The following is a 227,279-nucleotide window of genomic DNA, read 5'->3' on the forward strand; positions in this document are numbered from 1 at the left end:
AAATTGGGCGCTTTTCATCGTCATGCCGCATGAGGTCGAATTCTGGCAGGGCGATTCAGAGCGCCGTCACCATCGCTTGCGATATCGACGTGAAAAGGCGGGCTGGCTGAAGGAGCGGCTCTGGCCTTGATGATTTTCGCTTTGATGGCCGCGGTTGTCCGTTTCTGCTGCTTTCGGCGGAAAGATTAGACAGCCATTGTGACCGCTGAGGATCAGCATCCCTCAGATGCCGAGATCGAGCTGGGGCTGTAAGCTCCCATCGCCGGCTTCTTCGTTCGTCAAAGACGAAAGCGTGATGCCCAGCAGCCGGATTGGCCGCGTGAACGGGTGGACGGTTGCCAGAAGCGCCGACGCGGTATCCAGGACCGCGCCGACACCGGCGACCGGCAGGGAGCTTGTCCGACTGCGTGTCGCCTGGGTAAAGTCCGAATATTTGATCTTCACGGTCACCGTCTTGGCGCTGAAACCGCCTGTTTCGCAGTAGCGCCAAACCTTCTGCGCAAGCGGCCGCAGTTCCGCCGTCGCCAGCTCTAGATCGTCGATATCCTCAACGAATGTGTCTTCTGCGCCTATGGATTTGCGAACCCGGTCCGGCTTTACCTGGCGCTCGTCGATGCCGCGGGCGATACCGTAGAAATAAGGGCCTGCCTTTCCAAAATGCTCCTGCAGGAAGGCGAGCGATTTCGATTTCAGATCTAGTCCGGTTTCGATCCCATATTTGTGCATCCGCTCGGCTGTCGCCGGCCCGACGCCATGGAATTTCTTGACGGGAAGCGTTTCGACGAAGGCCGGGCCATTCCTTGGCGTAATGACCGCCTGGCCGTTCGGCTTGTTGAGGTCGCTTGCCATTTTGGCGAGGAATTTGTTGTAGGAAATGCCGGCCGAAGCATTGAGGCCGGTGACCTGCTTGATCTTGCTCCGGATCTCCAGCGCGATCTCGGTGGCGATTTCCATCCCCTTGTGGTTCTGGGTGACGTCGAGATAGGCCTCGTCGAGCGACAGCGGCTCGATCATCGAAGTATATTCGGCAAAGATCTCGCGGATCTGCTGCGACACCGCCCTGTAGACGTCAAAGCGCGGCGGCACGAAAATCAGGTCCGGACATTTGCGTTTTGCGGTAACCGAAGGCATCGCCGAGTGAACGCCGAAGGCACGGGCCTCGTAGCTTGCGGCCGCCACGACGCCGCGTGCAGCCGACCCGCCGACCGCAAGCGGCTTGCCGCGCAGCTCCGGATTGTCCCGCTGCTCGACCGATGCATAGAATGCATCCATATCGACATGGATGATCTTCCGGACAGTGGTCGAGCTGGTGTCGTTCATGGCGGTCTCGGTCATTACACAGTAGGTTCAGCGCGGTCCGTTATTGCGGAAGCTGAAACAAATGCGGAACATATCATCCTCGATGACGATATCAAACCGGCTCGGTTGTCTTGCTAGGGAGAGGCGAGGAAATTGCCGCAGGCCAGCCATGCCGCAAACGGTACCTTGAGATGCGCGCAAGGCTTCTTATCTCTTGTCCGTCCCCCAATACGGAGCCTTGAGATGGGCCAAATCGCTACCGATGCACTTTCCGACTTGCTTATGGAGATCCTCCCGCCCGAGCGTGACGAGGAATCCCGAGCCGATGGCACTGCGTGTCTGTGCTGCCGCAGGCTGCGGTCGGCGAGGAAGATGGACGAAGACGGCTGCGGCATATGTGACGAATGCCTGGCTCCATGATCGACGGCGCGCCGCAGCTGCTGCCCGCCGAATTGTCGGGCTTCGAACATGCGCTTGCGAAGCTGCCTGACGGCTATTCGGAGGGGCATTTTCAAGGTCGCCCCTGGGGTGTGACGGTCAAGCGATCGGCCGACGGCAAACGGATCTGGCTCTATGGCGAGGAGCTTGGCGGGACCGATGTCGTCAGTTTCAATCTCTATATGCTCTCCGCAGCAAGCCTCACCCTCAAGCCCTGCGAAATGTCCTCGTCGAAGGTCATAGATTTTGTTTTGGGCTTCCTGCCGGCCCCGATGCGGCATCCAGTCTAAGCACGGAGTTGTGTTACGACCGACAACAGGTCCTTCTGCTTCAGCGGGTGGAGAGCGGCGGCGGAGGCGGCTGCGTGGTTGAGCCGGGACCGAGCGAGCGCTGGACCATCACGGTATCGGCCCAGCGGCCGTAGCGATAGGCAACAGCCGGCAGCAGGCCGACGCGAACGAAGCCGAAGCGTTCGTGCAGGGCGAGCGAAGCGACGTTGTCCGCGTCGATATAGCCGATCATCTGTCGGAAGCCGGCCGCCGCGCAGGCGTCGATCAGTCCGCGCATGAGCAGGCTTCCGACACCCTGGCCGACATGGTCGTGATGCACATAGATCGAATGCTTGACGGTATAGCGATAGGCCGGGCGCTTGCGGAACAGCACCACATAGGCATAGCCGACGACCTTCTCACCCTCGATCGCGACGACATGCGGAAAGCGGCGGTCCTTCAAATTCTTGCGCCGTTCGCGCAGATCGTCCGGCTGCGGCGTGTCGCTATCATCGACCCCGGCTTCGACCCCGCGGTGAATATGACGGCGATAGATAGCCAGCATGGCATCGACGTCGCTCTCCCGGGATGGGCGAACGATGATTGTTTTATCCTGCTTCATGTCCGAACCTGAATTTCCAAGCCTATTCCGCGACAACGTAGGTATAGAGCCGGATTTTGCCGGATGCATCGATCTCGCGATAGAGGCCCTGGATCTCCACCTCGAAGCCGGGGAAGGTGTTGAAGCAGGTTTCGAACATTTTGAGATAGTCGATCATGGGCTTTGCCTGTTCCGTCAGGCGCTCGCCGGGCACGATGGTTGCAATCCCCGGGGGATAGACGACGAAGGGTGTCGTCGCGATGCGGCCGGCAATGGCGTCGATCGGCAGATAGTCGACATCGTTGCGCACCAGGCAGCGCGCAGCATCGTGCGGCGACATGGCGATCGGCGGCAGGTGTTCGGCGGAAAATTGCTTCGTCTGCAGGGCGCTGACATCGGCCTGGCGAAAGAAATTGTGCATGTCGGCGCAAAGATCCCGCAGGCGCACGCCCGCATAGCGGCCGGGACGGCGGCGGTAGAATTCCGGAATGGCCTCTTCCAGCAGCGCGTTGTCGTCATGAAGCTTCTTGAAGGCGACAAGGCCGCTGATCAGGGTGCCGGCCTTGCTGGCTTCGACACCGGGTGTGAGCAGGAAGAGCAGCGAATTGAGGTCGTTCTTTTCCGCGACGATCCGGTTTTCGCGCAGATATTGCGCAACGATGGGCGCTGGAATGCCGTGGTCCGTATATTTTCCAGTCGCTCGATCAAAGCCGGGGGTAAGCAGGGTGAGCTTGTTCGGATCCGTCATGGCGAAACCCGGCTCCATGCTGGAAAAGCCGTGCCATGCCGCATCGGGTGTCAGGTGCCAGAAGGCGGGATTGGTGGCGAGCTGATCGGTCGCGACGCTCTCCCAAGGCACATCGTGCACAGCGCCGGGGCTTGCCACATCAGGAATCGCGACCCGATCCGGCACGAAGGGCTCGAAGAACCAGCGGCGTTCGGGACGATGTTCCTTCTCCTCGAATTCGCGCCGTACGGCGCGGATTTTCTTGCGCAGTTCGATGCCGAGGCGGATCGTGTCGTCCCAAAGCACTTCGCCCGAACGGCCCTTCATCATCTGCGCGCCGACGTCGAGCGAGGCAAACAACGGATAGAAGGGCGAGGTCGAGGCGTGCTGCATGAAGCTTTCGTTGAAGCGACGGTGTTCCACGCGGCGTTTCTGGCCGGTGATGTGCCTGTCCTTCATGTGGATCTGCGAGGCCTGCGAAAAGCTTGCGAGTTGCTTGTGGGTCGACTGCGTGGCGATGATCCCGGGTGCATCGGGGCCGAGGTCCGAAAGGCCCATGGCAAAGCGCCCGGCATAAAGCGGGTGAAACTTCATGAAGCCCGCCCATGCCTCGTCGAAAAGGATGTAGTCGCACAGATGTCCGATGCGCTTTAGGATCATCTCGGCATTGTGGATGGTGCCGTCATAGGTGCATTGCTCCACGACCGCGACGCGGAACGGACGCGGCTTCTTGTAGGCTTCCGGATCTTTTACCAGCGGATGGGTGCGAATGCGCTCGCGCAGCGCGTCCTCGTCCATAGTGGCGAAATCCATCGGACCGATCAGGCCATAGAGATTGCGTCTGGTCGGCAGGTAGATCGGAATGCCGCCCGAGATCATTAGCGCGCCGTGATGGGCGGCCTTGTGATTGTTGCGATCGAACAGCACGAGATCGCCGTCGGTGACGAGGGCCGAGAGCGCGACTTTGTTGGACGTGGAGGTGCCGTTCAGCACGAAATAGGTCTTCTCGGCGCCGAAGATCTTGGCCGCTTCCTTCTGTGCGGCGAGAGCCGGTCCCTCGTGGGTCAGAAGGTCGCCGAGATCGAGAACCGAGTTGTCGAGGTCGTCGCGGAACACCGCTTCGCCGAGATGCTCCATGAAGACCCGGCCGATGGGGCTGCGGCTGTAGAAGATGCCGCCATTGTGCCCGGGACAAGTCCAGAGATGGTTGCCCTCCTCGGCATAATCGACCAGCGCGCCGAAGAACGGCGTCTTCAGCGTCTCGGCATATTGCTTCAGCCGGCTGATGAGGCTTTTCGCGATGAACGCGGGCGTTTCCTCGGAGAGGAAGACGTAGCCGTCGATGAAATCGAGGACTTCGACCGGCACATCCTCGAAGCGCTTGCGGCGGATCAGGAGGATGATCGGGAATTCCAGGCCGCGCCGGCGCATGAGGTTGATGAGGGCGGCCGTCTTGCCTTCGAGGCCCTTCTTGCCCCAGTCCACCAGCATGCAGCCGATGGCCGCGTCGGTTTGCACGGCGATCTCGGCATCTTCGAGATTGCGCGCGCGCACCACCTCGAAACCTGAGCGTTCGATCTCCTCGACGATCTGATTATAGCGGGCGCCTTCCAGGTCCTCATTGTCGAAGGTTGGCGTTGCGAACAGAAAGTTGAAACGTCTGAAATAATCCATGTCGATACCCGCTCTTGATCTGGGATGAGGTGTCGGCGCATTTCATGACATGGATGTGACAGAATAGAGGACGTCCCAAACCGTATTGATGGCCACCGCCGGTCACGTCGCCGGCCCGCCGTTTCATGCCGGATCGCGGGTGCACAACTTATGGATTTGTGGCCGCTCAGTGAGCGGCCACGGTCCAGAAATAATAGGCAAGCGGGATGGCGAGAAGATACATGCCGATAGACACCTGCCTTGCTTCTCCCGATAAGACCTTGACGATGACGTAGAACAGCAGTCCTCCGGCGATGCCGGTTCCAAAGCTGTTGGAGACAAGGGTCAGAAGGACCATCATCAGGGCGGAGAGACCGTCGGAGAAATTCTCCAGGTCGACACGCTTCAGCGCGCTGAACATCGACATGCCGACGAGGATCAGGGCGGGTGCCGTGGCGGCCGCCGGGATCATCAGCGCGATCGGCGTAAAAAGCAAAGTGAGCGCGAAAAGGGCTGCGGTCGCAAGTGAAGCAAAACCGGTGCGTCCGCCGGCTTCCGCGCCTGTCGCGCTCTCGACCAGCGCCGTGGCGGAGGGAATGCCGAGCAGCGGACTGATCGTAGCGGCAATCGAATCGACGAGGAACGGCTTGCCCAGGTCCGCCATGTTGCCTTTCTCATCGACCAGGCCGGCCTTGGCGCCAACGGCGAGCGTCGTGCCCAGGGTCGAGAAGAATTCGGATGCGAAGAAGGCGAAGAGATAGGGGAAATAGTCTATCTTCAGCGCACCAAGGAAATCGAGCTGAAGGCCGATCTCAGAGATGCCGTGCGGCACTCCGAAGAATGCGGCGGGCACCTTGGTCACGCCGAGCGGAATGCCGAGCAGAGTGCTGCCCAGGATCGCCCAGAGGATCGGCCCCGGCACTTTGCGCCCGCGCAGGAAGACGGCGAGGAAGATGCCGAAGACGGCAATGATCGCCTGTCCCGAGTTGAACGAACCGAGCATGAGCGCGTGGCTCTTGGCGTTGACATCGACGAGACCTGCATTCTTGAAGCCGAGAAGCGCGATGAACAATCCGATCGCCGCACCCAGTCCGAGCTTGATCTGGGCTGGAACCATGCGGGCAATGACCTGGCGTACACCGAGGACGGTCAGCAGAACGAAGACGACGCTCGACCAGAAGGAGATGGCAAGGCCAGTCTGCCAGGGAATATGCTCCACGGCTGCCATCGTCGGCCCCACCAGAACCGAGCCGCCAATGCCAGGTCCCACCACGAAGGGCATATTGGCATAAAGCGCCATGAACAGGGTCGCGCCGATGATGACGAGGATGGTTGCCGTCGTTGCGGCGGCGCGGTCGATGCCACCGGCGGAAAGCAGGGAAGGGATCACGACGAGGAGATAGGCCGCTGCCAGGAAGGACGTCATCCCGGCAATGATTTCCGTCTTCGTATTGGCCTTACGCTCGCCCATGCGAAAAAAGGTTTTCCACCGCGGCTCTGACGTATCACCCGGCTGCCCGACATTCGTAGTTGAGGTCATTGTCTATATCTCCTAAGTCGGCAAATGCCGCCGTTTGGCTGGTGACCTCAATTTTGGCTTGAAGCCAGAAGCGGTCTGATGTCCTGGGTGGTTCCGTCGGTCAGCCCGAGATCGGTGACGTGCGGGCCGGGGTTACAGGCAAGGCTTGCTCCGACGACCGCCTTGAAGGTGCGAATGGGTGGCATCCAGTCGGCGATTGCATCGGCCGCGGCGCGCAACCTAGCGAAATCGTCGGCCACCTCCTTTGCGGGCGCATCCGACAGCAAGCCGCAGACGGGCAGGGGAAGCACCGCCGTCACCTCGCCATCGGCCGCCGTCGCCATGCCGCCGCCGGCGCCGATGACGGCATTGGCCGCCGCAGCCATATCCGCGGGGTCGCGGCCGAAGACGGTGAGGTTATGGCTGTCATGCGATATCGTCGTCGCAAGCGCGCCGCTCCAGTGACCCCAGTCTTCCAGGATGCCGATGACGGGTGTCGGCTCTTTTCTTCCGTGGCGGTGAATAACAGCCATCAGCAGCATATTGTCAGGCAGAACGAGCTTGTCATTTTCGACTTTGACGATTGCCTCTCCCCATTTCGTGAATCGTGGGCTGACAATCGTGTTGACGCGAGCTTCAGTCATGCCCGGCAGCTCGATCTTGAAATCGGTGGCGGAAAGCTTCTCAAGCCTTACGGTGTTGCGATAGGCATCCGAGGGCGTGCACTCGCTGGTTCCAACGAGGCTGCCGCTTCTTGCGACCTCACGTCCAGATGCGAAGACGCGGTCGACCGCGATCTTTTCGAGATCGGAGAGGATGACGATGTCGGCGCGGCGGCCGGGTGCCACCAGTCCCAGATCATGGCGGTTCAGCCACATGGCGGCGTTGAGCGTGGCGGCGCGGATGGCATCGATCGGCTTCATTCCATAGCCGATCAGGCGTCTGAGAACGGATGACATTGCTCCCTCATTCACGAGGTCGTCGGGGAAGACGTCATCGGTGCAGATCGTCAGCGTTTGCGGCAGATGCGGCAGTTTTTTCAGCACGTCGACGACGCCGGGCAGAACATAGTCATGGGAGCCGCGCAACTCGATGGTAAGGCCCGCCCGCAATTTCGCCAGCAAGTCCTCGGCCGAGGTGAGCTCGTGATCGGATTGAATCCCCGCGGAGGCAAAGGCCTGCAATTCCGCACCTTCCAGTCCGCGGGCATGGCCGCAGACGCGCTTGCCGCTCGCAAGTCCGGCCTCAAGGATGCCGCGCATCGGCTCGCTGCGCTCAAGGACCCCTCGCATGTTCATCACTTCGGCGACACCGGAAATCTCCGGCCAGCTGAGCATGGTTGTCATTTCGCCTGAGCGGAATTCCGCACCGGCAAGCTCAAGGCCGGGTGCCGAGGGGACGCAGGATGGCGCCAGGGTCAGGAAGCGCAGCGGCAATTGCCGTGTTTCTTCGAGCGCCCACCGAATACCGTCGAGGCCAGCGACGTTGCCGATTTCATGCGGGTCCCAGCAGACCGTCGTCGTGCCCTGGGGAACGACCGTTTCGGCGTATCGCCTTGGCGTCACCATCGAGCTTTCGACGTGCATATGCGTGTCGATAAATCCGGGCGCGATGAAGCGTCCTAAAGCGTCGATGGTCTGCTTGGCGTCGTTCCTTGTCCCCAAGGCATGGACGCTTGCGATCAAGGGGCCGACAAGGCCGATATCGGCCGGCCTCATTTCCGAGGTCGCGACATCGACGAGCGTTCCGCCGGCAATCAGCACATCGAACGGCTCAAGGCCCAATGCCGCCCGGACGGCGCGGTCGCGCAGCTCGGATGAATGGAGGTCGTGGGGTTCATTCGGCATGTCTGCCTCCCTTGGCAAAGGCGGACGGGCGCGCGGTGGATTGCCGCAAGACGAGTTCCGTCGGGAATATTCCGCTGATGTCGATTTCTCCGGCGACGAAGGCGAGGGCATGGTTTGCCACGGCTTCCAGATCCTGCCGGACGGTCGTGAGTGGTGGAGAGACGATTTGAGCCCACATCAGATCATCAAAGCCGGTGAGCGATATGTCTTCCGGAATGCTGAAGCCCCTGTCCTTGACGGTTATGGCAAAGCCGACGGCGAGCGCATCATAGGCGGCGGCACAGGCCGTAAAATGCCGCAGATCGAGCTCGCGGCCGAGAGCGCTGCCGGCCTCGAACGTCGCATCGCTGTGTCGCAATGCGGGTTCGACGCCGGCCTGGCGGAAGACTTCGCGCATTCCTTCGACGCGCTCGCGCGCCACCAGCGAATTTTCCGGGCCGGCGAGGATAAGGATGCTGTCATGACCGAGATCGACCAAGTGGCGTGCGATCAGGCGCCCGCCTTGACGATGATCGCTGGCAGCGATGTTGCCAACCGTGGCGGCGCTGTCGATGACGGCGACCGGCACCGGGACATCCGTGGGCGCAATGGTCGTGCCGCGCGTCGGTATCACGATCAGTGCATCGACGCCGCGGGCGATCATGGTCCTGATTTCGAATTCCTGCTGCTGCGGGTCGCCCTGACTATCGCCGATGAGAACGGCAAGACCGCGCCGCTTGGCGGCTCGCTCGATGGCCTGGGCAAAAGCGGGAAACAAGGGTTGGCCGATATTCGGAACCAGCAGGCCGACCGTATTGCTCTTGCCGGTGCGCAGAGCGCGGGCCGCATGGTCAGGCACATAGCCGAGCCTGTCCGCTTCCAGGCGAATCTGCTCCGCAAGGGCTGATGACACCCGGCCCGTACCGCGCAGGGCATTCGAGACCGTTGCCGTGGAGACACCCAGCTTGGTTGCGATTTCCCGAATCGAGGTAGGGCGTGTCTGACTCTCCAAGAGCGCGCTCCGGTTTCCTTGATTAATCGTTTAATCAACACGGCGCGCTTTTGCAAGAGCGTCTTTAACTGCGCGGGGATGAAACGCGGTTTCGCCGATGGTGGCGCCTGTTGGTGATGACGAAGGACCTTCCGGTCGACCGGCTTGCTGTATCAGACGGCAACCAGATGGCCGGAAGAGACGGTTCGATACGCGCGCGGCTTGACCAGATAATCGACGGGCCGGATGGGGCTTTTCAACTCCTCACTGGCTGCCATGCGTTTTTCGCGTCGGCGATCGGGGTCCGGCACAGGAACGGCTGCCATCAGCTTCTTCGTGTAGTCGTGCTGCGGATTGCCGAAAACGGCCGCGCGCGGGCCGATCTCGACGATTTCGCCGAGATACATGACGGCGACGCGATGGCTGACGCGCTCGACCACGGCCATGTCGTGGGAGATGAACAGGAAGGAAAGGTCGAGGCTCTGCTGCAGGTCGAGCATCAGGTTGATGACCTGCGCCTTGATCGATACATCGAGCGCGGACACGCTTTCGTCGGCGACGATCACCTTCGGCTGCAGTGCCAGGGCGCGGGCGATGCAGATGCGCTGGCGCTGGCCGCCGGAGAATTCGTGCGGATAGCGGCTTGCCATGTCAGGGGTCAGGCCCACCTTACGCAGCATATCGGCGACGATCTCTTTCGCTTCCCGTGCTGTTCCCATCTTGTGCTCGAGAAAGGGTTCGGCGATCGCCTGGCCGACCGTCATGCGCGGATTTAGGGAGGCAAAGGGATCCTGGAAGATCATCTGTACCGATTTACGCATCTCGCGCATGTCACGTTTGCCAAGCGAGAGCACGTCGCGGCCATCGACGATGACGGAACCGGATTGCGGTTCGATCAGCCGCATGATGGCGCGTCCGGTGGTCGACTTGCCGCAACCGGATTCGCCGACAAGCGACAATGTTTCGCCGGCAAAGAGATCGAACGAGACGTTTTCCACCGCATGCACCCGGCCTTTGAGCTTTCCGAAGAGGCCCGAATGAATGTCGAAGCGCTTGGTGAGGTTTTTGACCTGCAGCACCGGTTTTTCTTTTGCGACCGTATCGGGCACTTCGGCTGGCGTGTCGGATTCTCCCGTCGCAGTATTGACGACGGGGAAGCGCAGCGGTCGTTCATAGGATTGCATCGAACCGAGCACCGGCACGGCCGACAGCAGCGCGCGGGTATAGGGATGCTGGCCGCGATGGAAGATGTCGGCCGTCGCGCCCGTCTCCACCTGCTCGCCGCGATACATGACGACCGTGCGGTCGGCGATTTCCGCCACCACACCCATGTCATGCGTGATGAACAGGACGGAAGTTCCTTCCTCGTCCTGCAGCATCTTGATGAGGTCGAGGATCTGGCCCTGGATCGTGACGTCGAGAGCGGTGGTCGGCTCGTCGGCGATCAGCAGCCTCGGCTTCGAGGCGAGCGCCATGGCGATCATGACGCGCTGGCGCATGCCGCCGGAAAAGCGGTGCGGATATTCGTCGAAGCGCGAGGCGGCCGAGGGAATGCGGACCTTTTCGAGCAGCCGGATCGTCTCGGCCTTGGCGTCCGCAGCCGACATGTCCCTGTGGCAGAGCAAGGCCTCTGAGATCTGGTCACCGATGGTGAAGAGCGGATTGAGCGACGTCATCGGCTCCTGGAAGATCATCGACACGTCGTTGCCGCGCACCTTGCGCATCTCATGTTCGGGAAGAGAAAGCAGGTCGCGGCCGCCAAGCAGGATCTTGCCTTCGATGCGGCTTGAATCGCTCTGCAGCAGTCGCATGATCGAGAGCGAGGTGACGCTCTTGCCCGAGCCGCTCTCGCCGACGATCGCCACCGTCTCGCCCGGCGCGACCGAGAAGGAAACATTGCGCACGACGGGTTTCCATGCACCGTCCACCAGGAATGAGGTGGTGAGGTTTTCGACGGAGAGGATGGGTTCGGGGGCCTTTGCCTGCGACGTGCTCATGCTTGTTCCCTTCTTGCGATCCCTGCCACAGCTCAGTCCGGCCAGTTCAGCACGCCGTCGAAGCGATGCCGGCTGCGGTTCTCGATCGGTGTCGCGATGATCTCGTTGGAGGCGCGCGCCTTGTCGAGTTCCTCGGCAAGCCGGGTCGCGACAATGGCCTCCTGGCCGGGATGCAGGTTGCATGGATCGAGATAGAAATAGTGATGCTCCACCTCATGGTCGCGGACGATTACCGGCGGGTTGCCGCGGGCAAGCGCTGCCGCAAGATCCCAGGCGCTGATATGCGCCTCCGGCGCAGAGATGATGACCCGCATCCGGTCGAGCGGGTTGTTGGTAGGATCGGGCTCGATCAGGGCGGTGACGCCGGGGCGGCCGTCGAGAGTTCGCTTCCACAGGTTCAGATAGCCCGTCTCGCGTTCGCGGATGCCGGCATGGTCGCGCTTTTCCCAGGCTTCCAGTGCCGCCATCACGCCATAGATGCTTTCCTTGCCGACCTTCATGCCGCGGCCGATGCCCATGTTCTGCAGGAAGGCGTTGCGCACCAGCTCCTTCTTGCCGGCGACGATGCCGGAGGTGGGGCCGCCGAGGAACTTATGGCCGGAATAGAGCACGATGTCGGCGCCCTGCGCCAGGAAGAGCCTGAGGTCGTACTCCGAAGCGGCATCGACGATGACGGGCACGCCCTTGGCGTGCGCGATCTCGACGAACTCGGTCAGGTGCAGCAAGCCGTAATCGACCACATGATGGGATACGACATAGACGGCTGCCGCCGTCTTCTCGCTTATGGCATTTTCCATGTGAAAGCGGTGTGTCGAGGTCGCTTGACCGATCAGAACGACCTTGCCGCCGGCAAGGCGGATCGCCTGATCGACGGGGGCGCCATAGCTCACCACATGGCCCATCTGCACGATGACTTCGTTCTTGTCCGGTGCGGCATCGGGTAGCTTCTCTATGGCGAGCAGGTTGTTGCCGGTGATGGCGCCTGCGACGGCGAGGCTGATGCCGGAGGAGCAGGATGCCGTCACGAAGCCCGCCTCGCCGCCCGTCAGCCGGGCGATAACGGCGCTGGCCTTGCGCTGGAGGTCGTTGATCTCGACGAATTGCGGCAGGATCGCCGTCATAGCCGCAATGGCTTCAGGCACGACGATCGATGCGCCGAGGCTCGTCATGGTACCTGATACGTTGATGACGGGCCTCAGGCCGATCTTGCTACGGATATCATCGGACATTCTATCTCTCCAAAGTGACGACTGCCGATTGTCATCGACAGCTATGCCATAGTAATGTAATAGCTTCTCGAAATCTCACGAGGAGCGTTGACTTGGACGCCAAGACCCTACCCGCCGCACCCTCTGAAGACGCCGATTCCATCGGGGAAGGGGAAACCAAAGGCGCGCGCCGTTCGCGCGTCAGCGGCATCGACCGCGCGCTGCAGGTCATTGATTATCTGTATGAAACCGGCGCGCCGGCTGGCGCCTACGCGATCGCCAAGGCGATCAAGGCACCGCTTTCGACCGTCTATGTGATCATCGACGATCTGGTCGAAAAGAACATGCTTGGCCGCGATGCCGACGGTTCCGTCTGGCTCGGCGCCCGTCTTTACCACTATGGTCTCGCCTATGCCCGGTCGCTCGATTTCATGAGCGTCGCCACCCGAGAAATGCACGATCTTTGCCGGCAGGCGAGCGAGACGGTGCAAGTCTGCGGCCGCGACGGCGATGCCATGCTGGTACTGGCGATGGCGGACGGACCGAGCCATTTTCAGGTCGCCTCTCGCGTCGGAACGCGCGTGCCGCTCAACTGGACTGCCTCGGGTCGGCTGCTGGTGGGGCATTTGCCGGAAGGCGAAAGGATCGAGCTTTTCAAGCGCTGTGCCCGCACCTCGCCGACCGGTCGGGCCGAGGTCGATGCCGCCGTGCTTTCCGAGGCCGCGGGCAAGGCCTTTAAGGAGCGCTTGTCGATCCAGGTGGCGGAGTCCGATTATGCGGTTGCCTGCATCGCATCGCCGGTCGTGGACCGGGATGGTCAATGTGTCGCGACCATTTCGATCGTGCTTCCCGAACAGAAAGCCGTGTCCGACGGCAGCCATTATGGCGAACAGGTGCGCGCGGCCGCCGAGCGAATCGAAAAGCTGATGGGCTGGCGCAACCACTGAATTCGTCCTCCTTAAAGCAATTCCAGCAAAAGCGCGACGCGGTTTTGCGTCCGGAATTGCGTAAAAACTAATCGTTAAGTGATACGATCGCTTCGATTTCGACCGTGATGTTGCCGGGAAGCGAGCCGAAGCCGACGGCCGAACGGGCATGTTGGCCCGCTTCGCCGAAGACTTCGATGAAGAGGTCCGAGCAGCCGTTGATGACGCTCGGATGATCCTCGAAATGCGGCACGGCATTGACCATGCCGAGCAGCTTGACCACTCGCTTCACCCGGGAGAGATCGCCGAGCGCGCCGTGCATGACAGCAAGCAGGTTGATGCCAGTTAACCGCGCATGCTGATAGGCCTGGTCGACGCCCACGTCACCACCGACCTTGCCGGAATGGAGGTGGCCGTCTGCTTCCCGCGGCCCTTGACCTGAAAGATAGAGCACATTGCCTTCGCGGACATGGGTCACGAAATTAGCGATCGGCGGCGGCGGCGGCGGCAGCGCGATGCCGAGCGCAGCCAGTCGCTGGTAGGGTGTTTGCGCTGCTGAAGCGGCCTGTGTTGGGGACGTGTTCACGTATGCTCCTGCCATTCGATCTTAATGTTTCGACTACCGCCACGAATAGCCGTGGCTATGACGGACGAGCTTGCGCGCGCGGGGCACGTAGCGGCTGGCGGCGATCGCCTCCGCGCCGATGACAGCGTAGCGCGGCTCAAACAGCTTCCGCAGGCGTGAAACGTCGCCGTTTGAATCGGTCGCTTCGAGGTCCGCATCCACGAGATCGAATATGGTGAAATCGGCGCGCTCGCCGACCGACAGCCGGTTTTCCATCGAAAGCTTGATGACCGAGGCTGGCGCATGGGTGACGGCGTCGACCACCTTGTCGAATGGCATGCCGACCGAGAGCAGCTTGGACATGGTGGTCGCCAGATCCCAGACCGGGAAGTTCATGGAATGGCCGTGCAGGTCGGTCGAGATCGAGTAGGGCAGCAGGCCGCGCTTGATCGCCGCTTCCGCGACCTTGAACGAGAAGGAGGCGCCTCCATGGCCGATATCGAGCCGGATGCCTTCGCCGGCGCAGCGCTCGGCGAGATTGTAGAGGTCCTCGTCCTCCATGATGCTCGATCCGGCCTTGCCGTTGAAGCAGTGGGTGACGACATCGCCCGGTCCGAGAATTTCGAGCACTTCGTCATAGAGCGCGGGCGGCTCGCCCACATGCACCATCATCGGCACCTTCAGGATCTTGGCGATCTTCTTGCCGAGCTTGACGGGTGTGACCCCCCAGGAGCCGGTGATGACGTGGCTGGCACGCACTTTGATGCCGACGATATGCTCGCTGTTCTCGGCATAGCATTCGAGGATGCGGTCGAGGTCGATATCCTTGATATCACGCAGTTCGGGGACGCGATTGCAAGCAACGAGGCCGATCGAACCGAGATTGAGGAAGGCCTTGATGCGTTCTCTGGATGGTTCGATGATATATTCGCGGAAGCCATGAAAATTGGCTTCGCCGGCCGAGCCCGCATCGACCAACGTCGTGACGCCGCGCTCGGCGCCGCATTCGGATGGGCGGATCGAGATGTCGGTGCCGCCATGCCAGATGTGGACGTGCAGATCGATCCAGCCGGAAGAAATCCAGGCGCGCTTGCCGTCGACGCGCTCGATATCGCCGGGAGCGGCAAGTTGCGGGCCAAAAGCAGCGATCTTGCCGTCGGCGCCGACGAGGATGTCGATGACGCCGGCGGCGGTATCGCCACCGAAAGCCATGGGCTTCACATTGGTGAGGAGGAGCGGCTTGCCCGCTTTTTCACCGGTCATTTACAAGTCCTTTCGAAGTCTTGGATCGAGCATGTCCCGCAGGCCGTCGCCGACCATCTGCAGCGAGAGCACGGAGAGAATGATGGCAAAGCCCGGGAAATAGGTCATCCAATCAGCCTGGCCGATATATTGGCGGCCGGCGGCGATCATGGTTCCCCAGGTCGGGATTTCGGGGCTGACGCCGAGGCCGAGAAACGAAAGCCCGGCTTCGGCGAGCATGGCACTGGCGAAGAGAAACGAACCCTGCACCAGGATCGGCGACAGGAGGTTTCTAAGCACATGCCGCGTCATGATGTGAAATGTCGAGATGCCGAGAGCCCTGGCCGCCTCCACATAAGGAAGTTCGCGGATGACAAGCGTCGAGCCGCGGACGATGCGGGCCAGCCGCGGCGAATAGACGATCGATAGCGCGACAATGACCGTCGTCAGCGACGGGCCGAGGGCGGCGACAAGCGCGATGGCAAGCAGGATGTCGGGAAACGCCATCATCGCATCGATCAGGCGGGCGATTGGGGTATCCAGCTTCTGGAAAAAGCCGGCGAGCAGGCCGAGAGTGACGCCGATCGCCGCCGACAGCGCCACGACGGCGGCTCCGACGAGCAGCGATAGCCGTCCTGCATAGATGGTGCGGGAGAAGATATCTCGGCCGAATTCGTCGGTGCCGAACCAGTAAACCCCGCTTGGCGGCTTCAGTCTGTTGACGATCGAGAGTTTCGAAGGCGAATAGGGCGCGATCCATGGCGCAAGCACGGCGAGCAGGACGAAGATCGTCAGCACGATGAGACCGGCGGCGACGGTCTTGCGCTTCAGAAGCCGGCGAAGGAACTTGCTTCGCTCGCTTGGCACCTGCTTTGGTGTATCGGTTGCGATATCGGCCATCAGTAGCGTACCCTCGGATCAACCAGCAGGTAGAGCATGTCGATTGCAAAATTGATCAGGACGTAAAGGCCTGCGACGACGAGTAAGGCCCCCTGGATCACCGGATAATCGCGGCGCAGCACCGCCGAGACGACAAGGCTTCCGACACCGGGCAGGCCAAAGACGGTTTCGGTGACGACAGCGCCGGAAATCAGGACCGCAGCTGTCAGCCCCAGAACGGTCAGGATTGGTATGAGCGCATTCTTCAGCGCGTGTTTCAGGACGACGCGGCGTTCGATCAGTCCTTTGGCGCGGGCGGTGCGAATATAGTCGTCTCCAAGCACGTCGAGCATCGATGCGCGGGTGAAGCGCAGGATCAGCGCCGAGGAGACAAGACCGAGTGCGACGGCCGGCAATGTCAGATGATACATGCGATCAAGGAAGCTTGTGCCTGGTCCGCCATAGCCGGAAACAGGAAACATCCCCAGGCGAACCGCGAAGATCTGCATCAGAATAAGGCCAAGCCAGAAGCTTGGAATGCTTGCCGCCAGCATGCCGAGCGCCATTGAAGCCTGATCGACGAGCGATCCTCGCCGATAGGCGGCATAGATGCCGATCGGCAACGCAATCACGCCAGCGATCAGGAGTGAGAACAGGGTCAGGAAAAAGGTCGGCTCGGCACGCTCGAGAAGCGCTGAGGAAACCGGGATATTCAGGAAGATCGATTGGCCCAGGTCGCCCTTGAGCAATTGCCCGACATAGAACAGGTATTGGACGAATATGGATTGGTCGAGGCCCAGCCGGGTCCGCAGTTCGGCAATATCCTGCGCGGTCGCATCCGGGCCGAGCATGACGGCGGCCGGATCGCCGGGAGTCACGCGCACGATCACGAAAACGATGGTGACGACAAGAAACATCACGACGATCATGCCTGCAAGACGCTGAAGGATGTAGCGTATCATTGGGTCGGTTCCCCGGAGTGGTTCCGCCTTCTTCGAATCGCGGAACCACTCCATTTCTTTGCTCTCTCGCAACTCCGAACGGAAAACTGCTGCGCATCTTTCCTGGAGTTGCTCTAAGTCCGCAAACGGACGGTACCGGGCGCCGGCCGCAACCGACGCCCCAGCGCCTTGGGAGGCTTATTTTTTGATCGACGCGTTCCAGAAGTAGGGCCATGGCGCGGGCTCGACGCCTTGAAGCTTCGTGGAGATCGCCGCGACGGCGTTGAAATCGCCGATCTTCATCATGGGAGCTTCGTCATAGATGGTTTTTTGAATGTTCGCCCAAAGCGAGATGCGCTTCTTGGGATCGACCTCCGTGTTGAAGGCGTCGATGGCAGCCTTGCTTGTCGGCGTGGCCCACCAGCCGGGCGAGCTCGGCGACAGCGTGCCGATCAGCGCCGGTTCCGGGAGGAAGGGACTGTGACTGATGTAGATGTCCCACAGCGCCTTGTCGGCACGGCGTTGGGTCAGCGTCGCCCAGTCGACCACCTGAAGGTCTACCGTGAAGCCCGCCTGTTTCAGATATTCGGCTGCGACCTGTGCCATCTTGTAATGGAACTCGTACTGGCGGCTGGTCAGGATACGGATCGGTTCGCCCTTATAGCCGGCCGCCTTGGCGGCTGTGGCCGCGCCTTCCGGATCGGCGACATTGTAATTCCCTTTGACGCCGGCATCCGTGCTCCAGGTAAAGGGGGCAGGGTACATGTTGCCGTCGACCGTATAGAAATTCGTGCTGCCGAAGGCTGCGGCCAGCATGTCCTCCATGCTGAGTGCCTGTCGGATCGCCTTGCGGATCGCGACATTCTTCGTGATACCGTCGGCGGTGTTGAAGACGAAAACCGGATAGCCGAACGGTTTGAGGAGCAGCGGCTGGGTCGCCGAAGCGGATTTCAGCTTGTCGAAGGATTCGACTGGAAGACTGTCGATATAGTCATACTGGCCGGAAATGGCCGCTTCGACGCGGGTGTTGGCATCGGGCACCGGAACGAAGCGGATTTCGTCGAGATATTGATGCCGGGCGCCCCCGTAACCATTGCTTTCGCCATCGCGTGGCTTGTAGCCGTCGAAACGCACCAGCTGAATATATTGGTCGGGCTTGCGCTCCTTCAGCATATAGGGACCGGTGCCGATGAAGTCGGTCATCGTGTCCGCCTGCTTGCTGGCTGGAATGATGATGGCGGCGGAGTTGTTGAAGGCAAGCAGCGAGGTGAGGGGGGCGTAGGGCTGCTTCAGCTTGATGACGACGGTCGCCGGATCCTGGGCGGTAATGGATTCGATGAAGCCGCCCGCCTGTTTGCCGCGCGACGCCAGCTTGGTCCAGCGGTTGAGCGAGGCGACCACATCGTTGGAGGTCATGACGCTGCCGTCATGGAACTTGATGCCGGTCCTGAGCTTGATCGTGTAGGTTTTGCCGTCAGCGCTGATCTCGGGCATGCTCTCCGCAAGCAGTGGCGTGACGTTCCAGCCCTTGTCGAAGGTGTAGAGCGTTTCGAAGATATGTTGGGTGACAATACCGACGAGATCGGCGGTGGAGGTCATGGGATCGAGCGTTGGCGGCTCCCCGATCGTCGCGACATTGATGACGCCACCTTTTTCCTGAGCCATCAGCAGCGAGGGCGCCGCAACCAAAGCAGCCGCAATCAGGAATCCGAGTCCTAACTTCATCGATACACTCCCAATTATGTTCCACAATTATGTTATATAGAATTTTATAACAGAATACAGGACGAGTGGAGGCTGTCAATGGCAGTAAAACCTGGGCGTATTGGCTTGAATGCGCATAGGTTCCGTCTTGCCGAAACATTTTGGCGGGAGCAGATTGCAGCGACAGAGGAGATAGTGCATGGCGCCTTACGATGCTTCCGGCCCCAGCGTGAACGGTATCGAACCTCGCTGGACGTCCAGTGCAAAGAGCGGAGTTGGCACAGCCCTTTCGCCAGCCTGCCGCATCTGGTTCACTCTCAGCCACGGCATCCTCAACGAAATCTATTATCCCCGCGTCGACAGTGCTTGCACCCGCGATATCGGATTGATCGTCACAGGTCCTGAAGGTTATTTTTCGGAGGAAAAGCGCGATACGGAGAGCGTCGTCACCACGGTCGAGGATGGCGTTCCGGCCTATCGGTTGATCAACACGGCGATCGACGGCCGTTATCGGATCATCAAGCGCATCATCGTCGATCCCATGCGCAGCAGCTTGCTACAGCAGATATCATTCGAGCCGCTGGAAGGCACGATCCGCGATTATCGTCTCTATCTGCTGGCCGCTCCACATCTGGTCAATGCCGGTTACGGCAATACGGGCTGGGTGGAGGACTACAAGGGCACACCGATGCTTTTTGCGACGGGCACGGGCGGTGTCTCGATGGCTCTTGCCGTCAGCGGTGGTTGGCGGACGGCATCCGCTGGCTATGTCGGTATTTCCGACGGATGGCAGCAATTGCAGAAAGAGGCCCGATTGGACCCGGCCTTTACGCGTGCCGCCGATGGCAACGTCGCGCTGACCGGTGAGATCGATCTGATCGGCGGCAGCGACACCGTCACCCTATCGCTCGGTTTTGGAAGTCACGCCAAGGAAGCCGGCTACAATGCCCTTGCCAGCTTGCAAGCCGGCTATGACAACGCCGAGCGCAGCTATGTTGCCGATTGGCGGACATGGCAAGACGGATTGCTGGCTTTGGACGAACCGAGAGCGCCGCCGCCCGAAGTCAATCGTTATCGGATCTCGACAGCCGTGCTGGCGACGCATCGGCCTCTTTCTTTCGAAGGACCGGCTGTTGCATCTCTTTCCATTCCATGGGGCTTTGCCAAGGGCGACGAAGACCTCGGCGGCTATCATCTGGTATGGCCGCGTGATCTGGTCGAGACGGCCGGTGGCTTTCTGGCTGCGGGCGCCGCGCAGGATGCGCTGCGCATTCTGGCCTATCTGCGCGTTATCCAGGAAGAGGATGGACATTGGCCGCAGAACTGCTGGCTGGACGGAGAGCCCTATTGGACCGGGATACAGATGGACGAGTGCGCCTTTCCGATCCTGCTCGCCGATGCCCTGCGTCGCGAGGGAGCCCTCACTGGCGATCTGTTACTGTCTTACGTGCCGATGGTCGAAAGCGCGGCACGCTACGTCGTCGTCAACGGTCCCGTTACCGGCGAGGACCGTTGGGAAGAGGATGGCGGCTTTTCTCCCTTCACTTTGGCGGTCGAGATCGCCGCCCTGCTTGCGGCAGCCGATATTCTGGAAATTGCCGGTCAAACGCACAATGCGGATTATCTGCGGCAGACCGCCGACGCCTGGAACGACCAGATCGAGCGCTGGACCTATGTCAGCAGCGATGCGGAGAGCGCTGCTCTCGGGATCAAGGGTTATTATGTCCGTATCGCGCCGCCTGAGATCGCCGACGGAAGCTCGCCCGCCGACGGTTTCGTGCCGATCAAGAACAGACCGCCCGCTGAATCCTTCTTGCCGACCGCCCGCGTCGTCAGTCCCGATGCTTTGGCGCTGGTGCGCTTCGGATTGCGGGCCGCCGACGATCCTCGCATCCTCGACACCGTCAGGGTGATTGATTCCCAGCTCAAATGCGACCTGCCGCAAGGGCCGCTATGGTATCGCTATACCGGCGACGGCTATGGTGAGCATGAAGATGGCGGCCCGTTCGACGGCACGGGCATTGGGCGGCCATGGCCGTTGCTTGCGGGCGAACGCGCCCATTATGAGCTTGCGGCCGGCCGTCCGGAGGTGGCTCTTCAGTTGCTCAAGACACTCGAGCAGTCCGCCGGTCAGGGCGGATTGCTCCCGGAACAGGTGTGGGACCAGCCCGATGTGCAGGAGCTGGGGCTTATGCTCGGAAAACCCTCCGGCAGCGCCATGCCGCTCGTCTGGGCTCACGCCGAGCATATCAAACTCCTGCGCTCGCTGAGAGATGGGGCTGTTTTCGACATGCCGCCGCAGGGTGTCGAGCGTTACGTGACCAACAAGGTGACGGCACCCTTCGTGCCGTGGCGTTTCAATAACAAGCTGTCGCAGCTTGCCGTCGGCAAACGCCTGCGGATCGAGGTCATGGCGCGCGCGATCATTCGCTGGAGTTTTGATGGTTGGGTCGGCGCCACCGATACCGAAACGAGCCAGAACGGCTTCGGCATACATGTTGCCGAGCTTTCATGCGAATACCTGCCTGAAGGCGGGTCGGTTGCCTTTACCTTTTACTGGCCTGACACCGATCATTGGGAGGGAGAGGATTTCTCCGTCTCGGTCGTTGAAGCGCCCTAGTAGGATTTGCGCCAGTGCGGATAGAAAGTGGACGAATATGAGTCAGGCATTAGAGAGCCGCAAAACGAACGTAAAACTGAAGAAAGCCGCCGCACCAGCTGCGACAGAAGAGCTTATCGTCTTGGCGATTGATCTCGGCGGTTCGCATGTCAAAATGCGTCTCAGCTCCGGTAGCGACCGCCGGGCAGCCGTCTCGGGGCCTGCAATGTCGGCGAAGCAGATGGTTCAGGCCGTCAAGGACCTGACGAGCGATTGGCGATATGATGTTATCGGCATGGGATACCCAGGCCCGGTTTCGAACAACAGACCCGCCATGGAACCGCACAATCTGGGCAGCGGCTGGCAGGATTTCGACTTTTCCACCGCTTTCGGCAAGCCGGTCAGGCTTGTCAATGACGCCGTGATGCAGGCAATCGGCAACTACAAGGACGGCAATATGCTGTTTCTCGGCCTCGGTACCGGATTGGGTTCGGCGATGATTGCCAATCACGTTTGCCTGCCCATGGAACTCGCCCATCTGCCTTACAAGAAGCGGGGCACGTTCGAAGACTTCATCGGAGAACGGGGCCTTGAAAAATACGGCAAGAAAAAATGGCGGCAGTCGGTCGAGGATATCGTCGAAAGATTGAGGGCGGCCTTGCTGCCGCATGAAATCGTAATTGGTGGTGGCAATGCCGAAAAGCTCAAGGAACTGCCCCCCGGCTGCCGTATCGGCGAGAACGAAAATGCGTTTCTCGGAGGATTTCGCCTTTGGAAGGATGCGACTTTGAGCTTCTAGGCTGCATCGGTGTGGTCGAATGGTGTGACATGAGGATCAGGCACAAGTCTGTCGGTCTTTCCTGACAGGAGGATAGCCGGCTTAGCGTCCCTATTTCATCGAGGCTTTCTCGTGCTGAACGATGTCGGCGAATAGCTGCAGCGCGCCACTTGGCTGCTCATCCTTTCGCGCGAGATAAAGGGGAGCCACGAGATTGTCTCCTGGGTCAAGCCTCAGATAGGCGATGCCGCTCGTCTCCAGCCCTGCGATCGATCCTGGAATGATGGAGATTCCGAGACCAGCGGCGACCAGACTGAGCGTCGACAGCAACCGGGGAGCTTCATGACGTATTTTTGGGCTGAAGCCCGCGGCAAGGCAGGCCGCTATGATACTGTCATATAGCCCCGGCCCCGAGGGACGGCGGTAAAGTATGAAAGCTTCGTTTGCTAGCTCCGACAATCGAGCGCGGCGAGGCTTCTCTCCTTTCGCTATCACCAGGGGATGACGATCTGGAAGAGCGACCAGCATCTCTTCATCGAGAATTCGGGAAATTATCAGCCCGCTCGACTGTGCAACGGGAGAGCGCACGAGTGCGACGTCGAGAAGACCGGAATGCAGCATGGCGATCAGATCGGGCGTACTGGCTTCCTCAAGCTTGAGCGCGACATCCGGTGACGCCTCGCCGAGCGAGCGGACGGCCGAGCTGACCAGCGGATGAAAGGCCGCCGAACTGGTAAAGCCGATGGCGAGGCTTCCCTCCTCGCCGCGGGCATTGCGTCTCGTCGCCTCTATCGCAAGATCGACATCGTTGAGGATGGTTCTCGCCCTCTCTATGAACGTCCGCCCCGCATCCGTCAGCTCGACACCTCTCGGCAGGCGCTTGAACAGCGATGCACCGACGATTGCCTCCAGCTTGGCTATCTGCTGGCTGAGCGGTGGCTGCTGGATGCCGAGCCTTTCGGCAGCGCGGGTCATATGGCCCTCATCGGCAACGGTTACGGCATAACGGAGGTGTCGAAGTTCGATCATGACATATCTCAAACATATGGATACTGTTCAATCCATATATTGGACGCATGACCGGTAAAAGCCTATTTTGACCGCCTGTTCGGCATAAACACACAGGCCATGACATGGACGCTATTTCTCATTCCAATGCTGATCAACGCGAAGGACCAGCGGTCGCGGAGCTCTTCTTCGGCTTTTTCAAACTCGGCCTCATTGGTTTTGGCGGGGTTCTGCCGCTCGCACGCCGCATGGTGGTCGAGGATCGCAAGTGGTTGACTGGGGAGGAGTTCACCGAACTGCTCGGGCTGTGTCAGTTCCTGCCCGGCGGCAATATCATCAATATGGCGGTTGCGATCGGCTCCAAGTTTCAGGGCGTGGCGGGGGCATTTTCGGCGCTCCTTGGCCTCATTGTCGCGCCGACGGCGATCGTGATCAGCCTTGGCGTCGTGTATGATCAGTTCAACAGCGATCCACGCATCCAGCACATGTTTGCAGGCCTTGCCGCCGCCGCGGCCGGTCTGCTGATCTCGATGGCCGTCAAGATCATCCTGCCGCTGCGCCGCAGGCCTGTCGCCCTGGTCATTGCCGCCATTTGCTTTGCCGCCATCGCCGTGGTCGGGCTGCCCTTGTTGCCGACCATGCTGGTTCTGGCACCTCTCGGTATCATCGCCATTTGGAAGCTTGAAGCATGACCACGACCCTGCTTTCTCTCGCAATCATTTTCACCCAGCTGTCGCTGCTCGCCTTCGGCGGCGGCAATTCCATTCTCCCCGAAATGCATCGTCAGATCGTCGATGTGCAGCATTGGATGACGGCGCAGGAATTCGGTGCGCTGTTCGCCTTGGCGCAGGCAGCTCCCGGTCCGAACCTAATGGTCGTGCCCCTGGTCGGCTGGCACGTTGCCGGATGGGCTGGAGTGCTGGTGACTTCGGTGGCAAAGTTTGGGCCTTCTTCGGTGCTGACCTATCTGGTGCTCCATCTCTGGAACCGTTTCAAGGACAGGCCGTGGCGAAGGATCGTCCAGGCCGGGCTGGTGCCGATGACCGCCGGGCTCGTCACCGCCAGCGCGGTCGTCATCACCGAGGCATCAACTCAGGGCTGGATTCTGGCGGCCATAGCGGCAGCCGGCGCATTTGTTCTTTCGACGACGCGCGTCCATCCGCTCATCGTTCTGGGCATTGGCGCGTTGATCGGGCTAAGCGGCATTGGCCAGGTCTGAGCCGGAGGTTTCCGGATCGCGCCACCGACATGGTCTGCATACAACGCTGCTCTTTAGATCAAGCCTGCCAATCGCTCACCAATCCAGGCATTGAATAGCGGATTGCGGGCAAGCGACGGGAAAAATATTTCTCCATAGAGTATATAGACATTATGCGTTTACTTTTCGAATAGCATTCCTGCCCCTAGCCTGATCGGCGGTCTCATTCGTCCGGAGCTGGCATGACAAGGCATATTCGATTCAACGCGTTCGACATGAATTGCGTCGCGCATCAGTCCCCGGGGCTATGGAGGCATCCGCGCGATAAGTCGTGGAAATACAAGGATTTGGACTATTGGCAGGATCTGGCGCGGACGCTGGAGCGCGGCATTTTCGACGGCATATTCATCGCCGACGTCATCGGCTATTACGATGTCTACAAGGGCTCGAATTACCATGCAATCGAGCAGGCCGCGCAGATACCGGTCAATGATCCGATTCAGCTCGCGGCGCCGATCGCGCTTGCGACCCAACATCTCGGCATAGGAATAACCGCCTCCACCTCTTTCGAGCATCCTTACACGTTTGCCCGCCGGCTCGCCACCGCTGATCATCACACCAAGGGCCGTGTCGGCTGGAATATCGTGACCTCCTATCTGGAGAGCGGCGCGAAGAACGTCGGTCAGGGCGGCCTGAAGACCCATGACAACCGCTATGAGGTCGCCGCCGAATATGTGGAGGTCCTCTACAAGCTTTTCGAAGGAAGCTGGGAGGAGGGCGCCGTGCTGCGCGATGCCGAGCGCGGCATTTTCACCGATCCTACCAAGGTCCACGAGATCGGCCACAAAGGCAAGTATTTCGATGTTCCAGGCTACCATCTCTGCGAGCCATCGCCGCAGCGGACGCCCGTGCTTTATCAGGCAGGCGCATCGGGGCCTGGTAAGGCCTTCGCGGCCGGCCATGCTGAATGCGTGTTCGTCGCGGCTCCGACCAAGAGCCTTCTGCGCGCCTATGTCGCCGATATCAGGCAGAGGGCTGCGGCTGCTGGCCGCGATCCACGGAAGGTGCTGATCTATAATCTCACGACACTGATCATCGCGGAGACCGACGCAAAGGCCCAGCAGCTCTTCGGGGAATATCAGAGCTATGCCTCCTATGACGGCTCGCTCGTATTCATGTCTGGCTGGAGCGGCATCGATTTCGGCCAATATGCGCCGACCGACGAATTGAAGAAGGTCGAGACCAATGCGATCGTCTCGATGATCGAGAACTTCGGCGGCAAGGACCGGGCCTGGACGGTCGAGGAACTCGCCAAATGGGGTGGGATCGGCGGAACAGGTCCCGTATTCGTCGGATCGCCCTCGACTATCGCCGACATCCTGCAGGAATGGGCCGAAGAGACGGACATCGATGGCTTCAATCTCGCTTATGCGGTAACACCCGACAGCTTCGAGGCGGCGGTCGATCTGCTTGTTCCGGAACTACAGAAGCGCGGAGTGTATCCGACCGCCTATCGTCCGGGCACCTTGCGCGAAAAGCTCTTCGGCGAGGGACCTTATCTGCCGGTGACCCATCCGGCCAATGCCTATCGCGATATCGAGGCCGTCAAGCGTCGGGATGCGGAAGTGGCCACACCGTTACGCCAGTCGGCCGGCGTCTAGGTTTTGCCATATCACCGATCCGGTTGAAGCATGCGCATATTCGGCCCACTTTGACGATGCTCTGAGGGCCGACGAGCCGGATGGATCTCTGAGATATTCCGTGCAATCCAGCTATTTAAGGTAGCAATGCGTTAACGTTCTGTTCACCTTAAGATTACTAAGGTTTCCTGATGAAAAGGAAGGAAGCCCAATGAAAAAGATCTTTGTTCTCGCCATGGCTGCCGTAACGCTGGCAGCGCCCTTCGCCAACGCGCAGGAATGGCCCCGTCATCATCGCGATCGTCCCGACGAAGTTCATCGCAAGATGCCGCCTCGGGGACCGGGACGCCCTGGATGGGGGCCCTATCGGGGTAAGGACCGTTCGGGTTACTATCATGGCTACAGAGGTTACCGTGATCGCCGCCCGGGCTACCGCCGTCACAGCGATGGTCTTTGGTATCCCGCCGCGGCCTTCGCGCTCGGCGCCATTATCGGCGGCGCTTTGAACAACTAGCTCTTCCGCCTTTCCAGGAATTGCTCTTAAGCTTTCGATGATTATTGAAGCGGTTTGGGGGAATGCGATCCGTCATTCCCCCAAACCGCACAGGCGGATCGAAGTTCGCCCCAAGCCGGAACACCGCCCAATTGCACGCTTTCCGGTTGGAAAATATCGGGCCGGCAGTCCGTCACGTGTTGTGGATTGCCTCCATCGGCCGAGTGCATTTCCGCTTTTCGCGAATCTCGGAAACGCTCTATCTTCTTGTTTCCAAACGCATTCCGGACGGAAAATGGCTGCGCGTTTTTCCTGGAAATGCTCTATCGTTAGGTGTCGTCCGGCATTTTCTGGAGTCGACCGTTGGGCGGTCGCGGTCATTCTGGCCGCTGGAAAGAGCCGCGTTTAAAATCGCTCCATCTCGCGGCCGACCTTCGTCAGAAACTGGCTGCGGGAACCTTCCGTCGAGCGGTTCATGTCGTAGTGGGCGAGGAAGATCACCGGGGCGAAAGGCTTGATCTGCGCGCGCAGCACGCGCTTGACGATCTTCTTCGGCGGGTTGCCCGCAATGAAGGCACGGAATGGATCGGCGCCATAGGTCAAGACCGCGCCGAGTTTGCGGATATGCTGCAGCTTCGAGCGCACCTTGCCGTTGACGAGTTCGAAGGAAACGCCCGGAAGCCAGACTCGGTCGAAATAACCCTTGAGGATAGCCGGAAAGCCGAAGTTCCAGACCGGAGTGACGATCACAAGCGCCTCGGTGCGTTCCAGCCGCTCGACATAGGGTTTGAGCGTCTCGGTATTTTCGGGATAGTCGTGATAGATCAGCCGGTCGTGGCGCGAGAGCACGGGATCGAAGCCCTCGGCATAGAGGTTGCAGTCGTCGACGTCGTGTCCAGCACGTTTCAGGCTCTCGACGGTCTGGCGATGCAGCGCGCCACCAAAACTTTCCTCGACCGGATGGGAATGAAGGACGAGAACCTTCATGAGGCCTCCATCAGCGCGGCAAGGCCGGGGAAGAGGTAGTTCTTGCCGGATTTGAAGTCGAAATTCGGATCGTCCCAGGCAATCATCTTGCCGGGATTGAGCAGGCCCTTAGGGTCGGTTTCCTTCTTGAAGGCAAGCTGGACGGCATCGGTCTGCTTCATGCCGCCTTCCTCCAGCGTATAGCGGTGCGGATTGAAGATCGGGCAGCCGTGATCCTGGTGAATCCTAATGATCTCTTCGAGCCGTGCCTCGGAAGTGTAGCGCACGAGGGGCAGTCCGGAGCATTGGATCTGCCCGTCGAACTTGATGAATTCGAGATGACCGGGCACCTCGTCACCAAAGATCTCCACCATCTTCTGAACTTTGGCGACATGATCCGGCCCCGGATACTGCACCTGCAGATACGTGATGTTGGGATCGACCTTGATGGCACGCAGCGTCGTGTGGTTCCAGGCGAGCTCATAGGCGTGCGGAATGCCCTTCATGCTCTCCACCTTGTCGGAGCGGAAGGTGATCTCGCCCTTCTGCTGCATGGTGAAGGCGACGAATGGGTCCATCGAATGCGGTGCGATCATCAATGCCACGATCGACTGCCCTTGGCGGATATAGGGCTTGTGGCGGCTGAAATATTCGTACGGAATGGGGGCGGCGATCGGGGCGATTTCCTTGACCAGAATGCCGTTGCATTTGGCAAGCGCGTCTGAAAAGCGCACTGCATCCATGAAGTCGTCATAGCCGACCAGCACGTCGATCCAATCATAGGCCGGCGCCAAGGGCATTTCGATTTCGGTGATGATGCCGTTGGTGCCGTAGGCATGGCTGACCTTGGTCAGGTCCCAGCCGGTGAGATCGAGCGTGCGGGGCTCCGCCTCCATCGTCACGACGCGAAGGCGCAAGATGTTGCCGAGATCGCGCAGCCCGCCCCAGGTGATCGAGCCGACACCGCCGGAGCCGCCGGCAATGAAGCCGCCGATCGTCGCAGTTTGTGCCGTCGAGGGATGGAAGCGCAGCTCCTGGCCCGAATGGGCCTTGGTCTGGCGATCGAGCTCGGCAATGACGATGCCGGGCTCGCAAACAACGCGGCCGGGATGGATCTCCTTGATCGTGTTCATGGCGGCGAGATTGAGCACGATGCCGCCGGAAAGCGGCATGGCCTGGCCGTAATTGCCGGTGCCGGCGCCGCGCGGCGTGACGGGAGCGTCATGCGCATAGGCGACCTTCAACGTGCGGATCACCTCTTCCTCGGTCTTCGGAGTGACGACGAGATCGGCCGTGACATTGTCGAGCTGGGCCTTCAGGATCGGCGAATACCAGTAGAAGTCACGGCTTTTCTGGCGCACCAGCGCCGGGTTGTCTTCGACGGCGATGCCTTCGAGTTCTTTCTTGATGCGCTGATAATCCGGCATGTCAGGCTCCAATGACGCTGTCGAGTTCGCGATAATCCGGCAGGCTGCGATCGATCACCTTGCCCTTGCGAAGGACGACGCGATCGGACTGCGGACGGGAAAGGAATTCGCTCCAGCGCCTTGCGCTGAAAAGCACGAGGTCGGCCGGGCTGCCGACGGCTATGTGCCCGATATCCGGGCGGCCAAGTATCTCCGCGGGCGAGGTGGTGATGACCCTCGCAGCCGTATCCAGCGGATGGTCGAGATGCAGGATGCGCACGGCCTCGCGGAACACCTCGACCGGATCGAGATCGCCATAGGCGTAGAATGGGTCGCGGGTATTGTCGGACGCGACGGCGGTTGGCACGCCGGCCGCGGCAAGTTCGTGCAGCAGGGTGACGCCGCGCCAGCGCGGCGTGCGCCCGGCGTGACGGTCCTGCAGATACATGTTGCACATCGGCAGCGAAACGATGGAGATCCCGGCCTTGGCGACGAGATCGATTGTGGCGCGGGCAATATTCTCATCCTGTCGGGCAAGCGAGCAGCAATGGCCGGCGGTCACCTTTCCGGTAAAACCGTTGCGAAGCACGGCCTCGGCGATGGCCTTCAGCGTCAGCACCTCCTTGTCCTCGGTTTCGTCGACATGCAGATCGATGTCGAGGCCATTATCGGCGGCTGCGCGGAAAAGCTTGTTCAGCTGCGCGTCGAGTTCCGGGTTCAACTGCGTCACCCCGCCCATCAGGCCGCCGGTGTCGCGAACGACACGGAGCAGATCGGCAAAGAAGGCATCGTCTACCATGCTGTCGAGCGGAAAGAGGGCGACGGCCTGTAGCGCGATCTTGTCCTTCCACGCCTCGCGGACCGAGGCGAAGACCTCGAAGGAGATGCGATGCTGCGGCGCCAAGGAATCGAGGTGGGTGCGGATCAGACCGGTGCCGTGGGCATAAGCCGAGCGCAGCGAGAATTCCATGCGCTTGCGCACGTCGTCGGCCGACCAGTTAGCCTCGCGGTCGGTCCGCACTGCATCGAGCGCACCTATGAAACTGCCGTCCGGGTTCGGCCGCCGTTCCCAGATGTGCCCCTTGTCGAGATGGGTGTGCATGTCGACGAATGTCGGCCAGACCATGCCATCGCGCATATCCACTCGGGGATACTCGGCCGGCGCGGTTCCAGGCGCGACGATGTCGCTGACAAGGCCATCGGCGACGACGATATCGACCTTGACCAGGCCCTCACTCGAGGGCGCCGCAAGGCCGGAGAGCGTCAAGGCTGGGATGGTAGCATTGCTCAGCACAAAGCGGGCTGCGTTCGGTGGCGACATGAAGGCGTGGGACATCAGTTCTCCCGCTTGAGGCTGCTCTCATGCCAGCGATGCAGGCTCAGCCATGAGATGAAGGAGGTGAAGGCGAAGATCGCGACGCCGAGCGCCGACAGGAGAAGCAAGGCTGCGAAGAGCCGCGGCATGTTCTGTCGGTATTGCGCTTCCAGCAGTCGAAAGGCGAGACCGGAGTTCGGACCTCCCGAGCCAGCGGCGAATTCCGCGACCACCGATGCGATCAGCGATAGGCCGCCGCCGATCCTCAAGCCCGTCATGAAATAAGGCTGAGCGGCGGGCAGTTTCAGATGCAGCAAGGCCTGCCAGCGCGAGGCGCCGTAGAGATCGAAAAGGTTGAGCAGATTATGGTCGACGCTCTTCAATCCCTGCACCATGTTGGAGAGGATCGGAAAGAAGGCGACGAGGAAGCCGCAAATTAAGAGCGCTGCTTCGCGTGTCGGCGCATAGATCAGGATCAGCGGCGCGATCGCGACGATCGGCGTCACCTGCAAGATGACGGCCAGCGGATAGAAGGCGAGTTCGATCCAGCGGGACTGCACGAGAAAGATGGCGAAGCCGACGCCGCCAATCAGCGCCAGGACGAGGGATATGAAGGTGATCTCGGTCGTCACCCATAGAGCCGGCCAAAGGATGCCCCAGTCGGAAACGAGCGCCTTTGCGACGGCGATCGGGCTTGGCAGAATATATTGCGGAATGCCGGTGCCAACGACCAGAAGCTGCCAGAGGACAAGAAGCGCAAGAACGGTCAGGATGGGCACGAAGATACCAAGCGCGCGTTCCACACTGCGCTTTTTGGCTGCAGAGGCCGCGGGTGCGTCGGCAGATTCAACGGACAGAGTGGCGGGCAGACTGGTACTGTCACTCATCAATGGGCCTCCGGCCAGCCGATGGCCTCGATCAGGGAACGGGATACTTTTTCGCATACCTGCCGATATTCTTCAGATGAACGATAAAGCGGATCGCGCTCGCCGCTGGTTTTCAGCGGAAAATCGCTATGGACGCGGCCCGGCCGCGCCTTCATGACGACAATACGATTGGAGAGATAGGCGGATTCATAGACGGAATGCGTGACGAAAATGACGGTAATCCCTGTTGTCTGCCAGAGGCGCAAAACGTCGTCGTTCAGCTTCTGGCGCGTGATTTCGTCGAGTGCCGCAAAGGGCTCGTCCATCAACAGCAGCTTTGGCTTCGTCACCAAAGCGCGGGCGATCGAAACCCGCATCTTCATGCCGCCGGACAATTCGCGCGGATAGGCTTGCGCAAAATCCTGAAGGCCGACGGTTGCCAGCGTCTCCATGATCTGATCGTGCGCCGTCGCTTTCGACACGCCCCGCAGCTTCAGCGGCAGATGGACATTGCCAAACACAGTCTTCCAGGGAAGTAGCGTCGGCTCCTGGAAGACGAAGCTGATATCTCCTTCCGGCAGACCCTTGGCGTTGATGCGCGAGCTGGGCCAATCGATCCTGCCATTGGAGGCGCCGCCAAGGCCTGCGATGATACGCAACGCCGTCGACTTGCCGCAACCGGAAGGGCCGAGCAGGCTGATGAACTCCCCGCTTTCCACATGGAGCGACATGCCCGATAGCGCCAGCGTGCCGTTGGAAAAGACCTTGGAGACCTGTTCCATGACGACGAGCGGCCGTTTGCGTGTCTCGGTTTGGGTGAGTTTGGTAGATTCGGACACTAGCATGGTTCAGCTCTTTGTTGATCCACCCTCCCCTTGAGGGGGAGGGGCGGAGCCAAGCTCCGGGGCGGGGTGGATCCGGTGCTATCTCGGGTTCTCACCCCCAATCCGCCGCTTTGCGGCGACCTCCCCCACGCGGGGGAGGTGCCTAGGCTTACTTCTTCAGCGACATGCCGACGCCCTTGCAGACGAACTGGGTATCGAACGCCTTCTTGTAGTCGATATCGGCATCGAAGAGCTTGATCTGCACCATCTCGTCGAAGAACTTCTTGTAATGAGCTTCCGTGATGCAGCCGATGCCCTTGTCGAGCGCATCGCCGGATTCCACGATGCCATATTCCTTCATCTTGGCGATGGAATAAGCGATCTGTCCATCCGTCATATCGGGATTGTCCTTCTTAATCAGCTCGTTGGCCGCCTTGTTGTCGCCGTAGAGGTAATTATACCAGCCCTCGATCGAGGCATTGACGAAGCGCTGTACGAGATCGGGGTTCTTGTCGACCAGTGCCTTTTGCGCGGTGATCATCGTCGAATAAGGCGAGTAGCCGGCATCCGCGATCAGGAAGACTTTCGGCTTCCAGCCGGCCTGCTTCTCGATCTCATAGGGTTCGGAGGTCACGTAGCCCTGCTGCGCGGACTGCTTGTCTGCCAGGAATGGCGCCGGGCTGAAATTGTAAGGCTTGAACTGTTCGTCCTTGAAGCCTGGGAAGTTCGCCTTCATCCACTCGAAATAGGTGATGTAGCCGTCCTTACTCAGGAAAAGCGTCGGCAGCTTGGCCAGATCCTCGAATTTTTCCACGCCGGCATCCGGATGGGCGATCAGCACCTGCGGGTCCTTCTGAAAGATAGCCGCGACATCCACAATCGGAATGCCCTGCTTGACCGCATCGATCTCCTGTTGCGGGCCGCCCATGTAGAAATCCAGCTTGCCGGAGATCAGCAATGCCGAATTGGCCGCGTTGGGACCGCCCTGTACGATGGTGACGTCGAGGCCGTATTTCTTATAGGTGCCATCGGCGAGCGCCTGGTAGAAACCGCCGTGCTCGGCCTGGGCAAGCCAGTTGGTGCCGTAGGTGACTTTATCGAGCGCATTGGCCGGCTCGGCCGCCATGATCGCGGCCACGAGCCCCATAGCGGCGAGGAATGCTTTTGTCTTCAAGGCTTTATACATGGCTGACTGTTCCCTTTATCTGCCATGGGACGTCGTGGTTGGCGCCCATTTCCTGCATTTGAGCGGTTGCGTTGCTCTTTGAAAAGCATCAAAATTCGTGCGCATTGATGCCTTTTCGGCATCTGTTGCCGGGTCTGTGCCTAAATTGTGCGGCCTGGGCAAAAAATAAGCAATGGGAACGCGCATGCTGCACTCAAGACGACTTCTCTACATCAATGAAATCGCCCGCTGCGGCTCGATCCGTAAGGCCGCCGCGCGCCTCAACGTGGCCTCATCGGCGGTCAATCGTCAGATTCTGGCACTGGAGGAGGAAATGGGAGCGCCGCTCTTCGAGCGCCTACCGCGTGGCCTGCGGCTGACGGCGGCCGGTGAGCTCTGCATCGAGCACATCCGCGAGGTATTGAAAAATTACGAGCGGCTGGAGGGGCGCATTCGCAGCCTCAAGATGCAGCAGGCGGGTAAGGTTCGTATCGTCGCCACCGTGGGTCTGGCGTCAGGGCCGCTGCCCGAGATCATCGCGCGTTTTCTCTCCGAGCATCCCAGGGTCTTCGTCCAGCTGCGCAATGACGCCGGATCGACGACGATGGCGCCGGTCGTCTCCGGGGAAGTTGATCTCGGACTTGGCTTCAACATTCCGGCCATGCCGGGCATTCGCTCCCTTGCCAATTTCGACATACCGATCGGCGTCGTCCTGCCGCCCGGCCATCCACTGATCGGGCCTGGCCCCATCAATCTCGCCGATGTCGTGGAGGAGCGGCTATTGCTTGCCCAGCCCGGCACGAGCCTGCGCGAGGTCATCAATCTGATGCTGGCGCGCCTTTCCGTGCAGGTCGAGCCGGTGTTGGAGAGCAATGCGTCGGAAATGTTGAAGCAGCTGGTAAAATGTGGGGCAGGGCTGACATTGCTCAATCCGCTCGATGTGCTGACGGAGTGTCGCCGGGGAGAGCTGGTATTCCGCCCGATCGCCGAGCCGCATTCGCGGCCTCAACCGATGAAGCTGATCGCCCGCGCGCGAGCACCGCTGGACGCCGCCACCAGCCTCTTCGTCGAATACCTGCTTGCTGAATTGGCCGGGATCGTCGAGGAGCTGCAGGCGAAGGGACATATCATCCCGCCCTCCGAGCGACGCCGCGCGGATCCCTATTTCGAATAGAGGTTGGCAAGCGGATAGTCGCGCAGATCGCGCAGCATTTCTATGAAGCCGGCGACCTCATGTCGGCAGATGAGCGCGCCTTTTTCCGCCGTGCCATTGGCCGCGTTACCGACCACGCCGTTCGGATTGAGATCATGCGCGATCCAGGCGAGCGAATGCGGCGGCAAGGGTTGCAGATACTTGGAATGTTCCTTCATCCATTCCGCCTTGGAGGCAAAATTCTGCGCCTTGTCCATCCGGACCAGATCAGGCCGGAAATGCAGCATGAGCGAGGTCTCGACGTCGCCGCCGTGAATGCCGAAGCGCTGCTCATGCTCGTCGATCATACCATCAGGCGTACCGAAGCGGGTCCATTGCGTGGCGACGACGGCCATCTGGTAACGCACGCGCAGTTCGCGCGCGACGATGCTCATGATATCGACATTGCCGCCATGAGAGTTGACGATCGCCATCTTGCGGATGCCTGCTTCAGCGACCTTCGCGCCGATTGCGGTCCAGACCGGGATCAGTAACTCCGCGCTGAGCGACAGCGTGCCGGGGCCGTAGACGTGTTCGTTGGCCTTGCCGATCTCCTGCAGCGGCAGGACCAAGAAATCGAGATCGTCCGGGCGCTGGACCTTCAACTCGGCAAGCATGCCCTCGGCGATTGCGACATCCGTCGCAATCGGCAGGTGTGGGCCGTGTTGCTCCGTCGAGGCGATCGGTAGGATCGCGATGGTGGTGTCGGGTGAAAGACCGGCGAAATCATAGGTGTTGAGTTCATTCCAATAGAAGGGCTTCGTCATTGCCATGTCCTCTAGTCAGCGCCTGGTCACTCAACGGATACGGCAAGGATGGTAACGGTGGAAAGCATCAATTTGCGCCCGTGCCGCTGCCTTTTTGCGTACGCCTGGAACGACAGCGGCATTTGCCAATCGAGAGACTCGGCTGAAGAGCGGCGGTGTCGGCCTAGGCGGGCCGTGCCTCTTGTTTTTTTCCCGCTTTGCCTTGTTGAGGCGCTGATATTGCAGCAACGCATACTGGCGCGAAGAACCTCTCGTGATCCATAACTTCACTCCATATTTGGGGTAAAAATTGCACCATGTATATTTACATAGTGCATAAGATGCCCCATGTTTTCACTCATTGAAGTGAGGGGCGCATGGGCAAACTGGCTCAAATCGGAAACATCATCATTCGGATTTATGCGAACGATCATCTGCCCCCGCACTTCCACATTTTCACCCCGGATGGGGATGCTCTGGTAGAAATCGCGACACTGGAAATCTTGCGTGGTAAGCTCGCAAGCAAGGCACAAGACACCGCCCTCGAATGGGCGGCGAAGAACAAGGCGACGATTGCCGCCGAATGGAACCGGACCAATCCCCGCTTTCCAATCGCTTGAGGAAAGGAAACAGAAATGGATCTGCCGCGAATTGAAAGCGTAACGCCAACGTCAAACATGACGCTGGCAATCAAGTGGAAGGGCGGCGCTGAGGCTTCCGCAAACCTCGTTGGCTGGATTGCGACCGGCGGCGAATTGCTCGCCCCCCTCAAGTCTCCTGATGTCTGGAAAACCGCCGAAGTCACGGACTATGGCGCAACGGTCGAATGGGCCGGCGAAGATTTGGCGATCGATGCCTATCACCTTTTCCAAATTGCCGAGGATCAGCGCGATTTTGATGTCGAGGACCTGCGGAAATGGCAGGAAGAGATTGGGCTTTCGAATAACGAGGCTGCGGACTTTCTTGGAGTTAGCCTGCGCACGTGGAAGAACTATCGTGCCGGCGCTCCCGTCAGCCATGCCGTTAAGATGCTGCTGCGCGCTAGCCAGCGCGACCCTCTCTTGATGCATGCGCATTACCGGCCGCGTCAGAACGGCAGGCCGAAAGCCGCATAGCCGACGCCCGAAATTCGTTACACCTAGAGCCCATCGGGGACCTAAATGGAGCTAGAGAAAGAACTGCACATTACCGAAATAGGCGCCGCCCTCCATCCAAAACGCCGAATGGTTGTTTTACGGAGGGAAGATGGCTTTTATACATATGCGGAGCAGTACCATTATGTTTCGCACTATGAGGGAAAGATCATAGCCGAAGGCTGGGTAACGCTTCCCAGTGACGGTATGCATACTACTTCCAAAATAGCCGAGATCGAGGGGCGAGCAGCGTTTTCACGGCGCTACGGGGTAGCTTATTGATCAAACAATAGAACCTTTCTTGGTTCTATTTGTCAGCCGACCCAATTTCCGGAATGCAAGGCATGAACGATTTCAATCCATCCCAAGACTTCGCTGGCTTTGTCTTTCTTGCCATCGACCACGGATTCACGAGCATTGAAGATGGTGGAGGCCCGCTTGTTCCGTTCACGATGACTGTGGACCCAGCGGGACAAAAAAAGTTCGCTCGGTTTGCAATGGAGAAGCTCGAAGACGGTGTTGGAGCCGCCAAGAATAGTGTCGCATCGACCGGAGCGATAGCGATGTACGCGATAGCTTTGAAAGCGAGTTCGTTATCGGCTCCAAATCTCCAGACGCATCATGGAGCTCCGCTCAGTAGGAAATTCTCCTGCCTGCGCGTTGCAGATGGCGATTGACCTCACGGCCGATGTAGGACATGCGCGGCCTTCACTGCCGCAGATGCACGGTTCTCGACACCGAGCTTCACATAGATTTGTTCCAGATGCTTGTTCACCGTGCGGGCCGAAAGGCCGAGGATCTCGCCGATGTCGCGGTTCGACTTACCCTTGGCAAGCCATAGCAGGACCTCGGATTCGCGCTGCGTCAACGCGAAGCTCTGACGCAATGTCTCGTCATCGGCGCTCTGATTGCTGGCCGTCAGGCGGAAGAGATATTCGTCGGCGCCGATAGCGCCGAGGAAGGTGAATTGCAATGCGGCCTGACGGCCATTGCTGATGGAAAGAAGATTGTCGCGTGCCGAGCCGAGCCGTTCGCGCTCGAGCATGAAGGCGGCGATGTGTTTGGATGCCAGTTCGAGGCCGTCATCGCTGCCGGTGGCGGCGTTGATGAGGCGGGTTGCCTGCGGCGTCGACCAATGGATGGCGCCGTTGCCCTTCACGGCGAGGAGATGGCGCCCCGCCGCATCGAGCGCCACCCTGGCGCTCTGGGCGGAGCGGGCATTGCGCAGGTGAACGCGGATACGGGCGCGCAGCTCGTCGACATTGATCGGTTTTGTCAGATAATCGACGCCGCCCGATTCGAGCGCATGCACAACATGCTCGGTTTCGGTGAGCCCGGTCATGAAGACGACGGGAATCTGTGCAATGCCTGCATTGGATTTCAGCCGGCGGCAGGTCTCAAAACCGTCCATTGCCGGCATGACGGCATCGAGCAGGATAAGATCGGGCGTGATGCGCTCGACGATGTTAAGCGCCGCGGATCCCGAGGTGGCGATCAGCACGGAGAAGCCGGACTGCTCGAGCGCATCCGTCAGGAAGCCGAGCGCCTCCGGTGAATCATCCACCAGCAAGACTATGTCGCGGGGAAGGGCGGGCTCAGCCAATCTGTTCTACCTTTTCGATGTCGAAGCTGCGCAGCACGTTTAGAAAACCATCGAGATCGAAAGCCTGGACATGCGCGCGCAAGGCGTCGGTGAAGGGTTTGTTTTCCTCAAGCTTGGCGAGATCCGCAAGCTTCGCCTCGATGCCTCTGATATAACCGATTTCGCCGAGCCGTCTGAGCTCGCGGACATGCTCGATGCCAGGGCTTTTCAACGGCAGCGGCGGCTTTGGTGCGACCGGGGCGGAGGCGTCGGCATAGAGCCATTTCAGCCCGAGATGCAGCGCAAGCTTGTCGCGAAGCTGGCGGATATCGACCGGCTTGGAGATGGCGTCGTTGTGGCTGTCGTCACTGTCGGTCGCGGCGGCTGCATCGCCGATATTGGCCGACAGCATGAGGATAGGCGCGGTCTGGCCGTTTTCCCTAAGCCGCGAAACGAGCTGCCAGCCGTTCATGCCGGGCATGGAGATATCGACCAGGAAAATATCCGGCTTGATGCCCTCGATCAGCGCCAGGCAGTCCGGGCCGCCGGCGGCGGTGAGCACGATGAAATCGAGCGGCGATAGGATCTCGCGCATCAGTTCGCGGTGATCCTCGTTGTCGTCGACGACGACGACGGTACGTCGCGGCCCTTCGTAACCTGTAATACGCTGTTCCTGCGCCGGCGGCTTCATCGGACGGATCACGGCCGACAGCATCAGACGCACCCGAAAGGTCGAGCCGACGTCCTTCTCGCTCGTAACGGAAATCTCGCCACCGAGCGTATTCGTCAGAAGCTGAGTGATTGTCAAACCAAGGCCAAGCCCCGGCATGGGTCTGACGCTGTCGGCTTCGCCGCGCTGGAAAGGCTCGTAGATACGGGTAATATCCTTTGTCGCGATGCCGCGACCGGTATCGGAAACCGTGAAGGTGGCGACCTGGTTGCGGTAGCTAACTTCGAAGCGGACGCTGCCTGCATCTGTGAATTTGATGGCATTTGAAAGCAGGTTGACGAGGATCTGGCGCAGCCGCTTTTCGTCGGTGCGGACATAGTCGGGCAGCGCGGCGGAGCGCTCATGGATGAAGCTCAGCCCCTTGGCCTGCGCCTGAGGCTGGAACATGTCGACGATCTGGTCGAGGAAATCCTGGATATTGATCTCGTTGGAATAGACCTGCAGGCGGCCCGCCTCGATCTTCGAAATATCGAGCAGGCCGTCGATCAGGCCGGAAAGATGCTCCGCACTGCGGCGGATGACTTTTAGGGAAGATTGCCTGGGGGCCGGAATGGTCTCGTCACGCTCCAGGATCTGCGCGTAACCGAGCACGGCGTTGAGCGGCGTGCGCAATTCGTGGCTTAAGCCGACCACATAGCGGCTCTTGGCGCGGTTTGCCGCCTCCGCCGCCTCCTTGGCGCCCTGCAGAGCGGCGTCCGTCTTCTTGTGGGCGGCGATTTCCTTCAAGAGCAGCGTATTCTGGCGCGAGGATTCCTCCTCGGCGACCACGCGGCTGTCATGGGCAAGCACATAGAACCAGCATGCGACGCCGGCGATGACGGCAAAGACAAAGAAGACGATGAGGATCGTGCGGTCGACCACAGCGGCGGTCTCGGGAGAGGCTGCGCCCACCTGATGCGCGATCATTGCAAGAATAGCGCCCATGGCGGTCAGTGCCACGGCGACGGCAATGCCGTAGCGGCCGAGGCGCGTGGCGAGCTTGGCGACGATACTTTCCGGCAGCAAGGTCTTCGCGACCGTGCCGACCTGCGTATTGAGCCGAGCCTTCGGCTTGCACATGTCATGGCAGCGGCTGTCGAGCGAACAGCAGAGCGAGCAGATCGGCGCGGCATAGGCCGGACACCAGGCCATGTCCTCCGGCTCGAAGGGATGCTCGCAGACGGAGCAGGTGATGGTACTTAGATTCTTCCAGCTCTGGCGCGGCTTGCGGGCGAGATAATATTTACCCCCGGTGATCCAGGCGATGGCAGGTGACGCGATGAACGCCACGCTCAGCGTGACATAGGGTGCAAGCGAGGCGGCGATTGAGCCGAAGGCACCGAAATGCGCGATGAGAGCGATGGTTGCCGAAAGCGCCATGGCGCCAAGGCCGACCGGATTGATGTCATAGAGATGCGCGCGCTTGAACTCGATGCCAGGAGGCGCAAGCCCCAGCGGCTTGTTGATGAAAAGATCGGCGGAGACGGTGCAAAGCCAGGCCATGGCGATGATCGAGAAGATGCCAAGCGTCTCCTCCAGCAGCCGGTAGATGCCAAGCTCCATCAACAAGAGGGCGATGGCGACGTTGAAGACCAGCCAGATCACGCGGCCGGGATGGCTGTGTGTCAGCCGCGAAAAGAAGTTCGACCAAGCCAGAGAGCCGGCATAGGCATTCATGACGTTGATCTTCAGCTGCGAAATCATGACGAACGCCGCCATCAGGAGCAGCGCGGCATTGTGCCATGGGATCATGTAGCCGAAGGCGGTCAGATACATCTGCGCGGGATCGGCGGCACGATCGGCCGGCACGCCCGACGTCAGCGTCAGGACGACAAGAAAGGAGCCGGCGAGCAGCTTCGGCGCCCCGATAATCACCCATCCGGGTCCGGCCAGGAAGATGGCGAGGCGATGACGCCATTTGCGATGGCCGTCCGGCGGCAGGAAGCGCAGGAAATCGGCCTGTTCGCCGATCTGCGACATCAGCGCCAGGATGACGGCGGAAGCGGCGCCAAACTCGATCAGGTCGAAAGGAGCGGCGGTGCCCGGCGGGCTCGCGGGATGATGGATGCCGGCAAAGGCCCGCCAGAGATCGAATTTTTCCCAGTCGGCAAAGGCGATGAAGACGAAGGGCAGGATGTTGAGAACGATCCAGAAGGGCTGCGTCAGCAACTGGAACCGGCTGATGAGACGCACGCCGTGGGTGACAAGAGGGATCACCATGACGGCGCTGATGATATAGCCGATCCACACGGGTATGCCGAGCGTCAACTCCAGTGCTCCCGACATGATCGAGGCTTCGATCGCGAACAGCATGAAGGTGAAGCTGGCATAGATGAGCGAGGTGATGGTCGAACCGATGTAGCCGAAGCTTGCGCCGCGCGTCAGAAGATCGATGTCGACACCGTGACGGATGGCATAGCGGCTGATGGGCAGGCCGACGGCGAGCATGGCGAGGCTAGCGACAATGATGGCGTAGAAGGCGTTGGTGGTGCCGTAGGAGAGCGTGATCGTACCGCCGATCGCCTCCAGCGCCAGGAAGGAAATGGCGCCGATCGCGGTTTGCGAGATGCGTTGCGAGGAAAATTGCCGGGCGCTCTTGGCGGTGAAACGCAGGGCGTAGTCTTCCAGCGTCTGGTTCGCGACCCAGCGGTTATATTCGCGTCTTACTGGAATGATGCGTTGCCGCGCAGCCATGCTTACCCTTCAGCAGTCCCGCCATCGTCACTCCGGCAGTTCAGAGATGTCGTAACATGGATCGAGGTAGTGCTTAAGGGCATGAGTGTGCCTAAAGCTGCACATTTCGCCCCGGCGCCTACGTCATTTTACGTATGTGGTTTCCCGAAGGAGCGCCGGATAGTCGCTGAAGGCAACGGTTAATCCTTGTTTACCGGCCGTTGCGGCAGACAAAAGAGGGGAACCATAGATGAAATTCAAGACTCTCGTCTCCGGCGCGCTGCTCGGCGCCATCATGTCCACGACAGCATTCCACGGCGCTTTCGCGGCCGACGACACCATCAAGGTCGGCGTCCTGCATTCGCTGTCCGGTACCATGGCGATCTCGGAAACGACGCTCAAGGATGCCATGCTGATGCTCATCGACGAGCAGAACAAGAAGGGCGGCGTTCTCGGCAAGAAGCTCGAGCCCGTCGTCGTCGACCCGGCGTCCGACTGGCCGCTCTTTGCCGAAAAGGCCCGCGAACTCATTCAGAAAGACAAGGTCTCCGCCGTATTCGGCTGCTGGACCTCCGTGTCGCGCAAGTCGGTACTGCCGGTCTTCAAGGAACTGAATTCGATCCTGTTCTATCCGGTGCAGTTCGAGGGCGAAGAGTCCGAACGCAACGTTTTCTATACAGGTGCGGCTCCGAACCAGCAGGCGATCCCGGCCGTCGACTATCTCATGAAGAACGAAGGCGTGCAGCGCTGGGTGCTTGAAGGCACCGACTATGTCTATCCGCGCACGACCAACAAGATCCTCGAGGCCTATCTGAAGTCCAAGGGTGTCAAGGACGAGGACATCATCATCAACTACACGCCGTTCGGCTTCTCCGACTGGCAGACGGAAGTCTCCAAGATCAAGGCCTTCGGCGCGGCCGGCAAGAAGACGGCCGTCGTTTCCACCATCAACGGCGACGCCAATGTTCCCTTCTACAAGGAACTCGGCAACCAGGGTGTCAAGGCGGAAGATATTCCGGTCGTCGCCTTCTCGGTCGGCGAAGAAGAGCTTGCCGGCGTCGACACCAAGCCGCTCGTCGGACATCTGGCTGCCTGGAACTACTTCCAGTCGGTCGATACTCCAGCCAATGCCGCCTTCATCAAGGAGTGGCATGCCTACACCAAGAACGACAAACGCGTGACCAACGACCCGATGGAAGCCGCCTATATTGGCTTCAACATGTGGGTGAAGGCCGTCGAAAAGGCCGGCACGACCGATCCAGACAAGGTGATCGATGCGCTCGTTGGCGTCTCGGTGCCGAATTTGACGGGTGGCTATGCCACCATGATGCCGAACCATTACATCACCAAGCCGGTCCTGATCGGCGAAGTGCAGGAAAACGGTCAGTTCGACGTCGTTTCGCAGACCCCCGCGGTTGTCGGCAAGGAATGGTCCGACTACCTGCCTGATAGCAAGGATCTGATCTCGGATTGGCGCATGCCGCTGAACTGCGGCAACTTCAACGTCACCACCGGCAAGTGCGGCGGCAAGGGCTCCTGATAGCAGCCGACGCAAGATCGCCGCGGGCAGGATTTTCTGGCCGCGGCAGCTTGAGGGGACTAGCGCAATGTTCGACAAATTCGTTTACCGCATCGCCCTGGCGCTGGTCGCCGGCTTCTGTGTGGTGCTGGCGCTGACGGCCACGGGTCTGCGCGCCCAGGAAGACGCCCACGGCCTCATCAATTCGCTCGGCCAGGCCAATTTCCAGAAGGCCGGGGATATCGTCCAGAGCTTGGCGAAGTCAGGTGACCCCAAGGTCGTGCCGGCATTGCAGGCCTTTTCCGACGGTGATCTCTATATCAGGAAATCCGACAATCAGGTTTTTATCGCCAAATCCTCCGGCGACATGATGGATCTGATGGATCCTTTGACCGGGCAAGTGGTCGGCCAGGAAGCCAAGGACAATCTCGGAAAGATCAAGATCAACAACAATCTGCGCCGTGCGGTTCGCGCGGCTCTCGGCGGTCTGACGCTGATGAGCCCGGATCGCGCCACGAGGCTCGAAGCGGCGCAATCCATTTTGAAGGCGCCGAGTGCGGATTCGCTCGACGCCGTCGAGACGGCGCTGCAGAGCGAGAAGGACGCGGACATCCGCGGTGTGCTCGAACGCGCAAAGGCGGTTGCGGTGCTTGGTTCGGACCGCCCGATCGCAGAGAAAAAGGCGGCGATCGAGACGATCAAGAACGAAGGCGGCCGCGATGCCATCGGCATTCTCTCGTCGGTTTCCGTTGATGATAGCCTGAAGCCCGATGTTGCCGCCGCCATTGCCGGCATCCAGGATCAATTGAAGTTCTGGGATGCGGTGCAGAATATCTGGTACGGCCTTTCCCTCGGCTCGGTGCTACTGCTGGCCGCCATCGGCCTTGCGATTACGTTCGGTGTCATGGGCATCATCAACATGGCCCATGGCGAGATGGTGATGCTCGGCGCCTACTCGACCTTCGTGGTTCAAAGCATCATCCGCACCTCCTATCCCGAACTCTTCGACTGGTCGCTGGCGATCGCCCTGCCGGTCGCCTTCATCGTCACCGGCGCCGTCGGCCTCATCATCGAGCGTGGCGTCATCCGCTTCCTTTACGGCCGGCCGCTGGAAACGCTGCTCGCCACCTGGGGCATTTCGCTGATCCTGCAGCAGGCGGTGCGCTCGATCTTCGGGCCGACCAATCAGGAAGTCGGCAACCCCTCTTGGATGTCCGGCTCCTTCGACCTTGGCTATCTCTCCATCACCTGGAACCGGCTCTGGATCATCGTCTTTGCGCTCGGCGTGTTCGTTGCGCTGCTGCTTCTCCTCAAGCGCTCGGCCTTCGGGTTGCAGATGCGGGCGGTTACGCAGAACCGGCGCATGGCGTCGTCCATGGGCATTCGCACATCGTGGGTCGACGCCTTCACCTTCGCGTTGGGATCCGGCATCGCCGGCATGGCGGGTGTCGCACTCTCGCAGATCGACAATGTCTCGCCAAACCTCGGCCAGAGCTACATCATCGACAGTTTCATGGTCGTGGTGTTCGGCGGTGTCGGCAATCTCTGGGGAACGCTCGTCGGCGCCTTCTCGCTCGGCATTCTCAACAAGTTCCTTGAGCCCTATGCGGGGGCGGTGCTCGGCAAGATCCTCGTCCTCGTCCTCATCATCCTCTTTATCCAGAAACGTCCGCGCGGGCTCTTCGCCCTCAAGGGAAGGGCGGTGGAAGCATGATCACGACCTTTCTTCTTCGCTCGCTCGACCGCCGTATCAGCATTGCCATCGCGATCCTGCTTGCCGTCGCGGTACTCGTGCCGCTGTCGAACCTGCTGTTGCCCGAAACGAGCGCGCTACATGTGCCGACCTATCTGATGTCGCTGTTCGGCAAGTATCTGACCTATGCGCTGCTCGCCCTGGCGCTCGATCTGGTCTGGGGTTATTGCGGCATTCTCTCGCTCGGCCACGGTGCCTTCTTCGCGCTCGGTGGCTATGCGATGGGCATGTATCTGATGCGGCAGATTGGTTCGCGCGGTACCTATGGCAATCCGATCCTGCCCGATTTCATGGTTTTCCTGAATTGGAAGGAACTGCCCTGGTTCTGGTATGGCTTCGACCAGTTCTGGTTCGCCATGCTTATCGTGCTTGCGGCACCCGGCCTGCTGGCCTTCGTCTTCGGCTGGTTTGCCTTTCGCTCGCGCGTCAACGGCGTCTATCTGTCGATCATCACGCAAGCCATGACCTATGCTCTGCTGCTTGCCTTCTTCCGCAACGACATGGGTTTCGGCGGCAATAACGGCCTGACCGATTTCAAGGACATTCTCGGCTTCAACATTCAGGCCGATGGGACGCGCGCGCTGCTGTTCGCCATCACGGCCGTGTTCCTGGCGCTGGCATTGATGCTGTCCTCGGCCATCGTCCGCTCGAAGTTCGGCAAGGTGCTTGTGGGCGTGCGCGACGCGGAAAGCCGCACGCGTTTCCTCGGCTATCGTGTCGAACATATCAAGCTCTTCGTCTTCGTCGTATCGGCCATGATGGCGGGCATTGCCGGCGCGCTTTACGTGCCGCAGATCGGCATCATCAATCCCGGCGAGTTCGCCCCCGCGAATTCGATCGAAGTCGTCATCTGGACGGCCGTCGGCGGGAGAGCGACCCTGATCGGGCCGATCATCGGCGCGGTGCTCGTCAACGGCGGCAAGACCATCTTCACCGGCTTGTTTCCCGATTTCTGGCTGTTTGCGCTTGGTGGCTTGTTCGTCGCGGTGACGTTGTTCCTGCCGAAGGGCATCGTCGGAACGATAGCGCACCATTTCGGCAAGACGCGCAAGCCGACAAGCCCGCCGCCCAAGGCTGCGAAGGATGAAGCCGACCCGTCCGTGCAGGCTGCGGAGTAGGACCATGATCCCCGATATCAAACCCAACAGCATGCTCTACCTCAACAACGTTTCGGTCTCCTTCGATGGCTTCAAGGCTTTGAACTCACTGTCGATCGTCATCGAGCCTGGCGAACTTCGCGCCATCATCGGCCCGAATGGTGCGGGCAAGACCACGATGATGGACATCATCACCGGCAAGACGCGGCCCGACGAGGGCGAGGTGTTCTTCAACGGCCAGGTCGACTTGACGAAGAAGGGTGAGGCCGATATCGCCCAGCTCGGCATCGGGCGGAAGTTCCAGAAGCCGACCGTTTTCGAAAGCCATACCGTCTGGGACAATCTCGAACTGGCGCTCAACCGCAATCGCGGCGTCTTTGCGACGCTATTCTATAGGCTGACGCCCGCGGATCGCGATCGTATCGAGGAAATCCTGGAGACGGTGCGGCTGTCGCACCGGCGCGACGAGCTGGCGGCCAATCTCTCGCATGGCCAGAAGCAGTGGCTGGAAATCGGCATGCTGCTGGCGCAGGAGCCAAAGCTACTCTTGGTCGACGAACCGGTGGCGGGCATGACGGATGCCGAGACGGCGGAAACCGCTGTGCTCTTGAAGGAGATCGCCAAGACGCGTTCGGTCGTCGTGGTCGAACACGACATGGGCTTTATCCGGGATCTCGGCGTCAAGGTGACATGTCTGGCGGAAGGATCGGTTCTGGCGGAAGGCTCGATCGATTTCGTCAGCAGTGATCCGAAGGTGATCGAGAATTATCTGGGGCGATGAAATGCTGACAGTCGAAAACGCGAACCTGCATTATGGCGCCGCTCAAGCGCTGCGAGGCATCTCCATCAAGGCGGAGATGGGCAAGATCACCTGCGTTCTCGGGCGCAACGGCGTCGGCAAAAGCTCGCTATTGCGTGCGGTTACCGGACAGCATGCCTTGTCGGCCGGCACGGTTGCTTTCAACGGTGTCACGTTGAACGGCATGGCGCCATTCGCGCGCGCCAAGCAAGGCATCGGCTACGTGCCGCAAGGACGCGAGATCTTTCCGCTCTTGACCGTGAAGGAAAATCTCGAGACCGGATATGCGCCGCTTTCCCGCCGCGACCGCAGCATTCCCGATGATATCTACAACCTGTTTCCAGTGCTGAAGTCCATGCTCTCGCGCCGCGGCGGCGATCTTTCCGGCGGCCAGCAGCAGCAACTGGCGATCGGCCGGGCGATGGTGACGCGGCCGAAGATCCTGGTTTTGGACGAGCCGACCGAGGGCATTCAGCCGTCGATCATCAAGGATATCGGCAGGGCGATCCGCTACCTCAGGGATTCCACCGGCATGGCGATCCTGCTGGTCGAGCAATATCTCGATTTCTGCCGCGAGCTTGCCGACTACGTCTACATCATGGATCGCGGCGAGATCGTGCATGAGGGGCTGGCCGAGACGCTGGATACGCCAGAGGCCCGCCGCCATCTGACTGTCTGAGCAGGAGAGATTGCTCATAGCCAGGGTCCGGATTGCCGCCGCTTTCGCCGGAGCCTCAGGCGTCCGAGGGGCTCCCACCCTTTGGTCTTACAGACCATCTTACTGCGGACAATATGGGCTATTCGTACGATGATATCTGCTCTCGTGGAAGCAGCACTCACGCATTTGTGACAGTTTCCCGAATTCCTGGGATATCTTTGCGACAAATCGCGGCTAAAGTGCTGAACATTATTCTATCTCTTGAGGGCGCCACGACTTTTGAAAGAGAATCCCATGCAGCAACGTAAAAGCGTATCGGTCGAAGAGCTCCCGGAAAATACAGCACTTGCGATATATGAGCTAATCGGCGGAACGTTCCGCAACTATTCCGAGATCCTTTACATACGTGTACCGGATGTGACTGATGATGGCAGGTCCATGGGTGGCATCGAAATCACCATTCGTAAGACAGCCTCCGCCGCATCACTGCAATGAGCGCGGCTGAACGCTTGTAACAAGCCTTTCTTCTCAGGTGATATTTAGGCATGTGTCAGCGGTAATCCAGCGGTCATGCACAACCGATCTTCGATCTCATTGCAATATGCCTGATCGTTAAATAGCGGTCGTCAACCGGTGATCGCGCATGCAGAAATGCCGATACACATTGTGATAATGCCAACGGATAACATTAAGTAGAGGACCGTATCCAAGCCATATATCGCGACATGATTTGGCCGCGTCGACACCAATTGACACACTTTGACCATTTTCCGGCAAAGCTATGTGACAAATCGAGAGTAATCCTCCTGTAAGAGCATGTTAGATAGGGCTTAAGGTGGTGATCATCAGCTTCAAATCACGCAATTGGATGGACAGGAAGTCAGGTTCAATTACAAGGTATGATATCTCCGTGCCATCGGTTTATCAATCCACTCCATGGAATACCCATACCAGCATGACGGTGGAGATCGTTGATGTGGACCCTAATATGCTTATCCATCCGTTTGATCTACGTACGGATTCTTGCACAGATCAATCGGATCTTCGTGAGAATATGTTCATTCAGTGAGAGCGGTGAATAACATGAACGATCCGATGTCTGCACCATCATCAACGGATTGAGCACGTGCGGTACCATGGCGATAGTCGCGCTGCAATTCGCAACTCAAGCGGAGCGCGGGCAGGAAGCTACCTGGTCGCGCCAGACAAGCTGCCTTATGCCCTCTGCAGGCAGACGTGACGATGATGCCCAGAGGCGAAGGATTGGTTGCGAGTTCGCGCGGAGCCGTGCCGCCGGAAACCAGCCTTTCCGTTCCCTCCTTTCCTTCAGATTTTGATCCGCACGCAACGAGGAATATATGAAACGACATTTAACGCGGACCGTGGCTTCGGGAATCGTGGTCATATTGTTGGCTGGCTGCAGCCAACAGCCGGCAGCACAGAATAGTGGAAGAACTGTGAAATCCGAGGTTAGCGCGATGACATTGCATCCGCAATCGGTCGCGATCACCGCCGATCTACCCGGTCGCATCAGCGCCAATCTCGTCGCCGAGGTTCGGCCGCAAGTCGGCGGCATCATCCGCAGCCGCAATTTCAAGGAAGGAAGCGAGGTCAAGGAAGGCGATGTGCTTTATGAGATCGATCCGTCTTCTTACCAGGCATCCTATGACAGTGCGGTCGCCGCCTTGCAGAAGGCGGAAGGAGCCGTGCCGAATGCCCAGGCCAAATTGGACCGCTATGCGGGCCTGAGTGCGCAGAGCGCCGTCAGCCAGCAGAATTTCGACGATGCGAAGTCAACCCTGGTACAGGCACAGGCCGATGTCGCCTCTGCCAAGGCGGCGCTCGAGACCGCACGGATCAATCTTGATTATACAAAGATCCGTGCGCCGATTTCCGGCCGCGTCGATGCCTCCACCGTGACGGTCGGCGCACTCGTGACTGCCGAACAAACGACCGCGCTGACCACCATTCGCCAGCTCGATCCGATCAATGTCGACGTCACGCAGTCGAGTACGAACCTCCTGCGATTCCGACGTGCCGTGGAGGAGGGGCGCCTGAAGACAAGCGGCGAGAATGTTTCGGTCCGTCTGACCTTGGAGGACGGCACGCAGTATAAGGAAAGCGGCACGCTGGAATTTGCGGAGGCGGCTGTAGCCGAGACCGTCGGAACACTCAATGTCCGCGCCAGCTTCCCCAACCCGGAGCGGGTTCTGCTGCCGGGCATGTATGTGCGCGCCACCATTCAGGAAGGCGTTGCCGAAAACAGCTTCCTCGTGCCGCAGCGTGCCGTGACCCGCAACACGAAGGGCGAACCGATCGCTTTCTTCGTCAGCGCGGACGGCAAAATCCAGCAGCGCGTGCTGACCGTTCAGCGCAGCATCGGCAACAGCTGGCTCGTCGGCAAAGGAGTAGAGGAGGGAGATCGAGTCGTTGTCGAAGGCATACAGCGCGTGCGTGACGGCCAGGAGGTGAACGTCGCGCTGGTGACAGTCGACGATGCCAGCGGAAATCTTGAACAGGCATCGGCGGCCGGCACAGCCCAAGCCGGTCAGCAGGCCAAGGCCGACGGCGCGGACAAGAGCACCGTCACCGGTTCGACGAATTGAGGGTAAAACATGTCTCGCTTCTTCATTGACCGGCCCGTCTTTGCCTGGGTGATCGCCATCGTCATCATGCTGGCGGGCGCACTTTCGATCCTCACACTGTCGGTCGCGCAATATCCGCAGATCGCGCCGACGACGGTGCGCATCACCGCCACCTATTCCGGCGCCGACGCCGCAACCGTCGAAAACTCGGTGACCAAGGTCATCGAGCAGGGCATGACCGGTATCGACAATCTCGATTACATGGCGTCGACCTCGACGGCGACGGGCCAAGCCTCGATCTCATTGACTTTCACCAACAAGGCCAATCCCGACGTCGCGCAGATGCAGGTGCAGAACAAGCTGCAGCTCGTCACCGCGCAATTGCCGCAAGTCGTCCAGAATACCGGCATCACCGTTTCGAAATCGACCAGCAGCTTCTTCCTCGTTGCGGCGTTTGTGTCGACGGATCGCAAACTTATGCCGACCGACCTAGCCGACTATGTCGACAGTACCCTGAACGATACTTTGAAGCGGGTTCCAGGCGTTGGCGACACCACGCTCTTCGGTGCGCGCTATGCTATGCGCATCTGGGTCGATCCGGACAAGCTCGTCAAATACCAGCTGATGACATCGGACGTCGTCTCCGCCATTCAAGCGCAAAACGTACAGGTCTCGTCCGGTCAACTGGGTGGTCTGCCGCAGCTTGGCGGCCAGCAGCTCAATGCGACGGTCACGGCTGGCAGCCGTTTCCAGACGCCGGAGGAATTCGAGAACATCATCCTCAAGAGCCTGCCTGATGGTTCCATGGTTCGCGTCAACGATGTCGCTACAGTGAAGCTGGGCGCCGATAGCTACGTCACGTCGGGTGTCTATAACGGCATGCCTGCCGCGGGCCTTGGCATCAGCCTGGCGACGGATGCAAATGCGATCGATACGGCGGCCAGGGTCCAGTCGACGATCGATGGTTTGCGCAGCACGTTGCCGCCGAACGTGGAGATCGTCTATCCCTACGATACGACGCCCTTCGTGAAGCTTTCTATCGAGGACGTGGTCAAGACGCTGTTCGAAGCCATCGTGCTCGTCTTCATCGTCATGTTCGTCTTCCTGCAGAACCTGCGCGCCACGCTGATCCCGACGCTCGCCGTCCCTGTCGTCCTGCTCGGCACCTTCGGCGTGCTGGCGATGTTCGGCTATTCCATCAACACATTGACCATGTTCGGCATGGTGCTGGCGATCGGCCTTCTGGTCGACGACGCCATCGTCGTCGTCGAAAATGTCGAGCGCGTGATGGAGGAAGAGGGATTGTCGCCACGCGAGGCGACGATCAAGTCGATGCAGGAAATCACCGGCGCGCTGATCGGCATCGCCACGGTCTTGTCGGCCGTGTTCATCCCGATGGCCTTCTTCTCCGGTTCGGTCGGCGTCATCTACCGGCAGTTCTCGGTGACGATCGTCTCGGCGATGGTGCTCTCCGTCATCGTCGCTCTTATCCTCACGCCAGCTCTTTGCGCCACCATTCTCAAGAAGCCGGCGCATGGGGCACGTGAGCGCGGCCTGTTCGGCTGGTTCAACCGCAATTTCGAGCGGGGAACGAGAGGTTATCAGCGCACCATTCATGGCATGATCCGCCGCGGTGCCGTGTTCCTCGTCATCTTCGTGCTGATCGGCGTCGGTGTCGGTTATTTGTTCAATCGTCTCCCTAGCTCCTTCCTTCCGGAAGAGGATCAGGGACGTCTTCTGACCAGCATTCAGCTGCCCCCCGGTGCGACCGCTGAACGCACCCGTAAAGTGCTCGATCAGGTCATGAATTATTATCTCAACAATGAGAAGGACTATGTCGACGGTGTCTTTGGCAGCGTTGGCTTCAATTTCAGCGGCCAGGGCCAGAACGTTGCCGTCGCCTTCGTGGATCTGAAGGACTTCGATCAGCGCAGGACGCCGCAAGCCTCCGCCCAGGCGATCGCCAGACGCGCGATGGCCGCCTTTGCCAAGATCAAGGACGGCAATGTCTTCGCGCTGGCACCGCCGGCAATCCCCGGTTTCGGCAATAACAGCGGCTTCGATTTCTACATCAAGGATATCAACGGCGCGGGTCACACCGCATTGATCGCCGCCCGCAACCAGTTCTTGGGTGCGGCGTCGGGGAGCGCGAAGCTGAGCGGCACGCGCCCGAACGGACTGGACGATACGCCGCAATATTCGATCCATATCGATCAGGAAAAGGCTCGCGCCTTGAACGTCGATCTGGCGGATATCAATGCGACGTTGTCGACGGCCTGGGGCGGCACCTACGTCAACGACTTCATCGACCGCGGCCGCGTCAAGAGAGTCTATGTGCAGGCCGACAGCAAGTTCCGCATGCAGCCGGAGGATTTCGATCGCTGGTATGTGCGCAATTCCGGCGGCGACATGGTGCCGTTCTCGGCCTTCGCCTCAGGTATCTGGACCTATGGTTCGCCACGCCTGGAGCGCTATAATGGTGCTTCTGCCGTCGAAATCCAGGGTGCCGCGGCGCCTGGCGTCTCCTCGGGCGACGCCATGAACGAGATCGACAGGATCATGGCGAGCCTGCCGCCGGGGTTCAGCCACGATTGGACCAGCCTGTCCGCTCAGGAAAAGCTTTCGGGTAACCAGGCAAGCCAGCTCTACGCGATTTCGATCCTGGTCGTCTTCCTGGCGCTCGCCGCCCTTTACGAGAGCTGGTCGATCCCGTTCGCCGTCATGCTGTCGGTCCCGATCGGCATCTTCGGCGCACTGCTGGCCGCAACCATCTTCGGGCAGTCGAACGACGTCTACTTCAAGGTGGGCCTGCTGACAACAATCGGTCTGGCGGCAAAGAACGCCATCCTGATCGTCGAATTCGCCATCGAGCAGCAGAACCAGGGCAAAAGCCTGATCGACGCGACGCTCGAGGCGGCAAGGCAACGTCTGCGACCGATCCTGATGACCTCATTCGCCTTCATCCTCGGCGTGCTGCCGCTGGCGATTGCCAACGGGGCCGGTTCCGGCAGCCAGAACTCGATCGGTATCGGCGTCATGGGCGGTATGATCTCGGCGACCGTGCTCGGCATCTTCTTCATCCCGCTGCTCTTCGTCTCCGTCCGCCGTGTCTTCAAGGGCAAGAGATCGACCGATGCGGAGGGGCAGGAGCCGAACGTTGCCACGGCGACGCCGGATACGCCATAGTCATCATGCATACAGGCCCAGCGTCAAAGCTGGGCCTGCCGTAAAAGATGGCCGTTGGCAATTGACCCGGAGCCACGATTAGTGGCTCGGACTACCTCCATCGGCGATACGCTGCCCATTTTCGTCGAAGAGATGGACGGCGTTATGAGCCGGAGCGATGCGCAAGGTATCGCCTGGCGCGGCCCTGATCCGCTCACGGAACACGCAGGTGACTGTCTGCGTGCCGAGGCGGGCAATCACCATCGTTTCGGATCCCGTCGGTTCGACGACGATTGTCTCCACCTCGATACCGTCTGCCACCAGCTTGATATCCTCGGGGCGAATGCCATAGGTTACGGCAGTCGGCGGATATTGTTCGCTCGGCAGGATAAGCCCGTCGGTGGTGCGGAAACCGGTGTTCGTCATGCTGCCCTTGATGAAATTCATCGCGGGAGAACCGATGAAGCCTGCGACGAAGAGATTGACCGGCCGGTCATAAAGCTCAAGCGGCGATCCGGATTGCTCGATCAGGCCGTCCTTCATGACGACGATCTTGTCGGCCATGGTCATCGCTTCGATCTGATCGTGGGTGACGTATATGGTGGTGGTCTGTAGTCGCTGGTGCATTTCCTTGATTTCGGATCGCATCTGAACGCGAAGCTTCGCATCGAGATTCGATAGAGGTTCGTCGAAGAGGAAGACGGCGGGGTCGCGCACGATCGCGCGGCCCATGGCAACGCGCTGCCTCTGGCCGCCGGAAAGTTGCTTCGGATACCGTTCGAGAAGATTTTCAAGCCCGAGGATTTTCGCGGCATTGCCGACGCGCTGATCGATTTCCGCCTTCGGCATTCGCTTCAGCCGCAAGGAGAAACCCATGTTCTTGGCGACCGTCATATGCGGATAAAGCGCGTAGTTCTGGAAGACCATCGCGATATCGCGATCCTTCGGCGCGAGGTCGTTGACGATGTGCTTGCCAATCTGGATATCGCCCGAGGTGATCCCCTCCAGGCCGGCGATCATTCTGAGCAGCGTGGATTTTCCGCAGCCCGAGGGGCCGACGAGCACGACGAACTCGCCGTCGCGGATATCGACCGATACGCCCTTGATCGCTTTGAACGCGCCATAATCCTTGCGCGCATTGTTCACTCTGACATGTGCCATTTTCCATCCTCCCGGATAGCTTCAAAGCCCGTTCAAGACCTTTCGGAGATAGGCAAGGCCGAGGCGCTCGCCTTCCTTGCGTTGAGCAAGATCCTTGCCCGGCCAACCGAAAGCCGCATCCTCGTGCTCGATCGAAAGCGTGCCGTCAAAGCCATTGGCGCGCGCCTGACGCAGGAAGCGCGGCCAGTTGAGAAGTCCATGGCCCGGCAACTTGTATTGCCACCACCCCTTGCCATGATAGCCGACCGCCTGCTGAACGGCCGCATCGATCGCGGTATCCTTGGCATGAAGGATGGCGATGCGATCCTTGACCGCATCCATGGCGACATAGGGATCGACGCCGATGCGGATGAGATGGGAAGGGTCGAATTCAAGGCCGAAGCGTTTGTCGGGAATTCGTTTGAAGAGCTCTTGCCAGCCTTTCGGCGTGGTGCCGATGAAATTGTCCTTGGGGCCGGGCCAGTTCTCGATCGCAAAGATCAACCCGCTCGACGTCGTCCTGGCGATCAGCCGGTTGGCGAAGTCGGCGAAATCTTCATAGTTGGCATCCTCGTCGGCGCTGTCGTCGCGACCGGGAAAGATAATGAAGATCGGCACGTCCGCTTCGCCGATCGCGTCGGCGAATTCCTCGGTGATGGTTCGAAGTTCGCCGCGTTTGCCGCGATCGGCATCGAGCTGATTGCCGAAAAAGGCGATCGAGGAGACGAAGAGGTTGCGGTCGCGGGCAAGAGCGACCGCCGCTCGTACCTTGTCCGGCGTCTTGATATGGCCGCGGACATCGATCTCGATCGCATCGAAACCGGCGGAGGCGGCGAAATCCACCACCTCCTCGAAGGGCCTGTCGTTGAATGTCGACGTATAAAAACCGATCCTCATCAAAATCCTCCCTGCGGCCGCGGGGGCCAATTCAATTGTTCAGGCGGTCCATGAATTTGAGTGGTGAACGCGTGCGCTGGACCTCGTCGGCCGAGGCGAGCATGAGGGCTGCCGCCATCGGCATTGCCGCGGCGCCGATCGCGCAGGCGTCCTCTCCGAGCGAGGCACGGTGGATCGATGGCAGCGCCGTATCCTCCATATCGAGGTGCTCGTGGACATAGCGCAGCAGTTCATCGATCATGCGGATGGGCAAGCGGCCGCCCAGGATGATGGCATCGGGATCGACGATCATGCCGATGTGCTTGACCGCGACGGCCAGATGCGCGCTCATCCCCTTCAGCCATTGGGAGGCCAATTTTCTGCCACGGGCATCCAGCGTGAGGAGGTCCGAGGGCACGCTTGCCTTGATGCCGTGTTCGCCCAAGAATTTGTAGAGGAAGAAGAGCGAGAATATTTCGCCGAGAAGCTCGACTTTCTGGCCTCCCCTGTGGCGCGGATCGGCGATTGGCAGCCAGCCGATCTCGCCGCTCAGGCCCATGGCGCCGCGATGGCCGGCGCCGTCGAGCACGAGCCCGCCGCCGGGGCACGCATTGATCGCGATATAGAAGAAGCTACGGCTTTCCGCTCCAAGCCCGTAGTCCAGCTCCGCAAGCGCTCCCGCATTCGTTTCATTCTCGATGAAGACGGGATGCTGCGTCAGGTTCTCCAATGCGGCGCGCACGTCGAATTCCATCCACTCCCCATAATTATCGGGCTTGCCCAGGAAGTCGATCTCGCCGAGCCAGTCCGGCATCGCGAGTCCGATACCCGCCAGATGGGCATCGTCGATCAGGCGGCTGCGCTGGAAATGCGAGATCGCATCGGCGGTCAGCTGCATGAATTCGCCCGGCAGGATGTAGCGCTTTTCGTGGTGGACGCGGGCGCGCACGTTGCCGACGGCATCGACGGCAAGGATCGTCAAATGGTCGCGATCGATGTTGATGCCGATCGCGAAGAAGGCGTCGGGGTTGATCTCAAGCTCGATCGCCGGCTGTCCCCTCAGACCATGGCGCCGCCGGGCTTCTATGATCAGGCCTTCGTCGAGCAGGCGATCGACGATGCGGGCGATCGCCGGCTTGGTGAAGCCGGTCTGCCGGGCGATTTCGGCGCGCGAAATCGGCGCTTGCCGATGGATGCAACGCAGAACGACGCCTCGATTGTGCTCGCCCGCATCCTCGACATTGGCTCCCGTCAGGTCGGGAGACAGTTTGACACCGGTCGGTTGGTTCATCCTCGGGATTCCTTATCAGTCTGGCACGCGCAAACCGGCCTCACCCCTTCACCGAGCCGCTGGTCATGGAGCCAAGGATCAGCCGTTGCAGCGACAGGAATGCCACGATCGCCGGTACGACGGAGATGAGGCAGGCGGCCGCCAGCAGCTGGATGGACGAGTCGGTTTGCATGCCACGGAAATTAAAGATCCCGACGCCGATCGGCATCAAATTGTTTTGCGTGAGCAGCAGAAAAGGCACCAGAAATTGCGACCAGCCGGCAATGACTGTGATTATGAAGACGGAGGCGATGCCCGGTGCCGACAGCGGCAGCACGATCCGCCAGAACACGGAGAAACGGTTGCATCCGTCGATCATCGCGGCTTCGTCGAGGCTGCGCGGAATGCCGTCCACCGTGCTCTTCAGAAGCCATGTCGCGAGCGGCACGCCGAGCGCGATATAGACCATCGTCACGGCGAAATGCGTATCGAGCAGGCCAAGGCGGTTCATATAGCGATAGAGCGGCACCATGATGACCAGCGGCGAGATCATCTGAAAGAGCAGAAGCCCCATCATCGACAGGCCCTTGCCCCGGAACTGGAAGCGCGAGAAGGCGTAGGCCGCGGGCATGGCGACGATCAGAACGCCGAAGCCGCTCAGAGCCGCGAGCTTCAAGCCGTTCCAGAGATAGAGCGGGAAGTAGCTGTTATTAAGCACGGTGATGAAATTGTCGATCGTTGGGTTGTGCGGGATATAACGCGCCACGCCGCGATAGATTTCGCGTTTGTCGCGCAGCGCCATCGACAGCAGGTAGGTGAGGGGGCCGGCGAAGAAGACGAACATCGCCAGCATGAAGAGATAGCTCAGAAAATCGCCGAAGCGCGTGCCGGTGCGCCTGCTCATCGTTCATCCTCCTTCGGCAGGAACGATGCATAGATGACGGCTAGCCCGAGGCTGATGATGAGCATCAGCACGGAAAGCACGCTGCCCCCGGACAGGTCATAATTGCGGAAGACGATATTGAAGACATAGAGCGATATGACTTCGGTGGCGCGGCCAGGGCCGCCGCCCGTCAGCGTGATGATCGCGTCGAAAGTGTTCAGCGTCATGATGGTAATAAGGATCATGTTGACGAGGATGGCCGCGCGCAGCTGCGGGATGGTGATGAAGAAGAACTGCTGCGGGCCCGTCGCGCCATCCACTTCCGCCGCTTCGTAGAGCGAGGGATCGATTGCCTTCAACGCGGCATACATGACGACCATCGAGAAGGCCGTTCCGCGCCAGATGTTCGAGATCAGGGCTGACCAGGGCGCGATGGCGGGATCGGAAAGCCAGGCGACCGTCGGCAGGTGCATGAGCCGTAAGATGCTGTTCAGCGCGCCGTAGGGTGCTTCCGAAAATAGCATCTGCCAGATGATGCCGCCGGCGATGCCGGGCACGACCCAGGCGATGAGCGCCGTGGTTCTCAGGATCGTCGTGCCGAACAGGCCGCGCTTCTCGCCGCGAACGACAACGACCGCGACGGCAAGGCCAAGGATCTGCTGGCCGATGACGCTGCCGCCGACGAAGACGAGGGTTGCCCAGAGGATATCGGGAAGCTGCGGCGAACTCAGCATATTCGCAATAGAAGCGAGCGTATAATCCTGATTTTCGCCGATCAGCGTCGCATTGGTGAAGGACAGACGGAACACGTCGATGACCGGATAGAGATAGAAGATGCCGATGACGATGATTACGGGCATGATCCAAGGCAGCGGCGCTCCGGCGAAGCGGCGCATGAACGATCTGCTGTGCGGCCGGGTGGCAGCCTCGATGGCGATTGGGGTCATTGGGCTTCTCTGTCCGGGTTTGACACTGTCGGCAACGCCCGCGCGGGCGCTGCCGCGATCACAATCGTTAGAGACGCTTGTAAGCCTCCATCGTCGCCTTGAATGCCGCGTTAAGGGCTTCTTCCGGCTGCTTGGTTCCCGATAGGACGTCGCCCATCATGATCTGAATCTGGTTGGAGATCTCCGGATAGATCGGCGCACCCGGACGGGCCTGGCCGTTGGCGAGCGCGTCGGCAAAGGTCTTGTTGGCTTCGGTCGCGAAAACCTCATATTTGTCGAAGAGCGATTTGCGCGTCGGCAATTGCTGCTGAAGCGCGTTGCCCGGCCCCATATAGACGTCGCGCGCGAGGTTGGCGCACATCTCGACCTTGTCTTTATCCTTGCTGAAGGAGGCGATCGTCCAGCCGCCCGTGCCGGTCGAGCGCTTATCTGCCGTCGGGCCGGGGATCGGAGAGAAGGTCCAGTTGGCGAATTCGTCCGGATCCAGCGTTGCCTTCAACTGGGCGAGCTGCCAATTGCCGCCGATGAAAAGCGCGGTCGTTCCGGCAGCCGCCGCCGCGTTCAGATCATCATAGTTGCCGATCGTCGTCACCCGTTTGGGCGCGGCACCGGAATCGACGAGATCCTTGTAATAGGTCAGCGCCTTGAGGAACTTCTCCTTGTTTTCGCCCTCACCGAAAACCGGCTTGCCGGTATCGTCGACGAGCTTGCCGCCGAGCGCCCAGTAATTGGCGAGCCAGTCGAAGGTCGAACCCTCATAGCGGGCGGCGTTGAAGAGGATGCCCTCCATGCCTTCCTTGACGGAGGCGATACCGGCCTTCTTCAGGTCGTCCCAGGTCTGTGGTGCATCGGGGACAATGGACTTGTTGCGGTAGAGGACGCGAAGGTCGGTATCCCACCACCAGGCACGGATCGTCTGATCCTTGTCGGTGATGCCGTTGCGGATGAAGGGGAAGAGATCCGCGACTTCGTCCTTCGAGAAATAGGGGGTGAAGTCGGCAAGCACATGGTTGACCATGAATTGCGAGAGGACGAAGGAATCGACGGCGGCGCAATCCGGAGCATTGCCGGCTTTTGCCTGTTCGAGCATTTTTGCCTGCTCCGTGCCGATATCGGCCGACATGAACTGCATCTGTAGCTTCCAGTCGGGATGCTTCTTGATGAAGTCGATGAAGAGTTTCCGATAGCCCTCGGCGATCGCCGGATCGGCATTGTTCGGACTATCGTTCGTGAGCCGGACAGTGAGTGTTTTCGGCGCGTCGGCAAGGCCGATCCTGTCCTTTGTCGCCAGTTCTTGGGCAAATGCGGCAGGCACTGAAAACAACATCGTGCTCAGCGCTAGCGCGCTGACGAACGCTCTCTTCATGATGGGTCTCCTCCCCATTTTGAACGGATACAACATGGTGGCCAGTTGACCGCTCCTCATTTCCATGCTGCATTAATTAGATTAAGTTACTTTGCTTTGATGTCAAGTCGCAGCTCGGGAGGATAGAGATGCTGGTGACATTCGACAGCAGCTAGCGGCTTCAGGCCGCATTCCCCACCTCGAAACAGTCGAGCCATCGCGGGTATCCGCGGTGGGGGATGCGGTTTTTGCCTCGGTTATGAAAATAGCCAAACCTGACATCTATGGAGGATCAGATGCGTCTACTCATTCTCGGCACTGGCGGAATGGCCAACAAGCATGCGGCAAGTTTCAAGGAGATCGAAGGCGTCAGCGTCGTGGGCGGCGTTGACGTCGTTCCTGAGCGGCTGGCAGCCTTTTGCTCGGAACACGCCATCCCCAATCGTTTCGGCTCGCTTGAGGAAGCGCTCGCCTGGGGGGAGTTCGATGCCGTCGCCAACGTAACGCCTGACGCTGTTCACCACCCAACGACGCTGCAGGCGATTGCTGCCGGCAAGCATGTCTTCTGCGAAAAGCCTCTTGCGACAGACGCGACCAAGGCGATGGAAATGACCGAGGCTATCGAGAAAGCCGGCAAGGTGGGCATGGTGAATTTCACCTATCGCAATTCGCCTGCCTTGCAAAAGGGCCGGCAGATGGTGCTCGCCGGCGAGATCGGTGAGGTGAGGCATGTCGAAGCCTCTCATCTGCAGAGCTGGCTCGTTGGCCGGCATTGGGGAGATTGGAAATCGGAGAGCAAGTGGCTGTGGCGCCTCAGCAGGAAGCATGGTTCGAACGGCGCGCTCGGCGACATCGGCATCCATATCGTCGACTTCGCCTCCTATGGTTCCGGACTTGACGTCGCTCATGTTTTCGCGCGGCTGAAGACCTTCAGCAAGGCGCCGGGCGACAAGATCGGCGAATATGATCTCGATGCGAATGACAGCTTCACAATGAATGTCGACTTCACGAGCGGAGCGATCGGCACGATCCAGGCGACGCGCACCGCCGCGGGGCAGATGGACCAGCTGCGCCTGAGGGTCTACGGTGAGACCGGTTCGATCGAGATGATCTACGACACAGGAAAATCGACGCTCCGCGCCTGTCTCGGTGAAGACGTTCACACGGCGACCTGGCGTGATATCCACTTTGATGACGTTGAGACGAACTACCAGCGCTTCGTTCAGGCCGTCAGGATGGGCAAGACCCAGGAACCCTCCTTCCGCCGGGCGGCAAATATACAGAAGGTCCTGGACAAGGCACTCGCCTCGGACATCAGCCATAAAGACGAGGCGCTTGCCTGAATCCAGAAGCGAGATTCAGCCGGAGACCGGCGGCAAAAGAGTGTTGAGGAAGGGCAGGAGTGCCGCCCCCAGCGCCACGCCGCCGCCGCTGAAACTTGCCGGCTTCATCGGCGAAATCCAGGGCGTCAGGAATGGCCGTTTCGACGTGTCGCGGCGCTCGACGGAAAGCTGATGGATCAGTGCCTCGATAACGTCGCGCGGCAGGTCGCCGCCGATCATGATCACGCTCGGCGCGATGAAGCCGGCAATCGCGATGATCGGGTCGAGCAGATGGCTTGCCGCCTCGCGTATCCACTGCGTTATCAGCGGGGAATATGGCTCCTTGCCCGCCAGAAGGTGCCGGAATTCGTCTTCGCTCAACAATCCGCGTAGCGCATCGAAGCCGACGACCGTATTCAGGCGGATATTGTCGGGGCCGGTGCGCATGTCGCCGATATTGCCCGCGCGCCCATGAACGCCCGAATAGGGAACGCCACGAACGAGAAACCCGGCCTGGACATCCTCATCGATGATGATCATCGCGAGCCCGCCTTTCGGCGCCGGTGTGCCGATCGTGCGCTCGGCGAGCAGGCTTGCCGCGCATTCGTTCTCGACATGGCTGCGCGGAAGTTTCGATGCGGCATCCAACTGCTCGCTTTCTTCCGGGCTCCAGTCATTCGAGGCGATACCTAGGCCGATGATCGGCAAGTCGGTATGATGGCCGATCATGTCCTCGATCGCCGAAAGGATCGATGCGACCCTCCTTGCCCGGGCGAGGGGAAAATAAACGCGGTCGTGAACTTGGCCGCTCAGATCGACGAGAACCGCTTCGCCTCGATTTTGACGGGCACGAACGCCGATCGAGAAGGCTCCTTCTGGCCGCAGGGCAAATTCGGTGGAGGTCGCCCCACCGCCGGCGCCATTTCGCCGATGCGATGTCACCAGCCCTTCGTCGCCAAGCCGGCGCAGAATGTTGGTGATTCCCGGCCCGGTCAGTCCGGAATGTTTTCCGAGCTCCATGCGGGTCAAAGGGCCGTGGCGCCGGATCGCCTCCAGGATGACGCGAATATTTCTGTCGGCGATTTCTCCCGACCGCAGACCGAGTGTCTTGCCCCGCGTAACGTCCGTCTCCTCCGGCTGGCGCCACCGTGGCCCGGATCGAAGATACCGCATGACCGATTTCCTTGCGTACCTTGCCGCTGGTATATCGCGGACAAATGACAATGCCCCTGACTATTTTCCAACCGGTCCGTACAAATTCTTGATTTTATTAGGGCCGCAACCGCCCTTGTTTCAAGTGACTTTCGGAATGCAAGCATCCCTAAAAAGAGTCATGAGGTTCGTGGTTCGACCCCGGCGGCCGCTATTTTTCGTGCGCGTAAAATCGCATCCACTGCGATTAGCGTCAACAAAACCGCAGCCAATAGGAGAAGGTGGCCACCGATGGCTCGGTAGGCGAACACTCCCAGGACGCCGCCGAGAAGAAACGAGACGATCGTGTAAAGATGCAATTGTAGTTTGCTCAGATTGCGCCGCGCCTCCGGAGCCTGCTCACGTCCTCGCAAGGCGTCCAGGGCAATGGCTAGCTCTATGCCCAGATCCGTGGCCATGCCGGAAACATGCGTGGTGCGAACCCTGGCGTCCGAGATGCGGGTGACGACCGCGTTCTGGAGCCCCATCAGGAATGCAAGCCCGAGAACGAGAACCGGCGTGCGCCAAGCAGCGAGAAGCCATAGATCCGCGCAGCCGAGCGCGGCAAGCAAGATGGCCTCGGTCAAAATACTATAGGCATAGATCGCATGTACGTTGCGCCGCTGTCCCGCGTTGACAATCAGCGTCGAAGTCGCGGCCCCGAGGATGAAGGCGATGACAATCCCGCCGTAAAGCAGGCTCGACAGCCACTGTCCCACGGCAAGATGATCGGACAGGGTCGATACATTTCCCGTCATGTTGGCTGAGAAGAAGCCGACAGCGTAGAAGGCGGACGCATTCAATGCGCCCGCAATTGCCGCAAGGGACGCAGCCAGATGGCGGTCAATTTTCTCGTTGCGATGGGTGCCTTGTCTTACAAGCATGGAAGCCACTGTTGGCGGTTGCGGATTGAAGGCATCGAAAGTCTTTGCTCCTTTCTGGATTTCAGGCCGACATCTTTCCAAACCGGACTGGGAACCATCATGCCTCCTTGCCTCCGGGTATTGCGGGATCGGGTATGACGATTCCACGCGGGCCAACATATCCGAAACGATGACGATTTACCCTACTACTCGACGCAGCGCTCTCACAAGCGGGCTTTTGGCTTTGCGTGAAGATGCCACATGGACCAAGCCGCCACATCCTCGCCTCAGTGTGGCTGCTCTCATCGGCGGCATTGGATTGCCTTCCAGAACCGCAATTCTTTCGGTTGTATGGGTGGTCCATCAAGAGAGCTTGCTTTCGTTCAGACGGTTTAGAATGTCAAGCGGTATCAGATGCCTGGATGTGCAGCGTCGAGAGGAGGCCCCCTCCCGCAATCGATGCATATAAACCGAACGCTCAGGTTGAGATTGGGCGCGTAAGAAGGAATTGTTAGCGCGGAAGGCGCACATGATTTAGTACTATTTGACAACTGGAAAATTGTCGCATCGGTCGTAGACTTCTGATTGTAGCCAGCAAGCCAAGCGAGATGCGGCTAAGAGCGCCGGTGCGCTCGTCGGTGCAAATAAGCCGAAACAGGCGGTTCGACTCCGCGGCCGCAACCACGCCCTTCAACAGCATCACAGTTGATGGATGAAAAGCTGCAATTGCAACTAATTCGAAGGGGCACACGCCCACCAAATTCCGCCTCACACGTTGTGCCGGAAAAGAAGCTTACTCGCCATCAGACTAAGGTCCGTGTTCAACGCAGCTCTATTCGGATAGTGCATGACTGCCCCCGGTCGCCGACACCACTGCCACCCGTCGGCGGTCTGCCCTGTCATCGGACCAACCTCCGGTGACAGGGCGAATAATCAGGCGTTGGATCGGCGTTCGCTCGATGCCGCATGGACAGTGACCTCCCGCCGGAGGGGCGCTTCATCCCTTGCTGTCAAGGCCAGCCGCTAGCGAGACCCCGAAGGCGGCCCGAGGTCATGCGTTGAGTATCAGCGCGTTCCTGACAAAGGATCACAACCATTCCTCTTCGCCGACCGCCCATTATCTTTCCGCAAGTCGGTATGCGTCGGCTGCGACGATTGAAAGCCGTCCGTCGTCAACACCTGACCCGCGACGGTGTGACTATCCGGTCGCCTTCGTTGCCATCATCTGCTGCTTCGAGCACTCGGCACCCACGCGATGCTGAACAACTCCACGAATAGGAGTTGATAGCACCGAGCGCATTACCTGGACGCAGCCACATCTTTTCGATGAAGTGCGAAGCCTGATGCCCTCTGACCGCCCAGTTCCGACCGGAGTTGCATGGTCGGAATATGGTAATCCCCGCCATTTTGGCTCCTGTAAGGAATGGGGCTTGTTGTTTCGAGCGTTCGCATCCGATCGCGCAGATGTTTCGCAGCGGCTTCGAAGCGGGCGTCGTCGAAGCGATCGGTACTATAGGTCACGAAGGGCGGCAGCACATCGTAGCCAGGATAGTAGAGAATGCCGTGATTGATCGGAAACAGAAGATCGTCGATGGGACCGTTGATTCCCCGAGGAGCGTAGTGTTCTTCCCACCCCCCTGCGGTTACGATCAACATGGCTCGCTTGCCGACCAAGGTTCCCTCTCCATAGCGATCACCCCAGCGCTTGTCGCTGTGTTCGCCAACGCCATAGGCGAACCCATAAGCAAACACGCGGTCGACCCAACCTTTCAGGATGGCCGGCATGGCGAACCACCAGAGCGGAAACTGCAGGATCAATGCATCAGCCCAGAGAAGCTTTTCGATCTCCCCTTTGACATCGTCCGTCAGCGTATCGCCGCTGAAGGCATGTTTGGAAGCGGCGACCGGCATAAGCCGCTCGTCGGGAGCCAAAGACGGGAAATCCGCGCGGTCGATCTCCGATTTCCAGCGCATGGCATGTAGGTCGGAAACCTCTACCGTGTGGCCGGCTGCTTCCAGCTCCTGGACCGCAACATCACGTAACGATGCCGATAAGGATTTAGGTTCGGGGTGAGCGAAGACGATGAGCACATTCATGGTGACACCTGCTTGTTGAAGAAAACTCTCCCTAAGCTAGGCCATGTTCCGCTAATGCGTTATATAGCAGGGATGGATAGGATAATGCCGAATAATGGATAGATCGGACATCACGCTCGAACGCATTCGCACCTTTGTCCGCGTCGCCGAACGCGGCAATTTGTCGGCTGTGGCGCGTGAGTTGAACATTGGCCAGTCCAGTGTCACGCGGCATGTGCGTGAGCTTGAAGAAGCCCTTGGCGTGGCACTGTTGAGCCGCACGACCCGTCGTGTCACGCTCACCGAGGAAGGGGGACTTTATTATGCCAATGCCATCCAAATCCTGCGCCTGCTGGAACAGGCGACCGATGAAGCGCGAAGCGCGCGGAGCGTCTCCGCCGGCTCGGTTCGCATTTCTTGTACGGCAGCGCTCGGCGTCCGGCATGTCAGCCGTCTGGTCTTCGCCTTTCAGGATCGCTACCCGGACATCGCAGTCGACCTCAGCCTGACGGATGAACGCGTTGATCTCATCCGCGAAGGCGTGGACATCGCACTGCGCCTCGGTCCGCTCGCCGACAGTTCGATGAAGCTGCGGGCGATCGGTCAAAGCCGGCGCGTTCTCGTCGCCTCTCCCGCCTATCTGGCAAGCCGTGGCCGGCCGGCGACACCCGAGGAGCTCAAGGACCATGAGGGCGTTCGCATGTCGAACGTTGCCGGAAGCGAATCTCTCGCGCTTGAGCGGGCGGGAGGCACGCGCCACCTCGTGCCTTTCAGCGGGCATCTGCGCGTTGATCACGGGCTCGCCGCGCGCGAAGCCTTTATCGCGGGTCGCGGCCTGGGCCCCGCTCATATCTGGCTGGTGGACGACCTTCTCGCGGACGGCCGGCTCGAAACGGTGCTGCCTGACTACGCTCCACCGGCCGTGCCGTTGAATATGCTTATCGCGCCCGAACGAACCGGCATCGCGCGTGTCCGGCTGCTGGTCGAGTTTCTGGCAGAGGGAATGCTCCGGGTCCCTGGTATAGAGCGGTAAGGGGCAAGAAGTTAAAACGCTGCCTGAAGCAGGGCGCGCAAAATGGCGCAACGGTTTGCCGATTCCGAAGACTCCGCCATATGGCGTGGAGCGTAATTTGAATCTGGCGCCGCGGCGGAGATGGCATAGAGGCAGCGGTCTTCATCAAGAGGAAATCTGGACAAGCCTTTCGCGATCTCGACATCCGTCGTTATGCGGTCGACGGCCAGCCGAGACTCGGGGCCACCGTCTGAGCGGGATTTGGTCATAGCCGCACATTCTCTGCAGGACCGAAAGTGGGCGGCAGGAGGAAAACAATCTCGTCGGCTGCCGCCAAGCCAGACCCGCGTCCCGAGCCGGAGCGCCTAGGGCGCACCCAATATTTCCCCCGCAATGCCACCATCACATGTTGGATCGGAAATCATCTGCCCTAGATCAGTGAAAGGGAGATATCGGTAATTGTCTTGCCTCTGTTCGAAAGCGGAAAAGGCCAGCGATGATCTATGATGCCGTTGTCGTGGGTTCTGGTTTTTCCGCCATTTCCACCGTTTGCAATCTCGTAGAGCTGCTCCCTGAAACGGCATCGATCGCCATTGTCGGCGACGATCCTGGCTTTGGTCGCGGGACCGCCTATCGGACAGAACTCTACTTGCATCGGCTGAACGTGCCGGCCGGTCGCATGAGCTTGTTTCCGGATCGTCCGAATGCCTTTGTCGAATGGCTGCGGGAACGCAAGCGGCCGCTGGACGCGGGAGATTTCGCCTCCAGGCAGGACTATGGCCTGTATATTCGAGACAGTTTGGCCGCTTTGCTGCGCAACAGGAAACAGCGTTGTCGAGTCGACTTCATCAAGGCCAAGGCGACGGGATGCGTTGAGCGATACGGTTCCGCGCTCGGCTTTATTTTGGACAACGGCAATGAGATCGCCGGGCGAAGCGTCGTGCTCTGTCTCGGCGTTGGCAATGCACCATTGCCGTTTGATGTTTCCCGACTATCCGCGGACGTGCGCTCCCATATCATCGAAAATCCATGGCGGCTGTCATGGTTGAGACGGGTCGGTAAGGCCGATACGGTCTGTATCTTGGGTTCGGGACTGACGATGATCGATCAGGTTTTGGCACTGTTTGCCCACGGTTTCACCGGCAAGATAATCGTATTGTCACGGCGCGGCCTCGTTCCGCACGATCATGTCAGCCATCCCAAGTCGGCGGTCGATATCGACGTCGAAGCCTTGCCCACGCGGATGAGTGAACTCCTGCATGTTCTCCGTCGCGAGAGCAAAGATGCGGGGGACTGGCGCAGGGTCATGGATGGCTTACGCCCGAAGACGCAAGCTCTCTGGTCGAGATTGCCGGAGATCGAGCGCCGTCGCTTTTTACGCCATGCCTTGCCGTGGTGGAACATTCATCGTCATCGTGTTGCTCCGGATGTGTTCCGGCGGTTTGAAAGGATGCTGCAAAACGGCCAGGTTTCGATCCGAGCCGGCCATCTGCGGAATGTCGAGAAAACCAAGGCTTTAACCGTACATTACCGGCCTCGCGGCGAGAGCTTTACAGCATCCATCGAGGCGGACTGGATCGTGAATTGCACTGGCATGGAACGAGCAGGCATCGCGCATTCCCCATTGCTGCAGGAGATGCAGCGCAAAGGCCTGATCGAGGCGGATCCGCTTGGTCTCGGATTGGTGGTCGATGCTCGCTCACGCATCCCTGGCTCGAGCGGCAAGGAAGCAATCATCTATGCCGTTGGCGCGCTGACCGCTGGCCAATTCTGGGAAATTACCGCCGTGCCGGATATCCGCGTGCAGGCAAGAAAGGTTGCCGAGGCGATTGCGGATAGATTGTCGTGAAGGATCGATATCCGCCGACTTGAGAGCTGGCGGTCAGCTCTGTGCGACACGCACGATCAGCTTACCGAAGTTCCGTCCTTCCAGCAGCCCGAGAAAAGCTTCCGGAGCGTTTTCGAGCCCATCCACGATGTCCTCCTTATATTTGAGGCGCCCCTCGGCAATCCATTTTCCGGCTTCTCGATAGAAATCGGGGCGTTGATCGGCAAATTCGCGTTGTATGAAACCCCGGATGGTCAGGCTCTTTCTCAGGATGGCGCGCATTACAGCAGGCAATTGGTCCGATCCACGCGAAGTGGACGGGTCTTCGTTGTAATGCGCGATCAGTCCGCAGACCGGAACGCGCGCGAAATCGTTCAGCAATGGAAACACCGCGTTCCAGACATGTCCGCCGACATTTTCGAAATAAATGTCGATGCCGTTCCGGCAAGCAGACGCGAGCCGGGCTTGAAAATCGTCGGCCCGGTGATCGATCGCGGCATCGAAGCCGAGTTCGTCGCGGATATAACGGCATTTGTCCGGGCCGCCTGCAATACCAACTACTCGCGCACCAAAGATCTTGCTGATCTGCCCGACGGCCGAGCCGACCGCGCCGCTGGCGGCGGCCACGACCAATGTCTCTCCCGCCTTGGGCCGCCCGATATTGCGCAGCCCCGCATAGGCGGTGAAGCCCGGCATTCCGAGAATGCCGAGTGCCGTCGAGATCGGCGCCGCATTCGGGTCAAGCCTGCGTAATCCCGCGCCGTTTGAGATCGCATGGCTCTGCCAGCCGGAATGGGAGAGGACGATGTCTCCCGGCGTGAACTCCGTATTGCGTGATTTGACCACGCGCGCAACGGTTCCTCCTTCCATCACGCCGCCAATCTCGACCGGCGTGGCATAGGATTTCGCGTCGTCCATCCGGCCTCGCATATAGGGGTCGAGGGAAAGATAAAGGATCTGCAGAAGAACCTCGCCTTCGTCGAGATCCCGCAAGGTTTCCCGTTCAAGCCGGAAGTTCGCCGCGACCGGTTTTCCAACGGGACGGGAGGCAAGCACGATGCGGGTGGTGACGGGCTGATTGGCCATGTGGAATTCCTTATCTCAAGTTCTGCTTCCGGACGCGATGCAGGATTTCGTAATCTCAGTTGCAGCCGTCCGAAGTTCGTGTCGTATCACCGTGTGTGAGCGTCGGTCTTCCAACTCATTCCTTGAACCATAGTGCGACTCCATTGGCGGCATCGGCATCAACAAGCAGGCCGCCCTCGAAGGCGCGAGGCGAAAAGCCTCCTTGCGCCAGCACATCTGCGGTTGCTTCAACCGATCGTACCTTCAGTCCGAGCGCCACTTTTCTTTCGTTACCGTCAAAGCTTGCCGGAATGGCGGAGCCGAACCGGGAGGCGGCGTCAACCTCGGACAGGATATGAAGTGTGACGATGCCGGCGTGAATTACAATGCCGTCCCTGCTGATTTCAGGCGCGGCGGTATCGGCAAATCCGCCTAGCAGTTCGGTTAGCGCTTCGGGAGCGCGGCTGACGATGAAGACATCGACGATATCGAGAACACCGTTGGGGTGGCTCTGATCTCTCTGCTGCCACACCAGCTCCGGCGTATTGTGCTGGCAGAAAAAGAAGCGGCCATTGGAGATCGCCTCCTTGCCGATCTGGAAGGTGCGGAAACTGGCTGACTTCTCTATGCCTCCCACGTTGACAGGGCGCGAGAAGTCCCGCCATTCGGTGACGGATTTGCCGGCATCGCCCAATTCGCGTTGCAGGCTGGCTGCGTCCGTGGTTCGAAAGGCAAGTCCGTTCAAACCGATCGGATAAGACCAGAGATCGGTGCGTTTGTCATCACTGTCAGGCGGAAATCCGAGTAGCTCCAGATAGTTCTCGCCGAACACGGCAAGATGATTGATGGAGCCCAGGGTATGGTAACCTCGTGGCGTCAGCGCGAAGCCGAGTTTGCGATAGATCGCAGCGGCCTCGTCCAGCCGATCAAGGACGCCAATGACGGCGTGATCGAGGATGAGGGGTTGGGCAGTAACAGCCATTGAGGGCTCCCGACATAGAGGTATGTTAAATTGCGGTCTTTGCGCCGCATTCGGCATGCCGCGGCTTTGGTGATCACATCAGCAACCGTGTTCGCGGGCCGAACGGGAGCGGCTGCTGAAATGCGTCGAACAGGATTGGCTATCCACGGTAAGGCTGACGTCGATGCGAACCGATCTCATGAGATAGTTCGACGGATTTCGATTGCAGCTCATGGCTAGTACCGTCATCGACAAGATCATCGAGAATGAGCGCCCGATATTCTTGCGCCAGCAGCCTTGTCTCGATCTCGTCGCGTTGTGCCGAGAGGCGAAAGAAACGACGCAGCCTGCTCATGATATGCCTCCTTTACGCGGCTCGGTTGAGATTGCCAGACGTTGTGGATACCAACTTGTGGATTGCTCGCAGCACGTCGGAGGCGGCGGCAAAATGTTGGCCGTCAAGGTCATAGACGTGAAACTTGACCGCGATGAACCTTAGCGCGCCCTTGTCCGGAACGACGATGCCCACCGGAATGCCGGCATATTCAATCACCTGTCTGGTCATTTTCATCACCCCTTGAAATGGATTCTTCCGAACGAACGATCGGCGGCGTTCTAAGTTCGATTAGTCCATTAATTTAGTGGATTATATATGTAAAAGATGCGGTGAGCTATTCGCGGCGGTGCCAAATAGTCGGGCGATAGGGGAAAACAATTCTAGTAGAAGAGGTTGAAGGGTATTGAGGAACGTGCATTGGAGATTGCGAAATTGTTTCCAAACGTCCGAATATCGCGCCGCTCGCTTCAAGCGGATGCCAACCCCATCAAGGAGCCATCGCCTATTCAACCTCGTGATATACCCGCGCGTTCGTTTCCTGACTTGCGACCAAATTAGAATATTAATTCTATAGATAGCTTGGTGTTTGCCGTAGTTTGATGCGCGTTTTCATACAGAGGCTTACACAATGGGCATCAAAGCCAAATTCAAGGCGGCAAGTTTACTAAGCGTGTGGCTATTGGTGGCGCCGTCGGCATTCGCCGATGACCAGCCGGTCAAGGGCGGCACGCTGATTTATCTTGAACAGCAGGCGCATACGAACCTTTACCCGCCGGCGGGCGGCTTCTATCCGAATGGTGGCATTCTCAACCAGATCACCGACAAGCTCACCTATCAGAACCCGAAGACGCTCGATATCGAGCCGTGGATCGCCGAATCCTGGACAGTCAACGACAAGGCGACGGAATATACGTTCAAGATCCGCAAGGGCGTGACATTTTCCGACGGTTCTCCGCTCGACGCCAATGCCGTGGCGAAGAATTATGATACGTTCGGCCTTGGCAACAAGGAGCTGAAGCAGCCGGTTTCCGAGGTCATCAACAACTACGATCATAGCGAAGTCGTCGATCCCTATACGGTCAAGTTCTACTTCAAGAAGCCGTCTCCGGGTTTCCTGCAGGGAACCGCCGTGATCGGATCGGGCTTGGTTTCCCTAAAGACGCTGGCATTGCCTTTCGACCAGCTCGGCGATGCGACGAAGATCATCGGGTCCGGCCCCTTTGTCGTCGAAAGCGAGACGCTCGGCAAGCAGCTCTCGCTGAAAGCGCGGACAGACTATAACTGGGGTCCAAACAAGTTGGCGCATCAGGGCCGGGCCTATCTGGACGGGATCAAGTACATCATCACCGGCGAGGACAGCGTGCGCATCGGCGCATTGCTTTCCGGCCAGGCCGATTTCATCCGTCAGCTGCAGGCCTATGACGAGAAGCAGGTGTCCGATCAGGGTTTCGCGATCTATGCGGCGCCGACCCGCGGCGTGAACGACAGCGTCGCCTTCCGTCCGGACAATCCGCTCGTCGCCGATATTAGGGTTCGCCAGGCGCTCCTGCATGCGACCAACAACAAGGAAATCGTCGATACGCTGTTTTCGGCAAATTATCCGCAGGCGAAATCGGTCATTTCGTCGGCCGCGGCCGGCTACACGGATTTGTCGTCGAAGCTGACCTACGATCCGGCTCTTGCTGAAAAGCTTCTGGATGAGGCAGGCTGGAAGAAGCGCGCGAGCGGTGTTCGCGAGAAGGATGGCAAGCCACTTTCGCTTGCCGTCTATGAATCCTTGCCCCAGCCGCAGAACAAGGCCGTGCTGCAGCTCGTCGCGCAGCAATGGGCCAAGCTCGGTGTCAAGCTGCAGGTTCTTGCCGGAACCTCGGGGAATCTGGTGACCGACAATGTCGATCCAGCAAGGACGCCGCTGGTCGTCGCCGAGGTCGGCCGCGCCGATCCCGATGTCATCAAGAGCCAGTTCTATCCCAAGAATCGCGATGCCCTGCTGCAAAAGGGCGGCCTCAATCCCAAGGCGACCTTCTCGGATGACAAGCTGAACGGCACCCTGGAAACCGTCGCCTCCGAGACGGATCGCGACAAGCGATTGGCGGCGGCCAAGGCCGCGCAGGAATATCTGCTCGATCAGGCCTATGTCATCCCCTTCTTCGAGGAGCCGCAGGTCTTCGCTGGCGCGCCTTACGTGAAGGGGGTTGCATTCGAGGCCGTGGGACGTCCGTCCTTCTACAGCACCTGGCTCGCTGAACATTGATGAAAAGGGGCTGGCCCGGCGTGGTGCCGGGCCTTCCTTCATGCGAAGACATGGTAGTGGCATGGCAAGATACATATTATCGAGGTTCGGGCAGGCGCTGTTCGTCTTATGGGCGGCCTTCACCGTTTCGTTCGTTTTGCTGCAGTCGCTGCCTGGCGACGCGGTGCTGATCAAGTTCCAGAACCCGGATTACGGACTAAGCCCCGAACAGCTTGCCGATATCAGGGCGGCTTATGGCGCCGACGGATCCTTCCTGCATCAATATGCCCACGCAGTCTGGAATTTTTTGACGGGGGATTTCGGCTATTCACTGCAGGCAGGCGTTCCGGTGAGCTCGCTGCTTGCCACCAACCTGCCGCCATCGCTATTGCTGGCAGGTTTGGGTTTTGCGGGTGCGACGCTTCTTGCCGTTCTGATCGCGATTGCCTGCAATCTCTCCGGCTTTGCCTGGCTGCGTGGCCTGATCCAGTCCATTCCGTCGCTGTTCATATCGGTGCCGACTTTTTGGCTCGGCATCATGCTCATTCAGATATTCTCCTTCCGGCTTCGCCTCGTGCCGGTCATCAATCCCGGACCCTGGGAGGGTCTTTTCCTGCCTATCCTGACGGTCGCGGTGCCGATTTCGGCGCCGCTCGCGCAGATATTGCTGAAGAACATCGACGAAGTCCTGACGAAGCCTTTCGTGCCCGTGGCTCGGGCCAAGGGACTTACGCATGCCAAGGTCCTATGGCGACACGTCGCCAAGAATACGCTCCTGCCGGTTCTGACCGTTGCCGGATTGCTGTTCGGGGAGCTGATCGCCAGCGCGGTCATCACCGAAACGGTGTTTGGCCTCAATGGTATCGGCGGGCTGACGAAACAGGCCGTGGACAGTCAGGATGTCGCCGTTCTTCAAGCGATCGTCGTCATCGCCGCGACCGCTTTCGTCGTCATCAACCTTGTGGTCGATCTTCTCTATCCCGTGCTCGATCCGCGTCTGAAAACCAAGCTGGGAGCTGTGTGATGGCAACGATCGAAACCGCCCGACATCATCCAGACCTCGATTCGTCCGACCGGAACATCAGTATATCGCCCGTGACGCTCAAGACCGATGTTCGTGAGAACGCCGGAGCTGGCAGGCGTTTTTCGCGCATCCGGCCTGGTCTCTTCCTTGCCTGCCTCATTCTCGCGCTGGCCGTCCTTTGGGCACTCGTCCCTAGTCTCTTTACGATCTACGACCCTGTCCAAGGCCTACCTGGGCAACATCTACGACCGCCCAGCGCCACCCATCTCCTGGGGACGGATTCGCTCGGGCGGGATCTCTATGCCCGCATCGTCTATGGCGCGATTCACTCGCTATCGGGCGCGCTCGCGGCCGTTGGCATCGCGCTTGTAGCCGGCACGACGCTCGGCGTCCTTGCCGGATCATTTGGCGGCAGGATCGAGACGGTCATCATGAGGCTGGTCGATGTCATGCTGTCGATACCGGATCTTCTCTTGTCGCTCAGCATCATCGTCCTGCTCGGTTTCGGCACCGTCAACGCCGCGATCGCGGTCGGCTGCACGCTGATCGCCAAGTTTGCCAGATTGGTTCGCTCCGAAGTCGTGACGGTGCGCCGAAGCGAATATGTCGAAGCCGCCTTCGGCAGCGGCGGGACATTCCTCAAGGTGCTCTGGCGCCATATCCTGCCGAATTCGCTGACCTCGGTGATCGCCTTTGCTGCGCTTCAGGCCGGCTGGGCGATCCTGCAGCTCGCGACGCTCGGCTTTCTGGGCTATGGCGCGCCGCCACCGACACCGGAATGGGGCCTGCTGATCGCCGAAGGACGCAATTATATCGCAACCGCCTGGTGGCTGACGGCCGCACCCGGTCTTGTCGTCGTCCTGGTCGTTATTTCCATCAATCGCATCAGCCGGGCAATCGGGAGCATCGGGAAATGACGGCTCCGATCATTGAAACCACTAAGGAAGAGGGTGCGCCGATCCTCGATGTGGCGGGCCTCAGGGTCGCCTATCGCGACAAGAGCGGCCAGCGCACGGTCGTTCACGATATTGGCTTTGAGGTTCGCGCCGGCGAAGTGGTCGCCCTCGTCGGCGAATCCGGTTCAGGCAAGAGCTCCACCGCACAGGCGTTGATCGGCCTTCTGCCCGAAGGCGGCATTCTCCAGCAGGGAACCATCCGCCTGAACGGCCAGGATATTGCCGGCTGGCCGCAAAGGCGGCTGGATGGCATTCGTGGTTCCATCATCAGCCTCGTGCCGCAGGATCCGGGCAATTCGCTCAATCCAGTGAGGACGATCGGCGAACAGGTCGCCGAAATCCTGACGGTGCATGGCCGGGCGTCTGGAGCGGCTGCTCGCGTTCAAGCGATCGAATTGCTGGAACGTGTCGGCCTCAGCCAGCCTCAATTGCGCGCCAGGCAGTATCCCCATGAGCTCTCCGGCGGCATGCGTCAGCGCGTGTTGATCGCCATTGCCATCGCGCTGAAACCTTCGCTGATCATCGCCGACGAACCCACCAGTGCCCTGGATGTGACGGTGCAGAGGCACATTCTCGATCTGATCGACGATCTGAGACGGGAATATGGCACGGCGGTCCTCTTGGTGACCCATGATCTCGGGATCGCCGCCGATCGAACCGACAGGCTGATCGTCCTGCAGCACGGCCGCATCCAGGAACAGGGGCGCACGGCCGATATTCTCGCAAACCCGCGAAGCAATTATACGCGCCGTCTGCTTGCCGATGCGCCATCATTGAATGCGCGGCCGAAGGCCGCGCCGGCACACCCGGTCGCATCTGTCGTGGCGGCCGACGACATCGTCGTGGTCGATCGGCTGGTGCAGGATTTTGGTGCTGGTCGCGGCGGCAGTTTCCGGGCGGTCGATGATGTCTCTTTTCGCGTTCGCCGCGGCAGCACCCATGCAATCGTCGGTGAATCCGGCTCCGGCAAGACGACGACGATAAGGATCGTTTCCGCGTTTCAGAAGCCGACTTCGGGTCAGGTACTGATCGACGGGCTCGACCTGGCTTCGTTGCGCGGTGAAGCGCTGAGGCAGCTGCGCAAGAAGATCCAGCTCGTCTATCAAAATCCCTATGGTTCGCTCGACCCACGCCAGACAATTACGGGGATCGTGGAGGAGCCGTTGCTGAATTTCGAACGGCTGCCCCGCCGTGAGCGATTGGCGAAGGTGGCGGCCACTCTCGACAAGGTCAGACTGCCAGCCGACATATCGCAACGTCGGCCGCATTCGCTTTCGGGAGGGCAGCGCCAGCGCGTCGCGATCGCCCGTGCGCTGGTGCTCGATCCGCGGATCCTGGTGCTCGACGAGGCTGTCTCCGCGCTTGACGTAACGGTGCAGGCGCAGATCCTCGATCTCTTGGGCGAGTTGCAGCGCGAGCTTGGGCTGACCTATCTGTTCGTCTCCCACGATCTCGCCGTCGTGCGACAGATCGCGGACACTGTCTCGGTGCTGAACGCCGGGCAGCTGGTCGAGACGGGTCGCGTCGAAGACGTCTTTTCCAATCCAAGCAGCCCGTACACACGCGAGCTGATCGATGCGGTCCCAGGCAAGAAGTTTCCGCGGGCGACCGCGCCCGTCCTTATCAATGCAGGATGATCCCATGAGTACGCCAACATTACCGAAGCGACTGGGCTTCTTCAGCCGGGTCCTGGACCAGGTGGATGCCGGAACCCGCTACAGGCTGGTTGCCGAACAGATCCTCCATGCCGAAAAACATGGCTTCGACACGGCCTGGGTGGCGCAGCATCACTTCAACGGAGACGAAGGCGGCCTGCCTGCACCATTGGTGTTTCTCGCCACCCTGGCCCCGCAGACCTCGCATATTCGTTTGGGCACGGGTGTCATCACGTTGCCGATGGAGAACGCGGTGCGGGTCGCCGAAGATACGGCCGTGCTCGACAAGCTGCTCGGCGGACGGATGGAGGTCGGCTTCGGAACGGGCGGCACCCCGCAGGCCTTCCTTCCCTTCGGCCTGGAAAGCAGCCAGCGCACGGAGGTCTATGGCAATCATCTTGCTCTCGTGCGCGATGCCTGGGCGGGCGGAGAGCTTGCGGGCGGCAACCGCCTCTATCCGGCGGCACCGCATTTGCGCGACCATGTGTGGCAGGCGACATTTTCCGTTGGCGGCGGCTTGCGTGCCGGCCGCGATGGGGACGGGCTGATGTTGTCGCGCACACAGCCGCGGCCGGTTGAGACGCCACACGCCAAGCTTTGGGACCTGCAGAACCCGATTATCGATGCCTACCTGTCTGCGTTGCCGGCAGGGCGTCAGCCGCGGATATTGGGTTCCCGGAGCCTCTTTGTCGCCGATAGCAGGAAAGAGGCCCTTCATTTCGCCGATATCGGCTTGAGGCGGATCGTCGAACACTTCAAGGCGGCGGGCTTCGTGATCCCGGGCGAAACCACGGCTGATTTGATTGGAGCCTTCGATGTTCACGTCGGCACCCCCGACGACGTTATCGCGTCACTTCAGGCAGACACGGCATTGGCGCGGGTCACGGATCTGGTCTTTCAAGTGCATTCCGTCGATCCGCCGCATGAACATATCCTGCGCTCGCTGGAACTGACGGCTGCTCATGTCGCCCCAGCGCTTGGTTGGGTGCGGCAGAACCTAACCGGAAAAGAGCGCCGCTTGGCGGCGCAAATCCAATAGCGGTATCCGAAGAGAAGGCATCGACCATGACTTTGCAGACCAGAGACGTCATCGATTTCCTCGCGGGAATAGATCCTGGGTCCGATCTTGACGGCCTTCGGGCACAACGGCCCGAGACGCGCCTCAATGCTCAAAAGAGCTATGAAGCTCTTTTCGAGCCCGAGCATTGGGGAAGCGTGACCCCGGCGGAGCGCCTTGCCGTCGCCGCCTTTGTCGCTGGCCTCCACAAGGCGCCGGAGATCGCTGATTTTTATTCTTCCAAGTTGCGGGATGAGGCGCACGGCCCGGAGCTCGTCGCCATCATCTCCGCGGAGCTGGAGGTCGGCGATACAACCGGACCTTACGGCCATTATCTGGCTGGCCCGCTTTCCCGTGAGGACCGGCCGGGCTTCGTTTATGAGGTATCGGGCGAAAGCCGGCAACTTCTGGACCTGAAGCTCAGCACGGCGCTCGAACACAGCCACCTTCTGGTCTTCCGTCCGAGGGATGCGAGTGCCGCGGCGCTGCAGAAGCTACTAGATGCCGGCTGGACGACCACGGGCATCGTTACCTTGTCACAGCTGGTCGCATTTCTCGCGTTTCAGATCAGGGTCGTTACAGGCTTGAGGGCCTTGGCTGCCAATCCAGCCGATGTCGGACGTGTCGCGCAAGCCTGATCGCACGAACAAGGAATCCTTTCATGACCGAAACCGTAATTCATCCCGAAATCGCAGACCGGCCAAATGTCTTCACTCAAGCTGAAATCGGCTGGACACCCTGGCTGCGGCCCCTTGATGAGGCGGACTTGACCGAGCGCCACTGGGCAGGCCTTGTGGATGCATCCCGCGCGAAGTCGCCGTATTTCATGCTGCTGGTACGCGATCCCGACATTCTCCAGGCCCGTACCAAGACGGACAAGGATATCTTCTACAATGTCTCGGCCGGCCTTCCTCGTGCTGAGCGTGAACTGGCCGCCACGGCCGCATCGCGGGTGAATGGCTGTATTTTTTGCGCATCGGTCCATTCTCGCTTCGCCGCCCATCATTCCAAGCGGACGGATGACGTGCAGCGTCTGCTGGATGATGGGCTTCAGGCTGATCTTGGCAGTCGCTGGAATGCGGTTGTCGAGGCTTCAGCCGCGCTCACCGCGACGCCATCGCAATTTGGAGCCAACGAGATCGTCAGATTGCGCGAGGAAGGCCTGGATGATCTGCAAATCGCCGACGTGATCCATGGGGCTGCCTTCTTCAATTGGGCAAACCGATTGATGCTATCGCTCGGCGAGCCGACACCAGCGGTCTGAAGCAGACGTTATCGTGATTGAGCAGCGGAAGCTCGTCTGGAGGGCGGCTATGTCGATGGCAAGCGCTACAATACGGCGCGATCGAAACTGAAACGACGGACGAGATGGTCACGCAAAGAAAAAAGATACTGCTCAACGCATTCAACATGAACTGCGTTGGCCACATCAATCACGGGCTATGGACGCATCCGCGAGATCAGTCCGATCGCTATAAGACGCTGAGCTACTGGACATCGCTTGCGGCAACCCTGGAGCGCGGCCTTTTCGATGGCATTTTCCTGGCCGATATTCTCGGCGTCTATGACGTCTACCAGAACTCGGTCGATCTAACCTTGCGGGAATCCATTCAATTGCCGCTCAATGATCCCTTGTTGCTGGTGTCCGCCATGGCGGCCGTGACGCGACATCTCGGCTTTGGTGTAACGGTCAATGCCAGTACGGATGCGCCCTATGTTTTTGCGCGGCGCATGTCGACGCTCGATCATCTGACCGATGGGCGCATTGGCTGGAATATCGTAACCGGCTATCTCGACAGTGCCGCGCGCGGCTTGGGGCTCGATATGCAGATCGAGCACGATACCCGCTACGATCGCGCAGACGAATATCTCGAACTCCTGTACAAATTCTGGGAGGGAAGCTGGGAAGACGACGCGGTTTTGGCGGACAAGAAAAAGCGCATCTATGCCGACCCATCAAAAGTCCATCAGATAGATCATCAGGGGCAATTCTATCGTTCGCGCGGCTATCATCTTGCCGAACCGTCCATACAGCGTACACCGGTTCTTTATCAGGCGGGTACATCCGGCCGCGGCAGGCAATTTGCTGCCCGTCATGCCGAATGCATCTTCATTGCAGCCGCCGACAAGAGCGCAGCACGCGCCGCTGGCCGGGCGCTGCGCCAGGCGGCTGTTGCCGTGGGCCGAAAGCCCGATGACGTGAAAATCCTTGTCGGCATAACTGTCGTAACGGATCGCTCGGCCGCCGCGGCGCGGGAAAAATATACGGACTACCTCTACCATGCTAATCCTGAAGCCGGGTTGGCGCATTTTTCGGCGAGCACGGGTATCGATTTTTCGCGTTACGAGCTCGACGAGACTATCGTCTATGGACCGTCCAACGCCAGCCAGTCAGCAACGCAAACTGCGCAGCAACGAGGCTGGACCAAGCGGCAATTGCTAGGGGAACTGTCCATCGGCGGCCGGTATCCGGTCATTGTCGGCGATGCCGCAACGGTCGCGGATGAGCTTTCCGCGTGGATCGATGAGGGGGAGATCGACGGCTTTAACCTCACCCGTACGGTAGCGCCGGAGGGCTTTGAGGATTTCGTTGATATTGTAGTGCCAGCCTTGCAGGATCGGGATCTCTATAAGACTGCATACGCGGAAGGTTCACTGCGGCAAAAGATCTTCGGGGAAACCGCTCGCTTGCCGGAACGTCACTGCGGGGCGTCTTATAGACGGCAATAATCAAGCTTGTGAATTTGAAAGGTAGAGACGCGTGACGCCCGGAATTCTCTGGACGTGTCGTTTCGGCGGATCGGAACAGATTACGGCGAAGGAGAGTATGCTGGCTTAGTGTTCTTTCGAGTCCCGAATGCTTCCCGTGCGAGTTCCAATAGATTTTTAAAGATCTAAAGGACCGACGGTGAATTATTTCGGCAAAGTCACGCCTGAGATCTCCTCGCAGATTGCGATGAGGCTGTCTTGAAGCGCTGGATCATGAGCCTGCGGGTTCGCGGTCCGACGCTTCAGATGATAGAAGTATTCTCCCGTGAGATCCGCCTTCGGGTCGTCGCCGGCTGCCAGCCAGGCTTGAGTCAGATGGGCCTGTGCCATGTCGTCAGGTGCGCCAGGGCCGCCCATCTTGGTCGGAACCCATCCGGGCTCCAGCGAATTCGAGAACACGTCCTTCCAACGTCGCGCGATCGCGAATGCGAGCATTGCGTCGTGCAGCTTGCTTTCGGCATAGGCCTCTGATCCGTTCCACCTGCGACGTTTCCAGAGAATATCATCGAGATTGGCATCTGCATGATGGTGCATGCCGGACGACAGGTAGACCAGTCGCTTCGGTGGTTCGAGGAGTGCGGTCAGAATGTAGGCCGATAGTGTGTTTATGGCGAAGACATGCGGCAGCCCATCGGAGGTGAGGCGATGAGCTTCGCGATAGCCGACAGCGGCATTGTGGATCACCGCATCGAACCGGCCGAGCCTGTTGACTTCGGCGGCGACATTTCTTGCGCCGGCGATAGTTTCGAGATCACCGATCACGACAGCCTCCGCCTTCGGAAGAGCGCGGCGGGCATCATTGGCGCGAGCCGGATTGCGCGCATGAAGCACGACCCGGTGGCCTTGTTCGGTTAGACGTTCAGCCACCATGAGGCCGAGACCGGTCGACGAGCCGGAAATGAAGATGCGGGACATGAAAATCTCCTTTGATAGCCGGCGAGCAAGTCTCACAGGCAATGTGGAATAATGGTCAGGATTGCGAAGAGCGGGCGGTCTGGACAAGTGCGGCACCGGCGAGGGCGCAGGCGGCGCCAAAGAGGTAGACGGCCGCATAACCGAACTGTCCGGCGATGATGCCAGCGACCGGACCGGAAATGCCGTAGGCGATATCGAGAAAAGCCACGAAGCCGCCCATGGCGCTGCCACGATTGGCCGGAGGCACTCGCTTCAGCGCTTCGACGCCGAGAGCGGGAAAGATCAGCGCACAACCGAGGCCGGTGACCAGGGCGCCGGCAAGCGCCATCCATTCATTAGGCGTCACCCAGATCAGCGCCTGGCCGGCTGCAACTATCACCGAGGACCAGAATGCGATGCTATAGCCGCTCATTCTGTCGGGCAGCGAGCCGAATACGACGCGCACGAAGATGAAGCCGATGCCGAAGGCCGTCATGACCAAGCCGGCATTGTTCCAATGGTGGGCTGCGAAGTAGAGCGATGCGAAGGCGGTAAGACCCGACAGTCCCACTCCTTGCAGCATCAGCCCGGCCCCTTCGCGCCAGATTTGGCCGATGACCTTATGGAAGGGCAGACGCGGGCCTGCCGGGCTCGTATAAGAGGTCGAACGAAATGCGATAGCGACTGCGAGTAGCGGGGCAAGGATGCAGGCGATCATTGCGGTCTCCAGGCCATAAGACTGATACAGAGCCATGCCGACCGGCGCGCCGATGGCCAGTGCCGCGAACATGGCAATGCCGGTCCACGACATCGACATGCCTGCGCGCTGTGGTCCGACCGAGGCGATCGACCAGGAGACACAGCCGGTGACGAAGAGGCTCTCCCCGAGACCGGCAATCAACCGCCCGACAGCAAGAATTGCAAGGCTGACATCGGGCGAGAGAATAGGCATGGCCGCCGCCAGATAGAGCAGCCCTGCGGTCATGCTGATTGCGGCACCTTGCAGGGCGGAACGCTGACCGCCCTTGAGATCGGTCAAGCGTCCCGCATAGCCACGACTGAGCACGGTAGCGAGGAATTGGATACCAATCACCAGGCCGACGACCAGATTGTTGAAACCGAGCTTGTCGTGGATGAAGAGCGGAATAACCGGAAGCGGGAGTCCGACCGCGAGATAGCCACAAAAGAGCGCGGCGATGATCCCCGGGGCAGGGCGGGAAAGATATGCGGGAGCGGCTTTCGCTTCCGTCGTCTCATTGATGAGAGATGCTGACATGACAGCCTCCATTCTGAAAAATCTGTGGGATAGCAGCGTCGCTGAAAAGCGGCGGCACCGATTCAGGCCGCTTCTTCGGGGGCGGGTGCGCCGAGGCGGTCCAGGCGATAGCCGCTCTTTTCCAGCAGGTAATCGCGCGACGCGGCGATCTCCGATGACAGCTTGATGAGATCGGTGCCGACCAGCTTTCCGCCATGCTTGCGGATCTCGCCGGCGACCATGACCGTATCGACATCCGAGTGCTCGACGGCCTGGACGATCGTGCCGACAACGTTGTTGACCGGTATGACGGCGACCCCGTCGGCACGCACCATGATGATATCGGCCTGCTTGCCGGGCGCCAGCGAACCGACCTCGCTCTCAAGTCCCGCGGCGCGTGCACCGTTCACGGTTGCCGCTTCAAGGACGCGCTCGACGGTGATCGGCAAGGGCACATTATCTTCGCCTCGGAATTTGCGGTAACGCATGGCCGAGCGCTGCTGCAGGAATAGGGCGTGCATCTCGCCGAACATGTCGCTGCCGAAGGCCGTGTCGAGATCGATGCCGATAGCCGGTGTCAGGCCATGGTCGATCGCTTGCTGATACGCGAAACTCTCGTCATCGAAACCGAACAGTGCATCGGAACGCGGGTTGACGGTAATGTTCACGCCGGCATTGGCAAAGAGGCGCCACGTCTCCCGCGGAATGCGGGTGCAATGATTGAAGATGTTGTGCGGGCCGAGCACGCCCTCTTCGGCAAATTCCGGGCCGAGCTTGGCTAGATCGCCGATGAACTCGGTCAGAATGCGCATATTCAGGCTGCGGGCGACCTTCCACCAATCGAGATTGAGCTGGCCGAACAGGCCGACACGCACAAGGCCATCGCCTTGGTTCCAGTTCTCCGCCAGCCGCTTCAGATCGCCTGGCAGGTGGGCGGCAGACGCCTTCTTGTCCATGGCGGCACCGACCATGTGCAGGGCGCGGATACCGCTGCCATCGAGAGCGTCGAGCGCTGCGTCGGTATGTTCCGGGCTGCGGGAGGAATGGCAAGCGTCGATGACGGTCGTGATGCCGGCATCGAGACAGGCAAGCGCCGTAAGCCGGGTGCTGAGATACATATCCAGCGGTCGATAATGGCAGCCCAGCGTTTCCGCCACCATATCGATATAGGCAAAGAGATCGTGCACATCGGGCATCATGCGGCGCATTGCGCCCAGCCACATGTGATGATGGGCGTCGATCAGACCTGGCATGACGATGCTGTCAGAAGCATCGATAACCGTTGCATCGGTAACGGCGATGTTCTGTCCGATGGCCGCTATTCTGCCGTGTTCCACGAGCAGGTCGCCGATGGCGAGATTGCCGACCGTCTTGTCCATTGTCAGTATGGTGCCGCCTTTGAAAAGCGTGCGGGGATGGTTGAGATTGCTCACGACTGGGTCCTTTCAGGTTTAAGGCACGGGACCGTTATCGCTCTGGAATGATCTTGAATTAAGTGCGTTTATGTCAGATGATTCCTGACCAAAAGTCAGGAGTCGGCACATGTCTTTTGATGGACGGATTCTCTCGGGGGTGAGCGTGTTTGCGGCCGTCGTTGAAGGTGGGAGCTTCGTCAAAGGCGCTGAACTGATCGGCATCACCGATTCCGGTGTAAGCCGGGCCATTGGCCGTCTTGAGACACGCCTCGGCGTGCGCCTGCTCGATCGAACGACGCGCTCGGTGACGCTAACCGACGAGGGCCGGCGGTTTTATGAAGAGGTGAAGCCGCACTTGAATGCGATCGAGGATGCCGCCGTGGTCGTATCCGGCGCGGCGACAGCGGTGCGCGGTCGCTTGAAAGTGGATATCGATCCATTCTTCCTGCCGCTCGTGCTCGCAGGCCGGCTTGGCGGATTCTGCGAACGCTATCCGGATCTATCTATCGAGTTCGTGACCAGAGAGCATGTCGGAGATCTTGTCGCAGACGGTATCGATCTTGCGATCCGGTTCGGCCAGCCTCGCTTTGCCAGCCTGATTGCGCGAAAGCTAATAGAAGCACCAATTCTGACCGTGGCGTCGCCTCGCTATCTGGAGCGCCATGGCCGTCCGGCGCATCCTCGCGACCTCTCCGTTCATCGCTGTCTGCAGTTTATCGATCCCTATGCCGGGAGGCCATTCGAATGGGAATTTATCCGGGGAGGCGAGACAATCGATGTTCCGACGAGCGGACCGTTGACGTTCACCGACCCCAAGACCATGCTCGATGAATGCCTTGCTGGAACCGGCATTGCTCAGGTAATCGGCTGGGGAGTTGGGCAGGCATTGGCGACAGGATCGCTGATCGACCTCTTCCCCGACTGGCATGGCGAGCGTTTCCCGCTCTTTGCTTTCCAACCATCACGCAAGCAGCCGCCAGCCAAGGTACGCGCATTTGTCGATTTCTGCGCCGACATTACTGAGGAACTCGAACGTTAGGGGTTGAGGGATGCCGTATACCGCCGATTGATAGTGTGGGCGCTCTTTTTTGAGCGCCTGCGCTAGTCGGCGGAGGGCGGCACCACTTTCCAGCCATTAAAGGCAAATCCATTGGCGCTCGCTGCAACGCGATCGGCATCGTCTGCCGCTGCGTCCGCATGCCGTCGCTGATTCTGTCGCGCTATCATCGGCCGCCTTAAGGGGGATGATCATTGCTCATCGAGCCAAGGAAAGGGCAGTCTCAAGCAGTACCTTCGCGCCTGTCTCGATGTTCTCCGAGGTGACAAATTCAGCCTCGTTATGGCTGATGCCGTCTCGGCACGGAACAAATATCATCGCTGTCGGTGCAACACGACTGATGAAAAGTGCATCGTGAAAGGCGCCGGAAACCAATTTCATGTTGGAAACGCCAAGCCTTTCGCAAGCCTTGTCGATCACATCGACGATTGCCGTGTCGAATTGTCCGGGTGCCAAGTCGAAACGTTTTTTGATGAGCACATCGACCATATGGCGCATAGCCGACGCGCGGCATTCCGCGTCGATTTGAGCTTCTATGGAAGAAAGCACGTCTTCTCGCGGATGGCGGATGTCGATGGTGAATGTGACCCTGCTTGGAATGACGTTGACAGAGCTGGGTTCGACGCTCATTCGACCAACGGTCAGCCGCGCCATCGGATCGGCCGGCATGACGAGGAGCTGCAGTTGCGCGATCGCCGCGACGGCCGCCGCCATGGGATCTTTGCGGAATTCCAGCGGAGTCGTGCCAGCATGAGCCGCCTCGCCGCTGAAGGAAACTTCGAGCCATCTGGTTCCTTGTACGCCGGTGACGAGGCCGATCGGGATGCCCGCGCGCTCGAGAACGGGTCCCTGCTCGATATGCATCTCAACGAAAGCGGACACCACATGGCCGACCGGCTGCATCTTGGCTTCCGGCAGTGCCTTCAATGTCGCCTCCAATTCATCGCCAAGCCTGACCCCGTCGGTGCCGCGCGCATCCTGCCACACAGCCATGTCGCCCGCGCCAATAAAGGCCATGGATCCCATGCAGCCGGGAGAGAAGCGGCTACCTTCCTCGTTGGTCCAAGACACAACTTCGACGGATCGTTCCGTAACGGCTCCGGCATCCTCAAGGGCTTCCAGTACCTCGAAGGCGGATAGCGTGCCAAGCGCACCATCAAACCTGCCTCCCGTGGGCTGGCTGTCAAGATGGCTGCCAATCAAAACGGGTGGCAATGAAGGATCATGTCCCTCACGCCGGATGAACAGATTGGCGATCGCATCCTGGTTGGCTTTGAAACCGCGGGCAACGGCCAGTTCCGCAAGCTGGCGCCGGGCCGTCCTATCTCCGATGCTCAACGCTTGACGGTTCACCCCTCCCGCTGGCGTTGCTCCTATCGTTGCAAAATCGGCAATGCGCCGCAGCAGACGCTGCGCATTGATTTGTGGGTATGACGTCATCGATGGATGCCTGTCACGAAGTCTTTTACCCTTTGCGGATCGACTGCGTTCCACCAGACGCCATCATACTTCAGTGAGCTTGCAATGATCACACCATCGGCTACTGACAGAATGTCGTTACCATTTTCCGGCGTCACACCGCTACCGACGAGGGTCGGCAGCCCCGCCGCCCGCTTGATCATTTTGATGTAATCGAGATCGGCTGCATGCCCTGTCCTTTGCCCTGTGGCGATAATGGCATCTGCGTCAAAGAAGACGAGATCCTTGACCTGTTCCTCGATCGGTCGGTCCGCAACGATGGCATGCGCTCCATGTTTGACATGGGCATCGGCGAAGATGCGGATGCCATGGGCATTGAGCCGTGCGCGATAGCGCATTGCGCGGGCAGCTTCTCCCTCGATGAAGCCTTCATTGGCGACATAGGCGTTCGCCCATTGATTGACGCGCACGAAGCCCGCGCCTGCCGCACTGGCGATTGCAAGCGCCGGAATGGCGGCATTCGCAAGAACATTGATGCCGATCGGACCGCCGAGTTCGCGACGGATGCGATCGGAGATGACGGCCATGTAGGCCGAGGTTTCGGGGCCGATGTCATCGGGCTTGGAAAAAGGAATATCGCCGTGGTTCTCGATGATCACGGCGTCGCAGCCGCCGGCAAGGTAGGCGCGGGCATCGTCAAGTCCGCGCTGGTAGACGGTCTCGATCTCCTCGCCGGAGTAGCGCGGCGCACCGGGAAGCGGCGCCAGGTGAACGACGCCTATGATCGCCTTTTCGCGCCCGAAAAGATCGATGAGCGCGTTGCCAGCTATCTGCCCGATGGGTTTCATTGTCCCACTCATGTGTTTTCCAGTTCTGATCTCTTGATGATGTCCGAAATTTCCACCCGCGAGGGGTAGGAGGCGAGCGTTCCAAGACGACCGACGGAGATGCCGGCGGCCTTGGTTGCCACGTTCGCGGCTGCGGTCAGGGGTTTTCCTTGTGCGAGCATGCCGACGAGGACGCCCGCAAAGCAGTCACCGGCGCCGCTGGTATCAACGACCGCGCTCTTGGGCGCTGCGAGGAAAACTGGTGTTTGATCCGCCTGATCCCATATGAGGCTGCCTTGGCTTCCAAGCGTCACGACGACGCTTCTCGCTCCGTTCTCCAAAAGCAGGTTTGCCGCTGCCCTTGGGCTTTCCATGCCCGTCAGCGCCGCGGCTTCGCCTTGATTGACGATGACAAGATCCACGTCGGCAAGATCCTCGACCGTCATGTCCGACAGAGGACTGGCATTGAGCACCGTCTTCAGGCCTGACCTCCCGGCAAGCTTCAGACAGCTGGCGGTGACCTCCCTGAACAGGTTGCCCTGCATCAGAAGGATGTCGCCCTTGCTCCAGGTCCGCGTCAGGGCCGATTGCCGGATCGGATCGAAGGCTCGCGCGCAGGCGACGGCGCTGACGATGGCGTTTTCGCCGGCTTCTTCCAGCAGGATCGTCGAACGGTCGGTGGAAAGAGGCAGGCGGATCAGTCGATCGACCTCGAGGTCGCTCTTCAACGTCTCGCTCACGCCATCCGCCATGTCGTCGTCGCCAAGCGCGCTCCAGAAGCACACCGCTGCCCCGCTTCGCGCCGCCGCCACGGCTTGATTGGCACCCTTGCCTCCTATGCCTTCAACGATCGAGGTCGCATTGAGCGTTTCCCCCGGACGCGGCAGGCGTGGCAGGCGGAAGCTCGTATCGACGCAGACATTGCCGACGACGTGGAGGCGCATGGGCGTCAGTCCTTGAGCGTTGCCCAGGCCAGCATCTGCTCGAAGAGCGTCTTGTAGCCGTTCCAGGCAATGAACTCCGGCGGCAGCCAGTGTGGACCGACATCCGAAGTCCAGACGAGTGTCCTGCCGGCGCCATAGGTGCCGGTTACCAAAAGTGGCTGCGAACCATATTCGCCTGAAACCGTCGCAAGCACGTCAGCTCCTGGCTTCGCCTTCACCTCATTGAAACCGAGAAGGTAGGGCCAATCTTTGCCGAGGCCTTTGAGAACCGGGTGGGTGTCATTGCCTGTCACGACGGGCGAAAACCCCTCGGGAACTTCAACGCGGTCATCGATGGCAAGGCAGGTTACCGGCAGCACCTCCTCCACTGGCGTTTTATGATAGCGCGCGCCGCCATTGATGCCTTGGAAGCTGTAATAGCCGCCGAACATCAGCAACGCGCCGCCATTTGTAACGTAATCGCGCAGCAGCTTCAGCCGGTTTGGCGTCCTCTTGGAATGAATCCAGGTATCAGGGTGCAATAGCAGCGTGTTTGCGCCGATATCGGACAGAACGACCGCGTCATATTCCGCGAGTGCTTCGGCTGTCAGCGGGAAATCACGCTGCGCCTCATGGGCCGGCATGAAGGTGACATCAAAGGCGCTGTCCTTCAATGCCTTCAGCAATTCGTCGGCACCGGTGTGATAGGTCACCGTCGGAAACTGATCGAAACCCTTGATATGAGTGGCGGTCGAAACCCATGATTCACCCGCCAGAAGAACCTTTTTCTTGCTCATGTCTGCTCCTTGGATGCACCCGACCTTCAGGCCGAGGCGGAAAATACCGATTGGGGATTGGTGATCAGCATTTGGTCGATCGCCTGCTGATCGACACCGTGACGCTTCAGTCGCGGCAGGAAATGCTTGAGAATGTAGCCGTAGCCGAAGCCGCCATAGCGGGTCAGCATGATCTTGAGAAAGACGTCCTGAGACAGAAGCAGCCGATCGGCGAAGCCCAGGTCTATGAGCGCCCTGATCGCCCTCGCGTTCTCCTCGTCCGATGGCGATTGCGCATTCTGATCGGCGTAATAATAATCCATGCCGATCATGTCGTATTCCAGGAAGGCACCGCGTTCCGCGAGGCTCTTTTGATAATGAAGATCATTATGGCTGGGATTCATGTGGCAGAGCACGGTGTGACGCAGGTCCGCGCCTTCATCCTCGACCACATCAAGGACGCGATGGGCAAGGCGTTCCCATCCCGGCAAATGGATGGATAGAGGCAGGCCAGTCAACCGCGAGGCTCGCGCCGATGCCCTCAAGGATTTTTGCTCCTCGGCTGTAAAGTCCTTGCTGACGCCGACCTCACCGATGATGCCTGCCATGATATCTGGCTGGGTTTCGCCACCGCCGACGTCGTTGACGATGAAGGCGGTGACCTCGTCCAGATCCATGCCCTTCAGCCACTCCGGATGCGTATGCTCCAGGTAGAAACCGGTTCCCATGATGATCTTCAGACCGGACATGCGGGCGATGCGGGCCAATTGTTCGGCATCGCGCCCTATGCCAAAGTTGGTGGTTTCAACCACGGTATGGCCGCCAAGCTTCTGGAAGCGGGAAAGTTCGGCTAGCGCCAGATCCCGATCATCCAGCGAGACATTGTCGCGGTTCATATAGGGGTTCATCCGCAACTCGCCGATGATCTCTATTCCAACCGGCTGTTCGGCGATCGCCTTTTCGTCGGGATGGCAAGGGCACTTCCATGAGGTCGCTCCGTCAAGGAAGATGTGCTCATGCATGAGTGTCACACCCATGTCCGCGACCGGAATTGGGCCGAGCACGGTCATCGCGCATCCGGTATGAACGCCAATGGCGTGCCGCGTTCTGGCCCCCTCGGCAAAGAGATGATCCATCATGCTCAGCGGCCTCTTATCGCGCCTTTGAAAAGGCGGAAGTTCAACCAGATTGCCACGAGGATGATGACCCCGGTGACGATCGGCGTGAAGAAGGGCGACATGTGCGAGAGGATCAGGCCGTTGGCGATGACGGCAACCGTCAGTGCGCCGAGCACCGTTCCGACCACTGAACCGCGCCCGCCGAACAGGCTCGTACCGCCCAGTACAACCGCGGCGATGACATCGAGCTCGAAGCCTTGCCCGGCATTTGAGGAGCCGGACCCCAGGCGCGCGGCAAGAATGATGCCGGCGACGGAGGCTGCCACGCCCGATATCACATAGACGAATAGGGTGACTCGCCGCGTGTTGACGCCTGAGCGGCGCACCGCCTCGGCATTGGCGCCGATGCCGGTGACGTATCGCCCGAACGGCGTTTCGTTGAAGGCGATATAGGCCGCGATGAGGGCAACGATCGCGATCATCGCGGGGGCAGGGATGCCAACGAACCAGGCCTGGCCAATCGCGGTGAACGGGCTCTGCGGATCGACCGGAATCGAATAGCCACCGGTGATAAGCAGCGCCAGCCCCCTGATGACCGATAGTCCGGCCAGCGTGACGATGAAGGCGGGGATCCGCTCATAGGCGATGAAATATCCTTGGATTAATCCGGTCGCCGCGCCAAGAAGCATCATCAAAACAACGACAATCGGCCACGCGATTCCTGCCTGCAGGCAGGCGGCCGAAAGCGTTGCTGCAAGGGCCAATACGGATCCAACCGAAAGATCGATACCGCCTGTCGTGATGACGAAGGTCATGGCCGCCGCCACGATCAATAAGGGGGCGGATTGTCTGACCACGTTCAAGAGATTGGGAGCGGTCAGAAAGACATTTGTAAAGAGGGAGAAGAAAATGCAGACCGCGATGAAAAACAGGGCGATTGAAACAATGCCGCCATTGGCTATCGCCTTGTCGTAGAGGCGAGCCTTCCGCAGCCGAGACGACGTGCCGGTTTGGGCGTGAGAGGATGTCATGGTCATATGGAAGCGCCTCGCTCGGTATGTTGGCCGGCCGAGCGCGCGGAAAACTTGCGGCCGACGATCAGGTTGACGACTTCTTCGATATTCGTTTCGGCGATAAGGCGCTCGGCGACATTTTGTCCTTCATACATCACCTGGATGCGATCGCAGACGAGGAAGAGATCCTGCAGCCGATGCGTGATCAGAATGACGCTGACGCCGCGGGCGCTGACCGTGCGGATGAGCTCCAGCACCGCCTCGACTTCGGCAACAGCCAGGGCCGCCGTCGGCTCGTCCATGATCAGGACCGAAGGATTGAATGACGCCGCACGTCCGATCGCGATGGACTGGCGTTGCCCGCCTGAGAGATTCTCGACCTTTAGATGCGTGTCCGGAATGACGATGCCGAGCCCCTCCAGCATATGGCGCGCCCGTTCATGCATGGTCTTCTTGTCGAGGATTGGAATGCCCGCAAGCTTCCACCTCGGTTCACGCCCCAGAAAAAGATTTCCAGCCACGTCGACCGTGTCGCAAAGGGACAGATCCTGGTAGACCATCTCGACATGCGCGGCGCGTGCGTCAGCGGGCGAGGCAAAGGAAACTGGTTTGCCGTCGATCTCGATCGTTCCTGAATCCGGGATGACCGCGCCCGAAAGCACTTTGCTCAGGGTCGATTTGCCGGCGCCGTTGTCACCGACGAGGCCGAGGACCTCGCCCGGTTTCAAGGTCAACGACACATTGTCCAATGACTGCATCGTGCCATAGCGTTTGGAGATACCGGTCATCCTGACGCGGTAGGTATCAGCGTTTGTCATATCAATGCTGCCTTGCGGAAATGGCCTTAGCCATGATGCCACAACGTCACGGCCGATGCGATCGGCCATGACGTGACGAGATGCGGGGAGTTATTTGAACATGCCCCGGAACTTGTCGACATTTTCCTTGGTGACGATGGTGACAGGCACATTGATGATCGGATCGATCTTCTCGCCCTTTTTCACCTTGACGAGCGCTTCGACGGCCGCCTTGCCTTCGCCGGCCGGATCCTGCTGGATAACGGCCGTCACCCAACCCTGATCGATGCCCTCGATCGCTTGCTTGGTCAGATCCCAGCCGAAGACCTTCACGTTACCTGTTTTGCCCTGGCTGGTGACAGCCGCAACGGCGCCGAGGAGTGCCGGCTCGCCGGTCGCATACAGCGTCGTCATGTCGGGATTGGCGGTAATGAGATTTTCCGCCGCGCTGAGGGCGACATCCTGGACGTTCTGACCGTCCACGGTATCGAGGAAATCGACCTTCTGGCCGCCAGCCTTTACCGCCGCCTTGAATCCATCAAGACGCTGGTTCTGGATGAAGGAATTGAGCGCGCCGACCACGCCGACCTTGGCGCTGCCGCCCATCTTGTCCTTGACGTAATCGGAATAGAACTTGCCGATCTGCTCACCCGCCTTGGTATTGTCGACACCCACGAAGGCGATGTTGTCGCCGTTCGGGATCTGGGCATCGATAGCGATGACCGGAATGCCGGCCTTCTTGGCGGCGGTGATTGCAGGCTTCACTCCGTTGACGTCGATGGCGACCAATATGATGCCGTCGACCTTCTGGGTGATGTAGTTCTCGATGGCGTCATTTTGCGCGCTGGGCACGTTGTTGGCGTTGAATATGACGAGATCGGCGCCGGCTTTCTTTGCCGCCTCCTTGGCGCCGTCATTGATCTGGTTGAAGAAGAGAGCCTGCTGGTTGATCGTCACGAGAGCCAGCGTATTCGCCATCGCGGCGCCGGCACCGCAGGCAAGTGCCACGGTCGCGCCAATCGCGCAACCGAACAGGTATTTCTTGAGATGCATGATCGTTCCCCATGTTTTTGGATTGCAAGGGGAGTATTCAAGTAACTTGAATGATTGTCAAGTGACTTGAATTTGTGGCTTTGAAGATGATCGCAGGTTCGCTTTGAGGACGGTGGCGGCGCTAGAAGGTCGCCGGTGTGTTGACCCAAAAGATGCTTGCGCGATCCGCGCCCACATTGCGATACCAATGGGGCAGCTCGGAGTTGAAGACGAAGCTGTCGCCGACGGAAAGCCGGAATGTCCGTTCGCCAACCATCAGTTCGATCTCGCCGGCGAGAACGTATCCAACCTCCTCGCCGACATGCTGGATCGGCCCGGCGCTTTGGCCGCCAGCCTCAATGTGGTGGATGTTGCATTGAAGCAGATGGCCTTGCGAATAGGGGATTATCCGTTCGAGAGATATGCCTTCCCCCCTGCGCAATGGGTCGAGCCCAATCAAAGGTCTTGTCCCGGAACGAAAGACGATGCCCTCTTCACCGTCGGCCTCCTCGAACATCCAGCCAATATTCGTACCCAGAACACCGACAAGCCTATGCAACATCGGTAACGAGGGCGAAGCCTTGCCGTTTTCAATTTTCGACAAAAGGCTTTCAGAGCAATCCGCGGCCAGGGCGAGAGCCTTAAGGGTCAAGCCCCGGGTTTGCCTGGCGAGCCTTAGACGGCCTCCAAGCCGCGCCGGATTGGTCAGTATCTTTTCCTCGTTGTCTTCTCCCGATTTGCCGGGGGATCCAATCATGTTCATGTTTCTGGTGTCGCCGTTACAAAGCCAAAGCTTAACGCCACCCCTCCGCATCTGTCTAGCTATCACGAGCGCCGGTGACATGGGCGCCAGGGCGACTTCTCCACCAGCGCCTGTTTCACAGGGAAAGCTGATTGTCGTCCTGAATTCCGTTATGCGGTCCTCTCGTCGACCTGCGGCGACGTTGCCGGAGATTATTCGCGGAGTTCGCGCGGATTGGTCCGCAACATTCAGCGTCCGCCGATCGATGGGCTGAACACCATGAGGCTCAGAATCTCGAAGAGCACCTGGGCTCCGGCATGTGCTGTGTTGGTCGTTGCGTCATATTGCGGTGCGACCTCGACGACGTCGCCGCCCACGAGGTTCACGCCCTTCAGCCCGCGGATCAGCTCTAGAACTTCGCGCGTCGTCAATCCGCCGATCTCGGGCGTGCCCGTGCCCGGCGCGAAGCTCGGATCGAGGCTGTCGATGTCGAAGGAGAGATAGGTCGGGCCGTCGCCGACGATGGATTTGGCCTTGGCGATGACGGCTTCCATCCCCTTTCCGCTGAGGTCCTCGGCGTGGATCACGGTCATTCCCGATTTATAGGAGAATTCCCATAGGTATTCCGCTGAACCGCGTATGCCGATCTGGATTGTCCTTGTCGGATCGAGCACGCCGTCCAGCACGGCATTGCGGAACGGTCCCCCGTGATGAAATTTCGTTTGATCGAAGGCACCGCTGGTGTCGCAATGCGCATCGATATGAATGAGACCGACCGGCTCCTTCCGGCCGACAGCCTTCAAGATCGGGTGGCTGATGGAATGATCGCCACCCACCGACAGCGGTGCGACGCCGGCATCGACGATCTGGCCGATACGCTTCTCGATGTCGTCGTGGCTGAGTTCCAGCCGGTAGCGGCTCTGGAACGGCACGTCGCCAATGTCGGCGACCCGAAGATCGAAGACCGGCGCCGTTCCCAGAACGTGGTTGTAAGGACCGATCCTTTCGATGGCGCGAAGAGCACGCGGTCCGAAGCGGGAGCCGGGGCGATTGGTGACGCCAAGATCCATCGGGATTCCCGTTATCGCGACCTGAAGATTGCCGAAGTCAGGCTCGTCGGCCGCGACCTGCATGTAGGGCGCGCTGAGGAAAGTCGGCACACCGGCATAGGGTGCCAGTCTCGTACCGCTCTTGGAGATGATTTTCTCCGCCACTTTGCGAAACTTCTCGTCGAATATCTCGCCGCCATTGGCGTCTGAAAATTCCGCGCGCAGCTGTTCGAGCCGCGTCTTGTCCCACACCATGCGCATGCGTCTCCGCTTGAGGTTCGTCCCGCTCAACAAAGAGGTTGAGAAAACAATTGGTATCGTTGTAGCAATCGGTATCAAAGAGAAATCGATATGACCGCTGCAAAATCCAATTCGCTCGTTGCCCGCCTCTCGCCTCCGCCCATTCCTTCCGTCGTCGCCTGGGGACGCGAATACAAGGGATCGAAGGGGCCACTCATCGATCTGTCGCAGGCTGTGCCCGGCTATCCCGCACACCCGGAGATGCTGCGGCTTCTCGGCGAGACGGCGGCACAACAGGCGATGACAGGATACGGGCCGATCGAGGGCGAGCCTTTGCTGCGCCAGGCCTATGCCGCCCATGTCGCGGAGCTCTATGGCGCTGACATATCTGCCGGCAATATCCATATCACGGCCGGCTGCAATCAGGCGTTCATGTGCACGGCGATTGCGCTTGCGGGCGCGGGCGATACGGTAGCGCTCACTAATCCTTTCTATTTCAATCACGACACGACGTTGTCGATGTTGGGGATCGGGCGCCGACTGGTCGAGTGCGATCCTGCAACCGGCTTTCTTCCCGATCTCGGCTCTGCCGAAGCCGCGCTTGCGGCCGGCGCGAAGATGCTTGCCGTCGTTACGCCCAACAATCCGAGCGGAGCAGTCTATCCGCCTCAGCTGCTTCACGAGCTTTTCTCGCTGTGCCGAAAATACGGCGCCTGGCTGGTCGTCGACGAAACCTATCGCGACTTCCTGGCCGAAGGTTACGGCCGGCCGCACGCCCTGCTTTCGGAGCCGGGCTGGGAGGATACGCTTGTCCTTCTCTACAGCTTCTCGAAATCCTTCTGCATTCCCGGCCATCGGCTAGGCGCCGTCACGGCGGGCCTCGGGCTTGTCGCTGAGATCGCGAAAGTCATGGACAATATGCAAATCTGCGCCCCGCGTTCGGCTCAGATCGCGGTTGCATCGGCTTTGCCTGTCCTTGCCGATTGGCGGGCCGGCAATAGGCTGGAAATCGCTCGCCGGGCCGATGCCTTGAGATCGGCGTTTTCCGGGCTGGTGGGTTGGGAGATTGCGGCGATCGGCGCCTATTTCGCCTTTGTTCGCCATCCCTTCGAGGGCCGATCGTCGTCCGAGGTTGCCGAGGAACTCGCGAGGGAACGCGGTGTCGTCTGCATACCAGGCGCATATTTCGGCGAGGGCCAGGAGCGCTACCTTAGGCTTGCCTTTGCCAATGCCGATGTCACTTCCATCGGACTACTGCCGGATCGGCTCCGCTAGGGGGCGATCAGCAGCAGCCGGCAGGTCATGATAGCCGCCTTGCCAGTAGAGCAGCGGTCTTGCGTCCCGCCGGATCTCCATCGCACGGATGTGCCCGATCAGAATGGCATGGGAGTGATGATGGAATGTGGTTTCGAGCTTGCAGTCGAGGACCGTCAGGGCATTTTCAAGAGCGGCTGCGCCTGTCCTGAGGCGATACCACTCGGCACCCTCGTAGCGGTCGGCGCCCTTGCGTCCGCCAATGCCGGAAAAGGATTGCGCGACGTGCTGCTGGTCGGCCGCAAGCACGTTAACGCAGAAACAGCCGTATCGCTGCAGCGCCGGCCAAGAGGAAGAAGTCCTGTTGACGCTGACGATGACGGAAGGCCGATCCGCCGAAAATGAGGAAACCGACGTCGCGGTGAAACCGGTACGGTCCTGGCCGTCACCGACCGTGATCACGCTGACCGCGCCGGCCAAATGACGCATCGATAGCCTGAATTCCGTGTCGCTGATCAGAGCGTCGTTACCCATCGGCCTCGCCCTCACGTCTTGGCAAAGCGGTTTGCCGGCATCGAAATGCCGAGGTTTTCGCGCAGGGTCTTGCCCTCATATTCCTCGCGGAACAGCCCGCGGCGGCGAAGCTCCGGCAGCACGAGCCGCACGAAATCGTCGAGGCTGGACGGCAGGGTCGGAAACATCAGGATAAAGCCGTCGGCCGCACGCGTTTCGAACCATTCCTCCATGTAGTCGGCGATCCGGGCAGGCGTGCCCGTTATGCCATTCCCGGTGTGCTTCTCGGCATAGTGTCGGATCAGCTCGCCAACCGTATGGCCGCTCTTGACGAAATCCACCAGCTCGTCGAACAGGGCACGCGATCCCTTTGGCGCCGCCGGCAGACGGTCCATCGGGAAGGGCCCGTCGAGGGCCACGCCGCGCAGGTCTGCCTCCAGGAACTCGGAGAGCATCAGCCGCCCGACATCGGGATGCATCTTGTCGATCAGATAATCCACCTTCGCCTTTGCTTCGGCCTCGGTTTCGCCGACGTTGATGACGATGCCCGGCATGATTTTCAGGTCGTCGCGATCACGCCCATAGGCAGCCATCCGGCCTTTGACATTCTCGTAAAAGGCCTGGTTCCGCTCGATGTTCGAGGCCAGGCTGAAGACGATCTCGGCCGTGCGTGCCGCCATGTCCATACCGGGTTCGGAACCGCCCGCCTGGGCGATGACAGGACGGCCCTGCGGCGTTCGGGCGATATTGAGGGGGCCGCGAACCTGAAAATGCTTGCCCTTGTGGTTGAGCGTGTGGTGCTTGTCCTTGTCATAGTAGACGCCGTTTTCGCGATCGAGAAGGAGCGCGCCCTCCTCGAAGCTGTCCCAAAGGCCGAAGACGACGTCGACGAACTCGTTGCCGCGCTCGTAGCGCAGCGCGTGCGGATCGAGCCCTTCGCGATTGAAGTTGTAGCCGGTTTCGTCGTGGTCAGAGGTGACGACATTCCAGCAGGCGCGACCCTTGCTCAGATGGTCGATCGAGGAAAACAGACGCGCCACATTGTAGGGCTCATAGTAGCTTGTCGAGACGGTTGCCACGAGCCCGAGATCGTTGGTCGTCACCGCCAGTGCCGAAAGCAGCGAGAGCGGCTCGAAGCGGTTCATCTTGGTCGGGAAGCGGGCGAGTGCATTGGGATCGCCGACGGCGGCCGCCGGAGAATCAGCCATGAACATGAAGTCGAATTTGGCCGCTTCGGATCGCTTGGCGACATCGAGCAGATGCGCGAAGTCGTTGGCGCCGTTGACATCGCTTGCCGGATGTAGCCAGGAGGCCGGATGAAAGCCGAACGTATAGACGAAAGTTCCGAGTTTCATCTTATCGGTCCGCGCCATCGAATTTTCCCTTTATATCGGCCACGCCGTCCCGTTGACGGCGAATGTACAAATTATCGCCAGGCGCAAAATTTCATCAATATCGCGGAGCTGAGTTCCGTTTTAGTTTTTCTAAAATGTCGATGTCGGTGCCGACATGAGGGCTTGCTGGCGAGAAATGGTGAGAAGCCAATCGCGGAACTGGCGTCCGTGGGGTTTTTCCAAGGCCGCCCTATCCCAGGCGAGAAAATAGCTTTCGCGCAAGGGAATGCGTATGTCGATGGGAATGACCAGCGTCTGCCCCTCGAGTTCATCAGCAATCATCGACATCTGCGCGAGAACCACGCCGCGCTTGTTGACGGCGGCGTCAATTGCGCTGCTCGACAGGGTGAAGGAAAGGCCCGCGGCGGTTTCCTCGAGCGCCGCCCCGGTCTTCGCGGCGAATTCAAGCCAGCTCGGATAGCGCGTGAAATGCCTCTCCCATTCGACATGCAGGAGCGGATATTGAAGAAGTTGCGCCGCGGAAGGCGCCTTGCCCTTGATCAATGCCGGTGAGCAGGCGGGTACCACCCAGTCGCGGAACAGCTCCGTATAATGTTCATGCTGCAATACGTCCGATCCGTAGCTGATGCGGAAATCGATGTCGTCGAAGCCCATGCGCGGTTCCTTGTCGCGACCGACGATCCTCACATGCGCGTTTGGATGAAGGGCCTGCCAATCGAAGATTCGCCGCCCAATCCATTTGTTGACGACCGAAGATAGCGCGCTCAGCACAAGCGCATTTTCGTTGCGTGCCCGTTCCAGGACCTGTTCAGCAACCGCGAATTGCTCGAATCCCTTCGATATTTCCTGATGGTAGAGCCTTCCCCATTGGGTGAGTTCCACCGTGCGACCATTGCGCTCGAGCAAGGTGACGCCGAGAAAGCTCTCGATCTTGCGGATTTGCTGACTGATCGCTCCGGGCGAAACCTTCAGCTCCAAAGCTGCCGCGTTCACGCTGCCGCAACGGCCGACAGCTTCGAAGGCCTGCAAGCCTTTGAGCGGAGCAGTCCTGCCGATGTGTTTCTCGTTCAAGAGGCATCTCCCCGCGACGGTTGATCGGTGACAGCTCTCTCATTCGGATAAAAGTCGCCGGCGAACTGGAAGCGATCGCCGGGGTGGATGAACTCGACATAGGTGACCGTGCGACTGCTCTGCCATGTCTGACGGATGAGCATCAGACAGGCTTCGCCGCGTTCGGTTTCAAGCAGGCGCGCCGTCGCGGCATCGGCCGAGACGGCGCGAATGACATGCCGAGCCTTCGACCAGGGCACCTTTTCCAGCAACCATTTGCCGGGTGGGACCGAAGCGAAACTCTCTGTTCTTGCAGATGGCACTACGTCCAGCATGACGATGCGCCGCTCCAATGTATTCGCCTTGCCGTCGACCGCGTGCAGGCAGTGGAGCCGCAGGATTTCCGCCCCCATGGTTTCGCCGAGCCGCATCGCGGTGGCTGCATCGAGCCTCTCGATCTTCCGCATCAGCATCGTATGGCTATGCTCGTGTCCCGCCAGTTCCGCTTCCGTGGAAATATCTTGAATATCCATCACCGTGCGGTCGATTTGCCGCGAGGCGACGAAGGAACCGAGCTTGCGGCGGCGTATGATCATGCCACGCTCGGCCAGGGTCGAAAGCGCCTTGTTCACGGTCATCCGGGAGCATCGATACTCTTTCAGCAGCTCATGCTCGACGGGTATTCGGTGCCCCGGCGGCCAAATGCCGCTCATGATCCTGCTTTCTATATCCTTCAGAATTCTCTGATGAATTGGGACCAACGCTCGCCTTGCTCCGGCAATGAATTCAGTGTCCGTGGAAACCGCGTCTGCCAAATCCATCGGGCATCATGCGGCATAATTCTTGCGTTCGTTATGTTTTGTATTTGACAGTGTAGGCGAGGCTGTATCTATTTGTATAGACAAAAAGGTCATAAAAATCGGCCGGACGGGACAACGTTTGGGGAACCTGAACCTTCCAAAGGAAGGGCACAAAACTGGAGAGAAAGACATGAGGAAGAATTCGCTTCTGAAGGGATTGGTGGGCGCCGCACTTTTGTTTGGCGCAACGATTTCGGCCCATGCGGCTGACACGCTTGCCGCCGTCAAGGCCGCCGGCACCCTGAAAGTCGGCACCGAGACGGCCTTTGCCCCCTTCGATTTCATCGATGCAGGCAAGCATGTCGGCTTGAACGTCGACCTCTTCGACGAGATCGGCAAGGAACTGGGCGTGAAGATCGAATGGGTCACGCTGCCATGGGACGGCGTTTTCCCGGCGCTTGAAGCTGGAAAGTTCGACGTCGTTGCCGGCCCGGCGACGATCACCAAGAAGCGCATGGAGCGTTATCGTTTCACACCGCCTCTGGCCGAAGCAACCATCGCGATCCTGAAAAAGGCCGGTGACAAGACGATCAGCAAGCCGGAAGATATCGCCGGCAAGAAGATCGGCGTTGGCAAGGCAACCGCGCAGCTCGACCAGCTGAAGGAGTTTTCTGACACACTGCCGACGAAAGCCGATATCCGCGAATACCCGGCCTTTACCGAATCCTATGCCGACCTCGCAGCCGGCCGTATCGCCGGCGTTGCCAACTCGCTGCCGAATATTGCATTCGTCGCCAAACAGCGTGAAGGCACGTTCGAAGTCGTGCTGCCGCCCTTCGGCAAGAAGTCCTATTTCGGCTTCATCGGCTTGAAGGATGCTGATCACGCACCGTTGATGGACGCCATCGATGCAGCCATGTTGAAGATCAAGGCTGACGGCCGCATGGCGACGCTGCAGAAGAAGTGGTTCGGCGCAAGCTTCGACACGCCTGACGCCGTCAAGGACCCGGCATTCTGATCAGCCCTCGGAAATTGGCCGTGCCCGCTTTGCTGCCGGGCTCGGCTGATGAGCGAGATCCCAGCTTCCTGGTCACCACGCGGGCGAACACTCAACAATGTCCATCGAGCTCTTTGGATTGCTTCTGCAGGCATCCATCTACACGGTGACGATCAGCTTTGCTTCGATCTTTATCGGTTTCGCAATTGCGATCCTGATTTCGGGAATGTTGCTGACGGGGCGTAGCCTTTTCGTGCGACCTGCCCAGTTTTTCATCAGCTTTTTCCGCGGCGTGCCGCTGCTGGTGCAATTGCTGCTGATCTATAATCTGCTTCCGGCTATCGGCCTCAACGTGCCGAGCATCGTTGCCGCAATCATCGGCCTGTCGCTCTGCACGGCCGCATACCAGGCAGAGAACCTGCGGGGCGGCTTTGCCAGCGTGCCGCTGGGCCTAGTGGAGTCGGCGGAAATGGTCGGGCTGACACCACGCCAGATATTCCGCCGCATCAAGGTTCCGATCGCGCTGCGTCTCACATTCCCAGCTCTCGTCAATGAGGCGATCCTTATCCTGAAGGCGTCGTCGCTGGTCTCCGTTGTCGGCATCGTCGAACTCACCCGCATGGCCCAGGATCTTGCCGGCAGCACCTTCCTGCCGCTGCAGATCTTCGCGGCCGCTGGCCTCATCTATCTCGTGATCAACTGGGTGGTCGCACTTGCCGGCGGCTTGATCGAAAGCAGATTGCCGGGGGTAGCGCGATGACCTTTGATATCAACGTCCTCATCGGCCAATGGCCTGCCATCCTCAGCGGCGCCGGCGTCACGATCATGATCTGGATTATCGGCACCATTGCCGCAGCCATTATCGGCTTCCTGATGGCGGTTGCCCGGCAATATGGCGGCGTGGTCGTCGACAAGGTGCTTGGTGCCGTCGTGGCGGTGCTGCGCGGCACGCCGTTTCTCATCCAGATTTTCCTCGTCTATTATGGCGGCCCTTTCGTTGGCCTCGAGCTCGATCCTGTGCCGGCGGGACTGATCGGCATTTCGATCTATGGCGCGGCCTATTTCAGCGAAATCTTCCGTTCCGGATTTCGCGCCGTGCCGAAAGGCCATATCGAGGCTGGCGAATGCGTCGGCTTGACGCGCGGGCAGATCATAAGGCGCATTCTCCTGCCGGAGATGACGATGCTAGTGCTGCCGCCCTGCGTGAACATGACCGTCATCCTGATGAAGGAGACGGCGGTCCTCTCCATCATCACCGTGCCGGAATTGACGGCGACGCTCAGTGCGATCGGATCGCAGCAATATGCCTTCGTCGAGGCGCTGTCGGCCCTGGCGCTCTTCTACTGGGTGCTCGTCGAAGTCACCGGCTGGCTTGGCAACCTTGCCGAAACGAAACTTTCCAGATTCAGGTTTTTCAACGCATGAGCGTCCCCGCTATAGAAGTCAGGAATCTCATCAAGACGTTCGGAGAGACCACGGTCCTCCATGGTATCGATCTTGCCATCGAGCCGGGGCAGGTCTCCTGCCTCATCGGTCCATCCGGCTCGGGCAAAAGCACGCTTTTACGATGCATGGCTTTCCTTGAAGAGGCGACGCGCGGAACGATCTCCATCAACGGCGAGGTCCTCGGCTTCACCGAGGATGCTCAAGGACGGCGTGAACGTGTCTCGGCGACTACCAATCGTTCGATCCGCGCCCAGATCGGCATGGTGTTCCAGCAATTCAATCTCTGGCCGCATATGACGGCGCTCGGCAATGTCAGCGAGGCCTTGAAGACGGTTCACAAGATGAGCCGTAAGCAGGCCGAGGATGCGGCCATGGCGCAACTCGTCAAGGTCGGGCTCGAGGCGAGAGCAGGGCATTATCCCTCGCAGCTTTCCGGCGGACAACAGCAACGCGTGGCGATCGCCCGCGCTCTCGCTTTGAAGCCGAAGATCATGCTGTTCGATGAACCGACCTCATCCCTCGATCCGGAACTGACCGGCGAAGTCCTGAACGTCATGCGCGACCTGGCGGCCGAGGGCATGACCATGGTTGTCGTTTCGCACGAAATCGGCTTCGCCGCGACCGTCGGCCAGCAGATCATCTTTCTCGATCACGGCAAGGTGCTGTTTAGCGGGCCACCTCAGGAGGTCTTCAGGAAGCCGAGAAATCCTCGCCTTGAACAATTCCTCGATACCTATCTCGACCGGGGCGCGTCGATGTTGCTCTGATGTTGCCTCGAGCACGGCTTGAGTCGGGCCGGATTATTGCTCCGGCGGACGTGTTTGGGGCCGGCGGCTCGCAGCAGATCATGAAGTATTCACCAAGCCGAAATCAATTCGGCTTGGTGAATGGTGCATGTGATCATAGCTTCTCCCATCCTATAAGCCGCGGATATGTTGCGTGGATTCGGACCCTGCCGCTGCGTTGTCATCCTCGAAGTGTCGTGCGCCATTTCCTCAGCAAGCCCTGATATGGGCGTGAGTGCCTTCCGCCTGCTGACATTATCTTCCCCAGGACCATTGTTGGCATGAAAGGAGGAAGAAACTCCGCTGAACGATGTTCCAGGGACCCAACCAGGAAAAAATCCGGCTGCGGTGCGGTCTGGAGCGCGCCTTCGAAGACGTCTGTGAGGCCCTGACTTCTAGAAAATGAATGGCCGCTGGGGAACCGGGAACCTTCTGTATCCTGATCGGTTGGTGTCACCGCGCAGTTGAGGAGATGCGGTTGTGGAGGCGCAACGTCGTTTCGAACGACAATGGCCAGTGAGGGGTGCTGTGTCGACAGTAGACAGCGCTGGGGAATGTGTGGCGACGAACTGCCCGAGGAAGAAACGAGCGAGCGCTTTTTGCCAATCTATTGCGAACGGAAGTGAAAGCATCTTCGTCTGAAGGGCGAGCGATGCTCCTTCATGAGTGGGTTGTTTAAATGAAAGTTGCTCGATTGGAGGGAACAAGCAAGTCGTTCGATGGTTGGTCTTGGTATCGCCGGGAGGGACAATTTATTTCCGCCTGATGCGTGGAGAACAAATTGATGACGTTTGCAGCCGAGCCGGCCGACGCGTTTAGCCATCCCCGGATTTACTATATAAATCCGTTGCTCCTAACTGGACGAGACCAATGGAATGAAGCCTTTGATCATGCAAGCGCTCTCGGTTTCGATATTGTACTTTCCGCTCCGCCCTTCCTCGACGGGAGACGTGCCGGTCTTCGTTCCATGGAGAATTACACGCGATCGGACGCAGAGGCCAAACTTGAAGATGAAGTGAAGGAGGGTCTTTTCGCCCTGGCAAAAGATGCGCGCGAGCGGGGTGTGGCATTTATGCTCGATCTCGCGATAAAGCCGTGCAACGCAGAAACAGGCGTCTCGACCCCTCTCGACCCACGGCGGTCGCCGAGCTCTCCATCTCAGCCCCGCGCGCCATATTCGAGCGAGGTGACCGGCGAATGGGAAACCCGCCTCGCAGACTTCGCGTCCTGCGGGATCATGGGGTATCGGGTCATTGGCCTTGACAGCCTGCCCGCTGATGGTTGGCGACGATTGATGGCAAGCGCGAGGATCGCGGATCCGGAAACGAGATTCTTTGCCTATACCCCGGGAACTGACTTCGCTTTTCGATTAGAATTGCAAGACTGTGGGTTCGACGGAGCCTTTTCGTCGCTTGCTTGGTGGGATCTGCGCGAAGGCTGGTTCCTTGAAGAGTATCGCCTGCAGCTGCCTTTCGGGCCACAGATCACCTTTCCGGAAGCGCCGTTTGGAAGGCGCATCGCGCATGGCAGCGAAAGCAGGGAAATCCGCGAGCGAAAATCACGCCGCGCTCTCCATCTCGCGGCCGAGCTCGGCGATGGATTGCTTGTGCCCATGGGATTCGAATTCGGCGCCACCTTGCCGCTTGATCCCACATATGGGCATGGAGAGGGTTTGCGTGTCCTCAAGGCCGAGGGAGCTTACGATATCTCGGCCGATATACGCGACCTGAATTCCGTTCCACGCGCGTCCACTCGATGGATGTTTCTTCAATGTGAAACAGCGAGCCAAGTCACGGTGATCGCGCAGGCTGATCGATCCACATTGCGGGATGCAACGCGTACGCGGCTACTCGCGGTCAACAGAGATCTGCGTCGTACCGCGGAACTGCCTGACGACATCATGCATCGCTTGGCCTTGCCTTTCCTGCCCGTCGAGGCGGTGGCTGGTAGCCGGAGAATCGCTCCAGGCGAGGTGCGCGCCGTCACAACGGAGATCCGCCCTCTGGTTTCGGCTGACGAAGGGGAACTGTCCCTCGCTGAAGCGACGGCCTCTCCGCGCATCGCCATCGAACTTGTTACCCCGCAGGTCGATGATGGACGTTTCGCGGTCAAGCGCATCGTCGGCGACACGCTGATCGCCGAGGCGGACATCTTTGCCGATGGCCACGATCTGCTGTCGGCCGCCCTCCTTTATCGCGCCCGCGACGAGCTTGAGTGGCGTCGAACGAGAATGGTCCTTTCCGAAAACGATCGATGGCGGGGCTCCTTCCTGCTCGATCGCATCGGGCGCTTCGAATTCATGGTCGAGGCGTGGAAAAATCCCTTCGCCATCTTCCGCCACGAGCTTCTCAAGAAGAGTGAAGCGCGGCTCGATCTGCGGCTGGAACTGATCGAAGGTGAGGAGTTGATCCGCGATGCTGCTGCCGATGATGGCATATCGATGAGGGACGAGGACAGGGCGGAACTCGCGACGTTGCTTGCCGAGCTCGAAAGGCGTGACGGGCCAGGCAGGCTCGAATTGCTGCTTGCCACACGAACAAACGACCTCATGGCGCTCGCCGACCGCCGCCCCTTTACCTCGCACTCGCGAACTTATGGTGTGGAAGCGGAGCGCCGCGAAGCGGCCTTTGCGAGCTGGTATCAGATCTTTCCACGTTCGCAGAGCGGTGACCCCAATCGCCACGGCACTTTTGAGGACGTCATCGCACGCTTGCCGGCCATCCGAGATATGGGCTTTGACGTGCTCTATTTCCCGCCGATCCACCCGATCGGCCACACCAACCGCAAGGGCCGCAACAATTCTCTCATCGCCGCTCCAACCGACCCAGGCAGTCCTTACGCGATTGGTTCGGAGGACGGCGGGCATGAGGCGATCCATCCCCTCCTTGGCGGATTCGATGACTTCGAGCATCTGATTACGGAAGCCAGGCGGCTCGGATTGGAGATCGCACTCGACTTAGCGATTCAAGCCTCCCCCGACCACCCGTGGCTAAAGGAACATCCGGGCTGGTTCGACTGGCGGCCCGACGGCACGATCCGTTATGCGGAAAATCCGCCGAAGAAATACGAAGATATCGTCAATGTCGATTTCTACGCGCCGGAGGCGGTGCCGGCGCTTTGGGCCGAACTGCGCGACATCGTCGAAATGTGGATCGAGGAAGGCGTGGAAATTTTCCGCGTCGACAATCCTCATACCAAGCCTTTTCCCTTCTGGGAGTGGATGATCGGCGATATCCGCGCGCGTCATCCGCAGGTTGTGTTCCTTTCGGAAGCCTTCACAAGGCCGAAGGTGATGTACCGGCTGGCGAAGGTCGGCTTCTCCCAGTCCTACACCTACTTCACCTGGCGCAACACAAGAGCGGAGCTGGAGGAATATCTGACCGAACTTACTCAAAGTGAGGTGAGGGAATTCTTTCGCCCGCATTTCTTTGTCAACACGCATGATATCAACCCGGACTTCCTCCAGAACGCGCCGCGCTCCGCCTATCTCATCCGGGCCGCGCTCGCTGCCACCCTATCCGGTCTTTGGGGCGTCTATAACGGCTTCGAGCTTTGCGAAGGACGGCCGGACGCCAAGCGCAAGGAATATGCCGATAGTGAAAAATACGAGATCCGCGCCTGGGACTACGACCGCCCGGGGAACATCAAGGCGGAGATCTCGATGCTCAATCGCATTCGCAAGGATAATTCAGCGTTGCATTCGCATCTCGGCCTGACTTTCCTGCCGTCGTCGAACCCCAACGTCATGTTTTTCGAGAAGGCAAGCGTCGGGCGCCACAACGTTCTGCTTTTGGCCGTGACGCTCAATCCGCACGCGATAGAGGAAAGCAATGTCGAATTTCCGCTCTGGCGGTTCGGCCTGGCAGACGATGGCACACTCGCTTTCGAGGACCTCGTCAGCGGCCAGAGATTTAGCCGTACGGGCAAGTGGCAGATGATCAGGCTTGATCCAGCTCATTTGCCCTTTGCCATCTGGCGCGTCAGGGCAGGGGAGGTCTGAGATGGACACTGTTCACATGGCCGAGAGCGATAAACTTGCCGACGACCCGCTATGGTATAAGGATGCGATCATCTACCAGCTGCACATCAAGTCCTTTTACGATGCCAATGGTGATGGCATCGGCGACTTCGAGGGCCTGTACCAGAAGCTCGACTATATAGCCGCACTCGGCGTCAATGCCATTTGGCTCCTGCCGTTCTTTCCCTCCCCCCGGCGCGATGACGGCTATGATATTTCCGATTATCGCAATGTCAGCCCGGACTACGGGACGCTAGAGGATTTCCGGAAGTTCGTGGCGGCGGCGCATGAACATAATATCCGCGTCATCATCGAGCTTGTCATCAACCACACGTCGGACCAGCATCCCTGGTTCCAGCGCGCGCGGCAATCGCCTGCCGGAAGCCACGAGCGTGACTTCTACGTCTGGTCGGATACCGACCTGAAATTTCCCGAGACCCGCATCATTTTTCTCGATACGGAAAAGTCGAACTGGACATTCGATCCGGTGGCGGGCGCCTATTATTGGCATCGCTTCTATTCGCACCAGCCCGATCTCAATTTCGATAATCCGCTGGTCATGAAGGAAATTATCGATGTCATGCGCTTCTGGCTTGAGACCGGCATCGACGGCTTCCGGCTCGATGCGATCCCCTATCTTGTCGAGCGCGAGGGCACCAACAACGAAAACCTGCCGGAAACACATCTGATCCTCAAGCAGATCCGCGCGGCGCTTGATGCGACACATTCCGGCGTGCTGCTCCTTGCCGAGGCAAACCAGTGGCCGGAAGACACGCGAGAATATTTTGGCGACGGCGACGAATGCCACATGGCGTTCCATTTCCCCTTGATGCCGCGCATGTACATGGCGATTGCCAAGGAGGATCGCTTCCCGATCACCGATATCATACGTCAAACGCCGGAAATTCCCGAAATCTGCCAATGGGCGATCTTCCTCCGAAATCACGACGAGTTGACGCTCGAAATGGTCACCGATGCTGAACGCGATTATCTGTGGGAGACCTACGCCTCCGACAAGCGCGCCCGCATCAACCTTGGCATCCGACGGCGGCTGGCGCCATTGATGGAACGCGATCGCCGCCGTATCGAGCTCATGAATGCGTTGCTGCTGTCCATGCCGGGAACGCCCATCGTCTATTATGGCGACGAGATAGGCATGGGAGACAATATTTATCTCGGCGACCGGGACGGTGTGCGCACCCCGATGCAATGGTCTCCCGATCGCAATGGCGGCTTTTCGCGCGCAGATCCAGCGCGCCTCGTATTGCCGCCGGTTGCCGATCCGCTGTATGGCTTCGAGGCATTGAACGTCGAGGCACAGGTGTCGGACGCGCATTCCCTGTTGAACTGGACACGGCGAATGCTGGCGCTGCGCGGTCGCCACGGCGCCTTCGGGCGGGGTTCGATGCGCTTTCTGGCGCCGGCTAACCGGCGAATTCTCGCCTATTTGCGCGAATATGGTGACGAGGTCATTCTTTGCGTTGCAAATCTGTCACGCGTTCCTCAAGCCGTGGAGCTCGATCTGCAGCAGTTCGAAGGGCGGGTTCCCGTGGAGTTGACGGGCATGTCGCCATTCCCGCCGATCGGACAGCTCACCTACCTGCTCACACTGCCGCCCTATGGTTTTTTCTGGTTCCAGCTCGCTGCCGAGGCCGACGGACCAGCCTGGCGCACGGCACCGCCCGAGCAACTTGTCGATCTGGTGACGATCGTTATCCGGCGCAGCCTCACGGAACTTGCCGAGCTGCCGCATCACGCGGCGGTGTTGAGCAGGGATATCCTGCCGGCCTATCTTGCGAAGCGCCGTTGGTTCGGCGCCAAGGACCAGGCTCTGCAGGAGGCAAGGCTCGTTTCCGCGACGCCGATACCCTTTGCCGACGGTGTCGTGCTCGGAGAGATCGAGGTCGTGCTGCCGGATCATGTGGAAAGCTACCAGTTGCCGCTCGCAGCCGAATGGGACGATACGGCGACCAACGTGCTCGCCCAGCAGCTTTCCCTTGCCCGTATCCGGCAGGGCAGGCGGGTGGGATTCCTGACTGATGGATTTGCCATCGAACTAATGGCGCGTGGCATCCTTCAGGGCCTGTGCGACCGCTCGACGGTCAGCGGACGCACCGGCATGATCGAATTCATCGGCACCGACCGGCTCGATTGCCTGGCCCTGACGGAGGACATGCCGATCCGTTGGCTTTCGGCCGAACAATCCAATAGCTCGTTGCTCGTGGGCGACTTGGCGATGATCAAGCTGATCCGCCATGTCTTCGTCGGCGTCCATCCGGAAGTCGAAATGACGCGCTATCTGACGGAACATGGTTACGAGCATACTGCCCCTCTTCTGGGCGAGGTGGCTCGGACCGACGGCGAAGGTCGCCGATCGACGCTTATCATCGTGCAAGGAGCGATCCGCAATCAGGGCGATGCCTGGAATTGGATGCTGTCCAACCTCCGACGCACCGCCGACGAGATTGTTATCACGGAGTCCGCCGTCGAGGCGGCCGATGAGCAGCTGCAGCCGCTTCTGCATTTCGTTTCCATGGTCGGCGAACGGCTCGGAGAATTGCATGTCTTATTGGCGCAACCGACCGACAACGAAGCCTTCGCGCCACGTCGGGCGGATGCACGCGATATCGCCGGCATTTGTAAAACCGTAACGGGCGAGATCACCTATGCCTTTTCCAAGCTGACCGGCCTCGAAGACAGTGTCGAGCCCGAGATCGCGGAACAGATATCCCTGCTGCTTGCCGAACGCGACAGGATCCTCGAGCTTGCCAGTGCGCTGGCGGACGAGGCGAAAGGCACGTTGTTGACGCGCGCGCATGGCGATTTCCATCTTGGCCAGATCCTGGTGACGGAGGGCGATGCCGTCATCATCGATTTCGAAGGCGAGCCGGCGCGCAATCTCGCGGAGCGTCGCGCCAAGACGAGCCCATTGCGCGACGCTGCCGGTCTGCTGCGGTCGCTCGACTATCTCTCGGCAACCGCCATGCTCGAAAACGACGCCATTTCGGATCATCATGATGCCCGCCGTCGAGAGGTGATCCGGCGCTTTGCGGAAAATGCGGAACGCATTTTTCTGACATCCTATATCGAGGCATTGGCGGCTTCGCCCGATTTGCCGAAAACGCCCGCCGAGGTGCGGCGGATCATCGATATCTTTCTTCTGGAGAAGGCTGCCTATGAGATCGCTTATGAGGCCCGGAACCGTCCTAAGTGGCTTCCGATCCCGCTGAACGGACTTGCCGCCATCATAGCCCGACTTTCGGAGAGCCGCTCATGAGCGACGTTGCCGATATTCTCAGCGGAGTGGATGCGGGTTCGATACATGCCGTGGTGGAGGGACGGCATGGAGATCCTTTTTCGATCCTCGGCATGCACAAAGGTGTGGACGGCCGCTACAGCGTCAGGGCCCATCTTCCGGGAGCCTTGCGTGTTGAAATCCTCGATCGAGACAGTGATCGCGTTCTGGCATTGGCCGATCTCATCCATCCGGCCGGCCTGTTCGGCGCGATGCTTGCCGAACGCAACCGTTATTATCTGAGAATTCAATGGCCCGACGCGGTCCAGGTGACGGCCGACCCCTATAGCTTCGCGCCGCTGCTCGGCGATCTTGATCTCCATCTGATCTCGCAGGGGACGCATTACAACCTAAGCAAGGCTCTCGGCGCCAATCCGATGACAATCGACGATGTCGCGGGCGTGCGTTTTGCGGTCTGGGCGCCGAATGCAAGCCGCGTGTCCGTGGTCGGCGACTTCAACGCCTGGGACGGACGCCGCCATCCGATGAGGCTCCGGCCGCAGGCAGGTGTCTGGGAGATCTTCGTTCCGCATATCACGGACGGCGAGCGCTATAAGTTCGAGATTCTCGATCGCTTCGGCAATCCGCTTCCGCAGAAGGCCGATCCCGTCGCACGGGCCGCGGAGCCGGCGCCATCGACCGCGTCCGTGGTGGCTTCGTCCGAGCCTTTCCGCTGGAATGATCATGACTGGATGGACAAGTGCCGAAGCACCGATCATTTCGCCAAGGCGCTTTCGATTTATGAGGTCCATGCCGGCTCTTGGCTGCGCAACATGGAAGATGGCGGCCGCGCGCTGGATTGGATCGAACTCTCGCAGCGGCTCGTTCCCTACGTCCGCGAAATGGGTTTCACCCATATCGAGCTGATGCCGATCATGGAGCATCCTTTCGGAGGATCATGGGGCTATCAGCCACTCGGTCTGTTTGCGCCGACCGGGCGCCATGGCACGCCCGAAGATTTCGCATATTTCGTCGATCGCTGCCACCAGGAAGGGCTCGGTGTCATTCTGGACTGGGTGCCGGCGCATTTTCCGACGGATGTCTGGGGATTGGCGCGTTTTGACGGCACCGCCCTTTATGAGCACGAAGATCCGCGAGAGGGCTTCCATCGCGACTGGAACACGCTGATCTATAATCTTGGCCGTAACGAGGTCAAAGGCTTCCTGATCGCGAGCGCGCTCGAATGGCTTGAGCGCTATCATGTGGACGGATTGCGCGTCGATGCCGTCGCCTCCATGCTCTATCGCGACTATAGCCGCCCGGAAGGCGAATGGATCCCGAACCGTTACGGCGGGCGCGAAAACCTGGAAGCCATCGAATTCTTCAAGCATTTGAATAGCATCGTTCACGAACGCCACCCGCACGCGCTGATGATCGCGGAGGAGTCGACCGCTTTTCCGAACATCACAAAACCCGCCGCGGAAGGCGGGCTCGGCTTCGACATGAAGTGGAATATGGGATGGATGCATGACACGCTCCATTACATGTCCGACGATCCGGTCTATCGAAAGTATCATCATGGCTCGATGACCTTCGGCATGATCTACGCCTACAGCGAACGCTTCATCCTGCCGTTTTCACATGACGAAGTCGTGCATGGAAAGGGTTCCCTGCTCGCCAAGATGCCTGGCGATCCCTCGCAGAAGATGGCCAATCTTCGCGCTCTTTTCGGCTTCATGTGGGGGCACCCGGGTAAGAAGCTTCTCTTTATGGGCGGTGAGATCGGTCAATGGTCGGAATGGAGCCATGACGGTTCCGTCGAATGGGATCTCCTGGATGAACCCTCTCATGCTGGCCTGCAGCGGCTGGTGCGCGATCTCAACCGAATCTACGGGCATTTTCCATGCCTGCAGCATGGCGATACCATGCCGGACGCTTTTGAGTGGGCGGTTGCGGATGATGCCGAACAGTCGGTTTTCGGGATGCTGCGCTTTGATGCTGGACGGCGGCCGGCCATTCTGGTCATTTCGAATTTCACTCCGATTTTCCGGAGCGGATATAGGGTAGGTGTTCCTTTTGCCGGCCTCTGGCGGCGGATACTCGATACCGATGATTTAGTTTATGGCGGAGCAGGTATGGGCTCTGGTGATCGTCTTAGCGACGATTTTCCCGCGCATGGGCGCCGCCAGTCTCTTCTCGTCGATCTTGCCCCTCTTTCGACAGCGATGTTTCTCTTTGAGGATGGAGAAGCGATGACGGGAGGTGAGCAATCCTGAAGTTCCGCGTCGTGGGAAGTAGTCGATGCCGTCGTGGTTGCGCGGAACGGTCCGGTAGCGAACATCGTCTTTCTTCCAATTTGATCCATCTTTTGTTGCATGAGGAGGTTGCTAATGAAAATCATGATCGTCGAAGACGAGCCCTTGGTGGCACTGGAATTGGAGCGCATCGCTATCGAAGCTGGCCACGAAGTCGTGGGCTCCTTCATGACCGCGGAACAGGCCCTGGCCTACGCGTCAAAGGCAGAGGTGGCTTTCGTGGATCTCGGCTTGGCCGATGGCCATAGCGGAGCGGGGCTTGCTCGCCGATTGACGGATCGGTTCAGGATAAAAGTGATCTTTGTGACCGGCAGCCCGGAGCGGGTTGGTTATGGCCTTGAAGGCGCGGTTGGAATAATCGACAAGCCATTCACCGACAAAGCAATCATCGATGCCTTGGAAAAGGCGCGGCGCCTATAAGGTTAAGTAGGCTTGGCCTCTGAGGGGATCGGGTTGCCTGAAGGGCAGTAGAAGCTCGTCCCTCAGATTTGCGAAATAGCTCACGACAGGCTCCAGACAATTCCCCATGGTCCGATCGAGTTGTCTGTCATGCCGTTCGACGAAAAAAATGCTTGTCCCTCGATCGGACTTTTCAAAATAACAGGCGTGTTCGACAAATTGGCTGCCAAATGAAGATTTGTAGACCCGAGTTTCCAGCGCACTCGGATTGGCGAGGCGTCTGGATCGTAGGTCGCCAAGCAACTATGCGCTTCGACGAGGAGCGGCACGACCATTTGATGTCTGAGCTCTAGCAACTGCCGGTAATAGCGTCCCGTTGCCGGGTTCTCATCCATTTTATCCCAGCGCAATTTTGCGCGGAGGAAGGTGGCTTCGGCCGTCGGGTCGCATGCACCCTCCGCTTCGAAGCCGGGCAGGCGCTTCAGTTCCTCCTTGCGGCCAAGCCTTATCTTGGCGTTGAGCTCCTCATCGAAATCGCAAAAGAAGGGAAAGGGATCGGTAGCGCCCCATTCCTCACCCATGAACAGCATGGGGATCTGGGGCGAGAGAAGATAGATGGCTGCGATAGCCTTTATCGCCTCGATGGGGTGGGAAGAAATCATACGATCGCCGCGCGCCCGATTGCCGATCTGGTCATGGTTTTGGATGAAGGAGATAAAGGCCGATGGCGGCAAGCCAACGCTTGGCGATCCCCTTGGCCGCCCTCGATATTCCATGTGCTCCCCCTGAAACGCGAAGCCCTCGGCAAGCGCGCGGCTCAGGCGCGGTGTCCAATCGGCATAATCTTCGTAGTAGCCGAAGGTCTCGCCTGTGGCCGCCACGTGGAGAGCGTGGTGGATGTCATCATTCCACTGTGCGGTAAAGTGGCGCGGCTTGCCGTCGTCATCGCGCGCGAGGAGAGCCGCTTCATTATCCTCGTTTTCGACGATCAGGTGCACATGGCGTTCAGGGAAGGCGCTTCTGACGCGACCGGCAAGTTCGAGAAGGATATGCGGATCGCTATCGTCCTTCATCGCGTGAACGGCATCGAGCCGCAAACCATCCATCCGAAACTCGCTCAGCCAATAGACAGCGTTTTCTATGACGAAATCGCGGACGAAGCGGCTGCTGTCGCCATCGTAGTTCAGGCCCTTGCCCCAGACGCTTTCGTGCCGGTCGCCGAAGATCGGCGCGTAGCGGGGCAGATAGTTTCCGTCCGGCCCGAAATGATTATAGACCACATCGAGAAAGACGCAGATGCCGCGCTCGTGGGCTGCATCGACGAGCATTTTGAGATGTTCGGGGCGGCCGTAGCTGCCATCCGGTGCATAGGGCAAAACACCGTCGTAACCCCATCCATACCGACCGCGAAAATCCGAAAGCGGCATGATTTGAATGGCCGTTATGCCGAGGCGCTGCAAATGGTCGAGCTTTTCGATGGCCGCCAGAAATGTGCCAGCTTCCGTGAAGGCGCCGACATGCAGTTCGTAGATGACGATCTCCTCCCAGCGGCGTCCCTTCCATCCCTGCGTTTTCCACGTGAACGTTGGATCGATCAGCTCGCTCGGGCCGTGAACGTCTTCGGGCTGAAAGCGCGAGGCAGGATCCGGCACGGCAAACCCATCGGCCAGCACGAACTTATAGCGATCGCCGATCTGCGCGTCGTTGACTTCGACGACATGCCAGCCGTCCTGGCTCCGCCGCATGGCCCATTCTCCGCGCTGCTCGATGCGGACGAGCGCGCTCTCCGCCAAGGGCGCCCACAAGCGGAACAAGACCGCATTCTCATTGATTTGTGGTCCAAATGCGAAGCCGTGCTGCATGACACCCTATCCGTCAATGACGCTGAAATTTTCCTGCATCCAACGCATCTTGACGGGAACGGTTCCTGGGGTGGGAACAGATCTCTTTCAGTTCCGTTCTTAAGAGCCCCCGACGCAGCGAGGAAGCCATGACCGTCTCAACCTCTACCTACCGCCTGCAGTTTCGCGGAAATGTCACCTTTGAAAGGGCAACGGAGCTGGTTCCCTATCTGAAGCGTCTCGGCATTAGCCACGTCTATGCCTCGCCGATCTTTGCGGCCAAGAAGGGATCGACGCATGGCTATGATGTCACGGATGCGAACGAGATCGACCCGGTGCTTGGCGGTCGCGCTGGGTTCGATGCTTTCTGTGCGGTCTTGCAACAGGCGAAGCTGGGCCTGATCCTCGACATCGTGCCCAACCATATGGCCGCTTCCGCGGAAAACGCGTGGTGGCGGGACGTGTTGCAGCGTGGATCGGGCAGTGCCTATGCCGGCCATTTCGATATCGACTGGCAACGCAAGCTCACCTTGCCGCTTCTGGGACGCCCGTTGGAGGAAAGCCTGGCCGCGGCGGACTTTCGTCTTCGCTACGAGCCCGCGGATGGTTGCATCTATCTGGCCTACTTCGACGATCTGCTGCCGCTTTCGATCGCAAGTGCCGACCGGCTGGCAGCGGACATAGGAACGGATGCGGAGCGGTTGCTCGCATTTTCGAGGGATGCGGCCGCCATGAGAAAACTTCTCGCGGAACAGCATTGGCAATTGCTCTATTGGAAAGATGCCGCCGAAAACCTCAGCTACAGGCGCTTCTTCGAGGTGGCAGGCCTGGTCGGGATGCGGGTGGAGGACCCACGGGTCTTCGACGACACGCATCGGCTGATCATCGAATTGGTTCGTTCCGGACAGGTCCAAGGATTACGCGTCGACCATATCGATGGACTGGCCGATCCGAAGGGCTATCTCGAGCATCTGCGGCAAGCCGTTGGTCCGGACACGTTCATCGTAGTCGAGAAAATCCTTGCCCGTGGTGAGAAGCTGCCGGCGGATTGGCCGGTGGCGGGGACGACCGGCTACGAATTCATCGCCGCCATGGCCGATCTCTTCGTGAACGAGGAGGGGTTGCGCAAGCTGGACGAAGCCTACAGGTCCGTCAGCGAGGAAGATGCCGACTTTGCCACAGGTTTGCGCAAGGCGAAGCTGCTGATGGTCGAGCGCAATTTCGCCGGTGAGACGAGGCGTCTGACGAGGCTGGCATGCTCGATTTTTGCGGATTTCGACGAGGAGGAAATAGCGTCGGCGCTTCGCGAGCTGCTGGTCGCCTTCCCGGTTTACCGTACCTATGCCTATCAGGGAGCTGCATCGTCCGATGATGTGACGGTCGTCGAGATTGCCTATGGGAAGGCAAGAAGCCGATTGTCGACCGTTGATGCCCTCGATGCGCTCGCCCGTCTTTTGAAAGAGGAGGTTTCTGCAGCCGAAGCTCTGGAGTTTCGAGCCAGATTCCAGCAGCTCAGCGGTCCGATCATGGCAAAGGCGGTCGAAGACACCCTGTTTTATCGTTATAACCGCCTCATCGCATTGAACGAGGTCGGAGGCGAGCCACACGCGCCACCGGGCTCGGTGGCGGCCTTTCATCAATTCATGAACGACCGGTTTCAGCGGCAACGCTGCGGCCTTTCCACGACCTCGACGCATGATACCAAGCGGGGAGAAGACGCTCGCGCCCGCCTATACGGCCTTACGCAGGATCCTGATGCCTGGATTGCAGGCGTCGAGCGATGGCGCAACATGAATTCTCCTTTTCGCTCCAGCCTTGCCGATGGACCCGCGCCCGAGCCCAATATCGAATGGATGCTTTACCAGGCGCTTGCCGGCATCTGGCCGCAGGACATCGAAGGAGCCGATCGGAGCGCACTGAAGGAACGGTTTTGCGCCTATGTGTTGAAGGCGATCCGAGAAGCCAAGCTCCGGACGGATTGGATGGATGAAAACCCTTCCTATGAGCATGCGGTCGAGGCCTATGCCGCCGCCTTGTTTTCGGAGGATAATCGGGAGTTCATCTGTGATTTCGACCGGACGCTGCGTCCTTTCATGGAGCTTGGTTTCCGCAACAGCCTGTCGCAGTTGCTGATCAAGCTCACGGCTCCCGGTGTTCCCGACATCTATCAGGGTAGCGAGCGTCTCGATTTCAGCCTTGTCGATCCGGACAATCGACGACCGGTCGACCATCCGTGGACTGACACGGAAGCGGCCGGTCCCCTCGCGATGGATCCCGCTTTCTTGAAACGGCATGTCATCCGCACGGTGCTGCGCTATCGCAATCAGCACCCCTTTCTTTTCCTCGAGGGCGAATATGTGCCTTTGGAAACCAGCGGCGCACGAGCGTCCAATCTCGTGGCTTTCGCTCGCGTTCACGAGCGGGAAACAGCGGTTACGATCGTGCCGCGTCTGGTCGATATGCCTTCATCGGATTTCTGGAAAGACACCGCTGTGATGATGCCGCGAGAGCTCAAGGCGCCGCTATACGATCTCTTGACGGATAAGCCTTCGTCAGCTGGCGATCTTCTGGCAGCACAGCTGTTTACCGATCATTCCCTATCCTTTCTCGTGGGGAACCGGTGACGATCCTGGCGCCGATGCATGCGTAGTCCGACCTCAAAGCCGGAACAAAGCGCTTCACAGGGTGTTTCTGCTGCGCAGCAACGATCACGAGGATTTCATGACGGAAGGCGGCAAGAGGCATGCGATCGAGCCTGGAGATTACACGCGCCTGGGAGCGAATTATGACGGAGAGGGTGTCAATTTCGCACTTTTCAGCGCCTATGCGGAAAAGGTGGAACTCTGCCTTTTCGACGAAAGCGGAAAGGAGGTCGAGCGGATCGCTCTGCCGGAATATACCCATGAAATCTGGCATGGCTATGTGCCTGGACTGAAGCCAGGTGCCTTGTATGGCTACCGCGTGCACGGCCCGTTCGATCCCGAAAAAGGGCATCGTTTCAATGCGCACAAATTGCTCGTCGACCCCTATGCCCGCGAGCTTGTGGGCAACATCGAATGGTCGCAAGCCCAGTTCGCCTATCGTCTGGACGACGAGCAAAAGGATCTTTCCTTCGACGAGACCGATAGCGCCGGACAGGTGCCCAAATGCCGTGTGGTCGACCTCAAGAATGAAACATCGGATAAGAAGCCGTCGGTCGCGTGGCCTGAGACCATTTTCTATGAGGCGCACGTCAAGGGAATGACGATGCTGAATCCGGCAATTCCGGAGCCGTTGCGTGGCACCTTTGACGGTCTGGGGCACGGGGCGGTCGTCGATTACATCAAGAGCCTCGGCGTCACCTCCATCGAACTCCTTCCCATCCATTTCTTTCCCGATGACAGTCACTTGCTCGACAAGGGCTTGCACAACTATTGGGGCTACAACAGCCTTGCCTTCTTCGCGCCGGCAACTCGTTATTACGGGCCTAAGGGCCTTTCAGGCTTTCGCGACATGGTGCGTGCCTTCCACGATGCGGGTATCGAGGTCATCCTCGATGTCGTCTATAATCATACCGCGGAGGGCAATGAACTCGGTCCGACCCTTTCCTTCAAGGGTATCGACAATTTCTCCTATTACCGCACCCTGCCGGACCAGCCCCGCTACTACATCAACGACACCGGCACCGGCAACACGATCAACACGTCGCATCCGCGCGTGCTGCAAATGGTGACGGACTCGCTGCGCTATTGGGTCGAAGAAATGCATGTCGATGGCTTTCGTTTCGATCTCGGCACCATTCTTGGCCGCGAACCCCAGGGTTTCGATCAGCGCAGCGGCTTCTTCGACGCGGTCGGCCAGGATCCGGTGCTTGCCAAAGTCAAACTTGTCGGCGAGCCGTGGGACATTGGCCCCGGCGGTTATCAGGTGGGGGGATTTCCGCCGGGCTGGGCGGAGTGGAATGACAAATATCGCGATACGGTCCGGGATTACTGGAAGGGCACACCTGGCATGACAAGGGATTTTGCCGCCCGCATCTTAGGGTCGGGCGACGTTTATGATCTTCGTGGCCGCCGCCCGTGGGCCACTGTCAATTTCATCGCCGCCCACGATGGCTTCACGCTTAATGATCTCGTCTCCTATAACGAGAAGCATAATGAGGCCAATGGCGAAGACAACAATGACGGCCACAACGACAACCGCAGCTACAATTACGGCGCTGAAGGTCCGACGGATGATGAAGCCATCAATACCGTTCGAGAGCGCCAGAAACGCAATTTTCTCGCGACCCTCTTTCTGTCGCATGGTACGCCGATGCTGCTGGCGGGTGATGAGGCCGGCCGCAGCCAGATGGGCAACAACAATGGCTACTGTCAGGACAACGAACTCAGCTGGCTGCATTGGGACGATCGATATGGCAGCGCCGAGGCGCTTTATACCTTCGTCAAACGGCTGATCGCCTTGCGTCAGGCACATTCCATCCTCAGACGAGAAAATTGGCGCGATGGTCTGATTGTCACCTGGCTCAATCCGACCGGCGGAGAGCAGACGGACGAGCAATGGGACGATGAAGCAAACACGGCGATCGGCCTGCGCCTGTCGCGTGAGCAACCCTTCGAAGAGGGCTGGGATGATATTCTAGTCCTTTTCAACCCTCGTGATGGAGATGTCGACTTTACCTTGCCGGATGACAAACGCTGGGCGCTGGAACTATCGACATCCGATCCTGATGGGCAGGATCGGGGCGGGGTCGACAAGAAATTCTTGAAACTTGAAGCCCGCAGTCTCTCGCTTTTGAGGCCCGCCTGAAACAAGCGTGAGTGAAATGAAAATGCACGTCGCGGGTCTTTAAGAGCGTGGAAGCTCGGACAAGCGACGGAAATCTCGATCCCGTCCAGTCGAAGGTACCGTCGATATTAGGTTATTCCGGCGGTATGCGGCTTTAGTTATCTCACTGCCCCGGCCGCCGATGAAACGAATATTGGCACTTGGTTGTCGTTTTGTAGCTCATATGATTTCTTGTGCTATGCCGCGAACAATACGGGTTGCCCATCCCATTAGCTCTCGCGGTATGTAAAACTGCCATTCACCGGAATTTTGGTCTGGAATCCAGGCCGGTCGGCTCCGTTTTGTTTCTTGCAAACCTAAATATCTGTTGCTGTTTGGAAACTTTTCCTGGTCTCCGAACTTTGATGGGAGGCCGTGAGATAATGCATGAGTGTATGCATGGGTGTTCCTCCTGTAAGGGATCGACCCTTGTCGCACCGTTTCCAAATTCCACGAGTGCTCGGCCGAGCCGGAGGAACTAATGCCGTTAACATATCACGTTGGCATCCATGACGAGGGCTTTGCCTATCGCGTCGGTGATGTTTGGTCGGAGACGTTTCCCGATCACGGGAGTGCGCTTGCCGCCGCCAAATCTGCGGCGGCCCGCCAACAGCAGGGCGGCGAAGATACCGAAATCAGCTACCAGCTGTCCGATGGACGCTGGCGGACCGAACAGGTCAGTCGCGGGGAAGGCCCAATCACGAATGTAAGCGATGACGCGGACAATCCCATGAAGGAATTAACCGGATCATGCCGTTGCGGGCAAGTGCGTCTAACGGTGCGCGGAAAACCGCTACGTATCGGCATTTGTCATTGCACGGATTGCCGGCAGGAAAGCGGATCCGCCTTCACTTATTTCGGCCTATGGCCCGCAAGTGAATTTCACTATGAAGGCGCGACGAGCGAGTTTGCTGGACGCGAGTTTTGCCCGCGTTGCGGTTCGCGCGTGTTTGCCGTTGGCGATAGCGAGGTCGAGATCAAGCTTGGAGTCCTGAGCGCGGCACCCACGCATCTCAGACCCAGCTATGAGGTTTGGACCAAACGGCGGGAACCCTGGCTTTCATCGATCGAAGGCGCGGAGCAGCACGAGGAGGATAGACGATGAGGCGCGCATGATGGCGGGCTAGCCGCCGTCAAAAACAGGAAAAGCGGACCAAATGGTACGCGTGACTGGAATGCTTCTCCGCTTACTCGGCCTTCCCACGCAATGAAGGTCTGATCGACAAAGTTATTGGCGAAAGCCGTGAGCAGGACTGATGGAGATATCGGCCCGTCGATGCTGACATTCTTCGCATGCAATAAATAATCACGAGGGCGTTACGAGGATGACGCGCCCCCGTTCCTGATGAACCTAAAAGACCAGCAAGGATTCAAATCCTTCCAGCCGATAATCTTCTCCGCCCGGCAGGAGCTGAGCCTTAGCCTCCCCGGCCTGTCGAGGGTTGGCAAGGGAGAACGACCGAGCTCATCAAGCCTTGATTATCGAAGACTGGGGAAGGAAAGTTTCGGTTCGGGTCCTAATGGAGCTTGAACTCGCCTTCGACACGACGCCATTCGTTTGGACCGATCAGGCGCCGATGGCTGTAGCGGACGGAATGCAGCGGCCCGTCGAGATTGGTTTGCCAGAAATCGAGAAACCTATGCATTTCGGGAAAATCGGGCGCCAGGTCGTAATCCTGCCAGACGTAGGTCTGCAGGACGGATTCGAAATCGGGAATGTGATAGAGGATATGCGCGGTGGTCAGCCCATAGCCGTTTAGTTGACCTTCCAGTTCCGACGAAAATCGCATGCTTCATCTCCGTTTCGTGACAGTCGGATGGTGGCGCAAATTTTTGCGGCCATCAATGGGTTTTCAACGCAGAGTGCCATTTTCTTTTTCATTCCAGCATGTTAGCAGCCGCCTGAGGTGAGTGCTAATTTTTTTGTCCATCCCTCTTGAAATCGAAAAATCCCAAAACCAGATCATTTTGCGCAAAAGGCTCGAACGAGGTTTTGCACCCGCCCGGACTGGTCATCCGGTCCGGTGAGGGGATCAACGTCATCTTTTTTGCTCAACGGAGGAAAACATGTCGTTCCGACCGCTTCATGATCGCATTCTTGTCCGCCGCGTCGATTCCGAGGAAAAGACCAAGGGCGGCATCATCATTCCCGACACCGCCAAGGAAAAGCCGCAGGAAGGCGAGGTTATCGCCGTCGGGCCGGGCGCGCGCAACGACGCCGGCCAGATCCAGGCCCTCGACGTCAAGGCCGGCGATCGCATCTTGTTCGGAAAATGGTCCGGCACTGAGATCAAGATCAACGGCGAAGACCTGCTCATCATGAAGGAAAGCGATGTCATGGGCATTATTGAAGCCCAGGCCGAGCGGAAACAGGCTGCCTGAGCCTCCACGCCACGAACCATCAGTCTGATAGCTGCCTATTGAGGAGTTAAAGAAATGGCTGCGAAAGAAGTCAAGTTTCACACCGATGCCCGTGAACGCATGCTGCGAGGGGTCGATGTGCTCGCCAATGCGGTGAAGGTCACGCTCGGCCCGAAGGGTCGTAACGTCGTCATCGACAAGTCCTTCGGCGCTCCGCGCATCACCAAGGACGGTGTTACCGTCGCCAAGGAAATCGAACTGGAAGACAAGTTCGAGAACATGGGCGCCCAGATGCTGCGCGAAGTCGCCTCCAAGACCAACGATCTTGCCGGCGATGGCACCACGACAGCGACGGTTCTCGCTCAAGCGATTGTCAAGGAAGGCGCCAAGGCGGTCGCGTCCGGCATGAACCCGATGGATCTGAAGCGCGGCATAGACCTCGGCGTCGACGCTGTCGTGGCGGAACTGAAGACCAACGCCCGCAAGATCTCCAATAATGCGGAGATCGCCCAGGTCGGCACCATTTCGGCTAACGGCGATGCCGAGATCGGCCGTTATCTCGCCGAAGCCATGCAGAAGGTCGGCAACGAAGGCGTCATCACGGTTGAAGAAGCCAAGACCGCCGAAACCGAACTCGAAGTCGTTGAAGGCATGCAGTTCGACCGCGGCTATCTCAGCCCCTATTTCGTCACCAATACCGACAAGATGCGGGTGGAGTTCGAGGATCCCTATATCCTCATCCATGAAAAGAAGCTCTCGAACCTGCAATCGCTACTTCCAATCCTGGAGGCCGTCGTTCAGACCGGCAAGCCGCTCCTCATCATCGCTGAGGACGTCGAAGGCGAAGCGCTTGCGACCCTCGTCGTCAACAAGCTGCGTGGCGGCCTGAAGATCGCTGCCGTCAAGGCTCCGGGCTTCGGCGATCGCCGCAAGGCCATGCTGGAAGACATCGCCATCCTGACGGGCGGCACTGTCATCTCTGAAGACCTCGGCATCAAGCTCGAGAACGTTACCCTCGACATGCTCGGCCGGGCGAAGAAGGTGGCGATTGAGAAGGAAAACACCACGATCGTCGACGGCGCTGGCGCCAAGTCCGACATCGAAGGCCGCGTTGCCCAGATCAAGGCCCAGATCGAAGAAACCACCTCTGATTACGACCGCGAAAAGCTGCAGGAACGCCTTGCCAAGCTCGCTGGCGGCGTTGCCGTTATCCGCGTTGGCGGTTCGACCGAAGTCGAAGTGAAGGAAAAGAAGGACCGTGTCGATGACGCGCTGCATGCGACCCGAGCCGCGGTCGAGGAAGGCATCCTGCCGGGCGGCGGCGTTGCTCTGCTGAGAGCCGTCAAGGCGCTTGACAGTCTCAAGACGGAAAACGACGACCAGCGCGTCGGCGTCGATATTGTTCGCCGGGCAATCGAGGCGCCGGTTCGCCAAATAGCAGAGAATGCCGGCGCGGAAGGTTCGATCATCGTCGGCAAGCTGCGCGAGAAGACCGACTTCTCCTATGGCTGGAATGCCCAGACGAATGAATACGGCGATCTCTATGCTCAAGGCGTCATCGATCCAGCCAAGGTCGTGCGCACCGCACTTCAGGATGCAGCTTCGGTCGCGGGCTTGCTGGTGACGACGGAAGCCATGATTGCCGAAAAGCCGAAGAAGGAGGCACCTCCCGCATTGCCTGCTGGAGCTGGAATGGACTTCTAACGGTCAAGCCCGCTCCACCTTCTGGTGGAGCGGGCTCCGCAATGGAGATCACGAATGGTTCAGACGATCATCAAGAGATCAGATGCGCCGCTCGATTCGCGCGACCTGGACCTTTGTCAGCGCGTTTTTGATGAGATCCGGGCAGCGGCGGATATTCCGCGCAAATCGGAAGAGGGCGAGCGGATCGCTGCTATAGTAATAGAACTATACCGCCAGGGAGTACGAAATCCGCGGCAGCTGAAAATACTGGTGCAGGGTGCGCGCGGCACCTTTCCGGAGGTGGCGGAAGGATGAACAGCCATCTTTCTCTTTCGCGGGAAGATCTGCGGATCTGCATGGACGTTGTCAAATCGATAGCGCGTGGAAAAGGGGTCTCACGTGATCCTACTGCCGTTGCGCAGATCATGACGACGGTCGCAAGATATTATAGCAGAGCCCTGCACGAACCGTCAGCCTTGCGCGCGGCGGCACTCTCCGAGCTCGAAGGCAATTCATTTGCTGAGGGGGCGCCATGGAGGGTAACGGACCAAGCTGAAGCTTCCTAACGTGGCCAGAACTCAGCGATCAGACATCGATGGAGCCAGATATGAGAAAGGAAACCGACAGTATCACAATGAGCGACCCATCCACCGCTGCGGTCACCTCGGCGCATTTGTTGTATCCTGCCCGACATTTTGCCCATCCGCGCGATGTTCTGTCGGCGGAGCATATCACGAAGGATCACAAGCGCGCCATTCTTGCATCCTGGGCCTCGGATATATTCGCAATCGAATCGATGCCCGGCTTTCGGCGCTTTCCAGGCGCGGACCATGTCGTCTCCTATGACGACATCATCGCCGCTTTAAAGTCCTTGGATGACGGCCAAGACATGATCTCGTCGCGGCCTGCGGAGGCCGATAAACTTCGTCGCCAGAGATCGCGGCTGCGCCGTTTTACCGGCCGTTTTGTTTCTAGCAGCCTTAGAAAGGGAGGTCGCCGCCGCCAGATATCAGAAGCCTAGACATCGCCTTGTAAACGCGTGCCTTTTTAGGACGCTACCCGATTTTTGCCGTCCATTCTTTGCTCTTATGAGGAGGTTTTGCCGATGAAGATCGCCCAGATTGCGCCGCTTGCCGAAAGCGTTCCGCCGAAGCTTTATGGGGGAACCGAGCGCATCGTTTCCTATCTTACCGAAGAACTTGTCGCTCAGGGTCACGACGTCACGCTGTTTGCTAGCGGTGACTCCGTTACCGATGCAACCTTGGTGGCGTGCTCGGAGGTCGCGCTCAGGCTCAATCCGGCCGTCAAGGATCATCTTCCGCATCAAGTCGTCCTGCTGGAGGAGATCCGCCGGCGGGCGCATGAATTCGATGTCCTACATTTCCATATTGATCTCTTGCATTTCCCGCTGATCCGGGATTTTTCGGATCGTACAGTCACGACGCTACATGGACGTCTCGACCTGCCGGATCTCAAGCCTTTCTACAAGGCTTTTCCTGATATCCCGCTTGTATCGATCTCCAATGATCAGCGTCGCCCGATGCCACCGGTCAACTGGTCCGGAACTGTGTATCACGGTCTTCCGACCAATCTTCTTTCCTTCACGGCAAAGCCCAAAGGCAACTATCTTGCCTTCCTGGGACGAATCTCCCCCGAGAAACGTCCGGATCGCGCGATCCGCATCGCAACCAAGGTTGGTATGCCGCTGAAGATCGCCGCCAAGATCGACAATGCGGACAAGGCCTATTGGGACACGGTGATCGCGCCGATGGTCAAGAGCCATCCGAACGTCGAGTTCATCGGCGAAATCAACGAGCACCAGAAGGCCGATTTCCTTGGTAATGCCGGCGCGTTGCTTTTCCCGATCGACTGGCCCGAACCGTTCGGGCTGGTGATGATCGAGGCAATGGCATGCGGCACCCCGGTAGTCGCGTTCGGATGCGGTTCGGTTCCGGAAGTGATTGACAACGGTGTTTCAGGCATCGTCGTCGATAGTGTTACGGAGGCGGCCGAGAATGTCGAATGGGCGCTGCGCATGGATCGCCACAAGGTACGCGCGACTTTCGAACGGCGTTTCAGCGCGGAACGGATGGCGCGAGACTATCTCGCTATCTATCGTAACCTGCCCGGCGTTCGCACGAAGGCGGCGTCACTGCGCCGAGCCAATGGCCAGGATCTGGATCTCCAGGTCGTGGCGTAGGAGACATGGCAGCATGTCGACCGCTTCTGTGGACAGCAAGCCATCCGTCGCGTCGGCAGAGCCGGCCGCCCCGGTGGCGCAATTCTTCATACCGGCAACCGCATCCCTGCAGGAGCGGCGACCGCGCACCTTGAAGCACGGCGATACCTTCGCCGTCTTCGACCACAATGGCGATGCGCTTTCCGGGCCTGGTAGCCCGGAGGGCCTTTTCCATCGTGATACGCGTTATCTCTCGCATTTCTATCTGACGATCAACGGCAAGCGGCCAATGCTGTTGTCGTCGACGCTGCGTGAGGATAACGCGACGCTCACCTGCGATCTCACCAACCCCGATCTTTTCGACGAAAAAGGTAAGCTCACGCTCGGCCATGATCTCATTCATCTTCGCAGATCCCGCTTCTTGTGGAATGGCGGTTGCTACCAGCGGCTGGCCATCCGGAATTATGACGATCGGCGGCAGCATGTTCGTGTCGAAATCGTATTTGCGGCCGATTTCGCCGACCTGTTCGAGGTTCGCGGAACTGTGAGAGTGCGTAAAGGCCGCCATCTTACCCCCGTGGTGGAGCAGGATTCGATCTTGCTTTCTTATATCGGGCTTGATGAGCGAAAGCGGTCGACCCGCATTTGCTTTGATCCAAGGCCGGATCAAATTTGCAGCGATCAGGTTATTTATGATCTCCATCTTGAGCCGCATGAGGCGCGATCGTTTTTCGTCGAGATAGGTTGCGATCGGGTCGCTGACCGGCGACCGAGCCACCGTTCCTTTTTCCTTGCTCTAAGGGATGCGCGCCGAGCCTTGCGTTCGTCTTCCTCACGCGCGGCATCGATCGTTACGTCCAACGAGATCTTCAACGAGGTGGTTCGCCGCAGCGTCTCCGACCTCTACATGCTGATGACCGACAAGCCGGAAGGACCTTATCCCTATGCCGGCATTCCCTGGTTCAGCACCGTCTTCGGCCGCGACGCCCTGATCACCGCGCTGGAAACGCTCTGGCTCGATCCGCAGATCGCCCGCGGGGTGCTCGGCCACCTGGCGGCCAACCAGGCGGCGGAGATCGACCCTATCGCGGACGCGGAACCAGGCAAGATTTTGCACGAGGTCCGCTATGGAGAGATGGCCGAACTCGGTGAAGTGCCTTTCCGCCGCTATTATGGCAGTATCGACTCCACGCTCCTCTTCGTGCTGCTGGCTGGCGAATACCTCAAACGTACGGCAGATTTTGCCACGATCCAGTCGCTGCTCCCTGCCATCGAGGCGGCTCTTGCCTGGATCGACGAACATGGCGATCGAGACGGCGACGGTTTCGTCGAATATGGACGACGGACAGAAGAGGGCCTAATCAATCAGGCTTGGAAAGACAGCCACGATTCCATCTTTCACATCGACGGCACGCTTGCGAAGGGACCGATCGCGATTGTCGAGGTGCAGGCCTATCTCTACGGCGCCTGGCAGGGGGCCGCCGAGATCTTTCGCAGGCTCGGCAAGGCGGAACGAGCCGCGAAATTCCTGGCGAGGGCGGAGGCCTTGCGCCGGGCTTTCGACACGAGCTTTTTCGACGAGGAACTCGGCACTTATGTACTTGCTTTGGACGGAAATAAGCGCCCTTGCAGGGTTCGATCGTCCAATGCTGGATATGCCCTCTTCACCGGCATAGCCTATCCCGGAAGGGCACGCGTCGTTGCCCGAACGCTGATGGGTGCTTCGTCCTTCTGCGGCTGGGGTATCCGCACCATCGCCTCGACCGAGGCGCGTTACAATCCCATGAGCTATCACAACGGCTCGATCTGGCCGCATGACAATGCCCTGATTGCCGCCGGCCTTGCCCGCTACGGCTATCGCGCTGAAGCAGCGCGGATTTTCGAAGGCCTGTTTACGGCCTCGACCTATATCGACCTGCGCCGGCTTCCTGAACTCTTCTGCGGGCTGCCGCGCCAGCAGGCGCAGGGACCGACCTTCTATCCAGTCGCCTGTTCTCCGCAGGCATGGGCGGCTGCCGCGCCGCTCTTCCTGCTGCAATCGTGCCTAGGCCTTGATTTTGATCCGAACGCGCAGCACGTCAGCTTCAACGAGCCGCAGCTGCCCCCTTTCCTCGATGAGGTGTCGCTGCGACGCCTGCAGATCGGCAATGGGTCGGCCGACGTCACCATCCGCCGATCCGATCGCCAGGTCGTGGTCGACGTCATTGATCGTCGAGGCGATATCAGGGTGCTGACAACGGCATAGGCGGGCGGCGAAGAAGGCAGTGTCGTCGCCTTGCCTATTCTCTCTATCGGAGCCAGTACGTCAACCAGGGCGATAACTCTGCCGCTCGGCATCTGCCGCATTACCCGAATCTGGTCACGCGAAAATCAATTTTTTTGTCGGGGAGTTGCGCTACTCTTGAAACTGTAAGCCACGGAATTATATTAATATTGTTCGATTGCCCAATGGGAATCGAACGAAGTCCAGGAGACGTCATGCTCTTGGCGTCTCCTTGTATCCATGTTGCTTATAAGGAGGATATGGCTATGAGGACAAACCTCGATTTCTCACCCCTGTTCCGGTCGAGCATCGGCTTCGATCGAATGTTGAATGCGCTCGAAGCGGCAAGTCGCGTCGACACGATCGACAACTGGCCCCCGTACGACATCGTCAAGTCCGGCGAGGATAGCTATCGCATCGCCATGGCAGTGGCGGGCTTCTCGCAGGACGAATTGACGATTACCCAGGAGCAGAACATGCTCGTCGTCTCGGGCCAGAAGGCAAATGCTGAAGATGTGCAGTATCTGCATCGCGGCATCGCCGGCCGCTCGTTCCAGCGCCGGTTCGAGCTTGCCGATCACGTCAAGGTGGTAGGTGCCGGTCTCGTCAATGGTCTGCTGACGATCGATCTCAAGCGCGAAATTCCCGAAGAAATGAAGCCGCGCCAGATCGCGATTACGACCGACATGGCTCTATCAAAGCCTGAGACGAAGCAAATAGAGGCCGAAAAGCAGGCGGCTTAAGCTTCCACACAAGCGCAATTCGCACAAAGGCGCCGAGCATGGCTCGGCGCCTCCAGGCGAACTTTGCCAAGTGAGCAAACGGAAAGGAGAAAAACATGAGTGTTCGCGATTTGATTCCCTGGAATCGCAACAATGGCAATCAGATTCCGACTATCCTGCGCGATGACGACCGTGATCCCTTCCTGTCGCTTCATCGCGAGGTAAACCGTCTATTTGATAATGTCTTCCGCGGCTTCGGCACCGGCCTGTCATCCTTCGGAAACGGCTCCGTCTTCAGTGCCGGCTGGCCGAACGTCGAGATCTCCGACACTGCCAAGGAGATCAAGGTGACCGCCGAAGTGCCCGGGCTTGAGGAAAACGACATCGAGGTCCTGCTCAACGATGGTGTGCTGACGCTGAAGGGCGAAAAGCGTTCCGAGAACGAGGACAAGGATCGCCAGTTCTCCGAGCGCTATTACGGCCGCTTCGAGCGCCGCATCCCGCTTGACGTCGAGGTCAACGAAGAGCAGGTCGATGCCCGCTTCAAGAATGGCGTGCTGACCGTGACCTTGCCGAAGAGTGAGAAGGCGCAGTCGCAAGTCAAACGCATCGCCATCAAGAGCTGATCGATTCAATCCAGCCGGCGGCTGCCCCGGCGGCCGCCAATAAGGTCCTAATGGATCGAAGCAGCACCACCTACCGAATTCTCGCCGAGCATCTAACCGATGTCGCGCGTGCTCGTGAGACGTGGCTTTTGATCTTTCGATCTCGCACCCGGAAGGTCTCGCCTCATCGTCATATGATAAACTGCCGACAATCATAAGAAGTGTGAGTGATCCGTCCGTAGAAGGAAATCAAACAGGTGACCGTCTGGCTCGACAGCGAGGTCAAGTAAGGAGGATTCCCAATGCACCACGTTTTAGCCGAAATACGTTACGGTGTGCTCGTCCTGAGTTCGTCGACGGTACATCGGAGTTTAAGTTGACCAGAATTCCCTACATCGAGCTTATCCCATGGAACGATATAGCCAGTCGACCGCTGTTCGAATCCGAAGAGCCGTAACATGACGTTGCCAATCGTCGTTGCCGATACTCTTTCCAGAAAGCCAAGAGCTCCAAGGTGATATTCAACAACAAAGAAATCTTCGTCCGCAGCTTCCGCTTTGATCTCTTCCAAGCGTGCGATCGGTTGACCATTTAAGTCGTGAACCTTCATTCCAAGCAGGAGCTCCAGATGTATCTCCGTCATAACAACCCTCCCGGAATGTGCCTGAGAATATGTTGTCTCAACCATTCCTGCTTCTGTTCTAGCGGCGTTTCGCTGTTGTCGATATCAATTTCAATGTCGATGCCCACATCAGTGACCTTCGACCAAGGAATCCGATAGGGGCATTGATCGCGCTCTGCCCGCACCCGTTGGGAAAAGGCAAGCAGCCAGCGATATAGGCGCTGGCTCAGCCTTCGCAGCAATGTCAAATGGCCCATTTCGACAAAGCTGATCTTGAGCCGGTCGTCGTTTTCGGTCGTAAGCACGATACCGTCGACCTTTCCGATACGAGCCTGTCTGCGATCGACCACCTGCTTATCCAGAACGTCGCGCACAAGATACATGTCAGCCTGTGGTGGCGATCGATACGGATCCGCATTATTTGCGGCAGGCCGCGTTCGTGGCAAAGCAGGCGGAGGTTGATATCGACTTCCGGCAAATGTCCGTTTATGAGGTCGCGCAGCTAGGCGAGAAGTTTGATCTCGTTATTTTCATGGGCGTCCTTTACCATCTGCGTCATCCTCTCCTGGCGCTTGACCTTCTTCGCGAGCATGTCGTCAAGGATCTGATGCTGTTTCAATGCATGCAGCGCGGAGTGGACGATACACCGGAACTGAAGGACGATTACGACTTCGAGGACAAAGAGATTTTCAGTCGTCCTGATTACCCGAAGCTGTTCTTCGTCGAAAATCGCTATGCTGGGGATCCGACAAACTGGTTCATACCGAACAAGGCGGCGACGGAGGCGATGCTGCGCAGCGCGGGTTTTACAATGCTGCAAAATCCGGAACCGGAGGTATATCTCCTGCGGTGCAGCACCCATCGCTTCATGGTTGAAAAGCCGCCTCGAATTTGCCCGCAGGAGGGTAGGTAAGGGGGAGGCGTCTGGTGGCATGAACTCTGCGTTTGCTTTCGCCTCGCGGATCCCGACGGATTTGGATACCGAACATCGCCGAGGTCTCCTGTGCCGTCTTTAGACGGGCCGCATAGGATGCGCAGCCATCCGAAAGATTCTCCTTATTTCATGGAACATGCTGGGCATGGAGCCGTTCCTTCGAAGTGTGAAAGCGTTGAGTGGACCTCAGAATTTGCTCTGGGTCATTTCCCTAATGCGGCGAATGTCACCACGCGAAGTAAACTTCATTTGAAATCAACTAGAGCATGCAACTGGCGTCGCTCAAGATGTCAGGTCTGCATCCAGACCAGAGCTGTTGAATGAGCGATACGGCAAAGGAGAATACCGTGATCCACTTGTCCCGTTCCAATCGTTTGCAGGCTGAAGTCGTGGAGCTCATTCCAGCCCTGCGCGCTTTCGCCAGAACATTCCACCGAAATTCGACGGATGCCGATGACTTGGTTCAAGAGACGCTGACGAAAGCTCTGGCCAATATCGACCAATTCGATCCCGATACTCGGTTGAAATCGTGGCTATTCACCATCATGCGCAACACATTCTGCACAAAGTTCCGCATCGCCAAACGCGAGGCTCCGGGTAACAAAAAATGCATATCAGACGTTGGCGTCGCACCAGCGTCGCAGGAATGGACAGTCCGTGCAAAGGAACTGCAGCGGGCGTGCAACCGCCTACCGGAACACTATCGGATAGTGCTGGAGTATGTGGTGATCGAAGGCCGCTCCTACGAAGATGCCGCCACGACGTTCGGTTGTGCGATTGGCACCGTAAAAAGTCGCATCAACCGAGCTCGTCAGCAGCTCGCGGAGCAGCTTGATGAGGACCTTTACTGAGATTCCGGTTCTCAGACATCCAGCCGTCGCGCACCGAACAGCGCCATGGCGATATGCTCGATATCATCAACTTTTTCGCGTAGGACGAAGCCGGGAAATTGCGGAGGCGGGTTATCCGCTATGGCAAATACGTAGGGAAGCCCAACTTCCTCAAGCGCTTCAGCCATCGCATACGCAAGATCTGGATCAAGCCGAATGTCGATAATCGCGGCATCCACCTGATTGCTTTCGATCAAATCGAGAGCGTGGGGGACATCGGTCATCGGGCCGATCAGAATAGCTCCCAATGAACATAACTTCCGGCTTGTCCGTTCTGTAAGGAAATAGTCGTCCTCGACGATCAAGAGCCGTTTGCCGGAAAACATTTTACTATACGCAGGTGTCGAATCGCTCATTGGCCAGCCTAGCTCAGGTTATGCGATCATAGTTCGCTCTGCGTGAATTCAAAGTGAATGCGAAGCCGGTCGTCGCGCATCAACGCGGCCGAGCGAGCTGTGCGGTCAGAAGATTACCTTCAAGCCAGCAAAGATCCATGTGTCGAACGAAGTGGGGGGACAAAGCCTTTCGAACTGTATGTCCGCTTTTTTGACATAGAGATCAAATTGAGCGCGGCGGCACGCCGTGGACAACCATGAAGCCCCAATGGCGCGGGACGTGATACTCGTCTGCTTTGAGGCACACTGTCGAACATGTTGCCTCGACCTGACGGAGGGGAAATGACATCCAGCCCTCCCAGTTCATCGGCGGCGGTTCACACCGCCGTCAAATGGGGTGCAAGATCTGAATGCGACACTTTATTTTACATGCCGTTAGGGCGCGGACCAAATAGCGCTTGTGCGATCTTCTCCAATTCGAACGGCTTTTCGTTCAATAAAAATCCCTTGAACGACGCGGGCACGATGGAAGGATCATATCCAGTAGCAAAGATGAATGCGACATTGAGCTCCTGTAGTCTCTCCGCAACTGGGAACACCAGTTCTCCGTCGAGATATATATCGAGAATAGCAACATCTATCTTCTCGTCATCAATCAGTTCCAGAGCAACGTCAACACGACCGGTGGGGCCAATGACGGTCGCTCCCAACTTCTTGAGCTGGCGGCGCGTTTCGTCGGCCAGCAAATACTCATCTTCAACGATGAGTACCCGCTTGCCCGCAAACATCTTGCTGTAGCTGCGAACCATGATATCGCTTCCACGTCAGGACCAAGACGACCTACAAACTCCTTGCCTGACTGTACAGTGTTTTGAACCGCCTCGGCCTCCATTTCCTCCCAACTTCCAGGGCTACGGAAGGTTGCCTCAAAACCTGCATTTATCAGTAAGTAGCCGGCGGTACCGCCTGCGCTGCTTCGCACCAATGGTGACGACACCGGCGAAACTGGTCCAGAGCATGCGGCGAATGCTGGCCGAGGCGTTTTGAACATCCTCGGACGTGTAACTGAAGTCAATTGCAATAGTGCGCGGCCGCCGATCCCAGCACGGTCATTCACCCGTTGAACGAGATCTCCGTTTTGAGACGGTGGGCAATTCAAGAAGGATCGCCCTTGATTCAGGAACCGCGGCGAGACAGTCTGTCTGGAAGATCTTGCGCTGCTGGCGGACCAAAAGCCTTGGGTTTTCGCGCCTGAAGCCGAGCGTGATCTGCGCGGCATTTTATCCGCACGGTATCGGTTCGATATTTATCTCCATTCAGGAACAAATCCCGCTCATGAGGGTTCGACCGCCGGAGGGAAGTCAACGCCGGTCCCTCCTGGCTCGCAAATCCGCTGGCGAGCCGCCTCCTGAGGCGCGTCATGAATTCAAAGGCCGCTGGGCTGGATTGGATTCATGGCGCGTCTGGTGGGAGACGCCAATCGCGATCGTGCGGTCAGCGGCTTTTCTTCATACTATTGGGATTGATCCAGGGCATGGGGCGAGGGCTGACCGGGCCGTTGTGGCTCATGTCGATGAAAGAAAAGGGCTCCCGCGACAAGTACGCAGCCGATAAGCACCGCCAATATGATATAGGCAATCAGAGCACCGAATTTTCCCTTTTCGAAGACGGCCATGACTGCACTTTCCCTGTGCTAGAAACCAGCGTTTCACATCCAAACCTCCTTCCGACTCGAAAGTTCCTTTTTCAAATCAGGCTTTGCGGATGTCGGAAATTTGCAACAGTCGAACATCTCCCCAAATCGATACCGGCGAGGGTGCGCCAGTATCCCATCGGTTGCCCGGTCGTGAACTCCGGCCGCCAAATTTTAGTTGCCTGGGAACATCGCCGCAGGCCGACTGTTTGGCGCAGGATCGAGATGTTGGAGGAACCGATGAAAGCACTGACCTGGCACGGCAAGCATGACATACGGTGCGAGAGTGTTCCCGATCCTCGGTTAGACGATGAACGCGACATCATCATAAAGGTAACCGCGTGCGCCATCTGCGGTTCCGACCTCCATCTCTATGATGGCGTGATGCCCGCCATGGAAAGCGGTGATATCATCGGCCATGAAACCATGGGGGAGGTCGTTGAGGTCGGCAAAGGGATCTCGAGGTTAGCCGTCGGAGACCGCGTGGTCGTTCCCTTCACGATCGCCTGCGGCGAATGCTTCTTTTGCCAGCGCGGTTTCTTCTCAGGTTGCGAGCGGACAAATCCCGATCGTTCGAAGGTAACGAAGCTTTGGGGAAATTCGCCAGCCGGCCTGTTCGGCTATTCTCACCTCCTTGGCGGCTACAGCGGCGGTCAGGCCGAATATCTGCGCGTTCCCCATGGCGACGTCGGGCCAGCCAAGGTTCCAAATGGGCTGGATGACGAACAGGTGCTGTTTCTCTCCGATATCTTCCCGACCGGTTATATGGCGGCGGAATTCTGCAGTATTCAGCAAGGCGATACGATCGCGATCTGGGGATGTGGCCCGGTAGGTCAAATGGCCATTCGATCGGCTTTCCTGCTAGGTGCTGAACGCGTTATCGCCATCGATACCGTTCCAGCGCGTCTTTTGCTGGCTGAAGCTGGCGGCGCTGAGACGGTCAATTTCCTGGAAGAAGATGTCTATGACCGCATCATGGAAATGACCCGAGGACGTGGTGCCGATGCATGTATTGACGCGGTGGGAACCGAGGCCGAGGCTTCCGCCAGTTGGGATTCCAGATGGGATCGCATCAAGGTGGCGACCTTCATGGGTACGGACCGGCCCCACGTCTTGCGCCAGGCCATCCATTGTTGCCGCAACTTCGGCACCGTATCGATCGTCGGCGTTTATGGCGGATATCTTGACAAGATTCCAATGGGATCGGCGATCAATAGAGGCCTGACCTTCAAGATGGCGCAGACGCCGGTGCAACATTACCTGCCCATGTTGATGGAACGTATCGAAAAGGGCGAAATCGATCCTTCCTTCGTCGTTACCCACCGCGGGACCCTGGAAGATGGGCCCGACCTTTACAAGCTTTTTCGCGACAAACAGGACGGTTGCGTGAAAGTCGTGCTCAAACCTTGAGAAGGAGCAGGCTTATGGCCAAACGGGCTTTGGAAAAAGGACTGGCTGTCATCACTGGCGCCTCTAGCGGCATCGGTTATGAACTGGCGGCCTGCGCCGCCGCGGAAGGTTACAATCTCATCGTGGCGGCCGACGAGAGCGAGGTCGAAACCGCGGCCGCGCAGCTCAGAAAGTTTGGCGGCGAGGTGCAAGCGGTGCAGACCGATCTTTCGACACCATCCGGGGTCGACACGCTTTTGGCGAACATCGCCGCGACCGGTCGGCCCGTCGATTTGCTCATGGCAAATGCCGGACAGGGGTTGGGCCGGCAATTTCTCGATCAAGACTTTACCCGCGTCAGAAAGGTCATTGATACCAATATCGTCGGAACCGTGTATCTGATCCAGCACATCGGAAATCAGATGAGAAGCCGCGGCAATGGCCGCATTCTGCTGACCGGCTCGATTGCCGGGTTCCTGCCAGGCGCTTACCAGGCGATCTACAATGGAACCAAGGCCTTTATCAATAGCTTCTCCTTCGCTCTGCGCGAAGAATTGAAGGGTACCGGCGTGTCGGTCAGTTGCCTGATGCCTGGGGCAACGGACACGAATTTCTTTAAGCGGGCCGACTTGATGGACACGGAAATTGGCCACGCCAAGAAGGATAATCCCGCGGAAGTCGCCCGGATCGGCTTCGATGCGATGATGGACGGTGAAGCGGATGTCGTGAGCGGCTGGAAGAACAAGCTGCAAGCCGCGGTGGCGAACATAACACCGGCCAGCATCTTGGCGCACCAGCATGCAAAAACGGCCCGCCCGGGCTCGGCCGAAAATTAATCAGCGTCCATGAGGTCCGACAAGCAAGCGAGGTATTCGTAATGGCCAAGTCGAACAATAATCCAGGCGGAAAAAAGAGGGGAGATCCCACTCAGGACGCCAAAGGTCAGTATCGAAAGCTGTTGCATAGCAGTCAGAGTGACGGTGTCGCGAGTGCCAAGCCAAGGGTCATTACCGGTTCCAGCGATGCAACCGTAAACAAGACCCCACCAGGATCGGCAGAACCCGAAAAGGACTGGGATCTCAATTATGATCCGCGTGACATGAACGAGGGCAAATATCGCGGCTGAATTCCTGTTTGCTGGATGATGGCGGGATGAAAACCTGGCTGCATTTGTGCATCGACATGCAATGCATGTTCTTTGAACCAACACCCTGGCAGGTGCCCTGGATGGCCCGCACGCTGGATCAGGTTGTGGAGGTGGTGGGGCGATTTCCCGAGCGGACGATTTTCACGCGCTTCATGCCACCAACACAGCCGGACATCATGCCAGGCAAATGGCGGACCTATTACGAGAAATGGGACATGATGACCGCCAGCAAGCTGCCTCAAGAGTTGATGGACGTGCTTCCAGTCTTTCGAGCCTTGACACCGCCGGCGCGCATATTTGACAAATTCACCTATTCGCCGTGGGTGGATGGTCGTCTCCATCAGATATTGTCCCGTCAAGGCGTCGACACTCTGGTCATAAGCGGGGGAGAGACGGACGTCTGCGTCCTGGCCGCGGTACTTGGCGCCATCGATCTCGGTTATGGCGTTATCATCCTGAGGGATGCCGTCTGCAGTGGTGATGACGATGCGCACGACGCAGCGCTTACGCTGTTTGAAAGGCGATTTTCGGTACAGGCCAAAATTGTGACGGTCGAAGAGTTTCTGTCTGCGGAATGATAACGGTGACGGCTAGCTCGACCCCCTGCGCATGAGCCAGCATAAATACAGAAGGATTTCCCATGATCGATCGCCGACCGGATTCATTGAGGACATGGTCCATTCGGGAACTCCGCGGCTCCGGCGCAGTTGGATGTCGGTATCTGCGAAAGGGCTCTCCGATGACAAAAGAGGACATCAGAAAGGCTGCCTATGCCAGGTGGGAAATGGAGGGAAAGCCGAATGGGCAGGAATTGCGCCATTGGTTGGATGCGGAACGTGAGCTAAGGGCCCGTGACGAAGATCTCCCGAAAACATCGTCTGATGACCATCATGCCGGCGTGGTGCCGGAGTCGGAGGATGAAACCCGCCCAGCTCCCACGTCGTCGGATGCCATTCCCTCACAAGAAGCCAAGCCAGGGAGATTCAAGCCAGGAGAGCTTGCCTCCGAGAACAAGTGAGATGGCTTACTTCTTCTAATCGGTCGAACGCTTGACCGTGCTTCGCGCCAACGAGAGGAGCCTTGATGCGCGTTCTTTTCATGTTTACGGCCTGTCTCGTCGGGCTAATCGGCATCACCCTTGCGTGCCTTGGCGCATGGCTATTCATACTCGGCGGCACTTCCTATTATCTGATAGCTGGTATCATCCTTTTGTGTATTGCGGTGCTGTTGTCCAGGGGAAGCGTCTTCGGTCCATGGCTTTACACGTTATTGCTGATCGGGACGCTGGCATGGGCTCTGACCGAATCCGTTTTTGATGGCTGGGCGCTTATCCCGAGACTGGTCGCTCCGGCGGTTCTTGGCTTATGGATCTGGTCCCCTTGGATTGCCGGTCGCATCGAGCGCTTGGCAAGGGCAAGAATGATCCTCGTCACCAATCTCGTTTTTTCATTGGCGATCCTGATCTTCGTCTTTGGCTCTGGTTATCGGATCAGCGAAGCCAGGACCATCAGTTTCGGCGATCCCGCCCGCTGGAAGGTCATGGATGGAGATCACAGCGATGCTGGTTCAGCAGGCGATTGGGCCTACTACGGAGGCACGCCAGCGGGAGACCGGTATTCGTCTCTCGACAAAATCACGCCTGACAATGTCAATCTCTTGCAACAGGCTTGGTCGTTTTCGACGGGCGACAAGCCGAGGCCGGGTGAGAATTCCAAAGGCAGGGAGTTCAGCTTTGAAGCGACCCCGATAAAGGTTGAAAATAGCCTTTATTTCTGCACGCCGCATCGCGAGGTTATCGCGCTCGATGCAACGACGGGACAGCTGAAATGGCGTTATGATCCGGGCGGCGACATGTCGCACAATGTCTATCAAGCTTGCCGCGGGGTTTCATATTACGACGCCTCGTCCGTGGCATCCGCGGGACCATGCGCGCACCGCATAATCTCGACGGCATCGGATCTTCCAAGGCTGTTCGAACTTGATGCCGATACGGGCAAGCCCTGCGAACAGTTCGGTGAGCGGGGGACGGTCGATTTGCGCGATCACATGGGGCCGGTTCCGCCAGGGTTTCATTTCATTTCGTCGCCGCCGCTTGTCCTGAACGGGCGTATAGTTCTGGGAGGATGGGTCTATGACAATCAGACCGTCGGCGAGCCTTCGGGCGTGATACGCGCCTTTGACGCAAGCACGGGGCGACTTGCATGGTCTTGGGACATGGGGAAGAATCCCGCTAACAGGCCGTTGGGTGCAGATGAAACCTATACACGTGGAACGCCGAACGGCTGGGGCGTCTATACGGCCGATCCAAAGCTCAATCTCGTCTTCGTGCCCCTGGGTAACGCAACTCCGGACTATTTCGGAGGGCAGCGCAGATCTTTCGACGACCACTACTCAAGCTCGCTGGTGGCGCTGGACCTTACCACCGGGCAGGAGAGGTGGCATTTTCAAACCGTGCATCATGATCTCTGGGACTTCGATCTTCCCGTGGGGCCATCGCTTGTCGATCTCCCCGACGATAGGGGCGGCAGTATCCCGGCGCTTGTTCAAACCAGCAAACAAGGCCAGCTTTTTCTTCTTGACCGCCGCGATGGCCATCCTTTGGCCCAGGTCGACGAGCGGCCGGTACCGCCGGGCGATATACCGGGCGAACGCTATTCGCCCACACAACCCTTCTCGACCGGCATGCCGCAATTGCTCGCGCCCAAGCTTCGAGAAGCGGATATGTGGGGTGCAACTCCCATCGATCAGCTTCTCTGCCGGATCTCCTTTCGGCGGATGCGGGACGACGGTTTGTTTACGCCGCCAGGATTGAAACCGACCATCGGCTGGCCAGCCTTCGACGGGACCTCCGATTGGTATGGCGCGACGGTCGATCCGGAACGCAAACTCTTGTTTATCAATACGACATTCATGCCGTTTCAACTGCAGATGCTGCCCTATGCGTCTGCTCTCGCCAAAGGGCTCTTCGCGCCATGGGGCGGATGGAAGCAGCCATATCCGCAGCCTGACTTCCAAAATAATCCCGAGCATGGCACGCCTTTTTCCATTGTCGTCAAAGCTTGGATCGGTGTGCTTGACATTCCTTGTACCCGCCCGCCTTGGGGTCAGATGCAGGCGATCGATTTGTTGACAAGAAAGGTCGCATGGCAGCGTCCCCTTGGAACGACAGAGGATATGGGGCCGTTTGGACTGCGCCTGCCCTTTGGTCTGCCCACGGGAATATTCAGCATGGGCGGGAGTGTTGCGACACGTAGCGGCTTGATCTTCATCGCCGCAACGACGGATCAATATATCCGCGCGCTCGATGGCAAGACGGGAAAGGTCGTCTGGCAGTTTCACCTGCCGGCAGGTGGAAACGCCACCCCCTTGACCTATCTCGGCTCGGACGGAAGACAATATGTCGTCGTTGCAGCTGGTGGGCACGGCGGCTTGCAGTCGCGCAACGGTGACGACATCGTGGCTTTTACGTTGCCGCATCGCTAGCTCAGTAAGCAATTTTCCGTTCAGGGCGGTGCTGACAGCATTTTTCCTGGAATGAGACGGGAACCAATCTTCAGGCCGTCCGTTCGGGAGGAGACCAAGGAAGATCTCAAGAAGAAGCCAGAGGAGAAAACATCACGCGCAAAAGACCGGCACATCGGCGCGCTGCTTCAAAATGATCTTTTCTCAAAATGTTGGAGGACTCCAAATGGCATCCGAGAAGACTTTGAATGATCTCTTTCTGGAAACATTGAAAGACATCTACTATGCCGAGAAGCAGATTCTAAGGGCATTGCCAAAGATGGCACGCGCGGCACATGCCGAGGAGGGCAAACAAGGTTTCCTTCATCACCGCGACGAAACCCAGGGCCACGTGGAACGCTTGGAGCAGGTATTCGAGCTGCTTGGAAAGCCAGCGCGCGGAAAGACCTGCGAAGCAATCCAGGGCATTATCGCCGAGGCCGACGAGATTATCGAGGAATTCAAGGGCACGCCGGCGCTCGATGCCGGTCTTATCTCTTCGGCGCAGGCCGTCGAGCACTACGAAATTGCCCGCTACGGCACGCTTATTGAATGGGCCAAGCAACTCGGTCTGAAGGATGCCGTCACTCTCCTGCAGCAGACGCTGGAGGAAGAAAAGGCGACGGATCAGAAACTAACGAAACTCGCCGAGACGGCGGCCAATGCGAAGGCCAGAAAGGCCGCATGAAACATGGTTGCCTTTGATCTTTGGTGCGTTGCGGAAGCAGCGCACCGTCAGGGGACGCCCTGGTCACGAATATGCTTCGTGCGACAGCGTTGAAGGGAGCTTGTCGGTTTCGATATCATGCCGACCCATGGGCCGGTAAGTTAGAGGTGTCATGTCAAACCGCCGACCCCATCTTGCGCGACTTGCCGCGCATATAGAGACCATCGCCGCCGGAGAGATGGCCGAGCAATACGGCGCGTTATGCTTTCGGCATCGCGACGATAATTCGCGTGAAGTGCTGCTTATCACCACACGGGAGACCAAACGATGGATGATCCCGAAGGGATGGCCGATTAAAGGGCTTGATGGTGGTCAGGTGGCGCGACGCGAAGCCTGGGAAGAGGCAGGCGTCAAGGGCAAGGTCAAAAAGGGGATATTCGGATATTTCACATATTTGAAGATGCTGGCTGACAGGCAGACGATACCGTCAGTGGTCGAAGTTCACCTGCTTGAAGTCCAAAAACAATGTGGAAAGTTTCCTGAAAGTGGGCAGCGGACAATCGAATGGATGATGCCGGAAGAGGCAGCCCGCCGTGTGCGCGAACCTGAACTGAAGGGGCTATTGATGCGCTTTGTGCTGGAGGAAACAAGGCCTACGGAGACGGATTAAGCAATAGCCGTGGGCATCGTCTCACGCGACCATGCAATTTCACCGTGGGCCAATCTAATACGCCTTGGTTCAGGCCGGGGTCGAATCCTTCTCCTCCTCATCGCGACCAATCGCAAGCTTGCGCCACTTCTTGGCAGTTTTCGTGGCGGCGCCATGGCCTGGCGGCATCGTCAATCATCGCCTTTTTGTTTCAGTGCGTCGGATACGCGACGCTTGCGTGGATGATCGATATTTTCGCCGTGGGCATCGCGCGCTTTTTCACCGCCATCCTTGGCCGGTAGGTATCCAGCCGGCTTTGATCCAGCCGGTCCTTCCCATCGCGGCGATTGATCCGTCGTTCCTGGCGCGCCTTCACGAGGTTGCTGATGTTTCATAGCGGGGCCTCCTCTGGGATGTATTTTGCGGCGATAGCGCCAAAGACGATCCGCCTTCGTCTTAAAAACTGCCGGTATCCCGCATTGTTCCAGGCAAACGGGATGGAATGCACCATCTGCGGCCGACACTACAGATGGTGGAACTTTCAACCCCGGTTTTCGTTTGACCCCATTGCGAGGGCGAATTCAGGGGAATTCCGTGGCGCAGATCTTTACGGCATCGGCTGATACGAGGCTGCGCGCATCTCTGCTCGTTGCCGCCATCCTGATATTCCTGATCGTCCTGTTTGTCGGCGGATACGCGAGTTCCAGCTATGGCACCCTGGTCGGCTGGGTGCAGGATCAGCCGGTTCCCTTCAGCCATGAGCATCACGTCGGAGGTCTCGGTATCGACTGTCGGTATTGTCACACCTCCGTCGAGACAAGCGCCCGCGCAGGACTGCCGGCGACACATATCTGCATGAGCTGCCACTCGCAAATCTGGACCGGTGCCAGCATGCTGGCGCCGGTCCGACACAGCCTCGCGGCCAACGTGCCGCTCACATGGAACCGCGTCAGCCGGTTACCCGACTATGTCTACTTCAACCATTCGATTCATGTCGCTCGCGGCGTTGCCTGCGTGACGTGCCACGGGCGGGTTGATCGGATGCCGTTGATGTCGCGCGCGCAGCCCTTCCGGATGCAGTGGTGCCTGGATTGCCACCGAAATCCGGCGCCCAATCTGCGCCCGCCCGATCAGGTGACGCGCATGGACTGGTCCGACTGGGACGCCAATCCCGAGCAGCACAAGGATTTCGGCGCGCAGGTGGTGAAAGCCTATGGCATCGAACCTAGGAAACTCATCCAATGCAACATCTGTCACAGGTGATCCGATGATAGATCGTCCGGTTCAAAAAGACACGGTCCACGAGCGGTTGATCGGCAAGACGGGGAGGCATTTCTGGCGGGCACTGGAGGAGCTCGCCGATACGGAGGAGTTTCACCGGTTCTCCAGGCGTGAATTTCCGATGATGCACAGAGGCGGTATCACCTTCGACCGCCGTACCCTCCTCAAGATCATGGCGGCATCGCTTGCGCTATCAGGCCTTTCGGCCTGCAAGGGCGAGGAGGACGAGGAGGCGCTCCCATACGTCCAGGCGCCCGAGCGCGTGAGCGTCGGCGTCGCCAAGTGGTTTGCCACAGCCGCGACCTTTGGCGGCTACGCGCAGCCTATCCTCGGCAAGACCTTCACCGGCAGACCGGTCAAGCTGGAAGGCAATCCCGATCATCCCGTATGCGGCGGGGCCACCGATGCTTTCACGCAGGCCTCACTCCTCGGCCTTTACGATCCCGGTCGCTCGCAAACGCCGCTGCACCTGGGCAAGCCCGCCGATTGGAACGCATTCGATGCCGAGATGGCGGCGAAAGCTGATGAACTGGACAAGACTGGAGGGGAAGGGTTTCGGCTGCTGACCGCACCTTTTAGTTCGCCGACCTTGCGCCGCCAGATCGAGGCGATGATGCAGCGGTGGCCAAGGGCACGGTGGCATATCTGCGATCCATTGCCTGAGACCGGCCGATGGAACGCCACGCAGCACATTTTCGGTCGCCCGCTGGAGTTTCAGCCAGCATTCGCCGCCGCCGAAACCATCGTCAGTCTCGACGACGATTTCCTCGGCCCTGGTCCTCGGCAGACGTCATATGCCCGTGCCTTCGCTGATCGCCGGCGGTTGCGCCAACACATGCAAGGGGCGAGCAGGCTCTTCGTGGCCGAACCGACACCTTCGGCCACTGGGGCGGTTGCGGATATGCACCTCGTTGCATCGCATTCGGGAATGGATCGCCTGCTGCGCGCCATAGGCGCGCGGATTGGTCTCAAGGGCGTGGGGGATGTCAGCCTCGCTGATCACGAGCGACAATGGGTGATCGGCGCCTCAACCGCTCTCCAGGCATCTAAGGCCAATGCCTTGGTGCTGGTCGGCGTCCATCGTGGAGACGATCTTCAGGCGCTTGCCTTGCTGATCAATGAGAGATTGGGAAGTCTCGGAAACACGCTTCACTTCTCCGAGCCGGTCAATGCCCAAGCGCCGGACGGCCCGCGATCGCTCGACGTGCTCGTAACCGACATGAACGACGGCAAGGTGTCGACACTGACGGTTATCGGTAGCGATCCCGCCTATTTTGCGCCGGGCGATCTCGCGTTTCGCGATGCTTTGCAGAAGGTGAAGCTCCGCGTTCACGCCGGGCTCTATGTCGATGAAACGGCTTCTCTTTCGCATTGGCATGTGCCGCTTCAACATGATCTTGAAAGCTGGAGTGACGCGCGTGCTGTGGACGGCAGCGTGACATTGATCCAGCCATTGGTCCGGCCGTTTTATGCGGTGCGCGCAGCGCATGTCGTGCTTGAAGCAATGATGGGCCGCGCATTGAGCGATAGGGATCTGGTGCAGCAGACCTGGCGCGCGGCCTGGGATGGAGAGTTCGACGAGCGCTGGCGCGACGCGCTTTATCGCGGCTTCGTTTCGGATAGTGCCGCACCGTCGCTCATCCCGACCATTCTGGACCGCGCCGTCCCGCCGGCTGCGCCGGACGCCCCTTCCGGCCTGTCCCTAGTCATTCGTCCGGATGCCGGCGTCTGGGACGGTACCCTCTCGGAGAATGCCTGGGCGCAGGAGACGCCACGGCCTCTGACCAAGATCACATGGGGCAACGTGATCCTCATCAGCCCGCAACTTGCATCTGAACGGAAGCTGGAAAATGGCGCCGAGGTCAAATTGACGGCGGGGGACGCTTCCATTCACGGGCCTGTCTGGATCATGCCAGGTCAGGAAGCCAATACAATCGCCATCACGCTCGGTTATGGACGCAAGCTGAAGGATTCGATCGCGGATGGTCTTGGCTATGACGCCTACGGCCTGCGGCGATCGGCAACACCTTGGCATATAGCCGGCGTCACCATCGAGCCGACGGACAAAATGCTGCAGGTGGCAACGACACAATTACACCAGGCGATCGACGGCTTCGACTTCATCCGGACGGTCGAAGTCGGGCAGCTTGATCCACACTCCCGGCCGGATCAAAAGCAAAAGCCGCCATCGCTCTATCCGGACAGGCCGATATCGGATCCCTCCTGGGGCATGTCGATCGATCTCGATCTTTGCATCGGCTGCAATGCCTGCGTGACCGCCTGCCAGGCTGAAAACAACATTCCGGTGGTCGGCAAGGAACTTGTTGCCGAAGGGCGGCAAATGCATTGGCTGCGGATCGATCATTACCATGAAGGCGATGCCACGGCGCCGAAGTCCTATTTTCAGCCGGTCCCCTGCATGCATTGCGAGCAGGCGCCTTGCGAGATGGGCTGCCCTGTCAATGCCGCGGTCCATAGCATCGATGGCTTGAACCTGCAGATCTATAATCGCTGCATCGGCACACGCACTTGCTCGTCCTACTGTCCCTATAAGGTGCGCCGTTTCAACTGGTTCGACTTCACGGGCGACGATGCCGAGCAGATCCAGGCCATGCGCAATCCGGATGTAACGGTGCGCAGCCGCGGTGTCATGGAAAAATGCACCTACTGCGTCCAGCGCATCGCTGAGGCACGGATCGTAGCCGACAAGGAGGGCCAGCCGATGCACGATGGCGAGATCGTTACAGCCTGCCAGCAAGTTTGCCCGACGCAGGCAATTACTTTCGGCAATGTCGCGGACCCCAATTCCGGTGTCAGTCGACTCAAGGCAGGTTTGCGTGACTATAGCCTGCTCGAGGAAGCAAACACCCGGCCCCGAACAACCTATCTCGCCCGGATCGAAGATCCGTCCCTTGCAAAGACGGAGGCAGCGGGATGAGCGGGAAAATTCGCGATCAGGACGCCGCGGCCGCGGAGCGGATCACGCGGATCCCGTTGAAATATCCGGCACCCGTCGCATGGTGGATATGCTTCGCATTTTCCCTGCTGCTGCTTTTATCCTTTGTGGTTTCGGCGACGGTGCTTCTCATTTCGGGCGTCGGCGTCTGGGGCAACAATATTCCCGTCAATTGGGGTCTGGCGATCGCCAACTACATCTGGTTCCTGGGCGTCGGGCACGCCGGGACGTTGATCTCGGCAATGTTGCTTCTATTGGGTGCCCACTGGCGCAATTCGCTCAACCGCTTCGCCGAAGCGATGACGCTGTTTGCCGTCATTTGCGCCGGGCTATATCCCATCCTGCATCTTGGCCGGCCATGGTTCTTCTACTGGATCGCGCCCTATCCCAATACGATGACGATTTCGCCGCAGTTCAAGAGCCCGCTGAGCTGGGATTTCTTCGCCGTCCTGACCTATCTCACTGTTTCCATACTGTTTTGGTATATCGGCATTATCCCGGATCTAGCGGCGGTACGCGACCGCGCCAGGCGACGCTGGCAGCAGGTGATTTACGGGCTCGCGGCGCTCGGCTGGCGGGGATCCGCCCGGCACTGGGCACGCTGGAACCAGGCCTACAGGCTGACGGCAGCGATTGCCGTTCCGCTGGTGGTCTCGGTTCATTCGGAAATTTCGCTTCTCTTCGCCGCCGGTCCGATACCGGGCTGGACCTCTACGGTCTTCCCGCCCTATTTCGTGCTTGGGGCGGCCTTTTCCGGTTTCGCCGTCGTCGCCATGATCGCGGTCGTGCTGCGCCACGCCCTCGGTCTTGGCATGCTGGTCACCGACCGCCATCTCGACCTGCTCGGACGCTTCCTGCTCGCAACCGGCCTGATGACGGCCTACGGTTATGTCGCGGAAGTGTTCGACAGCCTTTACGGCGGTGAATTGCAGGAGGTGGGAACGCTGATGGACCGGCTGGCCGGCGCCTATGCCTTCAGCTATTGGAGCGCCGTCATTTTGAATTTCCTACCGCTGCAGCTGTTATGGTTCGAAAGCGTCAGACGCCAGCCGCCCATGCTCTTCCTGATCGGCTTGTCCGTCACGATCGGCATGTGGTTCGAGCGTTACATGTTGCTGACGACATCGCTATATCGCGACTATCTGGTTTCCTCCTGGGGCCAATATCATCCGAGCGTTTGGGAATGGGGCCTTTATGCCGGAATGCTCGGCGTCTTCCTGACACCGTTCCTTCTCTTCGTGCGCTTCCTGCCTGTGATCTCCACGTTTGAAGTGGAGGAGGCCTTACGCGAGACGGGGGATTTGAGGCATGCGTGAGCCGCGTCCTGGAGGAGATCTGTTCGGGCTGCTGGCCGAATTCGACAGCCCAGAGCGACTGATCGAGGCGGTGAAACGCGCGCGCAAGGCGGGCTTTACCGCCATGGAGGCATATTCTCCGTATCCGGTCGAAGAACTGACGGAGGCGCTCGGCTTCGAGGAGAACATCATTCCGTGGCTGACTTTGGCCGGCGGTCTCTTCGGCGCGGTGCTCGGCTACGGGCTGCAACTCTACACCAACTACGCCTATCCGATCGAAATCGGCGGTCGGCCCCTCTTTGCCTGGCAGTCCTTCATGCTCATCACCTTCGAACTCACGGTTCTTTTTGCCGTACTTTCAGCAATTTTCGGCATGCTGCTTCTGAACCGCTTGCCGCGACTGCATCACCCGCTATTCGACATCGAGGCGTTTCAGCTCGGGCAGTCCGACAAGTTCTTTCTCATCATTCTGAGTAACGACCAGCGCTTCCATGCGAAGCGCACACGCGCCTTTCTCGGCATGCTCGAGCCAATCAGCGTGGACGCCGTCGAGCATACGGAGCAACCGGAATGAGGTGCGGTCTTCTCATTCTTGCGCCGATGCTTCTGCTTGCCGGCTGCGATGACATGAACCATCAGCCGCGCTATGATTCCTATGAAAAGAGCCGGCTCTTTGCCGATGGCAAAGCCCTGCAGGCGCCGCCGGATGGAACGGTCGCGCGGGACGATCTTCAGAATGCGCGGGCGCTTGCCGATCGTCCAGCGATGAATATCGAGCTTCTCCAGCGCGGGCAGCAGGAATTCGGCATCTATTGCACGCCTTGTCATGACAACGCCGGCTACGGCAATGGCACGGTGCCGGCGCGAGGCTTTCCCCATCCGCCGAGTTTTCACATCGACCGACTGCGACAGGCGCCATCCCGTTATTTCGTCGAGGTGATCTCCAAGGGCCACGGCGTGATGTATTCCTATGCGGACCGCGTTTCTCCAGGGGATCGCTGGGCGATCGCAGCCTATATCCGGGCTCTACAGCTAAGTCAGGGCGCCAGTGTCGCGAGCCTGCCGCCGGAGGATCAGGCGCAGCTGAAGAGGACGGGATCATGAGCCGGGTCGAAGCCCTGCCGACCCGCTTGCTGGCGCTGAGCGGCGTGATCTTCTGCCTCGCGGCTCTTTCCCTGGCGCTCGTCGCGCCCGCGTCTGCCTTGCTCGGTTGGCTTTCGGCGCTGGTCTTCGTAAGCGCGCTCCCGCTGGGTGCGCTTTGTCTGGTCATGATGATGCGCATAATTCCCGGAATCTGGCGGCACGATCTCGATCATGCGGCGAGATCGTCGCTGTCGCTGCTGCCGCTCGTGCTGATCGCCTGGCTGCCGATCCTGTTCGGCCTGTCATCCGTCTATGAATGGGTTCGGCAGCCTCCAGTGGAACCGTTCAAGGCGATCTACCTGACGCCGTTATTCTTTGACCTCAGAACCCTCTTCATTCTCGCCGCCGCTTATCTGCTTGCGCAGGCACTGTTGCGCAGCCAATCTCGATCGATTGCGATCAGCGGACTCATCGGTTTCATCCTCCTGCAGGAAATCCTTGCGACCGATTGGCTGATGTCGCTCGATCCCCACTTTCATTCCTCCGGTTTCGCGCTCTATGTACTCGCCGGCCAGATGCTGACCGCGCTTGCCTTGCTGGTGCTCATGAGCCTGGGGGAGGGTGGTGTCGCCAAGCCGAGCGTTGTCGGTTCGCTGTTGATCACCGCCATCCTCTGTTGGGCCTATTTGGCGTTCATGCAATATTTCATCATCTGGTCGGGCAATCTTGCTCAAGGCGCCCTCTGGTTTCAGCGCCGTGGTACGGGCATTTGGTCGTTGGTCGAGGTCTCGATTACCTTCCTGCATCTGACGGCACTGTTCCTTCTATTCTTTCCACCGATCCGCCGATCCAGACGGTGGTTGGTGGGTCTGGTATCGATCATCCTCGCCGGGCGGTTGCTGGAATACGCCTGGCTCGTCCTGCCGAGGCTGACAGCGCATCTGGGCTACGCCATCACAGCCTATGGCTTGTCGCTTGCCGGTCTCGCGCAGATCACGCTTGCCATTCTTTCCCGCGCGAGCAAGGTCGCGCGCCGGCTGGCGGCGACCGCGACGGCGGAGGTTTCATGATGGCTGCCTCGCTTTCCAGGAAGCCGCGGCGGCAGAAAGCGTCGCCACTATTCGAACCGAAGGATGTCTCTCCTCGGCTGGTGCTCTGGGTGACGCTTGGCCTCTTCCTCGGCATGGGTCTTTCGGTTCTCCTTGTCTTTGGCATTTTGTGGTGGATTGCGCCGAACGCCGCGCCGCCACGGACGAAGTTCGGGTCTAGGCAGGCGGAGCTAGGCCCACGCCTCGAAGTGTCACCATCCGCCAATCGCGAGCTGCTTCAGCGGCAGGCGGAACAGCGTCTTCAGGGTTACGGCTGGATCGATCGCCAAGTCGGGGCGGCGCATATTCCGATCGACAGGGCCATGGTCATCCTGGCGGCGCGCGGCTGGCCGGATCACGATGAACGGGAGGAAGCGCGATGAGGACGGCCGCATTCACGCTGGCTCTTGCCTTGCTTGTCTGCGCCGGCGAGGCACGCGCAGCCGCCTTCGATCCATTCTCGGTGACCGGAATCGATCAGAAGCCGGATGCCTTCATCCCCCTCGATCTGCCTTTCCATGATGAGGCCGATCGCGTCGTGACCCTTCGCCAGCTTGGGGGCGGCAAGCCGATCGTGCTGGCGCCCGTCCTGCATAATTGTCCCAATATCTGTGGTGTCACCTTGTCGGGGCTGATGGAGGCGATAGAGGGACAGTCATTTCGGCCGGCTACCGATTTTACAATTGTCGCCTTTGGCATAGATGCAGGCGAGGGTCCCAAAGAGGCTTCGGCTTCGCTCAAACAGCTGAAGCGCCGCTTTCCCTCACTCACAAACGACGGCGTGCATGCGCTGACGGGCGAGGTGGCCGCCATTCATAGCGTCACCGATGCTCTCGGCTATCGTTATGCCTGGGATCCCGACATTGGCCAATATGCCCACGATGCCGCTGTCGCTGTCTTAACACCGGACGGGCGGTTAAGCCGGTGGCTCTACGGACTTGCGCCGACCAGCGGAGACCTGAAACTTGCGCTCACCGAGGCCGGTGAGGGGCGCATCGGTAGCTGGCAGGACCAGCTTTTGTTGCTGTGCTATCATTATGATCCGCTTACCGGGCGATATTCGTCCCTTATTCTGATTGCGCTTCGTGTCGCATGCGGCCTCGTCGCGATCCTCGGCATCGGTGTGCTTGTCATCTTGCTCCTTCGCGAGTGCCGTTCGAAAGATGCCGGAAGGAGGCTGCCGTGAATTTCATTCCGCTCTGGCCCTCCGGCGCGTCCGCTTACAGTCATCAGATCGATTTGCTCGTCATTGCCTTCACCGTGCTGATCGTGGCGCTGTCGGCGCCGGTGTTCGTCCTGCTCCTCATCTTCATCGTCAAATATCGGCGGGGCAAGGAGGCCGATCGCAGGCATGCGCCGAACCGCAACATTCCCCTGGAGCTTTCCTGGACCATCGTCCCGTTTCTTGCCTTGCTCGGCTTTTATGTCTGGTCGACGGATCTCTTCGCCAGGCTTTATCATCCGCCTGCCGACGCCATGCAGATCGACGTCGTTGCCAAGCAATGGATGTGGAAATTCCAGCATCCCGAAGGACAGGCCGAAATCAACGAACTGCATGTACCGTCCGGTCAGCCGGTCAAGCTCACAATGGCGTCGCAGGATGTCATTCATAGCCTCTTCATCCCGGCCCTGCGCATCAAACAGGATGTCGTGCCTGGGCGATATACGTCGAGTTGGTTCGTGGCCGACAAGCCAGGCACCTATCGCATTGCCTGCTCGCAATATTGCGGCAGCAATCATTCAGAGATGACCGGCAGTTTTATCGTCATGAACCCCACCGACTATGCCAAATGGCTGTCCCTGTCCTCGAATGACGTGAGCCTCGCCGCGGAAGGGGCGACACTCTTTCGCAGCCGTGGCTGTAGCGGCTGTCACGATCCGGGGGCGTCGGTGCGAGCGCCTTCACTGGTTGGCATCTATGGCAATCCAGTGCCGCTTCAATCTGGAGAGATCGTCACTGCGGACGATCAATATATTCGCGACAGCATCCTGCTGCCGCAATCGCAGGTCGTTGCCGGCTATCAGCCGATCATGCCAACCTTTCAGAACGTCTTGAGCGAGGAGGATGTGATGAAGCTCGTCGCCTATGTCAAATCGCTGAGGCAGGCGGGGGCGACACAATGACCGACGTCGCTGATCCCAAGCTCGAAGAGGCCAATGGCGGCGGAGGCGGCTCAACGGAAACCACGGCGCAGCGCGTCAGCTACCTGCGCGCCGGGCATAGTCTCAAGTCGTGGCTGCTGACGACGGACCACAAGCGCATCGGTGTTCTCTATACACTCTCCATCACGTTTTTCTTCTTCATCGGTGCGGCCGCGGCCGCGCTGATCCGGCTCGATCTGCTGACGCCGGCAGGAGACCTTCTAACCAATGAAGGCTATAATCGCGCCTTCACGATCCATGGCGTCGTCATGGTCTGGTTCTTTCTCATTCCATCCATCCCCAACACCTTCGGCAATTTCCTGATCCCGTTGATGGTCGGCGCCAAGGATCTCGCCTTTCCCAAGCTGAACCTGCTGAGCTGGTATATCTACATGCTCGCCGGGCTGTTTACGGTATTCATCCTGATCGCGGGCGGCGTCGATACGGGATGGACGTTCTATACGCCGCTTTCGACAATGTATGCCAATGGCAACGTGATCCTGGCCGCAACCGCGGTGTTCATCGTCGGCTTTTCCTCGATCCTCACGGGGTTGAACTTCATTGTCACGGTTCATACCCTGCGTTGTCCCGGCATGACCTGGGGCAGACTGCCGCTTTTCGTCTGGTCGCTCTATGCGACATCGCTGATCCTGGTACTGGCGACACCGGTGCTGGCGATCACGCTCGTGCTCATCTCGCTGGAACGGCTGTTCGGTCTCGGTATATTCAACCCCGCGATTGGCGGCGATCCGCTGCTATTCCAGCATCTCTTCTGGTTTTACAGCCATCCGGCCGTCTACATCATGGTCTTGCCCGCGCTTGGGGTCGTCAGCGAACTTGTCGCGGCTGGTGCCCATAAACCCATCTTTGGCTATCAGTTCGTGGCCGGCTCTTCGATCGCGATCGCGGCCCTCGGTTTCTTCGTTTGGGGCCACCACATGTTCGTTTCGGGGCAATCGCTTTATGCAAGTGCCGCATTTTCCTTTCTCAGCATCGCGGTGGCGATCCCCTCCGGCGTGAAAGTTTATAACTGGACGGCAACGCTGTTCAAAGGTCACATCTCGCTCGATCCGCCGTTTCTCTTCGCCATGACCTTCATCGGCCTTTTCGTCTTCGGCGGATTGACCGGGCTGATGCTGGCGATGCTTGCAATCGACGTCCACGTGCACGACACCTATTTCGTGATCGCGCATTTCCACTACATCATGGTCGGAGGAACGATATCGGCCTTCTTCGGCGCGCTGCATTATTGGTGGCCGAAGATCGTCGGGCGCATGTATTCCCTGGCCTGGGGGCGGGTCACTGCGATCTTCTTTTTCATTGGATTCAACCTGACATTCTTTCCGCAATTTCTGCTCGGCTATCTTGGCATGCCGAGGCGCTATCATGTCTATCCGCCGGAATTTCAGGTGCTGAACGTCGTTTCAACCGGCGGCGCCGCCGTTCTTGGGATCGCCTACCTCATGCCATTGATTTATCTGATCTATTCGATGCGCTATGGCAAGCCGGCACCCAACGACCCATGGGATGCGACCGGACTGGAATGGACGACGCCATCGCCGCCGCCGAAGCATAATTTCGAAACGCTGCCAGTCGTCGATCGCCCGCCTTACGACTATGAGATCGAGATGAGGGACGAGCATGTCTGACGCAAGGCCCTCCGTCGCCGAGCCATTCACGGATCCCCTCCAGCAGCATCGTGCCGCGATGATGGGGATGTACGTCTTTCTCGGTAGTGAAATCATGCTCTTCGGCGGCTTGTTCTGCATTGCCGCCGCCGTGCGTCTGGCGCATGCGCCCGAGATTGTCCGCGCCTCCCATGCATTACATTCCGGTATCGGCGGAATAAACACGGCGATCTTGCTGACCTCAAGCCTTTTTGTCGCCCTGGGCGTGGAGAGCGCCAAGGAGGGCCGCGCCAAAATCGCGTCCGGCTGGCTCGTTGGGGCCGCTGCCCTCGGCTTGGTGTTCCTTGTGATGAAAGCCTACGAGTATTGGATGGAGTTTACAGAAGGGCTGCTTCCGATAGAGGGCGTGCATTCCCGCTATGTGGACGACGTTCAGCATCTTTTCATGAACCTCTATCTCATCGCCACCAGCCTGCATGCGGTGCATCTGTCGATCGGCATCGTGCTTTTGATCGCGCTATTGTTTCGCTTGACGCTCGGCTCGATCAAGCTACCGGAGCGGGCGATCGTTCTCGTCACCGTTGGCCTCTATTGGCACCTGGTCGATGTGATCTGGGTGTTCCTCTATCCTGTGTTCTATCTTGCAAGGTGAACCTTAGATGCCGCGCCTCGTAAATCCTCTCGTCGTTATCTGGGCAATCTTGCTGGTTTTGCTAAGTGCCACTATCGCGGCAAGCTTCGTGCTGGGTGGGGCGGTGGGCCTCGTCGTCAGCCTTTCGATCGCGGCGATCAAATCCGCGATGATCTATTGGCGCTATATGCATCTGAACGAGGAGACGCCGCTTAACCGCATTGCCGCGCTTGCCGCCGGTCTCTGGCTGCTGATCCTGCTCGGCTTTCTCGGCGTCGATTACTGGACCCGCGCGCTCGTCTAGCCACATGCGAGCCCTCTCGGGCAAAAAACGCGCAACGTTCGCCGGCGGATCATCACGCGCGATCGTGGCAAGCGATGGAGATATGCTCGCCCGTGAAAAAACCTCTTCGGAACATTGTCGGCCGGATAGGGTTCTACCCTGGTCGACGAGAGATGCCGAACGGACAAGCATGCGTTAGTAGCTCGCGAGGAGACCACATGGACCACCACTCAGATGCACGCCGTCGCATGATGATTTTCGTCGTGACGATTTTCGTTCTTGCCTGCCTCATCGCTGTCTATTTTGCCTTTGCACTTCATCCCGGCGAGCCGGTTCCGCCGACCGCGGGGGCGGTGTCGTCCCAGGTCAAATGACGGCGGCGTAATGATGTGTGCACATGCGAAAAGCGGCAGGTAAATCAGCATCGCCTGATCGAGACGGCGCGCCTGATTTCCTGGTCATCCTGTCGAGGATGTGTGCCCAACGATTTTAGACCGCGCCGGCGATGCCGTTGGCCCCGGAGGCGAACACCGAAGGTCCTCGTCAACGGGAGGTGAGGCGCAAGATCGCATCAAGGGTCTGCTTCGGTGCTTCCTGGGGAATGAAATGGCCGATCGCGTCGAGAACGACGCGTTCATATTGTGCCGCGAAATACTGGTCCTTGCCAGCCGAGGTATCAACGAGATTACACCCGTCGGAAGCGCCGTGCAGTACCAGGGTCGCAACTTGGATCGCCGGGTTTTCGGCAAGCCTGCGCTCGACATCCTCGTGCTCGGGGGCGCCGGGTGTCTCTTTCCAACGCTGCAGATAGGCATGAATGCTGATCGGCGCCCAATCGTCGTTCTGAAGCGAGGGTGCCATCTCGTCGAAATCCTGCCATTTCGTCGGCCAATCGGGAGACCAGGTCGCCCAGAGAAATCTGGCAAGGCGGAGCCGGTCTTTGTCCATTGCCTCCTGTCCCTGCTTGAGTGCAACTACCCACTCGTACCAATATGCCTTTGCCAGGTCGTAGCCTATCTCCTTGATGGGCTGGGAGGTAGCGTAACCCGCAGCCATTGCCACCAGGCCGCGCAGACGCCCGGGAAAGAGTGCCGCCACGCCATACCCGGCACGCGCACCCCAATCATAACCGCAGATCACCACGTCACTCAGGTCGAGCGCTTCGAGGAATTCGGCTAGGTCCTCGGTTAGCGCCGCGACCGCGCCACTCCTCATCGTGTCTGCCGAGAGAAAGGTCGTAGGACCGGTGCCGCGCAGATATGGAGCAATGACGCGATGACCGCCATCCACTAAAGCAGGAACGATCTTATCCCAACAACGGACATCGTCGGGCCAACCATGGACAAGCACGGTGGGCTTCCCGCGCGGGTCACCGGCTTCCTCATAGGCGATATCGAGATCGCGTGTTCTAATATGTTTCGTCATCGGCATGTCCATGATCGATTAATCACTTCCTTGGCCTCAGGCTCGAGGCGGATGAAATGGTCACACGACTAACCATAGCGCATGCCTATTGTTCCAAGGCTGATGGTCGGGTCAGACAGCTGGAATGCGGGATTATGAAAGGGCGAGGGAGGCGAAAGCCTTGTTGGCGTGGAACGCGGTATTGAGCCAAGCAGCAGCTCAATGGGAGGCTTCCAGGATCGCTCAAACCCGCTTTGGAATTTGATCGGAACATTTGGTCATTGCTCCGGTTAGGAAGCTCATTACCCGACCAAAGCGGTGAAAGGATTGCTGTGATGCAGATCAGCAGTTTCAAGGACATGTATCTCGCCGAGCTTCAGGAGCTTGTCAGTGTCGAAAGTCAACTCGCCGATTCGTAACTGCGAATGGCTGAGGTCGCAGCACATCCGTCATTAAAGGATGCACTGGTCCACCATCGCGCGCAAACCGAGGTGCAAAAGGACCGCCTCGTGTCACTCCTGCAGAAGCATGGAGCCGTCCCGGCAGCCCATGCGGATCAGGCGATGCAGGCTCTGATCCATGAGACCGAAAAAATGGCTTCCATGCTGAAGGGAAATGACCTGCGTGATGCTGGTCTCATCGCTTCCGCTCAGAGGCTCGAACATTACGAGATCGCGGCATATGGCACGGCTGCCGCTCTGGCCGGTCAGCTGGACCTGCGGGAAGATCAGGAGGTGCTGCACCGGAGCCTCGAAGAGGAGAAGCAGACGGACATCCTGCTGACCCGATTGGCCAAAGGCGAAATAAATCGAGATGCGCTGCCGTCTGACTGACGGACCACTATCGTGAATATAGCCGGCTGCGAGCTCTAACTGAAAGGAGCATTCAATGAAACACCATGCCCTTCAAGACATTCAGACCGTTGCCAATGTCACTCTCGGATATCCGCACCGGCTGCCTACGATGACCAGGCGCGAACGCCTCGAACGCTGGGCGAATCTTCTCGAGCGCTGTGGGCATCAAGCACTTTCAACCCTGGAGGAGACAGAATTTCAGCCTGCGAGGGATCGCGCGGTCATGCGCGCGGACAACTCGCCTCTGTCAGTAGCGTTTGCCGACCAGCTCATGCATGAAGCGGGCCTGAAAGACGACAGCTACGGCGAAGCCAAGCGATTCTTCGAGCTGAGTGACAATCAATTGCATAGGCTTCTCTGTCATTGCCACTTCGGGCCAACGGTGCGTGCATCGACGGCCGCGCATAACGTTCGTGCAATCATTGCTGCAGGCGATCGGCCGGGCATTTTGACCAGGCTGCGTAATATGTTCGGCGAGAAGATCCGCTTACTTGATCGTCGTTGTTGATACGCCGGCTGGAACGAACTGAAATGGAGGTTCAAATGAAAACATTTATCATTGTTACCAGCGTAGCGTTGTGTCTCACGGCTTGCTCTTCGACAGAGCAAGGCGCCGGGATCGGCGCCGCCACGGGCGCCGTCGTTGGCGGCGTAGCAACAGGCAATGTTCGCGGCGCCGCGGTCGGTGCAGCCGTGGGCGGAGTGTCCGGCGCCTTGATCGGGAACGTCGCAGGACAGCCCGGCCGCTGCTACTACCGCGACCGCAACGGGAACCGCTATGTCGATCGCTGTTGAGCTTAGCAGACGTGGTCGGTGTCGTTCTTGAACAATCCATAGGAGCGGATTCGCCCTTACACCACGCCCGAACGTCGCTGGAACGGTGAGGAAAGGGCAAGGAGGCCAAGATGGCCGACTACCAGCGCATGCGCGATCACATGATTGAGGCGCACATTAAGCGGCGCGGGATACGCGACGAGTATGTTCTCAATGCGATGCGTACCGTACCAAGAGAACGCTTCGTCGCCGAGGGCATGGCCGAGTTCGCCTATGAGGATGCGCCTCTCGCCCTCGGGGAGGGGCAGACCATTTCCCAGCCCTATATCGTGGCTTTGATGATCGAGGCGGCGGAGGTGCGCCCGGGCGATCGCGTACTCGAGGTGGGAGCCGGCTCGGGCTACGCGGCGACGGTACGCGTGGATTTCCCGACCAGGCGCCATTCGACGCCATTCTGGTGGCTGCGGGCGGCCCTGCCGTGCCGGAAGCGCTGAAGGAACAGCTCGCGATTGGCGGGCGGCTTGTAATCCCCGTGGGCGAGGAGTTCGGTCAGAGGTTGTGCAAGATCGTTCGGCGCACGGCGGTACGCTATGAGGAGACGGATCTCGGTGCTGTGATGTTTGTGCCCCTGATCGGCGAGCAAGGCTGGTCCGAGGATGGCCGGCGCGCGGCAAGCAATCATAAGCCGGGTGCGTCTCGAAAGCAGAGCCTGCCGGAAATGATTGCCGAAGCAGCGGAAGACCTACCGAACTTCGATGATCCTGCCTTCGGGCACCTTTTCGACCGCTTCGGCGACCGGCGTGTGGTTTTGCTCGGGGAGGCGAGCCACGGAACCGCCGAATTCTATCGTGCCCGGGCTGCGATCACGCGCTACCTGATCACCCGTCGAGGATACACAATTGTTGCGGTCGAAGCGGATTGGCCGGACGCGGCGAAAGTAGATCGATATGTCAGATATCGGTCGGCGTCCGGGCGTGAGGAGACACCATTCCAACGGTTTCCAACCTGGATGTGGCGCAACACAGAGATCCAAGCGCTGATCGAATGGATGCGCAAGCATAACGCAGCTATCGACGCAGAGGACCGCACCGGCTTCTACGGGCTCGACATCTACAACATGTCCGGCTCGATCGGTGCAGTGCTTGACTATCTTGATACGGTCGACCCGCAGGCGGCAGCGATCGCCCGTGAGCGCTACGGCTGCCTGACGCCTTGGCAGAAAAACCCCGCGACCTATGGCCGGGCGGCACTCAGTCGCGGTTATGCGGAATGTGAGCAGGCGGTGATCGACCAATGCCAGGATCTTTTACGCAGGCGGCTGGATTATGCCAGGCACGACGGCGACGCTTTCCTCGATGCCGCCCAGAATGCCCGGCTGATCGCTTCCGCGGAGCGCTACTACCGCATCATGTATTATGGCGGAGCGGAAAGCTGGAACCTGCGTGATACCCATATGTTTGAAACGCTGCAACGCCTGCTTGACGCGAAGGGACCGGATGCCAAGGCGATCGTCTGGGCGCACAACAGTCATATCGGTGACGCACGCTTTACCGATATGGGTGCAACGCGTGATGAGCTTAATATCGGCCAGCTTTGTCGAGAGGCTTTCGGAGGTGAGGCGGCTCTCATCGGTTTCGGCACCCATACTGGCACGGTGGCCGCCGCGCATGACTGGGATGGAGACATGGAAGTCATGCATGTGAATCCCTCCCGACCTGACAGCTACGAGCGGATGTGTCATGATGCGGGAGGGGACAGCTTCCTGCTCGACCTGTCGCCTGGCAAGCACGAGCCACTCCGGCGCCGCCTTTCCGAGCCACGACTGGAGCGCTTCATCGGCGTCATCTATCGGCCCGACACCGAACTGTGGAGCCATTACAGCCAGGCGATCCTTCCCGAGCAATTCGATGCCTATGTCTGGTTCGATGAGACGCAGGCAGTGGAGCCGCTTGGGATTGAGCACCATCGCGGCATGCCGGAAACCTATCCCTTTGGTGAATAGACGATGCTTCGCGACATTGATCGTGTCCTGGCCAAGCTCGTTGCGAGCTTCATCTCTTGCGGAGAAAAATGCGCTTTCTAAATTTTTCGGCCATCGGCACACCAGGTAAAGGGAGGAAACAATGACAAGTCACGTGTTTGACCGCCCTCTTTTCGTGAGAGGGAAGCACTTCATTCAGGAAATATGTTGCCTCGACGACATCGTTGATTTCCTTGAGGAATGGCCGGAAGAGAAGCGCGACGTCGCGCATGTCGTCGTGCTGAGGGCCTGCAGAGATGCGGTAGCGGTCAGTTTCCATTGAGTGCAGTGAGGAAGAACTTCGAGCGGTTCCTGAAGAAGAACAATATGTTGGCATCGATCGAGGAGTTTCCATTTCGTCAGCAGAGCGCCGGCGATCGCGATATCAGTGGCGTTTGACGTTTTCGTGCATCGTCGACGAGATCGCCCTGCTTACCCGCCCGCATCCCGGCTTGTCGTGAGGGTCTCTCATGCGGAACTTCAATGGCCGCTGAGTGTTTCCTGTAGATGCCGGACAATGACTTTCATATACGCTGGGATGCATCCGCGCTCGCATTGTTGCGGTCGCGCATTCGCGGCTTTGAATGGCCGTACAACGCTGCGGACAGCGGATGGCGTTATGGCTGTGATCCCGATTTCCTGCGCCGCTTTTGCCGTCATTGGGCAGACAGCTATGATATCGAAGCCGGCGAGGGCATACTCAACCGTTATCCGCAGCTGCTCGCCGAAGTCGCGCCGGGGATGCGGCTGCACGTCGTTCATGTACGCGGCGAGGCGCAGGGGCGGCGTCCGCTCCTGCTGATCCACGGTTGGCCGGGTTCGGTCTACCAGTTCTGGCCGGTCATCGATGCACTGGCTTTTCCGTCACGCTTCGGCGGCACGCCGATGGATGCATTCGACCTCGTCATCCCTTCGCTGCCCGGCTACGGCTATTCGGATAAGCCGGCCGCGCCAGTCGGCCCGCGCGTCACCGCCGGGTGGCTTGCGCGCCTAATGCGCGACGCGCTTGGCTATCAAGATTATCTGGTGGCGGGGACCGACTGGGGTGTCGTCATCGCCGCCTGGCTCGCTCTGGATCACCGCGAAGACGTACGCAGCATCCACATCGACTATCCCGGCGCGCAACCCGCGGCGGCGCCGACGACCGACGCGGAACGCGCCTATCTCGAGGCATTCGAAGCGGCCGAAAACCGGCTCGGTGCATACAGCCGGCTCCACGCGACGCGGCCGCAGTCGCTCGCCTTCCTGGCGGCGGGTAACCCCGTCGCACAGGCGGCCTGGATTCTCGAGCGCTTCCATGACTGGGCGGATCTGCGTGGGCGTGCGATCGATGAGGTCTTCGGTCTCGATACCCTCATCACTAACCTCATGCTGACCGTCATGACCGATAGCTTCGGATCGGCGACCTGGATGTATGCCGGTGCAGAATCAGAGGGTGCACGACGCCTGCCGGAAGGATGTCGGGTCCCCGTCCCGGTGGGGTTCGCGAGCTTCCCCGATCCGCGTCATCCGCGGCCGCCACGGAGCTGGGTCGAAAAGGGTTACGACGTCGTTCATTGGCGAGAACACGATCGCGGCGGGCATTTCGCCAGCATGGAAGTGCCGGATCTCGTCGTCGCCGATCTCCGGGATTGGGCGGCGTCTTTGGCCAATATCCACCGGAAGGTCGATGGTATCGTCGACGCTGAGAAAAAGGGCGACTGACTGAGCGAGGACAATTTCGTGGCGAAGTCGCCGGGAACCCTGTGGCGAATTCATGGTTAGGCGTGCTCACGGCGGTCCTTCGGACCGTGTGGTCTTCCTGCTGAAATCGACATCGGAAAGGGTATCGGATGTCTAATCCAGAAGAAGCCCCGGCCTCGGGGGTCACGAGGCGCACACTCCTGGCCGGGACAATCACGTCTGCAACGGCCATTTCAGTCGGTGCTGCCTCGAAAGAGCAAGAAGCGCGGCTCGCTGCGGTGTCGACGCAGTCTACGGTCCCGATAAAGATGAAGATCAATGGCCAACCCTATCAGTTCAGCGTTGACCCGCGCACATCGCTCCTGGATCTCCTTCGTGACCATGCGGGCCTGACGGGTACAAAAAAGGGCTGCGACCACGGGCAATGTGGAGCGTGCACGGTGCTCACCGATGGAAAGCGGACCTTGTCCTGCATGAGTTTCGCGGCGATGAATGACGGGCACAAGATCACCACGATCGAAGGTCTTTCGTCGGTTAATGGGCGTCTGCATCCGATGCAGCAGGCGTTTATCGACCATGACGCCTTCCAATGCGGTTACTGCACGCCCGGTCAGATCCTGTCCGCGGTTGCCTGCGTGCACGAAGGACATGCCGGTAACGATGCCGACATTCGCGAATACATGAGCGGCAATATCTGTCGATGCGCGGCTTACCCCAACATCCTCGCTGCCGTGAAACAGGCCCGCGACGAGATGGAGAAGCTCTGATGCTACCTTTCAGTTATCAAACTGCTCGTGATGTCGGCAGGGCCATCGCGGAGGCGAGCGAAGCAAAGGAAACTCCTCCAACCGCCGCGCCGTCACAGTTCATCGCCGGTGGCACGAACATGTCCGACTACATGCGGCTCGGCGTCAATCGGCCGTCGCGTCTGGTGGATATCAACTGCATCGAGGATCGATCATTGAAGACGATCGAGATCGGTGATCCCGATATTCGTCTCGGCGCTCTGGTCCGCATGAGCGAGGTCGAGGACCATCCGGAAATCAACCGAAGATGCCCGATGCTTGCCGAAAGCCTGAAACTCGCGGCCAGCCGACAGATCCGCAATATGGCAAGCCTTGGCGGCAATGTGCTGCAGCGGACGCGCTGCGAATATTTCCGCGAGATTTCATGGCCTTGCAACAAGCGCGATCCCGGCTCCGGCTGCGCTGCCATCGAAGGCTTCAACCGGCAGCATGCGGTGCTCGGAACTAGCGACTCCTGTATAGCGACCTATCATGGAGACTTTGCCCAGGCGCTGATTGCTCTCGATGCCTCCGTCGACATATCAGGCCAATCCGGCAGACGGCGTATCCGCTTTGCAGAACTGCATCGCCAGCCGGGCGATCGGCCGGATGTCGAAACGACGCTGCGGCCAGGCGAGATCATTACGGCCATCGCGGTGAATGTCCCGGCCTGGGCTGCACGATCTCGTTACCTCAAGATACGCGACCGTCAGTCCTATGCCTTCGCCCTCGCTTCCATAGCCGTCGCAATCAACCTCGATGGAGATATCGTGCGCGATGCGCGTATCGGTCTTGGCGGGCTGGCTACCGTTCCTTGGCGCGCCACGGCGGCCGAGGAGGCGCTCCGGAACAAGCCCCTCACGGAGGAAAGCGCCTCAATCGCGGCACAGGCCGCGTTTGCGGACGCCCGGCCGCGCGAGCATAACGCCTTCAAGATCGAGCTTGGAAAACAGACATTGATACGGGCCTTGCTCGAGGTTCGGGATATGAGGATATGACCATGAACGAGGCCGCACCACCTGCAAAGGAAAACATGGGTGAGCCACTGCCGCGGATCGACGCCCGCCTCAAGGTGACGGGAAAGGCATCCTATCCCGCCGACATTCCGGTCAACAATCTCGCGCATGGGATGCTGGTGACGAGTGCTGTAGCGCGGGGTCACTTGACATCGCTGCATCTGGACCAGGCGCGGGCCGTGCCAGGTGTAATTGACATCATTACCCATGAGAGCATCCGAGATGACTTAGAAACTCCCGAATTCGGGACATCGGGATCGACTTCCATCGGGCCTCTCCACGATACGAAGATCTGGCATGATGGCCAGATCATCGCGCTGGTTTTGGCCGAGACCATCGAGGCCGCCCGCGAAGGCGCCATGCGCATCACCGCCGATTACGAGGCGGAGAGACCGAGCACGAGCTTCGGGTCGGAAGGCACGGAAACCGTGGCTGCGGCAGAAGCGAGCAAGCAGTTCAAGGAAGACGTCAAGGCGGGCGATTTCAACGCCGCCTTTGCTGCCGCGGACGTCAAGATCGACGCCGAATACGAGATGCCGACCCAGCATCACAATCCGATCGAACTGTTCTCCACGACTGCTTATTGGCGAGGGGATGAACTCGTTGTTCACGAACCGAGCCAGAATGTCTACGGCTGGAAAGTCGAGATCGCGCGGCAGCTGAAGATCAAACCTGATCAAGTAAGGGTGGTCAGTCCCTACATCGGGGGTGCCTTCGGATCGAAGGGGCCGATCACGCCGCGAACAGCCATCGTCGCGTTTGCCGCGCGCAGGCTTGGCAGGCCGGTGCGGTGTGTCGTTACCCGACCACAGGCGTTCACCACGCAGACCTACCGTGCCGAAACGCGCCACCATATCCAGATTGGCGCGTCGCGGGACGGCAAGATAACTGCTCTAAAGCACGAGGGCTGGGAGGTGACGTCCCGTCCGGATCCTTATGTGGTCGGCGGAACGAAGACAACCGGCCTCATGTATGATTATGGATCGGTACTGACCAAGGTTTTTCTGGTCAAGGCGGACAGGCCGACGCCGAGCTATATGCGTTCCCCACCGGAGACCCCCTATGTCTATGCACTGGAAAGCGCGATGGACGAGATGGCGGTTGCTCTTAACATGGATCCGGTAGAGTTCAGGCGCGTCAACGATGCCGTGAAGGAGCCGATCGAAGGCCGCCCCTTCTCCAGCCGCTCGCTGATGGAATGCTACGATGAGGCGGCCCGCGAATTTGGCTGGTCGAAGCGCAATCCGGATGTAGGCAGCATGCGGGATGGCGACTGGCTTGTCGGCATGGGCTGCGCGACGGCGATCTATCCAACCAATATCGCGCCTTGCGCAGTTCGCGTCTCCCTGACCGAGGATGGGCGGGCACGGGTCCAGACCGCCTCCCATGAAATCGGCACCGGGGTGCGCACGATTGCCGCCCAGGTTGCAGCGGAACAATTGGGGCTCGACGTAAGCGCCGTCGAGGTCGAGATGGGCGATACGCGGCTTCCGCCGGCGCCCGTTGCCGGCGGCTCGAATACGACGGCCAGCGTCTCTTCAGCGATCATCAAAGCCTGCGGGGAAATCCGCGAAAAGCTCGCCCGCGCGGCGGTGACATCAAATGACGGGCCACTCGCCGGCCGCGATCCGCACTCGATCATGCTCAGAGAGAATAAGCTCGTCATCGGCGAGAGTTCGCAGGGCCTCAAGGACGCTTTCAAGCAGTTGGGAGCCGGCGTCATCGAGCAATATAGCGAATTTCGTCCTGACGCTGCTTCCGAGGAAGCCGTTTCCAACCTATACAAGGGCAAACTGGAAATGGTGAGCGGTGATCAAGGCAAGAAGGTAAAATATGCCTTCGGTGCTGAATTCGTCGAGGTCCGGGTTCATCGAAGAACCCGGGAAATCCGCGTCCCTCGGATCGTCGGCGCCTTTGGAGCTGGCCGGATCATGAATACCCGGACGGCGCGCAGCCAGCTCATGGGCGGGATGATCTGGGGAATTTCGTCGGCCCTTCACGAAGCGACTGAATTCGACCTGCGCGATGCCCGCGTCGTCAATCGGGATCTGCAGGACTATCTCGTGCCGGTGAATGCAGACATCCAGGACGTAAAAGTCATCCTTGTGTCGGAGACCGATCCGGACGTCAACCCGGCGGGCGTCAAGGGGCTTGGCGAACTCGGCAACGTCGGAACGGCGGCCGCGATCACCAGTGCGGTCTACCACGCTACCGGCAAGCGTATCCGCAAACTTCCGATCCGCATCGATAACCTGATTGGCTAATGTCAACGCAGGCGCTTTCTCGCGCCAAGACGTGCTTGTTCCCATTGGCAGGCACCCGGATCGGGCCACAGCTCTCTTATGTCGGCAAGCCGTTCTTGCCGGCCTGTTCCGCCTCGGTCACCGGCGGGCATGCCAATGCTCATGAAGGTGCGGATTACAGCGGTCGCTTTTCGGTGCGTCGTCGCGCCCCCGCCAGTGACGCCCCACGTCGGCACGATGGTCGATACCAGCCATTCGAAGATTTAATGTTCTCCCTCCCAGCCTCCTCAGCGCGCCGCAGCGCTTGTCATGTTTCCATCATTCGAGGCCGGCCGCCTAAGTGCGGAGCGCCTACTGGTTCCCAAACCGGTAGGTCGACAAGCATCGGGGAACTGAATTACGGACATAGCGTTGGCAAAGAAACAGGATCGCTGGGACACTCGAGAACCGGATGAGTATTCTTCGCAATGAACGTCGTCTGTTCGGATTTAGCATGTGCTGATAGCTTTTCAGGGCCTGGTTAGAAAGGTGTGCACCTCTTCGGCTTCACCGCATTCTAACGAAATGTCTCTTCATTGAGGATCGCGCAGCGAGGAAGGCGGGGAGGCGATCGAATTACCTCGACGGCATCGCCTTCGTTGCCGGTCTTGCCAAGGCTCGGGCGGCCATTACTTTTACTAGGAAACCTGTGACATATGTCGGGTGCATCTGCTGGAGCAAGGGGAATGATGCTGGAAGATCTATACCGCCTTTTGCGAACCGGACATGTCCAGGCGCAGGGAGTGGTCGATACGATGACGCAGCCGATTGTCGTTCTTGATCAGAACTTGTGCGTCGCGACCGCAAACAATGCATTCTTGAAAACGTTCGAGGTCGAGCGGGACGATATTCTGGGGGAGAGTTTCTTTGATCTCGGCAACGGTCAGTGGGATGTTACCGAGCTCCGACAGCTGATCGCCGCGGTCATCCCAAAAGCAGCCGCTGTCATTGGGTACGAAGTCGCGCATGATTTTCCAACTATCGGCCGGCGTACGTTCCTCGTCGATGCGCGCCGCCTTGTGCACCCGGATGACAATAGCACCAACATCCTTGTCCTCTTCGACGATGTGACGGAAAGGCAGCGGCACGACGCCGAGAAGGATTTCATCATTTCGGAAACACGCCATCGGATGAAGAACCTTTTCGCGGTCGTGCGATCGCTAGCGATGCAGATGAATGCGGAAGATCTGACGGCCGTTGACTACCGTGATCGTTTCCTGGGACGCCTCGAGGTCACTCTTCATGCCCAGGAGATCGCGGCCATCAATGAAACGACCGATTTTGAAACCCTGCTGAGGCAATCGGTCAGCGAGCCTGGAATGGATCGTCTCCATTGCCAGGGGCCAAGAGTGCAGATTCGGGGCTCGGAGATCGTGCCAGTCAGCATGATGTTCCATGAGCTGGCAACGAATGCGTTGAAGTACGGCGCGCTATCCGCCCCAAGCGGTGCCTTGCATGTCGAATGGTCACTGGAGGAAGTGCCGGAGAGCCGCTCTTATTTCGTATGCCGGTGGCGCGAAACGGGCGGCCCCGCGATCATGCCGCCGACGAGAAGAGGCTACGGTACCGAGCTGATCGAAGGCACTTGCCGACATCTTGGTGGAACGGTGGAACTTAACTTCAATCCAAAAGGTTTGACTGCCATCATCAAGCTCCCTTGGAAACGTTCATGAGCGAACCTGAAAATGACAAGGCTCTTGGCAGGATCGTTCTTGTGGTTGAAGACGAGTTCCTTATCGCCCTGGAGCTGGAAAGCGTGTTGACCAGTAGCGGATTCGAGGTCCTGGGCCCGGCGAGCTCGGTCGGGCAAGCCCTCGACCTGCTGAGGAGCCAACGTCCGGATGCCGCTGTTCTGGACGTCACTCTCGGCAGCGAGAAGGTTACTCCGGTCGCTTTCCTTTTAAAATCATGGGATATCCCGTTCGTCCTCGCCAGTGCAAGCGATGCGGCGGAACTTGCCCGGCATGATGTTTTGGCCAAGGCACTCAATCTCGGGAAGCCCACCGACATGAAACGTCTTGTGGACGTCGTTCAATCCTTCTTTAGCCGCTGACGATGGATAAAGCGGCGATCCGTCAAGTGAACGCCGCGAACGTGACCGCGTCGATTGGCATGCTACTCCTTTGAGGCGATCTGGAATACCAGCGAATGGGATGACACCAGCGACACGCCATCCCTGGCTCAGTGTCAGCGCTTCCGCCGCGGGCTGGTTAACAGTCGAACGACCGAAGGTAGATGGTTCAGATCTTCTTAAGCACAACTATTCGTCGAGGTGGGGCAGCAATATCGTCGGAAAAACGACATTATTCGAGATCCGAAATGCCAAGCCTTTCGATCATCCAGACGATGCTTGGGAACCATCTCAACGCGGAATAGTTCCGTCCGGCGGATGACCACCTGGAAAGGGCTGTCATGAAGAAGCGGAAACATGAAGAGATGACGGATCCCCCTCGCTCGCGACCAGCGAAATATGAGGAGACCGAGGGCGCGACCGGTGCGGTCGAAAGGCCGGCCATCCCGCCGGTCATGAAAAAGGGAGAGAAGCCGTCTTCCAAGAAAAACAAGCACAAGGACGATGCCGGCGGGCAAGGGGACTGAACCTCGCGGTTGCGCAATAGGGCTTGGCGGCTTTATCCCACCCAGTTCGTGATCCAGTAGGCTATTGCCGAGATAGCCGCCGCCGCGGGCAGGGTTATTATCCATGCGACGACGATATTGCTCGCCAATCCCCATCGAACCGCCGAGATCCGCCGCGCGGCGCCGACACCGACGATTGCGCCCGTGATCGTATGGGTCGTCGAGACCGGGATGCCAAGCCATGTCGCGGCGAACAAGGTCAAGGCGCCACCGGTCTCAGCGCAAAAGCCCTGCATTGGATTGAGCCTCGTGATCTTCGAGCCCATCGTGTGCACGATCCGCCAACCGCCAAACAGTGTTCCGAGCGCCATCGCGGACTGACAGGATAACACCACCCACAGGGGCACGTGGAACTCCGCTCCGGTATGACCTTGGGAGTAGAGCAGTACGGCGATGATGCCCATGGTCTTCTGGGCGTCGTTTCCGCCATGGCCGAGGGAGTAGAGAGAAGCGGAGACGAATTGCAGGACGCGGAAGGTGCTGTCGACGGCGAAAGGCGTCTGGCGAACGAATATCCATGTCACGCATAGCACGAGGAAGAGCGCGAGCACGAAGCCAAGCAGTGGCGACATGACGATGGCACCGGCCGTCTTAAGCAGGCCGGACCAAACAATGGCATCCATGCCAATCTTCGCCACGCCGGCACCTACGAGGCCACCGACCAGAGCATGCGACGAGCTTGATGGGATGCCCAGTACCCAAGTCACGATATTCCATATGATCGCCCCCATCAGGGCGGCGAAGATGACCTGTGGCGTGACTATGTTGGGATCGATAATGCCGGTGCCGAGGGTTTCGGCGACGTGGAGCCCGAAGAACAGGAAAGCGATGAAATTGAAGAATGCGGCCCATAACACGGCGTATTGCGGTCGCAGGACCCGGGTCGAGACGATGGTGGCAATTGAGTTGGCTGCGTCGTGCAGCCCATTCAAAAAATCGAAGAACAATGCCACCGCGATGAGGCCCACCAGCAATGGGAAAGCGAGAGTGGCCTCCATCAGACGTTCTCGATTACGATGCCGTTGATTTCATTGGCAACATCCTCGAAACGGTCGACGACCTTCTCCAATTCACCAAAGATCTCGCTGCCGATGATGTATGCCATTGGATTGGTGCCGCCATATCGGCGAAAGAGATCTTTTAGACCTTGATCATGTAGCTCATCGGAGCGACCTTCGACCTTTACAACCTCTTCGGTGAGCGCGCTGAGGCGAGAAGAGTTGGCACTCATGCGATCAAGGAGAGGGATTGCCTCGGCTACCAGTTTTGCGGCCTCGACGATCGCCTTGCCCATTTCCTGCATACCGGGATCAAAGCTGTCCTGTTCGAATAGCCGGATCGTCTTGACCGTCTTGTGCATCATGTCGATCGCATCGTCCATTGACATGATGAGATCCTTGATGTCGCCACGGTCAAAGGGCGTGATGAAACTGCGCCGAGTGGCAAGCAGAACTTCGCGCGTGATGTCATCGGCCTCGTTCTCGAGCTCAACAATGCGCTGGCAGTGCTGCTCCGTGTCTTTGCCGGCCAGCAATTCGTTCAGAGCTTCCGCCGCGCTGACGATCGTGCGCGAATGTCGAGAGAAAAGATCAAAAAACCGGTCTTCTCTCGGCATCAGTCTACGAAACCAGTTCACTTTCCGCACTCCAAACAGGCGTTGTCATAAATCCGTCATAAATGAGGAGGCCCGACATGGAAAGCCGAGACATCCCCAAAACGGCGCTCTCTGACAGCCTCATCACAAGATTTGAACTGCTTATGCGCGGTCTAATCGGTTCCCGTGACCGTCGAAGAAATGCAGGCTCTCGGCGGAAGCGGTAACCACGCATTCTGTGTCCATTGCGAGCCGGGACCGCCCCGAAACTCGAAAGACGACGGTTTGGCCGTCCGCCAGGGTGCCGTAGACATAGCTCTCCGCCCCGACGAGCTCCACCGCCTGGATACGCACTTTCGCGCTGAAAGCCGCATCGCTCGCACCGCCGGCCAGGTGAAGATCCTCGGGCCGGACGCCGACCGTCATGTCAGCGGCGCCAAGGCGGCTGTCAGGCGAAAGCACAATTGTGCTGTTTTCGGTAGGTTTCAGAAGATTCATCGAAGGCGAGCCTATGAAGGTCGCAACGAAGGTCGTGGCCGGTCGTTCATAGAGCTCGATGGGTGTGCCGACCTGCTCGATCCGTCCGCCATTCAAGACGACCAGGCGATCGGCCAGCGTCATGGCCTCCATCTGGTCATGGGTGACATAGACGCTCGTGGTCGCGAGAGATCGTTGCAGCCGTTTGATCTCGACACGCATTTGCACCCGCAGCTTGGCATCGAGATTGGAAAGCGGCTCGTCGAACAGAAACGCCGCCGGCTCGCGCACGATGGCACGACCCATCGCTACGCGTTGCCGCTGACCGCCGGAGAGTTGACGTGGTCTGCGCTCAAGGAGGGGTTCGATTTCAAGCGATCGTGCCGCTGATTGGATGCGCTGGTCTATTTCGGCTGCTGGGACATTCCTGTTCTTCAGGCCATATGCCAAATTCTGTCGCACCGTCATGTGCGGATAAAGCGCATAGTTCTGAAAGACCATCGCGATGTCGCGCTCCGAGGGTTCCAGACGATTGACGATACGACTGCCTATGTTGATTTCGCCTGAGGTGATGGCTTCAAGGCCTGCGATCATGCGCAGGAGCGTGGACTTGCCGCAGCCGGAAGGCCCGACCAGGACGATAAGTTCGCCATCGGCGATATCGAGCGACACGCCCTTGATCGCGTCGACGTTGCCGCCGTAACTTTTGCGGACGTCCTTGAGAGTGATCCCGGCCATTATTTCTCCGTCTCCACCAGACCTTTGACGAACCAGCGCTGCATCAGCACCACGACGAGGATGGGCGGAATGATCGCCAAGATCGCCGTTACCATCACAAAATTCCACGGTGTCGCCGCGTCGGCGAAATCCACCATCTTCCGGAGCCCGATGATGATCGTCGACATCTTCGCGTCATTCGTGACCAATAGTGGCCACAAATATTGCGTCCAGCCATAGATGAAGAGGATCACGAACAAGGCGGCGATATTGGTTTTCGATAGCGGCAACAGGATATCGCGCATGAAGCGGAATGGGCCGGCATTGTCGATGCGGGCGGCTTCAAGGAGTTCACCCGGCACCGTCAAGAAGAACTGCCGAAACAGGAACGTCGCGGTCGCTGATGCCATCAGCGGCAGGGTCAGGCCGGCATAAGTGTCGATCATGCCGAGATCCACGATGACCTTGTAGGTCGGCAGGATGCGTACTTCCACCGGCAGCATCAACGTGACGAAGATCATCCAGAAGAACACCATCCGCAGCGGAAAGCGGAAGAAGACAATGGCGAAGGCCGAGAGAAAGGAGATCGCGATCTTGCCGGCGGCGATGATGACAGCGACAACAAACGTGTTCCAGAGCATCCGTTCAAGGCTGACGCCGACCACGCGCTCGACACCGCCGTTCAGCGCCTCGCCATAGTTCTCGACGAAATGGCCGCCGGGCAGCAGGAAGATCGGCGGCCGCAAAATCTCGGCCGACGTCATCGTCGAGGCAACGAAGGTGTAATAGATCGGGAAGGCGACGATGATAATGCCGATGACCAGCATCAGATGGCCGATGAGATTGGCGACGGGACGCTTTTCGATCATCGGTAATCCTCACGCATAATGCACACGCTTCTCGACGAAGCGGAATTGGAATGCCGTCAGCGCTATGACAATCACCATGAGGATGACGGACTGAGCCGCGGAAGAGCCGAGGTTGAGATTGACGAAGCCGTCATTGTAGACCTTGTAGACGAGGGTCTCCGTCGCCTTCGCCGGCCCGCCGCCGGTGACGGCATGGATGATGCCGAAGGTGTCGAAGAAGGCGTAGACCGTGTTGACCACCAGGAGAAAGAAGGTCGTCGGCGCAAGCAGGGGAAAGACGATCGTCCAGAAGCGCCGGTTGCCGCGGGCGCCGTCGATGGATGCGGCTTCCAGCAACGATTTTGGGATTGCCTGCAGTCCGGCAACGAAGAACAGGAAATTATAGCTAATCTGCTTCCAGGCGGCGGCGATGATGACCAGCACCATGGCCTGATTGCCGTTCAGCAGGGGGTCCCAGGCAAGTCCGTTGCGACGCAGGATATAGGCCAAGGTACCCATTGCAGGATTGAACATGAAGAGCCAGAGCATGCCGGCGACGGCGGGTGCGACGGCATAAGGCCAAATCAGCAGCGTTCGATAGAGTGTCTGGCCGCGCACCACCTTGTCGGCGGCGGTTGCAAGCGCGAGCGCGACGCTCATCGACAGCAGCGCCGTCGCGATACTGAAGATCACCGTCACCTGGAGGGAATGCAGGTAGGTCTCGTCGGATAAGATGGTGCGAAAATTCGCAAGCCCTACGAAGCCGCTCTTCAGTCCGAAAGGGTCTTCGCGCTGCGTCGATTGATAAAGCGCCTGGCTTGCCGGCCAGAAGAAGAACACGATCGTCAGGACGATTTGTGGCGCGACGAGGAAATAGGGTAGGATCTTGTTGGGAAAGACAACGCGCTGCACGGCGATCTCCTAGGACGAGAAAACGGCCCGCAGCTTTGTCGGCCGCGGGTCAAATCGCATCAGCCCATCAATTGCCAATGGCTTGCTGGATAGCGGCATCGCCACGCTGGACAGCCTTGTCGAGCGCCGTCTTGGCATCTTCCTTGCCGGCCAGCATCGCCTCGAACTCCTCGTTCATGATATCGCGTACCTGCGGCAGGTTGACGAGGCGAACGCCCTTGGAGTTGGCCGTCGGCGCCTTGCCGAGCATTTGCAGGATCGGCGTTTCGCGGCCGGGATTCTTGTCATAGAAGCCGGATTTTTTTGTTTCCTCATAGGCGGCCATCGTCACCGGCAGGTATCCGGAAACCTGATGCAGGCGTGCCTGGATCTTGGTCTGAGACAGGAAATGGAAGAATTCGGCAATGCCCTTGTATTCTGTGTCGCTCTTGCCGGCAAACACCCAGAGGCTGGCGCCGCCGGGAATGGTATTCTGTGGGCGGCCTTCGCCTTCGTAGTAAGGTAATTGGCCAATACCGTAATTCATGCCGCTCTTGATGATGTCGCCGAGGCCTCCCGACGATTCCGTCAGAATGCCGCATTCTCCCGAGGTAAAGAGCTGCTTTGCCTCCGATGTGCGGCCGCCATAGCGGAAGGTGCCATCCTTGGCGAGATCGGCGATCGACTGGAAATGCTGGACGAAGAGAGGCGTATTCAACGCCAGCTTGACGTCGGTGCCTCCGAGACCATTTTCGTTGGAGCCATAGCTGATATTGTTCCAGGCGGCGAAATTCTCGGTCTGAATCCAGGTCAGCCAGGTCGAGGTGAGGCCGCAGGCCGATGCCCCGCTCGACTTGATCTTCTTGGCGGCGTCGAAAACCTCCGGCCAGGTTTTCGGCGGGTGCTCGGGGTCGAGCCCGGCCTTCCTAAAGGTATCCTTGTTGTAATAGAGGATCGGTGAAGACGAATTATAGGGGAAGGACAGCATCGTGCCATCCGGCTTGGAATAGTAGGAAACGATACCGGGCAGGTAGAGCGACTTGTCGAATGTATAGCCGCCCTTTTTCAGAACTTCAGCCGCCGGCATGATCGCGCCTTCCGCACCCATCATCACGCCACTGCCGGCGTCGAAGACCTGCAGGATCGCCGGCGCCTGCTTGGCGCGAAACGCCGCAATACCGGCATTCAGCGCTTCCGGATAGGTGCCCTTGAACACCGGAACAATCTTATAGTCCTTCTGGCCGTCGTTGAATTCCTTGGCCAGTTGCTCGACGACTTCGTTGTTGGCACCCGACATGGCATGCCACCATTGCAGTTCGGTCACTGCAAGCGCGTGCGACGTCCCTCCGAATGAAATGGCAGCCGCTACAAGGCAGCTCCACGCGAGGCGATTAGGCATTTTTCCTCCCATTATGATCCCTTCCATGAAACGATTGGCTAACCCTCCTTGATCAGCCAGTCCGCTTTGCGCAGCGTGGCCACCCGATTTGGCGGCAGATTTGCAAGCGCGTTCATTTAAACTAATGCCTACTCGGCTGTTGTCTACCGGGAAAACTTATAAGCCAGCTATCTTTTTAAGATCATCGATCGCACCCGGGGCGGCACCCAGAACCACCGATCCCTTGGTCAGACGTTCACCTTCCGTCGGAAAGGGATGGTACCAGCCGCCGGCTTCCTGCACGAGGCAATAGCCGGCCAGGCAATCCCAGGCATGCATATAGGGTTCGTAATAGCCGACCAAACGGCCGGCGGCGACATAGGCGAGCATCAAGGCGCCCGAGCCGTTGCGGATGAAATTGCCGCCGGCTTCGAGAACCTGCTCGACCATCTTCGCGACAAAGGCCGGTGAGACATGGTTGTTGGCGCCGATGCCGGTCACGGCGTTACGGATGTTGCGCGATACATCCAGCTTGAGGCTCTTGCCGTTCAAGGTGGCACCCTTGCCGTGCGCGGCGACGTAAAGCTCATCGTGGCATGGTGCGGAGATGACGCCGATCACGGGAATGCCGTCATGCAATACCGCGATGGAAACGCACCAGTTCGGCATGCCGCTGACGAAGGGACTTGTGCCATCGATCGGATCGACGACCCAGGTGTAGCCGGAGCTGCCCGTTTCCAGACCATATTCCTCGCCGAGAATGCTATCTTGCGGGTGCGCTTCATGGATGCGTCCACGGATGAGATTTTCAACCTCCCGGTCGGCGATCGAAACGACATCCTGCGGGTCGCGCTTGGTTTCGATGATCAGGGTCTCGCGGCGCTTGAAATAGTCGAGCGCGAGCTTGCCGGCCTCACGGGCGATGGTCTCGGCAAGGGCGAGACGTGCTTCGAGATCGGCGAGGGGAGCGGAGGTCATGCAATTATGTCCTTAATCGTCTGATGTTTGACGGCAATCAGCCGCTGATGACGGCAATGCCGCGATCCTTGAAAGCGATCGTGACATCGGTGTTGGGAGGAAGGGCGGAATCGACCGTGGCATCGACAACGAAGAGCGATCCGCGATCGGTCTTTACCTCATACTCGACATGATCGCCGAGATAGGCGGAATGAGTGATCTGGCCATGGAACTGGCCGTTGCCTGTCCTTGGCGTCAGAATGATCGCGTTCGGCCGGACGGCAAGCTGGGCGGGGCCGTGTTTGACTGAACGGTTGCTGATCCTGTGGCGAAGTCCTTCGATGGCGATTGTGATACCATCGTTGTCGGTTTCGACAACGTCGCACGGCATGACATTGGCCTCGCCCATGAAGTCGGCGATAAAGGCGGACGCCGGGGCATCGTAGAGTTCGCGCGGCGCACCTTGCTGAGCGATACCGCCATCCTTCATGACGATGATGCGATCGGAAACGGCGAGCGCTTCGTCCTGGTCATGGGTCACATAGACGGCGGTAAAGCCAAGCCGTTGCTGCAATTCCCGAATATCCGTCCGCACGCGCCGGCGCAGCCGGGCATCAAGATTGGAAAGCGGCTCATCGAGAAGCAGAACCTGCGGCTCAACGACGAGCGCACGGGCCACGGCGACGCGCTGCTGCTGGCCACCGGAGAGCTCGGCCGGAAGACGCGAGCCCATGCCGGCAAGGCCGACAAGACCAAGCGCACCCTCCGCCTTCTCGCGCGCTTGCCTGCGTTTCATGCCGGAGGATTCCAATCCATAGGCGACATTGTCGAGCGCCGTCATATGCGGAAACAAGGCATAACTCTGGAAGACCATCGAGACGTCCCGCTCGTTTGCCGGAAGCATGGTGACATCCTTGCCGCCGATCAGAATGCGGCCGGAGGAGGGATGTTCCAGCCCCGCCAGCATGCGAAGCGTCGTCGTCTTGCCGCAGCCGGAGGGGCCGAGCAGGGTGACGAGCGTGCCGGGCTCGATGGTGAGCGAGAGATCGGGAATGGCCGTGAACGCTCCGAAGGTTTTTCGAACATTCTCGAAGACGACGGAACCGGGAGCCTTCGGATTCATGCGGTTTTCTCCTGAACGAGGGATGTAGGCGCGGTCGGCGACGGTATTATCGCGACACGGTTCACGCGCCGCAGCCGCCTTTCTCCGACGAGCAGCTGGAACCCGGCGATGACTGATATCATGACGACGATAAGCGCGGAGGAATAAGCGATCGCGACGCCATATTCGCCGTTTTCGACCAGACCGACGATATAGGCAGTGGACATGTTGTACTGGGCGCTGACGAGGAAAATAACTGCGCTGATCGAGGTGATGGCCCGTACAAAGGAATAGACCAGCGCCGCGGTGATCGCCGGCCGCAGCAGCGGCAGGATCACCTTCCGAATGGTGCGCAGGCTGTCGGCTCGCAATGTCAGCGATGCTTCATCGAGGCTTTTGTCGAGCTGGCTCATGGCGGCAACGCCACCGCGCACACCGACCGGCATGTTACGAAACACGAAGCAGGCAACGAGAATCAGCGCCGTTCCGGTCATCTCCAGGGGCGGCAGGTTAAAGGCCATGATGTAGCTAATGCCGATGACCGTGCCGGGGATGGCAAAGCTCATCATCAGCGCGAATTCGAACAGGCCGCGACCGACGAATTTCTGGCGCACGATCAGATAAGCCGTCAGCAGGCCGACGGCAGCCGTCAAGGGCGCGGAGATCAGGGCGATCTCTATCGTCGTCCAAAAGGAGTTCCATGCAACGCCGGTCCAGGCAAGACCGCCATCGTCGCGCAGGCCGATCGAGAAGGCCTTGACGTAATGTTCCACCGTCAGCGTGTTGTCGAGACCCCAAGTGCGGACAAAGCCGCCGAAGAGGATCATGAGGTAGACGACGACGGTAAAGATCATCCAAGGGATGACGAGCGCATGGACGGCGATGGAGAGGCCGCGGGGCAGGGCGCCATGAGCGCCTGAATCTCCCTTGCCTGTGACCGTCGCAAAGCTCTTGCCCTGTAGCCACAGGCGTTGCGCGAGGAAGGCGCTCAGTGTGAAGACGAGCAGGATCATGGCAAGGACCGCCGCGCGTGAAGGATCGTTCTGTGCGCCGACGACACTGAAGAAAATCTCCGTCGACAGAACTCCGTGGCTGCCGCCGAGAACCATCGGATTGCCGAAATCGGCCATGCTTTCGATGAAGCCGATCAGGAAGGCGTTTGCGAGGCCTGGTTTCATCAGCGGCAGGGACACCCGCCAGAAGGTGCGCCAACGATTGGCGCGTAAAGTTTGAGAAGCCTCTTCCATCGAGGGGCTGACGCCTTCGACCACGCCGATGAGGACAAGAAAGGAAATCGGCGTGAAGGAGAGAACCTGCGCGATCCAAATGCCGGTCAGGCCATAGAGCCAGCGGCTGGGTTCCGTTCCGAAGATCGAAGCCGCGGCCTGTGTCACGACGCCGGCCCGTCCGAACAGCAGGGTCAGCGCGAGACCGACCACGAAGGGCGGCGTGATAATCGGCAGGATCGTGAGAAGCCTCAGTCCCTTCTTGAAGGGAAAGCGGGTGCGGGTGGCGACAAGCGCAAAGCAGAGCCCGAGCAAGGTCGACGCGCTTGCCGTCAGGATAGCAAGCCAAAGCGTGCGCCAGGCGACGCCGCAGCGGTCGCCGCCGACAATGCAGCTGAGGCTCCAGATCGACGGGTCCTGAATGTTCGTCGTGAAGCCGCTGGGATCGAAGGATCCGTCGAACGACTGGAAGGCTCCGACGAACATGCTGCCGACGGGATAAAAGACGAAGATCGCGACAAGGACGATCAGCATGGTAATGGCGCTGACGACGAAAGCATCTCCCTTCATCGCGCCGCGTTCGGCAAGGCCGAAGGAAAAGAACAGGACGAAGACGATGCCAAGGATAATGGCGCCGGCACCCATCGCTGGCTGGCCGTCCGCCAGCGCACCGAAGATGGTCTCGAAGATCGACCAACTCCAGCCCGACGGTGTGATCGCTAGTCCCTGCAGCGACAAAAAGGCAAAACCCAACGCACCGGCGAGCGCCATCAGCGCACCGCGCGGCATCGCTTCGGAGATGAAGCGCGCGATGCCACCGAGCATAAGGAGCCCGGCGGCGATCGCGAGCCACCATCGACCGTGACTGACGATTTGCAGGATTCCAGGCGCTGTGGAGGGGTCGCCGGGAAAGCCGCTCAGCCAGCCAAGGCCGAAGAAGCCGCCCTCTATGCGATACCATGGGAGTAGTATCAGGGCGGCAATGCCGAAGATCAGCGTAACATCCAGCCGGCGTTTGCTATTGGTCATGGTCGGATTCGCATCCCGTTCAGCAAAAATCAGAGATGACGCAGGCCGGTTGCACGAGGAGCCGGCCTGCGAGGGCAATCGAAAAAGCCGTCAGTTGGCCTTGGCGCCGATTTCCCTGTCCCATCGGGCAAGCAGCGCCTTACGGATCGTGGGATCGCCGTATTTCTTGAAGTCGTAGTCGATCAGCTTTATCTCCTCGAATTTCGGGGCCTCCTTCGGCACCTCGGCCGACTTGTTGGAGGGAAGCTGGTAGGACTTGGCATCCTTCATATGCGATTGTGCCTCGGCGCTGACTGCCCAGTCGTACCACTTCTTGGCGTTGTCGAGATTTCTGGCGCCCTTGATGATCGACATGGAGCCGATCTCGTAACCCGTGCCCTCGCACGGTGCCACCGCCTTGATGGGAAAGCCTTCGACGGTCTGTGCAACCGCGTCATGCATGAAAACGATGCCGATCGTCGATTCCCCGCGCGCTGCCGCTTTCACCGGGGCGGAGCCCGACTTGGTATATTGCGAGACATTGGCATTGAGCTTCGAAAGATAATCGAAGGCCTTGTCCTCGCCCATGATCTGCACGAGTGTCGCCAAAGTATTGTAGGACGTTCCCGACGAGTTCGGATTGGCAATCTGGATCTCGCCCTTAAAGGAGGGGTCAAGAAGGTCGGCCCAGCATTTAGGCTCCTTCAAGCCCTTCTTCCTCAAGATATCCGTGTTATAGCCCCAGCCAAGCGCTCCCGCATAAACGCCGACCGTGCGGAAATTGGCGCTTTCGGCCTGCTTCTTCGCCCAATCCTGAAGCTGGTCGAAAAGCGGTGATTTATATTCCAGCGTCAGGCCCTCGGCCGCGGCTTGCAAATGCGGGTCACCGGTTCCCGCCCACCAGATATCCGTCTTCGGATTGCGCGCCTCGGCGCGGATCTTGGCGTAGGTTTCGCCGGCCGAAAGCCGAACCATATTGACCTTGATGTCGCTTTGCTTCTCGAAGAGCCCCTTCATCAGGTCGCAAACTTCGGGATCCGCCGAGCAGATCACGTTCAAATCGCCCGCGGCATGCGCCGACCAGGCAATAAGCGAAATTCCCGCGGCAAGGGCTGTCGCGGCCATGTTGACCAATCGCATGATGTCCTCCTACTTTACGGCGCCTCCACGCCGAGCGCTTTTTGCAAGCGCGTGCAAATGCTGCATTGGTTATCTCACACTGTCAACTACCGCTGTCATAAAAGTTTCACAAAACCACCGAGATCACCATATTGCACGCGATTGCAAACTATGATGGAGTTTGGATGGAAGAGGAGAGGCGGTGTGTCGCAACGAGATTTTGTCAGTGCCGAGGAAGTTGCGCGGCGGGCGGGTGTTTCGCGCTCGGCGGTTTCTCGCGCATTCACGCCAGGGGCGAGCGTTTCGGAGGCCACCCGCCAAAAGGTTCTGCGGGCGGCGGAGGAGCTTGGATATCAGGTCAATCATCTCGCCCGCGGGCTGATGCGCAATGAAAGCGGCATCGTCTGTCTGATTGTCTCGGAGGTGGCGACACCTTATCGGTCTGCATTGCTGCGCGAGCTGACACAGCAGCTGCAGATCGTCGGCAAGGTCGCCATGCTCGTCAATACCGACCGCTCCGACGGCAGCGTCGATCGCGCGCTTCAGCAGGCGATCCGATATAGGGCGGATGCATCGATCATTCTCTCAGGCCTGCCCGACAAGTCGATCACGCAGCTCTGCCTGAGAAACGGCCAGCGCCTCGTTCTGATCAACAGAGACGACGATCAACCGGGACCCTTGCGGATCAATCTCGACGATCACGAGGCGGCAGGGCGCGTTGTGACCGCTTTCGTTCGCGCCGGCTGCACCAGGCTGGCGTTCGCGAACTCGGAAGCCGGCACGCCGAGTTTGATGGCGCGTGAGGCCGGTTTCATCGCGGCGGCGAAGGCCCATGGACTGGATGTGATCGTCGAACGATATGGCTGGACCGGATACGAGGCTGGCAAGGTCGTCGCGCAGCGGCTGCTGACCCTAAGCGAACGACCGGACGCGGTGTTTTGTGCAACCGATCTGCTGGCCTGCGGCCTCATGGACGCGGCACGGCACCAGTTTTCGCTTTCGATCCCGGATCAGCTCTGCGTCGTCGGCTTCGACGATATTGAGCAGGCCTCATGGTCGTCCTATGATTTGACGACCTTTGCTCAGCCCGTGGTGGCAATCGCACGACAGGCTGTGACATGGCTGGGCGAGAGCCCGTCATCGGACAGGCTCGAGGGCCATTCCGTAACATTGCACGCCGAATTGGCTTGGCGAGGCTCGGTTAGAGGAGGATAGGGCGCTGGATAGGCTGATAAGTTGAATGATATGACATCAAAAAAAGACAGCGGCAAGCCAACATTCCCCAAATCAAAGCACCTGCTGCAACAGCTGGCACGCACGCCGGAACAGCTGTTTTCCAGTGCGTTTCGAAACCAATATGGCGCGCTTTGTTTTCGCTACAAGGAGGGCGGTGACGAGATCGAAGTTCTGGTGATTACCTCGCGTGAAAGCGGGCGCTGGATCGTGCCGAAAGGCTGGCCCATGAAAGGCAAGGAGCCTCACGAGGCAGCCGCCATCGAAGCATGGGAGGAAGCTGGTGTCCGCGGCAAGGTGAGAAGAGCGCCGATCGGCCGATACACCTATCTGAAAGAACTTGACGACGGAAAAGTCGTGCCATGCGTCGTTGACCTGTTTCAAGTGGAAGTGAAAGAAATCCGGAATGAGTTCAAGGAGCGAGGCCAGCGGCGGGTCGATTGGGTCAGTCTCGACGAGGCGGCTAGACGCGTACGTGAAATTGAGCTCAAATCTCTGCTCATCAACTTTAGGCCTCAGCGAAAATAAACGTTGGAAATCAGAAACTTCAGAACCACAGGTCCTGGCCAACACCTGATCACATAGACTTCGGACTGTTCTCGCCCGCAATCAACCTGAACGATTTCTAGTGTTCAGGTTCGCGGAGGCCGGAAGGTTCGTTGACCGGGCTCCAGTTTGAGGGCACCGAACGCGGAGCTTGGCCAACATCGCACGGTGACGGAGCGCACCATTGAACGGGCGCCTCCTTTGATCAAACCGGTGTCTGATCTCCCAAAGAAGGTGAGAGCCGCCAAAAGAGATGCGTTTGCGGGAGCCACCTTGGACAAGGGCCCTGGTAAGGTGCAGGCGCTTGACGATTACGCGAGCAACGAGGTTCGTGCCGCATGTCGGGCCGATGATGGGAAGGGCGGCTGGACCGCGATCGCCCCAGAGATTCTCAACAAGCACTCCAGCAGCCCGTCGTTTTTCGATGCCAAGGGGATGCGATGTCATTTGCCTGCATATCAGGAAGCATATTCCTTGCCTCATGCGCCTGGTCGTAGCCCATAGCCAATCTCTGCCCCCTCCTTTCTAGAGACAGGCGGAACCATCCAGCAAATGTGCTGTCGTCGACACGACGGACTGTCCAGACATCGCGCTCGGTTCTCTCAGTCTCCGGAGGTGAACCCAAGCTCCATTCGCGCGCAGGTCACAAAGGATCTTACTGGATCGAGGCGGCACTACGTATCGAATTCTCGCCGAGGATTTTAACCAAGGTCGCGCGTGCGCGTGACACGCGGCTTTTAATCGTCCCGATCTCGCACCCGGAAAGTCTCGCCGCATCGTCATATGACAAACCATCGACAATCATAAGAAGTGCGTCTCGTTGATATGTGGGAAGGCGAGCTAAGGCAGAACGGACGTCGGCCGTATAAATGCAGAGCTGCTGGCGGCCTGCTACTGGAATTTCGAAAAGTCCATCATCACTATTACGAAGCTGGACCCGTTTTTGGCGCTTGTATTCGGTCATGTAGGTGTTTCGCATAATGGTGAATGCCCAGCTCCTGAGCTTGGTTCCCGGAGTGAAGCTATCGAGATGGGCAAGCATTTTGCCGACAGTCTCCTGCGTGAGGTCGTCGACATCGGTCTCGCTAAAAACGAACCGTCGGGCAAAGTTGCGCAAGGCTGGCAGCAGGGCGACAACTTCGTCCTGCAATGTAGAACATGCGGTTATGAGCATTTGATTTATCCTCCTGGATAAATCTGCAATGCTTACTCGCCTAGCTTGTTCCCCTTTCATATTTTCCGTACGCAAGCAGACAAAACTATGTTCGGATAATTACAGAGAGCTTGTCCTTTCCGATCACGACCCAGCATGTTTTCCCATCTAGGTTTGATATCAGTGCAGTGTTCACAAAAGACATCGCATCATCGTATTTGCAGCTAGAAAGACGATAGGAATCGCCGCAGCATCGCCTTGTTCTTGGTGGTCAATCAGCATTATTCGCTGACTTGAAAATATGGCGAATCCGCTTCGCGAGTTGTCTTCACAAGATATATTCGATTGTGACTTTGGTCTTGTTTCGATCGCAATGGCGGGCTTTATAATTGTCAATTCATCTACGAATGATCCGAAAGCGAAATGAGACGATCGGTAATGTAGGCGCTAATCCGCTTAGCGGATATGCCTCGAAGCAGACCCAACGGCTGTCGCAAGGAGCGGTCTTGCCGCGATCATCATGAGGCTGAGAGGTAGCCGTCGAAGGACGCGCCCTGTTATGAAGGCCGCCAGTGATGCTGCGGATAACTTCAGCCATGGATAAGCTCCAAGTTGGTCATGCGCAGAGGCATCAACCAATCGGATTCCACTCCAGGCGACATTCCTTGCCCGATATTTAATCGTCAGCAGTCGAATTCGCACGATTGCAATTTCGGTTCGTAGCTCCAGCAATCGCAGCTGGAGCTTCTCGCGAGGGCCGATCTCTGCCTGGTGATGGGTTTCGAGTTTAGCTGTATCCTCGAGGCTGTCATTCTGATTCATCTGGTACTCTCCCTTGTGGCAAATAAGACTCTGCTACCGCAACAGTCCTTGCCCAACGTCGACGAACACCGGAGTGCCGGTGATATGATCGAGCAAATCCCTAATCAGCTTGGCGACATTGATGGCACTTACTTCTTCCAGCCAGACCCATTCACCTGAGGCATCTCAGTTATTGCGCGTCATCCTCAATCCACCGGTATCTCGGCGGCGTTATTGATGATCGAATTGGTTAGCGTGTCATGCCACACGCAAACCCTATCACCGCGGCCGCAACTATTGTCGCGATCGGTCGCTCGCGAATCCTATGCTTGAACTCGCTTAGCAGACCGGCGCCATCTGGCGAAGGGACGGAAGCGTCACGCGCAGTTGGCGCCGGATCAGTTCGACTCGCTTGGCGCGCTGCTCGGTAAAGCGCACGAACCTCGGTTTTTGCGGCACCTTTGTCACCGGCTCCGTCGCCTGTCGTTACGTGCCTGTCTGAAGTGATAGGAAGTCTGTCTTCAAATGCATCAACATGATGCCGCGCCCTGCCTCTTTCGGAGGCTTCTGAGGAGGCATGCTTCGGTAAGACTGCTGTATGGGTCGCAGAAACAGGATCGGACGCCGGGAATGTGTCCTCAAGGCCCCTTTCGAGTTCGTTTTGCGTTGCTTGCTGCTGCTGCTCCTCGCGTTCGTTCGAGAGGGATTGAACTGCAGGAGAATCGTTCCGTTTGGGCATCTCAGGCTCCGTTCGTGGCGATCGACTTGTTTGACCGTAATGAACCTTGTTCATTAGGTACGTGTTAACTTACCGTTTTACTTCAGAGACCCGGCCGCGGGTTGTAACGACCAGGTCTTCTTCTTCGTCACGCTGCCGGCCGCCGAGGGCCGAAGCTGCGGAGGCGATGAAAGCGCCCACCAGGAGCGAAAGAGAACCGACCAGTGCGGTCGTCGCGCCCGCCTTCCTAGCCTTGTCAGCCGCTTCTTTCGCAGCTGACTTCGCGTCATCGATCTGTTTAAGCACGGTATCGACGCGGTTGCGCGCATCGGCCTCAGAAAGGCCAGCACGCGCGGAGATAATTGCTGCCATATAGGACTTATCGCTATCGGGAATTTCTCCACTGGCCGCCCCTTGCAGGAGGATGCGTGAGATTTCTGCCGCTGCTGCGCGATCATCGGATTGGGCACGGTCTGAAACCTTTGCGGGCCGAAGCAGGGCGTCGGTAAAGTAAGCTGTCGCGTCCGTCTTCGTCGCTGGTGCAGGAGAGGCACTAACATCCGCCGCGGTCTGCGCGACCTTACCCGCGGCATCGACTGACGCGCCCGCCAGCGATGTTAGCGAAGACGCTAGAAATCCAGCCACGAACACTGTTGCCAGCGCCCAACTTAGAAATCCATGCGCCGTGTCACGGAAAAAGACCTCATCGGAGTGTATCTCCACCCATTTCGTACGCAGCCTGCCAGTGATGTAACCGCCGATCGCGGACGATAGCCATTGAACCACTATCAGCCAGATCGCGGCGGTTATACCGACCGTCGCCGCTGAGCTGGTTTGGCTGGACCACGGTGAAACCATCGTCAAGCCGACCCCGGATCCGAGGAGGAGAAGGATAAGAGCAATGCCGGTCGCTGCGAGCGCGCCACCGATGATCGGGCCCCAGACGATGGCCGGCTTGGACGACTCGACTGGGACGGTTCCCGCGGGTACTTCTTCGACAGAGGACATCCGCACCTCCTATCGCGTGAAGAGAACGAGAAGAATGACGATTGGCAGCGGGATGCCGAGAAGCCAGAGCAGAATACCTCGACCCATGTTGAATATCCTCCAAACGTGAAACTCACGCCTATTGCAACGGCGGTCGACATTGTTTGTTCCAGATGATCACTCACCCGTTTGATGGATTTTCTCCGGGATCGATGCGGTTTCCCGTCACGACATAAGGCGCTCCGGGAACCGCGACGCCGGATGGGAGTTAACGGCCCATGAACCAGATAGTCGCCAAAGTCGAAGCCGCTGCCGCGGCTGCCGAAGCAAAGCTCCATTCCGGACTGATCTACATTGGCAATCTCGAAGACGGCATCACCCGAAAGCCCGGAAGGAACGGATTCGTCTATTACCTTCCAAACGGAATAAGGATTAGGGATCGAGATGAGATCGCTCGCCTGAATGCCTTGGCCATTCCTCCCGCCTATACGGATGTTGTGATCTCAACCAATCCGTTGTCTCATCTTCAGGCTGTCGGTTTCGATGCCCGGGGCCGCAAACAATATCGCTATCATCCGGAATGGCAGTCCGAGCGTGCCCGCGCGAAGTTCGATCGTCTCGCCGATTTCGGCGATACCCTTCCCGAAATTCGCCAGCGCGTCGACGTCGATCTGCGCTCGCGCGGCTTGACGATGGAAAAGGCTTTGGCCACGGTGATCTGGATACTCGATAACCTCTATATTCGCATCGGCAACACCGCCTATGCCGAAGAGAACCAGTCCTATGGAGTGACGACGTTGAAGAGCCGTCATGTCCGGGTGGAGGGCGGGACGGTCAAATTCCGCTTCAAGGGAAAATCAGGTAAAGAATGGAATCTGGTTCATAGCGACCGGCGTATCGCCAATGTCGTGCGACGTTTGCAGGAACTGCCAGGTCAGCAACTTTTTCAGTATGTCTGCGATGACGGTGGTTGTCGCCAGATTTCGTCGCAAGATGTCAATACGTATATCAGGGAAACCATGGGAAGTGATTTCACCTCGCGCCAATTCAGGACGTGGGGCGCGACCTGTTTGGCAGTCTCGGCGCTGGCTCCTCTCAAGGTCGAATCGTCGGAAAGCGCGATCACGCGGCAGCTTAATCAGGTGGTCGATGCTGTCGCAGCAATGCTCGTCAATACGCGCGCGGTTTGTAAGACATCCTATATTCATCCCGCGGTCTTCGAGGATTTCCGGAATGAGCGCCTCGGTGATGTGCTTAAGATTCAAACACGCAGTGAGCGGCTTTTAAATTGGATGGACATGGAGGAGATCCGCGTATTGCGGTGGCTTCAAAGACGGGCGGCGAGGGATGTCAGCCTTTAAACGGGAGTCCGCATCCTCTTGGATGAGGTGATCGGCGGACTGAGCATGGGAGGCGAGAATTGTTTGACGGTATGGCAGTCGAGACCGTGAATGTCGGACCTGGCAGTTTACGGGTTCGGTATGGAGGCAATGGGCCGCCCCTGCTTCTGCTCCACGGGCATCCGCGAACGCACATGACGTGGGGCCAGGTGGCGGACTTGCTGTCGCCGCATTTCACCGTCGTCTGTCCCGATCTCCGAGGGTTCGGGAAATCCTTTCAACCACCTGACACAGACGATAGCCGGCACTCGGCAAAGCGGGCAAAGGCGCTCGATTGCGTCAGCTTGATGCAGCTATTGGGCCATCGCAGCTTTGCCGTCGCGGGCCATGATCGTGGAAGCTACGTCGCTTTCAGGCTCGCCATGGATTATCCCGAGATCATCACGAAACTCGTCGTGATCGACAGTATCCCCATTATCGAACATCTCGAACGGATGGATTGGCGGTTCGCGCGCGATTGGTATCACTGGTTCTTCTTTGCTCAACCAGACAAACCGGAACAGGCGATCAATGCCGATCCAAGAGGCTGGTACAAGGCGATCACACCTGAGTTCATGGGGGAGGAAGCCTATCAGGATCTCATGGCGGCGATCCATGATCCGGCCGTCGTTCATGGAATGATCGAAGATTATAGGGCTGGCTTGACAGTCGATCGCGAAGACGAATGGCAGGATCGCAAAGCCGGAAAAAAAATTGCATGCCCGTTGCTTTGCTTATGGTCGACACGTGACGATCTCGAGTATTTCTTCGGCGATCCGAGAAAAATTTGGCGATCGTGGGCGACCAATGTCTCGGGTCATGGCATCGAGAGCGGACACCATGTAGCGGAGGAGAACCCCATGCATCTTGCACGCGCGCTGCTGCACTTCCTCAAGGCGTCCTGACGTAGGATTTTCCGCCCGGTCCTTATCTATTGTTGCGGCATTTCTTTCGTTAGCTCGTCAAAAGACGGCTTCCGCCCTTTTGCGGCCATCAGCAGGTCAAGTTCGATCGAGGATGGACCGAAGCGGATGAAGAGATCTTCGGCGCTGCGGTCGTCGAGGTCATACTTTTTCTGAAAATCGGTGAGCGTATATGCTGAGCCTCTTAACGGTCGACGTCGCTCGAAGCGCCGTTGCTTTTCCATATGCGCGGTCTCCTTAGTTGCGTTGTAGATCAAATCGATCTGGATGCAGAAGGTTCCCGCGCGGAGAAGATATTGCGAGGAGCAAGCAGGAATTGATCGTGCCGCCCCTTCCAAGCTTTTGAAATTGGATTGCTTTCGCGCGGGCTGCGTGTCCGGGAACAAATGATCAATAAGCACGGTTTGTTCGCACCGCGACCGACAAGATGCGCGGTCCGGTTCTGCAGGAGGCAGTCATGAGCGGCTATCAGATGGACGACAAAAGCTCTGTCGTCGAACCTTCAAAACCACGTCTGTTGGAAATCCTGGGACCAGGCCTGGTCACCGGCGCCTCGGACGACGACCCAAGCGGGATCGCGACTTACTCACAGGCCGGAGCGCAGTTCGGCTACCTCGCGAGCTGGACGCTGGTGTTCACCTATCCGCTGATGGTGACGGTGCAGATGATCAGTGCCCGCATTGGCCGAACGACGGGCCGAGGTTTGGCGGGCAGCATGGTGAAATGTTATCCGCGCTGGGTGGGCGTCAGTGTCACCGTTCCGCTCCTGATTGCCAATGTCATCAATCTCGGCGCCGATCTCGGCGCGATGGGGGATGCGGCACATTTGCTGTTGAATGGCAATTCGCTCATTTACGTCGCGGCTTTTGGCGTGATCTGCATCCTTCTGCAGGTCCTCCTGAAGTACAAGCGTTACGTCGCCGTCCTGAAATGGTTGAGCCTGGCGCTCTTGTCATACATTGCGACCCTCTTTGTGGTGCGTGTCGACTGGTTGGCCTTTAGCCGCGGTCTCCTGCTCCCAACCATCAAGGCGGATCCGAATTACTGGTCAATGATCGTCGCGATCTTCGGAACCACCATCAGCCCCTATCTCTTCTTCTGGCAAGCATCTCAAGAAGCCGAGGACCTCAAGGAGAAGCCTCGTGAAGAACCTCTCGTCAAGCATCCGGCGGAGGCGGAGAAGGCAAATACACGGATCACACTGGATACGCTCGTTGGCATGGCCGCTTCCAATATCGTCGCACTCGCGATCATCACGACGACCGCCGCGACCCTTAACACAGCAGGCTCAACGAATATCGAAAGCTCCGTCGACGCGGCGAAAGCGATCGAACCACTGGCCGGACCGTTTGCCAAGATCATCTTTGCAATAGGCATTATGGGGACCGGTCTTTTGGCAGTGCCCGTTCTTGCAGGTTCAGCTGCGTATGCGATTGGCGAGGCGGCTCGTTGGAAGGTCGGCCTATCTCGCGACCCCAGCGAGGCCAAGGCTTTCTACACGACCGTCGGTCTGGCGACTATCGTTGGCATGCTTTTGAACTTCACCCCCATCCCGCCGATGAAGGCCTTGTTCTGGAGTGCGGTGATCAACGGCGTGGTCGCCGTTCCCGTCATGGTGATCCTCATGCTGATCGCTTCCAATCGCGATGTCATGAAACAGTTCGTCATCGGCAGGGGCCTGCGTGCTGTCGGCTGGGCGGCGTGTCTAGCGATGTTCGTTGCCGTGATAGGAATGGCGGCAACTGCGTTTTTTTGATCGCTGCTGGGAACCAACATGTCCAAAGCCTGTTTGAAGCCGCGAGACCAATGAAGGTCTCGCAATCAAACAAGAGGAGAAACATCATGGCTTCCCAAGGTGGGTCCCACGAACAGCACGTCAAAGCCGGCCAGCAGAGCCACAAGAACGCCGACAAGGATACCAACACGAAGCACGCTTCGTCTCGTAACGAGCAGTCGGGCGGCACCCGTGGCGGTAGCCACGAACAGCATGTGAAGGCTGGCCAGCAAAGCCACAAGAATTCCTGATAGAGCTCGCTAGGGAGGTCCGCATGGCGGACTTCCTTTCAATCCTTATTCGATGGAGGACATCCATGGCATCCGAAAAGACACTCAACGACCTCTTTCTGGAAACGCTGAAAGACATCTATTACGCGGAAAAGCAAATCCTCAAGGCCCTGCCGAAGATGGCGCGCGCAGCGCAAGCGCAGGAAGGCAAGGACGGCTTTCTCCACCATCGCGATGAGACCCAAGGTCACGTCGAACGCCTGGAACAGGTATTCGAGCTCCTTGGAAAGCCAGCGCGCGGCAAGACCTGCGAAGCGATCCAGGGCATCATCGCGGAAGCTGACGAAATCATCGAAGAGTTCAAGGGAACTCCGGCACTCGATGCAGGTCTGATCTCCTCGGCGCAGGCCGTCGAGCATTACGAGATCGCCCGCTATGGCACTTTGATCGAATGGGCCAAGCAGCTCGGCCTGAAGGATGCGGTACCTCTTCTCCAGCAGACGCTCGCGGAAGAAAAGGCGACGGATCAGAAGTTGACGAAGCTGGCGGAAACAGCGGCCAATGCAAAAGCCAAAAAGGCGGCATAGGACTACAGCCGGCTCTTCTTCTTCGGTGCGTTGCCCCCTGGCAGCGCACCGCCTGAGGTCGAACATGACGAACTTTTATTTCGCAACGAAAGATCGCGAGACAGTGCTTGATGATGACGAAGGCCAAGATCTCCCGGATCTCATATCAGCCGTTGATGAGGCGAAGCGAATACTGGCGGAGATGGCGTTGGATGGTATCCCGAACAAGAACGGCGAATGCCTTGCTGTCGAAGTCGCCAGGAGTGACAAGATTCCGGTAGTGCGGCTCACTCTGACAATGGAGATCACGTACCTGGCTCTCAAGGATGAGGGAACCTGACTATATACGGGCGAGCCGCTGGTCGCCAGTTGTTGCAATCAGATTAGTTCAACCCTGCCGTGCATCGCGAGGAGCAATCGCGCCGCTCTTTGCCTGAAATCCATCTCCCACTGAATTGCGGGAACAATGGGCCCTTCGCGTGGTTCGCATCGGCAGTAACGAAAGGTTTGAACATGAACAAGCTTATCAGCATCACATTTGTCGCGATGGCTTTTGCGACGGGATCGTTCGCGCAAAGTGAGAAACCAACCACATCGCAGACAACGCCCGCCGTCAACACTGACCGCAATCCCGGGGCTCCGATCGCCGGCAAAAACAGCTTCAGTCAGAAGCAGGCGAAATCGCGCTTCGAAAACGCCGGATACAGGAATATTCGTGATCTGAAGCTCGATAGCCAGGGCGTCTGGCGTGCAAGCGCCGACAAGGATGGCAGACCAGTCGGCATCTCCCTGGATTTCCAGGGTAACGTGACAATGGCGAAATAACCCACAACAAAGCGAGAAGCATCCAATGCAAACGGTTACTGGACTTTATGACAGCTATGATAATGCCCGCACGGCCGTAAAGGCCCTTGAGGATGCCGGTGTCGCGTCTGACGAGATCAGCATCATCACGAACAAGGCCGATGGCGTCGATGTCGAAGGGCAAGGCAGCTACGGCGCGGAAGGCGCCGGCACCGGTGCGGGCATCGGTGCCGTTGCAGGTGGCGCCGGGGGCCTGCTCGGCGGCCTCGGCATGATCGCCATCCCCGGAGTGGGACCGGTCGTTGCAGCCGGTTGGCTTGCTGCGACGGCCGCCGGTGCAATAGCGGGCGCTGTGGCCGGTGGAGCGGTGGGGGGGATTATTGGCGCGATGATCACGGAAGGCATTCCCGAAGAGGATGCGCATTTCTATGCAGAGGGTATTCGTCGCGGCGGATCGCTGGTCGCTGCTCATGTCGAAGACAGTCGCGTAGCCCAGGCTCAATCGATCCTTGCCGCGTCTCGTCCGGTCGACATTGCACAACGGCGCGCGAGCTATGTGGAGCAAGGATGGACCGGCTTTGACGAATCGGCACCTCCTTACACGTCGGAACAGATCCTGGCCGAGCGCGAGCGCGCGCACCGCCTCTAGAGCAATTACAGGAAAAGTGTGTAGCGGTCTTTCGCCCGCAATTGCGTGAAAACAAAAAGATAGGGCGGTTCAGGGATTCCGCGAAAAGCTGAACCGCTCTAGGAAGCTGATCAACGGGCGGTTCAAGCCTCTTCCGGCGGTCTCGTTCGGGGAAGAACATCGGCTGGAATTCGCAGTGTAATCTTCAATCCCGCCGGATCCCAATCACGATTGATTGCACCTTGGAGGGATGCAATCGTCGCGCGCTCGAGCTGGGAGCCGAAGCCGCCCGGCCCCTCGGGTTGGTTGACCGATGGACCACCTATTTCAGTCCAGGTCAAAACAAAATCCGGATCGTACCGCACTTCGATCTCAATACGGCCCGCCGGCGCGGAGAGCGCGCCGTATTTCACTGCATTCGTTGAGAATTCGTGGAGCAGAAGCGCGAGCGATGTCAGCGTCGTTCCGCAGACTGGCACATCCTGGCCGCGAATGGAGGCCCGTTCGATGTCGGCGCCTTGGTGGGCGGCGAAAAGGGCTTTAACGAGTGTAAATAGCGACGTCTCGCGAAACTGAACGGCGGTGAGGCCGATGTCTGGCAGCGTCAGTTCATAGGCGATCGCCAAGGTATTTACCCTTGCACGGATGTCGCTCGTTAGTTCCTTGACGGTTGTTGCCGTGCGCTCGCTTACTCCAATGACCGCACTCATGATGGCGAAGATATTCTTGATGCGGTGGCTCATTTCCCGCAGCAACAGCATCTGGCGTTGGGCCGCATGCTTGCGTTCGGAAATGTCGCGCGCGATTTTTGATGCACCGACAATGGCGCCGCTGCTGTCGCGAACGGGCGAAACCGTCAGGGAGATGTCGAGCGGACTTCCATCCTTATGGCGACGGACGGTCTCATAGTGCTCTATTCGCTTTCCCTCGCGGATGCTGGCGAGAATCGTGTCTTCTTCATGCCGGCGATCTTCCGGGATGATGATGGTGATATGCTGTCCGACCGCCTCTTCTGCGCTGAAGCCGAAAAGCCGTTCGGCGCCGCTGTTCCAACTGGTAATGAAGCCATCAAGGGATTTGCTGACGATCGCGTCATCCGAACTTTCGACGATGGCTGCAAGCAGAGCTTGAGCTGAGGGAGTATCGCCGCCGCCCCGTGGAGTCGCAACAGCGGAGGGTATCGATATGGATATTCTTGGTGCTCTATAAGGGGTATCTGTTGACGGCGTGGACCGATCAGTCTTCCCAGGCATCTCCACCTCCCATTTTTCGGCAGAAAAGGTCACATGCCGTTGCCGATGCTCCTGTGGCGCCTATGTAGAAGTCATGCCAGCGAGATTTTATCTCGCAGATGATATTTGTGCTCCGCATTCCTGAGCCGATATCATTTAAGTAAAGCCTTCAGCTCTTCAGCCGAAGGGCGCTGCCGCATTTCAGGGACGGTAATAGCTACTGGCTTATAGGCGTCATCCAACGAGCGACCGCGTAGTGTAAAATAGGCCAAATTGCGAGCTTTGCCACAAAATCCGCTCTTCTGTCTGCTAGCGTACATTCCTTGTGACGCAGCTCCAAGAAGAGTAGCTTCTTTCATGTTGCCCGGCTGCAGCTCAGACGGCAAGGCGTGCATGCCATGCTCTTGCCTAACCAGGAGGAAGCGCTGTCATGCCAGCCCCCCACCAGTCCAATATGCAAAACAAACTGCTCTCCGTTCTTCCGTCGGGGGATTATGAACAGATTGCGCAAGAGCTAGAATATGTGGCGCTTCCGCGCGGCACGCTCATCGGAAAAGCCGGCCAGTCGATCGACTATGTTTATTTTCTGACATCCGGCATCGGATCAATCGTCGCCGTGACACCGGAAGGCCGCCGCGCCGAAGCGGGCGTGTTCGGCTTTGATGGCTATGTGCCGACATCGGCCGTTGCTGGCACCGAATTTAATGCTCATGATGTTATTGTGCAGCTCGAAGCGGAATCCTATCGGATGAACTATGGATCGTTTCGTCATTTCATGGATCGGAATCGAAATTTCAACAAACTTATAATCCGTTCCATCGAGGCCTTCGCCGTCCAATTGGCCTACACCGCTATTTCCAACGCTCTTCATGACGTGAACGAGAGATTGGCGCGATGGCTGCTGATGTGCCACGACCGAGTATCGGGCAACGAGATAGCGCTGACGCATGAATTCATATCCCTCATGCTTGCGGTGCGGCGACCAAGCGTCACCACCTCGCTGCATATTCTCGAAGGCAATCGCTTCATCACAGCGGAGCGCGGCAGCATCACCATTCGAAATCGAGCCGCTCTCGAGGAGTTTGCCCATGACGCTTACGGCAAGCCGGAAGAGGAATATCGGCGTTTGATGAAGGATCTCTTTTGATCGCGGCGGCAATGGCGCCAGTGGTGTTGGCGGTGGACAAGTGCTGAAGGAGCCTGCATGACACGCTACTTCTTTCATATTCGCCGAAATGGCGAAACCGTCCGCGATGGCGAAGGCGATGAATTTGCCACCATCGATGATGCGCGTTCGAGTGCAATAAAGGCAGTGCGGGAACTCGTCGCCGCGCGGATCAAGAATGGCCAGATGGTCCCCGATGAGCATATCGAGGTTCACGACGAGACCGGTAAGCTGCAGTTCTCGGTTTCATTTCATGCGGTCGTTCGCGACCATTTGAAATAGCGCTCCGTCAGAAATCACCGATAAGGCGACGATATTCCTCTTCCGGCTTGCCATAGGAGCCGCCAGTAAATTCTTCAAGTCCTCTTCTGTCGCGGATCGTAATGCGGCCACGCTCGGCCCTGATGAGCTTCCTTCCCTCAAGAACGTGCAGGGCCGTCGTGATGCTCGGCCTTCTGACACTCAGCATCGCGGCGATGAAGTCATGTGTTAAAGCAATCTCGTCGCCATCCACCCGGTCATGGCACATGAGCAGCCAGCGGGCGAGCCGTTCGTCTACCTGATAGTTTGCGTTGCAAAGGGCCGTATAGGAAATCTGTGTCGCAAAGGTCTGAATGAAACGCGCCAAAAGGTTGGAGAAAACCGGATTTTCCGGCAATGCTGCAAGGAGCGCATGCAGCGGCATCCGTACGCCCTGACCGTCCATTTGCATGAAGACCTCGTGGATGCTGATCGTCCCACCGACGCCGGCCGGCATTGGCAAAAAACCTTCGCGCCCCACCATGCCGGCTTCGGCGCGCTGGCCGTCAGGCGAAATGGCAACGACGGAGCTAATTCCACTCGAAAGGAAATAGACATCGTCGATCAGGCAATCGGCTCCGGCAATGTTGAAGCCGCGCTCGAGATCGATCTGCTCCAACTGCTTGCCGATGCTGCGAAATTCATCTGCGGGCAGGCGAGCGAGAAGCCGGTTCGTTGTCATTAAACGTTCTAGGTCGAGCATGGCTCTCGCGAAAGATCGAGCATGGGAATTGGGTCCTCGCCGGCCTGCCCTTAGCTTTGTGGGCGGATCATGATTCTATAGCACCCTGATGTTGGGGATGATTTTGCGTACGCTGGCGGACGTTCGTCGTGCACCAAGTTCCATGGCTGTTTCCGAGCGAGCGTTATCTTGGCGAATGAAGCGATCGGAGGAGGGTAGACCCTTAGGTTGGAAAGGGCGACCCTAGCGAGAATGGTGAAGGATGGCGCTGGACTGAATGACGAGTACGGCTACGATCCCGACACGTTGCTTGCCTTGCGTTTCTCCCACACTCATCGGGATGCATGCGTTCGCCGCGGCCAACGTTCGTTGACAGAAGTCATCGGCAAATATCACGTCTCGCCCGGCGCATTTTTCGCAACCCTCGCCGCTCACGAAGTTTGTCGCATGAGGTAAACTCGTGATGGCTGCAGATGGTAGCCAAAGAGGAACATTCTGATGGCTGTGCAATTTTCCTTTCAGTTCGTAAGAACTAAAATGCAAAGGAGAATGCTATGAGAACGAGACTCATCGTTTCAGCGGTTGCCGCCTTTGGCCTTCTCGCTGGTTCAGCCTTGGCGCAGTCTTCCACGGTCACTGGAGCCGCGGGCGGCGCGGCCACTGGAGCGGTTGTAGGGGGGCCTGTCGGTGCTGCAGTTGGCGGTGTTGCCGGAGCGATTGCCGGTACCGCGATCGATCCGCCGCCACAAAAAGTGATCACCTATGTTCAGGAGCAACCACTGCCTCCAACCGAGACTGTCGTGCAGGACCAGATTGTCGTCGGTCGAACTCTCCCAGAGACCGTTGCCATCACACCGGTTCCGGACAACCCGACATATGGCTACGCTGTCGTGAACCATGAACGCGTCATCGTCCAACCGAAGACGCGTAAGATTGTTCGCATCGTTGAATAATGCCGAGAGGGCCTCCGAAAGAGGCCCTTTTGGCTAAACCAGGCAAGTACATTGTCAAGTCTTGGCCGACACGGACTTGAATGTGACATGGCGCATAGCGCCCTTGTGATAAGCGGCAAACCACATCCAACTTCAGCGTTTGTGAACTCCTCCGCAGTTTGGCGATCATGGCCTCGCGCATTCCGCGGCGCAGTCGGAACATTTTTGTGGCGATATCGTTCGGCGGGGAAAAGGGAACACCCGCCATGATGCCGTTTCGAAGAATCTCGCACTGTCTCAGAATCGTCGCCATGGCCGCCGCTATCTTCTTAAAGGTGGCGGCGGTGAGCCATGCATGTCCTGAAGAGACTAGTGCTGGCTACATGATCGAACGGAGCGGTCCGCGTGAGGTTCAGACAGAAGGCACACCGCGGCCGTGTTGTTGTTCCGTCGCGCATTGTTGTGCGCTAGTTCCTGATTACTTTGCAGGCGGGCTATTCATCAGGGAAGCCGACAATCTCGTGGCCCGAACGATCCAGCCGAGTCCTCTCCTCCTTATCAGGGCGTTGGATCCGCCGCCTCTCTCTTCGTTTGGTTAAGAGAATCGAACCAAATCAGAAGGAGATCGACATGAATATCACCAGGAAGATCGCATTTGCAGCGGTCATCACCATGGCAGCCTTCGCGCTGAAACCTGCCGGCGCAGCGGCGCAGATCGCCTATCCGGAGACGTGTAAATCCGAGGAGATGCAGATGTCGTCGGCGGGCATGCAAATGCCTGGCGACATGACCGACTACCAGAAAGCGGCCATGGACGGAATGAAGAGCATGAATTCCAACATGATGCAGGGAATGATGAAGAAGGATGCGGACGTGTCCTTCCTTTGCGGCATGATCGCTCACCACATGGGTGCGATCAGCATGTCGCAGGTCGAACTCAAGTACGGCCATAATAAACTGGCGCGGCAAAAGGCTCGCAAGATCATTAACGATCAGACGAAGGAAATCAAACAGATGAGCGGCTTGCTCCACAGCGAAGCCAAGTAAGGAGGATGCCAATGCACCACGTTTCAGCCGAAATGAAAAGCTGCATCGAAGACTGCCTCGCGTGCTACGGCGAATGCCTGTCCACTGCGATGGGACACTGTCTCCAGGCTGGAGGAGAGCACACCAGTCCGCCGCATTTCAAGCTCATGATGGCCTGTAGCGAGATATGCCGGACGGCCGCGCATTTCATGCTGATAGGCTCTCAACATCATCGCCACGTCTGTCGTGAATGCGCGGAGATCTGCGCTCAATGCGCGGATGATTGCGAACGGATCGGTGACATGCAGGATTGCGTTAAAGCCTGCCGCCGCTGTGCGGACAGTTGCCATCGCATGGCGTCATAGAGAAGAAGGCCCTCGTACCATCTTCGCATCTGACAAGCGGGTCGACGTTGCATCTTTGCGCCGGCCCGCCGATTGAAGCGTCGCTGTGGTAGATGTGGGTCGGGCTTGCAACACCTCCATCCCATGATGCGGCTTCGTCAATTTCGCTAGAAAACGTCGATGCGATCAAGCTCTCCATTTAGTAGCGGAGTGATTTGAAATGCGAACGGTAGCCGTTACCATTTCCGCAGCAGGATACGACATGACGGCGCAGATTATAGCGGAATGGGCAGCACAACGGTTTCGAGGTTCTCGATCCGTGGACGTATCGTCGGCCTATGTCACTGATATCGTCTACGATCGCCGTGCCTGATTATTGACGTCTGCTACGACATCTCAGATACCGGCATACCATTCGTAGCCACGATCTTCCCAGAACCCGCCGTTACCACCCCACAAATCATCGAACCGGTCACGGATTTCGATGCGCATGACGTATTTGGCGTGTTTGTAACCAAGATGACGCTCGACGCGCAGCCGCAAAGGAGCGCCGTGTTCGACTTCCAGATCCTTCCCGTTAAGAGAATAGGCGAGGATCGACTGCGGATGAAAGGCGTCGATCAGGTCAATACTCTCGTAGTAGCGACCGCTGCCATCGAGGGTTTGTTCCAGTTCATCTGCACAATAAAAGACGGCGTAACGAGCGCCTGGCTTCAAACCCGCAGTCTGCAGGATAAGCCCGAGAGGAACGCCCTGCCATTTCCCGATGGCGCTCCAGCCTTCGACACAGTCGTGGCGGGTGATCTGGGTGCGAGAAGGCAGCTTCTTTAGGTCGGCCAACGAAAATTCCATCGGCCTATTGACCATGCCATCGATCTTGAGCCGCCACTCGGCAAATTGAGTTTCGACCATCTGGATATATTCGAAGCTGTTTGGCTGAATTGATCCATTCGGATGAAAGCTCGGTGAAATATCTGCGTCGGTATATTCTCGAGCAAGCGTCTGCGGCGAAACTATGAGCCGCTGTGTGCCCATGGTCAGCCGCTCAGCCAGAGCGAGCACCTTCTGAACGTGCTGGTTCTGGGAAATGTCATCGCATCCCGTCAGGCCCACGGCGCCCAGACTGGCGGCCGAGCCAATGAGAAAACGGCGGCGGGTGAAGATGGAGCTCATCGGTCGGCCTCCTCGTTGATGATAGCGTAGCGGCCGGTCACCATCGAACGCATGTTGTTCCAAAGCCCGGAGAGAATGACCATCGCGATATGCACGACGACGAAGGCCACCAGGCTCCAGGCGGTGATGAAATGAATGGAGCGGGCCGATTGGCGACCACCCAAAATATCGAGCAGGAAGGGGTAACCGGCGTCTATCGCCGGTGACATGGTCAATCCTGAACCGATCATCAGCGGCAGCAGGATGAAGATTACGATGAGATAGGTCAGCTTTTGCAACGCATTATAGTGCTGCGCCTTTTCCCCCTGCGGGAAGCGCAATCGGGCATGATCCTTGATTTCATGCCAGATGTTCCCGGGCTTGATGTCTTGAATCGTCGGCGCCAGATCGCGGCGGAAATGACCGCCGATGAGGCTGTAGGTCATGTAAACGAACCCATTGATGACAAGCAGCCAGGCGAAGAAGAAATGCCAGCGTCGGCCAGCCGCAAGATCCTGGTAGCTCGGTATGGTTGCCCAGGCCGGAAATGCGCGCGGCATCCTTTCGCCGTCGGCCGTGGAGGCCCCGAGTATGCCGGTTGTGGTGATCGAGAGACGGCCGATGCGCACTAATCCGGTGATGTTGTTGCCATCCCGATTGCTGGCGATTTCGAACCATGACGGATCTTCAACCGCTCCGTAGTTTCCCCAATGTAATTGTGGATCGGCATTGAAGATCTGCATGCCACTCATCATCAGTAAGGTCAAACACAGCACATTGATCCAGTGCGTTATCCGCGTAAGAGCCGAATGACGGCGAATGAAGATCTTGGCCGGGGGCGGGGGCGGGGGCGGCGCTGTGCCGATCTGCTCGATGCTTGTCATGGGTAATTCTCCTGACGTGCCGCCAAAAGGCGGTGTCCGAAATCATATGCTGCAACGCTATCGCCGCTCATTGAGCTGCCCGGATGCGATCGGCAACCGGGCAGCCCCGTGGTGGCAGCATCGATGCGTCACATTGGCGGGATGACGCCGTTTATGCCGACCACGACACGGTCGGATTCAACCGTATTGTCTCCATCGGTCATGCCGTTAATGATGACTCCTGCGCCGGGCTTGATGTCGTCCTTCGTCGCCTTACCGAAGGTGACGACCGGCGTGCCCGGCGGGATCGAGATCTTTTTCTCGCCGCCCTTATAGGTGAGCGACAGGGTGGGGCCGTTGACCGAGGTGACGGCGCTGGCAACCGTCGCATTGGTCATCGAGCTCTTCGGCTTCAGATCCCAGCCGTAATCGCCCTCGCCGGTGCCTTTCATCGCGGCCGGGAAGATCAGTACCTCAAGCGCCCCGTTGATGCCGCTGTCGGTCGGAACGGACGCGATGCCGACGAAATCCCCAGGCTTGATGTCTGTCACGGAGGCGTTGACGATGCCGTTGACGGCCCAGCCGGATTTCAGCTTGATCGTCACGTCCTTGCCTTCGCGCGATTTGACCATCAGCGTATCGCCGCTAAGGCTTTCCACGACGCCGCGAACGCGCGCCTTATCGGCAGCCTGTGCGGATAGTGTGGTCGCGGCACCCAGCGCCAGCACCATACCCATGATTTTGAACTTCGTGAGCGACATTCTGCTCTCCATATCTCACATCTTTTGACATGATGCCCATCCAGCTATCTGGAGCGGGTAGGGCGATCGATTTGGAAATGAGGCAAAGCGGCTATGGCATCCTACCGGCGACAACCGATCGTCCCTCAATTCCGCCCCTTCATTCGGCGCTGGTGCGAATGCGTTACAGCGATCACGCCGTTGTGATCGCAAGAAGGGCGACAAAAAATCCGGTTCGGGATGTAACAAATAGCGCCGATCAACGAATGACTGCACGCGAATGACGAAATCGGTATCGGAACAGGTCCTGAAAGGCTTGATGCTTCTCTCGCTTGACGGCGATGAGGCTGCGTACAGGCGCTTGCTCGTCATGTTGCGAGATCTGCTTCTGGCATTTTATCGAAGGAGGCTTGGATCGAATGCGGACCGTGATGGCGAGGATCTGGTCCAGGAGGTGCTTTTGGCGGTGCATAGCCGGCGCATTACTTATGATCGGGAACGGCCGTTCACCGCGTGGTTTTTCCAAATCGCGAAATACAAGCTGATCGATCACTTCAGGGTAAATGGCAGCAGAAGAGGCGTAGAAATTGCTTTGGAAGACGAGATCGCCGCTGAATTTCGAGAGGAGACACTCTTTGCTCACCTCGACATCGACCGTCTTCTCGACCAATTGCCTGCCAAACAAAGGGAGCTTCTGCGCCAGGTAAAGATTGCTGGCAAAACCACTGCTGAAGCCGCGAGCGAGAGCGGCCAGTCGGAAGCAATGGTTCGCGTCAGCATTCACCGAGGGATGCGCGCGATTGGACGCAAGCTGGGTTTTGCCAATGACGAAAAATGATGAATTGATCGACGCTCTGGTAAGCGATCTCACTCCGGTTCGCCATCATGCGCTGCGAGTGAGGCTTGCGCTTACAATCATTGTCGGCGTGATCGGCGCGGCCATAGCACTGCTGATATCGCTAAGTTTTCGCCCGCATCTGCACCACGTGACGGTGGCGGCGTTTTGGGTGAAGTTCTTATATACTGCCGTACTACTGAGCGCGACGATCGTGGCCCTTGAACGGGTTGCGCGCCCAGAGGGTTCGATTGGGAGTATGGCTCGGGTTCCGGTCGTGGCATTCGGCATCGTCGCGCTTCTGGCCATCGCTCAACTCGGGCTGTCGCCGGCTTCATCCTATCCGGGTTTGATCATCGGATATTCGGCGTCCTTTTGCCCTTTCCTGATCGTAGCTTTCGGCATTCCCGCTTTCTGCGCCAACATGTGGTTTCTCAGACGTGCAGCCCCCACGCGCCCGGCACTCGCAGGTTTCGTTGCAGGCGCTTGCGCCGGGGGCGTCGGCGGCTGGGTCTACTCCTGGGCCTGCGTCGAAAACGGCATTCCATTCATCGCGATATGGTACACGCTCGGCATCTTGCTGAGCGGGCTGGCCGGAAGCCTGGTCGGCAAATTCAGTCTACGTTGGTAGGTACGTTTTGACCTGCCGAGGTGCTGCAGGCATGCTGCCGATCTGAAGCCTTTCCCAATTTTTTGATGGTGATGGTCATCATGAGGGTGATCGGCGGGAGACGATCGGGCATTTTCGCGGTATGAATGGTAGTCATTGATCCTACCAATCAGACGCTGAGGTCCTTCACATGGCTTTGAACGTGCTTTTCATTGGCGGTACCGGCCAAATCTCATATCCCTGCGTCGAGCGTGCTGTTGGCGAGGGACATCGCGTCAGTGTCTACAACCGCGGCCTGAGAGGGGACCCGTTGCCTGCTGGCGTGACTTCGATCACCGGCGAGCTCGGATCGGCTGCCTATGCTAATCTGGCCAGAGCCAACTATGACGTCATATGCCAGTTTATCGCTTTCACGCCGGATCAGATCGCGCGAGACATCGAGGTGTTTGCAGGCAATTGCGGCCAGTACATTTTCATCTCTTCGGCTTCGGTTTATGAGAAACCGGCACGCCACTATGTCATCACCGAAAAAACGCCGGCCATCAATCCCTACTGGCCCTACAGTCAGGCCAAGATCGCCTGCGAGGAGCTGCTGATGGCGTCAAAGGGGCTGGCCTGGACGATCGTTCGCCCCAGTCACACCGTGCGCACGGGCCTGCCGATCATGATGGGCGACAGCGATATAATGGCGCGGCGCATGCTGGATGGCGAGCCCACGATCGTCGCGGGTGATGGCCACACGCCGTGGACATTGACGCGCTCGGTCGATTTCGCAGTGCCTTTCGTTGGGCTTTTCGGCAAGCAGGCAGCTTTAAGCGAAATCTTCCACATCACCTCCGATCGCGCCCATTTATGGGATGATATTCAGAAGGCGATCGCCAGATTGCTGGGTGTCGAGGCGAAAATCGTCCACGTACCGACGGATACGCTGATCAAGTATAATCCGGATTGGGTAGGCCCTTTGGTCGGCGACAAGGCCTGGACCGCGATCTTCGACAATTCGAAGGTCAAGCGCGTTGCCGGTGACTTCAGCTGCGCCGAGAACCTGGAAGAGATCCTCGCCGAACCGATCATGCATTTGAAGCATCGCTTCTCCAAAAATCGTCCCCCAAAGGGTGAGCTCGACGCTCTGATCGACAGGATTTGCACAGCACAAAGCGCTCTGCGATAGGACAGGCATCTCTCGAGCGACGCTCAGCGTATTGCCGGTTGATTATCAGCTGAAAATGACCCAGCTGCACATTTTACGATCACCTGCTGCGTTCCCAACTTTTTGAAAGAATTGGTCTTTTGCTTCTGTAAGATCGGAGTGAAGTGTCAGACTGGGCCGATTCGAGGCAATATCAGCACTGAGCCGAAACTCGGATTGACCGGCGGCTGGCGGCTTTGTAGATCCTGCCTTCAGGGGAAGGGCAGGCTTGGACCCCGGACAGTCAAACCTGGGTAGCTCCGCCGTCCACGCACAGTTCCGCGCCGGTCGTGAAGCTGCTTTCGCTGCTTGCGAGGAAGAGCGCCGCCGCCGCCACTTCATCAGGTCTGCCGAGACGGCCTAGCGGGATCATCCCGGTAAGTGCGGCACGAACTTCGTCTGTAGTCGCCGCCATCATGGCCGTGTCCGTAGGTCCAGGGCTAACGACGTTGACGCGGATCCCTCTGGGGGCAAGTTCGTTTGCCCAGGTGCGGGTGAACGATCGAACCGCCGCCTTGCTCGCGCTGTAGACACCGTATCCTTTCGGACCGATCGCATCGGCTATGGATCCGATCAACACGATCGAACCGTTATCAGGGATGAGTTCCAAGGCGTTCTGTGCGGCAAAGAGGAGAGAGCGAACGTTTAGGTCGAATATGCGATCGTATAGATCTTCCGAGATGCCGCCGAGCTCTGCGTATTCCGACATGCCCGCGTTCAAGACCAAGACGTCAATTCCGCCGCGTTCCTCGCGAACCCGGTCGTATAGCTGCTTCACATCGGAGGCGAGGCCGGCGTCTGCAACGACCGGGATTATCCGGCCTTGGTCAGGGGACACGAATGGCTTACGGCTAGTCGCGTAGACAATTGACCCTTCGGCCGCAAAGCGAGCCGCGATCGCGGCTCCGATACCGCTTCCACCACCAATAACCACTGAAATCTTGTCTTCGAGTCTCATCGTGAACTCCTTGCGATTGAACACGAGGAGTCAGATATAGTTCCTATATCTAGTGCGAAATACGCACCGTGTGTAAATCAGATATAGGAAAGTATATCAGTGCCAAGTTCTATCGATACGAGAACCGCAACCGCGGGGCGGACCCAAAAGTCGACAAAGAAGTTGATCGACGAGGCAATGATCGATGCAAGAAGGGCGAGGCCGGTGCTCGAGCAAGTCGCGAATAAGTGGTCGCTCCTGATCCTAAGCGTACTCTGCACGAAACCGTCCCGTTTCAACGAGATCATGCGTCGTCTCGACGGTATAACGCACAAGGCCCTCGCGGATGCGCTCAAGCGTCTCGAGAGAAACGGACTCGTTCGAAGGCATGTTTTGCCGACAGCCCCGGTGGGCGTCGAGTACTCCATCACGCCAATGGCCGAGTCTCTTCGCGAGCCCTTCGCGGCGCTCTACCAATGGGCGATGGCGAACGGCGCGGCCATGGAACAGTCTCAAGAGGAGTATGACCGCAGGACCTCGACTTCAACCGGGGAAACGTTCTGATGGAAAGCTGGGCGGCCGACGCTCTCGATACGGTCTGGCATGTTCGACCCGCATCATCTTCAGCTTGCCGGCAAGCCATCCTGGAAAGATGCAGAAGATGATCGTGGCGAGCGCGTGCGCGATCGTGCTGCTGTTCGGGCGACGCTTGCCCTTGAAGATGAAGTAGATACACGGCGCTTATGTTCCATAATACATCTTACGTGCGAAAACCGTGTAGCGGGGCAGATTCCAATTTCAAATGCAACGAAGACAATAATGGCCATTATTTGAGGAGGATGGAATGGCCCGCTCTTTTGTGCAGTTGAGTATGGACGAACGTCGCGTCATCGCGCGGATGCATGAGAAGAAGATCAGCCAGGCGGAAATCGCCCGCACCCTTGACCGCGACCGCTCGACGATCAGCCGGGAGCTACGTAACATGTTCCATGACTGCGAGTTTCCGCGATATAGCGGCTACTTCTCTATGCTTACCGATGATATCGCCAAGGAACGCCGCGGGCGCTTGAGGAAACTACGACGCCAACTGTGCTAGGCTCCTTTCAACAGGAAACCTCTCTCTCTATCTCGCATCCGCCGTAGAGCGATCTCAGCTTAGCTCGCTGAGTGCTCGACATTGTCTGGGAAAAGTCGCTCAATGCCCAGAACAGCGCGATCTTTTCGAGCTGGGTCGGATTGACTATTCCACATCGAAACAGGTCGATCAACGCGACGGCAAAGCCCTCCCGGCTGTATTCAGCGTCATCGAACCAGCTCTGTGTCGTAGCTAAGTCGAACACCCGCTTTATGACTTCGAGCTCGCTTTGCGATAAAGCGCCTTTTGCGAGGCGTTGCAACCTTTCCATCATCGTCTCCACCGCGAGACTGTCGGCAACCCCACGTATGCCGGCCGAGTTCTCCTAGGTTCTTTCCGCCGTTGACCGTGCCCATAGAGTTTGGGGGTGGACCAGCACACTCGGCGGTATCAAGCATGAAATTGCGACAGCGATAGGCACTATCAACGATTGTCTTGCCAGCGTGATCGGGGTCGCTTCACGATTCCTATTCTTAGCCTTGGATCAGAGCCAGTTCAGCGAACGGCAGATATTGTAGGCAATCGCAAGCCATGCAGCGATGATTGCTCCAAATATTACGAACGCAACCCTCATATTCCCTTCTTTGAAATCCGCGACGATGCCTGCCGTATCGGTGGAGCTTACTTTTCTCACGGACCATCCCACCCTGGTTAGTATTCTTCTCAGCAAACTGGATCTCTCGAAGTTTCCGTGTGTCAGCGCGACATCAATCGTTGATAAGAGAAAGACCAGAGCTTGCTAACAGTGACCACGTGCGTCGCCGACAAGCCCGTTCAGATGCTCGCCGGACAGCCTCGGGAACTCGGTTTCCAAAAGCGAAAGAAGAGCAGCTTGTGCGGCGTTTATAAGGAATACGGCCTGCGATGCGTTCAGCTCACTTGCGACGCCTCCGGCATACTGCATCATTTTTGCAAGCGCCAAAATCTCTCCCTGGCGTTCCTGTTCCTCAAAATCAGTCACTTTTAAAACCCCAACAAATGATTTCGTTGGGGTAGATTGGCATATTTCGATCGACACGGTGCGTTGCAAAAGCGTTGCACACGCAGTGCCTGTATTTTGGAATAAATTATATACGGTAAAATTGTGGGAAAAGTTTGCGCCACAGCGGAGTTGCATTGAATGACCAGTCCGTTATAGGTGCCAGCAACGGTGCCCTGGCAATGGCGCGTATAAGCTCTATGGCATCGTCGCGCTTTTGATCAGTCCATGCTGTTGCGACGAGAGCCCTCACCTGCCCTATGTCCATATCGGCAGTTTCGGCAAGACGTCTCCAGGTCCGATCCTTGAAGAATAGACGTCGTGCCGCCCGGGAGAGCCGCAGAGCCTCTTCCTTGCCGATAATGGCCTGGTCAATCGCAGTCTCTAGTGTCGCATCGACATTGACCAACGGCACCGACAAAGGGGGATAGCCCAATTCCGCTGGGCCATGAAGGAGAGCGACATCCGCATCCTCCTCCCGGAGTCCGGAGGCATAGTCACCGAATATCCTCCCGATGCCGACCATGCCGTAGGCCTGGCACTCCACCGCGCGGAGCGCTCCCATGCTGGCTGCTCCGAGCACGGGAAGGCCCTGGGATAGGGCAAAGAGCAGCTCCTTGTGCCAGACCGGCGCGACGAACTCGAACTGGCCGTCGACAAGACCGATAGCGGTCGCGCCATTCTCAAGTGCTCTGACAACGTCGCCCTGGGATGCCGGCGGCCGTATGACCATTGTGTCATCGGCGAACGTTTCTGCATCGGGGAGGCTCGGACCCACGAAGATCACTTTCATAGGAAACCCTTTGACAATGCCCGGCTGCCGAGACGAATGCGGCGATCCCCGTCTGGATGCTCAAGTTGCGGCGCGAAAACCTTTGCGACCGATGCCGGTAGCCATTCAGGTGCCAGCTCGATAGCATAAAGCTGGTCAACTCCGCATTCCAAAAGCGTCTCGATAAGCTGGTCGAGCGCATCTTGCGCCGACGTGGCCGACATCGTCGGCAGTTCGGCCAGGCTCGTCGAGCATCGCGCCTGAAACGACTGCAGATGGTCGGGATCGGCGCGGCGTGAGAACAGCTCCGGGATAAGATCATCTCTGGCCCCGGCGATGAAGGTCATCCGCGACTGCACAGCCTCGGAAATGGCGCGGGCTGCTGCCACATCGGGGGACAAGGATGCCCCTGCCCCCATGGTCAAGTCGACATATCTGAGCGAGCCGTCATCGCCTTTCGGCCGCAGCAGCGCGACGATGGAGGCAACGGCCAGATCGCTCGTCACATCGAAAAGGGCGAGATCGAAGTCGGCCGAGAAAATCTTCTCCAGCATCTCGCGAATACCCTCATCTTCAATGCTATGCGGATCGATCCGGCGCGCATGCCGGCACGCCGGATCGCCAATATTCCAGAGGACGCAAGCATCCCGCTCTACCCGCTCCAGCAACCCGTGCAGGACCGCCTCGTGCCAAGTATTCCCCGATGCCAGTCCATCTGATGATACCCAAAATCGCGGGCTGACATGCGTCCGGTCAAGATGAACGGCCTCGAAAGGTACGAATATCGAGGCGTTCTTTGCCAGATCGTGGGCTTGAGACCATCTGATCTGTTCCATGGTCTCTATCGGTTGCGCGCCGATCGCCAGCAGATCTTCCAGGCAATCCGTGGCATGGCCACTTGCGGCAAGCTCATTCTGGCTTGCCATGAGCGCTGAACAATAGGGTTGGGTCGCGACCGATCGTTCGATCGCTTCCATCACCGCGGATGTCTTTGCGGAGACGTCGTCAAGGCCTTTGCCTTGAGCGATGACGATCGCCCTGGAATTCGGGGCATAGGCGCACCAAACGGGAATGCCTATGCGATCGAGCTCGGTCTGTCGGCCAACACGGGTTATGCCAAGTCGTCCCAGATAGGGCCAAACCCTCGACAAGGTTTCGCCAGGCGGGAATGCTCTAAAGTTGCTTGACACCGATCGACGAGTACCTAGCCTTCAAAGAGGCCCGAAGCCACGTCACTTGCCGACGACAACGCCACAGCGAAATCGACATCTTTCTCCACTCTAATCCCTTTGGCTCGCCAGGATTCAGCCTTCCCCAGATCGCCCGTCAGTCGCCGCGTGTATCGAACGATGGTCCCCTTTTCGAGGTCAGCCAACCAAAGTCCCTTTTCACCCTTAATTCCAATCAGAACTGCCCTTGCCATAATCTCTACCTCTCAAAAACCGGCCTTCACAAGGCCTTCCCTGTAATGCTCAATCTGCCACTCTTCCTTGATTGGAATCATGGATAGCCATGCCTCAAGATCGAAATTCGGATTGTCGCGCAGGGTGCGCTGTCGATACATCTTGGCCTTCGCGAGATCCCCCAGCATTGCCCAACTTGCCGCCGCAAGCCTGCTTGCTGGTCCCGCGTCTCTCATTCTGTCCAGATAGGCCAGCGTTTGGGTATATTCCCCAATGAAATAGCTAGCTCCTGCCGCGGTCCAATAATAATAGTCCGGAGCAAGGGGATTGAGATCAAGAGCCGTTGCAACTTTCGCCAACGCTGCTCTTGGATTGGCGCCATGGGTGAGACTGTCGGCGTGGCTGCAAATGACATCAGCATAATGCGGGCTTAGGTTCTCGGCATTCGACAAGGCCTCGAGGCTGCCGTCGATATTTCCCCGGTAGAGCCTGGTGACGCCGATTTCCTTGAAGCCTCCGGCAAACTGGTTGTCATCCCGGATTGCATCGGCCGCCATTTTTTCCGCTTGATGCAATAGATCGCCATCGCCGCGCGCCGTCAGAACCCATTCCATCGTCAAGGTTCTGGCAATGCCCGCAAGTGCCGCTGCAAAACCCCGCTCGTGCTCGAGCGCCTCCTTAAAATGCTTGCGCGCGCGACGGACATTCTGAAGGCTCAGGCGGGACAGACATTGTACGCCCTCAAGATAGGCAAAATAGGCTTCCGGCTTGCAGCTAAAGTCAGAAACGATGTGGTGGAAGGCTCCCACACGCTCGATGATGGAGTGCTGGATCGCAGTGGCGATCGCGTTGCGCTGTTCTGTTATGGCCGCATTGTCCAGCTGGACGCGCGTTGCCCAGACAATTTCGTCGCGCGGCATGAAAATCAGCTGCGCGAAAAGGCTGTCGCCCGTTCTCTTGGTATCGAGCGCGTAGACAACATTATGTTGCTTGAGAAGTCCGGCCTTGTCGTTTGAGGAGCGAATCTGCTCAGCGGTATAGGGCGCGACTACGGATACGCTTCGATCGACACAAAGACTGATCGTCAGATCTTCGATGACAGCATTGGCGACCGATCCGGCACGCTCCGAATCCTCCAGGGTCTCGGGAGGAAGCAGAGCGATACGTGGCACTGCGTTGTCGGTGATCGCAATCGTATCCTGAGCCGACGGGCCGGGATTCGGATCTCTCGTTACGCTAATCAACTGACTGTAGGAGGTGATTTTTTCACCGAGCGCGACCCTGACTTCATCATCGGTCTGGTCCCAGTCCAGCAGAAGCATGGCTGCACGCTTCAATTCGCCGCGATTTTGAGACAAGGAAGGTTGGCTCATCGCCTTGAAGAATTCTGCTCGCAGCTCCCGTGCAAACCGTGCCCGAACATCGCGTACCCAGATAGCCACAGCTCCGGAGCCATTGCCGTAAGCCGGTAGAAACGTCTTGGCGACGGCATCGGCGAGTACGCTGAGCTTGGCAACGCCGGACGCATTTTCGATGCTATCCAGATCGCACCGCAACGCGTTGAAGTTCAAGGTAATGTCCGTCGTGACACCGCCGATCAGCGGCTGGGAGGATTTGGACGTCGCAGTCGCCAAACGCAGCAGGGTCGACCTCAAATTGGCGCCGGCGGCCTGAAGATTGCTGGACCAAAGAAAAGCCGCCAAATCTTTCCGCGGCATCGGCTGCCGACGGTCGTAGAGATAGACCAGCATGAGCAGAGCCTGCTTCGGCACGTTCACGCGATCGCCCATCTCATCATAAAGGGCGCAGCTGCCGAGTGTCGTTAAATGAAATGTCATCTTGCCAGGTCAGCGCTCGTTGTCGGGTTCGGATGATTGCACGAAAGCGAGGATCTTCGCCCGCAAACGCTTATCCTCGATCCCGGACAAGGCCGTGCGTAGAACGGCCTTATGATGCTTCGCAAGTCGAAAATCGGCCAGCGCCTCCTTGGAGGGAAAGGCGTCGTCCGATGCACTTTCGAAGAAAAACATGACCGGTACAGCGAGGAGTTCTGAAATGCGCAGAAGGCGGCCAGCGCTGATTTTTTCGATGCCGCGTTCGCATCTGTCGAGCTGTAGAGGGCTTATGCGAAGCTTCTCGGCCAATGCATCCTGCGCGATTGACAATTCCTCCCGACGCAATCGGATACGTAATCCAACCTCGACATCGATCGCATCGGTTTTTTTGTCCATGAGGGAACCGCCAGAAGAGAAACTTCTTTCATGTTCGCAGGTTTCCCTTGAATTCACAATCTTCCAGCAAGACACTCAAAGTCAATTTTACACAGCGGCAGGGCGTTTCCGATCATCGTATCAAGACAATGGCGAAATCGTTCTTGGCGGTTGCAGCCGCCTCGGCGATGTCTTTTCGCAGCAGTTCCCGGCTGCCGTACAATGTCAGGCGTTGGCGAAAACATCGGCGCCGAGAATTCTCTTCAGCGATCCGATGGCCGAGGCTGGGGTATAGGAGCCGGTCACACCGCCGAGCGACTGCGAACTCACCGAAATATCCCATTCGAGACCCCTGCCGGAAACCGCTATATGGTGTCGCATCGCTTTCGTATCGGGATCGGCGACAACGATGCTGCGGGTACGGTCGAAACCGATCCCCGCAAAGGCAACGGCGGCATGGACATTGACGTTGCGCGGAAACCGCATGCAGGCTTCGCGGGTCGAGCCATCGAAGAGCGTTCCGCTGGCATCGGCCGGCTGACCTAGGCTCGCGCCGCTTTTCGTCGTGGTTATCACTACTTCTTCGATCTGCTCACGACCATCGCGCAGACCATCGAGACCGAGAACGGCGCCGTGGGGAACGAAGAAGCGTCGTCCGCTCCTGCTGGCTGCCGCATGCATCGCCGCCTCCAAGGTACGATCCGCCAACGCGGAGCAACTGAATCCGCAGAGGTCCGAATGGGCGAGGATGTCCGGCCCCAGCATACCCAGGAGAGCCGGCGTCGCGCATTCGAGCACAAGGTCCGCCTTCCGGTCGAGCGCATATTCGGCCTCATCCGTGACGAATGCAGCTATGGCGGCGTTCTGCGTGTATTTGTCCTTGTCGGATACGAGAATATAAGCGACCTCGACCCCATCCAGACTGCTGACATAGTCGAACAGGCTCCTGCCGATCACGCCTGCGCCGATAATTCCTATAGTTCTATATTTCATTGTTCCCTCCACATGGATTTCAAGTTTTGGAGATCCCTTCACAGGCCTCGACAAACGCGCGAATGGCCGCAATCCGTGGGCCGGAATTCGCCCACAGCACTCCCATATTGCGAAGCTCGCCATCTTCCATGCGATGTTTTTGCAGGCGCAGTCCCTCCGGCCACGGCGGAGCCCAGTCGGGAACGAGCGCGACGCCCAGTCCGCGATCGACCAATGCCGCAATGGCATCCAGTGCGTCCAGTTCCGCCCATTCGCGCACGCTGATGGCATGACGGCGCAGATAACGGTCGACGATCTGGCCTCCCCACTGATTGCGGTCATAACGAATGAAGGGCTGCTGCGTAAGCGCGAGATGAAAATCGTGAATTTCCAGGTCGGCGGGCGCCAGCAAGACCAAAGGTTCGCGCCGGATGGTCGACCAGCCGAATGCTTTCGGAATCGGAAATTGCGGCTCGATGATGAGAGCGGCGTCCAGCTCACCTGACAGAACCGCATGATAAAGGTTCACAGACGAACCCGGCTGCAGGAAATAGTCGATCTGCCGAAATCGCTCGCTGAGGGCCGCGGTAATCTGGGGAATGAGACCCGTCATGGCCGTCGCCGTCGCACCGAGGCGAAGCTGCCCGCTCGGGAGATCGCCCGCAGCTATTGCTCGTAGGTCCCTTGCCATGCGCACAAGCGCCGGTCCATGGCTCTGCACGGCAAGTCCCGCCGCAGTGGGTCGGACCGTGCGCCCCACGCGAGAAACCAATGGCTGCCCGAGCTCCGTCTCCAGCGCCCTTATGCGCTGAGCGACCGCCGCCGGCGTCATATTCAAGCGCCGCGCGGCTTCGGCGACCGATCCGCATTCGGCGACGATGAGGAAGCTTTCGAGGAATTTCGTGTCCATAAGATATATTTTCTATCTTCTGAAGAAACTGGCAAGCATATTTTATTGCTTTAAATCCGGGCTATCCTAGCTTTCCAGTCTTACGCCCTCGCCGATAGAAGGAGTTTCAATGACCATTCAAGCCAAGTTCGAGCGCATGGGCACCGACGCCGCGCCAGGCCAGGAAGTGCGCCAGCAGGTCGAAGGCATCGAAGCGCTGTTGCGGGGTGAACGGATCGCGGGACGTCAGGTCGATTTTTCCCATGGTGACGTCGATGCGTTTACGCCGACGCCAGGCTCTTTCGAAGTCTTCACCGCTGGGGTGGAGGCCGGCGGCAAGCAGGCCTATACCGAATACCGCGGTGATCTCTCGATCCGCGAGCAGCTTGCGCCTAGTCTTGCGAGCTTCACAGCCGCCCCGGTCGACCCCGCCGATGGCATGATTCTGACGCCCGGCACGCAGGGCGCACTGTTCCTCGCCGTCGCCTCCACCGTCGCCCATGGCGACAAGGTCGCGGTGGTGCAGCCGGATTATTTCGCCAACCGCAAGCTGGTGGAATTCTGCGAGGGCCATATGATGCCCATTCAGATGGACTACCTGAATGTCGAGGGGCGTGCGGGTCTCGACCTCGGCCAGCTGGAAGATGCCTTCGCGGCCGGGGCGAAAGTTTTCCTGTTTTCCAATCCGAACAACCCGGCCGGCGTCGTTTATTCGCGCGAAGAAATCAAGACGATCGCATCGCTGGCCAGCCGTTATGGCGCGACCATCATCGTAGACCAGCTTTATTCGCGGCTGCTCTATTCCGGCGTCGATTATGCGCATTTGCGCGCGGAAGCCGTCGACGCGGAAAACGTGATCACCATCATGGGGCCCTCGAAGACAGAGTCGCTGAGCGGTTACCGTTTGGGCGTCGCCTTCGGCTCGAAGGCGATCATCAACCGGATGGAAAAGCTGCAGGCGATCGTATCCTTGCGCGCCGGCGGCTATAGTCAGGCGGTTTTCCGTACTTGGTTCAACGAACCGCAAGGCTGGATGGATCGGCGCGTGCGCGAACATGAGGCCATTCGGGACGATCTCCTCGGGCTATTTCGCGCCGGCAAGGATATCAAGGTTCGCACCACCGAGGCAGGAAGCTATATATTCCCGCAATTGCCTCCCCTTGCCGTCAGCGGCAGGGATTTCGTGCGGATCCTCCGGTTGCAGGCAAGCGTCATCGTAACGCCCGGCACCGAGTTCAGCCCTTTCTGCGACAGCAGTGTGCGCCTGAACTTCTCGCAGGACCACGCTGCCGCAGTAGCCGCGGTGGAGCGGCTCGTTTCGCTTGTCGATCGATATCGCGCATGAAACAGAGCTCCGCAATATAGCATGAAGGCTCCCTGCTCGCGGATATCGAGTGGACAACACCCATCATGAGCTCCGTGCGGAGGTCAAATCCGACCGCGCAGCTTTTAAATCGATTTTAAAAAAGCGAGATACGAAGCTAATCGATTTTAATTTGCGTATTAAAAAATTCTTGTTGCGGCGCGAAGAAAATCACCCCTAATTGCCTCAGCTGTTCTGTCCGTTCTCAGGAAACGCGCAATGACGATTTCATTTCCGCTTACAGACAAACGTACTGTCGATGAGCTGCTGAAGCACCTGAACGCGCATAAGCTGTTCTGTCCAGGAAACTGCGCCATCACCGTCAAACCCCTCGCCGCGCACGTTTCGTCGTGCCTTTCATATGCGCTCAGCACCGCCCGGACCGCGTGGTAGACCTGATCGTTCCTCCATTAAGCCTGTTTCGAGTGTGGAGATCCGAAGCTTGACCTCGGCGCAGGCCGCGTTGTTGGCATCCGCCCGGCATTGCTTGATTCCATAACGATACACTTCCGCAGGAGAAAGACATTGATGACGACATTCGAAGCCTATCTCGATGCCCATAAGGGAACATTGTTGAATGAGGACATGGTCGCCATCCTTCGCAATATTGCCGAGGCTACCCGGCAGATTTCGAACAAGCTCAGAAGCTCGTCATTGTCAGGCCTGACGGGCGCGACCGATGCTGTCAACGTTCAGGGCGAGACGCAGAAACCGCTCGATATACTTTCCAACGAGATCATGCTCGAGGCATGCCGTAAATCGCCGGCGGTCGCATTTGCCGTATCGGAAGAACTCGATGCCGAAGTGCTCATTCATCCCGCTGGCAGATATGCGATGATCTTCGATCCGCTCGATGGATCCTCCAATCTCGATGTCAACGTAACGGTCGGAACGATCTTTTCCATCGTCGAGGCTAGCTCCGCGGCTGAGATCCTGAAAAGCGGCCGCAGTCAGTTGGCTGCGGGGTACGCGGCTTACGGGCCGCAAACCAATCTCGTGCTTGCGATCGGAGATGGCGTACAGATTTTCACGCTCGACCAATACGACGTCTACGTGATGACGACCGCGAACGCCAAGATCGTTCCGGAAACCAAGGAGTTTGCGATCAACGCGGCACGTCGCCCGTCATGGGACGACGTCATTACCGAATATGTCGACAGGTCCATTGGAACTCCTGGGTACAATATGCGCTGGGTCGGTTCGATGGTTGCCGACACGCATCGCATCTTCAACCGCGGCGGAATCTTTCTCTATCCCGCCGATCGAAGTAAGCCTGCCTCCAGCGGCCGCCTGCGTCTGCTTTATGAGGCAAATCCGATCGGCTTTCTGGTCGAAGCCGCGGGCGGTTCCGCCATTGCCGGGAAGACCGCGATCCTCGACATCGAACCAACCTCCTTGCACCAGCGGGTTCCGGTGATTTTTGGCTCGCGCCAGGAGGTCGAAAAGATCAGTCGGGCGTATTGCGTCGAGCGGACCATCGAGACGGTGTAGCAACCGAACAGAATTCCGCTTGAACGGGCAAGCACCCGCTCCCGCTCCAAGCCTTTGTCGCGATGATCGGATCATGAAAAGCGCGCGCGTCGATCGTTGCACCGTCGAGAAGTATCATGAGGATCGAAGCAACGCACGCAGCGGCGGCTTCTGGTAAAAGCGCCTTAAGCATGTCGGCCATCAATGCCGTCATGGTCTTCTTGCATCGAATGGCGAGGGCACAGATATTTGGATAATCGGCTCCGAACGAGATTTTGCGCGAACACGCAAAACGTTTGATCGCGCGCCCATTGCCACATTCTCCGGTTGCTCTATTTATCGCTCAAAGGCCATAGGCCTGAAAGTAGACAGTTCCCGTGAACCGGACGCCTTCGACCTTCATGTTCAATTTCTCAATACTCGACTTTCCCGAAAAAGATCGGTTTCATGCTTGGGTCAGCGACAACAACTGCGATTGTATATCGCGTGACGATGCTCCCATCGAGTTCGACGCAGAAGCAAGCAGCGCGGCGCTTGGTCCACTTATCCTGTCCACCAGGCGGTGGCTCAATCAGGTCCGACCTTCTGCCTATGCGGTTAATCCAACCGAACGACATATACGAAGCGATCGCCCGAGGTTTATCGATGCAAATCGGACTGCAGGTCCGCATTGGCCGATTTTCAGAAGGCGCTCGCATTGACGTCGGCCGATGATCCAAGCCGCACCAATATGCTGTTGGCAACAGAATCGGTGAAAAGATGAACTTAATCGCCAGCTTCGCCACGAACCGCGCCGCAGCACGGCACGTGGGGTCGGCCACGCGACTGTCCTAGCCCTGCCCCATAGATCTATCGTCGTATCATCAACAGAGGACGTTTTCGCTTTGTATAAGACAGCTTTCTACGCTTTTGCGTTCGCCACTATTTCTCTCGGCTCCGCCGCCGCCAGCCCATGCTCGCAACACTATCAAAGCACCGGCGTTCCGCTTGTAACCGGGGTGACGTATAAGACCTGGATGGAATTCCCGTCAATCAGCCCAGCCGTCGCCTTTGATAAGGTTTCGCGGGCGGTCCTGGCCGAAGGTTTTGTGGATGTGAATGTCGAGAAGCAGCTCGGCACGCTAACCGCGCAGCAGGAAACAACCGGTTCGGGTCGGCCTCAGACCCTGCGCGTCGTCGTCAGAAAGAGCGGCAAGGGCAGCCGGGTTGATGCGCTTTTCATGGTGCCGCAGGGCCAAGTCGCTCCCAACATGAGCGACAATCTCTGCCGTGTCGTGAACTCTGTAAGCGATTAAGTCTCTCGCGCTCCCGCCGAGCGTGCGTGTGTTTAATCTCACCACGCTTCGGCTGCTATTGGAGTTTGATTGCTGCTTGGGCCGGCCGCGACATGCGGCCGCGCTCTCCAATATCGACGGGTTCGACTTGATCCACTCGTGAACAACGGCTTCACGACCGTAGCTCAGTAGGAAATACGCCCATCGACGATGGGCGAGGAGCCAGATGAAAGCTGCTGCTTCAACACCTGCCTCGCATCATCGCTGACAATAGACATGGGAGCGGCGACCACAACTTTCGCTGCGGAGCCCGCCAGGTCCGCGGTTCGCACCGCCGCCATGCCGACCCGATCCGCAAGCGAGGTTTGCCCGGTGTCCAACGACTGTCCTGCCAACCGCCGTCCAAGCAATTGGACCATATCGCGATTGTCCGCAAACGTATTGTGGCCCAGCGCATCGTCGGGTTTAACGGAACTCGTATCGACCACCGTGATACCGAGCTTGGCCAAATCGGCTGCATAAGGTGTCGAATCGAAGCCGCCGACACGGTTGACGCCGCCGGAGAGCCATCGCGAGACCTGGAGAGCCTTGTCCCTTGTCGATGAAAAGATCGTGAAATGCGGGTGCTGCGGCCCCATTTCGATCATCTGCCGACGAAAGACGTCGATATCGATGTCGGGCGATGCCAGGATGACATTCTTTACCTTCGACGGAATTGTCTTGTTACGCATCGCGACGCCGCGCAGCGCCTCTGCGGTCAGCCAGGATCCCATGGAATGGGCAAGAATGGTCACCTCCCCGACGTCAGGGCTTCTGGCAGATTGCAGGATCAGATCCTCCAATGCCCGGCGGGAGAAATTCGTGCTCTCCTTGTCGTAGAGATAGTCGAAGACATTGCCGCGCGAGGGCCAGGTGAAGAGGATCGGCGCGGCGTCGGTTCCCGAATCATGAATGATCTGCGCGAAGCGAAAGACCGCGTCGGAATAGGTATTGTTGAAGCCGTGCACGAAGATGACGACCTGGCGCTTGGCATTGCGGTTCTTGCTGAACCACTCGAAAATATTGCGCTCGGACGCCACCCTTCCGACCTTGAGGACAGCGAACTCTTTTTCGGGATTGGCCGGCGCATGCGATGGCCATTGCACTTCGCCGATCTTGCGATTTCGATCGGGAGGAATGGAGACGACGATATCGTTGAGAGAAATCGCCGTTCCACGTTCGCCGGAGTAAAGCTCGCCTGGCTTGTCGGTCGGCTGGCGTGTCGTCGCCACCATCATGTCCACGGTGCTGGTGCCCGGTCCCGCCGTGGCGACCGGCTGGAGAACATTCTCCAGCCGCCCCGCGCATCCGGCCAATACCGATAGGGCCATCAGGACAGAAAGACATGGCCGCCTAGCAGCACAGGTCGCCTTTCGAACGCCAGACATCAAATCACCTCGTGCTGCGCGCCATCACGGGGAATGCGAAACCAGGCGACGTACAAGGCGGGAAGGAAAAGCAACGTCAAAGCCGTGCCGACGACGATGCCGCCCATCATCGCATAGGCCATCGGACCCCAGAATATCTCCCTGGAGATCGGGATTAGCGCAAGCGTTGCCGCAGCGGCCGTCAGCATGATGGGCCGCATTCGATGCTCCGTCGCCTCGATGACGGCTTGCCAGGCCGGCACGCCCTCGCTTCGAAGGTGCTCGATCTGCACGACGAGGATCACCGAATTGCGGATCAGGATCCCTATGAGAGCAAGCACGCCAAGGATTGCGACGAACCCCATCGGCGCGTTGCTGAAGAGAAGTGCGATAACGACACCGATAAGTGCTGTGGGAGCGACAGCGAACACCAGAAAGAGCCTGCTGAAACTTTGCAGCTGGATCATCAGGATCGTCGCCATGATGAAGAGCATCAGCGGCGCCACCGCCACGATCGGCCCTTGCGCTTTGGCGCTTTCCTCGACCGAGCCGCCATCCACGATATGGTAGCCGCTTGGAAGCGTCTTGCGGAATTCGTCGACTTTCGGCTGCAGTTCGTTGACGATCGTCGCCGGCTGCGTCGATCCGACGACTGCGGCCTTGATGGTGATGGTCGGTATGCGCGTCCGCCGCCAGATCGTCGGCTGCTCCAGTTCGTAATGGAAATTCGCAACCGCCGAGAGGGGCACGGATTTGCCGTTCGAGCCGGCCAGTAGAAGGTTCTGCAGCGTCTCGATCGAGCCGCGCTCGGCCGTCTGGGCTCTGCCGATCACATCGATCAGATAGATGTCGTCGCGAATATTCGTTGCGGCCGTTCCCTCGACGATGCCGTTGAGAGCCGTTGCGATATCTTGGGACGAGACGCCCAATTGCCGCGCCTTGTCCTGCAGAACGTCGACCTTGACGACGCGCGAAGGTTCGTTCCAGTCGAAGGTCATGTTGGACAGCAGCGGATGCTGACCGACGATGCCCGCAAATTGCTGGGCGATGTCCCGGACCTTCTGGACATCGGGTCCGCTGATCCGGTACTGCACCGGTTTGCCGACCGGAGGACCGATGTCGAGCAGCTTCACGAAAGCGTCGGTTCCTGGGAAGGTCTTCGTCAGATAATCCTGCAATTCGGCTTTGACCTTGTCGCGAACGTCAAGACCCTTGGTGACGATCACGGTCTGACCGAACGAGACGTCGGGTGTTTGCACATCGAAGGACAGGATGAAGCGAGGAGCGCCTTGCCCGACATAGCTCGTCCAATGATCAATATCCTTGTTGTTCGCCAGCATCTCGCGTTCGAACCTGGCCATCTGCTTGTTCGTCTCGGAAATCGAACTGTTCTGCGGCAGGTTCCAGTCGACGATCAGTTCAGGTCTGTCGGAGGAAGGGAAGAATTGTTGTTGTACCAGGCTCATTCCGCCGATGGAGAGGGCAAACGCGGCCACGGTCGCGCCGATGGTTATCCAGCGCCAACGCAGGGCAAGGCTCAGGAGCCAGGCAAAGACGCGCGCAAAGCGGCCTTTCTGCTCATGGTGGGATTTCATGGTCTTCGGAAGGATCGTCACGCCCAGAAGCGGCGTGAACAACACCGCGACGACCCATGAAACCAGGAGCGAAACGGCGATGACCACGAAGAGAGTGAAGGTGAATTCCCCGGCGGCACTGGTGTTGAGGCCGACGGGGATGAAGCCCGCCACCGTCACGAGCGTGCCTGTCAACATCGGGAAGGCTGTCGAGGTGTAGACGTAGGTCGCCGCCTTTCTGAGGTCGTCGCCCACTTCTAGCCGGGCTACCATCATCTCGACGGCGATCATGGCATCGTCAACAAGAAGGCCAAGGGCGATGATCAGCGCTCCAAGCGAAATACGCTGCATGGAAATGCCGGTATAGGCCATAACGAGAAAGGTAATCGCCAGCACGAGCGGAATGGAGATGGCGACCACGAGCCCTGCCCGGACGCCAAGGCTGATGAAGCTGATCGCAAGCACGATGACGATCGCCTCGAACAGCGCGCGCGTGAAGCCCGATACAGCCTCGTCGACGACGGCGGGCTGATCGGACACGCGCTGAACGTCGACGCCGATGGGAAGATCGGCCGTGACCTGCTCGATTTCCTTGTCGAGCGCCTTGCCGAACTCAAGCAGATTTGCCCCGGTCTTCATGCCTATGGCAAGCCCGATGGCCGGCTGCCCGTTAAATCTGAATAGGGATGAAGGAGGATCGACATAGCCGCGTTTGATCGTCGCCACGTCGGTCAGCGGAAAGAAGCGATCGTTGACGCGAAGATTGATCGATCTGAGGCTATCCTCGGATGTGAACTGTCCGCTGACGCGCAAGGCGATGCGCTCAGGACCGGCGTCGACGAAACCGGACTGGGTGACGGCGTTCTGCGCCTGAAGCGTGTCGATGACGGATTGCTGGTTAAGGCCGAGAGCAGCGATCTTTCGCGTGGAAAATTCGAGATAGATGGCCTCGTCCTGCGCGCCGATGATATCGACCTTGCCGACATTGGGAACCGTCAGCACCTTCGCGCGCGCATCCTCGACCAGATCCCGAAGCTGGCGCTGCGTCAGCCCATCACCGGTGAAGGCATAGATATTGCCATAGACGTCGCCGAAGTTATCGTTGAAAAACGGCCCGACGACGCCGCTTGGAAAATCTCCCTTGATGTCGCCCACCATGTTGCGGACCCGCATCCAGATGGCATTGACATCCTTGGCCTTGGTCGTCGGCAGAAGCTCAACGAAAATGGTCGTCTGGCCGGCAACCGTCTCGCTCTTCGTATAGTCGAGCGAATCCAGCTCCTCCAGCTTCTTTTCTATGCGGTCGGTGACCTGTTTGGTCACCTCCTCGGCCGATGCGCCAGGCCATTGGGCCTGAATGATCATGGTCTTGATGGTGAAGGCGGGATCTTCTTCGCGACCAAGACCGATATAGGAAAACGCGCCGGCCAGAATGAAGACGATCATGAAGTACCAGACGAGCGAACGATGTTCGAGCGCCCAGTCGGACAGATTGAATTTTTTCACGAGGATCTTTCCTTAATCTACCCTGACGGCCTGGCCGTCCGTGAGCTTGTGAACTCCGGCAATGACGATGCGTTCGCCGGGGCTGATGCCTTCGGCGATCCTCACCGAACCGCCTTCGACGAGGTCCCCCTCGATCTTGATCGCGCGAATGGAGACCTTGCGAGCCTCGGTATCGACCACCCAGACGTTTGGCTTTCCGTCTTTCACCAGCACGGATGAGGACGGCAGCAGGATCATCGGATCCGCGATAACAGTCGCGGTCGCGGTAACGACGGAGCCAAGGCGAAATGCTGCCGGCGGATTGATGAGCGTGATTTTCGTGCGCCGCGTGCGGGTGGTAGCTTCGGCTTCCGGAGCAATCTCTCGGACCACACCGCTCGCGCGGATGGTCGGGTCGAGCTGGAGCGCCACTTCAAACGGCGAGCCCACCTTGAGACCGTCGAAGCTTGCCACCGGTATGTCGATGATGGCATCGCGCTGGTCGGGACGCGCGACGGTGGCGATGCTCTGGCCGGCCGAGACGACTTGGCCCACTTCGGCGGAAGTTGCGGTCACGACACCATCGAATTCGGCGCGCAGCTGCGCATAGCCCAGCTGCTCCTCGGCCTTGTCCAGATTGGCCTGCGCCTTGGCAACCGCCGCACTCGCGCTCTTGCGGCCAAGTTCGGCTTCTTCGTAGGCCGCCTCGCTTCCCGATCGGCTCTCGAGCAAGGACCGTTGGCGTTCTTCCGTGGATGCGGCATTTACCAGCTGCGCCTGGGCATTCGAAAGCTCGGACTGGGAACTCTTAACCGCAAGCTCGAGCGAAAGCGGATCGATGGCGGCAACGACATCGCCTTTCCTGACGATGTCGCCGACGCTGACCTTGCGCGCAATGACTCGTCCCAGGACCCGAAATGCCAGCTGGGTCTCGATCTTGGCCTCGACCGTTCCCGGCAGGGTCAGCGCCGAAGCCGCTGTGGACTTGGCGACAACGGAAAGCACGGGACGCGGCGGCTCGTAATGGGCTTCATCCTGTTTTTCGCAAGAAGTCAGCAGCAATGACCCGAGGATCGCCAGGCCAGTCGTGATGCGGATATTCATTTTGCAGCTCCGTTGTCATATATGACGGCCTGGCCCGATCGCAGGAATTTCGCGCCGTCAGCGACAACGATCTCGCCCGGCGACACGCCCGCCCGCACGGCAAAACGGCCGGTTTCATAGCTGGAGACTTCGACCTGGCGAAGAGAGACACTCGACGAGGCAGGATCGACAATCCAGACGGCCGGCTTGCCGCTCTTCGACGCCATCGCCGACCACGGCAGCTCGATTGCGTCCCGCGCCGCGGACCGAAACAGCCCGACCACCGGAGCGCCGAGCGGCATGTCTGGCGCCCCCTCGAGCGCCACCTTGATCCTGATCGTCCCGGTCGACGAGTCAATCGTGGGCGAGATTTCGCGGACGGAGGCCTCTATCCTGTGAGACGGCGCCGAAAGGAGGCTGACAGCGACCTTGTTTTCAAGATTGCGGCCCAGATAAAGGGATTCAAAGACGTTGAAGACCGCGTCGCGCGGACCGTCATGCGCAAGGGTGAAGACAAGTTGCGCTGCTTGCGCGACCTGGCCGACCTCGGCGTTTCTGGCGGTGATCACACCGTCGGCATCAGCGCGCAGCTCCGTATAAGAAAGCGCGTCCTGTGCGGTGTCGAGCTGCGCTTGCGCGGATTTCACGCTCCCCTGGGCCGTCAGGAGGGTTTCCTGGGCCTGATCAAGCGCGGCGCGGGTCGTAACCTGCGTCTTGAAGAGGTTCTGCTGCCGGTCGAAGGCGAGCTGAGCCTGTGTCTGCTGGGCAAGCGCCGATTGCAGGTTCGCCGTGGCGACCCCCAGATCGGCCTTCTGTTCTTCCGCATCCATGCGCGCAAGCACCTGTCCCGCCTTCACCGACGAGCCGACATCGACGAGGCGTTCGACAATGCGCCCACTGACCCTGAAGGAAAGATCGCTCTCCACCCGGGCACTGACTTCGCCGGTGATGCTGTTGTTTTCGACGACCGGCGTCACCTTGGCGACGACGGTCTCCACATTCTTCGGCTTGGCCTCGCTCGCGCTTTGCTCTTCGCATGAGGCAAGCGCGACGGCGCTGACACCGAGCCAGGCGACGACAAGGACAGTTTTCATGAATTTGACCTCTTGCATCCGTTCGGCAGACGAATATTATTGACTGACTAGGAAGTCAATGGAAATTGTCTTGACGCCAAACGACGAATAACGCTCAAGGTGCGATATGCCCGATACGAAAAAGCTGACGCGCGCGGAGCAGAAAGCCCGCCGCCCCGTTCAGATCCTGGATGCTGCGTTTGAGGAGTTCGTCGAACGTGGTTACGTCGCGACGCGCGTCGAAGATATAGCCACCAGGATTGGAGTTACGAAGGGAACCATCTACGTCTACTTCGAGACGAAGGAGCAGCTTTTCGAAGCAATGATCCGGCACATTTCGACGCCCCTCGAAGATCTATTGATAAGCGGAAATGAGCTGAAGGGGACCGCTACGGAGCGGCTTCGGAAAAATATCGAGCTGATCTACGATCTCATAATCAATGATCGCAAATTGCGCGAATTGATGAGGTTCGTCATTGCCGAAGGTTCGCGGTTTCCACATATCGTCGACAGGCACCACGACATATTCATCGATCCTCTCGAACGGCAGATGCAATCCCTTATCGACGAAGGGGTAAAGCTTGGGGAGTTCCGTCAAGCACCAGCGGCGTTCTGCGACGCGGTCGTCGCTCCTGCCATTGCCTTTCTATTCTTCAAGCTTCTTTTCGACGAGCGGCGAACTCTGGACAAGGCAAGCTATGTGAAAGCACATATGGATCTCGTCCTGCATGGGCTGCTTGACCGGCGTTGAACGTGCAATGCTCTTTATGGCCTTGCCGGCCATGGTGCGTCTCGGAACTCAATGCGCCCCTTTCGGCTCTCTGATCTGCTTGGTGGAATCGTTCGTCCGAACAAAAAAGCAGACCACTCGTGAGATATTGAGCAGAAAGCTAACCGATGAAACAGCGTATGGCCAAAACTTACGGCGGCAGGCTGGGACGATTATAGCCTTATCGACTGACACATGGAGGACGATATGTCGCCGAATGATTTCGGAAATGTCGGAGGCGCCTATCAGAGATATTCGGAGGGGATACGCGGCAGAATACGACACGAACTGGTGTTCCAGGTGGTTGCTGAACTGACAGCTGCGGGAGGAACGGTTCTGGATATGGGATGTGGCGATGGTGAAATAGCCGTGCGTCTATGCGAGGCGGGTTTCAATGTTCTTGGTGTCGATGCATCGCCCGAAATGCTGCGTCGAGCATATTTGCGTAAGGATCAATTGTCGGAGCGAGCCCGCAATCGACTAGATTTTGCAGTCGGCACTATCGAAAATTTCAAGCCAAAGCAGACATTCGACGCGGTCTGCTGCCACGGAGTGTTGATGTACTTGGATGACAGCGGCGCTGCCATTCAAACATTAGCAAACCATGTCAGCCCCGGCGGCCTGCTTAGTATTCTAACCAAGAATGCACTCTCCAACGGTTTTCGCGAAGCACTCCGAGGAGACTATGAGTTGGCTCGGCAGTTGATCGAGACCGGCGCGGCGAGCCGCATCGGCAATCTCGGCATCAGCACGCGCGGCGACGATCCTTCAACAATTGTTGACTGCATGAAGCAATGTGGTTTCAACGACTGTCAGTGGAGGGGAATCCGCATTTTCTCAGATCACCTCGATGCGGACAGCTTTGACGACAGTATGGCTGATGCACTCATTGCGCTGGAGCAGGCAACCTCGCTGCGCGATCCATATAGGCTAATGGCCCGGCTGTTCCACGCGACGGGTCGAAAAAATCAATAGGTTTGCCACTGAGCTGGTCAAGAGCGAAACGCTGGCGTTATCGTCGCGCCGTTACCTTCCCCGAAAGTCACCGCGCGTCGCCATGCCCGCTTACCGCAACGTGCCGATCGTTGCCGCACAGCTCGGGCGCCATGCCGGCTTGATCGGTGCGGCCAGCCTCATCTTCGATGGCTAGCTGCTGGCAGACAGCTCGTTGTTCGAGAAATAGCTCATCGGGTCTTTGGTGCGGCCACTCGTTCGAGCCGTCCGCATCGTGCACTTTCTATCGGCTGGCCAATGCAACAACGCGATCGGCCGCCGCTGAAAAGCCTTGCAGAGACACCTGGAAGCCAAGGGCATTGCCGCCATCGGCAACAACCTTGAGGTTCAAGCGGGAACCGGTTCGCAATTTAGCAAGTGTCGGAGCGTCGATCGGAAGCAGGGCTATGCAGCCGTTCGGCAGGCAAGTACGAAAACGCACCGGCTTCAGGGGCGGCTGATCGTCGATATTCGGTGTGACGCCCGAGTCGAGCACAATTCCGAACGGCAACAGCAGCGTTGCGAGCGCACTACCATCGGGACGCATCTGCATTTCGACGGCGAGCAGTCTTTGACCATTCTGCTGGGTTTGATCCTGCGAGAGCGCACAAGACGCAGCCTTGTCGCGCTGATTGCACGCAACATGCCAATCCTGATAGGTCTCTTGCAGGCTGGACGCGCCGTTCGGCAGAGCCGATTGGGCAAAGGCCGAAGGTGCAGGCGTCAGAGCAAAGCCCGCGGAGATGAAGGCGAGTACCGCATAGGATATGCGGCCGATTGTTCGAGATGAAATGAATGCGGATTTTGACAAGGGATAAAATCTCTCAACTTGAAACACGACCTTGTGCAATCGGTTGCGCAAAAGGCCAAGATAACGGGCTAGCGGCGGCGGCCGCCTTTCAACGCGAACTGGCGCACCCAAAGGCGCTCACGCTCGAAAGCGTTCAGGTACATACCCACTCCCGCACGCTGCAGCGGGAGCCGGAGCGCTCGCAGGCCTTAAGCGCGAGGTCTTCGGCTTCGCGACGCGTCGGTGCCGAATTCGCACTCCATGGCGTAACGCGCTTGCCGCCTTCCTTGCCGATGGCGAGTGCGCCGCAATGATTGTAGGGAAAGCCGGTTTTGTCGTCGTCATCCCAGTGACGATGATTGCGGAAGACGCTGACGACGATGCAGCTCTTACCCTTATCCCGCTCGCAATGCTTGAGGGCGATATCCATAGCTTCCTGGCGCTTGTCGGCGCCCCAGAAGAAGCCATATTTTTCATCCGGTGCCGAATAGGCGATGGCTGCCCATATGCCGCGCTCTTCAGGCGGAGGAGCCGGCGGCTGTTCTGTCGTGAAGAGATCGGCTGCCCATGGGTGGACGGCGGAGACAAGCAGCATGCCTATCGCGGCAATCGCGGATTTCAACCTCATTTTGCGCTCCCTTGGTTTCCTGCTGCCGAAGCCACGGAAATGACGACGCAGCCGCTTCCTGTCGGCAAAAGCATCGCGTCACCGCCATCGTTGCCGAGCTGGTAGACACCGATCTGGTCGAGATTGTTGACGAGCTTGCTTCCATTCGGGAACTTGGCCGAAACTTCCGGGCAAGACATCGTGAACGGTGCAACGCGAACCATTGATCCTTCACAGCCGGATGCGACGGGTGCAGCAAAGACGATGCCGGCCGCCGGACCGCTATAGCCCTGTGTGGCATAGTTCATGCCGACAAGCGCTTGTACGGCATGCTTGTCGGCTGCCTCTTTGTTCCACACCGATTGGACATTGTACTGCGTGCCATTGGTCAACAGCTGCCCGAGAACCGGGAAAATCGTCGAGCAGGAGTGCAGTCCGGCCTGCTTGGCGTGCTGCAGGAATGGCGTATCGGGCAGCGCCTGATTGGCGTCGTTCGCGGCAGCGACCGCCGGCTGGGAGAGAAGATTACCCAAGATATCATATCGTAAGACGGCATAGCCGCCAGCGGCGACGATTGCGATCGCCAGCACCGAAAGGGCGGCGGTCTTTCGCCAGCTTCGCTTCGGCCTGACTTGCTCGACGGCCAGGTTCTGAATTGCGGCGTCCTTGGTGTTTCGCGACATGATGCGATCGTGAATTGATTGCTGGGTCATTGAAATCCATCCATCACTTTATCGCCTTCACGGCTGTGGAAAGGCCTTTGAGATTTGCGGTCACGCTGATCGTTCTCCCGTCCGCGGTCGGGTAGGAAACCGTTGGCGCGGTATTCTTGGAAATCTGCTCGCGCAGTAGGGGGCCGACCGGCAGCATGCCGACGCATACCGTGTTGTTGCAGCCGTTGAACCGGACCTGTATCGGCTCCTTGCGGCCCTCGAATTGCAACAGGATACCGCCGTCGTTTTTGGCAATCGGGGCCGCACGCAAGATCATGTAGGGATCGCCCTTTTTCGTCGCGGCGAGTGACCAGCTGAATGCGACCTGCCCCGCCTCGTTCTCGATGATCTGGGTAACGTTGCAGACCCGCTGGCGAATTTTGAGATTTTCGTCGCAGATCAGCGTCCAGTTTTCGAAGGGACGAATGGTTCGCTGATAATCGCCAGGCCTTACTTCCGGAGGAACAACGACCTCAGACGGCTTTATGCGATACGCGGGAGTGGCAGTCTCCTGTCCGGCTGCAATCGGGCCGAACAAGAGCATGCACATCAGGAAAGTCGGGACGCCGAGAAGCGCTCCTTTGACCATGACAGGCTCAATTCAGAGTGAAGCTGAGGCCAGCGCCGACACCCACCTGGCCGCCGGCTGCCGTACCGGACAAATTCGCCCGGACCCTCCCGTTCTCGCTGGTGTAGCCGGCACCGAAGGCCAAGGCGCCCTCGCCTCTCCACACACCGCCGCCAACTGCTACGCTCACCTTGCCGGGGCGATCGTCATAGCGAAGCGATGCCGCGGCAAGTCCAATCGCGGCTGCCTGTCTCGCTTCCGACCGTACGTCTCCGAGTTCTCGGTTCAATTGCCCGAACTTCTGGTCTGTATAGTTGTTCGCGGAAGCCAGCGTAGTGGCGGCGGCCGTGTCCGCGTAGGATTTGACCTGAGTGATGCTGTCACCCAATTGAGCGACGTTGACGGCATCCGTCGGGGCGACACCCTTGCCGACATTGGAAATGACCACCGGCGCATTCACGTCACCACCCTGCAGCGTGATGCTGTTCTTCTTGCTGCCATCGGGATTGAGATCATAGGTGACGGCGTTCTTGGTGATCGTTCCGACACCCGTCTGCAGGCTGTCGATCGCCTGATTGGTCGCATAAAGCTGCGATCCGTTGATGGCATCGGTGCTGTCGGAAGAAATGCGGCCGGCAGCGACGTTCGTGATGGTTCTTTCAGCCCCTTGGGAACCCACACTCACCGTTCCGACAGGCGTGGTACCGGCGAAATCGTAGTGCTGACCCTGAATATCCGTGCCCGACGTGCCGACAGCAGCTTGTGTTGTAGAACCGGAGCCCAAGGCCACATCATTGGCATTGTTAGCCTGCGCCCCCTGGCCGAGGGCAACCGCCCCCTCCCCTGCCGCCGTAGATCCAAGTCCTGCTGCCAGGCTGCTCACGCCGCTGGCGACACTCTGCGGACCGATCGCAACGCTATCCGTGCCGCTGGCGGTGGAATCGGCCAGCGTCGAGTTGGCGTGGAAATACTTGATGCCGCCGCCATTCATGATGTTGGTCAGGGAGTTATCGACCGCACCGAAGGCATCATAGACCGTATTGTAGTTGTTGCCCTGGATATTATAGGTCGGGCCAGTGATCGATCCATCCGGGTTTACCGTCGTATTGCCGCCGATCAGGTTGGTAACGTTGGTGCCGAGACCCTTGAGCTGGCTGACATTCACCGCATCCGTATCAGCCGAACCGGCCGCGAGATTGGTCAGCTTGCGCTCCGATCCAGCCGAGCCGATCGATACTTCGCCGACGGAGGTTTGCGGCGCCGTAAGGGCAAAGCCGGTGTAGCCGGTTTGAGCGCCCACTGTGGTTACGGATTGGGCACCCAGCGCAACGCTGTTGATGTTGTTGGCTTGCGCGCCGGCACCGAGCGCCACCGACTGGACGCCCGCAGCCAGCGAGTTCGTACCAAGCGCGACGCCATCAGCCAGCATGACATGGGCATTCTGGCCGATGGCCGTGCCGCCAGGGGCAACCTGGTCGACGACAGCGCCATTGCCGATGCCGATGCCATTGTCGCCGTTGACGACGGTCGTCGGGCCGACTGCTACCGACTCTGCGCCAACAGCAAGCGAGTCACCCGCCGCTGAATTGGCATGGAAGTATTTGCTTGGTGTCGTCGCCACCGAAGCGATGGCGCCCTGGAGCTGACGAACGGTGACGGCGTCCTGCGCGTTGGTGCCATCAGCCACATTGATGATCTGTCGATAGGCCGTGCTCGAACCGACCGAAACGGCGCCCAGCAGGGTCTTGTCCGTCGTATTGTATTGGATGAAGTTCGTCGGCCCGGCCGCGATCTGGCCCGTTGCCGGTGCGAGGGCGCGATCGGAAACCGAGTCGGAACCGAGGGCAACTCCGCCGACGATGGTGGCTTGGCTTTGTCTTCCAAGTGCCAGGGCATCGCCTGCCGTAGCGGTCGCGTTATAGCCGACCGCCGTGGAGCCGACGCCCTGAGCCGAGGAGTCGCTGACGGCAAGCGTGCTGTCATTGGTGCGCACATATCGGATACCTTTACCGTTTGCATCGGTATAGGTCGTCGATGTGTCACCGGCGAGATTGTTGATCGTATTGCCGAGATTGGTCAGGTTGCCGTTGATGGTGGTGACCGTCGTGCCGAGAGCATCGACCGCCTGGTTGGTGGCGAAGAGCTGCGAACCGTTGATGGCGTCGGTGGACGAGCCGCTGATCCGGCCCGCCGCCACGTTGGTGATGGTGCGCTCGGCGCCAACTGCGCCGACGCTGACCGTCGAAGCCGGATTGGTGCCCTGGAAGGCGTAGGTCGTGCCGTTGATCACCGTACTGGCGGTGCCGACGGCGACGTCGGTCACTGAGCCCGAACCGAGTGCCACTGCGCCTGCGTTGCCGGCGGTAGC

211 protein-coding genes and 4 pseudogenes (2 of these 215 only partly in view) are annotated in these 227,279 nt (G+C 58.7%); 115 read left to right on the top strand and 100 right to left on the bottom strand.

Annotated elements, in window-relative coordinates:
- Positions 1-130, top strand: the final stretch of a protein-coding gene (locus tag JJQ51_RS01735) for a pyridoxine/pyridoxamine 5'-phosphate oxidase (RefSeq protein ID WP_269244197.1). It extends 515 nt beyond the left edge of the window; 130 of the gene's 645 nt are visible here — the last part of the coding sequence; its start codon lies beyond the left edge, outside the window; its stop codon occupies positions 128-130.
- A gap of 92 nt (positions 131-222) precedes the next feature.
- Here the strand turns inward: JJQ51_RS01735 and dinB are convergent, their stop codons facing one another.
- On the bottom strand, positions 223-1,320 hold the full coding sequence (gene dinB, locus JJQ51_RS01740) for a DNA polymerase IV (protein WP_269244198.1): 1,098 nt from the start codon (positions 1,318-1,320) through the stop codon (positions 223-225).
- A gap of 383 nt (positions 1,321-1,703) precedes the next feature.
- Here dinB and JJQ51_RS01745 point away from each other — a divergent pair, with 383 nt between their 5' ends.
- Entirely contained in the window at positions 1,704-2,027 is a 324-nt protein-coding gene (locus JJQ51_RS01745) for a hypothetical protein (protein WP_113355724.1), read from the top strand.
- 40 nt (positions 2,028-2,067) lie between these two features.
- On the opposite strand, the gene JJQ51_RS01750 is transcribed toward JJQ51_RS01745, so the two are convergent.
- The 7 genes from JJQ51_RS01750 to JJQ51_RS01780 all read right to left on the bottom strand — a co-directional run bounded on the left by JJQ51_RS01750 (position 2,068) and on the right by JJQ51_RS01780 (position 12,549).
- On the bottom strand, positions 2,068-2,628 hold the full coding sequence (locus JJQ51_RS01750) for a GNAT family N-acetyltransferase (RefSeq protein WP_113332119.1): 561 nt from the start codon (positions 2,626-2,628) through the stop codon (positions 2,068-2,070).
- 22 nt (positions 2,629-2,650) lie between these two features.
- A complete protein-coding gene (locus tag JJQ51_RS01755) occupies positions 2,651-5,008 on the bottom strand; it encodes an Orn/Lys/Arg decarboxylase N-terminal domain-containing protein (protein WP_145323244.1) in 2,358 nt (785 codons plus the stop codon).
- Between the two features lie 166 nt (positions 5,009-5,174).
- Positions 5,175-6,527: an NCS2 family permease gene (locus tag JJQ51_RS01760; RefSeq protein ID WP_269244199.1), complete on the bottom strand. Its 1,353-nt coding sequence runs from the start codon at positions 6,525-6,527 to the stop codon at positions 5,175-5,177.
- Between the two features lie 47 nt (positions 6,528-6,574).
- Positions 6,575-8,353, bottom strand: coding sequence for an adenine deaminase (locus JJQ51_RS01765; RefSeq protein WP_269244200.1), 1,779 nt, complete (start codon positions 8,351-8,353; stop codon positions 6,575-6,577).
- Complete coding sequence (locus JJQ51_RS01770) at positions 8,343-9,344, bottom strand: LacI family DNA-binding transcriptional regulator (RefSeq protein ID WP_113396470.1); 1,002 nt, start codon at positions 9,342-9,344, stop codon at positions 8,343-8,345. The genes JJQ51_RS01765 and JJQ51_RS01770 overlap by 11 nt, the downstream gene beginning before the upstream one ends.
- A gap of 152 nt (positions 9,345-9,496) precedes the next feature.
- Positions 9,497-11,320, bottom strand: a complete 1,824-nt coding sequence (locus tag JJQ51_RS01775; RefSeq protein ID WP_113396471.1) for an ABC transporter ATP-binding protein — start codon at positions 11,318-11,320, stop codon at positions 9,497-9,499.
- A 32-nt stretch (positions 11,321-11,352) separates the two neighbouring features.
- Positions 11,353-12,549: an aminotransferase class V-fold PLP-dependent enzyme gene (locus tag JJQ51_RS01780; protein ID WP_113332114.1), complete on the bottom strand. Its 1,197-nt coding sequence runs from the start codon at positions 12,547-12,549 to the stop codon at positions 11,353-11,355.
- A 92-nt stretch (positions 12,550-12,641) separates the two neighbouring features.
- On the opposite strand from JJQ51_RS01780, the gene JJQ51_RS01785 reads away from it, so the two are divergent.
- Complete coding sequence (locus JJQ51_RS01785; RefSeq protein ID WP_186450360.1) at positions 12,642-13,475, top strand: IclR family transcriptional regulator; 834 nt, start codon at positions 12,642-12,644, stop codon at positions 13,473-13,475.
- Positions 13,476-13,542: 67 nt separating this feature from the next.
- Here the strand turns inward: JJQ51_RS01785 and JJQ51_RS01790 are convergent, their stop codons facing one another.
- The 5 genes from JJQ51_RS01790 to JJQ51_RS01810 all read right to left on the bottom strand — a co-directional run bounded on the left by JJQ51_RS01790 (position 13,543) and on the right by JJQ51_RS01810 (position 18,806).
- On the bottom strand, positions 13,543-14,055 hold the full coding sequence (locus tag JJQ51_RS01790; protein ID WP_113421473.1) for a RidA family protein: 513 nt from the start codon (positions 14,053-14,055) through the stop codon (positions 13,543-13,545).
- 18 nt (positions 14,056-14,073) lie between these two features.
- Positions 14,074-15,282 carry an amidohydrolase/deacetylase family metallohydrolase gene (locus JJQ51_RS01795; RefSeq protein ID WP_269244202.1) on the bottom strand — a complete coding sequence of 403 codons (1,209 nt, stop codon included), beginning with the start codon at positions 15,280-15,282 and terminating at the stop codon, positions 14,074-14,076.
- Positions 15,283-16,161: an ABC transporter permease gene (locus JJQ51_RS01800; RefSeq protein ID WP_269244203.1), complete on the bottom strand. Its 879-nt coding sequence runs from the start codon at positions 16,159-16,161 to the stop codon at positions 15,283-15,285.
- Positions 16,161-17,102, bottom strand: a complete 942-nt coding sequence (locus JJQ51_RS01805; protein WP_186450359.1) for an ABC transporter permease — start codon at positions 17,100-17,102, stop codon at positions 16,161-16,163. Before JJQ51_RS01805 ends, JJQ51_RS01800 begins: the two co-directional genes overlap by 1 nt.
- 177 nt (positions 17,103-17,279) lie before the next feature.
- On the bottom strand, positions 17,280-18,806 hold the full coding sequence (locus tag JJQ51_RS01810) for an ABC transporter substrate-binding protein (protein ID WP_269244204.1): 1,527 nt from the start codon (positions 18,804-18,806) through the stop codon (positions 17,280-17,282).
- 178 nt (positions 18,807-18,984) lie between these two features.
- Between JJQ51_RS01810 and JJQ51_RS01815 the strand changes: the two genes are divergently transcribed.
- Together JJQ51_RS01815 and JJQ51_RS01820 are read left to right on the top strand one after the other, a co-directional pair.
- Entirely contained in the window at positions 18,985-21,405 is a 2,421-nt protein-coding gene (locus JJQ51_RS01815) for a glucan 1,4-alpha-glucosidase (RefSeq protein ID WP_269244205.1), read from the top strand.
- A 37-nt stretch (positions 21,406-21,442) separates the two neighbouring features.
- Positions 21,443-22,183, top strand: coding sequence for an ROK family protein (locus JJQ51_RS01820; protein ID WP_113355735.1), 741 nt, complete (start codon positions 21,443-21,445; stop codon positions 22,181-22,183).
- A gap of 90 nt (positions 22,184-22,273) precedes the next feature.
- On the opposite strand, the gene JJQ51_RS01825 is transcribed toward JJQ51_RS01820, so the two are convergent.
- On the bottom strand, positions 22,274-23,191 hold the full coding sequence (locus tag JJQ51_RS01825) for a LysR family transcriptional regulator (RefSeq protein ID WP_113355736.1): 918 nt from the start codon (positions 23,189-23,191) through the stop codon (positions 22,274-22,276).
- A gap of 104 nt (positions 23,192-23,295) precedes the next feature.
- Here JJQ51_RS01825 and JJQ51_RS01830 point away from each other — a divergent pair, with 104 nt between their 5' ends.
- The 4 genes from JJQ51_RS01830 to JJQ51_RS01845 all read left to right on the top strand — a co-directional run bounded on the left by JJQ51_RS01830 (position 23,296) and on the right by JJQ51_RS01845 (position 26,522).
- Positions 23,296-23,862: a chromate transporter gene (locus tag JJQ51_RS01830; protein ID WP_113355737.1), complete on the top strand. Its 567-nt coding sequence runs from the start codon at positions 23,296-23,298 to the stop codon at positions 23,860-23,862.
- A complete protein-coding gene (locus JJQ51_RS01835; protein WP_113391174.1) occupies positions 23,859-24,389 on the top strand; it encodes a chromate transporter in 531 nt (176 codons plus the stop codon). The genes JJQ51_RS01830 and JJQ51_RS01835 overlap by 4 nt, the downstream gene beginning before the upstream one ends.
- A gap of 221 nt (positions 24,390-24,610) precedes the next feature.
- Entirely contained in the window at positions 24,611-26,029 is a 1,419-nt protein-coding gene (locus tag JJQ51_RS01840) for an LLM class flavin-dependent oxidoreductase (RefSeq protein ID WP_269244206.1), read from the top strand.
- A gap of 190 nt (positions 26,030-26,219) precedes the next feature.
- Positions 26,220-26,522, top strand: coding sequence for a hypothetical protein (locus tag JJQ51_RS01845; protein ID WP_113355740.1), 303 nt, complete (start codon positions 26,220-26,222; stop codon positions 26,520-26,522).
- A gap of 384 nt (positions 26,523-26,906) precedes the next feature.
- On the opposite strand, the gene JJQ51_RS01850 is transcribed toward JJQ51_RS01845, so the two are convergent.
- From JJQ51_RS01850 to JJQ51_RS01875, 6 genes are all read right to left on the bottom strand, one after another.
- On the bottom strand, positions 26,907-27,488 hold the full coding sequence (locus JJQ51_RS01850; RefSeq protein WP_113355741.1) for an NAD(P)H-dependent oxidoreductase: 582 nt from the start codon (positions 27,486-27,488) through the stop codon (positions 26,907-26,909).
- Positions 27,485-28,894, bottom strand: coding sequence for an FAD-binding oxidoreductase (locus JJQ51_RS01855; protein WP_145323226.1), 1,410 nt, complete (start codon positions 28,892-28,894; stop codon positions 27,485-27,487). The genes JJQ51_RS01850 and JJQ51_RS01855 overlap by 4 nt, the downstream gene beginning before the upstream one ends.
- Before the next feature lies 1 nt (position 28,895).
- On the bottom strand, positions 28,896-30,209 hold the full coding sequence (locus tag JJQ51_RS01860) for a cytosine deaminase (protein WP_145635762.1): 1,314 nt from the start codon (positions 30,207-30,209) through the stop codon (positions 28,896-28,898).
- On the bottom strand, positions 30,209-31,075 hold the full coding sequence (locus tag JJQ51_RS01865) for an ABC transporter permease (RefSeq protein ID WP_113332098.1): 867 nt from the start codon (positions 31,073-31,075) through the stop codon (positions 30,209-30,211). The genes JJQ51_RS01860 and JJQ51_RS01865 overlap by 1 nt, the downstream gene beginning before the upstream one ends.
- Positions 31,075-31,899 (bottom strand): ABC transporter ATP-binding protein, encoded by an 825-nt coding sequence (locus JJQ51_RS01870; protein ID WP_113332097.1) that lies wholly within the window; start codon positions 31,897-31,899, stop codon positions 31,075-31,077. The genes JJQ51_RS01865 and JJQ51_RS01870 overlap by 1 nt, the downstream gene beginning before the upstream one ends.
- A gap of 148 nt (positions 31,900-32,047) precedes the next feature.
- Complete coding sequence (locus tag JJQ51_RS01875; protein WP_113331603.1) at positions 32,048-33,064, bottom strand: ABC transporter substrate-binding protein; 1,017 nt, start codon at positions 33,062-33,064, stop codon at positions 32,048-32,050.
- Positions 33,065-33,248: 184 nt separating this feature from the next.
- On the opposite strand from JJQ51_RS01875, the gene JJQ51_RS01880 reads away from it, so the two are divergent.
- Positions 33,249-34,217 carry a LysR substrate-binding domain-containing protein gene (locus tag JJQ51_RS01880; RefSeq protein WP_113331850.1) on the top strand — a complete coding sequence of 323 codons (969 nt, stop codon included), beginning with the start codon at positions 33,249-33,251 and terminating at the stop codon, positions 34,215-34,217.
- On the opposite strand, the gene JJQ51_RS01885 is transcribed toward JJQ51_RS01880, so the two are convergent.
- On the bottom strand, positions 34,205-35,002 hold the full coding sequence (locus JJQ51_RS01885) for a creatininase family protein (RefSeq protein WP_113331851.1): 798 nt from the start codon (positions 35,000-35,002) through the stop codon (positions 34,205-34,207). The genes JJQ51_RS01880 and JJQ51_RS01885 overlap by 13 nt on opposite strands.
- A 356-nt stretch (positions 35,003-35,358) precedes the next feature.
- Here JJQ51_RS01885 and JJQ51_RS01890 point away from each other — a divergent pair, with 356 nt between their 5' ends.
- The 3 genes from JJQ51_RS01890 (at position 35,359) to JJQ51_RS01900 (ending at position 36,791) form a co-directional block, all read left to right on the top strand.
- A complete protein-coding gene (locus JJQ51_RS01890) occupies positions 35,359-35,601 on the top strand; it encodes a DUF4160 domain-containing protein (RefSeq protein WP_113331604.1) in 243 nt (80 codons plus the stop codon).
- A gap of 15 nt (positions 35,602-35,616) precedes the next feature.
- Positions 35,617-36,096: a DUF2442 domain-containing protein gene (locus JJQ51_RS01895; protein WP_113331605.1), complete on the top strand. Its 480-nt coding sequence runs from the start codon at positions 35,617-35,619 to the stop codon at positions 36,094-36,096.
- A gap of 362 nt (positions 36,097-36,458) precedes the next feature.
- Complete coding sequence (locus tag JJQ51_RS01900) at positions 36,459-36,791, top strand: hypothetical protein (RefSeq protein ID WP_113331606.1); 333 nt, start codon at positions 36,459-36,461, stop codon at positions 36,789-36,791.
- Positions 36,792-36,793: 2 nt separating this feature from the next.
- Here JJQ51_RS01900 and JJQ51_RS01905 read toward each other — a convergent pair whose 3' ends face one another.
- Both JJQ51_RS01905 and JJQ51_RS01910 read right to left on the bottom strand, forming a co-directional pair.
- Positions 36,794-37,717: a response regulator gene (locus tag JJQ51_RS01905; protein ID WP_113331607.1), complete on the bottom strand. Its 924-nt coding sequence runs from the start codon at positions 37,715-37,717 to the stop codon at positions 36,794-36,796.
- Entirely contained in the window at positions 37,710-41,099 is a 3,390-nt protein-coding gene (locus JJQ51_RS01910; RefSeq protein WP_113355315.1) for a hybrid sensor histidine kinase/response regulator, read from the bottom strand. Before JJQ51_RS01910 ends, JJQ51_RS01905 begins: the two co-directional genes overlap by 8 nt.
- Positions 41,100-41,328: 229 nt before the next feature.
- Between JJQ51_RS01910 and urtA the strand changes: the two genes are divergently transcribed.
- The 8 genes and pseudogenes from urtA to JJQ51_RS01950 all read left to right on the top strand — a co-directional run bounded on the left by urtA (position 41,329) and on the right by JJQ51_RS01950 (position 52,675).
- Complete coding sequence (gene urtA, locus JJQ51_RS01915; RefSeq protein WP_069613978.1) at positions 41,329-42,618, top strand: urea ABC transporter substrate-binding protein; 1,290 nt, start codon at positions 41,329-41,331, stop codon at positions 42,616-42,618.
- A 67-nt stretch (positions 42,619-42,685) separates the two neighbouring features.
- A complete protein-coding gene (urtB, locus tag JJQ51_RS01920; protein WP_113355313.1) occupies positions 42,686-44,311 on the top strand; it encodes an urea ABC transporter permease subunit UrtB in 1,626 nt (541 codons plus the stop codon).
- Positions 44,308-45,379 (top strand): annotated as a pseudogene (gene urtC, locus JJQ51_RS01925) (urea ABC transporter permease subunit UrtC); the annotation flags it as partial. The gene urtB and the pseudogene urtC, both read left to right, overlap by 4 nt.
- Positions 45,380-45,472: 93 nt before the next feature.
- Positions 45,473-46,228 (top strand): urea ABC transporter ATP-binding protein UrtD, encoded by a 756-nt coding sequence (gene urtD / locus JJQ51_RS01930; RefSeq protein WP_269244207.1) that lies wholly within the window; start codon positions 45,473-45,475, stop codon positions 46,226-46,228.
- Between the two features lies 1 nt (position 46,229).
- The gene (gene urtE, locus JJQ51_RS01935) at positions 46,230-46,925 is read left to right on the top strand and encodes an urea ABC transporter ATP-binding subunit UrtE (protein ID WP_113419962.1); all 696 of its coding nucleotides are present in this window, start codon (positions 46,230-46,232) and stop codon (positions 46,923-46,925) included.
- A gap of 273 nt (positions 46,926-47,198) precedes the next feature.
- The gene (locus JJQ51_RS01940; RefSeq protein WP_069613983.1) at positions 47,199-47,399 is read left to right on the top strand and encodes a hypothetical protein; all 201 of its coding nucleotides are present in this window, start codon (positions 47,199-47,201) and stop codon (positions 47,397-47,399) included.
- A gap of 863 nt (positions 47,400-48,262) precedes the next feature.
- Complete coding sequence (locus tag JJQ51_RS01945) at positions 48,263-49,510, top strand: efflux RND transporter periplasmic adaptor subunit (RefSeq protein ID WP_145323216.1); 1,248 nt, start codon at positions 48,263-48,265, stop codon at positions 49,508-49,510.
- Between the two features lie 9 nt (positions 49,511-49,519).
- Positions 49,520-52,675, top strand: a complete 3,156-nt coding sequence (locus tag JJQ51_RS01950; protein WP_269244208.1) for an efflux RND transporter permease subunit — start codon at positions 49,520-49,522, stop codon at positions 52,673-52,675.
- 78 nt (positions 52,676-52,753) lie between these two features.
- On the opposite strand, the gene JJQ51_RS01955 is transcribed toward JJQ51_RS01950, so the two are convergent.
- From JJQ51_RS01955 to JJQ51_RS01980, 6 genes are all read right to left on the bottom strand, one after another.
- Positions 52,754-53,815, bottom strand: a complete 1,062-nt coding sequence (locus JJQ51_RS01955) for an ABC transporter ATP-binding protein (protein WP_113421149.1) — start codon at positions 53,813-53,815, stop codon at positions 52,754-52,756.
- A 21-nt stretch (positions 53,816-53,836) separates the two neighbouring features.
- On the bottom strand, positions 53,837-54,691 hold the full coding sequence (locus tag JJQ51_RS01960; protein WP_113388554.1) for a sugar phosphate isomerase/epimerase family protein: 855 nt from the start codon (positions 54,689-54,691) through the stop codon (positions 53,837-53,839).
- Positions 54,692-54,722: 31 nt separating this feature from the next.
- Positions 54,723-55,961 carry an ROK family transcriptional regulator gene (locus tag JJQ51_RS01965; RefSeq protein ID WP_113352975.1) on the bottom strand — a complete coding sequence of 413 codons (1,239 nt, stop codon included), beginning with the start codon at positions 55,959-55,961 and terminating at the stop codon, positions 54,723-54,725.
- 40 nt (positions 55,962-56,001) lie between these two features.
- Positions 56,002-56,844 carry a carbohydrate ABC transporter permease gene (locus JJQ51_RS01970; protein ID WP_092716672.1) on the bottom strand — a complete coding sequence of 281 codons (843 nt, stop codon included), beginning with the start codon at positions 56,842-56,844 and terminating at the stop codon, positions 56,002-56,004.
- Positions 56,841-57,770, bottom strand: coding sequence for a carbohydrate ABC transporter permease (locus JJQ51_RS01975; protein WP_113388555.1), 930 nt, complete (start codon positions 57,768-57,770; stop codon positions 56,841-56,843). The genes JJQ51_RS01970 and JJQ51_RS01975 overlap by 4 nt, the downstream gene beginning before the upstream one ends.
- A 67-nt stretch (positions 57,771-57,837) precedes the next feature.
- Positions 57,838-59,136: an extracellular solute-binding protein gene (locus tag JJQ51_RS01980; RefSeq protein WP_113388556.1), complete on the bottom strand. Its 1,299-nt coding sequence runs from the start codon at positions 59,134-59,136 to the stop codon at positions 57,838-57,840.
- Between the two features lie 275 nt (positions 59,137-59,411).
- On the opposite strand from JJQ51_RS01980, the gene JJQ51_RS01985 reads away from it, so the two are divergent.
- Positions 59,412-60,458: a Gfo/Idh/MocA family protein gene (locus JJQ51_RS01985; protein WP_113421158.1), complete on the top strand. Its 1,047-nt coding sequence runs from the start codon at positions 59,412-59,414 to the stop codon at positions 60,456-60,458.
- Between the two features lie 15 nt (positions 60,459-60,473).
- On the opposite strand, the gene JJQ51_RS01990 is transcribed toward JJQ51_RS01985, so the two are convergent.
- The 3 genes from JJQ51_RS01990 to JJQ51_RS02000 form a co-directional block, all read right to left on the bottom strand.
- Entirely contained in the window at positions 60,474-61,610 is a 1,137-nt protein-coding gene (locus JJQ51_RS01990) for an ROK family transcriptional regulator (RefSeq protein ID WP_113388557.1), read from the bottom strand.
- Between the two features lie 158 nt (positions 61,611-61,768).
- A complete protein-coding gene (locus JJQ51_RS01995; RefSeq protein ID WP_113388676.1) occupies positions 61,769-62,512 on the bottom strand; it encodes a YoaK family protein in 744 nt (247 codons plus the stop codon).
- 1,278 nt (positions 62,513-63,790) lie between these two features.
- Positions 63,791-64,588 (bottom strand): NAD(P)H-dependent oxidoreductase, encoded by a 798-nt coding sequence (locus tag JJQ51_RS02000; RefSeq protein ID WP_113388558.1) that lies wholly within the window; start codon positions 64,586-64,588, stop codon positions 63,791-63,793.
- 94 nt (positions 64,589-64,682) lie between these two features.
- Here JJQ51_RS02000 and JJQ51_RS02005 point away from each other — a divergent pair, with 94 nt between their 5' ends.
- Complete coding sequence (locus JJQ51_RS02005; RefSeq protein ID WP_113388559.1) at positions 64,683-65,600, top strand: LysR family transcriptional regulator; 918 nt, start codon at positions 64,683-64,685, stop codon at positions 65,598-65,600.
- A gap of 475 nt (positions 65,601-66,075) precedes the next feature.
- Positions 66,076-67,428, top strand: a complete 1,353-nt coding sequence (locus JJQ51_RS02010; protein ID WP_113331250.1) for an FAD/NAD(P)-binding protein — start codon at positions 66,076-66,078, stop codon at positions 67,426-67,428.
- A gap of 33 nt (positions 67,429-67,461) precedes the next feature.
- Here the strand turns inward: JJQ51_RS02010 and JJQ51_RS02015 are convergent, their stop codons facing one another.
- From JJQ51_RS02015 to JJQ51_RS02030, 4 genes are all read right to left on the bottom strand, one after another.
- On the bottom strand, positions 67,462-68,493 hold the full coding sequence (locus tag JJQ51_RS02015) for an NADP-dependent oxidoreductase (protein WP_113331249.1): 1,032 nt from the start codon (positions 68,491-68,493) through the stop codon (positions 67,462-67,464).
- Positions 68,494-68,608: 115 nt separating this feature from the next.
- A complete protein-coding gene (locus tag JJQ51_RS02020; RefSeq protein WP_113331248.1) occupies positions 68,609-69,454 on the bottom strand; it encodes a VOC family protein in 846 nt (281 codons plus the stop codon).
- Positions 69,455-69,593: 139 nt separating this feature from the next.
- Positions 69,594-69,788, bottom strand: a complete 195-nt coding sequence (locus JJQ51_RS02025; protein ID WP_113331247.1) for a hypothetical protein — start codon at positions 69,786-69,788, stop codon at positions 69,594-69,596.
- A gap of 12 nt (positions 69,789-69,800) precedes the next feature.
- Positions 69,801-69,998, bottom strand: coding sequence for a hypothetical protein (locus JJQ51_RS02030; RefSeq protein ID WP_113331329.1), 198 nt, complete (start codon positions 69,996-69,998; stop codon positions 69,801-69,803).
- 400 nt (positions 69,999-70,398) lie between these two features.
- On the opposite strand from JJQ51_RS02030, the gene JJQ51_RS02035 reads away from it, so the two are divergent.
- From JJQ51_RS02035 to JJQ51_RS02070, 8 genes are all read left to right on the top strand, one after another.
- Positions 70,399-72,024 (top strand): TIGR04028 family ABC transporter substrate-binding protein, encoded by a 1,626-nt coding sequence (locus tag JJQ51_RS02035; protein ID WP_269244209.1) that lies wholly within the window; start codon positions 70,399-70,401, stop codon positions 72,022-72,024.
- A gap of 61 nt (positions 72,025-72,085) precedes the next feature.
- On the top strand, positions 72,086-73,027 hold the full coding sequence (locus JJQ51_RS02040; protein ID WP_269244210.1) for an ABC transporter permease: 942 nt from the start codon (positions 72,086-72,088) through the stop codon (positions 73,025-73,027).
- A complete protein-coding gene (locus JJQ51_RS02045) occupies positions 73,027-73,944 on the top strand; it encodes an ABC transporter permease (protein ID WP_113352984.1) in 918 nt (305 codons plus the stop codon). The genes JJQ51_RS02040 and JJQ51_RS02045 overlap by 1 nt, the downstream gene beginning before the upstream one ends.
- Positions 73,941-75,620 carry a dipeptide ABC transporter ATP-binding protein gene (locus JJQ51_RS02050; protein WP_269244211.1) on the top strand — a complete coding sequence of 560 codons (1,680 nt, stop codon included), beginning with the start codon at positions 73,941-73,943 and terminating at the stop codon, positions 75,618-75,620. Before JJQ51_RS02045 ends, JJQ51_RS02050 begins: the two co-directional genes overlap by 4 nt.
- A 4-nt stretch (positions 75,621-75,624) precedes the next feature.
- The gene (locus JJQ51_RS02055; protein WP_113352986.1) at positions 75,625-76,677 is read left to right on the top strand and encodes a putative FMN-dependent luciferase-like monooxygenase; all 1,053 of its coding nucleotides are present in this window, start codon (positions 75,625-75,627) and stop codon (positions 76,675-76,677) included.
- 26 nt (positions 76,678-76,703) lie between these two features.
- Positions 76,704-77,333 carry a CMD domain protein gene (locus tag JJQ51_RS02060; RefSeq protein ID WP_113352987.1) on the top strand — a complete coding sequence of 210 codons (630 nt, stop codon included), beginning with the start codon at positions 76,704-76,706 and terminating at the stop codon, positions 77,331-77,333.
- A 23-nt stretch (positions 77,334-77,356) separates the two neighbouring features.
- Entirely contained in the window at positions 77,357-77,959 is a 603-nt protein-coding gene (locus JJQ51_RS02065; RefSeq protein WP_269244212.1) for an alkylhydroperoxidase domain protein, read from the top strand.
- Positions 77,960-78,063: 104 nt separating this feature from the next.
- Positions 78,064-79,425 (top strand): LLM class flavin-dependent oxidoreductase, encoded by a 1,362-nt coding sequence (locus tag JJQ51_RS02070; protein WP_269244213.1) that lies wholly within the window; start codon positions 78,064-78,066, stop codon positions 79,423-79,425.
- A gap of 183 nt (positions 79,426-79,608) precedes the next feature.
- On the opposite strand, the gene JJQ51_RS02075 is transcribed toward JJQ51_RS02070, so the two are convergent.
- From JJQ51_RS02075 to JJQ51_RS02085, 3 genes are all read right to left on the bottom strand, one after another.
- Complete coding sequence (locus JJQ51_RS02075) at positions 79,609-80,379, bottom strand: SDR family NAD(P)-dependent oxidoreductase (RefSeq protein ID WP_269244214.1); 771 nt, start codon at positions 80,377-80,379, stop codon at positions 79,609-79,611.
- Between the two features lie 55 nt (positions 80,380-80,434).
- The gene (locus tag JJQ51_RS02080) at positions 80,435-81,634 is read right to left on the bottom strand and encodes an arabinose transporter (RefSeq protein ID WP_186449569.1); all 1,200 of its coding nucleotides are present in this window, start codon (positions 81,632-81,634) and stop codon (positions 80,435-80,437) included.
- 62 nt (positions 81,635-81,696) lie between these two features.
- Positions 81,697-83,046: an amidohydrolase family protein gene (locus tag JJQ51_RS02085; RefSeq protein WP_269244215.1), complete on the bottom strand. Its 1,350-nt coding sequence runs from the start codon at positions 83,044-83,046 to the stop codon at positions 81,697-81,699.
- A gap of 109 nt (positions 83,047-83,155) precedes the next feature.
- Here JJQ51_RS02085 and JJQ51_RS02090 point away from each other — a divergent pair, with 109 nt between their 5' ends.
- Positions 83,156-84,067 (top strand): LysR family transcriptional regulator, encoded by a 912-nt coding sequence (locus tag JJQ51_RS02090; protein ID WP_269244216.1) that lies wholly within the window; start codon positions 83,156-83,158, stop codon positions 84,065-84,067.
- 216 nt (positions 84,068-84,283) lie between these two features.
- On the opposite strand, the gene JJQ51_RS02095 is transcribed toward JJQ51_RS02090, so the two are convergent.
- The 10 genes from JJQ51_RS02095 to speB all read right to left on the bottom strand — a co-directional run bounded on the left by JJQ51_RS02095 (position 84,284) and on the right by speB (position 94,036).
- Positions 84,284-85,525, bottom strand: a complete 1,242-nt coding sequence (locus tag JJQ51_RS02095) for a Zn-dependent hydrolase (RefSeq protein ID WP_145635713.1) — start codon at positions 85,523-85,525, stop codon at positions 84,284-84,286.
- Positions 85,522-86,364: a BtpA/SgcQ family protein gene (locus tag JJQ51_RS02100; protein WP_113421135.1), complete on the bottom strand. Its 843-nt coding sequence runs from the start codon at positions 86,362-86,364 to the stop codon at positions 85,522-85,524. Before JJQ51_RS02100 ends, JJQ51_RS02095 begins: the two co-directional genes overlap by 4 nt.
- Positions 86,361-87,275 (bottom strand): PfkB family carbohydrate kinase, encoded by a 915-nt coding sequence (locus JJQ51_RS02105; protein WP_145323183.1) that lies wholly within the window; start codon positions 87,273-87,275, stop codon positions 86,361-86,363. Before JJQ51_RS02105 ends, JJQ51_RS02100 begins: the two co-directional genes overlap by 4 nt.
- A 5-nt stretch (positions 87,276-87,280) precedes the next feature.
- Positions 87,281-88,051, bottom strand: coding sequence for a glutamine amidotransferase (locus JJQ51_RS02110; protein ID WP_113421133.1), 771 nt, complete (start codon positions 88,049-88,051; stop codon positions 87,281-87,283).
- A gap of 26 nt (positions 88,052-88,077) precedes the next feature.
- Positions 88,078-89,166, bottom strand: coding sequence for a phosphotriesterase family protein (locus JJQ51_RS02115; RefSeq protein ID WP_113388678.1), 1,089 nt, complete (start codon positions 89,164-89,166; stop codon positions 88,078-88,080).
- 5 nt (positions 89,167-89,171) lie between these two features.
- The gene (locus tag JJQ51_RS02120) at positions 89,172-90,179 is read right to left on the bottom strand and encodes an ABC transporter permease (protein WP_233788545.1); all 1,008 of its coding nucleotides are present in this window, start codon (positions 90,177-90,179) and stop codon (positions 89,172-89,174) included.
- 2 nt (positions 90,180-90,181) lie between these two features.
- On the bottom strand, positions 90,182-90,979 hold the full coding sequence (locus JJQ51_RS02125; protein WP_152095254.1) for an ATP-binding cassette domain-containing protein: 798 nt from the start codon (positions 90,977-90,979) through the stop codon (positions 90,182-90,184).
- Between the two features lie 90 nt (positions 90,980-91,069).
- Positions 91,070-92,011: an ABC transporter substrate-binding protein gene (locus JJQ51_RS02130; RefSeq protein ID WP_113396489.1), complete on the bottom strand. Its 942-nt coding sequence runs from the start codon at positions 92,009-92,011 to the stop codon at positions 91,070-91,072.
- 121 nt (positions 92,012-92,132) lie between these two features.
- On the bottom strand, positions 92,133-92,747 hold the full coding sequence (locus JJQ51_RS02135; protein ID WP_113353533.1) for a cupin domain-containing protein: 615 nt from the start codon (positions 92,745-92,747) through the stop codon (positions 92,133-92,135).
- A gap of 233 nt (positions 92,748-92,980) precedes the next feature.
- Positions 92,981-94,036: an agmatinase gene (gene speB, locus JJQ51_RS02140; protein WP_113353534.1), complete on the bottom strand. Its 1,056-nt coding sequence runs from the start codon at positions 94,034-94,036 to the stop codon at positions 92,981-92,983.
- A gap of 96 nt (positions 94,037-94,132) precedes the next feature.
- Between speB and JJQ51_RS02145 the strand changes: the two genes are divergently transcribed.
- The gene (locus JJQ51_RS02145) at positions 94,133-95,296 is read left to right on the top strand and encodes an aminotransferase (protein WP_269244218.1); all 1,164 of its coding nucleotides are present in this window, start codon (positions 94,133-94,135) and stop codon (positions 95,294-95,296) included.
- Here JJQ51_RS02145 and JJQ51_RS02150 read toward each other — a convergent pair.
- The 4 genes from JJQ51_RS02150 to JJQ51_RS02165 form a co-directional block, all read right to left on the bottom strand.
- On the bottom strand, positions 95,273-95,809 hold the full coding sequence (locus JJQ51_RS02150) for a flavin reductase family protein (RefSeq protein ID WP_113353001.1): 537 nt from the start codon (positions 95,807-95,809) through the stop codon (positions 95,273-95,275). The two genes, JJQ51_RS02145 and JJQ51_RS02150, sit on opposite strands and share 24 nt — an antisense overlap.
- Positions 95,810-95,820: 11 nt before the next feature.
- Positions 95,821-97,161: an LLM class flavin-dependent oxidoreductase gene (locus tag JJQ51_RS02155; RefSeq protein WP_152095253.1), complete on the bottom strand. Its 1,341-nt coding sequence runs from the start codon at positions 97,159-97,161 to the stop codon at positions 95,821-95,823.
- Positions 97,162-97,272: 111 nt separating this feature from the next.
- The gene (locus JJQ51_RS02160; protein WP_269244219.1) at positions 97,273-98,214 is read right to left on the bottom strand and encodes a LysR family transcriptional regulator; all 942 of its coding nucleotides are present in this window, start codon (positions 98,212-98,214) and stop codon (positions 97,273-97,275) included.
- Positions 98,211-98,954 carry a UTRA domain-containing protein gene (locus tag JJQ51_RS02165; protein WP_152095251.1) on the bottom strand — a complete coding sequence of 248 codons (744 nt, stop codon included), beginning with the start codon at positions 98,952-98,954 and terminating at the stop codon, positions 98,211-98,213. Before JJQ51_RS02165 ends, JJQ51_RS02160 begins: the two co-directional genes overlap by 4 nt.
- A 229-nt stretch (positions 98,955-99,183) precedes the next feature.
- Between JJQ51_RS02165 and JJQ51_RS02170 the strand changes: the two genes are divergently transcribed.
- From JJQ51_RS02170 to JJQ51_RS02205, 8 genes are all read left to right on the top strand, one after another.
- A complete protein-coding gene (locus JJQ51_RS02170; protein WP_113331814.1) occupies positions 99,184-100,011 on the top strand; it encodes a transporter substrate-binding domain-containing protein in 828 nt (275 codons plus the stop codon).
- Positions 100,012-100,108: 97 nt separating this feature from the next.
- Positions 100,109-100,750: an amino acid ABC transporter permease gene (locus tag JJQ51_RS02175; RefSeq protein ID WP_145635698.1), complete on the top strand. Its 642-nt coding sequence runs from the start codon at positions 100,109-100,111 to the stop codon at positions 100,748-100,750.
- Positions 100,747-101,415, top strand: coding sequence for an amino acid ABC transporter permease (locus JJQ51_RS02180; RefSeq protein WP_145635696.1), 669 nt, complete (start codon positions 100,747-100,749; stop codon positions 101,413-101,415). Before JJQ51_RS02175 ends, JJQ51_RS02180 begins: the two co-directional genes overlap by 4 nt.
- The gene (locus JJQ51_RS02185; protein WP_145635694.1) at positions 101,412-102,203 is read left to right on the top strand and encodes an amino acid ABC transporter ATP-binding protein; all 792 of its coding nucleotides are present in this window, start codon (positions 101,412-101,414) and stop codon (positions 102,201-102,203) included. Before JJQ51_RS02180 ends, JJQ51_RS02185 begins: the two co-directional genes overlap by 4 nt.
- A gap of 802 nt (positions 102,204-103,005) precedes the next feature.
- Entirely contained in the window at positions 103,006-106,221 is a 3,216-nt protein-coding gene (locus JJQ51_RS02190; RefSeq protein ID WP_269244220.1) for an alpha-1,4-glucan--maltose-1-phosphate maltosyltransferase, read from the top strand.
- 1 nt (position 106,222) lies between these two features.
- Entirely contained in the window at positions 106,223-109,516 is a 3,294-nt protein-coding gene (treS, locus tag JJQ51_RS02195; RefSeq protein WP_269244221.1) for a maltose alpha-D-glucosyltransferase, read from the top strand.
- Positions 109,513-111,750: a 1,4-alpha-glucan branching protein GlgB gene (gene glgB / locus JJQ51_RS02200; RefSeq protein WP_269244222.1), complete on the top strand. Its 2,238-nt coding sequence runs from the start codon at positions 109,513-109,515 to the stop codon at positions 111,748-111,750. Before treS ends, glgB begins: the two co-directional genes overlap by 4 nt.
- 114 nt (positions 111,751-111,864) lie before the next feature.
- On the top strand, positions 111,865-112,209 hold the full coding sequence (locus tag JJQ51_RS02205; protein ID WP_113353009.1) for a response regulator: 345 nt from the start codon (positions 111,865-111,867) through the stop codon (positions 112,207-112,209).
- Between the two features lie 80 nt (positions 112,210-112,289).
- Here JJQ51_RS02205 and treZ read toward each other — a convergent pair whose 3' ends face one another.
- Positions 112,290-114,050, bottom strand: coding sequence for a malto-oligosyltrehalose trehalohydrolase (gene treZ, locus JJQ51_RS02210; RefSeq protein ID WP_269244223.1), 1,761 nt, complete (start codon positions 114,048-114,050; stop codon positions 112,290-112,292).
- Between the two features lie 128 nt (positions 114,051-114,178).
- Between treZ and treY the strand changes: the two genes are divergently transcribed.
- The 3 genes from treY to JJQ51_RS02225 all read left to right on the top strand — a co-directional run bounded on the left by treY (position 114,179) and on the right by JJQ51_RS02225 (position 119,940).
- Positions 114,179-116,653 (top strand): malto-oligosyltrehalose synthase, encoded by a 2,475-nt coding sequence (treY, locus tag JJQ51_RS02215; protein ID WP_269244224.1) that lies wholly within the window; start codon positions 114,179-114,181, stop codon positions 116,651-116,653.
- Positions 116,654-116,750: 97 nt separating this feature from the next.
- Positions 116,751-118,817, top strand: a complete 2,067-nt coding sequence (glgX, locus tag JJQ51_RS02220; protein WP_152095245.1) for a glycogen debranching protein GlgX — start codon at positions 116,751-116,753, stop codon at positions 118,815-118,817.
- A 748-nt stretch (positions 118,818-119,565) separates the two neighbouring features.
- A complete protein-coding gene (locus tag JJQ51_RS02225; RefSeq protein WP_113396563.1) occupies positions 119,566-119,940 on the top strand; it encodes a GFA family protein in 375 nt (124 codons plus the stop codon).
- A 412-nt stretch (positions 119,941-120,352) separates the two neighbouring features.
- Here JJQ51_RS02225 and JJQ51_RS02230 read toward each other — a convergent pair whose 3' ends face one another.
- Positions 120,353-120,625 (bottom strand): usg protein, encoded by a 273-nt coding sequence (locus JJQ51_RS02230; RefSeq protein WP_069614226.1) that lies wholly within the window; start codon positions 120,623-120,625, stop codon positions 120,353-120,355.
- A 277-nt stretch (positions 120,626-120,902) separates the two neighbouring features.
- On the opposite strand from JJQ51_RS02230, the gene groES reads away from it, so the two are divergent.
- The 8 genes from groES to JJQ51_RS02270 all read left to right on the top strand — a co-directional run bounded on the left by groES (position 120,903) and on the right by JJQ51_RS02270 (position 128,669).
- Positions 120,903-121,217 (top strand): co-chaperone GroES, encoded by a 315-nt coding sequence (gene groES, locus JJQ51_RS02235; RefSeq protein WP_113353012.1) that lies wholly within the window; start codon positions 120,903-120,905, stop codon positions 121,215-121,217.
- A 54-nt stretch (positions 121,218-121,271) separates the two neighbouring features.
- The gene (groL, locus tag JJQ51_RS02240; protein WP_269244225.1) at positions 121,272-122,900 is read left to right on the top strand and encodes a chaperonin GroEL; all 1,629 of its coding nucleotides are present in this window, start codon (positions 121,272-121,274) and stop codon (positions 122,898-122,900) included.
- A gap of 54 nt (positions 122,901-122,954) precedes the next feature.
- Complete coding sequence (locus tag JJQ51_RS02245) at positions 122,955-123,194, top strand: hypothetical protein (RefSeq protein WP_069614229.1); 240 nt, start codon at positions 122,955-122,957, stop codon at positions 123,192-123,194.
- A 292-nt stretch (positions 123,195-123,486) separates the two neighbouring features.
- The gene (locus JJQ51_RS02250; RefSeq protein WP_113388588.1) at positions 123,487-123,900 is read left to right on the top strand and encodes a hypothetical protein; all 414 of its coding nucleotides are present in this window, start codon (positions 123,487-123,489) and stop codon (positions 123,898-123,900) included.
- An 84-nt stretch (positions 123,901-123,984) separates the two neighbouring features.
- Positions 123,985-125,079, top strand: a complete 1,095-nt coding sequence (locus JJQ51_RS02255) for a glycosyltransferase family 4 protein (RefSeq protein ID WP_113353016.1) — start codon at positions 123,985-123,987, stop codon at positions 125,077-125,079.
- 13 nt (positions 125,080-125,092) lie between these two features.
- On the top strand, positions 125,093-127,303 hold the full coding sequence (locus tag JJQ51_RS02260; RefSeq protein ID WP_269244226.1) for an amylo-alpha-1,6-glucosidase: 2,211 nt from the start codon (positions 125,093-125,095) through the stop codon (positions 127,301-127,303).
- A 284-nt stretch (positions 127,304-127,587) separates the two neighbouring features.
- The gene (locus tag JJQ51_RS02265; protein WP_113353018.1) at positions 127,588-128,064 is read left to right on the top strand and encodes an Hsp20 family protein; all 477 of its coding nucleotides are present in this window, start codon (positions 127,588-127,590) and stop codon (positions 128,062-128,064) included.
- Between the two features lie 95 nt (positions 128,065-128,159).
- Positions 128,160-128,669, top strand: coding sequence for an Hsp20/alpha crystallin family protein (locus JJQ51_RS02270; protein WP_145635677.1), 510 nt, complete (start codon positions 128,160-128,162; stop codon positions 128,667-128,669).
- A 307-nt stretch (positions 128,670-128,976) separates the two neighbouring features.
- Here JJQ51_RS02270 and JJQ51_RS02275 read toward each other — a convergent pair whose 3' ends face one another.
- Together JJQ51_RS02275 and JJQ51_RS02280 are read right to left on the bottom strand one after the other, a co-directional pair.
- Complete coding sequence (locus JJQ51_RS02275) at positions 128,977-129,291, bottom strand: PRC-barrel domain containing protein (RefSeq protein ID WP_145635675.1); 315 nt, start codon at positions 129,289-129,291, stop codon at positions 128,977-128,979.
- Complete coding sequence (locus JJQ51_RS02280) at positions 129,288-129,653, bottom strand: hypothetical protein (RefSeq protein WP_145635672.1); 366 nt, start codon at positions 129,651-129,653, stop codon at positions 129,288-129,290. The genes JJQ51_RS02275 and JJQ51_RS02280 overlap by 4 nt, the downstream gene beginning before the upstream one ends.
- Before the next feature lie 8 nt (positions 129,654-129,661).
- On the opposite strand from JJQ51_RS02280, the pseudogene JJQ51_RS02285 reads away from it, so the two are divergent.
- Positions 129,662-130,183, top strand: a pseudogene (locus JJQ51_RS02285) (methyltransferase domain-containing protein); the annotation flags it as partial.
- 341 nt (positions 130,184-130,524) lie between these two features.
- Positions 130,525-131,055, top strand: a complete 531-nt coding sequence (locus tag JJQ51_RS02290) for a sigma-70 family RNA polymerase sigma factor (protein WP_269244227.1) — start codon at positions 130,525-130,527, stop codon at positions 131,053-131,055.
- An 11-nt stretch (positions 131,056-131,066) separates the two neighbouring features.
- On the opposite strand, the gene JJQ51_RS02295 is transcribed toward JJQ51_RS02290, so the two are convergent.
- Both JJQ51_RS02295 and JJQ51_RS02300 read right to left on the bottom strand, forming a co-directional pair.
- Positions 131,067-131,450 carry a response regulator gene (locus tag JJQ51_RS02295; protein WP_113388618.1) on the bottom strand — a complete coding sequence of 128 codons (384 nt, stop codon included), beginning with the start codon at positions 131,448-131,450 and terminating at the stop codon, positions 131,067-131,069.
- A gap of 404 nt (positions 131,451-131,854) precedes the next feature.
- On the bottom strand, positions 131,855-132,238 hold the full coding sequence (locus tag JJQ51_RS02300; RefSeq protein ID WP_173004554.1) for a response regulator: 384 nt from the start codon (positions 132,236-132,238) through the stop codon (positions 131,855-131,857).
- 1,124 nt (positions 132,239-133,362) lie between these two features.
- On the opposite strand from JJQ51_RS02300, the gene JJQ51_RS02305 reads away from it, so the two are divergent.
- The 8 genes from JJQ51_RS02305 to JJQ51_RS02340 all read left to right on the top strand — a co-directional run bounded on the left by JJQ51_RS02305 (position 133,363) and on the right by JJQ51_RS02340 (position 140,496).
- Complete coding sequence (locus JJQ51_RS02305) at positions 133,363-134,532, top strand: zinc-dependent alcohol dehydrogenase (RefSeq protein ID WP_269244356.1); 1,170 nt, start codon at positions 133,363-133,365, stop codon at positions 134,530-134,532.
- A 14-nt stretch (positions 134,533-134,546) separates the two neighbouring features.
- Positions 134,547-135,347: an SDR family NAD(P)-dependent oxidoreductase gene (locus JJQ51_RS02310; protein WP_269244228.1), complete on the top strand. Its 801-nt coding sequence runs from the start codon at positions 134,547-134,549 to the stop codon at positions 135,345-135,347.
- Positions 135,348-135,388: 41 nt separating this feature from the next.
- Positions 135,389-135,637 carry a hypothetical protein gene (locus JJQ51_RS02315; protein WP_145634663.1) on the top strand — a complete coding sequence of 83 codons (249 nt, stop codon included), beginning with the start codon at positions 135,389-135,391 and terminating at the stop codon, positions 135,635-135,637.
- 26 nt (positions 135,638-135,663) lie between these two features.
- Positions 135,664-136,236: a cysteine hydrolase family protein gene (locus JJQ51_RS02320; protein WP_152095219.1), complete on the top strand. Its 573-nt coding sequence runs from the start codon at positions 135,664-135,666 to the stop codon at positions 136,234-136,236.
- A 161-nt stretch (positions 136,237-136,397) separates the two neighbouring features.
- The gene (locus JJQ51_RS02325) at positions 136,398-136,676 is read left to right on the top strand and encodes a DUF2934 domain-containing protein (RefSeq protein ID WP_113388624.1); all 279 of its coding nucleotides are present in this window, start codon (positions 136,398-136,400) and stop codon (positions 136,674-136,676) included.
- A gap of 65 nt (positions 136,677-136,741) precedes the next feature.
- Positions 136,742-139,141 (top strand): membrane-bound PQQ-dependent dehydrogenase, glucose/quinate/shikimate family, encoded by a 2,400-nt coding sequence (locus tag JJQ51_RS02330; protein ID WP_269244229.1) that lies wholly within the window; start codon positions 136,742-136,744, stop codon positions 139,139-139,141.
- A 205-nt stretch (positions 139,142-139,346) separates the two neighbouring features.
- Positions 139,347-139,847, top strand: a complete 501-nt coding sequence (locus JJQ51_RS02335; RefSeq protein WP_113396531.1) for a YciE/YciF ferroxidase family protein — start codon at positions 139,347-139,349, stop codon at positions 139,845-139,847.
- 217 nt (positions 139,848-140,064) lie between these two features.
- Positions 140,065-140,496 carry an NUDIX hydrolase gene (locus tag JJQ51_RS02340; protein WP_246661158.1) on the top strand — a complete coding sequence of 144 codons (432 nt, stop codon included), beginning with the start codon at positions 140,065-140,067 and terminating at the stop codon, positions 140,494-140,496.
- A gap of 170 nt (positions 140,497-140,666) precedes the next feature.
- Here JJQ51_RS02340 and JJQ51_RS02345 read toward each other — a convergent pair whose 3' ends face one another.
- Positions 140,667-140,870 carry a hypothetical protein gene (locus JJQ51_RS02345; RefSeq protein ID WP_069614275.1) on the bottom strand — a complete coding sequence of 68 codons (204 nt, stop codon included), beginning with the start codon at positions 140,868-140,870 and terminating at the stop codon, positions 140,667-140,669.
- Between the two features lie 199 nt (positions 140,871-141,069).
- Between JJQ51_RS02345 and JJQ51_RS02350 the strand changes: the two genes are divergently transcribed.
- From JJQ51_RS02350 to JJQ51_RS02410, 13 genes are all read left to right on the top strand, one after another.
- Positions 141,070-141,738, top strand: a complete 669-nt coding sequence (locus JJQ51_RS02350) for a cytochrome c3 family protein (protein WP_269244230.1) — start codon at positions 141,070-141,072, stop codon at positions 141,736-141,738.
- A gap of 4 nt (positions 141,739-141,742) precedes the next feature.
- Positions 141,743-144,694 (top strand): TAT-variant-translocated molybdopterin oxidoreductase, encoded by a 2,952-nt coding sequence (locus tag JJQ51_RS02355; protein WP_269244231.1) that lies wholly within the window; start codon positions 141,743-141,745, stop codon positions 144,692-144,694.
- Positions 144,691-146,028, top strand: a complete 1,338-nt coding sequence (gene nrfD, locus JJQ51_RS02360) for an NrfD/PsrC family molybdoenzyme membrane anchor subunit (protein ID WP_152094090.1) — start codon at positions 144,691-144,693, stop codon at positions 146,026-146,028. The genes JJQ51_RS02355 and nrfD overlap by 4 nt, the downstream gene beginning before the upstream one ends.
- On the top strand, positions 146,021-146,581 hold the full coding sequence (locus JJQ51_RS02365) for a DUF3341 domain-containing protein (protein ID WP_269244232.1): 561 nt from the start codon (positions 146,021-146,023) through the stop codon (positions 146,579-146,581). The genes nrfD and JJQ51_RS02365 overlap by 8 nt, the downstream gene beginning before the upstream one ends.
- Complete coding sequence (locus JJQ51_RS02370; protein ID WP_113353076.1) at positions 146,578-147,111, top strand: c-type cytochrome; 534 nt, start codon at positions 146,578-146,580, stop codon at positions 147,109-147,111. Before JJQ51_RS02365 ends, JJQ51_RS02370 begins: the two co-directional genes overlap by 4 nt.
- Positions 147,108-148,160, top strand: a complete 1,053-nt coding sequence (locus tag JJQ51_RS02375) for a hypothetical protein (RefSeq protein WP_113396537.1) — start codon at positions 147,108-147,110, stop codon at positions 148,158-148,160. Before JJQ51_RS02370 ends, JJQ51_RS02375 begins: the two co-directional genes overlap by 4 nt.
- Positions 148,157-148,561, top strand: a complete 405-nt coding sequence (locus JJQ51_RS02380; RefSeq protein WP_113401656.1) for a hypothetical protein — start codon at positions 148,157-148,159, stop codon at positions 148,559-148,561. The genes JJQ51_RS02375 and JJQ51_RS02380 overlap by 4 nt, the downstream gene beginning before the upstream one ends.
- Positions 148,558-149,364: an SCO family protein gene (locus JJQ51_RS02385; protein ID WP_113388631.1), complete on the top strand. Its 807-nt coding sequence runs from the start codon at positions 148,558-148,560 to the stop codon at positions 149,362-149,364. The genes JJQ51_RS02380 and JJQ51_RS02385 overlap by 4 nt, the downstream gene beginning before the upstream one ends.
- On the top strand, positions 149,361-150,302 hold the full coding sequence (gene coxB / locus JJQ51_RS02390; protein WP_269244233.1) for a cytochrome c oxidase subunit II: 942 nt from the start codon (positions 149,361-149,363) through the stop codon (positions 150,300-150,302). The genes JJQ51_RS02385 and coxB overlap by 4 nt, the downstream gene beginning before the upstream one ends.
- Positions 150,299-151,969, top strand: coding sequence for a cytochrome c oxidase subunit I (locus tag JJQ51_RS02395; protein WP_269244234.1), 1,671 nt, complete (start codon positions 150,299-150,301; stop codon positions 151,967-151,969). The genes coxB and JJQ51_RS02395 overlap by 4 nt, the downstream gene beginning before the upstream one ends.
- Positions 151,962-152,600 (top strand): cytochrome c oxidase subunit 3, encoded by a 639-nt coding sequence (locus JJQ51_RS02400; RefSeq protein ID WP_152094084.1) that lies wholly within the window; start codon positions 151,962-151,964, stop codon positions 152,598-152,600. Before JJQ51_RS02395 ends, JJQ51_RS02400 begins: the two co-directional genes overlap by 8 nt.
- Before the next feature lie 7 nt (positions 152,601-152,607).
- Positions 152,608-152,883, top strand: coding sequence for a cytochrome C oxidase subunit IV family protein (locus JJQ51_RS02405; RefSeq protein ID WP_113396543.1), 276 nt, complete (start codon positions 152,608-152,610; stop codon positions 152,881-152,883).
- Positions 152,884-153,080: 197 nt separating this feature from the next.
- Entirely contained in the window at positions 153,081-153,236 is a 156-nt protein-coding gene (locus tag JJQ51_RS02410; protein WP_156090772.1) for a hypothetical protein, read from the top strand.
- 169 nt (positions 153,237-153,405) lie between these two features.
- Here JJQ51_RS02410 and JJQ51_RS02415 read toward each other — a convergent pair whose 3' ends face one another.
- Positions 153,406-154,287, bottom strand: a complete 882-nt coding sequence (locus tag JJQ51_RS02415) for an alpha/beta fold hydrolase (RefSeq protein WP_269244235.1) — start codon at positions 154,285-154,287, stop codon at positions 153,406-153,408.
- Positions 154,288-154,691: 404 nt separating this feature from the next.
- Here JJQ51_RS02415 and JJQ51_RS02420 point away from each other — a divergent pair, with 404 nt between their 5' ends.
- The 12 genes and pseudogenes from JJQ51_RS02420 (at position 154,692) to JJQ51_RS02475 (ending at position 166,278) form a co-directional block, all read left to right on the top strand.
- The gene (locus tag JJQ51_RS02420; RefSeq protein ID WP_269244236.1) at positions 154,692-155,099 is read left to right on the top strand and encodes a YciE/YciF ferroxidase family protein; all 408 of its coding nucleotides are present in this window, start codon (positions 154,692-154,694) and stop codon (positions 155,097-155,099) included.
- Between the two features lie 55 nt (positions 155,100-155,154).
- The gene (locus JJQ51_RS02425; RefSeq protein ID WP_152094082.1) at positions 155,155-155,628 is read left to right on the top strand and encodes a hypothetical protein; all 474 of its coding nucleotides are present in this window, start codon (positions 155,155-155,157) and stop codon (positions 155,626-155,628) included.
- A gap of 35 nt (positions 155,629-155,663) precedes the next feature.
- On the top strand, positions 155,664-155,915 hold the full coding sequence (locus JJQ51_RS02430; protein ID WP_095437759.1) for a YMGG-like glycine zipper-containing protein: 252 nt from the start codon (positions 155,664-155,666) through the stop codon (positions 155,913-155,915).
- A gap of 110 nt (positions 155,916-156,025) precedes the next feature.
- Positions 156,026-157,896: pseudogene (locus JJQ51_RS02435) on the top strand (erythromycin esterase family protein).
- A 121-nt stretch (positions 157,897-158,017) separates the two neighbouring features.
- On the top strand, positions 158,018-158,197 hold the full coding sequence (locus JJQ51_RS32890; protein ID WP_442967271.1) for a hypothetical protein: 180 nt from the start codon (positions 158,018-158,020) through the stop codon (positions 158,195-158,197).
- Positions 158,198-158,421: 224 nt separating this feature from the next.
- On the top strand, positions 158,422-159,618 hold the full coding sequence (locus JJQ51_RS02445; RefSeq protein WP_152094079.1) for an epoxide hydrolase family protein: 1,197 nt from the start codon (positions 158,422-158,424) through the stop codon (positions 159,616-159,618).
- 128 nt (positions 159,619-159,746) lie between these two features.
- Entirely contained in the window at positions 159,747-160,364 is a 618-nt protein-coding gene (locus JJQ51_RS02450; RefSeq protein WP_113421072.1) for a (2Fe-2S)-binding protein, read from the top strand.
- Positions 160,364-161,380, top strand: a complete 1,017-nt coding sequence (locus JJQ51_RS02455; protein ID WP_152094078.1) for an FAD binding domain-containing protein — start codon at positions 160,364-160,366, stop codon at positions 161,378-161,380. Before JJQ51_RS02450 ends, JJQ51_RS02455 begins: the two co-directional genes overlap by 1 nt.
- A 2-nt stretch (positions 161,381-161,382) precedes the next feature.
- The gene (locus JJQ51_RS02460) at positions 161,383-163,662 is read left to right on the top strand and encodes a xanthine dehydrogenase family protein molybdopterin-binding subunit (protein WP_269244357.1); all 2,280 of its coding nucleotides are present in this window, start codon (positions 161,383-161,385) and stop codon (positions 163,660-163,662) included.
- A gap of 704 nt (positions 163,663-164,366) precedes the next feature.
- Entirely contained in the window at positions 164,367-165,353 is a 987-nt protein-coding gene (locus JJQ51_RS02465; protein WP_152094077.1) for a PAS domain-containing protein, read from the top strand.
- Positions 165,350-165,733, top strand: coding sequence for a response regulator (locus JJQ51_RS02470; RefSeq protein WP_269244237.1), 384 nt, complete (start codon positions 165,350-165,352; stop codon positions 165,731-165,733). The genes JJQ51_RS02465 and JJQ51_RS02470 overlap by 4 nt, the downstream gene beginning before the upstream one ends.
- A 359-nt stretch (positions 165,734-166,092) precedes the next feature.
- Positions 166,093-166,278: a hypothetical protein gene (locus tag JJQ51_RS02475; protein WP_145634617.1), complete on the top strand. Its 186-nt coding sequence runs from the start codon at positions 166,093-166,095 to the stop codon at positions 166,276-166,278.
- A gap of 32 nt (positions 166,279-166,310) precedes the next feature.
- Here JJQ51_RS02475 and JJQ51_RS02480 read toward each other — a convergent pair whose 3' ends face one another.
- The 10 genes from JJQ51_RS02480 to JJQ51_RS02525 all read right to left on the bottom strand — a co-directional run bounded on the left by JJQ51_RS02480 (position 166,311) and on the right by JJQ51_RS02525 (position 177,655).
- Positions 166,311-167,315, bottom strand: a complete 1,005-nt coding sequence (locus tag JJQ51_RS02480) for an inorganic phosphate transporter (RefSeq protein WP_145323093.1) — start codon at positions 167,313-167,315, stop codon at positions 166,311-166,313.
- Positions 167,315-167,932 (bottom strand): DUF47 domain-containing protein, encoded by a 618-nt coding sequence (locus JJQ51_RS02485; protein WP_145634702.1) that lies wholly within the window; start codon positions 167,930-167,932, stop codon positions 167,315-167,317. Before JJQ51_RS02485 ends, JJQ51_RS02480 begins: the two co-directional genes overlap by 1 nt.
- Positions 167,933-168,073: 141 nt before the next feature.
- On the bottom strand, positions 168,074-169,126 hold the full coding sequence (locus JJQ51_RS02490) for a sn-glycerol-3-phosphate import ATP-binding protein UgpC (protein ID WP_145634614.1): 1,053 nt from the start codon (positions 169,124-169,126) through the stop codon (positions 168,074-168,076).
- Complete coding sequence (gene ugpE, locus JJQ51_RS02495) at positions 169,126-169,974, bottom strand: sn-glycerol-3-phosphate ABC transporter permease UgpE (RefSeq protein ID WP_113353098.1); 849 nt, start codon at positions 169,972-169,974, stop codon at positions 169,126-169,128. The genes JJQ51_RS02490 and ugpE overlap by 1 nt, the downstream gene beginning before the upstream one ends.
- A gap of 9 nt (positions 169,975-169,983) precedes the next feature.
- A complete protein-coding gene (ugpA, locus tag JJQ51_RS02500) occupies positions 169,984-170,865 on the bottom strand; it encodes a sn-glycerol-3-phosphate ABC transporter permease UgpA (RefSeq protein ID WP_113353099.1) in 882 nt (293 codons plus the stop codon).
- Between the two features lie 67 nt (positions 170,866-170,932).
- Positions 170,933-172,243 carry a sn-glycerol-3-phosphate ABC transporter substrate-binding protein UgpB gene (ugpB, locus tag JJQ51_RS02505; RefSeq protein WP_368518497.1) on the bottom strand — a complete coding sequence of 437 codons (1,311 nt, stop codon included), beginning with the start codon at positions 172,241-172,243 and terminating at the stop codon, positions 170,933-170,935.
- A gap of 156 nt (positions 172,244-172,399) precedes the next feature.
- Entirely contained in the window at positions 172,400-173,200 is an 801-nt protein-coding gene (locus tag JJQ51_RS02510; RefSeq protein WP_152094076.1) for an inositol monophosphatase family protein, read from the bottom strand.
- Between the two features lie 37 nt (positions 173,201-173,237).
- Positions 173,238-174,302 (bottom strand): ABC transporter ATP-binding protein, encoded by a 1,065-nt coding sequence (locus JJQ51_RS02515; protein ID WP_152095204.1) that lies wholly within the window; start codon positions 174,300-174,302, stop codon positions 173,238-173,240.
- Positions 174,299-176,536: an ABC transporter permease gene (locus JJQ51_RS02520; protein WP_269244238.1), complete on the bottom strand. Its 2,238-nt coding sequence runs from the start codon at positions 176,534-176,536 to the stop codon at positions 174,299-174,301. Before JJQ51_RS02520 ends, JJQ51_RS02515 begins: the two co-directional genes overlap by 4 nt.
- 90 nt (positions 176,537-176,626) lie before the next feature.
- Positions 176,627-177,655: an ABC transporter substrate-binding protein gene (locus JJQ51_RS02525; protein ID WP_269244239.1), complete on the bottom strand. Its 1,029-nt coding sequence runs from the start codon at positions 177,653-177,655 to the stop codon at positions 176,627-176,629.
- A 153-nt stretch (positions 177,656-177,808) separates the two neighbouring features.
- Here JJQ51_RS02525 and JJQ51_RS02530 point away from each other — a divergent pair, with 153 nt between their 5' ends.
- The 3 genes from JJQ51_RS02530 to JJQ51_RS32840 all read left to right on the top strand — a co-directional run bounded on the left by JJQ51_RS02530 (position 177,809) and on the right by JJQ51_RS32840 (position 179,917).
- Positions 177,809-178,849, top strand: a complete 1,041-nt coding sequence (locus JJQ51_RS02530) for a LacI family DNA-binding transcriptional regulator (RefSeq protein WP_210296337.1) — start codon at positions 177,809-177,811, stop codon at positions 178,847-178,849.
- Between the two features lie 30 nt (positions 178,850-178,879).
- On the top strand, positions 178,880-179,395 hold the full coding sequence (locus JJQ51_RS02535; RefSeq protein ID WP_183810305.1) for an NUDIX hydrolase: 516 nt from the start codon (positions 178,880-178,882) through the stop codon (positions 179,393-179,395).
- A gap of 252 nt (positions 179,396-179,647) precedes the next feature.
- The gene (locus JJQ51_RS32840) at positions 179,648-179,917 is read left to right on the top strand and encodes a DUF6714 family protein (RefSeq protein ID WP_331275822.1); all 270 of its coding nucleotides are present in this window, start codon (positions 179,648-179,650) and stop codon (positions 179,915-179,917) included.
- Between the two features lie 151 nt (positions 179,918-180,068).
- On the opposite strand, the gene JJQ51_RS02540 is transcribed toward JJQ51_RS32840, so the two are convergent.
- From JJQ51_RS02540 to JJQ51_RS02550, 3 genes are all read right to left on the bottom strand, one after another.
- Positions 180,069-180,587: a sigma-70 family RNA polymerase sigma factor gene (locus tag JJQ51_RS02540; RefSeq protein ID WP_113353107.1), complete on the bottom strand. Its 519-nt coding sequence runs from the start codon at positions 180,585-180,587 to the stop codon at positions 180,069-180,071.
- A gap of 435 nt (positions 180,588-181,022) precedes the next feature.
- Positions 181,023-181,388, bottom strand: coding sequence for a hypothetical protein (locus tag JJQ51_RS02545; protein ID WP_145323086.1), 366 nt, complete (start codon positions 181,386-181,388; stop codon positions 181,023-181,025).
- 787 nt (positions 181,389-182,175) lie between these two features.
- Entirely contained in the window at positions 182,176-183,093 is a 918-nt protein-coding gene (locus JJQ51_RS02550) for a hypothetical protein (RefSeq protein WP_152094072.1), read from the bottom strand.
- A 257-nt stretch (positions 183,094-183,350) separates the two neighbouring features.
- Here JJQ51_RS02550 and JJQ51_RS02555 point away from each other — a divergent pair, with 257 nt between their 5' ends.
- The gene (locus JJQ51_RS02555; protein ID WP_113353110.1) at positions 183,351-184,433 is read left to right on the top strand and encodes a DNA topoisomerase IB; all 1,083 of its coding nucleotides are present in this window, start codon (positions 183,351-183,353) and stop codon (positions 184,431-184,433) included.
- Positions 184,434-184,492: 59 nt separating this feature from the next.
- On the top strand, positions 184,493-185,356 hold the full coding sequence (locus JJQ51_RS02560) for an alpha/beta fold hydrolase (RefSeq protein ID WP_113353111.1): 864 nt from the start codon (positions 184,493-184,495) through the stop codon (positions 185,354-185,356).
- A gap of 26 nt (positions 185,357-185,382) precedes the next feature.
- On the opposite strand, the gene JJQ51_RS02565 is transcribed toward JJQ51_RS02560, so the two are convergent.
- Positions 185,383-185,598: a hypothetical protein gene (locus JJQ51_RS02565; protein ID WP_069614249.1), complete on the bottom strand. Its 216-nt coding sequence runs from the start codon at positions 185,596-185,598 to the stop codon at positions 185,383-185,385.
- 233 nt (positions 185,599-185,831) lie between these two features.
- Between JJQ51_RS02565 and JJQ51_RS02570 the strand changes: the two genes are divergently transcribed.
- The 6 genes from JJQ51_RS02570 (at position 185,832) to JJQ51_RS02595 (ending at position 189,397) form a co-directional block, all read left to right on the top strand.
- Positions 185,832-187,130 carry an NRAMP family divalent metal transporter gene (locus tag JJQ51_RS02570; protein WP_269244240.1) on the top strand — a complete coding sequence of 433 codons (1,299 nt, stop codon included), beginning with the start codon at positions 185,832-185,834 and terminating at the stop codon, positions 187,128-187,130.
- Positions 187,131-187,216: 86 nt separating this feature from the next.
- On the top strand, positions 187,217-187,399 hold the full coding sequence (locus tag JJQ51_RS02575) for a hypothetical protein (RefSeq protein WP_113353112.1): 183 nt from the start codon (positions 187,217-187,219) through the stop codon (positions 187,397-187,399).
- A 65-nt stretch (positions 187,400-187,464) separates the two neighbouring features.
- Complete coding sequence (locus JJQ51_RS02580; protein WP_113388654.1) at positions 187,465-187,965, top strand: YciE/YciF ferroxidase family protein; 501 nt, start codon at positions 187,465-187,467, stop codon at positions 187,963-187,965.
- A gap of 64 nt (positions 187,966-188,029) precedes the next feature.
- The gene (locus JJQ51_RS02585) at positions 188,030-188,284 is read left to right on the top strand and encodes a DUF6894 family protein (RefSeq protein ID WP_113353114.1); all 255 of its coding nucleotides are present in this window, start codon (positions 188,030-188,032) and stop codon (positions 188,282-188,284) included.
- A 173-nt stretch (positions 188,285-188,457) separates the two neighbouring features.
- On the top strand, positions 188,458-188,769 hold the full coding sequence (locus tag JJQ51_RS02590) for a PepSY domain-containing protein (protein WP_145634599.1): 312 nt from the start codon (positions 188,458-188,460) through the stop codon (positions 188,767-188,769).
- Positions 188,770-188,794: 25 nt separating this feature from the next.
- Positions 188,795-189,397 carry a general stress protein gene (locus tag JJQ51_RS02595; protein WP_269244241.1) on the top strand — a complete coding sequence of 201 codons (603 nt, stop codon included), beginning with the start codon at positions 188,795-188,797 and terminating at the stop codon, positions 189,395-189,397.
- 122 nt (positions 189,398-189,519) lie between these two features.
- Here JJQ51_RS02595 and JJQ51_RS02600 read toward each other — a convergent pair whose 3' ends face one another.
- Both JJQ51_RS02600 and JJQ51_RS02605 read right to left on the bottom strand, forming a co-directional pair.
- Complete coding sequence (locus JJQ51_RS02600; protein WP_145634597.1) at positions 189,520-190,629, bottom strand: PAS domain S-box protein; 1,110 nt, start codon at positions 190,627-190,629, stop codon at positions 189,520-189,522.
- A 131-nt stretch (positions 190,630-190,760) separates the two neighbouring features.
- Positions 190,761-191,003, bottom strand: coding sequence for a hypothetical protein (locus JJQ51_RS02605; protein ID WP_145324640.1), 243 nt, complete (start codon positions 191,001-191,003; stop codon positions 190,761-190,763).
- Positions 191,004-191,038: 35 nt separating this feature from the next.
- On the opposite strand from JJQ51_RS02605, the gene JJQ51_RS02610 reads away from it, so the two are divergent.
- Both JJQ51_RS02610 and JJQ51_RS02615 read left to right on the top strand, forming a co-directional pair.
- Complete coding sequence (locus tag JJQ51_RS02610; RefSeq protein WP_145634594.1) at positions 191,039-191,755, top strand: Crp/Fnr family transcriptional regulator; 717 nt, start codon at positions 191,039-191,041, stop codon at positions 191,753-191,755.
- A gap of 57 nt (positions 191,756-191,812) precedes the next feature.
- Positions 191,813-192,055, top strand: coding sequence for a DUF6894 family protein (locus JJQ51_RS02615; RefSeq protein WP_113353119.1), 243 nt, complete (start codon positions 191,813-191,815; stop codon positions 192,053-192,055).
- Positions 192,056-192,062: 7 nt separating this feature from the next.
- Here JJQ51_RS02615 and JJQ51_RS02620 read toward each other — a convergent pair whose 3' ends face one another.
- Positions 192,063-192,755 (bottom strand): Crp/Fnr family transcriptional regulator, encoded by a 693-nt coding sequence (locus JJQ51_RS02620; protein ID WP_233788515.1) that lies wholly within the window; start codon positions 192,753-192,755, stop codon positions 192,063-192,065.
- 554 nt (positions 192,756-193,309) lie between these two features.
- On the opposite strand from JJQ51_RS02620, the gene JJQ51_RS02625 reads away from it, so the two are divergent.
- The 3 genes from JJQ51_RS02625 (at position 193,310) to JJQ51_RS02635 (ending at position 195,078) form a co-directional block, all read left to right on the top strand.
- Positions 193,310-193,708, top strand: a complete 399-nt coding sequence (locus tag JJQ51_RS02625) for a DUF1236 domain-containing protein (protein ID WP_113353122.1) — start codon at positions 193,310-193,312, stop codon at positions 193,706-193,708.
- Positions 193,709-194,317: 609 nt separating this feature from the next.
- Entirely contained in the window at positions 194,318-194,734 is a 417-nt protein-coding gene (locus JJQ51_RS02630) for a DUF305 domain-containing protein (RefSeq protein ID WP_113353123.1), read from the top strand.
- An 11-nt stretch (positions 194,735-194,745) separates the two neighbouring features.
- On the top strand, positions 194,746-195,078 hold the full coding sequence (locus JJQ51_RS02635; RefSeq protein ID WP_113396557.1) for a four-helix bundle copper-binding protein: 333 nt from the start codon (positions 194,746-194,748) through the stop codon (positions 195,076-195,078).
- A gap of 375 nt (positions 195,079-195,453) precedes the next feature.
- Here the strand turns inward: JJQ51_RS02635 and JJQ51_RS02640 are convergent, their stop codons facing one another.
- From JJQ51_RS02640 to JJQ51_RS02650, 3 genes are all read right to left on the bottom strand, one after another.
- The gene (locus JJQ51_RS02640) at positions 195,454-196,230 is read right to left on the bottom strand and encodes a molybdopterin-dependent oxidoreductase (RefSeq protein WP_113421055.1); all 777 of its coding nucleotides are present in this window, start codon (positions 196,228-196,230) and stop codon (positions 195,454-195,456) included.
- Complete coding sequence (locus JJQ51_RS02645) at positions 196,227-197,093, bottom strand: cytochrome b/b6 domain-containing protein (protein ID WP_145634590.1); 867 nt, start codon at positions 197,091-197,093, stop codon at positions 196,227-196,229. The genes JJQ51_RS02640 and JJQ51_RS02645 overlap by 4 nt, the downstream gene beginning before the upstream one ends.
- Positions 197,094-197,221: 128 nt before the next feature.
- Positions 197,222-197,833: a hypothetical protein gene (locus tag JJQ51_RS02650; protein ID WP_442967272.1), complete on the bottom strand. Its 612-nt coding sequence runs from the start codon at positions 197,831-197,833 to the stop codon at positions 197,222-197,224.
- Between the two features lie 259 nt (positions 197,834-198,092).
- Between JJQ51_RS02650 and JJQ51_RS02655 the strand changes: the two genes are divergently transcribed.
- The 3 genes from JJQ51_RS02655 to JJQ51_RS02665 all read left to right on the top strand — a co-directional run bounded on the left by JJQ51_RS02655 (position 198,093) and on the right by JJQ51_RS02665 (position 200,428).
- Positions 198,093-198,650, top strand: coding sequence for a sigma-70 family RNA polymerase sigma factor (locus JJQ51_RS02655; protein WP_113396622.1), 558 nt, complete (start codon positions 198,093-198,095; stop codon positions 198,648-198,650).
- On the top strand, positions 198,613-199,278 hold the full coding sequence (locus JJQ51_RS02660) for a DUF1109 domain-containing protein (protein WP_269244242.1): 666 nt from the start codon (positions 198,613-198,615) through the stop codon (positions 199,276-199,278). The genes JJQ51_RS02655 and JJQ51_RS02660 overlap by 38 nt, the downstream gene beginning before the upstream one ends.
- 169 nt (positions 199,279-199,447) lie before the next feature.
- On the top strand, positions 199,448-200,428 hold the full coding sequence (locus JJQ51_RS02665; RefSeq protein WP_152094067.1) for an SDR family oxidoreductase: 981 nt from the start codon (positions 199,448-199,450) through the stop codon (positions 200,426-200,428).
- Positions 200,429-200,690: 262 nt separating this feature from the next.
- On the opposite strand, the gene JJQ51_RS02670 is transcribed toward JJQ51_RS02665, so the two are convergent.
- On the bottom strand, positions 200,691-201,404 hold the full coding sequence (locus JJQ51_RS02670; RefSeq protein WP_113353131.1) for an SDR family NAD(P)-dependent oxidoreductase: 714 nt from the start codon (positions 201,402-201,404) through the stop codon (positions 200,691-200,693).
- Positions 201,405-201,581: 177 nt separating this feature from the next.
- Here JJQ51_RS02670 and JJQ51_RS02675 point away from each other — a divergent pair, with 177 nt between their 5' ends.
- The 3 genes from JJQ51_RS02675 to JJQ51_RS02685 are packed head-to-tail and all read left to right on the top strand — an operon-like array spanning position 201,582 to position 202,479.
- Complete coding sequence (locus JJQ51_RS02675; protein WP_113388687.1) at positions 201,582-201,947, top strand: winged helix-turn-helix transcriptional regulator; 366 nt, start codon at positions 201,582-201,584, stop codon at positions 201,945-201,947.
- A 39-nt stretch (positions 201,948-201,986) separates the two neighbouring features.
- Positions 201,987-202,217, top strand: a complete 231-nt coding sequence (locus JJQ51_RS02680) for a hypothetical protein (RefSeq protein ID WP_269244243.1) — start codon at positions 201,987-201,989, stop codon at positions 202,215-202,217.
- A 10-nt stretch (positions 202,218-202,227) separates the two neighbouring features.
- Positions 202,228-202,479, top strand: a complete 252-nt coding sequence (locus JJQ51_RS02685; RefSeq protein ID WP_113353134.1) for a helix-turn-helix domain-containing protein — start codon at positions 202,228-202,230, stop codon at positions 202,477-202,479.
- 7 nt (positions 202,480-202,486) lie between these two features.
- Here JJQ51_RS02685 and JJQ51_RS02690 read toward each other — a convergent pair whose 3' ends face one another.
- The 8 genes from JJQ51_RS02690 to JJQ51_RS02730 all read right to left on the bottom strand — a co-directional run bounded on the left by JJQ51_RS02690 (position 202,487) and on the right by JJQ51_RS02730 (position 209,764).
- Positions 202,487-202,792 carry a hypothetical protein gene (locus tag JJQ51_RS02690; RefSeq protein ID WP_162748831.1) on the bottom strand — a complete coding sequence of 102 codons (306 nt, stop codon included), beginning with the start codon at positions 202,790-202,792 and terminating at the stop codon, positions 202,487-202,489.
- A 465-nt stretch (positions 202,793-203,257) separates the two neighbouring features.
- Positions 203,258-203,536 carry a hypothetical protein gene (locus tag JJQ51_RS02695; protein WP_233788514.1) on the bottom strand — a complete coding sequence of 93 codons (279 nt, stop codon included), beginning with the start codon at positions 203,534-203,536 and terminating at the stop codon, positions 203,258-203,260.
- A 49-nt stretch (positions 203,537-203,585) separates the two neighbouring features.
- Positions 203,586-204,290, bottom strand: coding sequence for a TfuA-like protein (locus tag JJQ51_RS02700; RefSeq protein ID WP_113353137.1), 705 nt, complete (start codon positions 204,288-204,290; stop codon positions 203,586-203,588).
- Complete coding sequence (locus JJQ51_RS02705) at positions 204,287-205,420, bottom strand: YcaO-like family protein (RefSeq protein ID WP_269244244.1); 1,134 nt, start codon at positions 205,418-205,420, stop codon at positions 204,287-204,289. Before JJQ51_RS02705 ends, JJQ51_RS02700 begins: the two co-directional genes overlap by 4 nt.
- Positions 205,421-205,704: 284 nt before the next feature.
- Entirely contained in the window at positions 205,705-207,510 is a 1,806-nt protein-coding gene (locus tag JJQ51_RS02715) for a hypothetical protein (RefSeq protein WP_113353140.1), read from the bottom strand.
- 9 nt (positions 207,511-207,519) lie between these two features.
- A complete protein-coding gene (locus JJQ51_RS02720; protein ID WP_113353141.1) occupies positions 207,520-207,903 on the bottom strand; it encodes a helix-turn-helix domain-containing protein in 384 nt (127 codons plus the stop codon).
- A 204-nt stretch (positions 207,904-208,107) separates the two neighbouring features.
- Positions 208,108-208,875 carry an aspartate dehydrogenase domain-containing protein gene (locus tag JJQ51_RS02725; RefSeq protein ID WP_113388666.1) on the bottom strand — a complete coding sequence of 256 codons (768 nt, stop codon included), beginning with the start codon at positions 208,873-208,875 and terminating at the stop codon, positions 208,108-208,110.
- Positions 208,876-208,894: 19 nt separating this feature from the next.
- Positions 208,895-209,764: a LysR family transcriptional regulator gene (locus tag JJQ51_RS02730; RefSeq protein WP_113353143.1), complete on the bottom strand. Its 870-nt coding sequence runs from the start codon at positions 209,762-209,764 to the stop codon at positions 208,895-208,897.
- Between the two features lie 109 nt (positions 209,765-209,873).
- Here JJQ51_RS02730 and JJQ51_RS02735 point away from each other — a divergent pair, with 109 nt between their 5' ends.
- The 3 genes from JJQ51_RS02735 to JJQ51_RS02745 all read left to right on the top strand — a co-directional run bounded on the left by JJQ51_RS02735 (position 209,874) and on the right by JJQ51_RS02745 (position 213,871).
- Entirely contained in the window at positions 209,874-211,088 is a 1,215-nt protein-coding gene (locus JJQ51_RS02735) for a pyridoxal phosphate-dependent aminotransferase (RefSeq protein ID WP_113353144.1), read from the top strand.
- Positions 211,089-211,634: 546 nt separating this feature from the next.
- Positions 211,635-212,597, top strand: coding sequence for a class 1 fructose-bisphosphatase (locus JJQ51_RS02740; protein ID WP_113353145.1), 963 nt, complete (start codon positions 211,635-211,637; stop codon positions 212,595-212,597).
- 863 nt (positions 212,598-213,460) lie between these two features.
- Complete coding sequence (locus JJQ51_RS02745; protein WP_210296312.1) at positions 213,461-213,871, top strand: hypothetical protein; 411 nt, start codon at positions 213,461-213,463, stop codon at positions 213,869-213,871.
- A 164-nt stretch (positions 213,872-214,035) separates the two neighbouring features.
- On the opposite strand, the gene JJQ51_RS02750 is transcribed toward JJQ51_RS02745, so the two are convergent.
- Genes JJQ51_RS02750 through JJQ51_RS02765 form a run of 4 tightly spaced genes read right to left on the bottom strand, consistent with a single transcriptional unit; the run spans position 214,036 to position 220,492 of the window.
- Complete coding sequence (locus JJQ51_RS02750; protein WP_233790002.1) at positions 214,036-215,277, bottom strand: alpha/beta hydrolase; 1,242 nt, start codon at positions 215,275-215,277, stop codon at positions 214,036-214,038.
- The gene (locus tag JJQ51_RS02755) at positions 215,277-218,336 is read right to left on the bottom strand and encodes an efflux RND transporter permease subunit (protein WP_152094060.1); all 3,060 of its coding nucleotides are present in this window, start codon (positions 218,334-218,336) and stop codon (positions 215,277-215,279) included. Before JJQ51_RS02755 ends, JJQ51_RS02750 begins: the two co-directional genes overlap by 1 nt.
- Before the next feature lie 12 nt (positions 218,337-218,348).
- The gene (locus JJQ51_RS02760) at positions 218,349-219,419 is read right to left on the bottom strand and encodes an efflux RND transporter periplasmic adaptor subunit (RefSeq protein WP_269244245.1); all 1,071 of its coding nucleotides are present in this window, start codon (positions 219,417-219,419) and stop codon (positions 218,349-218,351) included.
- Positions 219,416-220,492, bottom strand: coding sequence for an efflux RND transporter periplasmic adaptor subunit (locus JJQ51_RS02765; protein ID WP_269244246.1), 1,077 nt, complete (start codon positions 220,490-220,492; stop codon positions 219,416-219,418). Before JJQ51_RS02765 ends, JJQ51_RS02760 begins: the two co-directional genes overlap by 4 nt.
- Before the next feature lie 106 nt (positions 220,493-220,598).
- Between JJQ51_RS02765 and JJQ51_RS02770 the strand changes: the two genes are divergently transcribed.
- Both JJQ51_RS02770 and JJQ51_RS02775 read left to right on the top strand, forming a co-directional pair.
- A complete protein-coding gene (locus JJQ51_RS02770; protein ID WP_113353148.1) occupies positions 220,599-221,222 on the top strand; it encodes a TetR/AcrR family transcriptional regulator in 624 nt (207 codons plus the stop codon).
- A gap of 225 nt (positions 221,223-221,447) precedes the next feature.
- Positions 221,448-222,215, top strand: coding sequence for a methyltransferase (locus tag JJQ51_RS02775; protein ID WP_173002528.1), 768 nt, complete (start codon positions 221,448-221,450; stop codon positions 222,213-222,215).
- Between the two features lie 262 nt (positions 222,216-222,477).
- Here JJQ51_RS02775 and JJQ51_RS02780 read toward each other — a convergent pair whose 3' ends face one another.
- The 6 genes and pseudogenes from JJQ51_RS02780 to JJQ51_RS02800 form a co-directional block, all read right to left on the bottom strand.
- Entirely contained in the window at positions 222,478-223,044 is a 567-nt protein-coding gene (locus tag JJQ51_RS02780) for an invasion associated locus B family protein (RefSeq protein WP_113353150.1), read from the bottom strand.
- 133 nt (positions 223,045-223,177) lie between these two features.
- The gene (locus JJQ51_RS02785) at positions 223,178-223,651 is read right to left on the bottom strand and encodes a DUF4189 domain-containing protein (protein WP_269244247.1); all 474 of its coding nucleotides are present in this window, start codon (positions 223,649-223,651) and stop codon (positions 223,178-223,180) included.
- Positions 223,648-224,343: a hypothetical protein gene (locus JJQ51_RS02790; RefSeq protein WP_269244248.1), complete on the bottom strand. Its 696-nt coding sequence runs from the start codon at positions 224,341-224,343 to the stop codon at positions 223,648-223,650. The genes JJQ51_RS02785 and JJQ51_RS02790 overlap by 4 nt, the downstream gene beginning before the upstream one ends.
- Positions 224,344-224,356: 13 nt before the next feature.
- Positions 224,357-224,932, bottom strand: coding sequence for an invasion associated locus B family protein (locus JJQ51_RS02795; protein ID WP_145634560.1), 576 nt, complete (start codon positions 224,930-224,932; stop codon positions 224,357-224,359).
- 7 nt (positions 224,933-224,939) lie between these two features.
- Positions 224,940-225,371, bottom strand: a complete 432-nt coding sequence (locus JJQ51_RS32895) for a YadA-like family protein (protein WP_442967281.1) — start codon at positions 225,369-225,371, stop codon at positions 224,940-224,942.
- 104 nt (positions 225,372-225,475) lie between these two features.
- Positions 225,476-227,279 (bottom strand): annotated as a pseudogene (locus JJQ51_RS02800) (beta strand repeat-containing protein); its annotated part runs 2,574 nt beyond the window's last position; the annotation flags it as partial.

The organism is Rhizobium sp. AG207R (assembly GCF_027109195.1).
GTDB lineage: Bacteria > Pseudomonadota > Alphaproteobacteria > Rhizobiales > Rhizobiaceae > Rhizobium > Rhizobium dioscoreae.

Excerpts from the sequence above, each read along its gene's own strand:
- JJQ51_RS01825 (WP_113355736.1), bottom strand. The coding sequence starts at position 23,191 with ATGATCGAACTTCGACACCTCCGTTATGCCGTAACCGTTGCCGATGAG.
- JJQ51_RS01900 (WP_113331606.1), top strand. The coding sequence starts at position 36,459 with ATGAACGATTTCAATCCATCCCAAGACTTCGCTGGCTTTGTCTTTCTT.
- JJQ51_RS02765 (WP_269244246.1), bottom strand. The coding sequence starts at position 220,492 with ATGAAAACTGTCCTTGTCGTCGCCTGGCTCGGTGTCAGCGCCGTCGCG.
- JJQ51_RS01960 (WP_113388554.1), bottom strand. The coding sequence starts at position 54,691 with ATGAGGATCGGTTTTTATACGTCGACATTCAACGACAGGCCCTTCGAG.
- JJQ51_RS02570 (WP_269244240.1), top strand. The coding sequence starts at position 185,832 with ATGAGCGGCTATCAGATGGACGACAAAAGCTCTGTCGTCGAACCTTCA.
- JJQ51_RS02680 (WP_269244243.1), top strand. The coding sequence starts at position 201,987 with ATGTTCGACCCGCATCATCTTCAGCTTGCCGGCAAGCCATCCTGGAAA.
- JJQ51_RS02775 (WP_173002528.1), top strand. The coding sequence starts at position 221,448 with ATGTCGCCGAATGATTTCGGAAATGTCGGAGGCGCCTATCAGAGATAT.
- JJQ51_RS02310 (WP_269244228.1), top strand. The coding sequence starts at position 134,547 with ATGGCCAAACGGGCTTTGGAAAAAGGACTGGCTGTCATCACTGGCGCC.
- JJQ51_RS02715 (WP_113353140.1), bottom strand. The coding sequence starts at position 207,510 with ATGACATTTCATTTAACGACACTCGGCAGCTGCGCCCTTTATGATGAG.
- urtA (WP_069613978.1), top strand. The coding sequence starts at position 41,329 with ATGAAATTCAAGACTCTCGTCTCCGGCGCGCTGCTCGGCGCCATCATG.
- JJQ51_RS02395 (WP_269244234.1), top strand. The coding sequence starts at position 150,299 with ATGACCGACGTCGCTGATCCCAAGCTCGAAGAGGCCAATGGCGGCGGA.
- JJQ51_RS02005 (WP_113388559.1), top strand. The coding sequence starts at position 64,683 with ATGGATAGATCGGACATCACGCTCGAACGCATTCGCACCTTTGTCCGC.
- speB (WP_113353534.1), bottom strand. The coding sequence starts at position 94,036 with ATGGTGTGGGACAAGACGCGGCTCGAACAGCTGCGCGCGGAATTTTCA.
- JJQ51_RS01795 (WP_269244202.1), bottom strand. The coding sequence starts at position 15,282 with ATGACCGGTGAAAAAGCGGGCAAGCCGCTCCTCCTCACCAATGTGAAG.
- JJQ51_RS02185 (WP_145635694.1), top strand. The coding sequence starts at position 101,412 with ATGAGCGTCCCCGCTATAGAAGTCAGGAATCTCATCAAGACGTTCGGA.
- JJQ51_RS01835 (WP_113391174.1), top strand. The coding sequence starts at position 23,859 with ATGACCACGACCCTGCTTTCTCTCGCAATCATTTTCACCCAGCTGTCG.
- JJQ51_RS01990 (WP_113388557.1), bottom strand. The coding sequence starts at position 61,610 with ATGCGGTATCTTCGATCCGGGCCACGGTGGCGCCAGCCGGAGGAGACG.
- JJQ51_RS01815 (WP_269244205.1), top strand. The coding sequence starts at position 18,985 with ATGGCGCCTTACGATGCTTCCGGCCCCAGCGTGAACGGTATCGAACCT.
- JJQ51_RS02180 (WP_145635696.1), top strand. The coding sequence starts at position 100,747 with ATGACCTTTGATATCAACGTCCTCATCGGCCAATGGCCTGCCATCCTC.
- JJQ51_RS02255 (WP_113353016.1), top strand. The coding sequence starts at position 123,985 with ATGAAGATCGCCCAGATTGCGCCGCTTGCCGAAAGCGTTCCGCCGAAG.
- JJQ51_RS01940 (WP_069613983.1), top strand. The coding sequence starts at position 47,199 with ATGCAGCAACGTAAAAGCGTATCGGTCGAAGAGCTCCCGGAAAATACA.
- JJQ51_RS01755 (WP_145323244.1), bottom strand. The coding sequence starts at position 5,008 with ATGGATTATTTCAGACGTTTCAACTTTCTGTTCGCAACGCCAACCTTC.
- JJQ51_RS02155 (WP_152095253.1), bottom strand. The coding sequence starts at position 97,161 with ATGGCGCGGACCGATAAGATGAAACTCGGAACTTTCGTCTATACGTTC.
- JJQ51_RS02625 (WP_113353122.1), top strand. The coding sequence starts at position 193,310 with ATGAGAACGAGACTCATCGTTTCAGCGGTTGCCGCCTTTGGCCTTCTC.
- JJQ51_RS01985 (WP_113421158.1), top strand. The coding sequence starts at position 59,412 with ATGCGTCTACTCATTCTCGGCACTGGCGGAATGGCCAACAAGCATGCG.
- JJQ51_RS02320 (WP_152095219.1), top strand. The coding sequence starts at position 135,664 with ATGAAAACCTGGCTGCATTTGTGCATCGACATGCAATGCATGTTCTTT.
- JJQ51_RS02685 (WP_113353134.1), top strand. The coding sequence starts at position 202,228 with ATGGCCCGCTCTTTTGTGCAGTTGAGTATGGACGAACGTCGCGTCATC.
- JJQ51_RS02380 (WP_113401656.1), top strand. The coding sequence starts at position 148,157 with ATGATGGCTGCCTCGCTTTCCAGGAAGCCGCGGCGGCAGAAAGCGTCG.
- JJQ51_RS02030 (WP_113331329.1), bottom strand. The coding sequence starts at position 69,998 with ATGACCAGACAGGTGATTGAATATGCCGGCATTCCGGTGGGCATCGTC.
- JJQ51_RS02735 (WP_113353144.1), top strand. The coding sequence starts at position 209,874 with ATGACCATTCAAGCCAAGTTCGAGCGCATGGGCACCGACGCCGCGCCA.
- JJQ51_RS02645 (WP_145634590.1), bottom strand. The coding sequence starts at position 197,093 with ATGACAAGCATCGAGCAGATCGGCACAGCGCCGCCCCCGCCCCCGCCC.
- JJQ51_RS02555 (WP_113353110.1), top strand. The coding sequence starts at position 183,351 with ATGAACCAGATAGTCGCCAAAGTCGAAGCCGCTGCCGCGGCTGCCGAA.
- JJQ51_RS02010 (WP_113331250.1), top strand. The coding sequence starts at position 66,076 with ATGATCTATGATGCCGTTGTCGTGGGTTCTGGTTTTTCCGCCATTTCC.
- JJQ51_RS01765 (WP_269244200.1), bottom strand. The coding sequence starts at position 8,353 with ATGCCGAATGAACCCCACGACCTCCATTCATCCGAGCTGCGCGACCGC.
- JJQ51_RS01805 (WP_186450359.1), bottom strand. The coding sequence starts at position 17,102 with ATGATACGCTACATCCTTCAGCGTCTTGCAGGCATGATCGTCGTGATG.
- JJQ51_RS02190 (WP_269244220.1), top strand. The coding sequence starts at position 103,006 with ATGACGTTTGCAGCCGAGCCGGCCGACGCGTTTAGCCATCCCCGGATT.
- JJQ51_RS02450 (WP_113421072.1), top strand. The coding sequence starts at position 159,747 with ATGTCTAATCCAGAAGAAGCCCCGGCCTCGGGGGTCACGAGGCGCACA.
- JJQ51_RS02790 (WP_269244248.1), bottom strand. The coding sequence starts at position 224,343 with ATGACCCAGCAATCAATTCACGATCGCATCATGTCGCGAAACACCAAG.
- JJQ51_RS02520 (WP_269244238.1), bottom strand. The coding sequence starts at position 176,536 with ATGACCAATAGCAAACGCCGGCTGGATGTTACGCTGATCTTCGGCATT.
- JJQ51_RS01750 (WP_113332119.1), bottom strand. The coding sequence starts at position 2,628 with ATGAAGCAGGATAAAACAATCATCGTTCGCCCATCCCGGGAGAGCGAC.
- JJQ51_RS02690 (WP_162748831.1), bottom strand. The coding sequence starts at position 202,792 with ATGATGGAAAGGTTGCAACGCCTCGCAAAAGGCGCTTTATCGCAAAGC.
- JJQ51_RS02565 (WP_069614249.1), bottom strand. The coding sequence starts at position 185,598 with ATGGAAAAGCAACGGCGCTTCGAGCGACGTCGACCGTTAAGAGGCTCA.
- JJQ51_RS02630 (WP_113353123.1), top strand. The coding sequence starts at position 194,318 with ATGAATATCACCAGGAAGATCGCATTTGCAGCGGTCATCACCATGGCA.
- JJQ51_RS01810 (WP_269244204.1), bottom strand. The coding sequence starts at position 18,806 with ATGAAGTTAGGACTCGGATTCCTGATTGCGGCTGCTTTGGTTGCGGCG.
- JJQ51_RS02110 (WP_113421133.1), bottom strand. The coding sequence starts at position 88,051 with ATGAGCAAGAAAAAGGTTCTTCTGGCGGGTGAATCATGGGTTTCGACC.
- JJQ51_RS02470 (WP_269244237.1), top strand. The coding sequence starts at position 165,350 with ATGAGCGAACCTGAAAATGACAAGGCTCTTGGCAGGATCGTTCTTGTG.
- JJQ51_RS01860 (WP_145635762.1), bottom strand. The coding sequence starts at position 30,209 with ATGTCCCACGCCTTCATGTCGCCACCGAACGCAGCCCGCTTTGTGCTG.
- JJQ51_RS01910 (WP_113355315.1), bottom strand. The coding sequence starts at position 41,099 with ATGGCTGCGCGGCAACGCATCATTCCAGTAAGACGCGAATATAACCGC.
- JJQ51_RS02300 (WP_173004554.1), bottom strand. The coding sequence starts at position 132,238 with ATGGTTCGCAGCTACAGCAAGATGTTTGCGGGCAAGCGGGTACTCATC.
- JJQ51_RS01865 (WP_113332098.1), bottom strand. The coding sequence starts at position 31,075 with ATGAGTGACAGTACCAGTCTGCCCGCCACTCTGTCCGTTGAATCTGCC.
- JJQ51_RS02115 (WP_113388678.1), bottom strand. The coding sequence starts at position 89,166 with ATGGATCATCTCTTTGCCGAGGGGGCCAGAACGCGGCACGCCATTGGC.
- treS (WP_269244221.1), top strand. The coding sequence starts at position 106,223 with ATGGACACTGTTCACATGGCCGAGAGCGATAAACTTGCCGACGACCCG.
- JJQ51_RS02465 (WP_152094077.1), top strand. The coding sequence starts at position 164,367 with ATGATGCTGGAAGATCTATACCGCCTTTTGCGAACCGGACATGTCCAG.
- JJQ51_RS02670 (WP_113353131.1), bottom strand. The coding sequence starts at position 201,404 with ATGAGACTCGAAGACAAGATTTCAGTGGTTATTGGTGGTGGAAGCGGT.
- JJQ51_RS02725 (WP_113388666.1), bottom strand. The coding sequence starts at position 208,875 with ATGAAATATAGAACTATAGGAATTATCGGCGCAGGCGTGATCGGCAGG.
- JJQ51_RS02525 (WP_269244239.1), bottom strand. The coding sequence starts at position 177,655 with ATGCGATTGGTCAACATGGCCGCGACAGCCCTTGCCGCGGGAATTTCG.
- JJQ51_RS02015 (WP_113331249.1), bottom strand. The coding sequence starts at position 68,493 with ATGGCCAATCAGCCCGTCACCACCCGCATCGTGCTTGCCTCCCGTCCC.
- JJQ51_RS01885 (WP_113331851.1), bottom strand. The coding sequence starts at position 35,002 with ATGACGAAGCCCTTCTATTGGAATGAACTCAACACCTATGATTTCGCC.
- JJQ51_RS01830 (WP_113355737.1), top strand. The coding sequence starts at position 23,296 with ATGGACGCTATTTCTCATTCCAATGCTGATCAACGCGAAGGACCAGCG.
- JJQ51_RS02250 (WP_113388588.1), top strand. The coding sequence starts at position 123,487 with ATGAGAAAGGAAACCGACAGTATCACAATGAGCGACCCATCCACCGCT.
- JJQ51_RS02370 (WP_113353076.1), top strand. The coding sequence starts at position 146,578 with ATGAGGTGCGGTCTTCTCATTCTTGCGCCGATGCTTCTGCTTGCCGGC.
- JJQ51_RS02070 (WP_269244213.1), top strand. The coding sequence starts at position 78,064 with ATGGTCACGCAAAGAAAAAAGATACTGCTCAACGCATTCAACATGAAC.
- JJQ51_RS32890 (WP_442967271.1), top strand. The coding sequence starts at position 158,018 with ATGACAAGTCACGTGTTTGACCGCCCTCTTTTCGTGAGAGGGAAGCAC.
- JJQ51_RS02060 (WP_113352987.1), top strand. The coding sequence starts at position 76,704 with ATGACTTTGCAGACCAGAGACGTCATCGATTTCCTCGCGGGAATAGAT.
- JJQ51_RS01840 (WP_269244206.1), top strand. The coding sequence starts at position 24,611 with ATGACAAGGCATATTCGATTCAACGCGTTCGACATGAATTGCGTCGCG.
- JJQ51_RS02340 (WP_246661158.1), top strand. The coding sequence starts at position 140,065 with ATGGCCGAGCAATACGGCGCGTTATGCTTTCGGCATCGCGACGATAAT.
- JJQ51_RS02545 (WP_145323086.1), bottom strand. The coding sequence starts at position 181,388 with ATGAATCAGAATGACAGCCTCGAGGATACAGCTAAACTCGAAACCCAT.
- JJQ51_RS02640 (WP_113421055.1), bottom strand. The coding sequence starts at position 196,230 with ATGAGCTCCATCTTCACCCGCCGCCGTTTTCTCATTGGCTCGGCCGCC.
- JJQ51_RS02665 (WP_152094067.1), top strand. The coding sequence starts at position 199,448 with ATGGCTTTGAACGTGCTTTTCATTGGCGGTACCGGCCAAATCTCATAT.
- JJQ51_RS02415 (WP_269244235.1), bottom strand. The coding sequence starts at position 154,287 with ATGACGAAACATATTAGAACACGCGATCTCGATATCGCCTATGAGGAA.
- JJQ51_RS02055 (WP_113352986.1), top strand. The coding sequence starts at position 75,625 with ATGAGTACGCCAACATTACCGAAGCGACTGGGCTTCTTCAGCCGGGTC.
- JJQ51_RS01780 (WP_113332114.1), bottom strand. The coding sequence starts at position 12,549 with ATGTCCGATGATATCCGTAGCAAGATCGGCCTGAGGCCCGTCATCAAC.
- urtE (WP_113419962.1), top strand. The coding sequence starts at position 46,230 with ATGCTGACAGTCGAAAACGCGAACCTGCATTATGGCGCCGCTCAAGCG.
- JJQ51_RS01965 (WP_113352975.1), bottom strand. The coding sequence starts at position 55,961 with ATGAACCAACCGACCGGTGTCAAACTGTCTCCCGACCTGACGGGAGCC.
- JJQ51_RS02475 (WP_145634617.1), top strand. The coding sequence starts at position 166,093 with ATGAAGAAGCGGAAACATGAAGAGATGACGGATCCCCCTCGCTCGCGA.
- JJQ51_RS01820 (WP_113355735.1), top strand. The coding sequence starts at position 21,443 with ATGAGTCAGGCATTAGAGAGCCGCAAAACGAACGTAAAACTGAAGAAA.
- JJQ51_RS02170 (WP_113331814.1), top strand. The coding sequence starts at position 99,184 with ATGAGGAAGAATTCGCTTCTGAAGGGATTGGTGGGCGCCGCACTTTTG.
- JJQ51_RS01760 (WP_269244199.1), bottom strand. The coding sequence starts at position 6,527 with ATGACCTCAACTACGAATGTCGGGCAGCCGGGTGATACGTCAGAGCCG.
- JJQ51_RS02635 (WP_113396557.1), top strand. The coding sequence starts at position 194,746 with ATGCACCACGTTTCAGCCGAAATGAAAAGCTGCATCGAAGACTGCCTC.
- JJQ51_RS01945 (WP_145323216.1), top strand. The coding sequence starts at position 48,263 with ATGAAACGACATTTAACGCGGACCGTGGCTTCGGGAATCGTGGTCATA.
- JJQ51_RS02605 (WP_145324640.1), bottom strand. The coding sequence starts at position 191,003 with ATGCACGCCTTGCCGTCTGAGCTGCAGCCGGGCAACATGAAAGAAGCT.
- JJQ51_RS02460 (WP_269244357.1), top strand. The coding sequence starts at position 161,383 with ATGAACGAGGCCGCACCACCTGCAAAGGAAAACATGGGTGAGCCACTG.
- JJQ51_RS02135 (WP_113353533.1), bottom strand. The coding sequence starts at position 92,747 with ATGATTGGATCCCCCGGCAAATCGGGAGAAGACAACGAGGAAAAGATA.
- JJQ51_RS02650 (WP_442967272.1), bottom strand. The coding sequence starts at position 197,833 with ATGTCGCTCACGAAGTTCAAAATCATGGGTATGGTGCTGGCGCTGGGT.
- JJQ51_RS02045 (WP_113352984.1), top strand. The coding sequence starts at position 73,027 with ATGGCAACGATCGAAACCGCCCGACATCATCCAGACCTCGATTCGTCC.
- groES (WP_113353012.1), top strand. The coding sequence starts at position 120,903 with ATGTCGTTCCGACCGCTTCATGATCGCATTCTTGTCCGCCGCGTCGAT.
- JJQ51_RS02335 (WP_113396531.1), top strand. The coding sequence starts at position 139,347 with ATGGCATCCGAGAAGACTTTGAATGATCTCTTTCTGGAAACATTGAAA.
- JJQ51_RS01995 (WP_113388676.1), bottom strand. The coding sequence starts at position 62,512 with ATGCTTGTAAGACAAGGCACCCATCGCAACGAGAAAATTGACCGCCAT.
- JJQ51_RS02445 (WP_152094079.1), top strand. The coding sequence starts at position 158,422 with ATGCCGGACAATGACTTTCATATACGCTGGGATGCATCCGCGCTCGCA.
- JJQ51_RS01975 (WP_113388555.1), bottom strand. The coding sequence starts at position 57,770 with ATGACCCCAATCGCCATCGAGGCTGCCACCCGGCCGCACAGCAGATCG.
- JJQ51_RS01845 (WP_113355740.1), top strand. The coding sequence starts at position 26,220 with ATGAAAAAGATCTTTGTTCTCGCCATGGCTGCCGTAACGCTGGCAGCG.
- JJQ51_RS02100 (WP_113421135.1), bottom strand. The coding sequence starts at position 86,364 with ATGAGTGGGACAATGAAACCCATCGGGCAGATAGCTGGCAACGCGCTC.
- JJQ51_RS02600 (WP_145634597.1), bottom strand. The coding sequence starts at position 190,629 with ATGCCTGGGAAGACTGATCGGTCCACGCCGTCAACAGATACCCCTTAT.
- JJQ51_RS02020 (WP_113331248.1), bottom strand. The coding sequence starts at position 69,454 with ATGGCTGTTACTGCCCAACCCCTCATCCTCGATCACGCCGTCATTGGC.
- JJQ51_RS02490 (WP_145634614.1), bottom strand. The coding sequence starts at position 169,126 with ATGGCCGGGATCACTCTCAAGGACGTCCGCAAAAGTTACGGCGGCAAC.
- JJQ51_RS02080 (WP_186449569.1), bottom strand. The coding sequence starts at position 81,634 with ATGTCAGCATCTCTCATCAATGAGACGACGGAAGCGAAAGCCGCTCCC.
- JJQ51_RS02230 (WP_069614226.1), bottom strand. The coding sequence starts at position 120,625 with ATGCGATTTTCGTCGGAACTGGAAGGTCAACTAAACGGCTATGGGCTG.
- JJQ51_RS01875 (WP_113331603.1), bottom strand. The coding sequence starts at position 33,064 with ATGTATAAAGCCTTGAAGACAAAAGCATTCCTCGCCGCTATGGGGCTC.
- JJQ51_RS02730 (WP_113353143.1), bottom strand. The coding sequence starts at position 209,764 with ATGGACACGAAATTCCTCGAAAGCTTCCTCATCGTCGCCGAATGCGGA.
- JJQ51_RS01800 (WP_269244203.1), bottom strand. The coding sequence starts at position 16,161 with ATGGCCGATATCGCAACCGATACACCAAAGCAGGTGCCAAGCGAGCGA.
- ugpB (WP_368518497.1), bottom strand. The coding sequence starts at position 172,243 with ATGCCTAATCGCCTCGCGTGGAGCTGCCTTGTAGCGGCTGCCATTTCA.
- JJQ51_RS02620 (WP_233788515.1), bottom strand. The coding sequence starts at position 192,755 with ATGACAACGAACCGGCTTCTCGCTCGCCTGCCCGCAGATGAATTTCGC.
- JJQ51_RS02510 (WP_152094076.1), bottom strand. The coding sequence starts at position 173,200 with ATGACCTCCGCTCCCCTCGCCGATCTCGAAGCACGTCTCGCCCTTGCC.
- nrfD (WP_152094090.1), top strand. The coding sequence starts at position 144,691 with ATGAGCGGGAAAATTCGCGATCAGGACGCCGCGGCCGCGGAGCGGATC.
- JJQ51_RS01890 (WP_113331604.1), top strand. The coding sequence starts at position 35,359 with ATGGGCAAACTGGCTCAAATCGGAAACATCATCATTCGGATTTATGCG.
- JJQ51_RS02050 (WP_269244211.1), top strand. The coding sequence starts at position 73,941 with ATGACGGCTCCGATCATTGAAACCACTAAGGAAGAGGGTGCGCCGATC.
- JJQ51_RS02595 (WP_269244241.1), top strand. The coding sequence starts at position 188,795 with ATGCAAACGGTTACTGGACTTTATGACAGCTATGATAATGCCCGCACG.
- glgB (WP_269244222.1), top strand. The coding sequence starts at position 109,513 with ATGAGCGACGTTGCCGATATTCTCAGCGGAGTGGATGCGGGTTCGATA.
- JJQ51_RS02035 (WP_269244209.1), top strand. The coding sequence starts at position 70,399 with ATGGGCATCAAAGCCAAATTCAAGGCGGCAAGTTTACTAAGCGTGTGG.
- JJQ51_RS01955 (WP_113421149.1), bottom strand. The coding sequence starts at position 53,815 with ATGGCACATGTCAGAGTGAACAATGCGCGCAAGGATTATGGCGCGTTC.
- JJQ51_RS02720 (WP_113353141.1), bottom strand. The coding sequence starts at position 207,903 with ATGGACAAAAAAACCGATGCGATCGATGTCGAGGTTGGATTACGTATC.
- JJQ51_RS02420 (WP_269244236.1), top strand. The coding sequence starts at position 154,692 with ATGGCTGAGGTCGCAGCACATCCGTCATTAAAGGATGCACTGGTCCAC.
- urtB (WP_113355313.1), top strand. The coding sequence starts at position 42,686 with ATGTTCGACAAATTCGTTTACCGCATCGCCCTGGCGCTGGTCGCCGGC.
- JJQ51_RS02270 (WP_145635677.1), top strand. The coding sequence starts at position 128,160 with ATGAGTGTTCGCGATTTGATTCCCTGGAATCGCAACAATGGCAATCAG.
- JJQ51_RS02700 (WP_113353137.1), bottom strand. The coding sequence starts at position 204,290 with ATGAAAGTGATCTTCGTGGGTCCGAGCCTCCCCGATGCAGAAACGTTC.
- JJQ51_RS02405 (WP_113396543.1), top strand. The coding sequence starts at position 152,608 with ATGCCGCGCCTCGTAAATCCTCTCGTCGTTATCTGGGCAATCTTGCTG.
- JJQ51_RS02150 (WP_113353001.1), bottom strand. The coding sequence starts at position 95,809 with ATGGGTAACGACGCTCTGATCAGCGACACGGAATTCAGGCTATCGATG.
- ugpE (WP_113353098.1), bottom strand. The coding sequence starts at position 169,974 with ATGATCGAAAAGCGTCCCGTCGCCAATCTCATCGGCCATCTGATGCTG.
- JJQ51_RS01950 (WP_269244208.1), top strand. The coding sequence starts at position 49,520 with ATGTCTCGCTTCTTCATTGACCGGCCCGTCTTTGCCTGGGTGATCGCC.
- JJQ51_RS02330 (WP_269244229.1), top strand. The coding sequence starts at position 136,742 with ATGCGCGTTCTTTTCATGTTTACGGCCTGTCTCGTCGGGCTAATCGGC.
- JJQ51_RS02430 (WP_095437759.1), top strand. The coding sequence starts at position 155,664 with ATGAAAACATTTATCATTGTTACCAGCGTAGCGTTGTGTCTCACGGCT.
- JJQ51_RS02295 (WP_113388618.1), bottom strand. The coding sequence starts at position 131,450 with ATGAGCGATTCGACACCTGCGTATAGTAAAATGTTTTCCGGCAAACGG.
- JJQ51_RS02065 (WP_269244212.1), top strand. The coding sequence starts at position 77,357 with ATGACCGAAACCGTAATTCATCCCGAAATCGCAGACCGGCCAAATGTC.
- JJQ51_RS02075 (WP_269244214.1), bottom strand. The coding sequence starts at position 80,379 with ATGTCCCGCATCTTCATTTCCGGCTCGTCGACCGGTCTCGGCCTCATG.
- JJQ51_RS01970 (WP_092716672.1), bottom strand. The coding sequence starts at position 56,844 with ATGAGCAGGCGCACCGGCACGCGCTTCGGCGATTTTCTGAGCTATCTC.
- glgX (WP_152095245.1), top strand. The coding sequence starts at position 116,751 with ATGACGGAAGGCGGCAAGAGGCATGCGATCGAGCCTGGAGATTACACG.
- JJQ51_RS02265 (WP_113353018.1), top strand. The coding sequence starts at position 127,588 with ATGAGGACAAACCTCGATTTCTCACCCCTGTTCCGGTCGAGCATCGGC.
- dinB (WP_269244198.1), bottom strand. The coding sequence starts at position 1,320 with ATGAACGACACCAGCTCGACCACTGTCCGGAAGATCATCCATGTCGAT.
- JJQ51_RS02550 (WP_152094072.1), bottom strand. The coding sequence starts at position 183,093 with ATGTCCTCTGTCGAAGAAGTACCCGCGGGAACCGTCCCAGTCGAGTCG.
- JJQ51_RS02675 (WP_113388687.1), top strand. The coding sequence starts at position 201,582 with ATGATCGATGCAAGAAGGGCGAGGCCGGTGCTCGAGCAAGTCGCGAAT.
- JJQ51_RS02305 (WP_269244356.1), top strand. The coding sequence starts at position 133,363 with ATGAAAGCACTGACCTGGCACGGCAAGCATGACATACGGTGCGAGAGT.
- JJQ51_RS02025 (WP_113331247.1), bottom strand. The coding sequence starts at position 69,788 with ATGAGCAGGCTGCGTCGTTTCTTTCGCCTCTCGGCACAACGCGACGAG.
- JJQ51_RS02615 (WP_113353119.1), top strand. The coding sequence starts at position 191,813 with ATGACACGCTACTTCTTTCATATTCGCCGAAATGGCGAAACCGTCCGC.
- JJQ51_RS02485 (WP_145634702.1), bottom strand. The coding sequence starts at position 167,932 with ATGCCGAGAGAAGACCGGTTTTTTGATCTTTTCTCTCGACATTCGCGC.
- JJQ51_RS01855 (WP_145323226.1), bottom strand. The coding sequence starts at position 28,894 with ATGCCGGATTATCAGCGCATCAAGAAAGAACTCGAAGGCATCGCCGTC.
- JJQ51_RS02245 (WP_069614229.1), top strand. The coding sequence starts at position 122,955 with ATGGTTCAGACGATCATCAAGAGATCAGATGCGCCGCTCGATTCGCGC.
- JJQ51_RS02785 (WP_269244247.1), bottom strand. The coding sequence starts at position 223,651 with ATGAGGTTGAAATCCGCGATTGCCGCGATAGGCATGCTGCTTGTCTCC.
- JJQ51_RS02260 (WP_269244226.1), top strand. The coding sequence starts at position 125,093 with ATGTCGACCGCTTCTGTGGACAGCAAGCCATCCGTCGCGTCGGCAGAG.
- JJQ51_RS02345 (WP_069614275.1), bottom strand. The coding sequence starts at position 140,870 with ATGAAACATCAGCAACCTCGTGAAGGCGCGCCAGGAACGACGGATCAA.
- JJQ51_RS01850 (WP_113355741.1), bottom strand. The coding sequence starts at position 27,488 with ATGAAGGTTCTCGTCCTTCATTCCCATCCGGTCGAGGAAAGTTTTGGT.
- JJQ51_RS02455 (WP_152094078.1), top strand. The coding sequence starts at position 160,364 with ATGCTACCTTTCAGTTATCAAACTGCTCGTGATGTCGGCAGGGCCATC.
- JJQ51_RS02535 (WP_183810305.1), top strand. The coding sequence starts at position 178,880 with ATGACATCAAAAAAAGACAGCGGCAAGCCAACATTCCCCAAATCAAAG.
- JJQ51_RS02120 (WP_233788545.1), bottom strand. The coding sequence starts at position 90,179 with ATGACATCCTCTCACGCCCAAACCGGCACGTCGTCTCGGCTGCGGAAG.
- JJQ51_RS02315 (WP_145634663.1), top strand. The coding sequence starts at position 135,389 with ATGGCCAAGTCGAACAATAATCCAGGCGGAAAAAAGAGGGGAGATCCC.
- JJQ51_RS02425 (WP_152094082.1), top strand. The coding sequence starts at position 155,155 with ATGAAACACCATGCCCTTCAAGACATTCAGACCGTTGCCAATGTCACT.
- JJQ51_RS02585 (WP_113353114.1), top strand. The coding sequence starts at position 188,030 with ATGACGAACTTTTATTTCGCAACGAAAGATCGCGAGACAGTGCTTGAT.
- JJQ51_RS02280 (WP_145635672.1), bottom strand. The coding sequence starts at position 129,653 with ATGTATCTTGTGCGCGACGTTCTGGATAAGCAGGTGGTCGATCGCAGA.
- JJQ51_RS02540 (WP_113353107.1), bottom strand. The coding sequence starts at position 180,587 with ATGCTCATAACCGCATGTTCTACATTGCAGGACGAAGTTGTCGCCCTG.
- JJQ51_RS02325 (WP_113388624.1), top strand. The coding sequence starts at position 136,398 with ATGACAAAAGAGGACATCAGAAAGGCTGCCTATGCCAGGTGGGAAATG.
- JJQ51_RS02575 (WP_113353112.1), top strand. The coding sequence starts at position 187,217 with ATGGCTTCCCAAGGTGGGTCCCACGAACAGCACGTCAAAGCCGGCCAG.
- JJQ51_RS02590 (WP_145634599.1), top strand. The coding sequence starts at position 188,458 with ATGAACAAGCTTATCAGCATCACATTTGTCGCGATGGCTTTTGCGACG.
- JJQ51_RS02090 (WP_269244216.1), top strand. The coding sequence starts at position 83,156 with ATGTCTTTTGATGGACGGATTCTCTCGGGGGTGAGCGTGTTTGCGGCC.
- JJQ51_RS02655 (WP_113396622.1), top strand. The coding sequence starts at position 198,093 with ATGACGAAATCGGTATCGGAACAGGTCCTGAAAGGCTTGATGCTTCTC.
- JJQ51_RS02740 (WP_113353145.1), top strand. The coding sequence starts at position 211,635 with ATGACGACATTCGAAGCCTATCTCGATGCCCATAAGGGAACATTGTTG.
- JJQ51_RS02770 (WP_113353148.1), top strand. The coding sequence starts at position 220,599 with ATGCCCGATACGAAAAAGCTGACGCGCGCGGAGCAGAAAGCCCGCCGC.
- JJQ51_RS02000 (WP_113388558.1), bottom strand. The coding sequence starts at position 64,588 with ATGAATGTGCTCATCGTCTTCGCTCACCCCGAACCTAAATCCTTATCG.
- JJQ51_RS02410 (WP_156090772.1), top strand. The coding sequence starts at position 153,081 with ATGGACCACCACTCAGATGCACGCCGTCGCATGATGATTTTCGTCGTG.
- JJQ51_RS02095 (WP_145635713.1), bottom strand. The coding sequence starts at position 85,525 with ATGACGTCATACCCACAAATCAATGCGCAGCGTCTGCTGCGGCGCATT.
- JJQ51_RS02400 (WP_152094084.1), top strand. The coding sequence starts at position 151,962 with ATGTCTGACGCAAGGCCCTCCGTCGCCGAGCCATTCACGGATCCCCTC.
- JJQ51_RS01880 (WP_113331850.1), top strand. The coding sequence starts at position 33,249 with ATGCTGCACTCAAGACGACTTCTCTACATCAATGAAATCGCCCGCTGC.
- JJQ51_RS02175 (WP_145635698.1), top strand. The coding sequence starts at position 100,109 with ATGTCCATCGAGCTCTTTGGATTGCTTCTGCAGGCATCCATCTACACG.
- JJQ51_RS02530 (WP_210296337.1), top strand. The coding sequence starts at position 177,809 with ATGGAGTTTGGATGGAAGAGGAGAGGCGGTGTGTCGCAACGAGATTTT.
- JJQ51_RS01980 (WP_113388556.1), bottom strand. The coding sequence starts at position 59,136 with ATGAAGAGAGCGTTCGTCAGCGCGCTAGCGCTGAGCACGATGTTGTTT.
- JJQ51_RS02040 (WP_269244210.1), top strand. The coding sequence starts at position 72,086 with ATGGCAAGATACATATTATCGAGGTTCGGGCAGGCGCTGTTCGTCTTA.
- urtD (WP_269244207.1), top strand. The coding sequence starts at position 45,473 with ATGATCCCCGATATCAAACCCAACAGCATGCTCTACCTCAACAACGTT.
- JJQ51_RS02480 (WP_145323093.1), bottom strand. The coding sequence starts at position 167,315 with ATGGAGGCCACTCTCGCTTTCCCATTGCTGGTGGGCCTCATCGCGGTG.
- JJQ51_RS02375 (WP_113396537.1), top strand. The coding sequence starts at position 147,108 with ATGAGCCGGGTCGAAGCCCTGCCGACCCGCTTGCTGGCGCTGAGCGGC.
- JJQ51_RS02365 (WP_269244232.1), top strand. The coding sequence starts at position 146,021 with ATGCGTGAGCCGCGTCCTGGAGGAGATCTGTTCGGGCTGCTGGCCGAA.
- JJQ51_RS02275 (WP_145635675.1), bottom strand. The coding sequence starts at position 129,291 with ATGACGGAGATACATCTGGAGCTCCTGCTTGGAATGAAGGTTCACGAC.
- JJQ51_RS01790 (WP_113421473.1), bottom strand. The coding sequence starts at position 14,055 with ATGGCAGGAGCATACGTGAACACGTCCCCAACACAGGCCGCTTCAGCA.
- treY (WP_269244224.1), top strand. The coding sequence starts at position 114,179 with ATGACCGTCTCAACCTCTACCTACCGCCTGCAGTTTCGCGGAAATGTC.
- JJQ51_RS02125 (WP_152095254.1), bottom strand. The coding sequence starts at position 90,979 with ATGACAAACGCTGATACCTACCGCGTCAGGATGACCGGTATCTCCAAA.
- JJQ51_RS01775 (WP_113396471.1), bottom strand. The coding sequence starts at position 11,320 with ATGAGCACGTCGCAGGCAAAGGCCCCCGAACCCATCCTCTCCGTCGAA.
- JJQ51_RS01745 (WP_113355724.1), top strand. The coding sequence starts at position 1,704 with ATGCCTGGCTCCATGATCGACGGCGCGCCGCAGCTGCTGCCCGCCGAA.
- JJQ51_RS02290 (WP_269244227.1), top strand. The coding sequence starts at position 130,525 with ATGAGCGATACGGCAAAGGAGAATACCGTGATCCACTTGTCCCGTTCC.
- JJQ51_RS01895 (WP_113331605.1), top strand. The coding sequence starts at position 35,617 with ATGGATCTGCCGCGAATTGAAAGCGTAACGCCAACGTCAAACATGACG.
- treZ (WP_269244223.1), bottom strand. The coding sequence starts at position 114,050 with ATGCAGCACGGCTTCGCATTTGGACCACAAATCAATGAGAATGCGGTC.
- JJQ51_RS02225 (WP_113396563.1), top strand. The coding sequence starts at position 119,566 with ATGAAGGAATTAACCGGATCATGCCGTTGCGGGCAAGTGCGTCTAACG.
- JJQ51_RS02105 (WP_145323183.1), bottom strand. The coding sequence starts at position 87,275 with ATGCGCCTCCACGTCGTCGGCAATGTCTGCGTCGATACGAGCTTCCGC.
- JJQ51_RS02795 (WP_145634560.1), bottom strand. The coding sequence starts at position 224,932 with ATGGTCAAAGGAGCGCTTCTCGGCGTCCCGACTTTCCTGATGTGCATG.
- JJQ51_RS01870 (WP_113332097.1), bottom strand. The coding sequence starts at position 31,899 with ATGCTAGTGTCCGAATCTACCAAACTCACCCAAACCGAGACACGCAAA.
- JJQ51_RS02760 (WP_269244245.1), bottom strand. The coding sequence starts at position 219,419 with ATGAATATCCGCATCACGACTGGCCTGGCGATCCTCGGGTCATTGCTG.
- JJQ51_RS02610 (WP_145634594.1), top strand. The coding sequence starts at position 191,039 with ATGCCAGCCCCCCACCAGTCCAATATGCAAAACAAACTGCTCTCCGTT.
- JJQ51_RS02580 (WP_113388654.1), top strand. The coding sequence starts at position 187,465 with ATGGCATCCGAAAAGACACTCAACGACCTCTTTCTGGAAACGCTGAAA.
- JJQ51_RS02750 (WP_233790002.1), bottom strand. The coding sequence starts at position 215,277 with ATGTCTGGCGTTCGAAAGGCGACCTGTGCTGCTAGGCGGCCATGTCTT.
- JJQ51_RS02145 (WP_269244218.1), top strand. The coding sequence starts at position 94,133 with ATGACCGCTGCAAAATCCAATTCGCTCGTTGCCCGCCTCTCGCCTCCG.
- JJQ51_RS02130 (WP_113396489.1), bottom strand. The coding sequence starts at position 92,011 with ATGCATCTCAAGAAATACCTGTTCGGTTGCGCGATTGGCGCGACCGTG.
- groL (WP_269244225.1), top strand. The coding sequence starts at position 121,272 with ATGGCTGCGAAAGAAGTCAAGTTTCACACCGATGCCCGTGAACGCATG.
- JJQ51_RS02385 (WP_113388631.1), top strand. The coding sequence starts at position 148,558 with ATGAGGACGGCCGCATTCACGCTGGCTCTTGCCTTGCTTGTCTGCGCC.
- JJQ51_RS02515 (WP_152095204.1), bottom strand. The coding sequence starts at position 174,302 with ATGAATCCGAAGGCTCCCGGTTCCGTCGTCTTCGAGAATGTTCGAAAA.
- JJQ51_RS02355 (WP_269244231.1), top strand. The coding sequence starts at position 141,743 with ATGATAGATCGTCCGGTTCAAAAAGACACGGTCCACGAGCGGTTGATC.
- JJQ51_RS02205 (WP_113353009.1), top strand. The coding sequence starts at position 111,865 with ATGAAAATCATGATCGTCGAAGACGAGCCCTTGGTGGCACTGGAATTG.